This window comes from Burkholderia sp. IO2 (assembly GCF_029522185.1).
Taxonomy (GTDB): Bacteria; Pseudomonadota; Gammaproteobacteria; order Burkholderiales; family Burkholderiaceae; genus Burkholderia; species Burkholderia cenocepacia.
The window spans coordinates 1-230,686 of the sequence record NZ_JAKWFH010000001.1; the positions used below are offsets into that span (position 1 = coordinate 1).

General features: G+C 67.3%; 185 protein-coding genes and 4 pseudogenes (1 of these 189 cut by a window edge). 105 read left to right on the forward strand and 84 right to left on the reverse strand.

Features of this window, described 5'->3' with window-relative positions:
- A partial coding sequence (locus MMB92_RS00005) for an aldehyde dehydrogenase family protein (RefSeq protein ID WP_277562438.1) occupies positions 1-773 on the forward strand: 773 nt, incomplete at its 5' end.
- A gap of 45 nt (positions 774-818) precedes the next feature.
- Here MMB92_RS00005 and MMB92_RS00010 read toward each other — a convergent pair.
- Positions 819-3,038, reverse strand: a complete 2,220-nt coding sequence (locus MMB92_RS00010) for a TonB-dependent siderophore receptor (RefSeq protein WP_277562439.1) — start codon at positions 3,036-3,038, stop codon at positions 819-821.
- Positions 3,039-3,363: 325 nt separating this feature from the next.
- Here MMB92_RS00010 and MMB92_RS00015 point away from each other — a divergent pair, with 325 nt between their 5' ends.
- Positions 3,364-4,425 (forward strand): asparaginase, encoded by a 1,062-nt coding sequence (locus MMB92_RS00015; RefSeq protein WP_006495109.1) that lies wholly within the window; start codon positions 3,364-3,366, stop codon positions 4,423-4,425.
- A gap of 57 nt (positions 4,426-4,482) precedes the next feature.
- Here the strand turns inward: MMB92_RS00015 and MMB92_RS00020 are convergent, their stop codons facing one another.
- Positions 4,483-5,457, reverse strand: coding sequence for a LysR family transcriptional regulator (locus tag MMB92_RS00020; RefSeq protein ID WP_034202506.1), 975 nt, complete (start codon positions 5,455-5,457; stop codon positions 4,483-4,485).
- Between the two features lie 141 nt (positions 5,458-5,598).
- Here MMB92_RS00020 and aspA point away from each other — a divergent pair, with 141 nt between their 5' ends.
- Positions 5,599-7,005 (forward strand): aspartate ammonia-lyase, encoded by a 1,407-nt coding sequence (gene aspA / locus MMB92_RS00025; protein ID WP_277562440.1) that lies wholly within the window; start codon positions 5,599-5,601, stop codon positions 7,003-7,005.
- Positions 7,006-7,082: 77 nt separating this feature from the next.
- Positions 7,083-8,588: an amino acid permease gene (locus tag MMB92_RS00030; RefSeq protein WP_006491141.1), complete on the forward strand. Its 1,506-nt coding sequence runs from the start codon at positions 7,083-7,085 to the stop codon at positions 8,586-8,588.
- Positions 8,589-8,661: 73 nt separating this feature from the next.
- Here MMB92_RS00030 and MMB92_RS00035 read toward each other — a convergent pair whose 3' ends face one another.
- Positions 8,662-9,345 (reverse strand): phospholipase, encoded by a 684-nt coding sequence (locus tag MMB92_RS00035; RefSeq protein ID WP_080331177.1) that lies wholly within the window; start codon positions 9,343-9,345, stop codon positions 8,662-8,664.
- 258 nt (positions 9,346-9,603) lie between these two features.
- Between MMB92_RS00035 and vapB the strand changes: the two genes are divergently transcribed.
- The 8 genes from vapB to MMB92_RS00075 all read left to right on the forward strand — a co-directional run bounded on the left by vapB (position 9,604) and on the right by MMB92_RS00075 (position 16,336).
- Positions 9,604-9,846, forward strand: coding sequence for a type II toxin-antitoxin system VapB family antitoxin (vapB, locus tag MMB92_RS00040; RefSeq protein ID WP_006491146.1), 243 nt, complete (start codon positions 9,604-9,606; stop codon positions 9,844-9,846).
- Positions 9,843-10,250, forward strand: a complete 408-nt coding sequence (locus MMB92_RS00045; RefSeq protein ID WP_062885461.1) for a type II toxin-antitoxin system VapC family toxin — start codon at positions 9,843-9,845, stop codon at positions 10,248-10,250. The genes vapB and MMB92_RS00045 overlap by 4 nt, the downstream gene beginning before the upstream one ends.
- A gap of 400 nt (positions 10,251-10,650) precedes the next feature.
- A complete protein-coding gene (locus tag MMB92_RS00050; protein ID WP_277562441.1) occupies positions 10,651-13,026 on the forward strand; it encodes an MCP four helix bundle domain-containing protein in 2,376 nt (791 codons plus the stop codon).
- A 22-nt stretch (positions 13,027-13,048) separates the two neighbouring features.
- On the forward strand, positions 13,049-13,777 hold the full coding sequence (locus MMB92_RS00055) for a methyl-accepting chemotaxis protein (protein WP_058903588.1): 729 nt from the start codon (positions 13,049-13,051) through the stop codon (positions 13,775-13,777).
- Positions 13,774-14,355: a hypothetical protein gene (locus MMB92_RS00060; protein ID WP_006486232.1), complete on the forward strand. Its 582-nt coding sequence runs from the start codon at positions 13,774-13,776 to the stop codon at positions 14,353-14,355. The genes MMB92_RS00055 and MMB92_RS00060 overlap by 4 nt, the downstream gene beginning before the upstream one ends.
- A gap of 22 nt (positions 14,356-14,377) precedes the next feature.
- A complete protein-coding gene (locus tag MMB92_RS00065; RefSeq protein ID WP_006486236.1) occupies positions 14,378-15,337 on the forward strand; it encodes a chemotaxis protein CheX in 960 nt (319 codons plus the stop codon).
- A gap of 29 nt (positions 15,338-15,366) precedes the next feature.
- Complete coding sequence (locus MMB92_RS00070) at positions 15,367-15,732, forward strand: response regulator (RefSeq protein ID WP_006486240.1); 366 nt, start codon at positions 15,367-15,369, stop codon at positions 15,730-15,732.
- Positions 15,733-15,877: 145 nt separating this feature from the next.
- Positions 15,878-16,336: a DUF3592 domain-containing protein gene (locus tag MMB92_RS00075; protein WP_034202500.1), complete on the forward strand. Its 459-nt coding sequence runs from the start codon at positions 15,878-15,880 to the stop codon at positions 16,334-16,336.
- Between the two features lie 30 nt (positions 16,337-16,366).
- Here MMB92_RS00075 and MMB92_RS00080 read toward each other — a convergent pair whose 3' ends face one another.
- Positions 16,367-17,257, reverse strand: a complete 891-nt coding sequence (locus MMB92_RS00080; protein WP_006491368.1) for a LysR family transcriptional regulator — start codon at positions 17,255-17,257, stop codon at positions 16,367-16,369.
- Positions 17,258-17,394: 137 nt separating this feature from the next.
- On the opposite strand from MMB92_RS00080, the gene MMB92_RS00085 reads away from it, so the two are divergent.
- On the forward strand, positions 17,395-18,828 hold the full coding sequence (locus MMB92_RS00085; RefSeq protein WP_277562442.1) for an MFS transporter: 1,434 nt from the start codon (positions 17,395-17,397) through the stop codon (positions 18,826-18,828).
- A gap of 184 nt (positions 18,829-19,012) precedes the next feature.
- A complete protein-coding gene (locus MMB92_RS00090) occupies positions 19,013-19,807 on the forward strand; it encodes an enoyl-CoA hydratase (RefSeq protein WP_059723151.1) in 795 nt (264 codons plus the stop codon).
- 204 nt (positions 19,808-20,011) lie between these two features.
- On the opposite strand, the gene alr is transcribed toward MMB92_RS00090, so the two are convergent.
- On the reverse strand, positions 20,012-21,133 hold the full coding sequence (gene alr / locus MMB92_RS00095; protein WP_111441412.1) for an alanine racemase: 1,122 nt from the start codon (positions 21,131-21,133) through the stop codon (positions 20,012-20,014).
- A gap of 301 nt (positions 21,134-21,434) precedes the next feature.
- Here alr and MMB92_RS00100 point away from each other — a divergent pair, with 301 nt between their 5' ends.
- A complete protein-coding gene (locus tag MMB92_RS00100; RefSeq protein WP_006495095.1) occupies positions 21,435-21,806 on the forward strand; it encodes an MAPEG family protein in 372 nt (123 codons plus the stop codon).
- 42 nt (positions 21,807-21,848) lie between these two features.
- On the opposite strand, the gene MMB92_RS00105 is transcribed toward MMB92_RS00100, so the two are convergent.
- The gene (locus MMB92_RS00105; RefSeq protein WP_006486231.1) at positions 21,849-22,796 is read right to left on the reverse strand and encodes a LysR family transcriptional regulator; all 948 of its coding nucleotides are present in this window, start codon (positions 22,794-22,796) and stop codon (positions 21,849-21,851) included.
- Positions 22,797-22,915: 119 nt separating this feature from the next.
- On the opposite strand from MMB92_RS00105, the gene MMB92_RS00110 reads away from it, so the two are divergent.
- The 9 genes and pseudogenes from MMB92_RS00110 (at position 22,916) to MMB92_RS00150 (ending at position 33,945) form a co-directional block, all read left to right on the forward strand.
- Complete coding sequence (locus MMB92_RS00110) at positions 22,916-26,455, forward strand: ABC transporter ATP-binding protein (protein WP_277562443.1); 3,540 nt, start codon at positions 22,916-22,918, stop codon at positions 26,453-26,455.
- A 397-nt stretch (positions 26,456-26,852) separates the two neighbouring features.
- A complete protein-coding gene (gene glnH, locus MMB92_RS00115) occupies positions 26,853-27,605 on the forward strand; it encodes a glutamine ABC transporter substrate-binding protein GlnH (protein WP_006486224.1) in 753 nt (250 codons plus the stop codon).
- A gap of 15 nt (positions 27,606-27,620) precedes the next feature.
- Positions 27,621-28,328 carry a glutamine ABC transporter permease GlnP gene (gene glnP, locus MMB92_RS00120; protein WP_020979474.1) on the forward strand — a complete coding sequence of 236 codons (708 nt, stop codon included), beginning with the start codon at positions 27,621-27,623 and terminating at the stop codon, positions 28,326-28,328.
- Positions 28,325-29,020: pseudogene (gene glnQ / locus MMB92_RS00125) on the forward strand (glutamine ABC transporter ATP-binding protein GlnQ); the annotation flags it as partial. The gene glnP and the pseudogene glnQ, both read left to right, overlap by 4 nt.
- Positions 29,016-29,942: pseudogene (locus tag MMB92_RS00130) on the forward strand (C45 family peptidase); the annotation flags it as partial. The pseudogenes glnQ and MMB92_RS00130, both read left to right, overlap by 5 nt.
- 15 nt (positions 29,943-29,957) lie before the next feature.
- On the forward strand, positions 29,958-31,292 hold the full coding sequence (locus MMB92_RS00135; RefSeq protein WP_277562444.1) for an aspartate aminotransferase family protein: 1,335 nt from the start codon (positions 29,958-29,960) through the stop codon (positions 31,290-31,292).
- Between the two features lie 25 nt (positions 31,293-31,317).
- On the forward strand, positions 31,318-31,872 hold the full coding sequence (locus MMB92_RS00140) for a carboxymuconolactone decarboxylase family protein (protein ID WP_006486233.1): 555 nt from the start codon (positions 31,318-31,320) through the stop codon (positions 31,870-31,872).
- A 207-nt stretch (positions 31,873-32,079) separates the two neighbouring features.
- Positions 32,080-32,979, forward strand: coding sequence for a lipid A hydroxylase LpxO (lpxO, locus tag MMB92_RS00145; RefSeq protein ID WP_006486222.1), 900 nt, complete (start codon positions 32,080-32,082; stop codon positions 32,977-32,979).
- A 168-nt stretch (positions 32,980-33,147) separates the two neighbouring features.
- The gene (locus MMB92_RS00150; protein ID WP_270956799.1) at positions 33,148-33,945 is read left to right on the forward strand and encodes an extensin; all 798 of its coding nucleotides are present in this window, start codon (positions 33,148-33,150) and stop codon (positions 33,943-33,945) included.
- Between the two features lie 94 nt (positions 33,946-34,039).
- Here MMB92_RS00150 and ahpF read toward each other — a convergent pair whose 3' ends face one another.
- From ahpF to MMB92_RS00170, 4 genes are all read right to left on the reverse strand, one after another.
- Positions 34,040-35,641 (reverse strand): alkyl hydroperoxide reductase subunit F, encoded by a 1,602-nt coding sequence (gene ahpF, locus MMB92_RS00155; RefSeq protein ID WP_265206389.1) that lies wholly within the window; start codon positions 35,639-35,641, stop codon positions 34,040-34,042.
- Positions 35,642-35,759: 118 nt separating this feature from the next.
- The gene (ahpC, locus tag MMB92_RS00160) at positions 35,760-36,323 is read right to left on the reverse strand and encodes an alkyl hydroperoxide reductase subunit C (protein ID WP_006488685.1); all 564 of its coding nucleotides are present in this window, start codon (positions 36,321-36,323) and stop codon (positions 35,760-35,762) included.
- 173 nt (positions 36,324-36,496) lie between these two features.
- On the reverse strand, positions 36,497-36,706 hold the full coding sequence (locus MMB92_RS00165; protein WP_112750656.1) for a CopG family transcriptional regulator: 210 nt from the start codon (positions 36,704-36,706) through the stop codon (positions 36,497-36,499).
- Between the two features lie 115 nt (positions 36,707-36,821).
- A complete protein-coding gene (locus MMB92_RS00170; RefSeq protein ID WP_006488686.1) occupies positions 36,822-37,718 on the reverse strand; it encodes a LysR substrate-binding domain-containing protein in 897 nt (298 codons plus the stop codon).
- Between the two features lie 178 nt (positions 37,719-37,896).
- Here MMB92_RS00170 and MMB92_RS00175 point away from each other — a divergent pair, with 178 nt between their 5' ends.
- The 3 genes from MMB92_RS00175 to MMB92_RS00185 are packed head-to-tail and all read left to right on the forward strand — an operon-like array spanning position 37,897 to position 40,856.
- Entirely contained in the window at positions 37,897-39,063 is a 1,167-nt protein-coding gene (locus tag MMB92_RS00175) for a branched-chain amino acid ABC transporter substrate-binding protein (RefSeq protein WP_012493263.1), read from the forward strand.
- A gap of 25 nt (positions 39,064-39,088) precedes the next feature.
- The gene (locus MMB92_RS00180; protein WP_006488690.1) at positions 39,089-39,613 is read left to right on the forward strand and encodes an L-2-amino-thiazoline-4-carboxylic acid hydrolase; all 525 of its coding nucleotides are present in this window, start codon (positions 39,089-39,091) and stop codon (positions 39,611-39,613) included.
- Positions 39,606-40,856, forward strand: a complete 1,251-nt coding sequence (locus tag MMB92_RS00185; RefSeq protein WP_034202490.1) for a Zn-dependent hydrolase — start codon at positions 39,606-39,608, stop codon at positions 40,854-40,856. The genes MMB92_RS00180 and MMB92_RS00185 overlap by 8 nt, the downstream gene beginning before the upstream one ends.
- Positions 40,857-40,886: 30 nt before the next feature.
- On the opposite strand, the gene MMB92_RS00190 is transcribed toward MMB92_RS00185, so the two are convergent.
- The 10 genes from MMB92_RS00190 to MMB92_RS00235 all read right to left on the reverse strand — a co-directional run bounded on the left by MMB92_RS00190 (position 40,887) and on the right by MMB92_RS00235 (position 54,668).
- Positions 40,887-41,723 (reverse strand): cytochrome c, encoded by an 837-nt coding sequence (locus tag MMB92_RS00190; RefSeq protein WP_006488689.1) that lies wholly within the window; start codon positions 41,721-41,723, stop codon positions 40,887-40,889.
- Between the two features lie 279 nt (positions 41,724-42,002).
- Positions 42,003-43,259, reverse strand: coding sequence for a hypothetical protein (locus tag MMB92_RS00195; RefSeq protein ID WP_277562468.1), 1,257 nt, complete (start codon positions 43,257-43,259; stop codon positions 42,003-42,005).
- 8 nt (positions 43,260-43,267) lie between these two features.
- A complete protein-coding gene (glmS, locus tag MMB92_RS00200) occupies positions 43,268-45,091 on the reverse strand; it encodes a glutamine--fructose-6-phosphate transaminase (isomerizing) (RefSeq protein ID WP_265225580.1) in 1,824 nt (607 codons plus the stop codon).
- Positions 45,092-45,209: 118 nt separating this feature from the next.
- Positions 45,210-45,698 carry a hypothetical protein gene (locus tag MMB92_RS00205; protein ID WP_006488692.1) on the reverse strand — a complete coding sequence of 163 codons (489 nt, stop codon included), beginning with the start codon at positions 45,696-45,698 and terminating at the stop codon, positions 45,210-45,212.
- Entirely contained in the window at positions 45,676-46,947 is a 1,272-nt protein-coding gene (pgaC, locus tag MMB92_RS00210; protein ID WP_006488682.1) for a poly-beta-1,6-N-acetyl-D-glucosamine synthase, read from the reverse strand. The genes MMB92_RS00205 and pgaC overlap by 23 nt, the downstream gene beginning before the upstream one ends.
- Entirely contained in the window at positions 46,944-49,037 is a 2,094-nt protein-coding gene (gene pgaB / locus MMB92_RS00215; RefSeq protein WP_034178464.1) for a poly-beta-1,6-N-acetyl-D-glucosamine N-deacetylase PgaB, read from the reverse strand. The genes pgaC and pgaB overlap by 4 nt, the downstream gene beginning before the upstream one ends.
- Positions 49,038-49,054: 17 nt before the next feature.
- Positions 49,055-51,688: a poly-beta-1,6 N-acetyl-D-glucosamine export porin PgaA gene (gene pgaA, locus MMB92_RS00220; protein WP_277562445.1), complete on the reverse strand. Its 2,634-nt coding sequence runs from the start codon at positions 51,686-51,688 to the stop codon at positions 49,055-49,057.
- Positions 51,689-51,792: 104 nt separating this feature from the next.
- A complete protein-coding gene (locus tag MMB92_RS00225) occupies positions 51,793-52,551 on the reverse strand; it encodes a hypothetical protein (protein ID WP_277562446.1) in 759 nt (252 codons plus the stop codon).
- 62 nt (positions 52,552-52,613) lie between these two features.
- The gene (locus MMB92_RS00230; protein WP_034178463.1) at positions 52,614-53,039 is read right to left on the reverse strand and encodes a hypothetical protein; all 426 of its coding nucleotides are present in this window, start codon (positions 53,037-53,039) and stop codon (positions 52,614-52,616) included.
- 633 nt (positions 53,040-53,672) lie between these two features.
- A complete protein-coding gene (locus MMB92_RS00235) occupies positions 53,673-54,668 on the reverse strand; it encodes a LysR substrate-binding domain-containing protein (RefSeq protein ID WP_277562447.1) in 996 nt (331 codons plus the stop codon).
- Between the two features lie 589 nt (positions 54,669-55,257).
- Between MMB92_RS00235 and MMB92_RS00240 the strand changes: the two genes are divergently transcribed.
- The 7 genes from MMB92_RS00240 (at position 55,258) to MMB92_RS00270 (ending at position 66,472) form a co-directional block, all read left to right on the forward strand.
- Entirely contained in the window at positions 55,258-56,673 is a 1,416-nt protein-coding gene (locus MMB92_RS00240; RefSeq protein ID WP_006481635.1) for a circularly permuted type 2 ATP-grasp protein, read from the forward strand.
- Positions 56,674-56,737: 64 nt separating this feature from the next.
- On the forward strand, positions 56,738-57,679 hold the full coding sequence (locus MMB92_RS00245; protein WP_006481638.1) for an alpha-E domain-containing protein: 942 nt from the start codon (positions 56,738-56,740) through the stop codon (positions 57,677-57,679).
- Positions 57,680-57,687: 8 nt separating this feature from the next.
- Complete coding sequence (locus MMB92_RS00250; RefSeq protein ID WP_006481639.1) at positions 57,688-58,671, forward strand: transglutaminase family protein; 984 nt, start codon at positions 57,688-57,690, stop codon at positions 58,669-58,671.
- A 93-nt stretch (positions 58,672-58,764) separates the two neighbouring features.
- Positions 58,765-62,178, forward strand: coding sequence for a transglutaminase family protein (locus MMB92_RS00255; RefSeq protein ID WP_124632793.1), 3,414 nt, complete (start codon positions 58,765-58,767; stop codon positions 62,176-62,178).
- A 190-nt stretch (positions 62,179-62,368) separates the two neighbouring features.
- Positions 62,369-64,975 carry a circularly permuted type 2 ATP-grasp protein gene (locus MMB92_RS00260; RefSeq protein WP_277562469.1) on the forward strand — a complete coding sequence of 869 codons (2,607 nt, stop codon included), beginning with the start codon at positions 62,369-62,371 and terminating at the stop codon, positions 64,973-64,975.
- Positions 64,969-66,024 carry a transglutaminase family protein gene (locus MMB92_RS00265; RefSeq protein ID WP_226245392.1) on the forward strand — a complete coding sequence of 352 codons (1,056 nt, stop codon included), beginning with the start codon at positions 64,969-64,971 and terminating at the stop codon, positions 66,022-66,024. Before MMB92_RS00260 ends, MMB92_RS00265 begins: the two co-directional genes overlap by 7 nt.
- Before the next feature lie 175 nt (positions 66,025-66,199).
- Complete coding sequence (locus MMB92_RS00270; protein WP_058903590.1) at positions 66,200-66,472, forward strand: hypothetical protein; 273 nt, start codon at positions 66,200-66,202, stop codon at positions 66,470-66,472.
- Between the two features lie 68 nt (positions 66,473-66,540).
- Here the strand turns inward: MMB92_RS00270 and pip are convergent, their stop codons facing one another.
- The gene (gene pip, locus MMB92_RS00275) at positions 66,541-67,473 is read right to left on the reverse strand and encodes a prolyl aminopeptidase (RefSeq protein WP_006484702.1); all 933 of its coding nucleotides are present in this window, start codon (positions 67,471-67,473) and stop codon (positions 66,541-66,543) included.
- A 324-nt stretch (positions 67,474-67,797) separates the two neighbouring features.
- On the opposite strand from pip, the gene MMB92_RS00280 reads away from it, so the two are divergent.
- Positions 67,798-68,949, forward strand: a complete 1,152-nt coding sequence (locus MMB92_RS00280) for an acyltransferase (protein WP_058902988.1) — start codon at positions 67,798-67,800, stop codon at positions 68,947-68,949.
- 27 nt (positions 68,950-68,976) lie between these two features.
- On the opposite strand, the gene MMB92_RS00285 is transcribed toward MMB92_RS00280, so the two are convergent.
- The 10 genes and pseudogenes from MMB92_RS00285 to MMB92_RS00330 all read right to left on the reverse strand — a co-directional run bounded on the left by MMB92_RS00285 (position 68,977) and on the right by MMB92_RS00330 (position 79,581).
- A complete protein-coding gene (locus tag MMB92_RS00285) occupies positions 68,977-69,798 on the reverse strand; it encodes a multidrug ABC transporter ATPase (RefSeq protein ID WP_277562470.1) in 822 nt (273 codons plus the stop codon).
- Between the two features lie 272 nt (positions 69,799-70,070).
- Positions 70,071-70,290 (reverse strand): annotated as a pseudogene (locus tag MMB92_RS00290) (IS3 family transposase); the annotation flags it as partial.
- 108 nt (positions 70,291-70,398) lie between these two features.
- Positions 70,399-71,997, reverse strand: a complete 1,599-nt coding sequence (locus MMB92_RS00295; protein ID WP_277562448.1) for a hypothetical protein — start codon at positions 71,995-71,997, stop codon at positions 70,399-70,401.
- 366 nt (positions 71,998-72,363) lie between these two features.
- Positions 72,364-73,428, reverse strand: coding sequence for a 2-aminoethylphosphonate aminotransferase (locus MMB92_RS00300; protein ID WP_058902990.1), 1,065 nt, complete (start codon positions 73,426-73,428; stop codon positions 72,364-72,366).
- Entirely contained in the window at positions 73,428-74,609 is a 1,182-nt protein-coding gene (gene aepY, locus MMB92_RS00305) for a phosphonopyruvate decarboxylase (RefSeq protein ID WP_006484696.1), read from the reverse strand. The genes MMB92_RS00300 and aepY overlap by 1 nt, the downstream gene beginning before the upstream one ends.
- Entirely contained in the window at positions 74,606-76,294 is a 1,689-nt protein-coding gene (gene aepX, locus MMB92_RS00310) for a phosphoenolpyruvate mutase (protein ID WP_006484687.1), read from the reverse strand. Before aepX ends, aepY begins: the two co-directional genes overlap by 4 nt.
- Positions 76,291-77,058 (reverse strand): phosphocholine cytidylyltransferase family protein, encoded by a 768-nt coding sequence (locus tag MMB92_RS00315; protein WP_006492690.1) that lies wholly within the window; start codon positions 77,056-77,058, stop codon positions 76,291-76,293. The genes aepX and MMB92_RS00315 overlap by 4 nt, the downstream gene beginning before the upstream one ends.
- Before the next feature lie 35 nt (positions 77,059-77,093).
- Positions 77,094-78,095: an HpnL family protein gene (locus MMB92_RS00320; RefSeq protein WP_006484682.1), complete on the reverse strand. Its 1,002-nt coding sequence runs from the start codon at positions 78,093-78,095 to the stop codon at positions 77,094-77,096.
- The gene (locus tag MMB92_RS00325; RefSeq protein ID WP_034202480.1) at positions 78,092-78,901 is read right to left on the reverse strand and encodes a 2OG-Fe(II) oxygenase; all 810 of its coding nucleotides are present in this window, start codon (positions 78,899-78,901) and stop codon (positions 78,092-78,094) included. Before MMB92_RS00325 ends, MMB92_RS00320 begins: the two co-directional genes overlap by 4 nt.
- Entirely contained in the window at positions 78,898-79,581 is a 684-nt protein-coding gene (locus MMB92_RS00330) for a CDP-alcohol phosphatidyltransferase family protein (protein WP_277562449.1), read from the reverse strand. Before MMB92_RS00330 ends, MMB92_RS00325 begins: the two co-directional genes overlap by 4 nt.
- Positions 79,582-80,231: 650 nt before the next feature.
- On the opposite strand from MMB92_RS00330, the gene MMB92_RS00335 reads away from it, so the two are divergent.
- Entirely contained in the window at positions 80,232-81,746 is a 1,515-nt protein-coding gene (locus MMB92_RS00335) for an acetyl-CoA hydrolase/transferase family protein (RefSeq protein WP_006495070.1), read from the forward strand.
- 30 nt (positions 81,747-81,776) lie between these two features.
- Here MMB92_RS00335 and MMB92_RS00340 read toward each other — a convergent pair whose 3' ends face one another.
- Positions 81,777-83,306 carry a DHA2 family efflux MFS transporter permease subunit gene (locus tag MMB92_RS00340; protein ID WP_058902994.1) on the reverse strand — a complete coding sequence of 510 codons (1,530 nt, stop codon included), beginning with the start codon at positions 83,304-83,306 and terminating at the stop codon, positions 81,777-81,779.
- 135 nt (positions 83,307-83,441) lie between these two features.
- Between MMB92_RS00340 and MMB92_RS00345 the strand changes: the two genes are divergently transcribed.
- Both MMB92_RS00345 and MMB92_RS00350 read left to right on the forward strand, forming a co-directional pair.
- Positions 83,442-83,882, forward strand: a complete 441-nt coding sequence (locus MMB92_RS00345; protein WP_006484698.1) for a MarR family transcriptional regulator — start codon at positions 83,442-83,444, stop codon at positions 83,880-83,882.
- A 188-nt stretch (positions 83,883-84,070) separates the two neighbouring features.
- Positions 84,071-85,009 (forward strand): annotated as a pseudogene (locus tag MMB92_RS00350) (tetratricopeptide repeat protein).
- Positions 85,010-85,065: 56 nt separating this feature from the next.
- On the opposite strand, the gene MMB92_RS00355 reads toward MMB92_RS00350, so the two are convergent.
- On the reverse strand, positions 85,066-85,563 hold the full coding sequence (locus MMB92_RS00355; protein ID WP_112750651.1) for a DUF2938 domain-containing protein: 498 nt from the start codon (positions 85,561-85,563) through the stop codon (positions 85,066-85,068).
- Positions 85,564-85,702: 139 nt separating this feature from the next.
- On the opposite strand from MMB92_RS00355, the gene MMB92_RS00360 reads away from it, so the two are divergent.
- Positions 85,703-86,131 (forward strand): helix-turn-helix domain-containing protein, encoded by a 429-nt coding sequence (locus tag MMB92_RS00360; RefSeq protein WP_264834979.1) that lies wholly within the window; start codon positions 85,703-85,705, stop codon positions 86,129-86,131.
- A gap of 154 nt (positions 86,132-86,285) precedes the next feature.
- On the opposite strand, the gene MMB92_RS00365 is transcribed toward MMB92_RS00360, so the two are convergent.
- Together MMB92_RS00365 and MMB92_RS00370 are read right to left on the reverse strand one after the other, a co-directional pair.
- Positions 86,286-87,167: a helix-hairpin-helix domain-containing protein gene (locus MMB92_RS00365; RefSeq protein WP_048985789.1), complete on the reverse strand. Its 882-nt coding sequence runs from the start codon at positions 87,165-87,167 to the stop codon at positions 86,286-86,288.
- Between the two features lie 182 nt (positions 87,168-87,349).
- Complete coding sequence (locus MMB92_RS00370) at positions 87,350-88,876, reverse strand: sigma-70 family RNA polymerase sigma factor (RefSeq protein ID WP_109342402.1); 1,527 nt, start codon at positions 88,874-88,876, stop codon at positions 87,350-87,352.
- Positions 88,877-89,173: 297 nt separating this feature from the next.
- Between MMB92_RS00370 and MMB92_RS00375 the strand changes: the two genes are divergently transcribed.
- Both MMB92_RS00375 and MMB92_RS00380 read left to right on the forward strand, forming a co-directional pair.
- Positions 89,174-89,596 carry a hypothetical protein gene (locus tag MMB92_RS00375; RefSeq protein ID WP_058902999.1) on the forward strand — a complete coding sequence of 141 codons (423 nt, stop codon included), beginning with the start codon at positions 89,174-89,176 and terminating at the stop codon, positions 89,594-89,596.
- A 33-nt stretch (positions 89,597-89,629) separates the two neighbouring features.
- Positions 89,630-90,493 (forward strand): SH3 domain-containing protein, encoded by an 864-nt coding sequence (locus MMB92_RS00380; RefSeq protein WP_277562450.1) that lies wholly within the window; start codon positions 89,630-89,632, stop codon positions 90,491-90,493.
- 120 nt (positions 90,494-90,613) lie between these two features.
- Here MMB92_RS00380 and ilvD read toward each other — a convergent pair whose 3' ends face one another.
- The 5 genes from ilvD to MMB92_RS00405 form a co-directional block, all read right to left on the reverse strand.
- On the reverse strand, positions 90,614-92,473 hold the full coding sequence (gene ilvD / locus MMB92_RS00385) for a dihydroxy-acid dehydratase (RefSeq protein WP_277562451.1): 1,860 nt from the start codon (positions 92,471-92,473) through the stop codon (positions 90,614-90,616).
- A 303-nt stretch (positions 92,474-92,776) separates the two neighbouring features.
- The gene (locus MMB92_RS00390) at positions 92,777-93,799 is read right to left on the reverse strand and encodes an Ldh family oxidoreductase (RefSeq protein WP_006495060.1); all 1,023 of its coding nucleotides are present in this window, start codon (positions 93,797-93,799) and stop codon (positions 92,777-92,779) included.
- Positions 93,792-95,384 (reverse strand): aldehyde dehydrogenase (NADP(+)), encoded by a 1,593-nt coding sequence (locus MMB92_RS00395; protein ID WP_077021012.1) that lies wholly within the window; start codon positions 95,382-95,384, stop codon positions 93,792-93,794. The genes MMB92_RS00390 and MMB92_RS00395 overlap by 8 nt, the downstream gene beginning before the upstream one ends.
- Before the next feature lie 70 nt (positions 95,385-95,454).
- On the reverse strand, positions 95,455-97,080 hold the full coding sequence (locus tag MMB92_RS00400) for an APC family permease (protein ID WP_006491049.1): 1,626 nt from the start codon (positions 97,078-97,080) through the stop codon (positions 95,455-95,457).
- Between the two features lie 224 nt (positions 97,081-97,304).
- A complete protein-coding gene (locus tag MMB92_RS00405) occupies positions 97,305-98,225 on the reverse strand; it encodes a dihydrodipicolinate synthase family protein (RefSeq protein ID WP_062885481.1) in 921 nt (306 codons plus the stop codon).
- Positions 98,226-98,476: 251 nt separating this feature from the next.
- Here MMB92_RS00405 and MMB92_RS00410 point away from each other — a divergent pair, with 251 nt between their 5' ends.
- From MMB92_RS00410 to MMB92_RS00425, 4 genes are all read left to right on the forward strand, one after another.
- Positions 98,477-99,409 carry a 4-hydroxyproline epimerase gene (locus MMB92_RS00410; protein ID WP_006484864.1) on the forward strand — a complete coding sequence of 311 codons (933 nt, stop codon included), beginning with the start codon at positions 98,477-98,479 and terminating at the stop codon, positions 99,407-99,409.
- Positions 99,406-100,533: an FAD-dependent oxidoreductase gene (locus MMB92_RS00415; RefSeq protein WP_058903005.1), complete on the forward strand. Its 1,128-nt coding sequence runs from the start codon at positions 99,406-99,408 to the stop codon at positions 100,531-100,533. The genes MMB92_RS00410 and MMB92_RS00415 overlap by 4 nt, the downstream gene beginning before the upstream one ends.
- Before the next feature lie 282 nt (positions 100,534-100,815).
- Entirely contained in the window at positions 100,816-101,049 is a 234-nt protein-coding gene (locus MMB92_RS00420) for a 2Fe-2S iron-sulfur cluster-binding protein (protein WP_277562452.1), read from the forward strand.
- Positions 101,046-102,314 (forward strand): FAD/NAD(P)-binding oxidoreductase, encoded by a 1,269-nt coding sequence (locus tag MMB92_RS00425; RefSeq protein WP_062885482.1) that lies wholly within the window; start codon positions 101,046-101,048, stop codon positions 102,312-102,314. The genes MMB92_RS00420 and MMB92_RS00425 overlap by 4 nt, the downstream gene beginning before the upstream one ends.
- A gap of 46 nt (positions 102,315-102,360) precedes the next feature.
- Here MMB92_RS00425 and MMB92_RS00430 read toward each other — a convergent pair whose 3' ends face one another.
- On the reverse strand, positions 102,361-103,305 hold the full coding sequence (locus MMB92_RS00430; RefSeq protein ID WP_034202471.1) for a LysR substrate-binding domain-containing protein: 945 nt from the start codon (positions 103,303-103,305) through the stop codon (positions 102,361-102,363).
- A 163-nt stretch (positions 103,306-103,468) separates the two neighbouring features.
- On the opposite strand from MMB92_RS00430, the gene gtdA reads away from it, so the two are divergent.
- The 8 genes from gtdA to MMB92_RS00470 all read left to right on the forward strand — a co-directional run bounded on the left by gtdA (position 103,469) and on the right by MMB92_RS00470 (position 109,955).
- Complete coding sequence (gene gtdA, locus MMB92_RS00435; RefSeq protein WP_277562453.1) at positions 103,469-104,512, forward strand: gentisate 1,2-dioxygenase; 1,044 nt, start codon at positions 103,469-103,471, stop codon at positions 104,510-104,512.
- A gap of 87 nt (positions 104,513-104,599) precedes the next feature.
- A complete protein-coding gene (locus MMB92_RS00440) occupies positions 104,600-105,298 on the forward strand; it encodes a fumarylacetoacetate hydrolase family protein (RefSeq protein ID WP_006488722.1) in 699 nt (232 codons plus the stop codon).
- Positions 105,299-105,332: 34 nt separating this feature from the next.
- Complete coding sequence (maiA, locus tag MMB92_RS00445; protein WP_006495051.1) at positions 105,333-105,974, forward strand: maleylacetoacetate isomerase; 642 nt, start codon at positions 105,333-105,335, stop codon at positions 105,972-105,974.
- A 32-nt stretch (positions 105,975-106,006) separates the two neighbouring features.
- On the forward strand, positions 106,007-107,215 hold the full coding sequence (locus tag MMB92_RS00450; RefSeq protein WP_277562454.1) for a 3-hydroxybenzoate 6-monooxygenase: 1,209 nt from the start codon (positions 106,007-106,009) through the stop codon (positions 107,213-107,215).
- An 80-nt stretch (positions 107,216-107,295) separates the two neighbouring features.
- Complete coding sequence (locus tag MMB92_RS00455) at positions 107,296-108,657, forward strand: aromatic acid/H+ symport family MFS transporter (protein WP_062885484.1); 1,362 nt, start codon at positions 107,296-107,298, stop codon at positions 108,655-108,657.
- A 99-nt stretch (positions 108,658-108,756) separates the two neighbouring features.
- Positions 108,757-109,107, forward strand: coding sequence for a metalloregulator ArsR/SmtB family transcription factor (locus MMB92_RS00460; protein ID WP_062885485.1), 351 nt, complete (start codon positions 108,757-108,759; stop codon positions 109,105-109,107).
- Positions 109,097-109,531: a YeeE/YedE family protein gene (locus tag MMB92_RS00465; RefSeq protein WP_062885486.1), complete on the forward strand. Its 435-nt coding sequence runs from the start codon at positions 109,097-109,099 to the stop codon at positions 109,529-109,531. Before MMB92_RS00460 ends, MMB92_RS00465 begins: the two co-directional genes overlap by 11 nt.
- 1 nt (position 109,532) lies before the next feature.
- A complete protein-coding gene (locus MMB92_RS00470; RefSeq protein ID WP_062885487.1) occupies positions 109,533-109,955 on the forward strand; it encodes a DUF6691 family protein in 423 nt (140 codons plus the stop codon).
- Between the two features lie 108 nt (positions 109,956-110,063).
- Here MMB92_RS00470 and MMB92_RS00475 read toward each other — a convergent pair whose 3' ends face one another.
- Complete coding sequence (locus MMB92_RS00475) at positions 110,064-110,414, reverse strand: hypothetical protein (protein WP_006488712.1); 351 nt, start codon at positions 110,412-110,414, stop codon at positions 110,064-110,066.
- 203 nt (positions 110,415-110,617) lie between these two features.
- Between MMB92_RS00475 and MMB92_RS00480 the strand changes: the two genes are divergently transcribed.
- Complete coding sequence (locus MMB92_RS00480) at positions 110,618-112,111, forward strand: PLP-dependent aminotransferase family protein (protein ID WP_058903013.1); 1,494 nt, start codon at positions 110,618-110,620, stop codon at positions 112,109-112,111.
- 84 nt (positions 112,112-112,195) lie between these two features.
- Here the strand turns inward: MMB92_RS00480 and MMB92_RS00485 are convergent, their stop codons facing one another.
- From MMB92_RS00485 to MMB92_RS00495, 3 genes are all read right to left on the reverse strand, one after another.
- Complete coding sequence (locus MMB92_RS00485) at positions 112,196-112,474, reverse strand: hypothetical protein (protein WP_006488718.1); 279 nt, start codon at positions 112,472-112,474, stop codon at positions 112,196-112,198.
- A 96-nt stretch (positions 112,475-112,570) separates the two neighbouring features.
- On the reverse strand, positions 112,571-113,905 hold the full coding sequence (locus MMB92_RS00490; RefSeq protein ID WP_230391299.1) for a cytochrome c peroxidase: 1,335 nt from the start codon (positions 113,903-113,905) through the stop codon (positions 112,571-112,573).
- Between the two features lie 47 nt (positions 113,906-113,952).
- Complete coding sequence (locus MMB92_RS00495) at positions 113,953-115,416, reverse strand: metallophosphoesterase (protein ID WP_059723247.1); 1,464 nt, start codon at positions 115,414-115,416, stop codon at positions 113,953-113,955.
- A gap of 166 nt (positions 115,417-115,582) precedes the next feature.
- Between MMB92_RS00495 and MMB92_RS00500 the strand changes: the two genes are divergently transcribed.
- The gene (locus MMB92_RS00500) at positions 115,583-116,431 is read left to right on the forward strand and encodes a class I SAM-dependent methyltransferase (RefSeq protein ID WP_277562455.1); all 849 of its coding nucleotides are present in this window, start codon (positions 115,583-115,585) and stop codon (positions 116,429-116,431) included.
- A 94-nt stretch (positions 116,432-116,525) separates the two neighbouring features.
- Here MMB92_RS00500 and MMB92_RS00505 read toward each other — a convergent pair whose 3' ends face one another.
- The 5 genes from MMB92_RS00505 to MMB92_RS00525 form a co-directional block, all read right to left on the reverse strand.
- On the reverse strand, positions 116,526-116,837 hold the full coding sequence (locus MMB92_RS00505; protein WP_006482630.1) for a hypothetical protein: 312 nt from the start codon (positions 116,835-116,837) through the stop codon (positions 116,526-116,528).
- Positions 116,834-118,855, reverse strand: coding sequence for a BCCT family transporter (locus MMB92_RS00510; protein WP_277562456.1), 2,022 nt, complete (start codon positions 118,853-118,855; stop codon positions 116,834-116,836). Before MMB92_RS00510 ends, MMB92_RS00505 begins: the two co-directional genes overlap by 4 nt.
- 322 nt (positions 118,856-119,177) lie before the next feature.
- On the reverse strand, positions 119,178-120,365 hold the full coding sequence (locus MMB92_RS00515) for a porin (RefSeq protein ID WP_060265792.1): 1,188 nt from the start codon (positions 120,363-120,365) through the stop codon (positions 119,178-119,180).
- 114 nt (positions 120,366-120,479) lie between these two features.
- Positions 120,480-122,900 (reverse strand): glycoside hydrolase family 31 protein, encoded by a 2,421-nt coding sequence (locus tag MMB92_RS00520; protein WP_277562457.1) that lies wholly within the window; start codon positions 122,898-122,900, stop codon positions 120,480-120,482.
- 27 nt (positions 122,901-122,927) lie between these two features.
- Positions 122,928-124,199, reverse strand: coding sequence for an MFS transporter (locus tag MMB92_RS00525; protein ID WP_006482633.1), 1,272 nt, complete (start codon positions 124,197-124,199; stop codon positions 122,928-122,930).
- Positions 124,200-124,670: 471 nt separating this feature from the next.
- Here MMB92_RS00525 and MMB92_RS00530 point away from each other — a divergent pair, with 471 nt between their 5' ends.
- The 9 genes from MMB92_RS00530 to MMB92_RS00570 all read left to right on the forward strand — a co-directional run bounded on the left by MMB92_RS00530 (position 124,671) and on the right by MMB92_RS00570 (position 134,974).
- On the forward strand, positions 124,671-125,615 hold the full coding sequence (locus MMB92_RS00530; RefSeq protein WP_006482638.1) for a MurR/RpiR family transcriptional regulator: 945 nt from the start codon (positions 124,671-124,673) through the stop codon (positions 125,613-125,615).
- Positions 125,612-126,610: an isoaspartyl peptidase/L-asparaginase gene (locus MMB92_RS00535; RefSeq protein ID WP_006482631.1), complete on the forward strand. Its 999-nt coding sequence runs from the start codon at positions 125,612-125,614 to the stop codon at positions 126,608-126,610. Before MMB92_RS00530 ends, MMB92_RS00535 begins: the two co-directional genes overlap by 4 nt.
- A gap of 25 nt (positions 126,611-126,635) precedes the next feature.
- On the forward strand, positions 126,636-128,540 hold the full coding sequence (locus MMB92_RS00540; protein ID WP_058903022.1) for a dipeptide ABC transporter ATP-binding protein: 1,905 nt from the start codon (positions 126,636-126,638) through the stop codon (positions 128,538-128,540).
- Between the two features lie 102 nt (positions 128,541-128,642).
- A complete protein-coding gene (gene gsiB, locus MMB92_RS00545) occupies positions 128,643-130,205 on the forward strand; it encodes a glutathione ABC transporter substrate-binding protein GsiB (RefSeq protein ID WP_080330930.1) in 1,563 nt (520 codons plus the stop codon).
- A 67-nt stretch (positions 130,206-130,272) separates the two neighbouring features.
- Positions 130,273-131,193 carry a glutathione ABC transporter permease GsiC gene (gene gsiC / locus MMB92_RS00550; protein ID WP_006482634.1) on the forward strand — a complete coding sequence of 307 codons (921 nt, stop codon included), beginning with the start codon at positions 130,273-130,275 and terminating at the stop codon, positions 131,191-131,193.
- A 7-nt stretch (positions 131,194-131,200) separates the two neighbouring features.
- Positions 131,201-132,094, forward strand: a complete 894-nt coding sequence (gene gsiD / locus MMB92_RS00555) for a glutathione ABC transporter permease GsiD (protein WP_006482629.1) — start codon at positions 131,201-131,203, stop codon at positions 132,092-132,094.
- A complete protein-coding gene (locus MMB92_RS00560) occupies positions 132,094-133,176 on the forward strand; it encodes a P1 family peptidase (protein WP_058903023.1) in 1,083 nt (360 codons plus the stop codon). The genes gsiD and MMB92_RS00560 overlap by 1 nt, the downstream gene beginning before the upstream one ends.
- Positions 133,173-134,000: a M55 family metallopeptidase gene (locus MMB92_RS00565; protein WP_058903024.1), complete on the forward strand. Its 828-nt coding sequence runs from the start codon at positions 133,173-133,175 to the stop codon at positions 133,998-134,000. The genes MMB92_RS00560 and MMB92_RS00565 overlap by 4 nt, the downstream gene beginning before the upstream one ends.
- Before the next feature lie 194 nt (positions 134,001-134,194).
- On the forward strand, positions 134,195-134,974 hold the full coding sequence (locus tag MMB92_RS00570) for a helix-turn-helix transcriptional regulator (protein ID WP_006489688.1): 780 nt from the start codon (positions 134,195-134,197) through the stop codon (positions 134,972-134,974).
- Positions 134,975-135,441: 467 nt separating this feature from the next.
- Here MMB92_RS00570 and pcaG read toward each other — a convergent pair whose 3' ends face one another.
- The 3 genes from pcaG to MMB92_RS00585 form a co-directional block, all read right to left on the reverse strand.
- A complete protein-coding gene (gene pcaG, locus MMB92_RS00575) occupies positions 135,442-136,035 on the reverse strand; it encodes a protocatechuate 3,4-dioxygenase subunit alpha (protein ID WP_059723260.1) in 594 nt (197 codons plus the stop codon).
- Between the two features lie 3 nt (positions 136,036-136,038).
- Positions 136,039-136,746: a protocatechuate 3,4-dioxygenase subunit beta gene (gene pcaH / locus MMB92_RS00580; RefSeq protein WP_006489685.1), complete on the reverse strand. Its 708-nt coding sequence runs from the start codon at positions 136,744-136,746 to the stop codon at positions 136,039-136,041.
- A 275-nt stretch (positions 136,747-137,021) separates the two neighbouring features.
- Positions 137,022-137,588 (reverse strand): YiiX/YebB-like N1pC/P60 family cysteine hydrolase, encoded by a 567-nt coding sequence (locus tag MMB92_RS00585; RefSeq protein ID WP_062885493.1) that lies wholly within the window; start codon positions 137,586-137,588, stop codon positions 137,022-137,024.
- Positions 137,589-137,708: 120 nt separating this feature from the next.
- Between MMB92_RS00585 and MMB92_RS00590 the strand changes: the two genes are divergently transcribed.
- From MMB92_RS00590 to MMB92_RS00605, 4 genes are all read left to right on the forward strand, one after another.
- Positions 137,709-138,446 (forward strand): helix-turn-helix transcriptional regulator, encoded by a 738-nt coding sequence (locus MMB92_RS00590; RefSeq protein WP_006481688.1) that lies wholly within the window; start codon positions 137,709-137,711, stop codon positions 138,444-138,446.
- A gap of 77 nt (positions 138,447-138,523) precedes the next feature.
- The gene (gene pcaQ, locus MMB92_RS00595; protein WP_006495024.1) at positions 138,524-139,510 is read left to right on the forward strand and encodes a pca operon transcription factor PcaQ; all 987 of its coding nucleotides are present in this window, start codon (positions 138,524-138,526) and stop codon (positions 139,508-139,510) included.
- Between the two features lie 132 nt (positions 139,511-139,642).
- Positions 139,643-140,002 (forward strand): type II toxin-antitoxin system RelE/ParE family toxin, encoded by a 360-nt coding sequence (locus MMB92_RS00600; protein ID WP_012493279.1) that lies wholly within the window; start codon positions 139,643-139,645, stop codon positions 140,000-140,002.
- 74 nt (positions 140,003-140,076) lie between these two features.
- Positions 140,077-140,373, forward strand: coding sequence for an XRE family transcriptional regulator (locus MMB92_RS00605; protein ID WP_012493280.1), 297 nt, complete (start codon positions 140,077-140,079; stop codon positions 140,371-140,373).
- Between the two features lie 95 nt (positions 140,374-140,468).
- Here MMB92_RS00605 and MMB92_RS00610 read toward each other — a convergent pair whose 3' ends face one another.
- From MMB92_RS00610 to MMB92_RS00620, 3 genes are all read right to left on the reverse strand, one after another.
- Complete coding sequence (locus MMB92_RS00610; protein ID WP_212111040.1) at positions 140,469-141,743, reverse strand: amino acid permease; 1,275 nt, start codon at positions 141,741-141,743, stop codon at positions 140,469-140,471.
- Positions 141,744-141,883: 140 nt separating this feature from the next.
- Positions 141,884-146,347 carry a DEAD/DEAH box helicase gene (locus MMB92_RS00615; RefSeq protein ID WP_212111041.1) on the reverse strand — a complete coding sequence of 1,488 codons (4,464 nt, stop codon included), beginning with the start codon at positions 146,345-146,347 and terminating at the stop codon, positions 141,884-141,886.
- 212 nt (positions 146,348-146,559) lie between these two features.
- Positions 146,560-147,084 carry a metal-dependent hydrolase gene (locus MMB92_RS00620; RefSeq protein WP_034202445.1) on the reverse strand — a complete coding sequence of 175 codons (525 nt, stop codon included), beginning with the start codon at positions 147,082-147,084 and terminating at the stop codon, positions 146,560-146,562.
- Between the two features lie 399 nt (positions 147,085-147,483).
- Between MMB92_RS00620 and ggt the strand changes: the two genes are divergently transcribed.
- Complete coding sequence (gene ggt / locus MMB92_RS00625) at positions 147,484-149,205, forward strand: gamma-glutamyltransferase (protein ID WP_011547886.1); 1,722 nt, start codon at positions 147,484-147,486, stop codon at positions 149,203-149,205.
- Positions 149,206-149,344: 139 nt separating this feature from the next.
- Here the strand turns inward: ggt and MMB92_RS00630 are convergent, their stop codons facing one another.
- From MMB92_RS00630 to MMB92_RS00660, 7 genes are all read right to left on the reverse strand, one after another.
- On the reverse strand, positions 149,345-149,956 hold the full coding sequence (locus MMB92_RS00630) for an ANTAR domain-containing protein (RefSeq protein WP_080330936.1): 612 nt from the start codon (positions 149,954-149,956) through the stop codon (positions 149,345-149,347).
- A gap of 6 nt (positions 149,957-149,962) precedes the next feature.
- On the reverse strand, positions 149,963-151,105 hold the full coding sequence (locus MMB92_RS00635; protein WP_006495016.1) for a transporter substrate-binding domain-containing protein: 1,143 nt from the start codon (positions 151,103-151,105) through the stop codon (positions 149,963-149,965).
- Between the two features lie 32 nt (positions 151,106-151,137).
- Complete coding sequence (locus MMB92_RS00640; RefSeq protein WP_212111042.1) at positions 151,138-152,694, reverse strand: nitric oxide reductase activation protein; 1,557 nt, start codon at positions 152,692-152,694, stop codon at positions 151,138-151,140.
- Positions 152,691-153,524, reverse strand: coding sequence for a CbbQ/NirQ/NorQ/GpvN family protein (locus MMB92_RS00645; RefSeq protein WP_080330977.1), 834 nt, complete (start codon positions 153,522-153,524; stop codon positions 152,691-152,693). The genes MMB92_RS00640 and MMB92_RS00645 overlap by 4 nt, the downstream gene beginning before the upstream one ends.
- Positions 153,524-154,006, reverse strand: coding sequence for an AmiS/UreI family transporter (locus MMB92_RS00650; protein WP_112750634.1), 483 nt, complete (start codon positions 154,004-154,006; stop codon positions 153,524-153,526). Before MMB92_RS00650 ends, MMB92_RS00645 begins: the two co-directional genes overlap by 1 nt.
- Before the next feature lie 68 nt (positions 154,007-154,074).
- The gene (locus tag MMB92_RS00655) at positions 154,075-155,112 is read right to left on the reverse strand and encodes an aliphatic amidase (protein WP_006481691.1); all 1,038 of its coding nucleotides are present in this window, start codon (positions 155,110-155,112) and stop codon (positions 154,075-154,077) included.
- Between the two features lie 487 nt (positions 155,113-155,599).
- On the reverse strand, positions 155,600-157,015 hold the full coding sequence (locus MMB92_RS00660) for a TolC family protein (RefSeq protein ID WP_205670785.1): 1,416 nt from the start codon (positions 157,013-157,015) through the stop codon (positions 155,600-155,602).
- A 281-nt stretch (positions 157,016-157,296) separates the two neighbouring features.
- On the opposite strand from MMB92_RS00660, the gene MMB92_RS00665 reads away from it, so the two are divergent.
- From MMB92_RS00665 to ppk2, 7 genes are all read left to right on the forward strand, one after another.
- The gene (locus tag MMB92_RS00665; protein ID WP_006495012.1) at positions 157,297-157,470 is read left to right on the forward strand and encodes a hypothetical protein; all 174 of its coding nucleotides are present in this window, start codon (positions 157,297-157,299) and stop codon (positions 157,468-157,470) included.
- A gap of 225 nt (positions 157,471-157,695) precedes the next feature.
- Entirely contained in the window at positions 157,696-157,881 is a 186-nt protein-coding gene (locus MMB92_RS00670) for a hypothetical protein (RefSeq protein WP_006479215.1), read from the forward strand.
- Between the two features lie 143 nt (positions 157,882-158,024).
- Complete coding sequence (locus tag MMB92_RS00675) at positions 158,025-160,145, forward strand: peptidase domain-containing ABC transporter (RefSeq protein ID WP_212111044.1); 2,121 nt, start codon at positions 158,025-158,027, stop codon at positions 160,143-160,145.
- On the forward strand, positions 160,142-161,146 hold the full coding sequence (locus tag MMB92_RS00680) for a hypothetical protein (RefSeq protein WP_181365754.1): 1,005 nt from the start codon (positions 160,142-160,144) through the stop codon (positions 161,144-161,146). The genes MMB92_RS00675 and MMB92_RS00680 overlap by 4 nt, the downstream gene beginning before the upstream one ends.
- Before the next feature lie 12 nt (positions 161,147-161,158).
- Positions 161,159-162,454 (forward strand): HlyD family efflux transporter periplasmic adaptor subunit, encoded by a 1,296-nt coding sequence (locus tag MMB92_RS00685; protein WP_006481690.1) that lies wholly within the window; start codon positions 161,159-161,161, stop codon positions 162,452-162,454.
- A gap of 4 nt (positions 162,455-162,458) precedes the next feature.
- Positions 162,459-163,853, forward strand: a complete 1,395-nt coding sequence (locus MMB92_RS00690; RefSeq protein ID WP_058903037.1) for an OmpW family outer membrane protein — start codon at positions 162,459-162,461, stop codon at positions 163,851-163,853.
- A gap of 88 nt (positions 163,854-163,941) precedes the next feature.
- The gene (ppk2, locus tag MMB92_RS00695; protein ID WP_006490762.1) at positions 163,942-164,892 is read left to right on the forward strand and encodes a polyphosphate kinase 2; all 951 of its coding nucleotides are present in this window, start codon (positions 163,942-163,944) and stop codon (positions 164,890-164,892) included.
- Positions 164,893-165,202: 310 nt separating this feature from the next.
- Here the strand turns inward: ppk2 and MMB92_RS00700 are convergent, their stop codons facing one another.
- Positions 165,203-165,790 (reverse strand): YigZ family protein, encoded by a 588-nt coding sequence (locus MMB92_RS00700; protein ID WP_205672092.1) that lies wholly within the window; start codon positions 165,788-165,790, stop codon positions 165,203-165,205.
- 203 nt (positions 165,791-165,993) lie between these two features.
- On the reverse strand, positions 165,994-166,851 hold the full coding sequence (locus tag MMB92_RS00705; protein ID WP_012493284.1) for a LysR family transcriptional regulator: 858 nt from the start codon (positions 166,849-166,851) through the stop codon (positions 165,994-165,996).
- A 130-nt stretch (positions 166,852-166,981) separates the two neighbouring features.
- Here MMB92_RS00705 and MMB92_RS00710 point away from each other — a divergent pair, with 130 nt between their 5' ends.
- Positions 166,982-167,560, forward strand: a complete 579-nt coding sequence (locus MMB92_RS00710) for a DUF4865 family protein (protein WP_179148711.1) — start codon at positions 166,982-166,984, stop codon at positions 167,558-167,560.
- Positions 167,560-167,682 (forward strand): hypothetical protein, encoded by a 123-nt coding sequence (locus MMB92_RS00715; protein ID WP_012493285.1) that lies wholly within the window; start codon positions 167,560-167,562, stop codon positions 167,680-167,682. Before MMB92_RS00710 ends, MMB92_RS00715 begins: the two co-directional genes overlap by 1 nt.
- 82 nt (positions 167,683-167,764) lie before the next feature.
- On the opposite strand, the gene MMB92_RS00720 is transcribed toward MMB92_RS00715, so the two are convergent.
- On the reverse strand, positions 167,765-169,966 hold the full coding sequence (locus tag MMB92_RS00720; RefSeq protein ID WP_205672090.1) for a glycoside hydrolase family 3 C-terminal domain-containing protein: 2,202 nt from the start codon (positions 169,964-169,966) through the stop codon (positions 167,765-167,767).
- Positions 169,967-170,547: 581 nt separating this feature from the next.
- On the opposite strand from MMB92_RS00720, the gene MMB92_RS00725 reads away from it, so the two are divergent.
- Entirely contained in the window at positions 170,548-172,977 is a 2,430-nt protein-coding gene (locus tag MMB92_RS00725) for a right-handed parallel beta-helix repeat-containing protein (protein ID WP_212111050.1), read from the forward strand.
- Positions 172,978-173,052: 75 nt separating this feature from the next.
- On the forward strand, positions 173,053-175,443 hold the full coding sequence (locus tag MMB92_RS00730; RefSeq protein ID WP_212111051.1) for a hypothetical protein: 2,391 nt from the start codon (positions 173,053-173,055) through the stop codon (positions 175,441-175,443).
- A 240-nt stretch (positions 175,444-175,683) separates the two neighbouring features.
- On the opposite strand, the gene MMB92_RS00735 is transcribed toward MMB92_RS00730, so the two are convergent.
- On the reverse strand, positions 175,684-176,865 hold the full coding sequence (locus tag MMB92_RS00735) for a polysaccharide biosynthesis/export family protein (RefSeq protein WP_012493286.1): 1,182 nt from the start codon (positions 176,863-176,865) through the stop codon (positions 175,684-175,686).
- Positions 176,866-177,538: 673 nt separating this feature from the next.
- Between MMB92_RS00735 and MMB92_RS00740 the strand changes: the two genes are divergently transcribed.
- The 6 genes from MMB92_RS00740 (at position 177,539) to MMB92_RS00765 (ending at position 187,605) form a co-directional block, all read left to right on the forward strand.
- A complete protein-coding gene (locus MMB92_RS00740) occupies positions 177,539-179,854 on the forward strand; it encodes a GNVR domain-containing protein (protein WP_109342423.1) in 2,316 nt (771 codons plus the stop codon).
- 196 nt (positions 179,855-180,050) lie between these two features.
- Positions 180,051-181,475 carry a DUF6418 domain-containing protein gene (locus MMB92_RS00745; protein ID WP_012493288.1) on the forward strand — a complete coding sequence of 475 codons (1,425 nt, stop codon included), beginning with the start codon at positions 180,051-180,053 and terminating at the stop codon, positions 181,473-181,475.
- Between the two features lie 174 nt (positions 181,476-181,649).
- Entirely contained in the window at positions 181,650-182,795 is a 1,146-nt protein-coding gene (locus MMB92_RS00750; protein ID WP_109342424.1) for an acyltransferase, read from the forward strand.
- Between the two features lie 209 nt (positions 182,796-183,004).
- The gene (locus MMB92_RS00755) at positions 183,005-184,816 is read left to right on the forward strand and encodes an alpha/beta hydrolase (RefSeq protein WP_212111053.1); all 1,812 of its coding nucleotides are present in this window, start codon (positions 183,005-183,007) and stop codon (positions 184,814-184,816) included.
- Positions 184,817-185,122: 306 nt separating this feature from the next.
- Positions 185,123-186,313 carry a glycosyltransferase family 4 protein gene (locus tag MMB92_RS00760; protein WP_034202429.1) on the forward strand — a complete coding sequence of 397 codons (1,191 nt, stop codon included), beginning with the start codon at positions 185,123-185,125 and terminating at the stop codon, positions 186,311-186,313.
- 38 nt (positions 186,314-186,351) lie between these two features.
- Positions 186,352-187,605: an oligosaccharide flippase family protein gene (locus tag MMB92_RS00765; RefSeq protein ID WP_212111055.1), complete on the forward strand. Its 1,254-nt coding sequence runs from the start codon at positions 186,352-186,354 to the stop codon at positions 187,603-187,605.
- A gap of 154 nt (positions 187,606-187,759) precedes the next feature.
- On the opposite strand, the gene MMB92_RS00770 is transcribed toward MMB92_RS00765, so the two are convergent.
- Positions 187,760-188,839 (reverse strand): glycosyltransferase family 1 protein, encoded by a 1,080-nt coding sequence (locus MMB92_RS00770; RefSeq protein WP_006490756.1) that lies wholly within the window; start codon positions 188,837-188,839, stop codon positions 187,760-187,762.
- 21 nt (positions 188,840-188,860) lie between these two features.
- Positions 188,861-190,015 (reverse strand): glycosyltransferase, encoded by a 1,155-nt coding sequence (locus MMB92_RS00775; RefSeq protein WP_034202427.1) that lies wholly within the window; start codon positions 190,013-190,015, stop codon positions 188,861-188,863.
- A gap of 716 nt (positions 190,016-190,731) precedes the next feature.
- Here MMB92_RS00775 and MMB92_RS00780 point away from each other — a divergent pair.
- On the forward strand, positions 190,732-191,976 hold the full coding sequence (locus MMB92_RS00780) for a right-handed parallel beta-helix repeat-containing protein (protein ID WP_058903592.1): 1,245 nt from the start codon (positions 190,732-190,734) through the stop codon (positions 191,974-191,976).
- Positions 191,977-192,070: 94 nt separating this feature from the next.
- On the opposite strand, the gene MMB92_RS00785 is transcribed toward MMB92_RS00780, so the two are convergent.
- The gene (locus MMB92_RS00785) at positions 192,071-193,591 is read right to left on the reverse strand and encodes a mannose-1-phosphate guanylyltransferase/mannose-6-phosphate isomerase (RefSeq protein WP_212111057.1); all 1,521 of its coding nucleotides are present in this window, start codon (positions 193,589-193,591) and stop codon (positions 192,071-192,073) included.
- Positions 193,588-194,166 carry a drug:proton antiporter gene (locus MMB92_RS00790; protein WP_043204796.1) on the reverse strand — a complete coding sequence of 193 codons (579 nt, stop codon included), beginning with the start codon at positions 194,164-194,166 and terminating at the stop codon, positions 193,588-193,590. The genes MMB92_RS00785 and MMB92_RS00790 overlap by 4 nt, the downstream gene beginning before the upstream one ends.
- A 1,320-nt stretch (positions 194,167-195,486) precedes the next feature.
- Between MMB92_RS00790 and MMB92_RS00795 the strand changes: the two genes are divergently transcribed.
- On the forward strand, positions 195,487-196,878 hold the full coding sequence (locus MMB92_RS00795) for a sigma-54 dependent transcriptional regulator (protein ID WP_012493293.1): 1,392 nt from the start codon (positions 195,487-195,489) through the stop codon (positions 196,876-196,878).
- Positions 196,879-196,932: 54 nt separating this feature from the next.
- On the opposite strand, the gene MMB92_RS00800 is transcribed toward MMB92_RS00795, so the two are convergent.
- From MMB92_RS00800 to MMB92_RS00825, 6 genes are all read right to left on the reverse strand, one after another.
- Positions 196,933-199,419 carry a glycoside hydrolase family 2 protein gene (locus tag MMB92_RS00800; RefSeq protein ID WP_212111060.1) on the reverse strand — a complete coding sequence of 829 codons (2,487 nt, stop codon included), beginning with the start codon at positions 199,417-199,419 and terminating at the stop codon, positions 196,933-196,935.
- Complete coding sequence (locus tag MMB92_RS00805) at positions 199,416-200,471, reverse strand: DUF1839 family protein (RefSeq protein ID WP_034203354.1); 1,056 nt, start codon at positions 200,469-200,471, stop codon at positions 199,416-199,418. The genes MMB92_RS00800 and MMB92_RS00805 overlap by 4 nt, the downstream gene beginning before the upstream one ends.
- The gene (locus tag MMB92_RS00810) at positions 200,468-201,442 is read right to left on the reverse strand and encodes an amino acid--[acyl-carrier-protein] ligase (RefSeq protein WP_006490442.1); all 975 of its coding nucleotides are present in this window, start codon (positions 201,440-201,442) and stop codon (positions 200,468-200,470) included. The genes MMB92_RS00805 and MMB92_RS00810 overlap by 4 nt, the downstream gene beginning before the upstream one ends.
- Positions 201,439-202,635 (reverse strand): acyl-CoA dehydrogenase family protein, encoded by a 1,197-nt coding sequence (locus tag MMB92_RS00815; RefSeq protein WP_006494988.1) that lies wholly within the window; start codon positions 202,633-202,635, stop codon positions 201,439-201,441. The genes MMB92_RS00810 and MMB92_RS00815 overlap by 4 nt, the downstream gene beginning before the upstream one ends.
- Positions 202,632-202,883 carry an acyl carrier protein gene (locus MMB92_RS00820; protein ID WP_006490451.1) on the reverse strand — a complete coding sequence of 84 codons (252 nt, stop codon included), beginning with the start codon at positions 202,881-202,883 and terminating at the stop codon, positions 202,632-202,634. The genes MMB92_RS00815 and MMB92_RS00820 overlap by 4 nt, the downstream gene beginning before the upstream one ends.
- A gap of 180 nt (positions 202,884-203,063) precedes the next feature.
- Positions 203,064-203,846: a Crp/Fnr family transcriptional regulator gene (locus MMB92_RS00825; protein WP_006494986.1), complete on the reverse strand. Its 783-nt coding sequence runs from the start codon at positions 203,844-203,846 to the stop codon at positions 203,064-203,066.
- Positions 203,847-204,766: 920 nt separating this feature from the next.
- Between MMB92_RS00825 and MMB92_RS00830 the strand changes: the two genes are divergently transcribed.
- The 4 genes from MMB92_RS00830 to polX all read left to right on the forward strand — a co-directional run bounded on the left by MMB92_RS00830 (position 204,767) and on the right by polX (position 209,672).
- Positions 204,767-205,549 (forward strand): Crp/Fnr family transcriptional regulator, encoded by a 783-nt coding sequence (locus tag MMB92_RS00830; RefSeq protein ID WP_006494985.1) that lies wholly within the window; start codon positions 204,767-204,769, stop codon positions 205,547-205,549.
- Positions 205,550-205,560: 11 nt separating this feature from the next.
- Positions 205,561-206,967 (forward strand): undecaprenyl-phosphate glucose phosphotransferase, encoded by a 1,407-nt coding sequence (locus MMB92_RS00835; protein ID WP_212111062.1) that lies wholly within the window; start codon positions 205,561-205,563, stop codon positions 206,965-206,967.
- Positions 206,968-207,351: 384 nt separating this feature from the next.
- Positions 207,352-207,744 carry a TraR/DksA family transcriptional regulator gene (locus MMB92_RS35230; protein ID WP_012493297.1) on the forward strand — a complete coding sequence of 131 codons (393 nt, stop codon included), beginning with the start codon at positions 207,352-207,354 and terminating at the stop codon, positions 207,742-207,744.
- Between the two features lie 149 nt (positions 207,745-207,893).
- Positions 207,894-209,672, forward strand: a complete 1,779-nt coding sequence (polX, locus tag MMB92_RS00845; RefSeq protein WP_212111064.1) for a DNA polymerase/3'-5' exonuclease PolX — start codon at positions 207,894-207,896, stop codon at positions 209,670-209,672.
- 40 nt (positions 209,673-209,712) lie between these two features.
- On the opposite strand, the gene ald is transcribed toward polX, so the two are convergent.
- A complete protein-coding gene (gene ald / locus MMB92_RS00850) occupies positions 209,713-210,828 on the reverse strand; it encodes an alanine dehydrogenase (RefSeq protein WP_006494982.1) in 1,116 nt (371 codons plus the stop codon).
- Between the two features lie 296 nt (positions 210,829-211,124).
- Here ald and MMB92_RS00855 point away from each other — a divergent pair, with 296 nt between their 5' ends.
- Entirely contained in the window at positions 211,125-211,541 is a 417-nt protein-coding gene (locus tag MMB92_RS00855; RefSeq protein ID WP_043204794.1) for a DUF3995 domain-containing protein, read from the forward strand.
- Between the two features lie 19 nt (positions 211,542-211,560).
- Here the strand turns inward: MMB92_RS00855 and MMB92_RS00860 are convergent, their stop codons facing one another.
- Positions 211,561-211,872, reverse strand: a complete 312-nt coding sequence (locus MMB92_RS00860; RefSeq protein ID WP_012493299.1) for a 2'-phosphotransferase — start codon at positions 211,870-211,872, stop codon at positions 211,561-211,563.
- Between the two features lie 400 nt (positions 211,873-212,272).
- On the opposite strand from MMB92_RS00860, the gene MMB92_RS00865 reads away from it, so the two are divergent.
- The 4 genes from MMB92_RS00865 (at position 212,273) to MMB92_RS00880 (ending at position 218,140) form a co-directional block, all read left to right on the forward strand.
- A complete protein-coding gene (locus tag MMB92_RS00865) occupies positions 212,273-213,013 on the forward strand; it encodes a gluconate 2-dehydrogenase subunit 3 family protein (RefSeq protein ID WP_080330954.1) in 741 nt (246 codons plus the stop codon).
- Positions 213,013-214,791 (forward strand): GMC family oxidoreductase, encoded by a 1,779-nt coding sequence (locus tag MMB92_RS00870; RefSeq protein WP_011547848.1) that lies wholly within the window; start codon positions 213,013-213,015, stop codon positions 214,789-214,791. Before MMB92_RS00865 ends, MMB92_RS00870 begins: the two co-directional genes overlap by 1 nt.
- Entirely contained in the window at positions 214,788-216,215 is a 1,428-nt protein-coding gene (locus MMB92_RS00875) for a cytochrome c (RefSeq protein ID WP_060265898.1), read from the forward strand. Before MMB92_RS00870 ends, MMB92_RS00875 begins: the two co-directional genes overlap by 4 nt.
- A 209-nt stretch (positions 216,216-216,424) precedes the next feature.
- Positions 216,425-218,140, forward strand: coding sequence for a cation:proton antiporter (locus MMB92_RS00880; protein ID WP_006493088.1), 1,716 nt, complete (start codon positions 216,425-216,427; stop codon positions 218,138-218,140).
- A 70-nt stretch (positions 218,141-218,210) separates the two neighbouring features.
- Here MMB92_RS00880 and MMB92_RS00885 read toward each other — a convergent pair whose 3' ends face one another.
- The 4 genes from MMB92_RS00885 to MMB92_RS00900 form a co-directional block, all read right to left on the reverse strand.
- Entirely contained in the window at positions 218,211-218,975 is a 765-nt protein-coding gene (locus tag MMB92_RS00885; RefSeq protein WP_006483553.1) for an SDR family oxidoreductase, read from the reverse strand.
- A gap of 19 nt (positions 218,976-218,994) precedes the next feature.
- Entirely contained in the window at positions 218,995-219,990 is a 996-nt protein-coding gene (locus MMB92_RS00890) for an arabinose ABC transporter substrate-binding protein (protein ID WP_006483551.1), read from the reverse strand.
- Positions 219,991-220,149: 159 nt separating this feature from the next.
- Complete coding sequence (locus tag MMB92_RS00895) at positions 220,150-222,045, reverse strand: penicillin-binding protein 2 (RefSeq protein ID WP_048985571.1); 1,896 nt, start codon at positions 222,043-222,045, stop codon at positions 220,150-220,152.
- A 414-nt stretch (positions 222,046-222,459) separates the two neighbouring features.
- Complete coding sequence (locus MMB92_RS00900; protein WP_109342429.1) at positions 222,460-222,807, reverse strand: DUF3564 family protein; 348 nt, start codon at positions 222,805-222,807, stop codon at positions 222,460-222,462.
- A gap of 649 nt (positions 222,808-223,456) precedes the next feature.
- On the opposite strand from MMB92_RS00900, the gene MMB92_RS00905 reads away from it, so the two are divergent.
- The gene (locus tag MMB92_RS00905) at positions 223,457-224,668 is read left to right on the forward strand and encodes an SDR family oxidoreductase (RefSeq protein WP_212167860.1); all 1,212 of its coding nucleotides are present in this window, start codon (positions 223,457-223,459) and stop codon (positions 224,666-224,668) included.
- Positions 224,669-224,740: 72 nt separating this feature from the next.
- Here the strand turns inward: MMB92_RS00905 and hpaR are convergent, their stop codons facing one another.
- Positions 224,741-225,181, reverse strand: a complete 441-nt coding sequence (gene hpaR / locus MMB92_RS00910) for a homoprotocatechuate degradation operon regulator HpaR (RefSeq protein WP_006490704.1) — start codon at positions 225,179-225,181, stop codon at positions 224,741-224,743.
- 153 nt (positions 225,182-225,334) lie between these two features.
- Between hpaR and MMB92_RS00915 the strand changes: the two genes are divergently transcribed.
- The 7 genes in view from MMB92_RS00915 to hpaI are tightly spaced (at most 46 nt apart) and all read left to right on the forward strand, a layout consistent with a single transcriptional unit that may run on beyond the window.
- Positions 225,335-226,024, forward strand: a complete 690-nt coding sequence (locus tag MMB92_RS00915; protein ID WP_006490705.1) for a fumarylacetoacetate hydrolase family protein — start codon at positions 225,335-225,337, stop codon at positions 226,022-226,024.
- A complete protein-coding gene (locus MMB92_RS00920; protein WP_034202418.1) occupies positions 226,021-226,785 on the forward strand; it encodes a fumarylacetoacetate hydrolase family protein in 765 nt (254 codons plus the stop codon). Before MMB92_RS00915 ends, MMB92_RS00920 begins: the two co-directional genes overlap by 4 nt.
- A 26-nt stretch (positions 226,786-226,811) precedes the next feature.
- Positions 226,812-228,275: a 5-carboxymethyl-2-hydroxymuconate semialdehyde dehydrogenase gene (hpaE, locus tag MMB92_RS00925; RefSeq protein ID WP_277562458.1), complete on the forward strand. Its 1,464-nt coding sequence runs from the start codon at positions 226,812-226,814 to the stop codon at positions 228,273-228,275.
- A 46-nt stretch (positions 228,276-228,321) separates the two neighbouring features.
- A complete protein-coding gene (gene hpaD, locus MMB92_RS00930) occupies positions 228,322-229,170 on the forward strand; it encodes a 3,4-dihydroxyphenylacetate 2,3-dioxygenase (protein WP_006494970.1) in 849 nt (282 codons plus the stop codon).
- 44 nt (positions 229,171-229,214) lie between these two features.
- Entirely contained in the window at positions 229,215-229,607 is a 393-nt protein-coding gene (locus MMB92_RS00935) for a 5-carboxymethyl-2-hydroxymuconate Delta-isomerase (protein ID WP_006494969.1), read from the forward strand.
- 20 nt (positions 229,608-229,627) lie between these two features.
- On the forward strand, positions 229,628-230,431 hold the full coding sequence (gene hpaH / locus MMB92_RS00940; protein WP_006490710.1) for a 2-oxo-hept-4-ene-1,7-dioate hydratase: 804 nt from the start codon (positions 229,628-229,630) through the stop codon (positions 230,429-230,431).
- Positions 230,432-230,443: 12 nt separating this feature from the next.
- Positions 230,444-230,686, forward strand: partial view of a 4-hydroxy-2-oxoheptanedioate aldolase gene (gene hpaI / locus MMB92_RS00945; RefSeq protein WP_034202416.1) — the 5' end (the start) only. It continues 564 nt past the right edge of the window; only the first 243 of its 807 coding nucleotides appear in the window; it begins with the start codon at positions 230,444-230,446; the stop codon falls past the right edge of the window.

The window sequence follows — 230,686 nt, forward strand, 5'->3', positions numbered from 1 at the left end:
ACCCGGCGATCGACCTGATCACGTTCACCGGCGGCGTGTCGATCGGCAAGTCGATCGCCGCGCGGATGGGCTACCGGCGCGCGGTGCTCGAACTCGGCGGCAACGATCCGATCATCGTGATGGAAGACGCCGATCTCGACGAAGCGAGCACGCTCGCGGTGTCGGGCTCGTACAAGAATTCGGGGCAGCGCTGCACGGCGATCAAGCGGATGCTCGTGCACGAGGCGGTGGCCGATCGCTTCACGGCGCTCGTCGTCGAGAAGACGCGCGCCTGGTCGTACGGCAACCCGTCCGATCCGTCGGTCGACATGGGCACGGTGATCGACGAAGCGGCGGCGAAGTTCTGCGAGCAGCAAGTCAACGACGCGATCGCGCGCGGCGCGCGGCTGCTGGTCGGCAACGTGCGCGACGGCGCGCTGTATTCGCCGACCGTCGTCGATCGCGTGACGCCCGACATGCCGCTGGTCAAGCATGAAACCTTCGGGCCGGTGTCGCCGATCATGCGCTTTCGCGATATCGACGAGGCGATCCGGATGTCGAACAGCACCGACTACGCGCTGTCGTCGTCGGTGTGCACGAACCGCTTCGACCACATCACGCGCTTCATCACCGAGCTGGAAGTCGGCAGCGTGAACGTGCGCGAAGTGCCCGGCTATCGGCTCGAACTGACGCCGTTCGGCGGCGTGAAGGATTCGGGGCTCGGCTACAAGGAGGGCGTGCAGGAGGCGATGAAGAGCTTCACGAACGTGAAGACGTATTCGCTGCCGTGGTGAACGCGGCGGGGAAGGGCGCGGCGCGCCCTCCCGTCGCCGGCGGCGTTACTGATAGAAGTTGAGCGTGACCATCGCCGAACGGCCCGGCGCCCACGTCGCGTAGATCGGATACGCGCTCGCGTAATACTGCTTGTCGAACAGGTTCTGCACGTTCAGTTGAACGTCCATCGTCTTGTTCACGCGCCACGTCGCGGCCGCGTCGAAGCGTGCATAGCCGGGCGTCCACTTCTTCACGGTCGGCGATACCGATGCATAGGTCTTGCTCATCACCGTCGCACCCGCGCCGAGCGTGAGCTTCGGCATCACGTCGTAGCTGGTCCACAGCGTGAAGTTGTGCTTCGGCACCATCACCATCGGCAGGCCCGATGCGCCCGGGCTGCCGGGGCCCGCGTCGGTCGTGATCGCGTTCAGGTACGAATAGCCGCCGAACACGTGCCACTTCTGCGTCAGGTTGCCCGCGAAGCCGAATTCGAAACCGCGCACGCGCTGCTTGCCCGCGTTGACCGTGTGACCGAGGCCGTCGCTGACGCGCGCGTTGGTCTTTTCGGTCTGGAACAGCGCGGACGTCAGCGACAGCTGATCCTGCAGCACGTCCCACTTCGCACCGATCTCGATGTTGCGCGCGCGTTCGGGCGCGAGATCCTGGTTGGTCGCGGTGATCTGGTCGGTGCCGCCGCCGAGGCCGCCGTTCGAGCCCGGCGGGTTCGACGACGTGCCGTACGACGCGTACAGGCTCACGTTGGTCACCGGCTTGAACACGAGGCCGAACTGGTAGCTGAACAGGTTCGACGTGTTCGACAGGTCGGCGACGCCGGCCTGCTTGCCGGTCGTGTCGTAGCGGTCGAAGCGCAGCCCCGTGTTGAACTGCCAGCGCTCGGACAGCTTCACCGTGTCGAAGATGTACGCGGAGACCGTATCGGTGCGCGTGTTCGTCGTCGCGCCGGGGAAGCCCTTGTCGCCGTTCAGTACGATGCTGCCGGTCCACGGCATGTTCGGGTTCCAGCCGCCGGCGAGCGGCGTGCAGTTGCCGACCATCGCGCACGGGCTGTTCGAGCGGATGTTGTTGCCGGCCGAATCCGACACGAGATAGCCCTCGTAACGTGCCTGCTCGTGGCTGAACTCGACGCCGGCCGTCATCGTGTGCTTCATCCCGAACAGGCTCGCGCTGCCCGTCACTTCGGTCTGGTTCGAGAAACCGTTCAGCGCGTACTTGCCGCTCTTCGCCTGCAGCCCGAGCATGTTCGGGTTCGACGCGAGGATCTGCGGATTCGTCGCCACGTAATCGAGCGTCGAGCGGCCGAACATCGTCGTGTTCTTCAGCTTCCACGTGTCATTGAGCTTGTGCTCGACGCGAATTTCGCCGGTATCGGTCTGCCCGTAACGGTAGTCGCGCGTGTTGAGCCCGAAGAACTGCCCGCGATCGGTCGGCACCGGCGTGCCGCCCGATGCGCGGAACGGCACGCTGAAGTCCGGCATGTCGTAGGAGTTCATGTGGTAGTAGCTGACCGTGACCGTGGTCGGCGTGTTCAGCCCGAACACGATCGACGGCGCGACGCCCCAGCGCTTGTTGTACACGTCGTTGCGGCCGGCCTGGTTCGCGTCGTGGCCCATCACGTTCAGGCGCACGGCCGTCGTGTCGTTGATCTTGCGGTTCGCGTCGACCGTCGCGCGCTTGTAGCCGTCGGTGCCGAAGCCGATGCTGCTGTTGATGAAGTTGTCGTTCTGCGGCGTCTTCGTGACGATGTCGATGCTGCCGCCCACCGAGCCGCGGCCCGCGTAGACCGAATCGGGGCCCTTGATCACGCTGATCTGCTCGACCGCGAACGTCTCGCGATTCTGCAGGCCGGAGTCGCGCATGCCGTCGACGAAGATCGAGTTGCGCGATTCGAAGCCGCGGATCACCGGACGGTCGGCCGACGGGTTCGCCGCCGCATCGCCGCCGAGGAACGTGATGCCCGGCACCGAGCGCAGCGCGTCCGCGAAGGACGTGACGTTCTTCTCCTTGATCAACTGCTCGGGGATCACCGTGACCGAGCGCGGCGTATCGAGCAGCGGCGCGGTGAACTTGTACGACGGCGAGCGTTTCACCTGCATGTCCGACAGCGCGGACGACTGCACGGCAATCGTCGGCAGCGTCGCCGGGACGTCGGCGGCAGGAGCGGAAGCGGGAGCGGTTTCGGCGGAGGCGAGCAGCGGCGTCAGGAACACGGAGCAGGTCAGTGCCGATACGAGGGTGCGAGGCCTCGTCTTGAACTGGGCGGGCATATCGGGAAGCAGCGGAAGGTTCGGTGATCGGACGCGTTTTTCTCGATGCCAGCGGGGCGTGCCCGAAACATCGGAAAACGTCAATGTAAATGCGTATGATTCGCGTTTTCGGTCGCAATTCTACGGATTAGTGTCAAATCTGTAAACGATTGAATGGTTTTTGTACTCATTCAGTCGGGCGTTCGTGGGGGCGCGATCGCCTTTGCGTCGCGTGCAACACCGCTTTCCATGACAGGGCCGCCGCGCGGCGGCGGCGACTCGCTACACTGCCGTACCGGTTGAGGGGCCCCGGCAGTCAGGCCCCCAGGCAAGGAGACAGGACACGATGGACACCCCACGCGCAGCAGTCGTCACATACCGCGGCAATGCGATCGAGAACACGTACGTCGCCCATGTGGCGGTCGTCGATGCACGCGGCAGGCTGCTGTCCCGGTTCGGCGATCCGTTCCGGATCACGCTCGCGCGGTCGGCGGCCAAGCCGGCCCAGGCGCTGTCGGTGATCGAGACGGGCGCGCCGGAACGCTTCGGCTTCGACGACGCGGACATCGCGCTGATGTGTGCGTCGCACAGCAGCGAGGACCGTCACATCGCGCGCACGCGCGCGATGCTCGAGAAGGTCGCCGCGCACGAAGCGGATTTGCGCTGCGGCGGCCATCCGCCGCTGTCCGACGCGGTGTACCGGTCGTGGATCAAGCGCGACTACACGCCGACCGGCGTGTGCAGCAACTGTTCCGGCAAGCATGTCGGGATGCTGGCCGGCGCGCAGGCGATCGGCGCGGCGATCGCCGATTACCATCTGCCCGACCATCCGATGCAGGTGCGCGTGAAGCACGTGGTGGCCGATGCGTGCGGCTTGCGCGACGACGAGGTCGACTGGGCGATCGATGGCTGCAACCTGCCGACGCCGGCGTTCTCGCTGGATCGCCTCGCGCGCCTTTATGCGTCGCTGGCCGACGGTGCGGACGCGGTGGAAGCCGGCGGCGCGGTTACCGATCGCGTTCGCGCGCTGGCGCGCATTCATCGTTCGATGACCGCGTATCCGGAACTGGTGGCGGGCGAAGGGCGCTATTGCACGGTGCTGATGAACGCGTTCGGCGGGCAGGTGGTCGGCAAGCTCGGCGCGGATGCATGCTACGGGATCGGCGTGCGTGCGTCGGAACGCACGCGGGAACTCGGTGCGGACGGCGCGCTCGGCATTTCGGTGAAGATCGAGGACGGCAATCTCGACGTGCTGTATATGGTCGTCAGCGAAATCCTCGAGCGGCTGCGGATCGGCACCGCCGAGCAGCGCGCGCAACTGGCCGGCTTCCACCGGCCGCGGATGCTCAACACGCAGGGCGTCGAGTTCGGGCACGCGACGTTCCCGTTCGAATTGCAGGCGGCCTGAACGCCGTTACCGAGCCGATGCCGCCGGCCTGTGATCCGGGCCGCGCGTCGGCGCGCACTATGCGCGTAGGTCGCGAATCTTCGCCAGTTCCCGCTCCGACAGCTCGCCGATCTGCGCGAGATGTTCCGCGAGAAAATCCTTCAGCACGCGCAGCTTCGCCGAGCTGCGCCGGTTCGCCAGATACGCGATGTAGATGAATTCGCCGGTCAGCCGGTTCTGCAGCCGGTAGCGCGGCAGCACGGCTTCGAGCTGGCCGCTCGCGAGCAGGTCGCGCACCAGCCAGATCTCGAATTCCGCGATGCCGAGCCCCGCGCAGGTCGCATCCAGCAGCAATTCCGAATGGTCGGTGACGAGATTGCCGGCCGGCAGCACGCTGTGGTGCGCGTCGCCGCTCACGAGATCCCAGCGCGGATCGCCTTCCGGGTGCACGTAGCGCAGGCAGTTGTGATGCTTGAGGTCGTCCGGCGTCGCCGGCCGCCCGCAGCGGTCGAGGTAGCCGGGCGTCGCGCACAGGATGCTGTCGTTGCGCGACAACCGGTGGACGACGAGGTTATCCAGGTAGTTCTCGCCTTCGTGGATGTCGAGGTCGAAGCCGCCGGCCACGAGGTCGTTGTGGTTGTCGGTGAGCCGCACGTCGAGCTGGATGGTCGGATAGCGCGCCAGGAACGGCGCGATCAGCGGCGCCAGATGACGCCGCCCGAACGCGACCGGCGCGGTGAGCTTCAGCGGGCCGCTCGGCCGCGCATTCAGCTCGGCGACGACGCGCAGCGTGTCGTCGAGATCGGCGATCAGCGTGACCGCGCGCTCCAGGTAGATGTGGCCGGCCTCGGTGAGCGTCACGCTGTGCGTCGAGCGGTGCAGCAGCGCGACGCCGAGCGCTTCCTCGATCGCCGTCACCTTGCGCGCGACGGTCGACGTCGACACGTGCATCTCCTTCGCGACCGCCGAAAAACTCCCCGTTTCGACCACGCGCACGAACGCGCGCATCGCGCCCAGGTGATCGATGCCGGTTTCCCTCGCGCCTGTTTTCATTCGATTCTCGCTGTTGCGTCCCACGCAAAACCGCTTTCGATAATACAGAAGCGAGGTTGTTTTTGCAAAGGCATAGAATGCGAACCCGTCGCGTCGGGAAGCGGCGCACGACGAGCGGCACGAGACATTCAGGAGGGCACGATGGCAGAAAACGGCTTCCGCGTCGAAGCGGATCTTTTAGGGAAACGAAGTATTCCGGATGCCGCCTACTACGGCGTCCACACGCTGCGCGCGAAAGAGAATTTCGACATTTCGGGCCGCACCATTGCGTCGCTGCCGTACCTCGTGATGGCGCTCGCGGCCGTGAAGGAAGCGGCGGCCGACGCCAACTGCGAACTCGGGCTGCTGCCGCGGCCGTACCGCGATGCGATCGCCGCCGCGTGCGTCGAGATCCGCGAAGGGCGGCTGCACGACCAGTTCGTCGTCGACGTGATCCAGGGCGGCGCCGGCACGTCGACCAACATGAACGCGAACGAGGTGATCTGCAACCGCGCGCTCGAAATCATGGGGCACGCGCGCGGGCAGTACGAATACCTGCATCCGAACGAACACGTCAATCTCGCGCAGAGCACCAACGACGTCTATCCGACCGCGATCCGGATCGCGACGTGCTTCGCGGTCGAGCATCTGCTCGAAGCGATGGCGCGGCTGCGCGATGCGTTCGCGGAGCGCGCCGACGCGTTCGCCGGCTTGCTGAAGCTCGGCCGCACGCAGTTGCAGGACGCGGTGCCGATGACGCTCGGCCAGGAGTTCTCGACCTACGCGGTGATGCTGACGGAGGACATCGCGCGGCTGCAGGAGGCCGGCTGGCTGATTCGCGAGATCAACCTCGGCGCGACCGCGATCGGCACGGGCATCACCGCGCATCCGGAGTACGCGGAGAAGGCGCTGGCCGCGCTGCGGCGCATCACCGGGCTCGACCTGAGCACCGCGCCGAACCTGATCGAGGCGACGCAGGATTGCGGCGCGTTCGTCCAGGTGTCGGGCGTGCTCAAGCGGATCGCCGTCAAGCTGTCGAAGATCTGCAACGACCTGCGGCTGCTGTCGAGCGGCCCGCGCGCGGGCTTCGGCGAGATCAACCTGCCGCCGGTGCAGGCCGGTTCGTCGATCATGCCCGGCAAGGTGAATCCGGTGATCCCGGAAGTCGTCAACCAGGTCGCGTTCGAGGTGTTCGGCAACGACCTGACCATCACCTTCGCGGCCGAGGCCGGCCAGCTTCAGCTCAACGCGTTCGAACCGGTGATCGCGAGCGCGCTGTTCCGCAGCTTCAGCCACCTGACGGCCGCCTGCACGACGCTCGCGCAGCGATGCGTGAGCGGCATCACCGCGAACCCCGAGCGGCTGCGCGAAACGATGGAGCGCTCGGTCGCGCTCGCGACCGCGCTGAATCCGTACATCGGCTACAAGCGCGCGACCACCGTGGCCGCCGAAGCGCATGCGACCGGCAAATCGATCCGCGAGGTCGTGCTAGCCCGCGAGCTGATGACCGCTGCGCAACTCGACGAAGCGCTGCAACCGGAAGCGCTGATCCGGCCGCGGGCGTGCTAACGCCGGCCGGTTCGCGACCGTACCGAAAGCGCCCCTGAAGCGGGGCGCGACACATCAACAAACGACGGAGACTCACGATGAAACACACCAGCGAACGCCCGGCCGGCCCGGCCGGCGGCGCGGATGCCGCTCATGCCGATCCCGATGCGATGTTCGCGTCGCACGAAGCCGGCTATGCGAAGCAGTTGAAGCCGCGGCACGTGCAGATGATCGCGATGGGCGGTGCGATCGGCACCGGCCTCTTTCTCGGCGCGGGCGGGCGCCTGCAAAGCGCGGGGCCCGCGCTCGCGCTCGTCTATCTCGTGTGCGGCGTGTTCGCGTTCCTGATCATGCGTGCGCTCGGCGAGCTGGTGATGCACCGGCCGACCAGCGGCAGCTTCGTGTCGTACGCACGGGAGTTCATGGGCGAGCGGGCGTCGTTCGTCGCGGGCTGGATGTACTACCTGAACTGGGCGACGACCGGCATCGTCGACATCACCGCGGTCGCGATCTACATGAAGTACTGGGCCGTCTTCACCGACGTGCCGCAATGGGTGTTCGCGCTCGGCGCGCTCGGGATCGTGTCGGTGATGAACATGATCGGCGTGAAGGTGTTCGGCGAGATGGAGTTCTGGTTCTCGCTCGTCAAGGTCGGCACGCTCGCGGTGTTTCTCGCGGTCGGCGCGGTGTTTCTCGCGAGCGGCCATCCGGTGGCGGGGCAGATGCCGGGGCTGCATGTCATCGCGGATCACGGCGGGATCTTCCCGCACGGGATCCTGCCGGCCGTGCTGATCGTGCAGGGTGTCGTGTTCGCATACGCGAGCATCGAGCTCGTCGGCGTCGCCGCGGGCGAGACGGCCGATGCGCGCAAGGTGCTGCCGAAGGCGATCAACAGCGTGATGTGGCGCATCGCGCTGTTCTATGTCGGCTCGGTCGTGCTGCTGACGATGCTGCTGCCGTGGACCGCGTACAGCGCGCACGAAAGCCCGTTCGTCACGTTCTTCAGCAAGCTCGGCGTGCCGTACGTCGGCACGGTGATGAACGTCGTGGTGCTGACGGCCGCGCTGTCGAGCCTGAATTCCGGCCTCTATTCGACGGGCCGCGTGCTGCGCTCGCTCGCGATGGGCGGCTCGGCGCCGCGTTTCGTGTCGCGGATGAACGCGCGCGGCGTGCCGTACGGCGGGATCCTGATCACGGTGGCGATCAACGCGATCGGCGTGCCGCTGAACTACATCGTGCCGGCCCAGGCGTTCGAGATCGTGCTGAACATGGCGTCGCTCGGGATCATCACGACGTGGGGCTTCATCGTGATGTGCCAGATCCTGTTCCGCCGCGCGGTCGATCGCGGCGAGATGAAAGCCGTGTCGTTCCGGATGCCGGGTGCGCCGTTCACGTCGTGGCTCACGCTCGCTTTCCTCGTCGGCGTGCTGGTGCTGATGGCGTTCGACTATCCGGGCGGCACGTGGACCATCGCGACGATTCCCGTCGTCGTGCTCGCGCTGGTGATCGGCTGGAAGCTGGCGAAACGTGGCGCCGAGCGCGAGCGGGCGGCGGCGATGCCGGCATCCGTGCGTGCCGTTGCGGATCCTGCGCGGAACGCGTGACGCGCGCGTGATGTCATGCACCGGGGGCGCCGGTCCGTTCGCGGGCGGGCGCCCCCGGTGCGTCGGGTTCGAGTCAGTTCAACCCGGTGCGCTCGCCGACCCATCGGCCGAAATCGCCGGCCATCTCCGCGGTCAGCTCGTGCCCGGCCGCATACAGCCGCGTGTCGTGCGCGACGCCGAGCGCCGCGAGTTTCGCGTCGGCCTTGTCTGCCCACGAGACGGGCAGCTTGTCGTCGAAGCGGCCATGCACGATCAGCGCGTGAAGCGGGCGCAGCGCGTCGCGCGGCGCGATCAGCGGATCGATTTCCGGCAGGATGCGCCCGCACAGCACGGCGAACGCGCTCACGTCGCCTGGCGACGTGAGGCCGACGCTCGCGCTCATGATGCCGCCCTGGCTGAAGCCGGCGATCACGGTCGGCAACGCGGGCGCCGCGCCATCCTGTGCGCGGAAGGCGTGCAGCAGCGTGACCAGTTGCACGCGGCTCTCGTCCGCGCGCGCGGCATCGATTTCAGGGCCGTTCGGGCCGAAACGCACCGGAAACCACGCATGCTGACTGGGCCCGAACGTGAGCGGGCCGCGCAGGAACGCGATTTCGATGCGCGGATCGATCACGTCGGCCACGTTCAGCAGGTTGGTTTCGTTGCCGCCGACGCCGTGCAGCAGCAACAGGCGCGCGGCGGGGCGGCCAGCGGCCGGGCGCAAACGGTACTGCAGGCCGGATTCGGGATCGGTGGTCAGCGGCAGGGCGTCGGTCATCGCGTGGGTCCGGAAAGGGATCGATGCGACAGTCTAGAGCGGGCGGATCGGGAGGGGAATCGCCGGGGCGGGATTGATTGTTTCCTCGCCGGAATGAATCGGGGCGCCGTTCGTTGCGGGAACGGATCGCGATATCACGCGGCCAGGCATGGCCGGACGGCCTGGATATGCGCCGACGACAGTCCGATTGGAGGACTCGTCATTCTCACGTACAGTTGATAAAATAGATACATTCCGTAGATACGTGAGGATGGAGCGATGGATACTGCAAAGCTCTTCAAGCATGGTGGCTCGCAGGCTGTCCGGCTGCCGAAGGATTTCCGCTTCGATACGGCCGAGGTTCGCATCCGCCGCCACGGGGCGGCCGTCATTCTCGAGCCGATGCCGCAAGACTGGGCTTGGCTGGCACCGCTGATCGGTCCAGTGGACGCCGATTTCGAGGCTGCCGCGACCACACAGCCGTCCGCTCAGGAGCGCTCGGGCCTGGACGTGTTCGAATGAAGTTCCTCCTGGATACCAACGCGGTGATCGCCATTCTCAAAGGCGAGCCGGCGATACTGGCCCGTTTGCATGCCTGGCACCCGGCCGATTTCGGGATCCCCGCGATCGTCGCGCACGAGCTTTACTACGGCGCGTACAAGAGCCAGCGAGCGGCTGCGAACGTCGCGCGTGTCGACGCGCTGCAGTTCGAGGTCGTATCGTTCGACACCGAGGATGCACAGCATGCGGGTGAAATTCGTGCGCACCTGATCGCGGCCGGCACGCCGATCGGTCCATACGATGCATTGATCGCAGGGCAGGCGCGCGCGCGGCAACTGGTGCTGGTCACGCACAACGTTCGCGAATTCGAGCGCGTTCCGCGGCTGCAATTCGAAGACTGGCTAGCCGAACCGAGGGCAGACTGAACGGTAGGTCATGCAAGATCGACATTAACGAACCTGCCCGACAAACCCCGCGTCGAGCATAAAAAGATGCCAGGAAAAACGACTCGCCGATAATACGCAAACGTTTTGCCGGCATTCAATAGAACGGATTTTGCGGAGCATGAATAAAACAATGAATATCCGCTATTCGTGTGATTCGTCGAACACCGCATCCATACGGGGTATGGCGTCGGAAAGTTAACGGCAAGCCGACCAAAAACTTTAGGCTTTTCCCCGCGCAATTATTCATTTCATTTTTCTCAATGACCGATTGATTTTCGGTCATCGGACAGTCATACACCATCCCCGATAATTCGGCGCTCACATTCTTTCAATAGACCAGAGGGCGATCGAACCCGGATCGCTGCGGGGAGCTGTACTCATGACCATCCGTCATCGCATTACGCTGCTAGTCGTCCTGACGTTCTTCGCGCTGTCCGCGATCGGCGCTTATGCCGTGTACCAGACGCGCAAGAGCGCATCCGAGGTGCGTCAGGTCACCCAGGGAATCGTGCCGAGCGCGCTCGCGTCGGCGGATCTCGTCGCCGATGTGAAGAACATCCAGATCGCGACGATGACGCTCGTCTACGCGCCCGACGCGAACACCGCCGCCCAGGCGCGCGACGAGCTGAAGGCGAAGCAGGCCGCGCTGCGCGCCGCACTCGACGCGCAGGCGAAATCGGCGGTCGGCCGCGCGCAGGAAGGGCTCGTCGCGCAGGCGAAGGACAGCGCCACGAACTATTTCGCGGCGATCGACGACACCGTGAAGATGAAGACGGACGGCAAGGCCGAGATGGCGCAGGCCTACCTGTTCGCGAACGTCGCGCAGTATCGCGATGAGCTCGAAAGCATCGTCGACACGCTGCGCGTCGAGAAGAACCGCCAGAAGGACGACGCGATCGGCGCGCTGAACGGGATGCTCGCGACCACGGCGACCGCGATCGCGGGCGTCGCCGGCACGGTGATCGTGCTGCTGACCGCGCTCGGCTTCGTGCTGTATCGCCAGATCACGCGCCCGTTGATCGGGATGCAGACGGCGATGAGCGAGATCGCGACGAGCCAGGATTTCACGCGCCGCGTGCCGGTGGGCCGGATGGACGAAATCGGCCACTCGATCGTCGCGTTCAACGGGATGATCGAGAAGATCCAGGAGAACGCCGCGCAACTGAAGCAGAAGACGGCCGACATCCAGGCGATGCTGCAGAACATGCAGCAGGGCATCCTGACCGTCGTCGAAGGCGGCGTCGTGCATGCGGAGTATTCGGCGTACCTCGAAACCATCTTCGAGACGAACGACATCGCCGGCCGCGACCTGATGGCGCTCGTGTTCGACGATTCGGCGATCGGCGCCGACGCGCGCTCGCAGGTCGACGCGGCCGTGCACGCATGCCTTGGCGAAGACAGCATGAACTTCGCGTTCAACGAGCACCTGCTCGTCAACGAGGTCGCGAAGCGGATGCCGGACAGCCGCGAGAAGTGGCTCGACCTGAGCTGGTCGGCGATCACCGACGAGACCGACACAGTCGTGCGCCTGATGCTGTGCGTGCGCGACGTGACCGAGATCCGCGAGCTGACCGCGCAGGCCGGCGAGCAGCAGCGCCGCCTGGAGATGATCGGCGAGATCCTGTCGATCAGCCAGGACAAGTTCCACGACTTCGTGCACAGCGCGAAGGGCTTCCTCAGCGAGAACGAGCGGATGATCCGCCAGCACGAGCGCGCCGATCACTCGATCGTCGCCGCGCTGTTCCGCAACATGCACACGATCAAGGGCAATGCGCGCACGTACAGCCTGCAGCATCTGACGAACATCGTCCACGAAGCGGAGCAGGCGTACGAATCGCTGCGCCGCGCGGACAGCGGCCCCGAGTGGAACCGCGACGCGCTGATGGAGGATCTGGCGCGCGTACGTGAAGCCGTCGACCACTACGCGACGATCAACGCGGTCACGCTCGGCCGCAGCGGCGAGCCGGCGCAGCATGGCGCGGACTACCTGATGGTCGAGCGCGCGCACATCAGCGAGAGCCTGCGCGTGCTCGACGGCGCCGATCCGGCGAACGCGTCCGACTGGCACGCGGCGCGCGATGCGGTGCGGCGCATGCTGAGCCAGCTCGGCACGCAAGGGATCGGCGACGCGCTCGGCGGCGTGATCGAGTCGCTGCCGTCGCTTGCGGCCGAGCTCGGCAAGCCGGCGCCCGTCGTGCATATCGACAGTCACGGCCAGCGCGTGCGCAGCGAGATCGTCGCGACGCTGAAGAACGTGTTCATGCACCTGCTGCGCAATGCGATCGACCACGGGATCGAATCGTCCGACGAGCGGCGCGCGGCCGGCAAGGCGGCGTCCGGCACGATCGACATCGCGGTCGGCGTGGGCGGCGGCGAGCTGTGGTTCGTGCTCGGCGACGACGGCCGCGGCCTCGCGCTCGACCGGATTCGCGGCATCGCGCGCGAGCGCGGCTGGATCGATGCCGACAGCGAAGCGGCGCTGTCCGACGAGGAGGTCGCCGAGCTGATCTTCCGGCCGGGCTTCTCGACCGCGCAGACGGTGACCGAAGTATCGGGGCGCGGCGTCGGCATGGACGCGGTGCGCAATTTCCTGAAGCGCGACGGCGGCGATATCGCGCTGCGCTTCACCGACGATCGCGTCGGCGCGCCGTATCGCGCGTTCGAGACGATCGTGTCGCTGCCGGCGCGCTTCGCGGCGGACGGTGCCGCGCACGCGCAGCGGGCGCGCATCGCGGATATCGGCGCAGCGGAGTGACGGCGTGATCGAGCAGGCGTGGATGATTCAGGTGGCCGCCGCGCTGGCGGGCGGCGTGGTCGTCGCGGTGGCGGCGGCGGTCGTGTTGCGCGTGACGCGCAGGCGGCTCGTCGCGGCGCTCACGCGCGAGGCCGATGCGTTGCGCGACGCGCTCGATGCAGCCGGCGCACGCGCCGATGAAGCGGCGTCGGCGCATGCGGACGCCGCCGACGCATGGGCGCAACGCGAGGCGCAACTGGCGGAGGCGCTGATGCGCGAGACCGCCGCGAACGGCGCGCAGCGCGACGCGTTGCAGGCGCTGTCGGCCGACCGCGCGGCGCTCGCGCAGCACGCGCTGAAGATCGCCGACGAAGCCGCGCGCCTGCGCGGGCTCGCCGGCACGTTCGAGCGCTGGCACGAGCAGATGATCTCGCTGACCACGCAGAACCAGGACATGCGCACGAAGAACCAGGAACTGTCCGCGATCGTCGCGCACGTATCGATCGTGTCGCTGAACGCGTCGATCGAGGCCGCGCGCGCGGGCACGGCCGGGCGCGGCTTCTCGATCGTCGCGAGCGAGGTGCGCGGGCTGGCCGCGCGCTCGCAGCAACTGTCGAACAGCTATCGCGACAGCCTGAACCGCAACGATCTCGTGACGGCCGCGACGTTCCAGGACATCCAGGCCGGCGGCAAGATGATCACGGCCGCGCTCGCGACCGTCGAGACGCTGGCCGGGCAACTGCACGCGCGAATCGAAGGGGAAGCCGCGTGATCAGTGCGCAGGCGAGGGCCGGTTTCGAACGGATCTTTTTCGATGCCGCGCGCACGCGGCTCGCGGCCGGCGGCGCGTGCGAGATCCGGCCGGCCGCCGGTCACGACCCCGACGCGCCCGATCGCGTGCTCGCGAAATCGCGATCGAAGCCGAAGGTGCCCGAACACGTGGCCGTGCTGACGATCTCGGCGCTGCATTTCCGCCTGCTGCTCGCGCTGCGCTTCAGCGACGACGACGCGACGCGCCGCCATTTCGCCGGCACGACGGCGGGCACGAGCAGCCAGCGGCCGTTGACCGAAGCGTTCATGGAGGTCGCGAACCTGTGTTGCGGCGCGATCAACCAGGCGCTGACCGCGCCGTTTCCCGATCTCGGGATGTCGACGCCTTACCTGCTGAGCGGCGCGAGCATCGACTACATGCGTGCGCTCGCGCCCGATTACGTGGCTGCGTACGACCTGACGCTCGACGGCGACGTGCGGGTCGGCGCGACGCTGTGCGTGTGCGCGAACGCGCCGGTCGATTTCCATGTGCCGGAAACGGCCACGGTGGAAACCGGCGGCGAGCTCGAACTGTTCTGACCGACCATCAGGAACCCGTGAGATGACCGAAGACCAACCCGTCAGCAAGGTGCTCGTGCTCGACGACAGCCGCGTGCACGCCGACGCGATCAAGCGTTTCTGCGACGAGCACAACCTGGTCGGCCTGACCGTGCGGCGCAGCCGGCTGCTGAAGGTGCTGCGCTCGAACATCGATCTCGGCGCGATCCTGCTGGCCGAGGATTACGGCGGCTCGCCGGTCGAGAGCGCGATCATCGCGACGCAGATCGACGCGCTGCGGCCCGAGCTGCCGATCATCCTGCGCCGCGAATCGCTCGCGTCGCGCGACGGGCTGCCCGATGCGCTGGCGCGCGTCGCATGCGCGGCCTACGTCGCCGACGACATGACGCCGCTCGAGCGCGCGATCGACGAATACCTGTTCGGCCGCGACTACCCGAACGCGCTGGTGCGCGGCATCTCGGAGATCACCGAGGCGCGCCTCGACAGCCTGTTCCCGGGCATGACGATCGAGCACGACACGCCGTGCATCGTGCGCGACCAGATCATCTTCGGCGAGGTGTTCAGCCTGATCGCGCTCGAAAGCGCGTGGTGCCGCGGCTACATGCTGCTGCAGACGAGCGAGCAGCCGCTGCTCGACATGCTCGGCGGCACGCGCGACGGCGGCCGCGCGCCGGATTTCCGCGACGTGAACAGCGTGCTCGGCGAACTGACCAACCTCGTGTGGGGCGCGTTCAAGAACCGCTATCTCGGCGACGCCGAGGCGCTGGCGCGCCATCCGGTGCAGGTGCCGCTCGTCGTCAATCACAAGCAGAAGTTCATCTCGTTCGGCGGCGACTGCCCGCAGCTCTGTTTCAAGTACCGGATGACCGATCCGGCATCGGGGCGTTCGGTCCGTCTCGACCAGCGTTTCGTGTTCAGCCTCAGCTGGTCGCCGGAAGATTTCCGCGAATCGGTGCAGGACGTCGGGCCGATGGTCGAATCGGGCGAACTCGAACTGTTTTGAAGTCAGCAACAACGAAAGGGGAATACGACATGGCAAAGATTCTGGTGGTCGACGATTCGGGCACGGTGCGCGACGAAGTGGCCGGCTTCCTGCGCAATCACGGGCTCGACGTCGCGACGGCCGTCGACGGCAAGGACGGGCTCGCGAAGCTCAAGGCGACGCCCGGCGTGCGCCTCGTGATCAGCGACGTGAACATGCCGAACATGGACGGCCTGACGATGGTCGAGAAGATTCGCGGCGAACTGGCGAACACGGCGGTCAACGTCGTGATGCTGACGACCGAAAGCAGCCCGGCGATGAAGGAGCGCGGCAAGGCCGCCGGCGTGAAGGGCTGGATCGTGAAGCCGTTCAAGGGCGATGCGGTGCTCGACGCGCTGAAGAAGCTCGCGGGCTGACGCGCGAGCGGCCCGGCGCGGGCTTGCGTACGCAATTTACAGCGTGCCGGGATGTCCGTATCCTGCCGGATGCCGAGGGCGGCGTGGCGGCGCATCATGCGCCGCATGCCCGGCATTGACGAACATCAGGAGCGGAACGAAGCAGATGGCAACTGAAATCGGGCGACCCGCTGCGCAGCACATCGAGTGGCGGATCGCGAAGGGCATCGTTTTTACCATCGTGGGCACGTGCATGCTGATCGGCACTGCGTTGTACGCGCAGTCGACACGCGAATTCCTGCGAACGTCGGTCGTCGTGCCAGGGCGCGTGGTCAAGCTGAACGCAGGTCCGCATCATCCGGAGATCACGTTCACGACGCTCGCGGGTGAGCAGGTCGACTATGCGCAAGGCGGCGAAGTCAGCGTCGAGGACGGCGCGACGGTCGAAGTGCGCTATGCGCCGGACGCGCCGAGGACGACCGCGCGGATGAACACGTTCGGCGCGATCTGGGGCACCGTGCTGACCATCGGCGCGATGGGTATGGTTTTTTTCGCCGTCGGCGTCGGTCAGGTGTGGTCGGGCGTGCGTGCCTCGCGTAGCCGGAGACACCCCCCGGTGCGCTGACGCGAAAGCCTGAAAAGCCTGAAACCCGCGTTATCGGGCAGCGGTCGTCGCGCTCGCCGCCGTCGCGAATTCGTCGACGACCGCTTCGATCACCGCCTGCACGCGCGCGGTCTTGTAGAGATCGGTGTGGGCGACGAGCCACACGTCGAAATGATTGCATCGCTGCGGCATGAGGCGCACCAGTTCCGGCTCGGTGTCGGCGCGGAAGCACGGCAGCTCCGCGATGCCGAGCCCCGCGAGCGTGGCCTCCACCAGCATCATCGTCGACGACGTCTGGAACATCACGCGGCCGCGCGAAGTCGGTTCGCCGCACAGCGCGTCCCACATCGTCGGCACCACCGGTTGCTGGTACATCACCAGATCATGCCCGTCGAACGCGCTGCCGGCGACCGGCTCGCCGCGTTCGGCCAGGTAGCGGCGCGATGCGTAGATGCCCGTTTCGAGATGACCGAGCCGCCTGACGATCAGGTCCGGCGATTCCGGCCGCAACGTGCGAATCGCGAGATCCGCCTCGCGGCGCGTGAGGTTGGTGATTTGCGCCGACGTCACGCATACCACGTCGATGCCGGCATGCTTGCGCCGCACGCGGGCGATCGCCGGAACGACGAAGCGCTTGCCGAGCGTGTCGGTCGTGGCGATGCGCACCGACCCGGCCAGTTGCTCGTCGAGCCCCATTACCCGGCGCTCGATCGTCAGCGATGCGCGTTCCATCGTTTCGGCCGGTTCGAGCAGCGCTTCGCCCGCGGTCGTCAGCACATAGAGGGTCGGTGTGCGGAGAAACAGCCGGGCCGACAGTTCGTCCTCGAGCGCGGCGATCCGGCGCCCGACCGTCGCCTGGTCGACGTTCAGCTGTGCCGCGGCGCCGCGCAGCGTGCCGGTGCGCGCCAGCGCGAGGAAGAAGCGGGCGTTGTCCCAGTTCATGCGGATCGATTGTGTCATCGGGCTGGTGGCGACGGGCGGGAATCGGTGATGCAGATCTGCATCAGGTAAATGCGAAATTATCACTTTTCCGCATCGCGCGGCCGGTCCTAGACTCCCGGCATCTGCCTGGAGGTGTCATGTCCGACTGCCATTCCGTTTCCGTCCCCGCACCCGTCTCGGTGGCGACACCGAACCACCCGACGGCGCGCGAGCAGCGCCTGACGCTGGCGCTCGTCGCGGTCGGCATGTTCATGGCGGTGCTCGATTCGACGATCGTCAACGTGGCGCTGCCGGCGATGCGCACGAGCCTCGGCGCGACGGTCGCGGAACTCGCGTGGATCGTCGACGCGTACACGCTCAGCTTCGCCGCGCTGATCCTCGCGGGCGGCGCGCTGTCCGACCGGTTCGGCGCGAAGCACGTGTATCTGGCCGGGCTGGCGCTGTTCGTCGCCGCGTCGGCGGCGTGCGGGGGCGCGTCGTCGGTGACGATCCTCGTGGTCGCCCGTTTCGGGCAGGGCATGGGCGCCGCGCTCTTCCTGCCCGCGTCGCTCGCGATCGTGCGCAGCACCTTCGACGTGCCGGCCGAGCGCGCGCGGGCGATCGCGGTGTGGGCCGGCATCGCGTCGGTCGCGGTCGCCGTGGGGCCGGTACTCGGCGGAATCCTGGTCGACGATTTCGGTTGGCGCAGCGCGTTCCTGATCAACGTGCCCACCGGCGCGGTCGCCTTTGCCGGCGCGGCGGCGCTCGTTCGGGCGTCGGCCGCGCGGGACGTGCGCCCGTTCGACTGGGCGGGCCAGTGCGTCGGCGCGACGGCGCTCGGTGCGCTGTGTTTCGCGGTGATCGAACTGCCGACGCGCGGCGTCGGCGCCACGGAGGTCCGGTGCGCGCTGCTGGTCGCCGCGCTCGCCGCCGCGGTGCTGGTCGTCATCGAGCGGCGTACCCGCCATCCGATGGTGCCGCTCGCGTGGTTTCGCAATCGCGTCTTCGTCGCGATGAACCTGATGGGCAGCCTCGTCTATGTCGGCTACTTCGGGCTGCTGTTCGTGCTGAGCCTGTACCTGCACGGGCGCTTCGGCATGAGTGCGCGGCAGACGGGGCTGACGCTGTTGCCGTTCGCGCTGAGCCTGTCGCTCGGCAATCTGCTGTCGGGAAAACTGCACGGCCGGGTGCGTCCGGTCAGGCTGATGGCAAACGGCCTCGCGATGGCGGCGCTGGCCGTCCCGGCGATCGCGCTTGCGCTCGCGCTGCGTGCGCCGTGGCCGGTGGTCTGGACGGCCATGGTCGCATTTGGCACCGGAACCGCGCTGTCGGTGGCGCCGATGATCGCGACGGTGCTCGAACAGGTGCCTGCCGACGCGGCGGGCGTGGCATCCGGGTTCCTCAACGCGGCGCGGCAGGCCGGCAGCCTGCTCGGCGTGGCCGTCGCAGGCGCCGCGACGATCCTGTTGCCGGATCCGACCGATGCGCTGTGGGCGGTCGCGGCGCTCGGATGCGTCGCCTATGCGATAGCCGCGCTGGCGGCGAGGACGGCAGGCCGCGTGGAAGCCGCGCAGCCGCAGCCGCGCCGTTGACGCACGAGCGGCAAGGGTGTGGCGTAGTGGCCGGCAGGCCGCCGCGCACGCGCATGCGGCGACGCGGCTGGACGCGGTGCGCAATGTGGAGGACCATTTCCGGGATATGCCGCGAGCGAGCGGGCGCGATGACCACTCGCCCGCCTCGCCGCGCAACCTGTCGACCCCCGTCCAGCGGAGCCCCATGGAACCCGATCAACAGACCGCCGAGCCGATCCTGCTGCGCGACGCGCACGACGGCGTCGTCACGCTGCGGCTGAATCGCCCGCAGCAGTTCAACGCGTTGTCCGAAGCGATGCTGTCGGCCCTGCACGATGCGTTCGATACGCTGGCGGCCGATCCGCACGTGCGCTGCGTCGTGCTGGCCGCCGAAGGCAAGGCGTTCTGCGCCGGCCACGACTTGCGGCAGATGCGCGGCAAGCCCGAACTCGACTACTACCGCACGCTGTTCGCGCAGTGCAGCCGCGTGATGCTCGCGATGCGCGCGTTGCCGGTGCCGGTGATCGCACGCGTGCACGGCATCGCGACGGCGGCCGGCTGCCAGCTCGTCGCCGCGTGCGACCTCGCGGTCGCGGCCGATACCGCGCGCTTCGCGGTGTCGGGCATCAACGTCGGGCTGTTCTGCTCGACGCCGGCCGTCGCGCTGAGCCGCAACGTCGCGGCCAAGCGCGCCTTCGACATGCTGATGACCGGGCGCTTCGTCGATGCGGCGACGGCCGCCGCGTGGGGGCTCGTCAACGAAGCCGTGCCCGAGGATGCACTCGATGCAGCCGTCGCGCGCAAGGTCGCGGAGATCGTCGCGAAGAGCCCGGCCGCGGTGCGTTATGGCAAGCAGATGTTCTATCGTCAGCGCGAGTTGCCGCTCGACGAAGCGTATGCGTATGCGGGCGACGTGATGGCGCGCAACATGATGGAAGAGGATGCGGGCGAGGGGATCGACGCGTTCCTCGAGAAGCGGAAGCCGACGTGGCGTTCGTGATGCGTTGACGGAGGCGAATAAGAGAACGCGTCGGCGTCCGTCGTTGTGCAACGCGCAACGGCGGACCGTGTCGTCGTCGGTCTGCGTAAGCGGTTCGCCGCAGAGCTGACGGCCTGCCCGAGGCGGCCCGCCAGCAAGAAGCACGGCATGCGCGGCGACGTGGTCACGTACCGCAGCACCGCAGCACTGTAGTACCGGCGCCGGTCAGCGTCCGTAACTCCCCGTCCGCAGCGGCGCTTGCACGGTCGATGCGCCGGGCGGCACGATCACGACCGGCACGCGGCGCGCGAGCGCGCACATCAGCTCGTAGCCGATCGTGCCGCTGGCTTCCGCGACGTCGTCCACCTTCACCTGGTCGCCCCACAGCTCGACGCTCGAGCCGATGCCCGCGTTCGGGCAAGGCGTCAGGTCGACGGTCAGCATGTCCATCGACACGCGGCCGACGACGCGCGTCATCACGCCGTCCACCGCGATCGGCGTGCCGGTCGGCGCGTGGCGCGGATAGCCGTCCGCGTAGCCGCACGCGACGACGCCGATCCGCATCGGCCGGTCGGCCGTGAAGCGGCGGCCGTAGCCGACGGTCTCTTCCGGCGCGAGCGTCTGCACGCCGATGATCTTGCTGGTCAGCGTCATCGCGGCCACCAGCGGCGTGTCGGCGATATGCCGCGCAGCACCCGTCGGCGACGCGCCGTACAGGATCGTGCCGGGCCGCACCCAGTCGCGATGCGCGCGCGGATGCCACAGCACGGCCGCCGAATTCGACACCGAGCGCTCGCCCGGAATCCCGGCCGTGGTCGCGTCGAACTGCTCCAACTGCCAGTCGACTTCGCCTTCGTCGGCGTTCGCGAAATGCATCATCAACGTGATCTTGCCGATCGACGGCGCACTCGCCGCGCGTTCCCACGCGGCGCGGAACGCGGCCGGCCGATAGCCGAGCCGGTTCATGCCGGAATTCATCTTGAGCTGGATGTCGATCGGCTGCTTCGGCTTCGCGGCGATCAGCAGGTCGAGCTGCTCGTCGCAGTGCACGGCGACCGTCAGCCGGTAGCGATCGGCGAGTTCGACGTCGGCCGGTTCGAAGACGCCTTCGAGCAGCAGCACGGGCTTGTCCCAGCCGAGCTCGCGTACGCGCACGGCTTCGTCGAGATCGAGCAGCGCGATGCCGTCGGCGGCCGCGAGGCCCGGATAGATCCGTTCGATGCCGTGGCCGTACGCATTGGCCTTGATCACGGCCCACACGCGCGATGGCGCGACGGTGCGGCGGATGAAGTCGAGGTTGTGGCGGACGGCGCCGGGGCGGATATGGGCGACGATGGGACGGGGCATGGCAAGGGCTCGGGTCGGATGTCGTTCGGTGCGCGGTTGGCGCGGCGTGAAACGGTGGGCTGGCGCGATCGCGCCAAGCCAGTGTTGAACGCTATCTTATTGGTGTTCGACCAGTTTTAATTAACGTATTTGTCGACGATTTGGTGGAAATTTTGGCGCCGCAGCGGGCCGCACGCCGTCTCCCGCGGCTTGCCCGGCCGAGTCTCCCGTCTAGAAAACCGGTGCGCGAACGGCATGCCGCAATGCTAAGCTCTCGGCGATCTTGTCATTGATCAATGTAATCATAACGGAGGAGACTTTGATGACGACGTCCCAGCTGTGCCTGTTCATCGTGGCGCTGTTGCCGTTCCCGATGACGTTTCTCGCCAAGGCCCGCAAGGGTTACGACAACCGCGCGCCGCGCGAGTACCTGGCGAAGCTCGAAGGCTGGCGTGCCCGCGCCCAGGCCACGCATCAGAATTCGTGGGAAGCGCTCGCGCTGTTCACGGCCGCGCTGGTGGTGGCGTGGCACAACGGCGCGAACGTGCATCGCGTCGACCAGCTCGCGATGGCGTTCGTCGCGATCCGCGTCGTCTATGCGCTGATGTACCTGCTGAACTGGGCGTCGCTGCGCTCGCTCGTGTGGTTCGGCGGGATGGCGTGCGTCGTCGCGCTGTTCTTCGCGACGCCGTAAGCGGTTCGCCGGCAACGCGGGCCGGCTTCGCGAGCCGGCGCGTCAGGCGCCGCCCGCGCCCCGTGCGTGACTGTCGTTGGATGCGGGGGCAACCTTCTTCGAGACGAACGGCGGCGCGTCCGCTTCGTTGCGCAGGAACGCGATCAACGGATCGAGCAGCCGGTGTCGCGTCGACGGATGGCGGCGCAGCACGAAGCGCCACGACGCATCGCGCGAGAGGCCCGGCACCAGCGGCACCAGGCGCCCGCTGCGCAGTTCGGGCTCGATCAGCGGTACGCGCCCGAGCGCGATGCCCGCGCCGCCCACGGCCGCGCCGATCACCTGGCTGAAACTGCTGTAACGGACGATCTTCGTCTCGAAGTCGTCTGGCAAGCCGAAGTGCACCGCCCAGTTGCGCCAGTCGATTTCGGGGCTGTCCTCGTGCATTTCCTGCAGCAGCCGCGAGCGGCACACGTACCCCGAGGCGTACGGAAACAGTTCGGGACTGCAGACCGGAAACACGGTTTCCCGCATCAGCACGTCGTCGTCGGCCCGCAGCCGGTGCGCCGGTACGTGCACGATCGCCAGGTCGACGCCGCTGCGCGCGAAATCCGGCTCGTCGTCGAGCACGACCGCATGCAGCGGGGTGTCGGGATGAAGCGACGAGAATTCCGCGAGACGGCGCGCGAGCCACATCGACGAAAACGGCGCGTTGGCGGACACGGTGAGCCGTTGCGCGGTGCCGCGAATCTCGGCGCATGCGTCGGTCAGACGCGACAGCGCATCGCTGACGGCCGGCAGCAGGCGCGTGCCGGCCGGCGTGAGGCTGATGCCGCCGAGCCCCGTGCTGCGTTCGAGCAGCCTGGCGCCCAGCGATTCCTCGAGCGAACGGATCTGGTGGCTGACCGCGCTGGTCGACACGTTCAGCTCGGCCGCCGCGCGCGCGAACCCGCCGAGGCGGACGGCCGCCTCGAAAGCACGCAGTGCGCTGAGGGGAGGAAGGTGCGACATGCGGGGTATTGTAGTTGACTCAACACCCGTTGAAAAATCATCTTTTGCCGCGCGCGGGCCGTGCGGGTAGCCTCGATCCGGTCCAGAAAAACGCAACGAAACACCGACCGGAGGGCTGCATGTATTTCGACCGACGACTATGGGCAATGATGACGGGACTGCGCTGGCGGGTGGCGGCGGCCGTCGCGCTCGGGCTGCTCGCGATGGGTGTCGGCATCCTCCGCTTCGTGTTTCTCGGCCGCGTGCTGGCGCTGGTTTTCTCCGGCGCGCCGGCGCGCGGCATCGGCGAAGCCGTCGTGGCAACGGCGGCCTGCGTGCTGCTGCGTGCATGGCTCGATCATCGCCGCACGGTGCTTGCGCAGCACACGGCCGGCCGGGTGCAGGCCACGCTGCGCGCGCGGCTGTTCGACCGGATCGCCGCGCTCGGCCCCGCATGGTTCAGCGGCGAACGCACGGGCGGCGTGATGCTGGCCGTCGTCGACGGCGTCGAGCAGCTGCAGACCTTCTTCGGCGTCTACCTGCCGCAGCTCGTGATCGCCGCATGCGCGCCGATCATGATCTTCGCGATGCTCGCGTGGTGGGACGTGCCGACGGCCGCGATCCTGCTGGTCGCGGCGCTCGTCACGCTCGCGCTGCCGCAGCTCGTGCATCGCGCGGACCAGCGCGCGGCGCTCGCCCGTTCGGCCGCGTTCAAGGCGTTCGGCGAGGAGTTTCTCGACGCGGTGCAGGGCCTGCCGACGCTGAAGGCGTTCGGGCAGAGCAGCGCGTTCGGCGCGAAGCTGGCCGCGAAGGCGCGCGCGCTGTCGGACAGCACGTTCTGGGTGCTCGCGCTCGGCTTGCTGACGCGGTTCTTCACGGATCTCGGCACCGGCCTCGGCGCGGCCGCGGCGATCGCGGTGGGGGCGTGGCGCGTGCGGCACGGCGACATGAGCCTCGAGGCGCTGCTGATCGTGCTGATGGCCGGCAGCGAGATCTTCCGGCCGCTGCGCGACCTGCGCGCGGTGCTGCATCAGGGGATGATCGGCCAGTCGGCGGCGCATGCGATCCATGCGCTGCTCGACGCGGGCAGTCAGGCGCCGGCCGCCGACGCACCGCGCGTGGCGGGCCTGCGGCCGGAGATCGCGTTCGACGACGTGCGCTTCGCGTATCCGGGGCGCCGCGCGGATGCCCATGCGGCGCTGAGTTTCTCGGTACGCGAAGGCGAGACGGTCGCGATCGTCGGGCCGAGCGGGGCCGGCAAGTCGACCATCGTGCGCCTGCTGCTGCGCCAGCACGACGCGCAGGGCGGCGCGGTCCGGATCGGCGGCCACGACGTGCGGACCCTCGCTGCCGACCAGGTGCGCGACATGATCGCGGTCGTCGCGCAGGATGCGACGCTGTTCGACGGCAGCGTTGCCGACAACCTGCGGCTCGGCCGCCCGGATGCGAGCGATGCCGACATGATCGCGGCCGCGCGCGCCGCCAACGCGCACGATTTCATCTCGGCGCTGCCCGACGGCTACGCGACGCGCATCGGCGAACGCGGGCTCATGCTGTCGGGTGGCCAGCGCCAGCGCATCGCGATCGCCCGCGCGCTGCTGCGCGATGCGCCGATCCTGCTGCTCGACGAGGCGCTGTCGTCGGTCGATGCGGAAAACGAAGCGCTGATCCAGCAGGCGCTCGACCGGCTCACGCGCGGACGGACGACGCTCGTGCTCGCGCACCGGCTGTCCAGCGTGATCGGCGCCGATCGCATCCTGGTGCTCGACCAGGGGCAGGTCGTCGACGAAGGAACGCATGCGGCGCTGATCGCACGCGACGGCCCGTATCGCCGGCTGATGGGGCCGCAACTGGAAGCGGTCGCCGAATCCGTCGGCACGACGGCGGCGGCCGGCGCGACCGCGCGTGCGTCGTCGGGCCCGCAGGTGCGGCCGCTGAACGACGACGCGGCGACGATCGGCTGGCCGGAAACGGTGCGGACGCTGCTGCGCTTCGTGCGTCCATGGAAAGGCAAGGTGGTGCTGACCGTGCTGTTCGGGATCGGCCGCGTGCTCGCGTTCATCGGCGTCGGCGTGCTCGGCGCGCGGGTGGTCGGCGCGGTGCCGACCGGCCAGGTCGGCACGGGGCTGGTGGCCGCGCTGCTCGTGATCGCGCCGGTCGCGGCCGTGCTGCACTGGCTCGAATCGTGGCTCGCGCACGACATGGCGTACCGGCTGCTCGCGGAAATGCGCATCGCGCTGTTCGCGACGCTCGAACGGCTCGCGCCGGCCGGGCTGCTGCGCCGCCGTTCCGGCGATCTCGTGTCGCTCGCGACGCAGGACGTCGAGACCGTCGAATACTTTTACGCACACACGCTGGCGCCGGCATTCGTCGCGGTGCTCGTGCCGGCCGGCGTGCTGGTGTTGCTCGCGTCGGTCGCGTGGCCGCTCGCGCTCGTGCTGCTGCCGTTCCTGCAGTGGGCCGGGCTCGCGCCCGTGCTGGCCCGGCGCGACGTCGACCGGCTCGGCACCGGCGCGCGCGAAGCGCTCGGCCAGCTTGGCGCGCACCTGACCGAAACGATCCAGGGGCTCGCGGAACTGACCGCGTTCCAGGCGATCGGGCGCCGGCGCGCGGCGTTCGTGGCCGAGGTCGATGCGTACCGCCGGCAGCGCGCGAAGCTGCTCGACGATCTGTCGACGCAAAGCGCCGCGCTGGAAGTCGCGAGCGGGCTCGGCGGGCTGGCGGTCGCGGCGCTCGGCGCATGGTTGTGCGCCCGCGGCGGGTTCCCGCGCGAGTCGTTGCCGCTGCTGGTGCTGGTCGCGGTGGCCGCGTTCATGCCGGTCGCCGAAATCGGCCAGGTCGCGCGCCAGCTGGCCGACACGATCGCGTCGACGCGCCGCTTGCGCGCGCTGGAGAAGGAGCCCGTGACGGTGACCGACGGCGCGCACGCGATGCCCGGCGATCCGGCGGTGCGGTTCGAGGCCGTGTCGTTCACGTATCCGGGGCGCGGCGTGCCCGCGATCGACCGCGTGAGCTTCGAGGTGCCGCCCGGCAGCACGGTCGCGCTGGTCGGCGCGTCGGGCGCCGGCAAGTCGACGGTCGCGAGCCTGCTGCTGCGTTTCTGGGACCCGCAGCAGGGCCGCGTGACGCTCGGCGGCGTCGACCTGCGCGACCTGCGGCTCGACGACCTGCGGCAGCACATCGCGCTCGTCGCGCAGGATACCTACCTGTTCAACGACACGCTCGAAGCGAACATCCGGCTCGCCGCGAACGATGCGTCCGACGCGGACGTGCGGCGCGCGATCGACCACGCGGCGCTCGGCGACTTCGTCGCGCGGCTGCCGGACGGGCTCGCGACGCGCGTCGGCGAGCGCGGCGTGCAATTGTCGGGCGGCCAGCGCCAGCGTGTGGCGATCGCGCGCGCGTTCCTGAAGGATGCGCCGGTGCTGATCCTCGACGAGGCGACGTCGCACCTGGACACGATCAGCGAGCAGCAGATCCGCGCGGCGCTGGAGGACCTGATGACGCAGCGCACGTCGATCATCATCGCGCACCGCCTGTCGACCGTGCGCAATGCCGACCTGATCCTCGTGATGGAGCAGGGCGCCGTGATCGAGGCCGGGCGCCACGCGGAACTGATCGCGCGGCAGGGCGCGTATGCGCGGCTCGTATCGCATCAGGCGAGCGGGGTCGCGGCGTGAGCGGCGCGGCATCGGCGCGTTGCCCGTTGGCCATTGCCCGGGCGTTTCGCCACCCGCATTGAGCCGAGCCGGCGGTTGCCGGCTCGGCGCGCACGGCCAGCGCGGCACGGCGCACCCATCTTCTCTCCCCGTGCCGCCGCCCCTCGGCGCGGCGCGATCCGGCGGGGCGTTCTGCACCGCCGTCCTCCCGTTTTCCTCCGATCTATCCGCGCCGCGCGGCCCGGGTTTGTCTCGATGCATTTACCTGTTGCGGACTTTTTTGTTGTCGTAGTATCGCCATTGACAACATTTGTTGCACTAAGGTCTAATTCGACATCGCATGTTGCGGTGCGGCTTGATGTCGTCGTTCCGCCGGCCTGTTGGCCGGCTACATCGCTCAATCATGCGGAGAGAAACCATGAGTCGCCGTTCCTTCCTGAAAGCCGTCGCGGTCGTCGCCGCGCTCGGCGCCAGCCTCGCGCACGCGGATACCAAGACGCTCGTCGTCGGGACCGATACGTCGTTCATGCCGTTCGAGTTCAAGCAGGGCGACAAGTACGTCGGCTTCGATCTCGACCTGTGGGCGGAGATCGCGAAGGACCAGGGCTGGAAATACACGATCCAGCCGATGGATTTCGCGGGTCTGATTCCGGCGCTGCAGACGCAGAACATCGACGTCGCGCTGTCCGGGATGACCATCAAGGAAGAGCGCAAGAAGGCGATCGACTTTTCGGCGCCGTATTACGACAGCGGGCTCGCCGCGATGGTGCAAGCCGGCAATACGTCGATCAAGTCGATCGACGACCTGAACGGCAAGGTGATCGCCGCGAAGACGGGCACCGCGACGATCGACTGGATCAAGGCGCACCTGAAGCCGAAGGAGGTCCGCCAGTTCCCGAACATCGACCAGGCCTATCTCGCACTGGAAGCCGGCCGCGTCGACGCGGCGATGCACGATACGCCGAACGTGCTGTTCTTCGTGAACAACGAAGGCAAGGGCAAGGTGCAGGTCGCCGGCCAGCCGGTCAGCGGCGACAAGTACGGGATCGGTTTCCCGAAGGGCAGCCCGCTCGTGCCGAAGGTCAATGCGTCGCTCGTGAAGATCAAGGCCGACGGCCGCTACGCGCAGATCTACAAGAAGTGGTTCGGCGCCGAGCCGCCGAAGATGTGAGCGTGACCACGCAGCATGGCGCGGCCGAACGGCCGCGCCGGTCTTGAATCGAACGGGGAGCGACAAGTGAATTTCGATTGGTCGGCGATCTGGGCGGCGCTGCCGGACCTGATGGACGGGGTCCGGTTGACGGTGTTCATCGCATTTTTCGGGCTGGTGGGCGGCTTCGTCGTCGGAATGATCGCGGGGATGTTCCGCGCATACGGACCGAAGGCGATGAACGTGCTCGCACAGGTCTATATTGAATTGATCCGCGGCACGCCGATCGTCGTGCAGGTGATGTTCCTGTACTTCGCGTTGCCGTTGCTCGCGCATATCCGCATCGACGGCCTGACGGCCGCGATCATCGCGATCACGGTGAATTCCGGCGCGTATCTCGCGGAAGTGGTGCGCGGCGCGCTGCTGTCGATCCCGAAGGGGCTGACGGAAGCGGGGCTCGCGATGGGCCTGTCGATGCCGCGCGTGCTGCTCAAGGTGGTCGGGCCGCTCGCGTTCCGGCGGCTGATTCCGCCGCTCGGCAACCAGTGTATCGTGAGCCTGAAGGACACGTCGCTGTTCATCGTGATCGGCGTCGGCGAACTGACGCGCAAGGGGCAGGAAATCATCGCGGGCAATTTCCAGGCGGTCGAGATCTGGACGGCGGTGGCCGTCATCTATCTGCTGCTGACCGGCGCGATGACGCTGACGCTGCGGCTCGTCGAAAAGCGGATGAAAATCTTATGAGCATGATCGAATTCCAGAACGTGTCGAAGAGCTTCGGCCACGTGCCGGTGCTGAAGAACATCGACCTGAAGATCGACGCGGGCGAGGTGGTCGTCGTGGTCGGTCCGTCGGGCTCGGGCAAATCGACGATGTTGCGCTGTATCAACGCGCTGGAGAAAATCACCGGCGGCGAGCTGCTGGTCGACGGCCAGAGCGTGCGCGGCAACGCGACGACGATCCGCAACATCCGGCTCGAAGCGGGCATGGTGTTCCAGCAGTTCAACCTGTTCCCGCAAATGACCGCGCTCGAGAACGTGATGTTCGGGCCGATCCAGGTGCGCGGCGCGTCGCGCGCCGACGCGCGCGACCAGGCGATGGCGCTGCTCGACAAGGTCGGCCTCGAATCGCGCGCGAATCATTACCCGTCGGAGCTGTCGGGCGGCCAGCAGCAGCGAGTCGCGATCGCGCGGGCGCTCGCGATCCGGCCGCGGTTGATGCTGTTCGACGAGCCGACCTCGGCGCTCGATCCGGAGCTGCGCCACGAAGTGCTGAAAGTGATGCAGGATCTCGCGACCGAAGGGATGACGATGATCGTCGTCACGCACGAGATCGGCTTCGCGAAGCGGGTCGGCACGCGGCTGCTGTTCATGGATCAGGGCGGCATCGCCGAGGACGGCCATCCGGTCGACCTGATCGACCGGCCGCCGACGCCGCTGGCGCGGCCATCCGTTCGTCGACGCGTTGCGGCGGGCCGCGCTCGCCGCGTACCCCGACCTCGTCGCGGAGCTGGACGGGATCGCGGCAGGCATCGGCTGGCCGGCCGAGGACATCTTCCTGTGGAACTGCCGCGGCGAACTGATCCACAACGCGCCGGACGGCTGCACGACGCTTGCCGCGCGCGATGCGGACGGCACGCGCTGGATCGCGCACAACGAGGACGGCGATCCGTACCTGCGCGAACGGTGCCTGCTCGTCGACGTGCAGCCGGCCGGCAAGCCGGGCTTCGTCAGTTTCTACTACCCCGGCTCGCTGCCGGGCCATACGTTCGCCGCGAACCGCGCGGGCATCGCGCAGGCGATCAACAACCTGCGGATCCGCACGCCGGCGCCGGGCGTACCGCGCATGATCCTCGCGCGTGCGGTGCTCGACGCGACGTCGCTCGATGCGGCCGTCGACGTGCTGCGCCGGCACGCGCGCGCGAGCGGCTTTCATCACACGCTCGGGGCGACCGGCGATGCGCGATTGCTGAGCATCGAGGCGAGCGTCGCGCGCTGTTCGGTCATCGACGTCGCGCGGCTCGCCGGCCATGCGAACCATCTCGTGCATCCCGGCTGCGACGCGCAAGCGCAGATCGTCACGCAGTCGTCGGCGGACCGCCAGCGTCGCGTCGACGCGTTGACGCCCGGCATCGACACGATCGACGAAGCCGCGCTGCTGCGCGTGCTCGGCGATCGAGCGCCTGAAGGATTGCCGATCTACCGCGACGATCCGGCCGATCCGGACGACGAGAACACGCTGGCGACGGCCGTGTTCGCGATCGGCGCGGCATCGATCGATTTCACCGTTCACCAACACGGCACGCAGCGCTTCGCGACGCGCATCGTGCCGTCCGGACGCGCTCACCGCGCATCCTGATCCATGAGGCCACGCATGACGACCGTTTTCCATCGCGCCCCGCGCGCCACCTTGCCCGTTGCCGTCGCAGGCGACGGCATCGAGATCATCGATTCGACCGGCAAACGCTATATCGACGCGTGCGGCGGCGCGGCCGTATCGTGTCTCGGCCACAGCAACCAGCGCGTGATCGACGCGATCAAGCGGCAGGCGCAGCAATTGCCGTACGCGCACACGTCGTTCTTCACGACCGACGTGGCCGAGGAACTGGCCGACCGGCTCGTCGACGGCGCGCCGGCCGGGCTCGATCACGTGTATTTCGTGTCGGGCGGCTCCGAGGCGATCGAAGCCGCGCTGAAGCTCGCGCGCCAGTATTTCGTCGAGAAGGGCGAGCCGCAGCGCCGTCATTTCATCGCCCGGCGCCAGAGCTATCACGGCAACACGCTCGGCGCGCTCGCGATCGGCGGCAACGTATGGCGACGCGAGCCGTTCCTGCCGCTGCTGATCGAGGCGCACCACGTGAGCCCGTGCTATGCGTACCGCGACCAGCAGGCCGGTGAAACCGACGAAGCGTATGCGCAGCGCCTCGCGGACGAGCTCGAACGGAAGATCGTCGAACTCGGCGCGGAAAACGTCGCGGCGTTCGTCGCGGAAACGGTGGTGGGCGCGACGGCCGGCGCCGTGCCGCCGGTGCGCACGTACCTGCAGAAGATTCGCGCGGTGTGCGACAAGTACGGCGTGCTGCTGATCCTCGACGAGATCATGTCCGGGATGGGGCGCACGGGTTACCGGTATGCCTGCGACGAAGACGGCGTCGCGCCCGATCTGCTGACGATCGCGAAAGGGCTCGGTGCGGGCTACCAGCCGATCGGGGCGACGCTGGTGAGCGACCGGATCTATCGCACGATCGTCGACGGTTCGGGCTTCTTCCAGCATGGTCACACGTACCTCGGCCATGCGACCGCCTGCGCGGCCGCGCTCGAAGTGCAGCGCGTGATCGCCGAGGACAAGCTGCTCGACAACGTGAAGGCGCGCGGCGAGCAGTTGCGTGCGTCGTTGCGCGAGCATTACGGCGCGCATCCGCACGTCGGCGACGTGCGCGGCCGCGGGCTGTTCGTCGGCGTCGAGCTCGTGCGCGATCGCGACACCAAGGCGACGTTCGACCCCGCGCTGAAGCTGCACGCGGCGGTCAAGCGCGAGGCGATGCAGCGCGGGTTGATGGTGTATCCGATGGGTGGCACGATCGACGGCGTGCACGGCGATCACATCCTGATCGCGCCGCCGTTCGTGTGTACCGCGCAGCAGATCGATACGATCGTCGAGCGGCTGTCCGGTGCGATCGGCGCGGCGCTCGCGTCGGCCGGTGCATGAACCCCGATCTCATCGAATCCTCACCATGACAGACAGACTGCCCCCTTTCGACCCCGCGTCGGCCACCGACGAACAGAAAGCCGTGCTCGCAGACATTCTCAGCGGCCCGCGCGGCAACCTGAACGGGCCGTTTCTCGGCTGGATCGCGAGCCCCGAGCTGGCCCAGCACGCGCAGAAGCTCGGCGCGTTCTGCCGCTATCGCACCGGGCTGCCGCTGCGCCTGTCGGAGCTCGCGATTCTCGTGACGGCCGCGCGCTGGCGCTCGCAGGCGGAGTGGCACATCCATCATCCGATCGCGCTCGAGGCCGGCGTGCCGGCCGCGACGGCCGACGCGATCCGGCTCGGCGTCGCGCCCGCCTTCGAATCGGACGACGACGCGCTGATCCATGCGTTCGCCACCGAGCTGTACGACACGCGCCGCGTGAGCGACGCGACGTTCGCGCGTGCGCAGGCGCGTTTCGGCCACGAGACCGTGGTGAACCTCGTCGCGCTGCTCGGCTACTACGCGCTCGTCGCGATGACGCTGAACACGTTCGGTATGCGCGCAGACGGACAAACTGATTTGCCGTTTCCGGAATAATCGCCGCCGGCGCGTGTGTCGGCGGCATGCCGCGCACGCGCCGGATGGCCCGAAAAGCGCGTATACGCGGGCTTTTCGGCGTTTCGGCGCGGATCGTTCCGGCATCTCGCCGCATCGTGACGACGCCCGCCGCGCGGCCTGCGCGTCAGTGCAAGAAATTTTTCCCGTACCTAGAATTCTGGCAAACAGCTTACGGGGGAAATATCGATGCGCTGGGTCCTGCTGATCGTGTTCATTGCGTGTGTCGTGTACACGCATCGGCGCGGCAAGGTTCGGCACGGGTTGTTCCGGCAACTCTCCGACCACTCGACCTTTACCGCGCCGCTGAACTGCTTTTCATACGCGTTCTCGTCGGTGCCGACCACGCCGTTTCTCGACACGGATCACTTTCCGGAGCTCGCGGTGCTGCAGCGCGAATGGCGCACGTTCCGCAGCGAAGCGCTCGCGTTGCGCGACGCGAGCCGGATCAAGGCATCGGGCGAGTACAACGACATCGGTTTCAATTCGTTCTTTCGCAACGGCTGGAAGCGTTTCTACCTGAAGTGGTACGACGCGCCGCATCCGTCCGCGCAGGCATTGTGTCCGCGCTCGGTCGAGATCCTGTCGCGGATTCCGTCGATCAAGGCCGCGATGTTCGCGCAGTTGCCGCCGGGCGGCAAGCTCGGGCTGCATCGCGATCCGTATGCGGGCTCGCTGCGCTACCACCTCGGGCTCGACACGCCGAACGACGACGCGTGCCGGATCGTCGTCGACGGCGAATCGTATGCATGGCGTGACGGCGAGGCCGTGATGTTCGACGAGACGTACCTGCACTGGGCCGAAAACCGCACCGCGAACGATCGCGTGATCCTGTTCTGCGACATCGAGCGCCCGATGAAATATCGCTGGGCGCAGCGCATCAACGACGCGTTCGGGCAACTGCTGATGCGCGCAGCCGCATCGCCGAACGAAACGGGCGATCGCACGGGCGGGCTCAATCGCGCGTTCCGGTACCTGTATGCGATTCGCCGCGCCGGCAAGCGGTTGAAGGCGTGGAATCGCACCGTGTACTACATCGTCAAGTGGCTGCTGTTCGGCGGGATCGCGGTCGCGATCTTCTGTATCTGACGGGCGAGGGCGGGCAATTTTTTCCCGTCTGACGATAGTGCGGCGCGGCATCGGACGGCCCCCGCCGGCCTGCGCCGACATCAATGCAACCAAATGTATTCATGCGGGATCAACGGACGTTGGCCGCGTATCATGGCTTGTTCACGTCGATATGATCGGTGAGCAAGCATGACGAGTACCCGTAAAACCATGATGATCGCCGGCGGGCTCCTGGTCGCCGCAGCCGGCACCGCGTACGTGATGCTCCTGCGCGCGGACCACCGTGCGATCGAGGACGCCGGCATCGGCGATTCGGCCGCGCCTGTTGCCGCGGCGCCCGCGGGCAACGACCACGCGGTGCAGGGCGCGATCGCGCCGCCGGCACCGGCTGTCGCGACGGCGCCGAAGCAGGCGGCTGCCGCACCGCCTCCCACCGCATCCACGCCCGCGCCGGCCGCCACTGCCCGCGTCGTCGCCCCGCCTGCAGCGGTTGCCGCGGTTCCGGTGGTCAGCGACAAGCCGCAACCGGTGACGAAGCCGGCTGCCCCGCCGCCGAAAGTCAACGTCGTGACGGTCGACGCTCAGGATTCGACCCCAGCGACGCCGCCGCCCACGCCGGCCGCCAAGCCCGCTGGGTCGGCTCAGTCCGCCGCACCCGCACAGGTCACGCAACGTGCGCCGCGCAAGCGCGACGGCCTCGAACGCCACGCCGCCGCCGCGCCGCCGGCCGCGACGAAATCCGAAACGCCGGAGACGGCGGCGCTCGTCAGGGAATCGGCGAAGCTCGACCCGTCGTTGCCGCCGCCGCCGATGTCGTCGATGCAGTCGATGCCGTCGGCGAGCACCGGTTCGTATCGGCAGGGCGGTTCGTCGTCCGGCGCGAATCCGGTAGCCGCCGCGATGACCGAGCAGCTCGTCAGGGAGTCGAGCCATTTCAAGACCACGACGCCCGTGCCGGCGAACGGCGGCCCGACCGCGACCAAGTAGCCGCGGGCGTCCTCGGCATAAAAAGGGCCCCGCACGCTGACCAAAGCATGCGGGGCCAAGAGAGACAAACTGTTTGCCGTCGGGCTGACGTCCGTCAGGCGGCGACCGCTTCTTCGACTCGCGGCTGCGCGGTGGCGGCCGGCGCCGCCACGTCCTGCCGGATCAGGTGGTCGAACGCGCCGAGCGACGCCTTCGCCCCTTCGCCGACCGCGATCACGATCTGCTTGAACGGCACCGTCGTCACGTCACCGGCCGCGAACACGCCCGGCACCGACGTCGCGCCGCGCGCATCGACGACGATCTCGCCGTGCTTCGACAGTTCGACCGTGCCTTTCAGCCATTCGGTGTTCGGCACGAGGCCGATCTGCACGAACACGCCTTCGAGGTCGACGCGCTTCGTTTCACCGGAACGCAGATCCTTGTAGACGAGCCCGTTCAGCTTGCTGCCGTCGCCGGTCAGTTCGGTCGTCTGCGCTTGCGTGACGATCGTCACGTTCGGCAGGCTGCGCAGCTTGCGTTGCAGTACTTCGTCCGCGCGCAGTTGCGCGCCGTATTCGACCAGCGTGACTTCCTTCACGATGCCGGCGAGGTCGATCGCGGCCTCGACGCCCGAATTGCCGCCGCCGACCACCGCGACCCGCTTGCCCTTGAACAGCGGGCCGTCGCAGTGCGGGCAGTACGCGACGCCGCGGTTGCGGTATTCGCGCTCGCCCGGCACGTTGATTTCGCGCCAGCGTGCGCCGGTCGCGAGGACGATCGTCTTCGCTTTCAGCACCGCGCCGTTCGCGAGACGGATCTGGTGCACGTCGCCCGGGATCAGCGCGTCGGCGCGTTGCACGTCCATGATGTCGACGTCGTACTGCTTGACGTGCTGCTCGAGTGCGGCGGCAAACTTCGGCCCTTCGGTTTCCTGCACCGACACGAAATTCTCGATCGCCATCGTGTCCAGCACCTGGCCGCCGAAACGCTCGGCGACGACACCCGTCGCGATGCCCTTGCGTGCGGAGTAGATCGCAGCAGCCGCGCCCGCCGGGCCGCCGCCGACGATCAGCGTGTCGAACACCGGCTTGTTTTCGAGCGACTTCGCCGCGCGTTCTCCGGCGCCCGTATCGAGCTTCGCGAGGATTTCCTTCACGCTGCTGCGGCCCTGGCCGAACGACGCGCCGTTCAGGAACATCGTCGGCACCGCCATGATCTGGCGCGACTCGACTTCATCCTGGAACAGTGCGCCGTCGATCGCGACGTGGCGGATGCGCGGGTTGATCAGCGACATCACGTTCAGCGCCTGCACGACTTCCGGGCAGTTCTGGCACGACAGCGAGAAAAACGTTTCGAATGCGTAGTCGCCGTCGAGCGCGCGAATCTGTTCGATCACGTCGTCGTCGAGCTTGATCGGATGGCCGCCCGTCTGCAGCAGCGCGAGCACGAGCGACGTGAATTCATGGCCCATCGGGATGCCGGCGAAACGGATGCCGGCCGGCTTGCCGGGCTCGCCGATCGAGAACGACGGCTTGCGCTCGGCGTCGTCGCGGCGTTCGGTCACGGTCACGCGATCCGTCAGCGACGCAATCTCGTTCAGCAGCGCCAGCAGTTCCTGCGATTTCGCGCTGTCGTCGAGCGAGGCGACGAGTTCGATCGGGCGCGTGATTTTTTCGAGGTACGCTTTGAGTTGGTTCTTGAGATTGGCGTCGAGCATGGCGTTTCGGATTCCGTATTGATTATGCTGGTCGGGCACGTCGTGCCGGAGGAGGGGGCGGGGCGCGCAGTGCGTGGCCCGCCGTCGCGCGCCTCGTGCGAGGCGCGCGGAGCGATCGTCAGATCTTGCCGATCAGGTCGAGCGACGGGGTCAGCGTTTCCGCACCCGGCGTCCACTTGGCCGGGCACACTTCACCCGGGTGCGCCGCGATGTACTGCGCCGCCTGGACCTTGCGCAGCAGTTCGCCTGCGTCGCGGCCGATGCCGTTGTCGTGGATTTCGCACAGCTTGATCTCGCCTTCCGGGTTGATCACGAACGTGCCGCGCAGCGCCATCCCTTCTTCCTCGATCAGCACGTCGAAGTTGCGCGACAGCGTGAGCGTCGGGTCGCCGATCATCGGGTACTTGATCTTGCCGATCGTGTCCGACGTGTCGTGCCAGGCCTTGTGCGTGAAGTGCGTGTCGGTCGACACACCGTAGATTTCGACACCCAGCTTCTGGAATTCCGCGTAACGGTCGGCGAGGTCGCCGAGTTCGGTCGGGCACACGAACGTGAAGTCGGCCGGGTAGAACACGACGACGGACCACTTGCCCTTGAAGTTCTCTTCCGAGACGGGCACGAAATCGCCGTTGTGGTAAGCGGTTGCCTTGAACGGCTTGATTTGGGTGTTGATGATCGGCATCTGGACAATTCCTTTTCTTCAGTGGTGAGTGGAGTGTTGCCAGTATCCGGGTTCACCCTGAGCTTGTGAAATTGCTTGTTTCAATCCGCGGCATCGGGATTTTCTATCTGCTTCCGGCCCTTGATTGGCGGGGGGCGAAGGCAATTCGGGCGGGGCCGAGGTTGTACATGCCTTCACCATTCCGAACGCAGGTCCTCCTGGCTGGCAATCTCGTGCCCCTTCCATAGACCGAACACATTGTTGACAAGTGTGGGTCCGTGTCGCGCGATACAGGCATCGATTGCGTCGCCGATGATTTCGGCGCGGGGGCGGCCCCTGGCCCCTGCGATGATGCTCAACGCGGCATGCTGGTCATCCGACAGGTCGATCGGGATGGTGGGCATTGCAACCTCCCTGACTTGACGCAGCCATCATCGACATGCGGCCGCGTAAATGCAGGATCGCCGCCTGTCCGAAGCGAATGCCGATTCGCGGTTCGGTGGCGGGACGCGCCTCCGCTCAAATCCCCGCCATCTCCCGCAACCATGCCGCCAGCCGCCGCGCCCCGTCCGGCATGTCCGCGTCCTCGCGCGTGCACAGGTAGTAGTCGCGTCCGTCGTCGAGCGCGTGATCGAACAGTTGCACGAGCTCGCCGTTCGCCAGTTCGCGCTGGACCAGCGGCGCGCGCAGCAGCGCGGCGCCGAGATCCGCGCGGGCGGCGCTCAGCGTGAGCTGGCCATCCTCGAACATCGGCCCCACCGCGTGCGACACGTGCCGCACGCCGGCGCCCTGCAGCCAGTTGACCCACGTGCTGCGATCCTCGTCATGCACGAGCGGCGCGCGGGCGAGATCGGCCGGCGTGCGGAACGGCCCGTGACGCTTCAGGAACGACGGGCTGCACATCGGCACCATCGCGCCCGGCAGCAGCCGCTCGCAGCGATAGCCGGGCCAGTCGCCGGTGCCGAAGCGGATCGACAGATCCGACGCATCGCTTCGGTAGTTGCGGTGATGCGCGTACAGCACCGTGACGTCGACGTCGGTGTTGTCGGCCAGGAACGCATGCAGCCGGGGAATGAACCAGCCGATGCCGAGCAGCGGAATCAGGCTGACGGTGATCTGGCGCAGCGACGAACGGTCGCGCACGAAGCGCGTCGCGCTGCGCAGCACCGAGAATGCCGCGCTGATCGACCGGTAGTAGTCGCGCCCTTCGTCGGTGAGCGCAAGCAGCCGGCCTTCGCGTACCGTCAGCGGCGTCTGGATGAACGCTTCGAGCAGTTGCAGCTGATGGCTGACCGCCGACGGCGTGATGTCGAGTTCGCCGGCCGCCGCGGTGACCGAACCGAGACGCGCGAATGCTTCGAACGCACGCACCGCGCGCAGCGGTGGATCGTGCGGCAATTGTTCGATATTTTTCATGTATCGAATTTTATCGAAAAGTCAGGGTAAGCGACAACACAAAAATATCCCGTATTTACAAAGATATACGCTAATGTGTGGAGAACGGCATAAGCATCCAACAATTGGATATTTGGGGTTTGAATGTCGAATATTTAATATTTTTCATGTTTTTGATCCGATTGACCGGCCCCCGCACATGAAAATCGCTTTCCTCCCCGCCAGCCTCGCCTTCTCGGCGGCCGCCCTGGTCGCCTCCGTTCCCGCGTTGGCGCAGTCCGCTCCGCAGACGGTCCTGATCGGTCTCGCCGCGCCGCTCACCGGCCCGTCCGCGCGGATCGGCAAGGACTTGCAGAACGGCGCGCAACTCGCGATCGACGACGCGAACGCGAAGCATCCGACCATCGGCGGCAAGCCGGTCGTCTACAAGCTCGTCGCGGCCGACGACCAGTCCGACCCGCGCACGGCCGTCGCGGTCGCGCAGCAACTCGTCGACCAGCACGTGATCGGCGTCGTCGGTCACTGGAACACGGGCTGCAGCGTGCCGGCGTCGCGCGTGTACCGCGATGCGGGCATTCCGCAGATCGCGCCGGCGTCCACCGGCCATCAATACACGCAGCAGGGCTACGCGACGGCGTTCCGCATCATGGGTCACGACGATGCGGGCGGCCATTTCACCGGTGCGTACGCGGTGAAGACGCTGAAGGCGAAGCGCATCGCGGTGATCGACGATCGCACGTCGTTCGGCGCGGGGCTGGCTGAGCAGTTCATCAAGGGCGTGCAGGCGAACGGCGGGACCATCGTCGATCGTCAGTACGTGAACGACAAGACGACCGATTTCAGCGGCGTGCTGACCGCGATCAAGGGCAAGCGCGCGGATCTCGTGTTCTTCGGCGGCCTCGACGCGCAAGCCGCGCCGATCGCGCGCCGGATGCGCCAGCTCGGCGTGAACGCGCCGCTGCTCGGCGCGGGCGGCTTCGTGAGCCAGACCTTCCTGTCGCTCGCCGGCAAGGACGGCGACGGCGTGACGGCGCTCGAACCGGGCCTGTCGCTCGACCGGATGCCGGGCGGCAAGGCGTTCGACACGCAATACCAGGCCCGTTTTCATGCGCCGATCGAGCTGCATGCGCCGTTCGCGTACGACGCGGCCGCCACGCTGATCGCGGCCGCGCAGAAGGCCGGCACGACCCAGCCGGCGAAGCTGGTCGCGGCCGTTCGCGCGATCGACCGGCCCGGCGTGACGGGGCGCATCGCGTTCGACGCCGAAGGCAACCTGAAGGACCCGGCCTTCACGATCTACCAGGTGCGCGGCGGCAAGTGGGCCGTCGTCGACGTGCTCGGCGGCTCGCGCACCGCAGCCAAGTAACGACAAAACGACCAACACGATCCCCATGACCGAAGCGAACCAGACATCCGCCGCCGCCCCCGAGGACTCGCGCCTCGGGATCCTCGCGCGGCGCCGCATCGAAGCGGAAATCATCAAGCCGATCTACGAGATCATGAAGCGCGAGTTCGGCGCCGAGCGCGCGCAGGCCGTGATCGCGGAAGCCGTGCGCGGCGCGGCCGTCGACGCGGGCCGGACGTTCGCCGCGCAGGAGCCGGACGGCACGAGCGTGAAATCGTTCATCGCGCTGCAGGTGCTGTGGGAGAAGGACGATGCGCTCGACGTCGAGGTGCGGCGCGCGGACGACGCGCACTACGACTACGACGTGCATCGCTGCAGTTACGCGGAGATGTATCACGCGATGGGGCTCGGCGAGATCGGGCACCTGCTGAGCTGCGCGCGCGACAGCTATTTCATCCAGGGCTATGCACCGGACATCGCGCTCACGCGCACGAGCACGATCATGCAGGGCGGCAAGCGCTGCGATTTCCGCTATGCGCTGCAACCCGCGCCGGAGAACGGCGATGCGTGACGCTCCCGCAAGCATGCCGCGCGTCGACGGCGACCGCCTGTGGGCGTCGCTCGAACGGATGGCGCAGATCGGCGCGACGCCGAAGGGCGGCGTGTGCCGTCTCGCGCTGACCGACCTCGACCGCGAGTCGCGCGACCTGTTCGTGCAGTGGGCGCGTGAAGCCGGTTGCACGGTGCGCGTCGATCGGATGGGCAACGTGTTCGCGCGCCGCGCCGGTCGCCGTCCCGACGCCGCACCGGTGATGACGGGCTCGCATGCCGATTCCCAGCCGACCGGCGGGCGTTACGACGGCATCTACGGCGTGCTCGGCGGGCTCGAAGTGGTGCGCGCGCTGAACGACGCGGGCATCGAGACCGAGCGTCCGCTCGACGTCGTGATCTGGACCAACGAGGAAGGCTCGCGCTTCGCGCCGGCGATGGTGTCGGCCGGCGTGTTCTCGGGCGTCTATACGCTCGAATATGGGCTGTCGCGCACCGACGGCGCGGGCCGGACGATCGGCGAGGAGCTCGAACGGATCGGCTACGCGGGCGCGGAGCCGGTCGGCGGCTATCCGGTGCACGCGGCATATGAGCTGCACATCGAACAGGGCGCGATTCTCGAACGGGCCGGCAAGACGATCGGCGTCGTGACGGCCGGGCAGGGGCAGCGCTGGTACGAGGTGACGCTCACCGGTGTCGACGCGCACGCGGGCACGACGCCGATGGCGTTCCGCCGCGACGCGCTGGTCGGCGCGGCGCGGATGATCTCGTTCGTCGAAGTGCTCGGCCGCCGCTACGCACCGGATGCGCGCGCAACGGTCGGCATGATCGAGGCGCGGCCGAATTCGCGCAACACGGTGCCGGGCGGCTGCTTTTTCACGGTGGAATTCCGGCATCCCGACGATGCGGTGCTCGACGAACTGGACGCGGCGTTGCGCGCGGAGCTCGCGCGCGTGGCCGAAGAAACGGGCCTCGGCGCGCAGATCGAGCAGATCTTCACGTATGCGCCGGTGCCGTTCGCGCCACGCTGCATCGACACGGTGCGCGACGCGGCGCGCTCGCTCGGGCTGTCGCACATGGACATCGTGTCCGGCGCGGGCCACGACGCGTGCTATGTCGCGCGTGTCGCGCCGACCGGCATGATCTTCGTGCCGTGCGTCGACGGGCTGAGCCACAACGAGGCCGAAGCGATTACGCCCGAATGGGCGACGGCCGGCGCCGACGTGCTGTTGCGCGCGGTGCTGCAGAGCGCGCAGGAAGCGTAAGCGCGACGGGTGCGGCCGGGGTGGCCCGCGTTACTTCCCCGCGTTGCGCCGCGCCATGTACGCGAGATACGCGACGATCTGGTCGAGTTCGCGGTCGCTCAGCTGATCGGGCGGAAACGCCGGCATGCTGCGGCCCGGCCAGTCGCGCACCGACGCCGGGTTGCGGATGTAGCGACGCAGCGCGGCCGGCTGGAAGTAGTCGACCGGATTCATCGGCGTGTTCAGGTCGGGGCCGGCGTGGCTGCTGCCCGCGCCGTCGATGCGGTGGCACGCGAGACATTGCGTGACGAACAGGTGCTGGCCCGCGCGGGCCGGATCGTTCGCGGGCAACGCGGCGTCGACGGCGAGCGACGGCCAGCGCGCGAGCGGCGACGATTCGATCGTGATGCGCACGATCTGGTACGGCCACTGCTCGCCGCGCACCGACGACGCGTCCGGCCCGAGCCACACGAGATAGAACGGCCCCGCGCTGACCTGCTTGCCGGGCAGTTTCGGCCACGGATGGGCCGGATCCTCGATCGCGAGCCACGGGATCGCGCCGGCCGGCGCGCGGCGGCGCACGAGATCGAGCGGCAGTTGCGCGGCGAAACCGTCGGCCGCGCGCGTTTCGAGCACCCCGTCGGCCGGCAGCGGCGTGTCGCCGAGCAGCGCGGCGAACGGCACGGCGCGGAACGTCATCGGCCGGCCGTACGCGATGTCGCGCGGCACGTGGATGTCGGTCGCGTCCGTACGGGCGAGCAGCGTCTGGCGGGTGACGGCGCGGGCCGTGCCGTCGGTGTCGAGTTCGAGCGTGGACTGGGCCGACGCGCGTTGCCCGAGCAGGCAAACCGTCAGCAGCACAAGCGAAAACCACTGGCGCTTCAGCATTCGTTCTCCGGGAAAGGGCGTTCCGGCGGCGGCAGGAGGCGGGACGCCGCGGCCGATGGAAGGAATCGGGCGACAGTCTATCCGGTACGGGCGGCGCTGGCGAATTCGGCGCGGGAAACGCGCGGCGGCGATGATTGGACCAGCACGCGCCGGCGCCCGACTACCGGGCGCGTGACGGGGCGAGGGCGCGTCGTCGCGCGATCCGGACGGGGAAAACGACAGGCACGGTGGCGGCACGCGATCTGCCCGCGCCCGCGACATGGCGTGACGCGCCCGCCTTCAATGACTCGAACACGACACTTCGTTCTTCGGCATCGGCGTGTCGCGCGCCGGTTCGAAATCGGCTTCGCGCATCCCCGACGGCGTCAGTGACACGAAATGCATCGCCGTGCCGCGCGCCGGGAAACCGGCGACGCCGGTCGAGCCCCACGGAACGGGTGAGCGCTGCACGCCGCTCACCGCCATGTTCGCCGGCGCCAGCGCGAGCGTCAGCAGCCGCCCGTCGCGGGTCGGCACATACGCATGTGTGCCGGCGACGCCGATGCCCGATTCGCGCACCGACGCGGGCAGGCAATCGAGCGTCGCCGTGCGGCGGCCGTCCGGCGCGATCAGCATCGCGACGCCGCGATCGTCCGCGGTCGTCGTGACGACGATGAAACGGTCGATCTCCGGCACATAGGCGGCCGAATACACGTAATACTGGATCGCGTCGTTCAGCGAGCCGAGTTTTTCCAGCTTCGCGGTGACCGGATCGAACATCGCGTATTCGAGTGCCGCATCCGTGCTGCCGTCGATGAACTTCTGCCACACGAGCAGCGCGTTGCGCGGCGAGCCCGCGATCACGGGCCACCACTCGCGGCGATGCGGCGCGACCGCGACGTGGTTCAGCACGCGCCCGGCCGCGTCGTAGGTTTTCAGGTATACGCCGTTGCCGCTGCCGAGGTTGTCGACACCGCCGCCGTTGACCCAGTCGGTCGAATAGAACACGACGAAGCGGTCGGCGACCGTCGCGACGTGCCCCGAATGACCGCCCGATTCGACGTCGTTCGGGTAGGGCTTGACCGGCTTCAGGTCGCGGCGGTAGATGCCGTAGCGCTGGCTGACTTCCTGCGACGTGTTCCAGCCGTCCTCGAACGTGACGAAGATGTCGCCGTGTGCATTCTGCGCGATCGACACGGGTTCCTGCGCCTCCGGGCGGCTGATGAACGTACGGACGTGCAGCACGCGCGGCTTGTCCGGCTGCCATTCGCCGACGTACACGTCATGCGGCCAGCTGCCGCTGCGCAGCGCACCGCGCGGCATGATGCCCGAGCTGCTGAAGAACACCCAGCGTTTGCCGTCGCCGGCGTCGGCCACGCCGATCCCGTGCATGAAGCGCCGCGGGTCGCCGGTGTCCTGCGGCGACGGGGCGCTCGGCATGGTGACCGTATGCACGGCCGGCGCGCCGGCAAAGGCAAACGGTGACACCGCGCCGACGCCGCACGCGCCGCCGAGCACGACCGCGGCCAGCCGCATGACGGTCTGCGCCGGACGCATTCGCCGCTTCATTCGACGGTCACCGATTTCGCGAGGTTGCGCGGCTTGTCGACATCGGCGCCGCGCGTACAGCCGACGTGATAGGCGAGCAACTGCAGCGGGATCACGTTGACGATCGGCGACAGCAGGTCGCCCGATTCGCGTACGCGGATCAGGTGCGTGTCGCGGTCGGCGTCGATTTCGAGCTGATTGCCGGCCAGTACGTAGAGCCGCCCGCCGCGCGCGCGCACCTCGGCCATGTTGGATTTCAGCTTCTGGAACAGACGGTCGTCCGGCGCGATCGTGACGACCGGCATCGCGCTCGTGACGAGCGCGAGCGGCCCGTGCTTCAGTTCGCCGGCCGCATAGCCTTCCGCATGGATGTACGACACCTCCTTGAGCTTCAGCGCGCCTTCCATCGCGATCGGGAAATGGATGCCGCGGCCGAGGAACAGCGCGTTCTCGGTGCGGGCGAACTTCGCGGCCCAGCCCATGATCTGCGTTTCCAGCGCGAGCGCGTGGCCGATGCGGTCCGGCAGCGCGCGCAACTGCTTCAGGTGCGTCGCGACCTGCGCGGCATCGAGCCGGCCGCGCAGCTGCGCGAGCGTCAGCGTCAGCACGAACAGTGCGACGAGCTGCGTGGTGAACGCCTTGGTCGATGCGACGCCGAGCTCGATGCCGGCCCGCGTCAGGAACCGCAGCGGCGCATTGCGCGCGATCGTGCTGGTCGCGACGTTGCAGATCGCCATTGACAGTTCCTGGCCCATCGCGCGCGCCTGCTCGATCGCGCCGATGGTGTCGGCCGTTTCGCCCGACTGCGAGATGCCGACGACGAGCGTGCGCGGATCGGCCACCGTGTCGCGGTAGCGGAATTCGCTGGCGATCTCGACCTGCGCGGGCACGCCGGCGATGCTTTCGAGCCAGTATTTCGCGGTCAGGCCCGCGTAGTAGCTGGTGCCGCAGCCGAGCAACAGCACGCTTCTGACCCGCGACAGCAGCCCGCGCGTGGCTTCCGTCGCGTCGAACAGCGCCGGCGAGATCGTGTCGATGCCGTCGAGCGTGCTGTCGATCGCCTTCGGCTGCTCGAAGATCTCCTTCTGCATGAAGTGCTGATACGGCCCGAGCGCGGCGTCGTCCGCGCGCGCCTTCACTTCACACAACGGGCGCCGCGCTTCCTGTCTGCCCGCATCGACCACGGCGATGCGCTCCGGCGTGATCAGCGCGACGTCGCCGTCCTCCAGGTACACGAAGCGGTCGGTCAGGTCGCCGAGCGCCGCGCAGTCGGACGCGAGGTAGTTCTGCTCGGCGCCGATGCCGATCACGAGCGGCGAGCCGGCGCGCGCGGCGACGAGGCGCTGCGGCTCGCGCGCGCCGAGCACCGCGATCGCGTACGCACCGTGCAGCCGTTTGACGGCGCGCACGACCGCGTCGAACAGGTCGTCGCGATAGAGGCTGTGGATCAGGTGCGCGATGACTTCGGTGTCGGTCTGCCCGCGAAACGTGTAGCCGCGCTCACGCAGCTCGGCGCGCAGCGTGTCGTGGTTCTCGATGATCCCGTTGTGCACGACCGCGATCGTGTCGCCCGACATGATCGGGTGCGCGTTCATTTCCGACGGCGCGCCGTGCGTCGCCCAGCGCGTATGCGCGATGCAGGTCTGCGCTTCGAGACCGAGCGTCAGCACGCGATCCTGCAGGTCCGTCACGCGTCGCAGCGTGCGTTCGCTGCGCAGGCGCCCGTCACGCTGCACGGCGATGCCGCACGAATCGTAGCCGCGATATTCGAGCCGGCTCAGCGCATTGACCAGTTGCGGCACCTGATTGTTCAGGCCGCTTGCTCCGACGATTCCGCACATGATTCACCTCGTCTCCAGGAAGTTGCCGGCTGGCGCGCGACGCGCGGCAGCACGATGCCGGAAGCGGTGCCACGTCGCGCGGCAGGCGTCGCGCGCGGCGCGGCACGTCTCCGGCGATTTATTCGCGGGGCTGCGGGCCGGCATGCGCGACCCATTCGATGCCCGAAATCGACCCGTTCGCGTCGTGCGACGCGACCAGAATGCGCGTGGTGCGCCGCGTGCCGCGCCGGCGCTCGCTTGCCAACGCGGTCGGCGGCACCGAGCGCACCTTCACGCTGGCCGAGCGCCGCAGCATCTTCGACACGCGCAACCGGTAGGCGAACGGATGCACGACGCGCCCCGCGATCAGCCACATGACGATCGTGCCGGCGATCAGCGCGATGCTGGTCACGTAGAACACGATCTGCTCGATCGGCATCTCGGCCTCGTTGAACGGCAACAGGTAACGGTACGTATAGATGCAGATCGATGCCCAGACGCCCCCGACCAGCGCGGGCCGCACGAGGCGGAACCATGCGACGAGCACGGGCCCGACGATGTTGCCGCGTTCGGCGATCATGTCGCGCGGGGCGCGCAGGGAAAGGTCAATAATCGGCGCGTTCTTCATGTTGAATGCCTCGGTCGGGACTGACCCATACGGCGCGCTTGCCACGGCCCCGCAGCACGACGGCGGGCAGGGCGATGACGGTGGTGATCATGCTGATCAGCCAGAACGCGACGGGGTACCAGATGGTGTCAAGGAAGTACATCAGGAGTTTTTCGTCGTAACGACGATCGATCATGCTGCCGATGATCAGCTGCAGGATGCAGGTCGCGACCAGCAGCATCCCGTGCCAGTGCGGCACCACGGACACATGCCAGTTCGGCGGAAGCGGGTAGACGACGTCGATCAGCGCGAGCAGCAGGATGAACGACATCGAGTACGCCCACGCGATGCCGATCAGGTATTCGGCGAATAGCGGCCACATCATCATCTGGGTCGGCCGCATCAGCGTGCCCGCGTACTTGAGCAGCACCTGGATGCCGCCCTTGGACCAGCGCAGCCGCTGCCGGTAGAGCCCCTTGATCGTCTCCGGCATCAGGATCCAGCTAAGCGCGTGCGGCTCGTACACGACGCGCCAGTCGCGGCACTGCAGCTTCCAGCTGATGTCGATGTCCTCGGTGAGCATGTCCGAGCTCCAGTAGCCGACATCGGCGAGCGCGGTCTTGCGGAACATCGTGATCACGCCCGACACCGTGAAGATGCGGCCGTACACCTGCTGCGTGCGCTTGATCAGCCCGACGATCGACGAGAATTCACCGACCTGCATGCGGCCGAGCAGCGACGTGCGCGTGCGGATGCGCGGGTTGCCGGTCACCGCGCCCACGCCCGGATCGGTCAGGAAATGCTCGAGCATCCAGCCGATCGCATCGTGCGCGAGCAGCGCGTCGCCGTCGATGCACAGCAGGTATTCCGCGTTCGACACGGCCGCCGCGGTCGTGAGCCCGACCGCCTTGCCTTCGTTGCGCGCGTGATGGATCACGAGCAGCCGCGGAATCTCGACGGCCAGCTCGTTGAGGATCTCGCCGGTGCGGTCCTTGCTGCCGTCGTTGACCGCGATGATGTCGTAGTTCGGATACTGCATCCCGTTCAGGTGGCCGATCACGCTGCGCGCGTTCGCGGCTTCGTTGAAGCAGGGCACGACGATCGAGACTTTCGGGATGCCGCTCGACGCGATCGTGCGCGTCGACAGCTCGCGGCCTTCCTCGAGCAGGAAGTAGTGCACGACGCCGCCGATCATCCACAGATACGACATGAAGAACGGATAGTAGAAGACGAAATCCTGCAGGCGCTGGATCAGGCTGTGGGTGGTCATGGCGTCTTGGTTCCGTGCGACTGCTGCATCTGCATCAGCGCGTTGATCGAGGTGGGGTCGAGGCGCGACTTCAGCGACATCACGTCGCGCATCGCGTCGAGCTCAGGCTGGCCGTTCAGGAAGTTGTCGGGGTAGTAGCCGAAATTCACGGCGCCCTCGCTGCGCAGCCGCCGCATCTGCGCGAGCAGCGTGCCGGCCGGCACCGCCTTCTGCCCGTGCCAGTCGTACGCCTGCAGTTCGAACACGGTGCGCTGCAGCCCGCGCTGCTTCGTGCGTACCGCCTTCACGAGCTGGTCGAGCCAGCCGTCGGGGTCCTTCGCCTGTTCCATGTACGGCATCGCCATCAGCGCGACGTAGTCGTAGGCGGCGAGGAAATCGTCGTAGTTCTGCGCGAACCACGCTTCCGATTCGGGCTTGAGCACCGGCATCGCGAAGATGTTGCGCGCGGTCAGCACGTCGCCGACGTTCTGGTGGGCCAGCACGATCTGCTCGAGCTGCCGGGTCATGTCGATCAGGTAGCGCGTCTTCTGGTGCGTCCAGCGCTTCATCAGGTCGGGGTTCTCGCGGATCTTGCCGATGTCGGCCGGCAGCCCCCATTGCGAATAGGTGCGCAGCGCATGCCGGCCCCCATCCTCGTAGTCGTCGAGCACCGCGTCGTCGCTGAACAGGATGCCGCTGAACGACGCGTGCTTGCTGAGATCCTCGTAGATCTGCTGGATCATCAGGCGCGCATCGGGATCGAACGGGCTCAGCCGGAACACGCGCGTGCCGTTCTCGCGGGCCGGCGCGCCGCCGAATGCGCTGACGGCTTCGAGCGAGCGGAGCTTGTCGGCCGGCGGCCGGAACGCGAGCACCGGCATCCACGCGTACACCTGCACGTTGGCGCGCGTGTTGAGCTGCCACGCGGCACGCGAGAACAGGTCGGAACGCATCGGCAGGTGCCGGTTCGGGAAATACACCGCTTCGGCCACGCCCGTGCCCTTCGGGTCCGCATACGCCTGCAGGTACACCGATTTCGGCTGCATCCGGTAGATGCGCTCGATCAGCTTGCCGAGATTCGCTTCCTGTCGCGCGGGATCGGGGTCGTAGACCTGGTCGAGATCGACCTGCACGGTGCGCTCGGGCACGTCGACGTCGCCGCGGTTGGACGCCGGCTCGCGCATCGAGCGCTCGAACCCGCCGATATCGACGTCGTACATCATCAGGATCCGTCTCAGCCGGTCCAGCGGCACGTCCGGCGTATTCGGGCCGGCGTCGAGACTGAACTGGATGTCCATGCCGAGCGACGTCGAGATCTGGCGCACCGGCTGGTTTTCCGCGCCGTACGGCCACACCATCGAGCGCGCGACGAGGCCGGTGCGCTCGCGGATCTGCCGCACGCACGTCTGCAGGTCGTCGTGCACGCGGGCGTGGAATTCGGCGTCGGTTTCATAGCGTTTCTGGTCTTGCAGGTAGAGATGCGACGTGGTCGCCGGCAACTCGTTGCCTTGCGGATTCGCGATCGCACCGTGGTGGAGATTGTGGGTGTGGCAGCCGAGCTCGACGAATTCCGACTGCCCGAGCTTCTTCACCTCGTCCCACGACAGGAAGTAGTCGCGCGGTACCTGCACCTTGTCGCTGATGCGGATCGGCGTATCCGCCGGGGTATCGATCCACGCGGTGACGAGGCCCATCACGGCCGGATACTTGAAGCGCTCGAGCAGCGGCAGCACCTTCGTGTAGTGGCTGCGAAAGCCGTCGTCGAACGTGAGCAGCACCGAGCGCGGCGGCAGCGGCTTGCCGCCGTGCCGCGATTCCTCGATCTGCTTGACCGTGATGGTGTGGTAGTTGTTGGTCTGCAGCCACGAGAAGATCGCGGTGAGCGTGCCGGTATCGACCGCGAACGGATCGATGATCGCCGTCGGCGACGAAAACGACGCCATCAGGTTGTCGCGCACGTCGTGCATGCAGATCACGCGGAACGTCTTGCCGTCGGCCGGATCGGACGGCGGCAGCAGGTCGATCATCTTGGCGTTGGTCACGCCCGGGAACAGCGAACAGGCGGCAAACGTGCCGAGGCATCCGCACATGAAGGTCCGTCTGGATTGCAGCATTGCCGATCTCCTTGCTAAAACGGCAGGTTGAGCGACAGGAAGCCGGTTTCGGAGCGCTCGCGCTGGCCGTCGTATGCGTGGCTGCTGACCTCGACGCCGTAGCTCAGCGTGATGTCGTGCTTGAACGTCCACGCGTGCTCGAGACGCGCGCTCCACAGCGGGCTGGTGCCGAAGCCGCGCTCGTTGTACACGCCGCCCGACACCGACACGCGCTGCTGCAGCCCCGTGTCGCCTTTCTTCCACAGCGTCAGCTGATGCATGACGGTCGCCGCAGCCGCGTAGTCGCGACCGGGACTGAAGTAGGGCGCGTCATGGCGCGTGTTGCTGTCGGTGCCGAGATTCAGCGAGACGTTGACGAGCTGGTTCGCGGACGTGTACACGCGCTGCGTGGCGGTCGCCGCGATTTCCTGGTGCAGGTTCGAATCGCTGTAGCGGCTCACGCCGTAGCTCAGCTTGACTTCGCGCCGGTCGTTCTGGCGATACACGACCTCGACGTTCGCGGAGCGGCCCCAGATGTGCGCGGCATACGCTTTCCACGGCAGCGAGTTGTCGTTGGTGTCGAGCCCCGCGCTGACCGTCCAGTAGTCGTTCAGTGCGTACGCGATCGTGCCGCGGCCGCCGGTTCGGCCGTCTCCGCCGAGCGAGCGCGTGACCTCGCCCAGCACGGTGAGCGGCCCGTGCCGGTAGTCGCCGCCGATGCCCGTGCGTGTGCGGCTGACGCTGCCGCCGTCGGTTTGCGCATGGCCGTAGAACGTATGCGCGAAGACCCGCCAGTTGTCGCCGAACGGTTGCGAGTAGATGTAGCTGTCCGACGTGAAGCTGTTGTCGGCCAGCGCGCTGTTGCCGTGCTCGAAGCTCAGGTCGGTCGTGAACACGGGGCTGCGGTAGGCCTTGTAGTCGCGCTTGAAGCCGCGCACGGCGCCGCTGTCCGGGAACGTGTTGCCCAGCGTCTGGTCGACGGTCTTCGCGGTCGCGTAGTCGTCCGCCGTGAGCGATGCGCGGCCGAGGCCCGCGAGCATCTCGACGCTGTCCGGGTGATCGGTCAGCGACGCGCGATACATCGAGATCGCCTGGCGTGGATGCGATTGGCCCGACACCGCATCGGCGTGCGCGGCGCGGATCTCCGCGTTGAACGGCACCTCTTTCTCGAGCTGTTCGAGGGCGGCGATCCCCTGGTCGGCGTGACCCGTGAAGATCAGGTATTGCGCGCGCAACCGGTAGTAACGCAGATAGTCGCTTTCTCCGGGACCGACGTTGGTCACCTGCTTGGCGGGCGGCAGCGACTTCTCCATGTCGTCGAGCACCTGCTTCGCTTCCGGCGCGCGTGCCTGGTCGACGTACGACCAGAACAGCCCTTCGCGCAGCTCGATCGGCTGCGTGCGGGCGCCATACTGGAAGCCGCGCGTCGCGCGATCGGTCGGCGATGCGGTGGCCTGCTTCAGCGCACGCGCGTACACGGCGTTCGCCTTGGCCGGCTCGCCCAGGTACAGGTACGCGTCGCCGACGGCCGCCAGTGCGTCGATCGAGATTTCCGCGTTGGACGGAATCGTCTCGAACGTCGCGACGGCCGTCTTCATGTCGCCGCGTGCCGCAAGGGCGACGACCCGGTCGCCCGCGAGCGCGGTGCGGACCGGCGTGTACTCGGGCGTGGGCGGTATCCGCTTGTCGAGGTCGTCCGCCGCCCGCAGGGCGCTGTCGATTCCGTCGAAGCGGTCCGAACTCGTCATCGAGCGCGACTTGTCGCGTCCGCCGCGCACTTGCTGGCGAATCGACAGTTCTTCCAGTTGCGCGATATCGACGGCGGAGAACGCATCGGGCCGGGCCTTTGCTTCGTCGAGCGCCTTGACCGCGCCGCCGCTTGCCGCGAGGCCGAACACGTCGTTGCGCACCGTCGCGACGTCGGCGGTGCGGAGATTCGGCGCCTGCGCATTCGGCGCTTCGACGTCGGGGCCTTGCGACCGCTGGATCGGCTCGCCGGGGAGCTGCGCGCCGGGCGACTGCGAATTCGGTTGCCGGGACGACGGCGGTTCGGCGCCGGACGGCTGGGTCATGGGCGCGGGCGAATTCGGCATCGGCGTGCCGGATGCCTGCGCGGTGAGCGTCGGCGTAGCGGGTGTGGTCGGTGTAGCCGGCGGTGCGGTGGTCGTGGCCTGGGCGCGCTGCCGCGGTGCCTCGGACGTTTGCGTGCGTGGCCGCGGCGTATCCGGCGGCGTGTCGAATGCCTGCGCCAGCAGCATCGGCGCATTCGACGCTTGCGCGGCCGGCGTGGGTGCATTCGTCGATGGCGCGCCCGGCTGCGGCGCATCCGGGTCCACCACGACCGTGGTCGGCATCGCCGGGTTCGGCGCCTGCGCGATCTGCATCGATGCGTCCGACGCTTGCGCGATCGGCGTTGGCGCAAGCGGCCGCTGCGTGCCCGAACCCGGCGCGGCCTGCGTCGACGCGCCCGGGGGCTGCAGGTCGGGCGGCAACGCATCAGGCGCGCCGCGGGACCCGGCGATTTCGCTCGCGCTGCCCGGTTCCGCGTCTCCTTCGGCGGCAAGACACGGGCCGGACGCGACGAGCAGGCACAGCAACGGCGCATGCAGGAGGATCCGCCGGTTCGGCGGAGCGACGGTGGTGCATTGTTGTTGACGATTGTTGGCCACGGTGTGTCCTCACTTTGAAACGATCACATCGGTTGCACGCCCGACGGCGCTCGTCGCCGGCCGTCGCCCCGTCGGGCGGCGAGGCCCGGCGGGATCCGGCCAGGTCACAGGCGGTTGCGGATCGCTTGTCCAAGCAGCGCGCGCGATTCGCTGTTCTTCGGGTCGATGGCGAGTGCACGGCTCGCGTTTTGCTCCACACAGCTCCATTCGTCGATTTGTGCGCACCAGCGCGCCTTGGCCAGAGCGCGGGCGCCTTCCAGCTCATCGTGCGTGACGCTGGTGGCCTCCATGTGCGACGTGCCCGCGACATACGACTGCGGTTGCGGTTTCGGCACGGGGTCGGGGTGTTTTCTCGTGCGCGCCAGCGTCTGCGAACGTGACGTCCGGTGCGTGTCGCCCGGGCGCGTCGTGCGGCTGCCGGTCGACACGGCGTGCGGATTGGCCGCCAGCCTCGTCGGCGGCACGTGCGCGGGGCGCGTACGTGTCGTGTCGGAGCGGGCCGCCGTTTGCGGCGGCACGGCCGGTTCGGCCGTGGCCGACACGGCGGGGGGAGCGGAGGCGGACGGCGGAACCGGTCCGGCCTGCGCGAGCGTCGAGGTCGAGCCGGCTGGCGCGGCGGTGCCGGACACGCGGCCGGTTGCCGCCACGATGAGCTCGCGGGACTTGCCGACGGCGTTTCCGATCACGCGGGCGATATCGTGCGTCACGCTCGCATGGCCGACCCTCGTGTCCCGCTCGACGTACGCGAAGGCACAGAAGATCGCGGCAAATGCGGCGACGCTGAGCGCCGCGTTCTTTCCCGGACCCCACGAGGGTTTCGGCTGACGGGCGGGCGAGCCGTCCGGTCGTTCTGCACGAGGCATGCAAGACTCCTTGATTCGATGCGGTCCACGATTGGCGCGATCGGAGAGGGGCGGCGCGACGTTCACCAGCGCAACTGCGTCGTGAGCGTGCCCGTCTCGACGATCGCGAACTGGGTTGCTCCCTGATAGGTCCCTTCGACCCGGTAGCTCGCATCGGGCACGCTGAACAGGCAGCGCGATCCCGATGCGGCGAATTCGACCAGCACGCGCCCATGTCGGCGCAGGCGCACCTGCACGTTGGAGAGCGGCTGCCCGGTATGTTCCGAGACGAACGACACGCCCAGGTTGTACGGACGCCCGTCGGGGGGAAGCGGTGCGGTGCCGTCGATCCGCGCATCGCCGCAGATATACGAAATCACGTACCGGTTCGCCCCCGGCCCGGACGCCGGTGAGGAGGCCGCCGGTGTCTGGGCCATGGCGTTCATGCACAGCGTGGAGACGAAGACGCTCAGGAAAGCGCGAGCATGCTGTCGAAGCGAGGGTGACATTGCAATCTCCCGTCCGGAATCGATGACGTGCATCGACTCCGAGTCGAATTTGCCAACGTTCTTTTTGCGACACGCTATTGATACACGATGGTTTTTGAACCAACAACCGCGTGTGGTCGGAATGGGACGGGGGTGAAAGATCCTATTTAAATAGGATAAGGATGGATTGCTGAGGATCGCTTAATGCTGAATAAAGTCGATATTGCCGAACATGAAAATTGCTCTTCGGTAGCGATGATCGAGCACGCTTTGAATCACGTCGGAGGTATCGACGTTCGTGCCGAAAAATAACGACTGATAAAAGAAACTCTTGCTCCTGTATTCGAGGCGAATCGATGAAGGTCCGGATACAGGTCGCACATCGTGAAATGAGGGTGCGACGTTTTTGATGATTCCGACAGTTACAGGTAAATCGAAACTTGTGTAACAAGGTATTTCTGTCTGGAAAGGCGGGCCGATTATTCTTACTTAATACGGAAAACAGTAAAAAATACGACATGAATCGCAAACGTTTGCGTGTTCTGGAGATAGATTAAGAGCCGTCGAGGGATCTTACGGAGTCCGACGGGATTATCGATTGCTATCGGGAGAGCGCGTATTCGCGCCGCGGATATCCACGGCGCGAATATGCCATCAGCGGCTGCCGCCCGCGCTTCGCCGCGCGCTGCGCATCGCCGGGGCGGCCGCTTCTTCAGTGCCTGTCGCACCGTCGATCGCCGCGTGCGGCCGGTTCATGATGTAGGTCCACAGCTGCTCCGCCGCGAGCCCGCGTTTGCGCGCCGACCGATACAGGCGGATTTCGAGTTCGGTGATCCAGTCGCCGGCGCCCGCGCACACGAGCGTGCCGTCTGCGAGCTCCTTCGCGACGCAGCTTTCCGGCAGCCAGCCGATGCCGTGCCCGGCCACGACCATGCCTTTCAGCGCCTCGGACATGTGCGTTTCGAAACACCGGTGCAGCACGTACGGCTCGGTCGCATTCAGCAACAGCATCTCGACGATGTTGCCGAGAAAGGCGCCCGACGAATACGCGAGCAGCGGCAGCGGGGCATCGGGCGTGCCGGGCAGCTGGAACACCGGCTCGCCGCGTGCATCGGGTGTCGACACGGGCAGGATGCGTTCGACGCCGAGACTGACGAACGGGAAGTGATTCGGGTCGAGCACGATCGGCAACTGCGGATGGTGATAGCCGAGCAGCAAATCGCATTCGCCTTCGACCAGTTGCTGGACGCCTTCCGGCACGTTCACCGCATTGACGCGGGCAGTGACGTGGCCGACCTCGCCGTTGAGCTGCTTGAGCCATTCGGGAAACAGCGTGAACACGAGCGTATGCGCGACGGCGAAACGCACGACCTGGTCGCTCGCCGCGAACTGGTCGTAGCCGTTCACGAGGTTGCGCGCCGCATACATGCTGCGCAGGATGTCCGCGGCCAACCCGCGGAACATCTGGCCGGCGGGCGTCAGCGTGATCGGGTTGATGCTGCGGTCGACCAGCTTCGCGTCCATCCAGGTTTCGAGCGCGGCGATTCGTCTGCTGAATGCCGACTGCGTCAGGTGCCGGTGACGCGCGGCCCGGGAAAAGCTCTTGGTATCCGCAAGGCTCAGGAAATCTTCCAGCCACTTTGCTTCCATTTCGATCTTCGCTTTTTATAGTCGGGCGCCTGAAAGGCGGCGCCGTCTGCCGCACCAACGTTCTAGCGTACCGCGCCTCGCGCCGGTCGAGCCGATGTTTTTTTTCGATCGGTGTCAGTCGAAATATGCATGGGCGTTGTCGCCGGGATTACGGCTGCATAGCGTTGAGGTGCCGGACCCGGCTTAACCGGACAGTTCACCGCGTCGGACTGTCCGCGCCGCCGCGGACGGTACTTCCCCCCAGGGCCGGCTGCGCCGTGCGCGTGCCGGCCCGCCCGCGCGTGATCGTTCCGGGGCGCGGGCCCGCCACTTTTGGTGCAGTGCAGATTGCACATTCGTGACACGCGGGAGAACTATGTTCCTCGAACGCGGCGCAGCATCGACCGTGCGCGTTCACGGCGCACCGCAAGCGCCCGTCGCGTCGGGGGTTGCACCGTTGTGGTGCGCAATGCCGCACCGGCGTGCCTGGCGCGGCGCAAAAACAGGGGGATATCGACGTGGTCGAGCAAGGCACGTTCCTTGCAAAGCATTCAGTACGCCGGTCCGGCATGCGCAATGCCGGGGAAAACGATCGATGGAGAAAAGATCGATGAAGCCATTCGATGAAATGCTGCAATCCGGCGACATGGTAAGGGCGCCTTACGCGCGCCTGAAGCAATGGCTCGACACGCAGAATCCCGCGAGCCTCGCCCAGAAGGCCCACGACGCGGAAGGCGTGTTCCGCAAGACGGGCATCACGTTCGCCGTGTACGGCGACGCGGAGGCCGCCGAGCGGCTGATTCCGTTCGACATCGTCCCGCGCATCATCTCCGGGGCGGAATGGAGCCGGCTGTCGCTCGGCATCGAGCAGCGCGTGATGGCGCTGAACGCATTCCTCGACGACATCTATCACCGCCAGGAAATCGTGCGCGCGGGCATCGTGCCGAAGCACCTGATCGCGCACAACGAAGCGTTCATCCCGGAGATGATCGATTTCCGGCCGCCGGGAAACGTTTACACGCACATCATCGGCGTCGACATCGTGCGCACCGGCGAGAACGCGTTCTACGTGCTGGAGGACAACGCGCGCACGCCATCCGGCGTGTCCTACATGCTGGAAAACCGCGAAACGATGATGCAGCTCTTTCCCGAGCTGTTCCAGCAGGTGAAGGTGCGCCCGGTCGAAACCTACCCGCAGATGCTGCGCCAGTCGCTCGCGGCCGTATGCCCGCCGGGCGGCAACGCCGACAATCCGACCATCGCCGTGCTTACGCCCGGCATCCACAATTCCGCGTACTACGAACATTCGTTCCTCGCCGACCAGATGGGCGTGCACCTCGTCGAGGGCAGCGACCTGCAGGTGATCGACGGCCGCGTCGCGATGCGCACCACCGAAGGCTTCCAGCCGATCGACGTGCTGTACCGCCGCGTCGACGATGCGTTCCTCGATCCGCTCACGTTCCGCCCCGATTCGGTGCTCGGCGTGGCAGGCATCATGGACGTGTACCGCGCGGGCAACATCACGATCGCGAATGCGCCCGGCACCGGCATCGCCGACGACAAGGCGATCTACTCGTACATGCCGGAGATCGTCGAGTTCTACACGGGCCGCAAGGCGCTGCTGGAGAACGTGCCGACCTGGCGCTGCGGTGAGGCCGACAGCCTGAAGTACGTGCTCGAGCATCTCGACGAACTGGTCGTGAAGGAGGTGCACGGCTCGGGCGGCTACGGGATGCTGGTCGGGCCGTGCGCGTCGAAGGCCGAGCTCGAGGCGTTTTCCGCGAAGCTGCGCGCGCGCCCCGCGAACTACATCGCGCAACCGACGCTTGCGTTGTCCACGACGCCGATCCTGACCGACGCCGGCCTCGCGCCGCGCCACGTCGACCTGCGGCCGTTCGTGCTGGTGTCGGACCGGATCCGCATCACGCCGGGCGGGCTCACGCGCGTCGCGCTGAAGGAAGGATCGCTCGTCGTCAACTCGAGCCAGGGCGGCGGCACCAAGGACACCTGGGTGCTGGCCGACTGAGCCGGACGCGACCGCGCGCGCCGGAGCCGGCGCGCGAACCGAACGAAGACGGAGTGGACACGAGATGCTTCTGGGACGAACTGCGAGCGGGCTCTACTGGATGTACCGCTATATCGAGCGCGCGGAGAACATCGCGCGCATCGTCGATGCCGGGCTGCGGATGGCGCTCACGCGCACGTCCGACGCGCCGGCCGAATGGTCGTCGGTGCTGGTCAGCTCGGGCGCGGACGACGGCTACCGGCAGAAATACGACGCGTATGCGGCCGATACCGTGACCGACTACCTGCTGCGCGACCGCGACAACCCGTCGAGCGTGCTGTCGTGCATCGAGGCCGCGCGCTCGAATGCGCGGATGGTGCGCACGGCGCTGACGCGCGAGGCGTGGGAGAGCGTGAACGGCGCGTGGCTCGCGCTGCGCCGCGCGTTCGCGCAGCCGGTGCCGGAAAGCGAGCTGCCGGCCGTGCTCGACCAGGTGAAGCGCGAAACCGCGCTGATCCTCGGCAGCTTCTACAGCACGATGCTGCGCAACGAGATCTTCGATTTCGCGCAGATCGGCGCCTTCATCGAACGCGCGGACAACACCGCGCGGATCATCGACGTGAAGTACCACCTGCTGCTGCCGTCGGTGTCGCACGTCGGCACGATCCTCGACAACTACCAATGGGAGACGATCCTGCGCTGCGTGGCCGCGCATCGTTCGTACCGCTGGGTGTACGACGTGCAGTACAAGCCGCTGAACATCGCCGACTACCTGATCCTGAACGGCCGCATGCCGCGTTCGCTGCGCTATTGCTACGGGCGCGTCGTGTCGAGCCTGAACCTGCTCGCGAAGGATTACGGCGTGACACACCCGTGTCACGACACGGCCACGAAGATCCTGCAAATGCTGTCCGATACCTCGGTCGAGCGGATCTTCAAGAGCGGCCTGCACGAGTTCCTGACCGACTTCATCGGCCGCAACAACAGCCTCGGGCTCGAAGTCGCCCAGGCTTACAACTTCGACTGAGACTTGCCATGCGACTCGCCATCCGACACATTTCGCGTTATCAGTTCGACGATCAAGCTTCCCACGCACTGCAACGGTTGCGGCTGCGCCCGCAGTCGGGCCCCGGGCAGACGGTGCGCGCGTGGCAGGTCACGATCGACGGCGTCGAGCCGACGCTGTCGTACGCCGACGGGCTCGGCAACCGGATCGACCTCGTGCGCCACGATCGCGGCGCGAAAGACGAGATCGTCGTCGTCGCGGCCGGCGTCGTCGAGACGCAGGACCGCGCGGGCATTCTCGGGAATCCTGAGGGCTATGCGCCGCCGTGGATCTTCGAGCGCGAGACCGCGCTCACGAAAGCGGGCGACACCGTGCATGCGCTGACGCAGGCGCTGCCGATCGAGCCGCACGGCCTCGACGCATTGCACTGGCTGATGACGGAGGTGCACGGCCGCATCGCGTACGCGCCGAACCTGGCCGCCGATGCGCCCGTCGATGCGGAAACCGCGCTGCAAAGCGGCGAGGGCACGAGCCGCGACCATGCGCACGCGTTCATCGCGGCCGCCCGCGCGCTGAAGATCCCCGCGCGCTACATCTCGGGCTACGTGCTGGCCGACAGCGCGATGCAGCGCATCGCCGATGCGAAGCAGCAGGCGGGCGACGTCGAGGAAGAGGAAGCACTCGCGCTGCAGAGCGGCGACGGGATGCACCAGATGCTCGGCGCGTCGCATGCGGTGCAGTCGCAATCGCAGGGGCAGCCGCAACCGGCGCTCGGCGCGCAGCCGCAAGCCGCCGCGCTGATGCAGCAGCCGGCCGGCCATGCATGGGCCGAAGCCTATGTCGAAGGGCTCGGCTGGGTCGGCTTCGACCCGTTCATGAACCGTTGCCCGGACGAACGCTACGTGCGCATCGCGGTCGGCCTCGACCATCGCGACGCGCAGCCGGTGACGGGGCTCGGCGCGACGGCCGTCGGCGTCGAGATCAGCGTCGTGCAGACGCCGGAACTCGTCTGACCCGCCGCGCGCTTTCGCCGAATCCGCCATGCCGGGCCGCCGCGTCGACAGCGACGCGGCGCGCGCGGCCGGCCCAACCCGATCCGAGCTCCCATGTCCATCCACGTCGCGCTGCATCACACCACCCGCTATCGCTACGACCGGCTCGTCAACCTCGGCCCGCAGGTCGTGCGGCTACGGCCCGCGCCGCATTGCCGGACGCCGATCCTCGCGTATTCGATGACGGTCGAGCCTGCGCAGCACTTCATCAACTGGCAGCAGGACCCGTTCTCGAACTATCTCGCGCGGCTCGTGTTTCCGGAGCGAACCGAGCACTTCGAGATCACGATCGATCTCGTCGCCGAGATGTCGGTGTACAACCCGTTCGATTTCTTCCTCGAAGCGAGCGCGGAACAATACCCGTTCAGCTATGACGACGCGCTGAAGACCGAGCTCGCGCCGTATCTCGCGTGCGACCCGCAGACGAGCGCCGCGCCGCTGTTCCGTACGTATCTCGACGCCGTCGACCGCACGCCGGCCGGCACCGTGAACTTCCTCGTCGCGCTGAACCAGCAGCTTCAGCGCGACATCGGCTATCTCGTGCGGATGGAGCCGGGCGTGCAGACGCCCGCGCAAACGCTCGAACTCGCATCCGGCTCGTGCCGCGACAGCGCGTGGCTGCTCGTGCAGCTGTGTCGCCATCTGGGCATCGCCGCGCGCTTCGTGTCGGGCTACCTGATCCAGCTCACCCCCGACGTCAAATCGCTCGACGGCCCCAGCGGCACGTCGGTCGATTTCACCGACCTGCACGCATGGTGCGAGGTCTACCTGCCGGGCGCCGGCTGGATCGGCTTCGATCCGACGTCGGGCCTGCTCGCCGGGGAAGGGCATATTCCGCTCGCCTGCACGCCGCAGCCGACGAGTGCCGCGCCGGTCGAAGGGCTGATCGACGAGTGCGAGGTGTCGTTCGAGCACGAGATGAGTGTGACGCGCGTGTACGAATCGCCGCGCGTGACGAAACCGTATACGGAAGCGCAGTGGGACGCCGTGCTCGCGCTCGGCACGCAGGTCGACGGTGCGCTGGCGGCCGGCGACGTGCGGCTCACGCAGGGCGGCGAGCCGACCTTCGTGTCGATCGACGATCGCGACGGCGCCGAGTGGAACACCGATGCGCTCGGCCCGACCAAGCGCGGTTACGCGACCGAACTCGTGCAGCGGCTGCGCGCCGAATACGGCGACGGCGGCTTCCTGCATTTCGGGCAGGGCAAGTGGTACCCGGGCGAGCAATTGCCGCGCTGGGCGTTGTCGATCTTCTGGCGCGCGGACGGCCAGCCCGTGTGGCACGATCCGTCGCTGTTCGCCGACGAGCGCGAACCGTCCGCGTACACGACCGACGACGCGAAGCGTTTCATCGATGCGCTCGCCGCGCGGCTGAACCTGACCGGCGAATTCATCCGGCCCGGCTACGAGGACGTGTGGTACTACCTGTGGCGCGAGCGCCGGCTGCCCGTCAATGTCGATCCGTTCGACGCGCGCCTCGACGACGAGCTCGAACGCGCGCGGCTGCGCAAGGTGTTCGAGCAGCAGCTCGACAGCGTAGTCGGCTACGTGCTGCCGGTGAAGCGTGTGGACGACATGCCGGGCCTCGACGGGCCGCGCTGGCAGACGGGCCCGTGGTTCTTCCGCGACGAGCGGATGTACCTCGTGCCGGGCGATTCGCCGATGGGCTACCGGCTGCCGCTCGATTCGCTGCCGTGGACCGCCAGCGCCGATTATCCGTACCTGGTCGAGCGCGATCCGTTCGCGCCGCGCGACGCATTGCCGGATGCCGCTGCCACGCGCGCCCGCTACGCCGGCCCGGCCGACGCGCCGCGCTACCTGGCCGGCATGCATCGCGAAGCGTCCGCGCAGACCGTGATGCAGTGGCGCGACGACGGTGCGGCCGCGAGCGGCCGACCGGGCGCCGGGGATCCGCATCGCCGCCCCGAGCGCTTCGAATCGGCCGCGTGGATCACGCGCACCGCGCTGTGCGTCGAAGTGCGCAACGGCATCCTGTACCTGTTCATGCCGCCGCTCGCCGCGCTCGAGGATTATCTCGACCTGCTCGGCGCGATCGAGCTGACCGCGCACACGCTCGGCGTGAAGCTCGTGCTCGAAGGCTATCCGCCGCCGCGCGACGCACGGCTGAAACTGCTGCAGGTGACGCCCGATCCCGGCGTGATCGAGGTGAACATCCATCCGGCCGCGAGCTTCGACGAACTCGTCGACCACACCGAATTCCTGTACGACGCCGCGTGGCAATCGCGGCTGTGCAGCGAGAAGTTCATGGTCGACGGGCGGCACGTCGGCACGGGCGGCGGCAACCACTTCGTGCTCGGCGGCGCGACGCCGGCCGACAGCCCGTTCCTGCGCCGCCCCGATCTGCTCGCGAGCCTGATCGCCTACTGGCACAACCATCCGTCGCTGTCGTATTTGTTCTCGGGGCTGTTCATCGGGCCGACGAGCCAGGCGCCGCGGGTCGACGAGGCACGCAACGACCAGCTTTACGAGCTCGACATCGCATTCGCGGAGATCCAGCGCAACAAGCTGCTGTTCGGGCAGGACATGCCGCCGTGGCTCGTCGACCGCGTGCTGCGCAACCTGCTGATCGACGTGACGGGCAACACGCACCGCAGCGAGTTCTGCATCGACAAGCTGTATTCGCCCGACTCGTCCACCGGCCGGCTCGGCCTGCTCGAACTGCGTGCTTTCGAGATGCCGCCGCATGCGCGGATGAGCATCGTGCAGCAACTGCTGCTGCGTGCGCTGGTCGCGCGTTTCTGGGCCACGCCGTACACGACGCCGCTCACGCGCTGGGGCACCGCGCTGCACGACCGCTTCATGCTGCCGGAATTTCTCCAGATGGATTTCGACGACGTGCTGGCCGAGTTGCGCGACGCCGGTTTCGCGTTCGATCCGGCGTGGTTCGCGCCGCACTTCGAATTCCGTTTTCCGCTGTTCGGGCAGATCGCGGTGAACGGCATGCAACTGTCGCTGCGCGGCGCGCTGGAACCGTGGCACGTGATGGGCGAGGAGGGGGCGATCGGCGGCACGGTGCGCTACGTCGATTCGTCGGTCGAACGGCTCGAAGTGCGCGTGACGGGGCTCAACGACAACCGGCACGTCGTGACCGTCAACGGCCGCGCGCTGCCGCTGCAGCCGACCGGCACCGTCGGCGAGTACGTCGCGGGCGTGCGCTACAAGGCGTGGGCGCCGCCGTCGGCGCTGCATCCGACCATCGGCGTGCACGCGCCGCTCACGTTCGACATCGTCGATACGTGGTTGCAGCGCTCGCTCGGCGGCTGCCGGTATCACGTCGCGCATCCGGGCGGGCGCAATTACGCGACGTTCCCGGTCAACGCGTACGAAGCCGAGAGCCGCCGGCTCGCGCGCTTCGTCGAGATGGGGCACACGCCGGGCCGGATGGAGGTCGCGGCCGCCGCGCCGAGCCGCGAATTTCCGTTCACGCTGGACTTGCGGCGGCCTTGATCGATCGATGACGATGCGCGGCGCGCAACCTCCCGGCGGCCTCGCCGGAGTGCTAGGATGCGGGCAGACTGCGGCCGCGCGCCGCGGCAGCTTGCCGCCGGTGCGGCGGCGCGCGTGCGCGGCCGCATCCTGACGACGGAACGACATCGTGCCGCCCATTGACCTCGATCATCTCGCCGCCCTCGACGCGATGCCCACGCTTTTCGATACCGGCGCGCAGCCGGACGCCGCCGAACTGGCCGCCGCGCTCGCGGCGCCGGCCGCCGCCGGCCGCTACGACGAACTGCGCGGCAGCGCGGCCGGCCTGAACGCGCCCGCGCTGGCGCCCGCGTGGCGCAGCTTCTTCACGTCGATCGGCAGCGACGGCGTGGCCGACCTCGACCGCCGCGCCGACGCGCTGCACCGGCGCATGCGCGAGAACGGCCTGTTCTACCAGTTGCACGAGCAACGCGCCGGCGACGGCGCGGCCGGGCCGTGGTCGCTCGACCTGCTACCGCTGATCGTCACGCCCGAAGACTGGGTCGTGATCGAGCGCGGCGTGCTGCAGCGCGTGCGGCTGCTCAACGCGACGCTGGCCGATTTGTACGGGCCGCAGACGATCCTGCAGCGCGGGCTGCTGCCGCCCGCGCTCGTCACCGGTCATCCCGGCTACCTGCGCGCGATGCGCGGCGCACGCGTGCCGGGCGATACGTGGCTGCACGTCGTCGCGTTCGATCTCGCGCGCGGCCCGGACGGGCAGTGGCGGATCGTTGCGCAGCACACGCAGGGCGCGACCGGGCTCGGATACCTGCTCGAAAACCGGCTGATCGTGTCGCGGCTCTTTCCGCGCGGGTTTCGCGGGCTGCGCGTGCAGCGGCTGGCGTCCGCCTACCGTGCGCTGTTGCAGAGCATGCAGTCGCTCAGCCCCGCCGCGAAGAACTCGCGGATCGTGCTGCTGACCCCGGGACCGCACAGCGCGACCTATTTCGAGCATGCCTATCTCGCGCGCTATCTCGGCCTCACGCTCGTCGAAGGCGGCGACCTGACCGCGCGCGACAATCACGTCTTCCTGAAGACGCTGAGCGGGCTCGAACCGGTGCACGGCATCCTGCGGCGCGTCGACGACGCGTGGCTCGATCCGCTCGAACTGCGGCCCGATTCGATGCTCGGCGTGCCGGGGCTGCTGCAGGCCGTGCGCGCGGGCAACGTGCTGCTCGCGAACGCGCCGGGCTCGGGCTTCCTTGAATCGCCGGCGATGCTCGGTTTCATGCCGCGTCTCGCGGAAGGCCTGCTCGGCGAAACGCTGACGCTGCCAGCCGTGCATTCGTGGTGGTGCGGCGAGGCGGCCGCGTGCGACGACGCGCTGCCGCAACTCGCGCGTGGCATCGTCAAGGCATCCTATCCACCCGACGTGCAGGCAGGCGGTGCATTCGAGCCGGTGATCGGCGCGCGGCTCACGCCGGCGCAACTGGCGGAATGGCGCGCGCGGATTCTCGCGCGGCCCGAACACTACACGGTGCAGGCCGATCTGCCGCTGTCGCAGGCGCCGACCTGGCCGCGGCCCGACGCACCCGACGGCAACGGCAGCGCGCGGATCGTGCCGAAACCGCTCTTGCTGCGCGTGTTCGCGCTCGCCGACGGCGCGCAGCGCTGGCGGCTCCTGCCGGGCGGACTGTCACGGGTCGGCACGCGCGACACGCTGTTCAACGCGCCGATGCCGCGTGGCGGCAGCACCGTCGATACGTGGGTGATGACCGAGGGCATCGTCGATTCGACGACGCTGTTGCAGACGCACCTCGGCCCCGACGATCTCGTCGAGCGGCCGCGTGCGATCGCGAGTCGCGCGGCGGAAAACCTGTTCTGGCTCGGCCGTTATACCGAGCGCGCGACCAACCTGATGCGCCTCGCGCGTGCCGCGCTCGAACGGCTGCGCGGCGAAGACGACGTCGACAGCCCCGCGCATCTCGAACTGATCGACACGCTGTGCCGCGACACCGGGCTGATCGCGGCCGACGCGCCGCACGCCGTCGATGCGCCGCGCGCGTTCCAGCACGCGCTGGCGACATCGCTGACGCGCGGCGCCGATCGCACGTCGGGGATCGCGTCGTGCCTGTTCGGCATGCGCGGCGCGGCTGCCGCGATCCGCGAACGGCTGTCGAGCGATCAATGGCGGTTGATCGACGACGCGACGCAACTGTTCGCGGATAGCGCAGGACAACCGGAAGCGGAGGAGCAGATCGGCAACGACGCGCTGCAGCTGCTGGAACGCCTCGGCCTGCTGCTCGGCGCGATCACCGGTGCGCAGACCGACAACATGACGCGCGACGACGGCTGGCGCTTGCTGTCGATCGGCCGGCAGATCGACCGGCTCGATTTCCTGTGCAGCGTGCTGAAGTTCGCGTTCGACGAAGGGGCCGTGCACCGGCAGGACGGTTTCGAACTCGTGCTGGAACTGTTCGACAGCACGATCACGTTTCGTTCGCGGTTCCAGCGCGGCTTCGACGTCGCGCCGCTGTTGTCGCTCGTCGTGCTCGATACCGACAACCCGCGCTCGCTCGGCTGGGTCGTGCAGGCGCTGCGTGGCCGGCTGACGAAGGTCGAGCGCAGCGAAGGCTATGCGCTGTCGGAGCTGGCCGAGACGATTCCGGATGTGCCTGCATGGTCGCTGCACGAGCTGTGCGAGACCACCGAAGGCGGCCGGCACGACAAACTGCTCGCGGCGCTCGACACGACGGCGAAGGCGGTGTGGGAACTGTCGAACCGGATTGGCGAGCGCTATTTCAGCCACGTGCGCGAAGCGGGCAGGACGCTATGGTGACGACGAAAGGCGTGCCGAAAACGCCGTCCGGTTCCGGCTCCGGTAACGCACGGCAGGCAGCCGCACCGACGGCGGCCGCAAGCGACGCACGGGCCGCCGTCGCGCCGGGCCGGTTGCTGCGCGTCACGCACGACACCGAATACCGTTACGCGGCGCGCGTCGAATCCGCGCAGCACCAGGCACGCCTGCAACCGCTGGCGACGCCGCGCCAGCAGGTGCTGTCGTTCTCGCTCGACATCGAGCCCGCACCGGAATCGGTCGGCACCGAACTCGACGCGTTCGGCAATGCGCGCGCGTCGTTCGCGCTGAACCTGCCGCACGACACGCTGCTGGTGCGCAGCCGCAGTACCGTGCGCGTGACGCCGCCCGTGTGGTCGCTCGGCGCGCGCGGCGAGCCGCCGCCTGCGATCGCGAACCCGGACGCCGCGCATGCCACCGCATGGGAGGCCGTGCGCGAGCGCTTGCGGTTCCGCGCGGGGCAGCCTTACGACCCGGCGAGCGAGTTCGTGTTCGCGTCGCCGCACGTCGCGTGCGACGCCGAGCTTGCCGCGTACGCGGCCGCGAGCTTCACGCCGCAACGGCCGCTCGTGCAGGCGGCATGGGACCTGATGCGGCGCGTGCATGCCGATTTCGCGTACACGCCGAACAGCACCGACATCACGACGTCGGCGCTCGACGCGCTGCGGTTGCGCAAGGGCGTGTGCCAGGATTTCGCGCACGTGATGATCGGCGCGCTGCGTTCGCTCGGGCTGGCCGCGCGCTACGTCAGCGGCTACCTGCTCACGCAGCCGCCGCCGGGCCAGCCGCGGCTGATCGGTGCGGACGCGTCGCATGCGTGGGTCGAGGTGTACGACCCGGCGTGGCCCGAGGATGGCGGCTGGCTGCAACTCGATCCGACCAACGATCGTGCGCCGGGCGACGACTACGTGATGCTGTCGATCGGGCGTGACTACGCGGACGTGACGCCGCTGCGCGGCGTGATCCGCGGCGGCGGGGCGGATCAGGAACTGAAGGTCGGGGTGACGGTTGAGCCGCTCGATGCGGCTTGAGGCCGCCGCGCGGGGCGCTCGCGCTTTAAGTCTTCGTTAATACTGCACGCCTAGCATGGTGATGCCGGCGAACGGTTCGGATTCCGGTCCGGCGCGCCGGCGGCACGCGCGGGTGCGTCGACGTCACGGCGCCGCGCCGTCGCGCGTCGCCATTTCCACACAACGGCGGCAGACCATGATCAAGCACTTCGACTACACGCTCGGCAGCGAGACGATTTCGCTTTGCGCGAGCTTCGGCGCGGGCCCGGCGTTCCGTCGCGTGCTCGTGAGTCGCGCGGATTCGATGGAGACGCTGGTGGTGCTCGACGCACGCGGGCTGTCGGGCCTGCTGAAGGTGGCGACCGAGGAGCCGGAAGGGTTGCTCGACGATGCGATCCGCAAGGTCGGTGACGAACAGCTCGTCGAGCGGGCGATCAGCGGCCGGACGATCGTCGAAGCGGCGCTGTGATCGGCGGCGCGTGGGCATGCCGGTAGGCATGGCAGCACGCGCCGCGTCGTGTCGCGTTGTTATGATGCTCAGGCGGCGAACCGGTCCGTCGCCGCGACCAGCGCCTCCAGAATCCCCGGCTCGTTGTACGCATGCCCGGCGCCCGGCACGATCTCGAACGTCGCGTCCGGCCACGCTTTCGACAACTCCCACGCCGTGCGTGCGGGTGTCGCGATGTCGTAGCGGCCCTGCACGATCACGCCCGGAATGCCGGCGAGCCGATGCGCGTCGCGCAGCAACTGGCCTTCCTCGACGAAGCCCTTGTTCACGAAGTAGTGGTTTTCGATCCGCGCGAACGCGAGTGCGTAGTGGCCGTCCGCGAAGTGCGCGGCGAGCGCGGGATCGGGCAGCAGCGTGATCGTGCGGCCCTCCCAGATGCTCCACGCGCGCGCGGCTTCGAGCTTCGCGGCTTCGTCGTCGCCAGTCAGCCGGCGATGGTAGGCGGCCATCAGGTCGCCGCGCTCGGCTTCCGGAATCGGTGCGAGGAAGTCTTCCCAGTGATCGGGGAACAGCCACGACGCGCCTTCCTGGTAGTACCACAGCAGTTCCGCGCGACGCATCGTGAAGATGCCGCGCACGATCAGCGCGCTCACGCGTTCCGGGTGGGTTTCCGCGTACGCGATCGCCAGCGCGCTGCCCCACGAGCCACCGAACACCAGCCATTGCTCGGCGCCGACCATCTCGCGCAGGCGTTCGATATCGGCGACCAGGTCCCACGTCGTGTTGTTCTCGAGGCTCGCATGCGGCGTCGAGCGCCCGCAGCCGCGCTGGTCGAACAGCAGGATGTCGTAGCGCTCGGGATCGAACAGGCGGCGATGGTCGGGTCCGCAGCCGGCGCCGGGGCCGCCGTGCAGGAACACGGCGGGCTTGCCGGCCGGGTTGCCGCAGCGCTCCCAGTAGATGCGGTGGCCGTCGCCGGTGTCGAGGTGGCCGTGGGCGTAGGGTTCGATCGGTGGGTACACAGGCAGGCTCCGGGTGAGGGTGGACACGAGGCGGACGAGGCGCAGGCCCGCGTGCGGACGGTACGGTACGGCCTGAATTGCTGCGCCGCAAAATTCGTTGCGTGGGCATCGGACCGGCCGCCGCCGGCAAGGCTTGTCATTATGCCCATTCGCTGCGCCGGACGTTGGCCCGCTGTGGCGCGTGTCGCCGGCGATGTTTGCCGCGCGGATTTTTGAAGCAATTTCATTCCGATATTTTTCATACAAAATCCCGGCGGCAGGTCGGCGTGCCAAGCGGGCGCCGGCCCATTCCCGCTCTTCCACCGTGCCAACGGAAACCAGCCGATGAACCATCGCGTCACGCAGTTGACCGGGTTGCGCGCCGTCGCGGTCGCGATGGTCGTCGTCGGTCATGCCGAGCATGTGCTGCCCGGCGGCTATACGGGCTGGTATGCGCCGTTGAGGCTGATCGCCGATGGCCGGCTCGGTGTGCTGATCTTCTTCGTGCTGAGCGGCTTCCTGATCACCAACGTGCTGCGCGCCGAATTCGCGCGTACGGGTGGCATCGCACTGACGTCGTTCTACGTGCGCCGTGCGTTGCGCATCTGGCCGGCCTGCTACGTGTATCTCGCGGCCGTCGCGATCGTGGCGTTCGTCGGCGGGTTCGACGTCGATCGCCGGCAGTGGCTCTATGCGGCGCTGCACCTGTGGAATTACTCGGCGTGGTTCGGGCTGACCGGCGACAACGCGCTGCATCCGGACGGCGCGTGGTACCTCGGCCATTTCTGGTCGCTCGCGCTCGAGGAGCAGTTCTACTGGTTCTGGCCGCTGCTGTTCGCGTTCGGCATGCGCCGCACCGGCACGCGCTGGCTGGCCACGTTGATCCTCATCGTGCCGCTCGTGCGTGCCATTACGTATTTCGTCGCGCCCGCGCTGCGCGGGCAACTCGGGATGATGCTGCACACGGGTGTCGACCCGATCCTGATCGGCTGCTATGCGTCGCTCAACCGCGAACGGCTCGAAGCGTGGATCGGTTCGTGGCGCGGCGAGGCGCGCATCGTGACGGCGCTCGTGTTCGTCGTGCTGCTCGGCATGCCGCTCGCCGAACACCGGCTCGGCGGCTTCTGGAATGCGACGTACGGCGTGACGATCGAAGCCGCGCTGATCGCGATCGTGATCGTCGTGCTGAATTTCCGCAGCGGGTTCTGGTGCGCGCGCTGGCTGCGCGCCAGGCCGGTGGTGTTCGTCGGCACGATTTCGTTCAGTCTTTATCTGTGGCAGCAGCCTTTTGCGAATCCGCGCGTGCCTGTGCCGCACGCGTTTCCGCTCGGTATCGTATGGGCACTGATTGCCGCGACCGCCAGCTATTTCCTCGTCGAAAAACCGTTCCTGAGGCTGAAGGATCGCTATACGGCGCGCGAGGGGCGACGCGTGCGGGACGACGCGTTGCGGATGCCTACGCCGACCGACGCGATCGGGGCGAAGGCGGTGGAGTAGGCGGGCGGGGCGGCGATTTCCCCGGCCTTAATTGAAGCGCTTCATCGCGGCGGGTGAGTACCAGAAGTTACGGAACATATCGATGCCGTACGACTTGCCGTCGTAGTGGACGATCGTGCGTGCCGTGCGCTTGCCCGTATCCGAGTAATCGCCGTTCTTGCGCTGCGTCTTCGTGATGTGCGCCGTGATCGACAGGTCGGCGAAGCCGTGGCTCGACGTTTTCTCGACGGCGATCGTCATGCGGGCCGCTTCGCTGCGCGCATCGCCCGCACCCGGCCCGCAGGCGTCGCCTTCGACGCTGACCCAGCCGTACAGATTCGTGCCGAACACGGGGCGGATATGGCCGCCTTCACGCACCCACAGCGTCAACTCTTCACCGGTGTTCGCATCCGGGCAACTCGGCCCACGCGCGCTGCTGGTAAACACGACGCCGAACGCACGCACGTCGGGCGACAGCCGATAGGGCGCCGTATCGATGCGGTAGCTGTTCTCGTCGATCTCCGTCGCCGCATCCTCTTCGACCACCGATCGATCGGCCGCGACGACCTTGCCGCCTTCGACGAGCGCGACGACCTGCAGCTTTTTGCTTTCGTCCGGGTTCTTGCTCTTCGGCAGCGAATCGAACGCGACGGCCGCGATCGTCGTTTCCGGCGCGTTCGGCATGGCCTTGCACGACGACGCGACGACGAGCCGGTCCGCGTCGCGCGTGGCGATGCGGGCGCTCGCGATGCCGGCCCAGCGGGCGATGGCTGTGACGGCAGTGTCGTCGCAGGACTGGCTGTCAGCGGCCTGGGAGGTCGAAGTGGCTATGAACGCTAGCAGTGGCGCGAAGCGAAAAATTGTCGTGATCACAATAGAAAAGGTTTTTCAAAGATTTTAGTGGGTGTCAATTGCGATCTCCGCCGGTACTTCGTCTAGTCAAATCAAGTGACATCAAGCGACTGCTTTGCAGCGACCGCGACTACCAAGGTTTGCCGGCTGAGTGGCCGGAGTTGGTTTGGGAAGACCCTTAGAAACGAGCACCCAGCTGTCACCAACAAACAGTTCATCGCGTCTTTTGACTCCAGTTGGGAACCAAGTTGCGCTCGATTTTACCGATGCGCCTAGTGATGTTGGCCTCACTTCCAGTAAGATGTGCTTCGACGGGGGCAGGTCAGCTTGACCAACCGGCACGCCCGCTGCGTCGGAAGACCGTAGTGAGCCACGATGTAGCTCACTGCCTGTCTCTTCAGCGCGGGCGCGGCCACTTTTTGTGGCGATATCCTGCAGGATGGCCTTGTCCAGACTCAGTTCCGCAACTAGCTTCTTGAGCCGTTCGTTCTCATCCTGAAGTTGCTTCAGTTATTGCTTGCGCTTCATTGCCAACCTTCCGTTCCTATTGGGAAAATTGCCTCTGAAACACTAAAACTCATTTGTGTCCAGGATTTCTAGAGCAGATCAGTGCAATAATTAAAAATCGAGATGCTTCCCGCAATACCCGATGACAATTACATTGTCAGCCCCGACCCATTCGAAATGCACCCGAAGTGTTTCGGCAACACTGTCTTTTATCCCAATTTTTAGGTGTTTTTCCATCAAAATATCTTGCCCCTTATACTCAAAGGTACGTCGACGCTTACCGTCGTTGCTCAATGCGTTGGCTTCATTTTGGGCGTAAGCCTTCTGACCAAAGACCTTTCGTCCCTCTGCATCTCCTCCTCCACCTGAAACTGCGGGCCAGTAGTTGTTTGCAAGCTTCCAGAGAAGCTCGAAACCCTTCTTGGCATAGAGAAAAGACTCGGATTCCTTGGCCGATGAAACGGCCGAGTCTAAGACCACGACGCGATCTGGAAAGAGAGTGCGGATGATAGTCAAAGACTGCTCAAGGGTAGGGGCGCCAGTAACCACCATGCCAACGGCTTCGCGAAGTGGCTGAATTACCTCTAGACTTTCGTCGTCGGGTCCGGCGGCAGCTTGGCTAAGGCCTGCCAAGGAGTACTTCAAGCTTTGGACACTCGCATCCAATTCGTTGATGCGCTCGTTCTGTTCCTGCACTTGAGCTCGCAACTCGCTGATGGATAGGTCTTTGGCCGTCATTTGATCCATCGCATCTTCAAGCAGCTTGATGTACCCAGCGTCACCGTCAGTCTGTTTCGCACTTTCAACGGCGCTTGCTAGTTGATCGCGCAACACCGCTTGGTCGACAACGCTCAGCGAAATATGGCGCCATGAAGCGGGTACGTTAGTTTGATGTGTAACTGCTGAAAGGATCTCCGAATCAAGGTTGATCCCCGCCTCTGTCAAGTCAGTCAGTCGGTCCGGTCGATATAAAGAGCTGTCGCAGTAAACGCCGTTACGGCCAACCTTGGATCGTGAAAGCACGTTGATAGCGCCTCCCCAAGCTCCGTATTTCTTACCAAGCGTTTTTTCGATTTCAAAAGTATTGACAATCGGCGCAACTTGGACGACATCGGCAATGCCAACGAGCAACGAGCGAATTCGCTCCGGCTGAACCAGATAGTTTCCATCTCTCCGTGCACTGACGACGACGATTGGGTAACTCCGATCCTCGCGCTCTACCTCAGCCAAAAAGGCGCTAGCGCTGTCTTCGTCCAACTGTTTGATCTTGAGTCCAGGTGTTGTGCCCGCGGGTTGGCATTGAGTCACGACGTCAAGCACGATACGGGGGCGCGTGACTTGGATGGGGGAAGACACCCTAGCGCTTGCCTCGTCCGTCTTGAGCAGGAACGTACATTCCACAGGACTATCCTGAGTTGCCTGACGCAACCCAATTCCGGTGGTCCATAGCCGGCCAGGCACCTGATCGTCGCGATGCGACAACTCGGTGCTGAAGATAAATGGGACGAGGGGTGTTGCAGGGTCGAACTTAGACGCACGAGATGTAACGGTACTACCGTCTTTTAAGCGTTTTCGCGTGGTCCCCAATATAAGATCATTAGCCGTAATGAAGCTTCCGGAGCGTTTGCCCATCCAGCGTGCGATAAGGTCGATGATTTGATGCGGCCCCTTCTTGGGGGCCAATATGAAGCTACTACTGTAAACAAGCACTCCGGGCTCCTCAATCAGTTGTTTTTTGTTTAAATCTGTCCAGCCTTAGGGCGTTCGCACCCAAACATGAAGCGCTTCATAACCTCATTCCACGTGGTAGCTCGAACGAGGCGGCTAGTTCCTGATACGAGCCTGGATATTCTCAGGAGCTAGATTGCGGGTTGCACGGAGGCGAACGGCTACCTTGGTTTATCGGCATAGCCGAACATTTCTTTAACTCACGGTTGATATGTAGTTGAAATGTTACCAATTGCGGGGGTAGCCCTAAAGTTTGCTACTGGCCGAACACCAGCAAAGCGCCCCGAGTTTGCAAAGAATAAAAAAGGCCCTTGCGGGCCTTTTCGTAGACGAAGGTGCGGACAACGCTCACCGCGTCAGCGCCGTAAACCCTTCCAGCAACCGCTCGACATCGGCCGCCTGAATCGCGCCCATCGTCGAGATCCGGAACAGTTCCTTCGACAGCCCGCCTTGCCCGGCATAAATCACGAAGCCGCGCGCCTTCAACCCGTCGTGCAGCGTCTCGTACGTGACACCCTGCGGCAACCGATACGCACGCAGCACGACCGACGACGCACCTTCCGGCAGCACCAGCGGCATCCCGCGCGCAGCAAGCCCTGCCTGCGCCTGATCGGCAAGCGCCTTGTAATGCGCATGCCGGGCACGCCAGCCGCCAGCCTCGTCAAACTCGCGCAACGCCTCGACGAGCGCGTAATACGCATGCACGGAAGGCGTAAACGGCGTATTGCGCTGATCCTGCAGCTTCGCGAGCCGACCGAGATCGAGGTAGTAAGTCCGGCTTGCGGCCTTCGCGAGCGCACTACGGCGCACGATCACGAACGCCGCGCCCGGCACGCCGTGCAGGCATTTGTTCGCGGTCGCGGCAACCGCATCGATGACGCCGCCGGCGAAGTCGATCGCTTCCGCGCCGAAGCTGCTGACGCCGTCCACGAGCATCTTCACGCCGCGCGCACGGCACACTTCTGCAATCGCGCCGAGATCGTTCAGCCGGCCCGTCGTCGTTTCATGATGGATCACCGCGACGTGCGAATACCCGCCCGCATCGAGCTTCGCCCCGATCTGGGCGAGATCGGGCGCCTGCATCCATTCATGCTTCAACACGTCATGCGCGATGCCGTACTGCGTCGCGATCTGCGTGATCCGCTCGCCGTACACGCCGTTCTCGATCACGAGCAGCTTGCCGTCCTGCGGCACGAGCGCCGCGATCATGCTCTCGACGGCGGCCGTGCCCGAGCCCGTCATCAGTACGGCCGCCCATTCGGCCGGATCGAGTTCGTACGCGGCGACGAGGCGCGTGCGCGCTTCATCCTGCAGGTCGAAGAATTCGCTTTCGCGGTGGCACAGATCGGGTTGCAGCAGGCTGCGGCGCACGCGTTCGGTGAGCGTGACCGGGCCGGGGTTCAGCAGCAGCATCAATGGGCTCCTTCAACGTGGGCTTCGGTCTGCGCGGCGCCGATGTGCCGCATCAGACGGGTCTTGACCTCGACCGGCGTGACGGTCGGGCGGGGCAGGCCGTCGGGCACGCCAGTGCGGATCGCCACGCGGACGAATTGCGCACCGTCACTCGTTGCGGCGAGCGTCGCATCGAGCACGTCGAGCGTATCGCCTTCGACCGCCGACGCGTAGCCGCAGGCGGCCGCGACGCCGGCGAACGACACATGTTGCGACACCGTCGCCTGGCCGCCCGTCGATTCGTGCGCGCCGTTGTCGAGCAGCACGTGCGTGAGGTTGGCCGGGCCGTAGGTGCCGAGCGTCGCGAACACGCCCATCCGCATCAGCGCGGCGCCGTCGCCGTCGACGGCCACCACGCGCAGGTCGGGGCGCGCGAGCGCGAGGCCGAGCGCGAGCGGCGTCACGCAGCCCATCGAGCCGACCATGTACAGCTGGTTCGGGCGATCGTCGAGCGCATAGAGCTCGCGACCGCAGAAACCGGTCGACGCGAGCACGACGGTCGAATCGACCGGCGTATGCGCGATCACGCGCTGCAGCGCGTCGTGACGGGTCGGCCATGCGTCGGTCGATGCGGCGCGCGACGCCGATTGCGCGGCGACGTGCGCACGCGGCTTCGCGGCCGGGTTCGCCTTCAGTTCATACGGCGCGACGCTGCCTTTCTGCATCACGAGCGCGTACGGGCGGCCCGTCGCATCCATGTGCGCGATCGCGCGGTCGAGTGCCGGGCCGACCTGTTCGGGGTCGGTCGGGAACGTCTCCCACGGGATCTCCATCGTGTCGAGCATCGCGGGCGTGATCGGGCCCATCAGTGCGTGCTGCGGCTCGTCGGCCACGCCCGGCTGGCCGCGCCACGTGACGATCAGCAGTTGCGGCAGGCGGAACGTCCAGGTCAGCGACGTGAGCGGGCTCACCGCGTTGCCGAGCCCCGAGTTCTGCATCATCGCGATTCCGCGCTTGCCGCCGAGCGTTGCGCCCGCGATCAGCGCGACCGCGTCGCCTTCGTTCGCGGCCGATACGTAGTGCAGCGTCGGGTCCTGCAACACGTAATTGATGAACGGCGTCAGGTACGAGCAGGGTACGCCCGCGTACCAGTCGAAGCCGCGTTCGCGCGCGGCCTCGACGAACTGGGCCGCTTCGATCATTGCGCGCCCCCGTTGCCGGCGCCCGGCTCGGACAGCGGCGTCTGGCCGTGCGCGAAGTCGCCCGCGCGGCGGAAGTCTTCCAGATCGTTGACGCCGCGCCAGTGGCCATGCACGTACTGCACCTCGATCTTCTCGCCCGCGGCGACCAGCTCGTTGAGCAGCGACGGGATGTCGAGCGTGTCGAAATCAGGGCGCGCCTGCAGCGTCGCGAGCATCGCCTTCAGCCGGTCGACGCCGGCGCCGCGCACGTTCAGCAGGCCGATCCAGCGGCCGTGCGGGGTGCCCGCGGCGACGTCGCTCGATACGCGTTGCAGGTAGGTCTTCTGGCCGAACAGGCCGCGATCGTCGGCCGCCGAGCAGAGGGCGAAGTCGCGCACGCTCTGGTTCGTCGACTCCGTGAGCGACGAATCGACCACGACGCTGAATTCGGCTTCGCTTTCCGCGAGGTCGCGCACGATGTAGCTGCGGAACAGCAGGTCGCCGTACGAGATCACGGTGTCGCCGGTCAGGCGTTCGGCCGCGCACGCGAGCGACGCGAGCTCGCCCGTCTGCGCATGGCGCTCGTTGACGACGAGCTTGATGCCCGACGTGTCGATCGCGTCGGCGCGATAGCCGCCGACCACGGTGATGTCGTTCACGCCATGCGTCTTGAAGCCGTCGACGAGCCAGCGCAAGAGCGGCTTGCCGGCGACCGGCAGCATGACCTTCGGCTTGTCTTCGGTCACGGCTTCCAGGCCCTTGCCGCGGCTCGCGGCGAGCACGATCGCCGCGTTCGACGCGCGCGAGGACGACGACAGGTAGATGCGCTCGGCCGCCGAGTATTCGTCGGCGTCCTGCAGGCGGAAGATCTCGTTGACCGATGCGACGCGGTCTTCGACGTTGATCAGCGTTTCGCTTTCGTGGATCTCGCGCGCGGTCGCCTGCATTGCGGAGGCCGACGCGCGGATCAGGTGGTTCGCCCAGATCACGGTGCTGATGCCGGCCTGGCGGAACACGTCGGTCGGCGTGCTGTAGTACTTGGTCGGCACGATCACGAGCGGCGCCTTGCCGCTCCATTCGCGCGCGAACTGCAGGATCTCGTCGGGGCGCGACAGCTTGCTGTGGATCAGGATCGCATCGGCGCCGGCTTCCGCGTACGCGTTCGCGCGGCGCAGCGCCTCGTCCATCCCCCAGCCGGCGATCAGCGCTTCGACACGCGCGACGATCGAGAAGTCGGGATCGGTCTGCGAATCCTTGCCGGCCTTGATCTTGCCGCAGAATTCGTCGATTTCCGCAAGCGGCTGGCGCTCGCCGCCGATGAAGCTGTTCGTCTTCGGGAACTGCTTGTCCTCGATGCAGACGCCGGCGATGCCGCGCTGTTCGAGCTTCTTCACGAGGCGGCGCACGTTGTTGAAGTTGCCGTAGCCGGTGTCGCCGTCGAGCAGGATCGGCAGGTCGCTCGCGTCGGCCATGAACTCGAGCACGTCGACGACCTGGGTCCAGCTCGCTTCGTTGTTGTCGCGCACGCCGAATTGCGCGGAGATCGCGAGGCCCGACGCCCAGATCCCCTTGAAGCCGGCCTCGCGGACGATCCGCGCGGACAGGCCATTGTGCGCTTCCATCAGGAATTCGAGGTCGCTGCTGACGAGCATGCGGCGCAGGCGCGCGCTGCGCGATTCGGTGAAGTTGGGTTCGCGTGCGTTCATCGTGCGGCTCCTGCGGTGGTGCGTTGAATCAGGGGAAGGATGTCTTGCGTCGCGCGGGCGACGTCGTTCGGGAAGTCGATCTCGATCCACGGCGAACCGGTGACGTCGGCGACGTCGAACGAATGGCCGCCTTCGAGCAGCAGGTCGCGTACGGCTTCCTCGTGCGGCATGTTCGCGCGGCCGCTGTCGACGTAGCCCGCGACGATCGTCGCGAGGCGGCGCGCGGTGCCTTCGGTGAAGCGGAAGAAGCCGACCGATTCGCCGATCGTGTCGTAGTCGAGATCGACCGCGAGCTGCTTGCGCAGCTCGACCGGCACGCCGTTCTTCAGGCACAGCTTGACGGGCTCGTCGCCGGCCTCGAAGTCGCGGTCGATCAGCAGGCGGTCGACCGCCTGGTCGGCATCGGCCACCAGCGCGTGCAGGATGTTCTCGTCGTACAGCACGTCCGCGTCCATCAGCAGCACGTCGCCGCCGCGCGTCATCGCATCGGCGACGGTATGCACGGTCAGCACGCTGCCGAGGTCGTAGCGCTCGTTGATCACGATTTCGGCCTGGCGGCCGAGACGCTTCAGTTCCTGCTCGACCTTCTCGTGCTGAAAGCCGAGCCCGAGCACGATCTCGTCGACGCCCGCGGCGTCGAGCACGCGCAGATGGCGCTCGAGCAGCGACACGTCGTCGAAGCGCAGCAGGCACTTCGGGAACTGCGCTTCGGGCGGTTGTTGCAGGCGCAAGCCGAGGCCTGCCGCAAGAATGATGGCTCGCATGGGTTCTCCAACCAAAAAGCCGGCGATCTGAACGATCAGTCGGCGAGCGGCTGCGGCGCACGGCGCCGCTGCCAGTTTCTTTCACTGAAATGCAGATAGAGCAGGCCGGGCAGGCCGAGCGCGAGTTCGCGCGCGCGCTTCGCGAGCGACAGCGCAAGCGCCGCGTCGGGCGGCAAGCCGACCAGCGGCGCGAGCAGCAGGTAGCCGCCTTCCTGCGCACCGAGCGAGCCCGGGATCGCGAAGGCCGCGCCGCGGATCGCCTGGCCGACGCTTTCCAGCAGCAGCGCGTCGAGCCAGCTCACCGGATGCCCGAGGAAGTGCAGCGCGAGCCACACTTCCGCGGTGCCGACGATCCAGCCGACGAGACTCAATGCGAAGGTCTTCGCGACTTTCGCGCGATCGCGGTACAGCGCACCGACCGCGTCGTCGATCGCGTCGGCCCGCGTGGCGAGCGACGACCAGTCGCGCGGGCCGAGCAGTTTCGACGCGAGGCGCAGGCCGCGGCCGAACAGCCCGCGCCGCTGCGCCAGATAGAACATCACCGCGAGCGCGCCGAGCACGCCGGTGGCGATCAGCGCGGGCGTACGCAGGTGCGCGACCGATTCGTGCGTTGCATACAGGCTGAACGCGGCGATCCCGATCAGCGCGAACGCCATCTGCGCGAGCGCCTGCATCGTCGTGCCGACGGTCACGGCGGCGGCCGCGTCGGCCATCCGCGTGCCGCGCTGCGCGAGGTGGCGCACCATCAGCACGGGGCCGCCGATCTGCCCGGCAGGCAGCAGGCTGTTCACCGATTCGCCGACCCAGCGCGCGCGCAGCGCGTTGCCGAGTTCGGCGCCCGGCTGCCCGCGGCGGAACATCACGGAGATCGCGAACGCATCGATCACGAGCGGTACGACGTGGAACGCCGCGACGAGCGCGAGGCCCCAGCCGGCCGCGAGGAACGTGGACGCGACCGCGCCGACGCCCTGCCAGGCCAGGAGTGCGATGAAGAGTGCGGTCCCGAGGGACAGCAGGATGAGGCCGGCGCGTGTCATGACCCGGTCGTGCGTCGCGTCGCCAGTTGCTTGAACACCTGGCGGAAACCGAAATACGCGATCGCATCCTTCATGTTCGAGATGAAGCGCTTCCACGGCCGCATGCCCGGGTTCGTCACGTATTCGAACGTGAGCGACACGCGCATTTCGTTCTGGCCGAGCGGCGTGATGCGGTGGCGCAGCTTGTCGCCGTCGAACAGCACGATGCCGCCGTCGGCGATCTGCACGGAGCCCGGTTCGTCGGCGACGTCCGGGTTGCGTGTATGCAGCTCGTAGTCGAGCCGGCACGACGATTCGTCGATCACGCCGATCAGCAGCGTGTAGCGCCGGCCGTCGTAGTACGACGTGTCGTAGTGCCAGCCGATGTGGTCGCCGGGCTTCGTGTAGTAATACAGCGCGTACGCGTGCGGATCGTCGTCCGGCGACAGCATCAGCTTGTCGCCCGTGATTTTCTCGAGGAAGCCGATCAGCGCCTTCGAGCGATACAGCTCCGCGATGTACGGCGCCTGCTCGTCGATCGTATGGCGGCTCACGCTGCCGCCCTGCTTGTGGCCGGGCAGGTAATTGCGGTTCAGGCCGGCCTGCATCGCGCGGGCGGCGTCCGCCAGCTTCGCGTGCGCGTCGGGCGGCAGGAAGGCGTCGAGGTAGAGGAACGAGCCCTGGCGCGTGTAGTCGCCGCGCAGGCGGTCGAGGTCGAGCTGGCCGACGCAGTCGGCCACGGTGCGATCGGGATCGGCCGCGGCCGCGCGCACGGGCGCGGGGCGTGCCGGGCTCAGCACGGTATCGTCGCGCGTGCTAGAAGTCATTTGGAAGCCTGGATTTCAGAGGGGTTCTGCGGAACAGTGCTGCCGCGGCGCACGATGCGCCACCAGTCGATCACGATCCATGCGGCGAACAGCGGGGCGCCGATCGATGCCGCGAGCAGGAACGGCTCGACGCCGTCGACGAGCGTCACGATCGGCAGCAGGTACAGCACGTCTTCGGTCTCGAAGCCGCCGGCGAACGCCTGCTTGGTACCGGCCTTGCCGGCGATCGATTCGATCCGCATGCGCAGGAAGAAAATCAGCGCGACGGCCGCGCCGGCCACCGCGCCGAGCAGCACCGGCGACGCGGCCATCTGGCCGCCCTGGGCGACGATGCCGACCCCCATGCTGACGAACAGCGCGACCGTGACGAGCGCATCGGCCGCCAGGTCGTAAAAATGACCGATCTTGCTGGATTTGCCGCTGATGCGCGCGAGCTCGCCATCGGTGTGGTCGACGAAGTTCGACAACACGATCAGGAACGCGCCTGCATTGCTCCAGCCGAAGCCGCCTTGCGCGAGGCACCAGGCGCCGGCGAGGCCGATCAGCAGACGAAGGGTGGTGAGGTGATTCGGGGTGACCGGCGTATCGACGAGCGGTCGGACGAGCGAGCGCGCGAGCCGCGCATCCCAGGTGCGTGGCAGCGGTGGCTCGGGGCGTGTGGCGGTTTTTCTTTGGTCCATCGGCGAAATATATACGGAATTGTAATTTGTTGCTTTTTATTCGATCAATGTCCTGACATGCGGGAGTGTTACGGCGTCTTGCGCGCATCGGCCGGTTCAAAAACGCACGTGCGAACGGGGCGGCCGACGGGGTGGCCGGACTCGTCTTCCAGTGTGGTCCGCATCGCGCGACTGTCAAGGCCGGACGGGCCTCGCAGGGCGGCGAGGCGGTGTTTTTCGCGTCGGTCGGCGGGCGGCGCGCAACGCATGCGACCTTGATCTCGGTCAGGCCCGGAAAAGCCGCATCGGGCGACAATCGGCCGCGCCGGGCAGGTATCGGCCATTACCGAGCCACAGGTCGTCAATGTCGACGGAAATCCGTCGATTGAAGCGCGCGGCGCGATGATCGGGAGCCCGCGATTCGCGTCGATGCTTTCGCGCACCTTTCGCGTGCATGCGGCGCGGGCGAATCGCCTGTCACAGAACGGTCGTTCGATACCCGGCAAATCCGGCAAGGATCTTTTGCATCCAGCGGACATTTCGCGGCGATGGCCTCTGCGATACTCCGACCGTGCCTGTGGTGCCGGCCGCCCCTGGCGGCCCCAAGGGCTTCATGTCGCTCAGGAGACACCCCCCGCGACGTCAACAGATCAAAGCGTCAGAAACCAGCCATGTCTTCATCACGCATCCTCGCTCCCGCCCTGCGTTCGCTCGTCCGCACCGCCGACGAAGCCGCCGCGCTGATCCGTCCCGGCATGACCGTCGCCATGAGCGGCTTCACCGGGTCGGGCTATCCGAAGGCCGTGCCGGCCGCGCTCGCCGCCCACATCGATGCGGCGCACGCGCGCGGCGAGGACTTCCGGATCAACGTGCTGACGGGCGCGTCGACCGCCCCGGAACTCGACGGCGCGCTCGCCCGCACCGACGGCATCTCGATGCGGCTGCCATACCAGTCCGACCCGACGTTGCGCGACAAGATCAACGGCGGCGAAGTCGATTACCAGGACGTCCACCTGAGCCACGTCGCGCAATATGCATGGTTCGGGCTGTACGGCGATCTCGACGTCGCGATCGTCGAAGTCGCGGGCATCCGCGAGGACGGCCTGCTGATCCCGTCCGCGTCGATCGGCAACAACAAGACCTGGCTCGAGCGCGCGAAGCACGTGATCCTCGAAGTGAACGCGCGCCAGCCGCTCGGCCTCGACGGGATGCACGACATTTATTACGGCACCGCGCTGCCGCCGCATCGCAAGCCGATTCCGCTGACGAAGAGCGACGACCGGATCGGCGAGCCGTACCTGCGCTGCCCGGCCGACAAGATCGTCGCGATCGTCGAGACCGACGCGCCCGATCGCAGCAATGCATTCACCGCGCCGGATGCGACGTCCAAGCAGATCGCGCTGCAACTGATCGACTTCCTGCGTCACGAAGTGAAGCGCGGCCGCCTGCCGGAAAACCTGCTGCCGCTGCAGTCGGGCGTCGGCAACATCACGAACGCGGTGCTCGCGGAACTCAGCTCGGCCGGTTTCTCGAACCTGACGGCCTACACCGAGGTGATCCAGGACGGCATGCTCGACCTGCTCGACGACGGCACGCTGAGCTTCGCGTCGGCCACCGCGCTGTCGCTGAGCCCGGCCGCCGTGCAGCGTTTCGCCGACGAGATCGCGACGTTCCGCGAGAAGATCGTGCTGCGTCCGCAGGAGATCAGCAACCATCCGGAGCTCGTGCGCCGCCTCGGCTGCATCGCGATGAACGGGATGATCGAAGCCGACATCTACGGCAACGTGAACTCGACGCACGTGATGGGCACGAAGATCCAGAACGGCATCGGCGGCTCGGGCGACTTCGCGCGCAACGGCTACCTGTCGTGCTTCATGTCGGCGAGTACAGCGAAGGGCGGGGCGATCTCGCGGATCGTGCCGATGGCGAGCCACGTCGACCATACCGAGCACGACGTCGCGGTCGTCGTCACCGAGCAGGGGCTGGCCGACCTGCGCGGCCTGTCGCCGAAGCAGCGCGCGCGCAAGATCATCGCGACCTGCGCGCACCCCGACTACCGTCCGATGCTCGAGGACTACTTCGAGCGCGCGTCGCGCGACAGCTTCGGCAAGCACACGCCGCATCTGCTCGCCGAGGCGCTGTCGTGGCACGAGCGCTACGTGCGCACCGGGACGATGAAGGCCTGACGCGGCTGCGGACGGGCGCATGCGCGCCCGTCAGTCCATCGCCGCGTGCGCGACGTCGACGCTCGCCGTTTTCTGCGGCGGGCGGATCAGCAGCAACAGCGGAATCATCAGCAGCGTCGCGACGAACATCAGCTTGAAGTCGTTCAGGTACGCGATCATCGTCGCCTGCTGGTTGATCGTGCGGTCGAGCAGCGCGAGATCGACGCGGCTGCCGGCGATCGCCTGCACGGCCGGGTTGAACGGCGTGACGTGGGTCGCGAGGTCGGCATGCGCGACCTGCGTGTTGCGCGTCATCAGCGTCTGCACGATCGAGATGCCGATACTGCTGCCGATGTTGCGCATCAGGCTGTAGGTGGCTGTGCCGTCCGCGCGCAGCTCGGGCGGCAGCGTCGAGAACGACAGCGCGCTCAGCGGCACGAACACGAGCCCCAGGCCGAAGCCCTGGATCACGCCGGGCCACACGATGTCCGCTTCGGACAGCACGACCGTGTACTGCATCATCTGCCACAGCGCGAGCGCGGAAATCGACAGCCCCGCGAGCAGCAGCATCCGCGCATCCACGTATTTCAGCAGCCTGCCGACGAACAGCATCGCGATCATCGTGCCGGCGCCGCTCGGCGCGGTGACGAGGCCCGTCGTCGCGACCGGGTAGCCCATCAGGTTCTGCAGCATCGGCGGCAGCAGCGCGCGCGTCGCGTACAGCACCGCGCCGACCACGAAGATGAACAGCGTGCCCGTCGCGAAATTCGGGTCGCGCAGCAGTTCCGACTTGAAGAACGACGCCTTGCCGACGGTCGCCGTATGCGCGAGGAAGAACGCGAAGCCGAGCGCCGCGACGAGCGCCTCGATGCGGATCTCGTACGAACCGAACCAGTCGAGCTGTTCGCCGCGGTCGAGCATCGCCTGGAACGCACCGATTGCGAGCGCGAGCGTCGCGAAGCCGAATGCGTCGAATTTCACGTGCGGACGCGGCGCGCGCGCCGGCAGGAAGGTCATCACGCCGGCGAGCGCGAACGCGCCGACCGGCACGTTGATGAAGAACACCCAGCGCCAGTTGTAGCTGTCGGTGAGCCAGCCGCCGAGCGTCGGGCCGAGGATCGGGCCGACCATCACGCCCATTCCCCAGATCGCCATCGCCTGGCCCTGTTTCTCGCGCGGGTTGATGTCGAGCAGGATCGATTGCGACAGCGGCACCAGCGCCGCGCCGAACACGCCCTGCAGCAGCCGCGCGCCGACGATCTGCACGAGCGTCTCCGACAGCCCGCACAGCGCCGACGCCACCGTGAAGCCCGCGATCGACACGATCAGCAGCCGCTTCACGCTCAGCCGGTCGGACAGCCAGCCGGTGAGCGGCGTCGCGATCGCCGCGGCGACGATGTAGGAGGTCAGCACCCACGTGATTTCGTCCTGCGACGCGGACAGCGTGCCCTGCATGTGCGGCAGCGCAACGTTCGCGATCGTGCTGTCGAGGGTCTGGATCAGCGTGGCGAGCATGATCGACAGGGTCAGCATCGGCCGGTTCAGGGCGGGCGAGGCGGGGGCGTCGGCGGCGGGGTTCAAGCGGGTGTCTCCGTGGGGCGGTCGCCGTGGGCGGCGATCCGGTATGGCGCAAATTATAAGCACGCTTATTATATAGCCGCTTATCGCCGGGTCGCGAGCCGCGGGCCGGTTCCGGCTTGACCCTATAATCGCCGCATGGACAAGACCTATGAGAACCGGATCGGTTACCTGATCGCCGACGTGGCCCGCCTGAACGGGCGCCTGTTCGACCGGCGCGCGAAGCGCATCGGGCTGACGCGGGCGCAAAGCCGCGTGCTCGCGTACCTGACGTGGAAGGGCGAGATGAACCAGGCGCGGCTCGCCGAATGGCTCGAGATCACGCCGATCTCGCTCACGCGGCTGCTCGACCGGATGGAAAGCTATGGCTGGATCGAACGCATGGCGAACGACGACGACCGCCGTGCGTTCGTGATCCGGTTGACCGACAAGTCGCGCGAGATCTTTCCGCAGATGCTGGAAGTGGGCGATACCGTCGCCGACGACGGCCTGCGCGGCTTCACGCCCGACGAGCGCGAGACGCTGGTGCGGCTGCTCGGGCGCGTGCGGCGCAACCTGATCGACTGCGGCGGCGAATGACGCGGGCGCCCGGTCGGGCGCACCGCTTGCAACCACAAAAAAGAGAACACCGAGAGATGATCCAGGCCCGACGAATCGGCCGGAAGGCCGGTATTGCGATCCTGATCGCGCTCGCAGTCGCACTGATCCTCGGGATCGGCATCGTCTGGCTCGGGCACGACGATGCGCCCGCGGCCTTTGACGCGGCGATGGAGAAGGCGAAGCGCGGCGACCTGGACGGCGAATTCGACGTCGCGCTGATGTACGAGCACGGCGACGGCGTCGAGCAGAATCCCGCCGAAGCCGCGAAATGGTATCGGCGGGCCGCCGACCAGGGCGATGCGGCCTCGCAGAACAACCTCGGTACGCTGTACGAAACCGGCGTCGGCGTCGAGCAAAGCCGGGCGGAGGCCGTGAACTGGTATCGGCGTGCGGCCGCACAGGGCCACGGCAATGCGTTGTGCAATCTCGGTCGCGCATACGAGCACGGCGAAGGCGCGCCGCAGGATAGTGCGGAAGCAGTGCGGCTTTACCGGCGTGCGGCCGAACAGGGCCTGCCCAGGGGGCAACTGTATCTGGGGTTGATGTAGGACGCCGGGACCGGCGTGCCGCAGGATGCCGCGGAAGCCGCCAAATGGTATCGACGCGCGGCGGATCAGGGCGATCCGCAGGCGCAGAACGCCCTCGGCTACCTGTACGACAGCGGGCGCGGTGTGAAGCAGAGCGACACCGACGCATTCAACTGGTATCGACTCGCCGCGGAGCAGGGCTACGCGAACGCGCAGAACAATCTCGGGCTGATGTACGAGAACGGGCAGGGCGTGCGCCAGGACGACGTCGAAGCGGTGAAATGGTATCGGCTGGCCGCGGCCCAGGGTGTCGCGACCTCGCTGTTCCGGCTGGGCGTGCAGTACTACGCGGGTGGCGGTGCCGGGCACGATCCGATCGCCGCGAACGCGCTGCTGGGCCTGGCTGCCGCCGCCGGCGAGACGCGCGCTCAGGCGTACCTCGATCAGGGCGCGAAGCTCACCGCGCCGGCCGATATCGAGAAGGCCGCCCGGCTAAGGGCCGAGATGAGCCGGCCGGGCAACCTGCTCGACGCGCTCGATCGCTACGAGGACACGGCGCAGCGCGGCGACGGCGGCTGATCTCGTCGGTTTGCTGGAGACGGACAGGCGCGGCTGGGGATACGCCGGCGCGCAGCTCAACGGGTCAGCGCCGCGAGCAGGTACGCCGCGAGATACAGCCCCACCCCGTACGACAGATGCGTGACGAGGCTGCTCCGGCGCGCGACGCCCGGTTGCGGCGTGCGTGACGCCGCGATGCCGAAGCCGAACGCCGGCTGCATCACGAAGAACGGGGCGACCACGCTCGCGAGCCCGGCGACGAGTGCGGGAAGCGGCGTCGGCGCATCGATCCACGTCGGGCCGGCGATCAGCACGGGCAGTGCCGTGAACGCGATGCCGATCGCGTAATGCGCGATCCAGCCGAGCGCGCGTTCGCCGGGCACGGGGGCAGCGGCGCTGATCGACGCATGGCGGAACCGGCCGTGCGTCATGTGGCCGAGCCAGCGGCCGACCAGCGCGTAGTCGAGCGACGGAATGCCGAACGCACGCCGTCGGAACAGCGTCCACAGGTCCATCAGGAGCGTGGCGCCCGCGCCGATCAACAGCAGCTTGAGCAGGACGTCGGACGGGCTCATCGCGCACCTCCGCAGCGAGCGATGACGGCGATGCGGCACGGCGGAATGCGACGCGGGTTCAACGGTTTCATGGCGGTCCGGCTTGTCTTTATGGAGTCGAGCGACTATCTTGCAACTTCAAGTGAACTTGAGGTCAAGCATGAGCCGACTGGACATTGCGGACGTCGCGCGGCGCACGGGATTGCCCGCATCGACGCTGCGCTACTACGAGGAAAAAGGGCTGATCGTTCCGATCGGCCGGCACGGGCTGCGGCGGCAATACGACGAATCGGTGCTGGAGCGCCTGGCGCTGATCGCGCTCGGTCGGGGGGCCGGTTTTTCCCTCGACGACATCCTCGCGATGGTCGGCGCGCAGGGGCGGCCCGCGATCGACCGCGCGAAGCTCGACGGCAAGGCCGACGAGCTTGACCGCACGATCCGCCGTCTCGGTGCGGTGCGCGATGCGCTGCGGCATGCGGCCGTGTGCCCGGCGGCGAACCATCTCGAATGCCCGTCGTTCCAGAAGCTGTTGCGCATTGCCGCGCATCGTCATCCGGCGCGCCGTGCGAAGGCGGAAGGTGTCGCGTAGCGGCGAGCCTGCGCGAGGCGGGCGGTTCGGTAGCCATGCGACGGAAGGGCGGTGACGTGGTGACGTGACGGGTTCGACGTACGTGCCGAATCGCGAGACGGCGCTGCCGGTCCGTGCCGCCTTCGACGTCAGCGAAGCGCCGCCGACGCCCGACTCATCCCGCGTAATACACGCGGCATTCCATCTCGCGCCCGCGCACGATCCGCTTGCCGACGAGCGCGCCGTACGTTTCGGTGAACACGGTGCGCTGGTGCTCGCATTGCACCGCGTCGTAGAAATAGAGCGAGACCCAGTCGGTCGGGCGGCCGGCTTCCGGCGTACGCATTGCGGCATGCTGGCTCAGCACCGTGAAATGCCAGCCGCCTTTCGTCATGTGCATCACCGGCGGCGGCACGTAACCGTCCGCGTTCAGGCGCCGGTGCGCGAGCGTCGGCAGTACGCCGGCGGCCGCCTTGTTGCGGTACTGGCGATCGATGTAAAGCAGCAGTTCGACGGGCGGTTCCGTGCCGGGGCCGGCGCTTTGCATGTGGCCTTGCCAGCGGCGGCGCCGGCTCAGCACGTCGTCGAGCGCGGCGCGGATGCCGACCGCGCGCCGCGGGCCGACGCCCGCGATCGTTTCGAGCTGGCCGTTGCGGGCCGCGCGTTCGAGCTCCTCCAGCGTGTCGATGTGCAGCGCGTCATGAATGCGCAGCGCGAGCGCGTGGCCGATGCCCGGCACCGCTTCGAATGCGGACACGCGTTCGGCGTCGCCGCGCAAGCGGTCGAGCTGGCGCCAGCGTCCCGTGACCAGCAGCTCGGCGATCGCCTGCGCGACGCCCGTGCCGATGTCGGGCAGCGCGCCGAGCGCCTCGACGCCGCCGGCGTCGAATACGCTGCGGATGTCGCGGTCGAGCGCGTCGACCGTATCGGCCGCGGCGCGGTAAGCGGCGACCCGGTACGGGTTCGCGCCCTGGTCGACGAGCCATTGCGCGGCCTCGCGCAGGCAGGCCGCGACAGGCCGGTTTTCCTCGTACGTCTGGCTGACGGTCGACTGCATGGCAAGGGACCCGGAAAGCACAAACGGAATGGACGCGGCGAGCGATGCGCCGGTCGGCTGTCAATCATTGTCGCGACGCGCGCTGAAGAAAACTTGATGCGCGTCAATGGCAAACGTAACACAGGCACGCAGCGCACGGTCGTGCCGGAACGCGGCATGACCGTGCACCGCGCGCGATGCGGTTACGCGTCGAGAAACGACTGCGCGTTCTCGGCCTCGGCGGCCGTGCGCAGCGCGGCGAGCGCCCGTTTCTCGATCTGTCGCACGCGCTCGCGCGACATCCCCGCATCCTGCGCGATCGCGTCGTAGGTGTCGGGCTCGGCGCCGCCGAGGCCGAACCGCCGGCGCAGCACGTCGGCCTCGGTCGGCGTGACCGACCGCAGCAGCGACCGCACGCAGTCGCGCATGCGCGTGTCGGCCAGTTGCTCGAACGGGCTGGCCGATGCCTGATCCTCGATCAGTTCCACGAGGCCGGTGTCCGCGTCCGGCAGCGGTGTGTCGAGCGAGACCGGCTCGGCGGGCAGCGCGAGCACCGCGCGCAGCTTGTCTTCGGCGAGGCCGGTTTCGGCCGCGAGCTCGGCCGGCGTGGCGCGGCGGCCCGTGCGCTGGCGAAAGCGCAGCGCATGCCGCTGCACGCGCTGGTACTGGTCGCCGACGTGCACCGGCACGCGGATCGTACGCGAGCGATCCGCGACCGCGCGCGCGATCGCCTGGCGAATCCACCAGGTCGCATAGGTCGAGAACTTGAACCCGCGCCGGTATTCGAATTTCTCGATCGCGCGCATCAGGCCGAGGCAGCCGTCCTGCACGAGGTCGGACAGGTCGACGCCGCGGTTCAGGTACTTGCGCGCGATCGACAGCACGAGCCGCAGGTTCGCCTCGAGCATCGCCCGCGTCGCGTCGCGCACCTTCTGCTGGCCGTCGCTCAGCGCGGCAGCAAGCGCGCGCCGTGCAACCGCGTCGAAGCATGCCGCGTCGCCTGCCGACGGATCATGCGGGGCGGCCGCGAGCGCGCGCACGACACGGCTCGCGTCGTCGACGGCCGGCGCGACCCACGCGAGCGAACCGAGCAGCGCGGCCACGTGGTTGCGTGCGTCGCGGTATTCGGCCGAACGGCTGCCATGCGCATGCACTGCCTCGCGCAGCGCCGACACCGCTGCCTGCAGCGTGTCGTAGCGGGCGGGCACGGGCGCGTCGGCGTCGTCATCATCGGGCGAGCCGGTCGTGCCCGTCGCGCGATGACGCTCGAGCAGCGCGTCGACCGCGGGCGGATAGCCGGCGATCGCGTGCAGCACCTGATGGCGGCCCGTCTCGATCTCGCGGGCGAGCACGATTTCGCCTTCGCGCGTGAGCAGCGGCACCGCGTGCATGCGCCGCATGTAGAGCGCGAGCGGATCGGTCGACGCGCTCGTGCCGCGCGCGAGGTCGCCGAGCATGGCCCGGCCTTCGTCGAGCGCGTCGCGGTCGACCTCGACCGGCGCCGCGCCGGCGAACGGCGCGGGCACGGCCGGCTCGTCGAGTACCGCGATGCCGATGTCGGCCAGCGCGGCGCGCACGACATCGAGCGCGTCGGGGCTGTCGCTTTCGGGCGGCAGCGCGTCGACGAGGTCGGCGTGCGTCAGATAACCCTGCTCGCCGGCGAGCGCCAGCAGCTGGATGATCGGATCGAGCGGTGTGTCCGCCCGGGGAGTGGGGCGTGGCGTAGTCATGTCGATGGCGGCGCGAGCCGCGTTCCTGTCTGGGGCGGGCCGAAGCTCGCCGGTTTGCGGTTGCCGGTGGGTCGCGGACGCCCGTCCGCGCCGGTCAGCCGACATCGTTCAAGTTGAGGGCATTTGCGCCAACTTCAACGCCGGCGCCGCGGACGGGCCAGCACGCGGCGTGCCCGCCCTGCCGTCCAGGGCAGGAAACAAAAAGTAACGGATCATACGCGCGGAAATCTGCAGGGGACGTAAGCTAGAGTCAGGCGCGCGCCCGGCGGCGACGCGCGGATTCTGCCGGAGTACGAGATGAACCCGATTTCCGCCGCGAGGCCCGCCGTCGTCGCGCTGGCCGCCCTGGCGCTTGGCGGCTGCTACTACACGAGCCCGTACGGTTATGCACCTTATTACGCGCCGGTGCCCGCCACGGTGACGCAGCGCGAGATTCCGGCCGCACCGACCGCGCCCGGCCCGGCCGCGTCGACCGTGCCCCAGGCAGAAGTCGACGCCGGCCCGGCAGTGCCCGTGTATGTCGCGCCGGCCTACGTGCCGCCGCCGTATCCGTACGCTTACCCGGCGTACTACTCCGGCTGGTACGGGCCGCCCGTGACGATCGGTTTCTGGGGCCGCTGGGGCGGCGGCTACTGGGGCGGCCGCGGCGGGTACTGGCATCGGCCGTGGGGCGGTGGACATTGGGGTGGCGGCCACTGGGGCGGCGGCCATCGGCACTGACCGGCGCGCGGCGACGTTGCGCGGGAGAGCATCATGAGGAACACGATTGTCCGAAGTCTGTGCGTTGTCCTGGCCGGCCTCGCGGCCGCCCCGGGCGTCGCCGATGCGCAGAGCAGCGCTTACACGAATTCGCCGGCCGAGCTGTTTGCCGGGCCGGCGCCCGATTATCCGGTGGTCGCGCAGATTCCGCCCGGCACCGCGCTCGACGTCTTCGGTTGCCTGAGCGACTACACGTGGTGCGACGTCGCCCTGCCGGGCGTGCGCGGCTGGATCGATGCGCAGTTGCTCGACTATCCGTACCAGGGCAGCTACGTGCCGCTGCTCGAATACGGCGCGATCATCGGCGTGCCGGTGACCGGGTTCGCGATCGGCGCGTACTGGGATCGCTATTACCGGCATCGCCCGTGGTATCCCGACCGCGATCGTTGGGCGCATCGTGCGGAGCCGAGGCTCGGCCCCGGCGGCATGCCGCCGGCGCAAGGGCGTCCGCAACCGGGCGCGCCGCTGCAGGTCGCGCCGGGCGGCTCGCCGCCCGTGCATGACACGCGGCCGTCGGCCACGCGTGGCGGCTGGAATGGCGCGAACCGCGTGCCGCCGCCGGCTGCGCCGACGCCGGCGCCCACGCCGTTGCCGGGCGGGATGGGTAATGCGCGCCCGGCCAGCCCGGCGGCGCCGACGCCGATGCCGGGCGGAGCGGGCAATGCGCGTCCGGCCAATCCGCCGCCGGCCGTGCTGCACCCGTCGCCCGCACCGGGCGGCGAGGGCCGCACGATGCCTCAGCCCGCGCGCCAGGGCGGCTGGGGTGGCGGCGGTTATGCGCGGCCGCAAGGCGGCGGAAACGGCGGGGGCAACCACGGCGGCGGCGGAGGTGGCGGTCCCGACGAACTCCGTCACTGATGGCGTCGGTGCCGCGGATTTTCCCGGCGCCAGACGAAAAAAAGCCGCTCCGGAGAGCGGCTTTTTGACTGGGCAAGCGCGGCGGGGCAAGACGCTACCGGTCGCCCGTCGCATGCGTCGTCAGTCGTCGAGCAGCGACAGATCGCGCACGGCGCCCTTGTCGGCCGACATGACCAGCTTCGCGTATGCCTTCAGCGCGGCGGACACCTTGCGCGGACGCGGCTGCGCCGGCTTCCAGCCCTTCGCGTTCTGCTCTTCGCGGCGGCGCGCCAGTTCCTCGTCCGACACCAGCACGTCGATCGTGCGGTTCGGAATGTCGATGCGGATCCGGTCGCCGTCGCGCACGAGGCCGATCGCGCCGCCCGCTGCCGCTTCCGGCGAGCAGTGGCCGATCGACAGGCCCGACGTACCGCCCGAGAACCGGCCGTCCGTCAGCAGCGCGCACGCCTTGCCGAGCCCCTTCGACTTGATGTAGCTGGTCGGGTAGAGCATTTCCTGCATGCCCGGGCCGCCCTTCGGGCCTTCGTAGCGCACGATCACCACGTCGCCGGCCTTGACCTTGTCGTTCAGGATGTTCTCGACCGCTTCGTCCTGCGATTCGGTCACATGAGCGGAGCCTTCGAACACGAGGATGCTCTCGTCGACGCCGGCCGTCTTCACGACACAGCCGTCGAGCGCGATGTTGCCCGTCAGCACCGCGAGGCCGCCTTCCTTCGAGAACGCATGCTCGTACGAGCGGATGCAGCCTTCGGCGCGGTCGAGATCGAGGCTCGGCCAGCGCGTGTTCTGGCTGAACGCGACCTGCGTCGGGATGCCGGCCGGGCCGGCCAGGTAGAACGTGCGGACCGCGTCGTCCTGCGTAAGGACGATGTCCCATTGGTCGAGCGCGTCCTTCAGCGTCGGCGCGTGGACGGTCGGCACGTCGGTGTGCAGCTTGCCGGCGCGCTCGAGCTCGCCGAGGATCGCCATGATGCCGCCTGCGCGGTGGACGTCCTCGATGTGGTACTTGTTCGTGTTCGGCGCGACCTTGCACAGCTGCGGCACGTTGCGCGACAGGCGGTCGATGTCCTTCATCGTGAAGTCGATGCCGGCTTCCTGCGCGATCGCGAGCAGGTGCAGGATCGTGTTGGTCGAGCCGCCCATCGCGATGTCGAGCGTCATCGCGTTCTCGAACGCCTTGAAGCCGACCGAGCGCGGCAGCACGCGTTCGTCGTCCTGCTCGTAGTGCTGGCGCGTCAGTTCGACGATGCGGCGGCCGGCGCGCTTGAACAACTGTTCGCGATCGGCGTGCGTGGCGACCACCGTGCCGTTGCCGGGCAGCGACAGGCCGAGCGCTTCGGTCAGGCAGTTCATCGAGTTCGCGGTGAACATGCCCGAGCACGAGCCGCAGGTCGGGCAGGCCGAGCGTTCGACTTCGGCGACGTCGGCGTCCGAATACGACTGGTCGGCCGCGATCACCATCGCGTCGACGAGGTCGAGCTTCTTCAGTTCGACGGTCTTGGTGACCGGGTTCGCGAGGCGCGTCTTGCCGGCTTCCATCGGGCCGCCCGACACGAAGATCACCGGAATGTTGAGGCGCATCGCGGCCATCAGCATCCCCGGCGTGATCTTGTCGCAGTTCGAGATGCACACCATCGCGTCCGCGCAGTGCGCGTTCACCATGTATTCGACCGAGTCGGCGATGATGTCGCGGCTCGGCAGCGAGTACAGCATGCCGTCGTGGCCCATCGCGATGCCGTCGTCGACCGCGATCGTGTTGAATTCCTTCGCGACGCCGCCGGCGGCCTCGATCTCGCGCGCGACGAGCTGGCCAAGATCCTTCAGGTGCACGTGCCCGGGCACGAACTGCGTGAACGAGTTGACGACCGCGATGATCGGCTTCGAGAAATCGTCGTCTTTCATGCCGGTGGCGCGCCACAGCGAGCGCGCACCTGCCATGTTGCGGCCGGCGGTAGAGGTTTTGGAGCGGTAAGTGGGCATGGTGATGGCTGAAGAAATATCGCGGGAAAAGGGTGGAGGCACGGGAATAAAGGCCTCTCTCGCGCCCGTGCGAACAACCTCTTGAGCTGCGCCCTGGGCAAACTCCGCGATTATCCCACAGCCGACGGGCCTGCGGCGCCGGCGGAAGCGGGCGGGCGGCGGGGGCGTGAGCCGGGCAGCGGCCGCGTGCGCCAAGCGCGCCGGGCCCGAAACGGGACGCAGGCCATCTTCAGCGCAGCCGGACGGCGGCTTCCTCGCCCGTCCTGCCGACGATGAAGCCGCGCCGTGCCGCTCGAGCGTGCGTCAGTCGAGCAGCGTCAGGATCTCGTCGTACAGCGGCTTCGGAATCCGCACGCCGTTCGCGATGCTGCGCGCGCGGGCGTCGAAGCGTCGTTGCGACGGCAGCCGCGCGCCCTGCGCGACGATCGATTCGAACATCCGCTCGCCGCGCGCGAGCCCCGTGTCGAGCTCGTCGCCGAGAAATACCTTCGGATCGAACGCGATCACGAGTTCGCCGTGGCACGGCGTCGCGCCGACGCCCTCGTCGAAGTCCATCGATTCCCGGCTCGTCATGTCGCCGATCAGCGCGCCGCCGAGCAGCTCGACCATCGCCGCGAGCGCCGAACCCTTGTGGCCGCCGAACGTGCGCATCGCGCCTTGCAGCGCGGCCTTCGGGTCGGTGGTCGGCTGACCGTCCGCGTCGATCGCCCAGTGCGACGGAATCGCCTTGCCTTGCTTCGCGTGCAGCTCGATGTCGCCGCGCGCGATCGCGCTCGTCGCGAAATCGAACACGAACGGCTCGCCGCCCGGGCGCGGCCACGCGAACGCGATCGGGTTGGTGCCGAACACCGGTTCGCGGCCGCCTTCCGGCGCGACCCAGCTGTGGCTCGGGTTCATCGCGATGCCGACCAGCCCTTCGGCCGCGATCGCCTCGACCTCGGGCCACAGCGCGGAGAAGTGATAGCAGTGGTTGATCGCCATCGCGGCGATGCCGTGCTGCTTCGCCATCTCGACCAGCACGGGCAGCCCGGTCTCGAAGCTCAGCAGCGAGAAGCCGCGATGCGCATCGACCGCGACGATCGACGACGACAGCCGGCGCAGCGTCGGCACGGCTTGCGGATCGACCTTGCCTTTCTTCAGCGACCGCACGCAGACGAGCAGCCGGTACACGCCGTGCGAATGGCATTCGTCGCGCTGGCCCTGCGTGATCACGTTCGCGATGGCGCGCGCATGCGCGTCGGACATCCCGTGGTGCGTCAGCACGCGCAACGCGAGCGCGTGGACTTCATCGAGCGACAGGACGACTTCGGTGGTGTGGTCAGCCATGGTTCACCTCGCGCGGGGCGGGCACGCCGTCGATGCGTTGCGGCACGTGCAGCGGATTGCTGCTGCGGATCGCGTCCGGCAGCAGCGCGTCCGGCACGTCCTGGTACGACACGGGCCGCAGGAAGCGCTCGATCGCGCGCGCGCCGACGGACGTCGTGCGCGTGTCGGACGTCGCCGGGAACGGACCGCCGTGCACCATCGCATGGCCGACCTCGACGCCCGTGCCGAAGCCGTTGACCAGAATGCGGCCGGCCTTGCGTTCGAGCGTCGGACGCAGCGCGGCGAACAGCGCCGCGTCGCCGTCGGCGATGTGTGCGGCGATCGTCAACTGGCCTTCGAGCGATTTCAGCACACGATGCAGCGTGTCGGTGTCCGGGCAGCGCACGATCAGCGACGCGGGACCGAACACTTCGTCGCGCAATTCGGGGTGGGCGATGAATGCGTCCGCAGAGGTTGCGAGCAGCGCCGCGCGCGCCTGATGGCGGCCGCCTTCGACGCCTTCGGCCAGCAGCGCGACGGCCGAGTGATCGCGCAGCGCCGCGACGCCTTGCGCGTAGCTCGCATGGATGGGCGGTGTCAGCATCGTCTGGGCGGCGACGGCGCGTACGGCGTCGGCCGCTGCGGATTCGAACGCGCGCAGCGCGGGGCCGTCGACCGCCAGCACGAGGCCCGGGTTCGTGCAGAACTGGCCGGCGCCGAGCGTGAGCGACGCGACGAACTGCGGCGCGATCGCATCGTGACGTGCGTCGAGCGCGGCGGGACACAGCAGCACCGGGTTGATCGAGCTCATTTCCGCATAGACGGGGATCGGCTCGGGGCGCGCAGCCGCGATATGCATCAGCGCGACGCCGCCGCGACGCGACCCGGTGAAGCCGACCGCCTTGATGCGCGGATCGGCGACGAGCGCCTGGCCGATCTCGCGCGACGCGTCGAACAGCAGCGAGAACACACCGGCCGGCATCCCGCATTCGCGCGCGGCCTGCTGGATCGCGCGACCGACGAGTTCCGACGTGCCCGGATGCGCGGAATGCGCCTTGACGATCACCGGGCAGCCGGCCGCGAGCGCCGACGCCGTGTCGCCGCCGGCCACCGAGAACGCGAGCGGGAAGTTCGACGCGCCGAACACGGCCACCGGCCCGACCGCGACGTTGCGCAGGCGCAGGTCGACGCGCGGCAGCGGCTTGCGTTCGGGGCGCGCCGGGTCGATGCGGGCGTCGAGAAAACCGCCGTCCCGCACGAGCGACGCGAACAGCGCGAGCTGGCCGACCGTGCGGCCGCGTTCGCCTTCGATGCGCGCGCGCGGCAGCCCCGTTTCGACGACGCAGCGCTCGATCAGGTCGTCGCCGAGCGCCATGATGTGGCGGCCGATCGCGTCGAGGAACGCGGCGCGTGCGTCGAGCGACGTTTCGCGATAGGTGTCGAACGCGTCGTCGGCGAGTGCGCACGCCGTTTCCAGATCGTGCAGGCTCGCGCCGCCGAACGCCGGTTCGAGCGGTGCGCCGGTGGCGGCGGCGATCGCATGGAGAGTGCCGTTCTGTCCGGCGACGGCCGACTGGCCGATCAGGAGCTGACCTGTGAGTTGCATGGTTTTCCTCGGAAAAAAGCCGGGCCGGGCGTGCTGCGCCCGGCCGTTGGAAGGGAGAAGGGCGCGCGCGTCAATCCTCGTCGTCGTCGAGTTGCAGCTTGTCGGTGCGCACGCCGGTGTTTGCGCCCCAGTAGTAGATGACGAGCGCGACGGCCGCGACGACGACCGTGTCGTACGGATGCGCGAGCCGGCCCGTGCCGCCGAAGCCGCCGAGATACGACAGCACGATCATCGCCGCATAGAACGCGATCAGCCACGCGGACGAACGCACCTGCTCGGCGAGGCTCAGGTGCGCGGTCGGCACCCAGCGGCGGCACGCGAGATAGATCGCGAACATCACGATCTGCAGGCCGAGCAGCCAGGACACCGTGCTCCAGCCCGACCAGTAGACGATCAACGCGGCGATCACGAACGACGCGGGGCCGGTGAGGCCGAACGCGCTGGCGCGGAACGGCCGCGGCAGGTCGGGCGCGGTGCGGCGCAGCGCGGCGACCGACACCGGGGCGACCGCATAGCTGAGCACCAGCGCGGCCGACACGATGTTGATCAGCGCTTCCCACGACGGGAACGGCAGCGTCCAGAAGATCGCGAGGCCGAACGTGAGCCACAGGCCCGCGCGCGGGATGCCCGACGCTTCGTCGACGCGCGTGAACACCTTGAAGAAGGTGCCCGTCTTCGCCCAGCCGTAGACCACGCGCGGCGTCGCGTTCATGTAGATGTTGCCGCAGCCGCTCGGCGAGATCATCGCGTCGGCGACGACCATCACCGCGAGCCAGCCGACGCCGAGCGCGAGGGCGATGTCGCGGTACGGCAGCGAGAACGCCTTGCTCACGTCGTGCCAGCCGGCGGCGAGCATGGCCGTCGGGATGCTGCCGATGAACGCGAGTTGCAGCAGCACGTAGATCAGCGTCGACAGCAGGATCGACAGGATCAGCGCGATCGGGATCGTGCGCTGCGGATTGCGCACCTCGCTCGCGACCGACACGATCGGCGTGAGCCCGAGATACGCGAAGATGATGCCGCCGGCGGACACGGCCATCTCGATGCCCGGCATGCCGAACGGCGCGAAGCCGTGCACGGTCAGGTTCGCGGGCTTGAAGAACGTGAACAGCACCGCGATCACCGACAGCGGCACGATGAACTTGAAGATGCTGATGATGTTGTTCGCCTTCGCGAACGTCTTCACGCTCGAATAGTTCAGGTAAAAGAAGAAGCAGAGCAGCGCGGCCTGCACGAGCCAGCCGAGCGTGGTGGGGTCGCTCGATCCTTCGACCGTCAGCCCCGGAAACCATGCGGCCGCGTACTGGCGCGCGGCGACGACTTCGATCGCGATCAGGCTCGAGAACGCGATCAGCGTGATGAAGCCCATCAGGTAGCCGAGCAGCGGGCCGTGCGAGAACACCGGGTAGCGCACCACGCCGCCCGCGCGCGGCAGCGCGGCGCCGAGTTCGCAGTAGACGATGCCGAGCAGCAGCACCGCGAAGCCGCCGAGCAGCCACGAGAAGATGCCGGCCGGGCCCGCGATCGTCGACACGTGACTCGCGGCGAACAGCCACCCTGAACCGAAAATGGCGCCGAGACCGATGAACGTGAGATCGGTCAGCGACAGCTGTTTCTTGAACTTGCCGTGACCCGCGCCGGGGTGCGCGGAACGGGAAAGCGGGACAGACGGGTGTGCGTTGCCTTGGCCTGGCATGGGCTTGTCTCCTGGGGAATGTCGGTGCAGGCGCGCGTGGCGCGCTCCGACGGAGCAGCGCGCACGCCTGCCGGCCGGCGTCGCCCGGTTCGAACGACCGGGGCGGGCCGCGACCCGTTCACCGGCGGCGCGGGCTGGCGCCGGGCAAGCGGGCCCGCAGGCCATGCCGGACCGCGGACGGCGACGAACAGGGGCAAGCCCGCGCGCCGCCGCAGGGGCGTCGATCAGAAACCGACGTCGGGCAGCGCCGGGCGCGTTTCGAGCGCCTTCGCGACGATGGCCTTCACTTCCGCGAGCGTGTCGCCTTGCAGCGCGAGGCGCGGCGGGCGCGTGATCGCGCTGCCGCGGCCGACCAGCTCTTCGCACAGCTTGATGCACTGCACGAGGTCGGGGCGTGCGTCGAGGTGCAGCAGCGGCATGAACCAGCGATACAGCGCGAGCGCTTCGTCGAAGCGCTTCTGCTTCGCGAGGCGGAACAGCGTCTCGCCTTCCTTCGGGAACGCGTTCGACATGCCCGACACCCAGCCTTCCGCGCCGACCGCGATGCTCTCGACCACGACGTCGTCGAGGCCCGCGAACAGCACGAAGCGATCGCCGACCGCATTGCGCAGGTCGATGAAGCGGCGCGTATCGCCCGACGAATCCTTGAAGCAGACGATGTTCTCGCAATCCTGCAACGCGATCAGCACGTCGGGCGTCACGTCGTTCTTGTAGATCGGCGGGTTGTTGTAGACCATCACCGGCAGGTCGGTGCTCGTCGCGACCGCGCGGAAGTGCGCGGCGGTTTCGTGCGGCTTCGCCGAGTAGACGAGCGCGGGCATCACCATCACGCCGTCGACGCCGACGCGCTGCGCTTCGCGCACCGTGTTGCGCGCGAATTCGGTCGTGAATTCGGCGATGCCGGCGATCACCGGAATCTTGCCGCCGGCCGCGTCGCGTGCGGCCTCGATGACCTGCAGCTTCTCGCTCGTCGACAGCGACGTGTTTTCGCCGACCGTGCCGCAGACCACGAGGCCCGACACGCCGTCGTTCACCAGGTTCTTGACCACGCGGTGCGTGGCGTCGATGTCGAGGGAAAAGTCCGGCTTGAACTGGGTGCTGACGGCCGGGAAAACCCCGGTCCACTGAATGGCGTTTCGGCTCACTGAAATCTCCTACGTTCGTATCGGTCGGCCGACGGGTGTGTCGGTGTGGCAACCAGTATCGCCGCGCAAACGCCCATCACGCTTGAGTCGTATCGCGGAGCAAAATGACGAAATCGGCACAGCGGCCGGCAGGGGCGGGAGGGGCGCATCGCACTATGCCGATTTCGTCGTCGTCCTCATCGAAAAGCCACAAGCGGACGGACGCGCGACGGAGGAAGCTATGCTCCTTTCCCCACTTCGGACGGCTCATGATGAAGCGCATCCAGATCATCGATTCGCACACGGGCGGCGAACCCACTCGGCTCGTCGTGTCCGGCTTTCCGTCGCTCGGCGACGGCACGATGGCCGAGCGGCGCGACGTGCTCGCGCGCGAGCACGATCGTTACCGCACCGCGTGCATCCTCGAGCCGCGCGGCAGCGACGTGCTGGTCGGCGCGCTGCTGTGCGACCCGGTAGCGCCCGACGCGGCGGCCGGCGTGATCTTCTTCAACAATAGCGGCTATCTCGGGATGTGCGGGCACGGCACGATCGGCGTCGTGCGCACGCTGCATCACATGGGACGCATCGCGCCGGGCGTGCACAGGATCGAGACGCCGGTCGGCACCGTCGAGGCGACGCTGCACGACGACCTGTCGGTCAGCGTGCGCAACGTGCCCGCGTATCGCCACGCGCAGGGCGTCGCGCTCGACGTGCCGGGATACGGCCCCGTGAAGGGCGACATCGCGTGGGGCGGCAACTGGTTCTTCCTGATCAGCGACCACGGGCAGCGCGTCGCCGGCGACAACGTCGCGGCGCTCACCGCGTATGCGTCGGCCGTGCGCGAAGGGCTCGAACGCGCGGGCATCACCGGCGCGAACGGCGGCGAGATCGACCACATCGAGCTGTTCGCCGACGATCCCGAGCACGACAGCCGCAGCTTCGTGCTGTGCCCGGGCCTCGCGTACGACCGTTCGCCGTGCGGCACCGGCACGAGCGCGAAGCTCGCGTGCCTCGCGGCCGACGGCAAGCTCGCGCCGGGCGCCGTGTGGCGGCAGGCGAGCGTGATCGGCAGCGTGTTTCACGCGAGCTACGAGCGGGCCGACGGCGGCATCGTGCCGACGATTCGCGGCAGCGCGCACCTGAGCGCGGAAGCGACGCTGCTGATCGAGGAAGACGATCCGTTCGGCTGGGGCATCGGGTCGTGAGCGAAACGAAGACCGACGTCGTCGTGATCGGCGCCGGCATCGTCGGCGCGGCGTGCGCGCACGAACTCGCGCAGCGCGGGCTGCGCGTGCTCGTCGTCGACGACGCGAGCGGCGGCGCGACCGGCGCGGGCATGGGGCACCTCGTCGCGATGGACGACAACGCGGCGGAGCTCGCGCTGAGCCATTACTCGATCGAATTGTGGCGCGCGTTGAGCGGCGAGATGCCCGACGGCTGCGCCTACCGCAACTGCGGCACGCTGTGGCTCGCGGCCGATGCGCACGAGATGGATCTGGCGCGCGCGAAGCAGGCGACGCTCGCCGCGCACGGCGTGGCCGGCGAGCTGATCGACGCGGCGGCGCTCGCGCAACTGGAGCCGATGCTGCGCGCGGGCCTCGGCGGCGCGCTGAAGATTCCGGGCGACGCGATTCTCTACGCACCCGTCACCGCGAACTGGCTGCTGCAGCGCACGCCGCGCGTCACGGTGCGCCGCGAGCGGGCCGTCGCGGTCGATGGCCCGAGCGTGACGCTCGCAAGCGGCGACGTGCTGCGCGCGGAGCGCGTGGTGGTCGCGAACGGCGTCGCGGCGCGTACGCTGCTGCCCGAATTGCCGCTGCGCCCGAAAAAGGGGCATCTGCTGATTACCGACCGCTATCCGGGCCACGTGTCGCACCAGCTCGTCGAGCTGGGCTATGCGGCGAGCGCGCACGCGAGCGACGGCACGTCGGTCGCGTTCAACGTGCAGCCGCGGCCGACCGGTCAGTTGCTGATCGGCTCGTCGCGCCAGTTCGACACCGAGGACGCGCAGGTCGAGCCGCCCGTGCTCGCGCGCATGCTGCGCCGCGCGGTCGGCTATCTGCCGGCGCTGGCCGACCTGAACGGCATCCGCGCCTGGACCGGCTTTCGCTCCGCGAGTCCCGACGGCCTGCCGCTGCTCGGCGAGCATCCGGCGCGGCCGGGCGTATGGCTCGCGGTCGGGCACGAAGGGCTCGGCGTGACGACCGCGCCGGGCAGCGCGCGGCTCGTCGCCGCGCTGATGGCCGGCGAGCGGCCGCCCATCGAGATCGAACCGTATTTGCCGGGACGCTTCCTGACCGCGTCCCCCGTAGCTGGAGCGCTGACATGAAACCATCCCCACGCTTACTTCGTTCGCCGTCGGCCGGCGTTGGCGCTTCAGCGCTTACGCCGGTCCCATGCAAGGTGCCTCCGGCGGGGGCCGTCAGCCGCCCACGGCCGGCTTTGCAAAGCCGGCCGGCTACGCAGGCGCAGAGCGATGCGCTGCGAATTCCCTGCTACGCCCTTGCGGCGGCCCGGCGGAGGCTGAGATGAAACGACCCCCACGCTCACTTTGTTCGCTGCCCCCCGCGGGGGCGGTCAGCCTCCTTGGGGCGGCCCGGCGGAGGCTGACATGATCATTCATCTGGACGGCCGCGCGCTGACGGTGGCCGACGGCGCGACCGTCGCGGCCGCCGTCGCGGCGAGCGGCGACGACATGACGCGCGTGTCGTGCACGGGGGCGGTGCGGGCGCCGTTTTGCGGAATGGGCATCTGCCAGGAATGCCGGATGACGATCGACGGCCGGCGCCGGCTGGCGTGCCAGACGCTGTGCCGCGACGGCATGCAGGTGGAGCGCACGCGATGAATCAGGAACGATTGAGCGTCGACGTCGCGATCGTCGGCGCGGGCCCGGCCGGGCTGTCGGCCGCACGAGCCGCCGCGCGCAGCGGCGCGACGGTTGCGATCGTCGACGACAACCCGCGCGCGGGCGGGCAGATCTGGCGGCAGCCGGCAGCGTCCGCACCGACGCCGGCCGCCGCCGAACGCCTGGCCGTGCTGCGGCAGCCGAACGTCACGCATCTCGCGGCGACGCGCATCGTCGCCGAAACGCAGCCGGGCACGCTGCTGCTCGAAGACGACGAACGCGGGCTGCTGCTCGATTTCCGGACGCTGATTCTCTGCTGCGGCGCGCGCGAGCTGCTGCTGCCGTTTCCGGGCTGGACGCTGCCGGGCGTGACCGGCGCCGGCGGCTTGCAGGCGCTGATCAAGTACGGGCTCGACGTGCGCGGGCAGCGCACGGTGATCGCGGGCAGCGGGCCGCTGCTGCTGGCGAGCGCGGCGACGGCCCGGCAGGCCGGCGCACGCGTGTCGCACGTGCTCGAACAGGCCGCATGGGGCGACGTCGCTGGCTTCGGCGCGGGGCTGTGGCGCTGGCCGTCGAAGCTCGCGCAGGCCGCGAAGCTCGTCACGGCTGCTTATCGGCCGGCTGCGTACGTCGTCGAGGCATTCGGCGACCAGCGGCTCGAACGCGTGCGGATTCGCCAGGGCGATCGCGAATTCGACGTCGACTGCGACCGGCTCGCGTGCGGCTTCGGCCTCGTGCCGAATACCGTGCTGCCGCGCCATCTCGGCTGCCGGATCGAGCACGGCGCGGTGGCGGTCGACGCACACCAGCGCACGAGCCGCGACGGGTATTTCGCGGCCGGGGAGTGCACGGGCGTCGGCGGCAGCGAGTTGGCGATGGTCGAAGGCGAAATCGCCGGGTACGCAGCGACCGGGCAGACTGCACGACTGGCCGCGCGGGTCGCGCGGCGCGCGCACTGGCAGGCTTTCGCGGAGGCCGTACGCGAGCGCTTCGCGATCCGGGAGCCGATCCGACGGCTCGCGCGAGCCGACACGCTGCTGTGTCGTTGCGAAGACGTGCGGTTCGATGCGGTCGCGCGGGAACCGGGCTGGACGGCCGCCAAACTGCAGTCGCGTTGCGGGATGGGCGCATGCCAGGGCCGCGTGTGCGGCGCGGCCGCGCAGGCGCTGTTCGGCTGGACGCCGCCGGCGCCGCGCACGCCGCTGGTGCCCGCGCGGGTCGGCACGCTGATGCTTGACGGTACGGAATCCTGCGACGGCGCGTGACGTATGCAGCGGCCCGGTTCGCGCTGGGCCGCGCCTGTTACGCCGTTCACTCCACTTTCACTTTCTCCCATCCGCCAACCTGCGGCGTCGCACAGGCGCGCAGGCACTCGATCGTCGCGGCCACGGCCGCGCGGTTCGCGCTGTCGGGGTGCCAGTACATCGATACCGCGCCCTGGCCCTCGAGTTCCATCGGCAGGATGCGGATCGCGTTCAGTTGCGCGAAGCGCCGCGCGGCGCGGTGCGACGCGACGCCGAGCAGGTCGGTGTTGTTCAGCAGCGTGAGGTTGAGAATCGACGAATTCGATTCGACGCAGTGCGGCGGCTGCACGCGGCCGGCGGCGTGCAGCGCGGCTTCCAGCGCATTGTGGACGGGCGTACCCGCCGGCCACACGATCCACGGATAGGCGAGCACGTCGTCCCAGCCGAGCGACGTCGCGCCGGCGAGTGCGTGGTCGGGCCGCGCGACGAACACGACCGGATCGACGTACAACGCTTCGGCATGCAGCAGCGGATCGACGGACGTCGAACCCGAACGGCCGACGACGATATCGAGTTCGCTGCGCGCGAGCTGCGGCATCAACTGGTTCATCGTGCTTTCGGTGAGCCGCACCTGCGCGCGCGGCATGCGTTTCAGCAACTGCGACACCGCGAACGGCACCGTGTCGGCCGCCGCGACGCCCGACGTACCGATCGTCACGAGGCCGCTGCCGCCTTCGCGCAACGCGGCCATGTCGTCGCGCGCGATGTCGAGCTGCGCTTCGACGCGGCGCGCGTGCTCGATCAGCGCTTCGCCGTAAGGCGTCGGCCGCAGCCCGCGCGCATGCCGCTCGAACAGCGGCAGCCCGACATCCTCTTCCAGCTCCTTCAGCCATTTCGACAGCGCCGGCTGCGTGGTCGCGAGCGCGACCGCCGACTGGCTCAGATTGCCGGTGCCGGCCAGGCTCAACAGTACCTGCAGATGCCGCAGACGCAGCCGGTGGGTCCAGTCCATTGCATGCCTCGTCGCGAGAAGGTATATCCAGAAATATATGAATCAGATGATTTGACCATTTTACCGGGTATGTCTGCGTCGAATATAAATCTGCTGACGGACTGCAGTACGGTCCCCGCCCCGACATAGCGCCGACCCGATCGGCCGACCCGCAGGAGACATCATGACGACCCATCCGGACGCGACACGCGCCGCTTACTACGCACGAATCGCCGAGCAGCGCCTGGCGCCGCTGTGGGAATCGCTGCACAACCTCGTGCCGACCTCGCCGCAGCCGGCCGCGCAGGCCGCGATCTGGAAGTACGCACAGGTGCGCGACCTCGTGATGCAGGCCGGCAGCGTGATCAGCGCCGAAGAAGCGGTGCGTCGCGTGCTGGTGCTGGAGAACCCGGGGCTGCCGGGCAAGTCGAGCATGACGCCGAGCCTGTACGCGGGGCTGCAGCTGATCCTGCCGGGCGAGATCGCGCCGAGCCACCGTCATACGCAGTCGGCGCTGCGTTTCATCGTCGAAGGGCGCGGCGCGTGGACGGCCGTGAACGGCGAGCGCACGACGATGCATCCCGGCGACTTCATCATCACGCCGTCGTGGGCGTGGCACGACCACGGCAATCCGTCGGTGGAAGACGGCGGCGAGCCGGTCGTGTGGCTCGACGGGCTCGACATCCCGCTGCTCGCGCACCTCGACGCCGGTTTCGCAGAGAACTTCCCGGAAGCCGTGCAGCCGGTGAATCGTCCGGAAGGCGACAGCTTCGCGCGCTTCGGTCACAACATGGTGCCGGTGCGGCATCGCGTGAGCGATCCGACGTCGCCGGTGTTCAGCTATCCGTATGCGCGCAGCCGCGAGGCGCTCGACGCGCTGTACCGGAACGGCGAACTCGATGCGTGGGACGGCGTGAAGCTGCGCTACGTGAACCCCGCGACGGGCGGCTGGCCGATGCCGACCATCGCCACCTTCATGCAGTTCCTGCCCGCGGGCTTCGACGGCCGCACGTATCGCAGCACCGACGCGACGATCTATTGCGTCGTCGAAGGCAGCGGCGCCGCGCTGATCGGCGACCAGACGTTCGCGTTCGCGCCGCACGACATCTTCGTCGCGCCGTCGTGGGCGCCGGTGCGGTTGTCGGCGTCGTGCGACAGCGTGCTGTTCAGCTATTCCGACCGGCCCGTGCTGTCCGCGCTGAACCTACTGCGCGAAGCGCGCGACTGACGCCGGCGGCCGTCCACGATCCGTTTTCCGCGCGCCGCCGAAGTCGCGGCGCGCGCCCCTTCATTCACGTCTACGCTGGAGCCGTTCATGACTTTCGTATTCCCGCCCGAAGCGCCGGTAGCGCTGCCCGTTGCCGGCAGCGATGCCCGATTTGCGGTCCGCCGCGTCTATTGCGTCGGCCGCAACTACGCGGCCCATGCGCGCGAGATGGGCTTCGATCCCGATCGCGAGCCGCCGTTCTTCTTCTGCAAGCCCGCCGATTCGATCGTGCCGGTGGCGTACGGCGAGACGCTCGATCTCGCGTATCCGTCGCAGACGCAGAACTATCACTACGAAGCCGAACTCGTCGCGGTGATCGGCAAGGGCGGTTCGGACATTCCGCTCGAACGCGCGCTCGACCACGTGTGGGGCTATGCGGTCGGCCTCGACATGACGCGCCGCGACCTGCAGATGAAGATGCGCGAGATGGGGCGGCCGTGGGAAATCGGCAAGGCGTTCGACCGTTCGGCGCCGCTCGGGCCCGTGCATCGGGCGAGCGACGTCGGACACGTCGAGCAGGGCGGCCTGTGGCTGACCGTCAACGGCGCGACCAGGCAGAAGAGCGACGTGTCGCACCTGATCTGGTCGGTCGCGGAAACGGTGGCCGACCTGTCGAAGTTCTTCCGCCTCGAACCGGGCGACGTGATCTTTACCGGCACGCCCGAAGGGGTCGGGCCGGTGGTCGCGGGCGACGTGATGAAGGTCGGCGTCGAGCGTCTCGGCGAGCTGACCGTGCGTGTGGTCTGACGCCCGTTCGTCGATTTCCTCGAAAGGTCACATCGTGCAACTGCATAGTTTCTTCAACAGTTCGACTTCCTACCGGGTGCGCATCGCGCTCGCGCTGAAAGGGCTGCCGTACGACACGCTGCCGGTGAACATCCGCACCGGCGAGCATCGCGACGCCGATTACATCGCGCAGGTGAACCCGTCGGCCGCGGTGCCGGCGCTGACCGACGGCGATTTCCGTCTCGGCCAGTCGCTCGCGATCCTCGATTACCTCGACCAGATCCAGCCGACGCCTCGGCTGATTCCGCTCGAACCGCGGCGCCGGGCGCGCGTGCTGGAACTCGCCGCGCTGATCGCCTGCGACATCCATCCGGTCAACAACCTGCGCGTGCTGCGCTATCTCGACAGCGAGCTGAAGGTCACGCCGCAACAGAAGAGTGCGTGGTACCGGCACTGGGTCGCGGAAGGGATGGCCGGCGTCGAGCGGCTGCTGGCCCGCGCGAACGCGGGCCCGTGGTGTTTCGGCGATGCGCCGACGCTGGCCGACGTGTGCCTGGTGCCGCAGGTCGCGAACGCGTTGCGGATGGATTGCGACCTGAGCGCGTATCCGCGCTGCCTCGCGGTGGTCGAGCACGCGCGGCACGAACCGGCGTTCGAGGCCGCGCAACCGCAGCGGCAACCGGACTACGTCGCGTAACACGAATCGCGTCATAGACGCAGGAGACGAACATGGGCGAGACAATCAACAACGGCCGGCGCGTACTCGTGATCGGCGGCGGTATCGGCGGGCTCGCGACGGCGCTGGCGCTCGCGCGTCAGGGCATTCGCGTGAAGCTGCTCGAACAGGCCGAACGGATCGGCGAGATCGGTGCGGGCATCCAGCTCGCCGCGAACGCGTTCAACGCGCTCGATGCGCTGGGTGTCGGCGAGGCGGCGCGCGATCGCGCGGTGTTGACCGACTGGCTGCAACTGATGGATGCGATCGATGCACGCGAGGTCGCGCGCATCGATACGGGCGCCGCGTATCGCGACCGTTTCGGCAATCCGTATGCGGTGATTCATCGCGCGGACATTCACCTGTCGATCTACGAGGCGGTCAAGGATCACCCGCTGATCGAATTCCGGACGAGCACGCAGGTGTGCGGGTTCGAGCAGGACGGCAACGGCGTGACCGTGATCGACCAGCACGGCGAACGCTATCGTGCCGACGCGGTGATCGGCTGCGACGGCGTGAAATCCGCGATCCGTCAGGCGCTGATCGGCGATGCGCATCGCGTGACGGGCCATGTCGTGTATCGCGCGGTGGTCGAGGTCGACAACATGCCGAAGGATTTGCAGATCAATGCGCCGGTCGTATGGGCCGGCCCGCATTGCCATCTGGTTCACTATCCGCTGCGCGGCGGGCGCCAGTACAACCTGGTCGTCACGTTCCACAGCCGCGAGCAGGAGACCTGGGGCGTGCGCGACGGCAGCAAGGAAGAAGTGCTGTCGTACTTCGACGGCATCCATCCGCTGCCGAAACAGATGCTCGACCGGCCGACGTCATGGAAGCGCTGGGCGACCGCCGACCGCGATCCGGTCGAGCGCTGGAGCGCGGGCCGTGCGACGGTGCTCGGCGACGCCGCGCATCCGATGACGCAATACATCGCGCAGGGCGCGTGCCAGGCGCTCGAGGACGCGGTGACGCTCGGCGCGGCCGTTGCGCAGACCAACGGCGATTTCGAGGCCGCGTTCGCGCTGTACGAACGCGTGCGGATTCCACGCACCGCACGCGTGCTGTATTCGGCGCGCGAGATGGGGCGGATCTACCACGCGAAGGGCGTCGAGCGGCAGGTGCGCAACGGGCTGTGGGTCGGGCGCACCGACGCGCAGTTCTACGACGCGCTCGACTGGCTGCACGGCTGGCGTGCGGAGGATTGCCTGAAGACGGCCGCATAGCGCACCCGTTCAGCCCGATTCCGGCGGCGCGCATTTCAACGACAGACGACGCGCGCCGCCTTCCTGGAGGAGACACCATCATGGCCGATACGCTGTCCATCGACGTCAGCGAATGGGTCGACCGGCATCGCATTGCGCCGTTTCAGGCCGCGATCGTCGTCCTGTGCTTTCTGATCGTCGCGATCGACGGATTCGATACCGCGTCGATCGGGTTCATCGCGCCGGTCATCCGCGCGGAATGGGGCTTGTCGCCCGCGCGGCTCGCGCCGGTATTCGGCGCGGGGTTGGCCGGGCTGATGGCCGGCGCGCTCGTGTTCGGGCCGTTCGGCGACCGGTTCGGCCGCAAGCGCCTGCTGCTCGCATGCGTCGCGTGCTTCGGCATCGCGAGTGCCGCGTCGGCGAGCGCGGGTAGCCTGACCGAGCTGATCGTGTGGCGCTTCGTGACCGGGCTCGGGCTCGGCGGCGCGATGCCGAATGCGATCACGCTGACGTCCGAATACTGCCCGGCGCGCCGTCGCTCGCTGCTCGTGACGACGATGTTCTGCGGCTTCACGATCGGTTCCGCGCTCGGCGGGCTCGCGGCCGCGTCGCTGATCGAGCACCACGGCTGGCGCGCGGTGCTGGTCGTCGGCGGCGCGGCGCCGCTGCTGCTCCTGCCGCTGCTCGCGTGGCGACTGCCGGAGTCGGTGCGCTATCTCGTCAACCAGGGCGCGCCGTCTGCGCGGATCGCGACGATGCTCGGCCGTATCGCACCGGATCCGCATCTCGCGCATGCGTCGTTCATCGCGCCCGCCGGAAAGCCGGCCGGGTCGCCGCTCGGCCGGCTGTTCGCCGCCGACCTGCTGCGCGGCACGCTGCTGCTGTGGCTCACGTTCTTCATGAGCTTGCTGGTCATTTACCTGCTGTCGAGCTGGCTGCCGACGCTGCTGCGCACGACTGGCGCGACGCTGCAGACGGCCGCGCGCGTGACCGCGATGTTCCAGGTCGGCGGCACGCTCGGCGCGATCATTCTCGGCTGGCTGATGGACCGCTTCGATCCGCATCGCGTGCTGGCCTGCAGCTATGCGGCGGCCGGTGCGTGCGTCGCGGCGATCGGCGTGTTCGCCGCGTCGCCGTGGGGTGCCGCGCTCGCGGTGTTCGCCGCCGGCTTCTGCGTATCCGGCTCGCAGGTGGGGGCGAACGCGCTATCGGCCGCGTTCTATCCGACCGAGTGCCGGACGACCGGCGTGAGCTGGGCGAACGGGATCGGTCGCGGCGGCTCGGTGGTCGGCTCGATGGCGGGCGGCGCGATGCTGGCGATGGGCGTGCCGCTGTCGACCGCGTTCGCCGTCGTTGCCGCGCCATGCGTGATCGCGGCGGTCGCGGTACTGGCGCTCGGCGTGGTGCGCGCGGGCGTGGTACGCGCGGCGGCCGCCGACGGGATGGCGGGCAGGCAGGCCTGATCGAAGGAGGGGCGGCCGGATTGCCGGTCCGGCAAGCAGCGGGATACAACATTATATAAATGAATATAATGTTCATTCTTTAATCGTATTCCCGCTCCGATGAACGACGATCTCCCCGCCGGGCTGCCCGCGCCCGATCAGATGCGCGCCGCCGCCGAATCAGCCTGTGCGCTCCTCAAGGTCATGTCGAATCCCGACCGGCTGCTGCTGCTGTGCGAACTGTCGCAGGGCGAGTGCTGCGTGAGCGATCTCGAGGCGCGACTGGACATCCATCAACCGACGCTGTCGCAGCAGCTCGGCGTGTTGCGCGACAACGCGCTGGTTCGTACCCGCCGGGAAGGCAAGACCATCCGCTATTCGCTCGACAGTCCGGCCGTGGTCGCGGTGATGGGCGTGCTGTACGGGCAGTTCTGCGGGGCGACCGCGAAGGAGGCGCGCGATGCAGATTGATGCGCTTCATTTCACGCCGTGGCTGTCGCTGGCCGGTGGCGTGCTGATCGGGCTCGCGGCCGCGTGGCTCGTCGCGTTCAACGGCCGGATCGCCGGCATCAGCGGGATCGTCGGCGGCTTGCTCGCCGCGGGCGGCGCGGAGCGCGGCTGGCGCGTCGCGTTCATCGCCGGGATGATCGTCGCGCCCGTTGCGATGCACGTCGCCGGGAGCAGCCTGACGCCCCGGATCGACGCCGGTTGGCCTGAACTGCTCGCGGCCGGGCTGCTGGTCGGGATCGGCACGCGGTACGCGGGCGGCTGCACGAGCGGTCACGGCGTATGCGGGATGTCGCGCGGGGCGCTGCGTTCGGTGGTCGCGACGGCAACCTTCATGGTCGCGGGCTTCGCGACCGTCTTCGTGCGGCTGCACGTGGCGGGAGGCTGACATGCAGACAGGATTCGCATTTCTGGCGGGGTTGCTGTTCGGCGTCGGCCTGATCGTGTCGGGCATGGCCGATCCGCAGAAGGTGCTCGGTTTTCTCGACCTGGCGGGCCGCTGGGATCCGTCGCTCGCGTTCGTGATGGCGGGCGCGACCGGTGTTGCGGTGTTCGCGTTCGCGTGGGCGAAGCGCCGGACCCGCTCTTGGCTCGGCCTGCCGATGCAACTGCCGGCGGTGCGGACGATTACCGTGCGCCTGGTCACGGGAAGTGCGGCGTTCGGCATCGGCTGGGGAATTGCCGGGTTCTGCCCGGGGCCCGCGATCGTGTCGATCGGCTTCGGATCGGCCAAGGGGATCGGGTTCGTCGTCGCGATGCTGGCCGGGATGGCGTTGTTCGAGTGGATCGAGCGCTGGCGGAACGGGCGGTGACGCGCGGGACGTTCGCTTGGCACGATTGCTCGGAACATCACGGGTTCATCGGTCACCGCGATGATGCGGTGACTTTCCGGCGTGGCTCACGGCGGGCAAGCCGCGATGTCAGACATGCTCGTTCACGTGACGGCCGCCGTGCAGTCGCCCGGCCAGTCGGCGCAGGATGTCGCGCCACACCGCGAGCATGCTGCTTCGGCCCGAGGGGGCCACGATCGCCGTGCTGACCACGCCGCGGCCGCCAGCCGACAGCGCGACGTGACCGGCGGTTTCGAGCGTCAGGCATTCGCCCTCGTCGAGTTCGCGGCGAATGTATTGCGGGGCATCGGGCAGCCAGTCGAGCCCGCCGTGGCGCAGCGTGACCGCCAGCGCGCCATCCAGCACGATCAGCTGACTACCCTTGTCGAACCACGCAAAGTGGCTTTGCCCGGCGTCGAGCCGGAGGTGTTGCGTCCGCATGGCGATTCCTTTTCCCGGTTGCTCGGGTTGCGCGGCCTCGCGACGACGAGGCGAAAGCGTGCAATCAGGTTAGGGAAACGGACGCGCGCACGACAGATTCAGGGGACGGGAATCTGTTGCGGTGCAGGCGGCGGTTTCGCGCTGCTGTATCGGTGGGTTTCCCCCGAATCTGTATCTGGCGTGCGCGATGGGGCACGGGCACGATGGCCCGCATGACGCCTTTCGCCGACGCTTCCCGTACGCCTTTGCCGATGGACGGCGAGCCGCTTTACGAACGGCTCGCCGAACATTACCGCCGCATCATCGCGGCCGGCACGCTGTCGCCCGGCGACCGGATGCCGTCGGTCCGTGCGTGCATGGCGCAGCACGGCGTGAGCCTGTCGACCGCGATCCAGGCGTTCCGGCGGCTCGAGGATACGGGCTGGTGCGATGCGAAACCGCGTTCGGGTTACTTCGTGCGCCGCCGCGCGGCAGCCATGCTCGACACGCTGCCGGAAAGCGACGGGCCGCCGCTGAGTGTCGAGCCGCCGTTCGCGGGGCTGCACGAACGCGTCTCGCGCGTGATCGACCGTGCGAACGCGGCGACCGATGCGCTGAATCTCGGCGGCGCCTCCGCGCATGCCGCGCTGTATCCGACCGAGCGCCTGCAGGCGCTGGCGATCCGGCTGCTGCGGCGCAAACCCACGTTGCTGACCGATGCGGGGCCCGTCGGCGGTTCGCCCGAATTCCGGCAGACGATGGCCAAACGCGCGTTGTCCTACGGTGTGACGCTGACGCCGGACGACGTGATGTCGACGAGCGGCGGCGTCGACGCGGTGAATCTCGCGCTGCGTGCGATCGCGCGGCCCGGCGACACAATTGCGATCGAATCGCCGGCCTTTTTCGGGCTGATCCAGCTGCTCGAAAGCCTTGGCCTGCGGGCACTCGAAATCCCGGCAAGCCCGACGACGGGCCTGTCGATCGAGGCGCTAGACGTGGCGCTGGCAGCCTATCCGGACATCCGGGCCGTGGTCGTCGTGCCGAACCTGCAAAACCCGCTCGGCTGCGTGATGCCCGACGAGCGCAAGGCCGCGCTCGTCGCGCTGTGCTCGCGCCACGGTGTGGCCGTGATCGAGGACGAGCCTTATCGCGAGCTCGTCGAGGCGCCGCACGCGGTCAGGCCGGTCAAGGCATGGGATTGCGACGGCACGGTGATCTACTGCCCGTCGTTCAACAAGGTGCTGGCGCCCGGGATGCGGCTCGGCTGGATGAGTGCGGGCCGCTGGCATGCGCGTGTGAGGATGCTGAAATTCGCGCACAGCCGGCACAACGCCGCGCTGCTGCAGGCCGTGGCGGCCGAATTCGTGGGCTCGGGCGCGTTCGATCGGCACCTGCACCGGTTCCGCGAACAGCTGCGCGTGCAGCGCGACGTGACGATCGACGCGATTGCGCGGCATTTCCCGGCCGGCACGCGGATGAACCAGCCGCCGGGCGGGATGCTGCTGTGGATCGCGCTGCCGGAAGGCGTGCGCTCCGATGCGCTGTTCGACGCCGCGCTGGCACATGGCGTCAAGATCGCGCCCGGTTCGATCTTCTCGAATTCGGACCGTTTCGACGGCTATATCCGGCTCGCCTGCACGCGCGTATTCGATGCGGTGCACGAGGCAGCGTTCGACACGCTCGGCCGCCTCGTACGGGAAGCCATGGCGGCCGCGTAAGCGCGACGGCGGCGGCCGGCCGGACTTGCGAATACGCGAGTGCGCCGGCCGGACGCGGGACCGAAGCGGCGAGCCGCCGCCATTTCATCGGCCGACCGTGTGCGTGGCGAGGTGCTGGCGAATCAGCGACAGGTAGCGATCGCCCACCGAGAAATCGCGTGCCGCGCGCGGCCGGGCGGCGGCAGGCCGCAGCGTGGCTGGCGCACTCATGCCCAGATATCGGCACACGGCCGACGGAAAGGGCTTGCGCGTATGCCCGAGCTGACGTGCCGCGCGCTCGACGCGGGCATCGCCGACCTGCGCACGCAGCCACGCCAGCACTTGGCGATCGGTGTCGTTGACGATACGGACCAGATGTTCCATCGCGCACCTCACTGTTCATAAATACAGTACTGTAAATATAACCAGTGTTTGCGGTAACCGCAAGCGGGCGCACGTCGGCTGGCCGTTCGGCCAGGGTCAGCGCACCGGCGCGGCGGTGCGCGTGATCCGGGCGGCAGGGGCGGTCGGGGCGGCGCGGCCCGTATAGCGCGCGTCGGTCAGCGTGCCGAGGAACGCGACGATGTCGTCGATTTCCGCGTCGGTCAGCGCGGGTGGCGTGCCGGGCCGGCGGTTCATCGGCGTCGAGTTGACGTTGATGTTGCCGCGATAGGCGGCCGGCACGTCGTCGAACGTCTTGGCGCCGTGATACCAGAAGCCGGGATCGGTCGAGCGCGTGTTGTAGAACGCGACCGCGTCGCGCAGCGTCGTGAACACGCCGTTGTGCATGAACGTCTGCTTGACCGCGACGTTGCGCAGCCCGGGCGTGCGCAGGTAGCCGCACCATTGCGTCGGTTCGGGCCAGCGCAGCCGCCGCGCGGTGTCGCATAGCCCGTTGTCGAAATGGCGCGGGTCGCGGTTCGCCGGCAGCGCGCGGTTGCGCGGCACCGCGATCGCGTCGTAGCCGAAATCGGTGAACAGCGAGCGTTCCGGGCGGCTCGACGTGTCCAACAGCGTGTGGCAGGTCATGCAATTGCCCTTGTCCGGATTCCTGAACAGCGCGAGGCCACGCATCTCGGCCGGCGCGAGCGGCTTGCGCGTGCGCAGGAACGCATCGAAGCGCGACGTGAACGGCGCCATCTCGTCGCTCTGCAGGTAGGCTTCGACGGCCGAGCCCAGCGCACGCACCAATTGTTCGGGATCGCGCCGCACCGGCGCGCCGAAGCGTGCGGCGAGATCGGGCGCGAGCTCGGTCGCGTTGACCTTGCGCAGCAGCGCGGCCGGCGACCGGTTGTTCATCTCGTTCGGATCGAACAGCGGCCCGCGGATCTGCTCGGCGAGCGTATCCGCGCGACCGTCGCTGAACAGGCCGCCGAACGGCGACGGCGCGGGCGCATCGTCGTCCTGGTAGAAGTGGCGGCGCGGCACGTAGCGCACATACAGCAGCGACGGCGCATTGCGCTGGCTGAAGCGCCCGGGCCGGCTGCCTTCCGGCACGCCAGGCCCCGCGAGCGCCGCGGCCGACAGCGTCGGCGCGAACGCGCGGCCCGGGTCGTGGCAGCCCGCGCAGGACATACCGCGCGGCTCGGACAGCCGCGGGTCGAAGAAGATCCGGCGGCCGAGCGCGACGAGCATCGGGTCCGGCGCGAAGCGCGCGGTGGCCGCGTCGATCTTGCCGGTCACCTGCGGCGTGCCGTTGCCGATCGTGTCGACGACGCGCGACGGCGGTGCGCCCGGAAGCAGGACCGTTTCCGCAGGCGCGGCGTGGGCCGTGAGCGTCAGGCCGGCGAACAGGGTGGCGGCAAGCGCGTGCAGCGTCCGCCGGCCACGTACGCCGTGGCCTTCACATCGAACTGCTTTACTCACGGCGCGATGAATCCCGTCTTGTCGCAGGCGAGCGTCGTGCCCGACTGGTTGCACGACGCGAGTAGCTTGCCGGCCGCCGAATACGCATGGAACACCCAGCCCGTCGCCGGTGCCGCGTTGCGCTCCATGATCAGGAAACCGAAGCTGTTGTTGTGCGACAGCCGCTCGATCACGGTGCCCGGCGCGGGCGTCAGGCCGGCCGGGAACGGGTCGGGCAGCGCGACGTCGAGGTTGTCGCCGCCGTTGCCGGACACGATCGTCGCCGGGTGCCCGGACGAGAAGTTGATCGCCTGGAAATCATGCACGTGGCCATGCAGCGCGACGTGCACGCCCGGCGGGTAGTACGCCTGCGCGTTGAGGCTCGACATCACCGATTGCAGCGCGAGGTTGCCCGGCGCGGGCGTGCTGCCGGCGATCGGCGCGAACGCGAGGATCGGATGATGGTTCGTGAAGATCGTCGTCGTCATGCCGGCCTTCGACGCGAGCGATGCGACCGTCTGGAATTGTTTCTGGTAGATGCCGAACTGCGCGTCGGTCGTCTTGAGCGGCGTGCGGCCGACCTTCGCGGTGTCGAACACGATCACCTGCGAGCCGCCGCCGAGCGACACCGCATAGGGTTCCGAATAGTTCGCGTTGTTGTCGTTGGCCGGATCGTCGCACGAGCGTGCGGCCGAATACGGGCGCGGGTCGAGGAAGCGGAACCAGCCCTGGCCGGCCCGCGCGCATTCCTCGTGATTGCCGCGCACGACGACCCACGGCGCCTTCGCGAGCAACGGCGCGGCCGGGCGGAACAGGTCGGCCTGCCACGTATCCCAGCCGTAGCCCCACGGGCTGTCCTTGCAGCCGGCGATGTCCGGCGGGCATGCGTTTTCGCGATAGTGGTAGTCGCCGACGTGCAGCACGAGATCCGGCGACAGCTTCGCGACGCTGGCCGCGATGGTGTCGAGCGGCCAGACCGCGGCATCGTTGCACGCCTGCCAGGCGTTGTCGGCCTTCTTCATCCGGCAACCCGTGTCGGCGATGATCGCGATGCGCTGCGGCTGCGCTTTCGGCAGCGGCAGCGTGCGGCCCGCGACGCTCGCCGCCTGCGCGCCGGCCGGCAGCGTCGCCTCGCAGACGGACACCGGGAAGCTCGATGGTTTCGAATCGGCCGGGTCGCTGGCGGTCGGCCGCTGGGCGACGGTCGCGGCGGCTGCGCGCAGCGTCATGCGCGACAGCTTGCCGTCGACGGTCAACTGCGGGCACAGCGGATCGCTGGCCGACGCGGGCGTGTAGTTCGTGATGACGCGCGCGATCGCCTGGTTCGCATCGCCGATCTCGACCCATGCGGCCTGGACGTTGGCCGACGCGCTGGCCGGATCGTCCGGCGTATCGATGTGATTCGAGCACGCGGAGAGCGTGGCGAGGGCAACCAGAGGGGCGCAACGTACGAGCAGCGCGCGCGTGAGGAATCGTCGCATGGGAGGGGAGGCACCGTAGGAAAGTCGTCAACGATACGCAGCGCGAATGTAAGAAATGTGAAAAAAACGGGGCGCGACGCAGGCGCGCACGGGCCGGCCTTGACTTCAAGCCGGCTTGAAGCAGCACAGTCCGGTTCGTCATCAATGAATCGGAAGGGGATCGACGATGGAAACCAACCGGCCCAACGAAGCGCAAGCCGCGCTATGGAACGGTCCGTCGGGGCGCGCGTGGGTCGATGCGCAGGCGCTGCTGGACCGGATGTTCGAGCCGTTCGAAACGCTGCTGGCGGCGGCCGCGGCCACGTCGTCAGCCACGCGCGTGCTCGATGTCGGCTGCGGCACCGGCGCCGTTACGCTCGCGATCGCGAGGCGGCTCGGCGCGAGCGCGCAGTGCACGGGCATCGACATTTCGGCGCGGATGATCGACGCCGCGCGGGCGCGTGCCGAACGCAGCGGCCTGCCTGCCCGGTTCGTGTGCGCGGACGTGCAGACGCATGCATTCGAGCCGGCGAGCGTCGACCTGATCGTGTCGCGTCTCGGCGTGATGTTCTTCGACGATCCGGTGCGGGCGTTCGCGAACCTGCGGCAGGCGGCGCGGCCCGCCGCGCAGATGCGGTTCGTCGCGTGGCGCGGCGCGGCCGACAACCCGTTCATGACGACGGCCGAGCGGGCGGTCGCGCCGCTGCTGCCGAACCTGCCCGCGCGGCAGCCCGGCGCGCCGGGGCAGTTCGCGTTCGGCGACCGCCAGCGGATCGCGTCGGTGCTGGCGTACAGCGGCTGGGCCGATGTTGCGATCGAGCCGGTCGAGCGGTCATGTGTGCTGCCGGAATCCGCGCTGGACGACTACGTTGCGCGGCTGGGCCCGGTCGGCCTGGCGTTGCTGGAGACGGACGAAGCGACGCGGCGGCGCGTGATCGATACGATGCGCGCGGCGTTCGAGCCGTACGTGCACGGCGCGGAGGTGCGCTTCGATGCGGCGTGTTGGCTCGTGACGGCGCGTGCGCCGTCCGCATGACGCGTCGCGTGAAAGCAGCGGATCAGGGAAGGGGCGACGGCCCGTTCGCCCCACATGCTGCGGTGTGCGCGTGACGAAGCGGGGCCTGCGGGTATCAGCGTTTGCGCGCGCGCAGCATCAGCCACGCGCAACCACCGGCCACCAGCGCGAGGCCGAGCAGCACGGCCTCGGCGCCGAGCGCGAAACCGGGCGGCATCTCGCCGCTGTTCGGCACCGGCGACAGGTTGCCGCCCATCGCGACGGCGCCGCCGGCGAGCAGCGCCGCGCAGACGCTCCAGTAGACCTTGCCGAGCGGCGCCGCGGCGCGGATCCGCCACAGCGCGAGGCCCGCGCCGCCGAGGTACAGCACGGCGAGGGTGCCGAGCGCGATGACGTCGGCCGCGCGGCTGTGCAGCAGCCCGCTCATTCGGCCTCCGTCGCGTGTCCCGGAGCCCGGCTCAGCAGGTGCGTGCGCTTGTCCGCGGCCAGCGACACGTAGCGTTCATATTGGCGCAGCACGTCGGCGATCACTTCGTCGCCGCGCAGGTATTCGACGTCGTAGCCGAGCCGGCCGTCCTCGAAGAACGTGACGATGCCATACACGTGCGCACGCGCTTCGTCTGGTTCGGCCGCCTCGCGCACCAGGAACGCGGCCGCGGATTTCGCGGTGACGCGCACGCCGTACACGAAATCGCGGTGTTCGGCGGTCGGCACGGTGAGCCGCACCGCATCGTCGCCGTCGCGCTGCACGTGCGCATCGACGCCGCTCGCGCGCAACTCGTCGGCGACCTTGCGCAGCGCGGGTTCGACCGTTTCCGCGACGAACTGGCGCGCCTCGGCCTCGGTCGTCTGCCGCAGGATGTGCGTCAGGCGATGGCGCCAGTGCTGGCCGGCCCAGAAGCTCGTTGCAGGCGCGACGTCCTGCGAATAGTGCGCGCGATCGGCCGCGAGCCCGCGCCACAGCCCGTAGCAGAGCGCGAGCATGATGATGGCCACCGGCAGCGCGGCGATCAGCGTCATCGCCTGCAGCGCGCCGAGCCCGCCCGCGACGAGCAGGACCGCGGCCGTCACGCCGAGCAGCGCGGCCCAGAACAGCCGCTGCCAGACCGGCGACTGCGCGCTGCCGCGCGTCGCGATCTGGTCGATCACGAACGCGCCCGAATCGGCGGACGTGACGAAGAACACCGCGATCAGCACGATCGCGACGATCGACAGCAGTTGCGGCAACGGCAGGAAATCGAAGAAGCGGAACAGCAGCGCATCGACGTTGGTCGCCGTCTGCGCGAGCGCGCCGGCCGCGCCGTGCGTATCGAGCCAGATCGCGCTGTTGCCGAACACGGTCATCCACACGAGGTTGAACGCGGTCGGCACCAGCAGCACGCCGATCACGAACTGGCGGATCGTGCGGCCGCGCGAGATGCGCGCGATGAACATGCCGACGAACGGCGACCACGACACCCACCATGCCCAGTAGAGGATCGTCCAGCCGCCGAACCAGCCTTCCTCGCGCGGCGGCGCATACGCATAGGTGCGGAACGACAGGTCGACGAGGCTCGACAGGTACTGGCCGATGTTGTCGCCGAGCGCGCGCAGCAGGAAGGCCGTCGGGCCCGCGATGACCACGAAGGCGAGCAGCAGGAACGCGAGCAGCAGGTTCAGCTCGGACAGCCGGCGCACGCCCTTGTCGAGGCCGGTCGCGGCCGACACGCCCGCGAGGATCACGACCACCGCGACGAGCCCGATGCGGAACAGGTTGCTGCCCGTGTCCCACCCGGCGACCGTATGCAGGCCCGCGCTCAGCTGCATCACGCCGTAGCCGAGCGTCGTCGCGATCCCGGCGACCGTGCCGACCAGCGCGAACGCATCGACGGTATGGCCGATCCAGCCGTTGATGCGCTCGCGCAGCACCGGATACAGCCCCGAGCGCAGCGTCAGCGGCAGGTTGTAGCGGAAGCCGAAGTACGCGAGCACGAGCCCCATCAGCCCGTAGATCGCCCACGCATGGAAGCCCCAGTGGAAGAAGGTCATCAGCATCGCCTCGCGCGCGGCGGCAGGCGTGCCGGGGTCGACGGTCGGCGGCTTCAGGAAGTGCTGCATCGGCTCGCCGACGCCGAAGTACATCAGGCCGATGCCCATGCCGGCCGCGAACAGCATGGCCGTCCACGACACGAAGCTGAATTCGGGTTCGGCATCGTCGGGGCCGAGCCGGATATTGCCGAAGTCGCTGGCGGCGATCAGCACGAGAAACACGAGGAAGCCGGTGACGGCGAGCACGTAGAACCAGTCGAAACGTGCGATGACCCATTGCTGGCCGGCGGAGAACAGCGCACCGGCTTCGCTCGGGTGCAGTGCGCATACGACGAGTAGTGCGCCGATGACGGCGAGCGCCGGCAGGACGACCTGCGGCTTGAATGTCGTGCGGGGCATGGGACGGGAATCCGGCATGGCGGGCATCCAGTTGTGGGCGCAACGAGGCGCGACGCCGCCCGGCGCGCCTGTGGCGCGTCGGACCCTGATACGGCGTGCGTCGAGTGTACCGCGGTGTCAGGACTGCAAGAAGGGGGCATGCAGAAGGGGTAAACCTGACGAATTGTAAGGTATCGCGGCGATCGAGAAAACCCGCGCGGTGTGCGTGGCGGGCCGGCGGGGCGGGGAAAACGGCGGCGCGAAGGCAGCGGCGAACGCGGATCGGGCGCCCGGACGGGCACGCACGGCATGCGTATCGTCCGGGCACAGGCGGCGCGCCGAAGGCGCCGCCGGGCGGGTTTCAGAACGTGACGGCGATCCCGGCCATGCCGACGAACTGGCCGTGCGTGGTCGACGGCGTGAGCTGCTGCGAATCGCCGACGATCGGCGCCGCGTCGACGATGTGGCCGGCGCCTTGCGCGCCGAGCGTCTGCCCGCTCGAATGCGTGTACGCCTGCAGCGCGTAGAGCGTCGTGCGTTTCGACAGGCTGTACGACTCCTTCAGCGAATATTGTTGATAACGGGCCGCGCTCGCGACACCGTTTGCCTTCGATGCGAGCGTGTACGCGAAGGCGCCGGCCACCGAGAACGTCGGCGTGAAGCGGTATGCGGCAAGCGCGCCGTAGGTGTTGAACACTGCCGTGTCGGTGAACGCCGAGCCGTTGCCGGGCAAGTACTTCACGTTCGAATAGTTGAGCCCCAGCGTCAGGTCGCCGAGCGTGTAGTTGCCGGCCGCCGCCACCTGTTCGACCGCTTTCGCGCTCAGGTAGCCCTGGTTCAGCACGGACACCGCGAAGCTGCCCGACGACGCGGTGGCCGGATTCAGGAAGCCGGCGGACGAGCCCGAGCTGTTGATCCGCAGGTAGCCGGCCGCGATGCCGACCGGCCCGTTCGCGTAGCGCAGCGCGGCGCTGAACGTGTTGCCCTTGCCGGTCGCGCCGGCAATGCCGCCGAACGCGTACATTGCGCTCGCGGTCAGCCCGGCGAAGGTCGGGGACGTATAGGTAACCGAATTGTTGACGCGGATCGTCGTGTCGAGGCCGTCGATGTCGCCCGGATGGGCCCCGGTGGCGCCGGTCAGCCAGCTGCTCGACGCGTACGGGCCGACCAACAGGAAGTAGGGGGTGTACTGGCGGCCGGCCGTGACCGTGCCGTAGCTGGCGTTGCGCAGGCCGACGAAGGCCTGGCGATTGAAGATCGTGCCGGCGGCGGCCTGCGCGCCCGTATTCAGGTTGAACCCGGCCTGGAGGTCGAAGATCGCGTGCGTGCCGCCGCCGAGATCCTCGTCGCCGCGCAGCCCGAACTTCGACGCGTACAGGTTGCCGTCGCGCATGTAGACGTTCGAATGTCCCTGCTGGTTGTTCACGTACGCGAGCGAATCGTCGACGACGCCGTACAGCGTCACGCTGCTCTGCGCATGAGCGGCGGTCGTACCGAGCGACGCGGTCGATAAAATGAGGATTGCATAACGGTTGACGGGTGCTTTCATTGTCGATCTCCGGGGTGCTTCATCTTTTCAAGGGGAGGTTGAATGCCTCCTCTGTGGCAGGCGGCGGACCGCGCGAACGGCCCGCCTGATCGGGGCTGCTTGCGATTCAGTGGTTCAGCGGTCGAACGCGACGACGAGGCGGCGCCATGCGCCGTCCCGCGCATCCTGCTCGACACGTGCGCCGCGCACGGTCACCGGGCCTTGCAGCGACGCGGGCAGCAGGATCTCGACGCGCTCGGCCGGGCGCGCCGGGCGGCCGTCCCAGCGGACCGACACGCCGAGCACGCCGGACGCCTCGCGGCCGGTCTCGATGCGCCACAGTCCGTATTCGCCGTCGCGCCATGCTTCCGTCTCGCCGTCGTCCTCGACGCATTCGCCATACGCGACGCCATCCTCGATCCGTGGTGCGACGAGGAAGCCGCGCGTGTCGGCGCGCGCCCCGAAATGCTGTTCCGCGACGTTCAGCGGCAGCACGCGGCCTTCGCGCAGCAGCATCACCGGCGTGTCGAGCGGTGCGGGCAGCGTCACGCTCGCGCCGCCGTCGAACGACTGCGCACTCGCGCAGCAGGTCCAGCGTGCGCCCGACGGCAGATACACCGTGCGCTCGGTCTGGCCGGGATCGACGACCGGCGCGACCAGCAGCGCGTCGCCGAGCATCATGTCGTCGCACGCGTCGTAGCAGCGCGCATCGCCGGGGAAATCGGCGAGCGTCGGCCGCAGCACGGGCTCGTAGCGCGTCGTCGACAGCCACAGCAGGTGATAGAGGTAGGGCAGCAGCCGGTAGCGCTGCTTGATCAGCGACGCGATCTGCGCGGTGATCTCCGGGTACATCCACGGTTCGTTGACGGTGCCGTCGTCGTTCCACGAATGGATGCTGAAACGCGGCATGAAGATGCCGAACTGCACCCAGCGCAGCAGCAGTTCCGGCGACGGCGCGGGGCCGGAGAAGCCGCCGATGTCGTGGCCGATGTTCGACACGCCCGACAGCGCGAGCCCGAGGCCCATCTTCAGGTTGTAGCGCAGCGTTTCCCACGACGTGTAGTTGTCGCCGGACCACGTCTGCACGTAGCGCTGCATGCCCGCGCCGCCGGAGCGCGACACGAGGAACGGCCGCCGCGCCGGCGCATGCGCGCGCTGCGCGTCGCGCGACGCACGCATCATCAGCATCGTCTGCAGCACCTTCGCTTCGCGCGCCGGGAACGGCTGGCCGAAGCCGTGCGCGATCGCGTCGGGCGACCAGATCTCGTATTCGTTGTTGTCGTTCCAGGTCGATTCGATCCCGTATTCCAGCAGCGCCGACGTGACCTGCTCGCGCCACCAGCGGTATGCGTCCGGCTGCGTGAAGTCGAGGTACGCGCCGACTTCGTCCCAGAACTGCACCCACGCGGGCTCGCCGGACGCCGAGCGGATCAGCAGCCCGCGCTGCGCGGCGTCGTCGAAGGCCGGATGGTCGCGCAGCAGGCACGGCTTGATGTTCGCGCACAGGCGGATGCCATGGTCGCGATAGTGCTGCACGAAACCTTTCGCATCGGGAAACTTGTCGCGGTTCCAGTTGAACACGTAGCGCTTCGCGCCGATCGACGTATAGCCCGACGACAAGTGGAACGAATCGCACAGGATGTCGTGCGCGTCGCACTGCTCGACGAACTGGTTCATCTGCCGCTGCGCGTCCGGCGCATCGGTGTAGCTCATCGTCGAGCCCGAATAGCCGAGCCCCCATTTCGGCGTGCGCGCGGGGCGCCCGGTCAGCCACGTGAAGCGCCGCGCGGCCGCGAGCGGCGTATCGGGCGACGCGATGAAGTAGTAGTCGAGATCGCCGTGCTCGGCGACGAAATAGCGGTACGGGCCGTGATAGTTGTCGAGCTCGCGGCCCATGTCGAACGAGCAGTCCGACAGCGTGTCGTAGAACAGCCCGAAGCCCTGGCATGCATCGGGCGACCACGTGATGTAGAACGGGATGTGCTTGTACAGCGGGTCCGTGTGTTTCGCGCTGTAGCCCATCGCGTCGATGTTGCGCATCTCGAAGCGTGTGCCCGTGCGGTCGAGTTCGCCCGCGCGTTCGCCGAGGCCGAAGACCTGGTCGCCGCGCTCGCGGGCGACGTAGTGATACACGCGGTCGTCCCACCAGCCGAAGTTGTACGCCTGCGTCGCGCGGTCGGCGAGTGCGACGCGCCATGCGCCATCCGCGCCGCGCATCGACCACGTGCAATGGCCGCCTTGCCGGCGCACCGCGAGCCGGATCCGCGCGGTTTCGATGCGCACGCCGTCGTCGTCCTCGGTCAGTTCGTACCCGGGCAGCGTGAAGTCGCTCAGGTCGAGGCGGTCGCGGCCGTCGAGCGGCACGTCGTCGAGACCGGGCGCGATGGTCCACGTGCGCGGGTTGCGCGCGGTCGCGTCGGGCAGCACGCGCACCCGCACGATGTCGTCCTCGAGCACGAAGATTTCGACGGTGGCGCCCGTATCGGACGCGAGCAGCACACGGTTCGCGTGGTGGCTGTCGACGCGGAACACGGGCGGATGAAGAAGCGAAGTCATGAATGCGATTCCTGGTAAAGGCGGAGATCAGGCGTGCTGCGCGAGCAGGCGTTCCTGCTTCGACTGGCCGCGGATCAGCACCGCGAGCAGCGTGACGCCGATGATGTCGAACAGGCCGAGGCACGCGAACAGCGGCGCATAGCCGATCTTGTCGGCGAGCGCGCCGACCAGCAGCGAGAAGCCGAGGCCGCCGATCCACGCGGCCATCCCGGCGAAGCCGCTCGCGGTGCCGACTTCCTCGGGGTCGAACACGTCGGCCGACAGCGTGTTGACGAGCGCGGAGATCATCTGGTGCGCGAAGCCGCCGACGCAGAAGAGTGCGATCGCGGTGTACGGCGACGACGCGAGCCCGATCATCGCCGGCCCGAGCATCAGCAGCGCGCCGAGCGCGACGCCCGCGACGCGCGACCACACGAGCGGCAGCTTGAAGCGATTCGCGAGGTAGGGCGACAGGTAGCCGCCCGCGATGCCGCCCAGGTCGGCCGCGAGAAACGGCATCCACGCGAACACCGCGATCTGCGTGAGCGGCATGTGGCGCTCGGTCGCGAGGTACAGCGGAATCCAGAAGCTGAAAGTTTGCCACGCGGGTTCCGCGAAGAAGCGCGGCAGCGCGATGGCCCAGAAGCGCCGGGCGGTGACGACGTCGCGGATGCGGCGCGTCGACACGGGCGGCATCGTGGCCTGGCCGTCGCGGATCAGCGTGCGCTCCTGCGGCGTGATGCGCGGATGAGCGGCCGGCGAACGGTACTGCGTGTACCACAGCGCGGCCCACACGAACCCGAGCGCGCCGGTGGCCATGAACGCGGCCTGCCAGCCGAACCGCATCGACAGGAACACGACGAGCGGCGGCGCGATCGCGGCGCCGAGCGACGTGCCCGCGTTGAAGTAGCCGACCGCGACGGATTTCTCGCGATCGGGAAACCACTCGGCGACGGCCTTCATCCCCGATGGAATCGCGGCGGCCTCGAACAGGCCCAGCAAGCCGCGCAGGATGCCGAGCGACAGCCAGCCCGACGCGAAGCCGTGCGCGACGCCGACCACCGACCACAGCATCGCGAACAGCGCGAACCCGAGCCGCAGCCCGATCAGATCGACGATGAACCCGCATACCGGCTGCATGATCGTGTAGCCGATCTGGAACGCGCCGACGATGTACGAGTACTGCTGCGTCGAGATCGCGAACACCTGCTTGAGTTCGGGCGCGAGCACCGCGAGGGAATTCCGTGCGAGGTAGTTGAGGATCGTGCCGAGACACACGAGCACGATGATCCACCAGCGCAACGCCTTGACTGTCTTCACTGCTGTCTCCTGTCAGGCAGGGCGGGCGCGCGGCGCCTGCCCGGTCCGTGAGGGCCATCCATTCGAGATGGCTCGTTTCGTTTATTCGTACGATGTCCGATCTTGATGCGCGCCGGTTTTACCCGGTTTATATCGAAATCACGGTGTTCGAGCGAACATTCCGCCGTCATCAAACTGCAATGTTATCTGACGACTGATCATTTTCGAACATCCTATGTTCGAATGCGAATCCGGTCAACGTGAATCTGCATTCGAACGAACCTGCTCGGGGTTTTCCCGATGGCGGACGGCAAGCCGATGAGCGGCGACACCCGGCGCTCGGCCGCCAGAGGCCCGTGCGGCGGGGCCGGGCGATCTTCCGGACGGTCGATGGACACCCGGCGGGGCGTGACAACCCTGATGAAAATTTATTTCTTTTTTCGAGATAGATTGTGTAAATTGATTTTCATCCACCTTGCAACGACCCTTCGCATGACGCCTCTCGTTCCGCACGATGTCAGTCACGACGAACCCGCGATCGCCGAGCGGATCGCGTCGGCGATGCCGTTGATGACGCCGATTCACCGGCGCATGGGCGAGTTCGTGCTCGCGAACCCGTTTCGCGCGGCGACGATGCGGATCGACGAGCTCGCGCAGGCCGTGAATGCATCGATCGCGACCGCGAACCGCTTCGCGAAGGCGCTCGGTTTCGACGGCTATCCGGCGATGCGCGCCGCGCTCGTGCGCGGCTTCGAGGCCACGCTCGGACCGGTCGAACGGCTGCGTTCCGCGCAGGAGCAGGAGTCCGGCGTGCGCGGCGCCGCGTGGATCGACGCGGTATTCGACCAGGCTGCCGCCAACATCGAGAACACGCGTGCGCAACTGGACGCGGCCGATGTCGAGGCGGCGGTCGAGGCGATCGTCGGCGCGCGGCGCGTGCTGATTCTCGGCGCCGGGTCGAGCGCGTTTCTCACCGGCCTGATGGAGCACGGACTGTCCGTCTGCCATGACAGCGTGCAGTCGCTCGCGCTGCTCGGCGGCCCGTCGCACGCGGCGCGGCGCCTGTACACGGCCGATTCGCGCGATCTCGTGATCGCGCTCGCGTTTCCGCGCTACGTGAAGGACACGATCGAGCTGGCCCGTCGCGCGGCGGCGCGCGGGGCGCGCGTGCTCGGCATCTCCGACGGCCCGCAATCGCCGCTCGCGCCGATCGCGTCGCTGAACCTGTACGTCAAGGCCGAACGGCGTTTCGCGGCCACGTCGGAAGCCGCCGTGCTGACGATGATCGAGGCGCTGATCGATGCGGTCGCGCTGCGCACGCACCGGTCCGCGAAATCCGCCGCCGAGATGACCGAATTCCTGCTGCCGTGGCTCGTGCAGCCGCAAGCGGCGCTGCCGGCCACCAACCCTTCTTCCCCACGTCCGAAAAAATCATGACTTCACCCGCGATCGTCGCGATTCACGGCGGCGCAGGCACGATCCTGCGCGAAGCGATGGATACCGACACCGAACGTCGGTACCGCGCCGAACTCACCGCGATCCTGCAGGCCGCGCAGCGCGTGCTGGCCGATGGCGGCAGCGCGCTCGACGCCGTCACCGTCGCGGTGCGGATGCTCGAGGACTGCCCGCTGTTCAACGCCGGGCGCGGCGCCGTGTATACGGCCGAAGGCAAGCACGAACTCGACGCGGCGGTCATGGACGGCGCGACGCTCGGCGCCGGTGCGATCTGCTGCGCGACCCGCGTGCGCAACCCGGTGCTCGCCGCGCGGCGCGTGATGGAGGCGAGCGAGCACGTGCTGTTCGCCGGCGCGGGCGCCGATGCGTTCGCCGCCGCGCAGGGGCTCGAACTCGCGGAACCCGGCTACTTCGACACCGAATCGCGGCATGCGCAGTGGGTGAAGGCGCGCGCGGCGGCCGGCGCGATGCTCGATCACGATGCGGCGACGTTCGTGTTCGGCCAGTCGCAGCAACAGCCGCAGCCGGCCGAGCCGCTCGATCCGGACCGCAAGCACGGCACGGTCGGCGCGGTCGCGTGCGACCTGAACGGCCACATCGCGGCGGCGACGTCGACGGGCGGCATCACGAACAAGCAGCCGGGGCGCGTCGGCGATTCGCCGATCATCGGCGCCGGCTGCTACGCGGACGACGCGACCTGCGCGGTCTCGTCGACGGGCACCGGCGAGATGTTCATGCGGCTCGCGACGGCCTACGACGTCGCCGCGCAGATCGCGTATCGCGGCGCGTCGCTCGCCGACGCCGCGCACGACGTCGTGATGAACAAGCTGCCGCGTCTCGCGGGCCGCGGCGGGATCATCGCGGTCGACGCACAGGGCAACGTCGCGATGCCGTTCAACACCGAAGGGATGTACCGCGGCTACGCGCGCGTCGGTGAAGCGCCGGTCGTCGGCATCTACCGCGACGACGCGGCCTGATTCCGGATCGCACGAGGAGACACGCATGACTTCGAGCCGTAACCCGTCGCCGCTGGCGCTGCCCGAGCAGCGCGTGGTGGCCGTCGACGACCTGTCGGTCACGTTCCGCCGCGAAGGCGCGACGTTCGACGCGGTGCGCAACGTGTCGTTTCACGTCGATCGCGGCGAGACGCTCGCGATCGTCGGCGAATCGGGCTCGGGCAAGTCGGTCACGTCGCTCGCGCTGATGCGCCTCGTCGAGCACGGCGGCGGCGAGATCACGAGCGGACGGATCGCGTTCCGGCGCCGTGGCGGCGCGCTGGTCGATCTCGCGCAGGCGAGTGCCGCGACGATGCGCGGCATCCGCGGCGCGGACATCGCGATGATCTTTCAGGAGCCGATGACGTCGCTGAACCCGGTGTTCACCGTCGGCGACCAGATCAGTGAGGCGATCGCGCTGCACCAGTCGAAGGGCACGGCCGAAGCGCGCGCGGAGGCGCTGCGGCTGCTCGATCTGGTGCGCATCCCGGAAGCGCGCCGCGTGTTCGCGCGCTATCCGCACCAGTTGTCGGGCGGGATGCGGCAGCGTGTGATGATCGCGATGGCGCTGTCGTGCCGGCCCGCGCTGCTGATCGCCGACGAGCCGACGACCGCGCTCGACGTGACGATCCAGGCGCAGATCCTGCAACTGGTGCGCGGGCTGCAGGACGAAATGAACATGGGCGTGATCTTCATCACGCACGACATGGGCGTGGTGGCCGAAGTCGCCGACCGCGTGCTCGTGATGTACCGCGGCGAGAAGGTCGAGGAGGGCGAGTCGGACCGCATCTTCGCGACGCCCGCGCATCGCTACACGCGCGCGCTGCTCGCGGCCGTGCCGCGGCTCGGCTCGATGCAGGGCACCGACGCCCCCGAGAAATTCCCGCTGCTGAAGGTGGACGGCACCAGCGCGACGGCGCCGGCCCCGACCACGGCGCCCGCCGCGAACGACGCGCAGCCGCCCGTCGATCACGCCGCGCCGCCGATCCTGCGCGTGCGCGATCTCGTCACGCGCTTTCCGGTGAAGAGCGGCGTGTTCGGCCGTGTGTCGCAATACGTGCATGCGGTCGAGCGCGTGAGCTTCGAGCTGCGCGCGGGCGAGACGCTCGCGCTCGTCGGCGAATCGGGCTGCGGCAAGTCGACCACCGGTCGTTCGCTGTTGCGCCTCGTCGAATCGCAAAGCGGCTCGATCGAATTCGACGGCCGCGACATCAGCGCGCTGAAGGGCCCGGACCTGCAGGCGCTGCGCCGCAACATCCAGTTCATCTTCCAGGACCCGTTCGCCTCGCTGAACCCGCGCCTGACCGTCGGCTTCTCGATCATGGAGCCGCTGCTCGTGCACGGCGTCGCGAGCGGCGCCGAGGCGCAGGCGCGCGTCGACTGGCTGCTCGACAAGGTCGGCCTGCCGCCGGAAGCCGCGCGCCGCTATCCGCACGAATTCTCGGGCGGGCAGCGCCAGCGGATCGCGATCGCGCGTGCGCTCGCGCTGAACCCGAAGGTCGTGATCGCCGACGAGTCGGTGTCGGCGCTCGACGTGTCGGTGCAGGCGCAGATCGTCAACCTGATGCTCGACCTGCAGCGCGAGCTCGGCGTCGCGTACCTGTTCATCTCGCACGACATGGCGGTGGTCGAGCGCGTCAGCCATCGCGTCGCGGTGATGTATCTGGGCCAGATCGTCGAGCTCGGCCCGCGCCGCGCGGTGTTCGAGGCGCCGCAGCATCCGTACACGAAGAAGCTGATGAGCGCGGTGCCGGTCGCCGATCCCGCGCGCCGGCATGCGCCGCGCCAGCTCGCGGCGGACGAGATTCCGAGCCCGATCCGCGCGGTCGGCGACGAGCCGGTCGTCGCGCCGCTCGTCGCGGTCGGTCCCGATCATTACGTCGCGACGCATCGCGTCGGCGGCGCGTATTGAGTGGTGGAGTCGTGCGCCGCGATGACGGCGCGCGAATCAGCAGGCAGTCGAAACCGAAACGCCCGTGAGGCGTCACCGATTCACCGATAGGAGCCCAGCAAAATGACCCAGCAGCATCCGTTTCCGATGTTTCGTCCGCGCGCCTGCTTCGTCGCGCTCGCCGGCGCGTTCGCGCTGTCGGCCGCGCTGCCCGCGTTCGCGCAGCAGACCGCGGTGATGGCGGTGGATTCGACCTTCACGACGATGGACCCGTACGACGCGAACGACACCGTGTCGCAGGCCGTCGTCAAGTCGTTCTACCAGGGGCTGTTCGGCTTCGACAAGGACATGAAGCTCGTCAACGTGCTCGCGACCGGCTACGAGGCCAGCCCCGACGCGAAGACGTACACGATCAAGCTGCGCCCGGGCGTGAAGTTCCACGACGGCACCGATTTCAACGCGGCGGCCGTGAAGGCCAACTTCGACCGCGTGACCGATCCCGCGAACCACCTGAAGCGCTACAACATGTTCCGCGTGATCGAGAAGACCGAGGTCGTCGATCCGACCACGGTGAAGGTCACGTTGCGCGAGCCGTTCTCGGCGTTCATCAACACGCTCGCGCACCCGTCGGCCGTGATGATCTCGCCGGCCGCGCTGAAGAAGTGGGGCCGCGACATCGCGCTGCATCCGGTCGGCACCGGGCCGTTCGAGTTCGTCGAATGGAAGCAGACCGACGACCTGAAGGTGAAGAAGTTCGCCGGCTACTGGAAGAAGGGCTATCCGAAGATCGACGCGATCGACTGGAAGCCGGTGGTCGACAACAACACGCGCGCGGCGCTGATGAAGACGGGCGAAGCCGATTTCGCGTTCCGCATTCCGTTCGAGCAGGCGGCCGACCTGAAGGGCAACGCAAAGGTCGACGTCGTCGAGCGGCCGTCGATCGTGCAGCGCTACGTCTCGCTGAACATGCTGCAGAAGCCGTTCGACAACCCGAAGGTGCGCCAGGCGCTGAACTACGCGGTGAACAAGGAAGCGCTCGCGAAGGTCGCGTTCTCCGGCTTCGCGACGCCATCGACCGGCGTGGTGCCGCAGGGCGTCGATTACGCGACGAAGCTCGGCCCCTGGCCGTACGATCCGGCGAAGGCGCGTGCGCTGCTGAAGGAAGCCGGCTATCCGAACGGTTTCGAGACGACGCTGTGGTCCGCCTATAACAACTCGACGTCGCAGAAGGCGATCCAGTTCGTGCAGCAGCAGCTCGCGCAGGTCGGCGTGAAGGTGCAGGTGCAGGCGCTGGAAGCCGGCGAGCGCGTCGCGAAGGTCGAGAGCGCGCCGGATCCGGCGAAGGCGCCGGTGCGGATGTACTACATCGGCTGGTCGTCGTCGACGGGCGAGGCGAACTGGGCGATCACGCCGCTGCTGGCCGGCGCGTCGGCGCCGCCGAAGCTCGTCAACACCGCGTACTACAAGAGCGACACGGTCGACGGCGACCTGACGAAGGCGCTCGAGACGGTCGACCGCACGAAGAAGGCCGAGCTCTACGCCGACGCGCAGAAGCAGATCTGGGCCGATGCGCCGTGGATCTTCCTCGTGCAGGAGAAGATCGTGTATGCGCGCAGCAAGCGGTTGCAGGGCGCGTACGTGATGCCGGACGGCTCGTTCAACTTCGACGAGATCTCGCTGAAATGACGGCGGTTTGCCCGCCACGCAGTGCCGGCGGCGCGAGCCGCCGGTGCGCTGATTCGATCGGTGTCCCATGCTGAATTTCCTCGTCAAACGCCTGTTCGGCCTGCTGCCCACGCTCGCGATCGTCGCGGTGCTGGTGTTCCTGTTCGTGCACCTGCTGCCGGGCGACCCGGCGCGGCTCGCGGCCGGCCCCGAAGCCGACGACGCGACGGTCGCGCTGGTGCGCGCCGATCTCGGGCTCGACCGGCCGCTGCCCGCGCAGTTCGCGAATTTCTTCACGAAGATCGCGCACGGCGATTTCGGCATGTCGACGCGCAGCAAGCGGCCGGTCTCGACCGAGATCGGCGAACGCTTCATGCCGACGCTGATGCTGACGCTCGTCAGCATGGTGTGGTCGACGCTGCTCGGCATGGCGATCGGGATCGCGTCGGCGGTCTGGCGCAATCGCTGGCCCGATCGCCTCGGGATGACGATCGCGGTGTCGGGCATCTCGTTTCCCGCGTTCGCGCTCGGCATGCTGCTGATGGAAGTGTTCTCGGTGAAGCTCGGCTGGCTGCCGGTCGTGCCGGACGGCTCGTGGAAGAGCTACGTGCTGCCGTCGCTGACGCTCGGCGCGGCGGTCGCGGCCGTGATGGCGCGTTTCACGCGCGCATCGTTCGTCGAGGTGCTGAACGAGGACTTCGTGCGCACCGCACGCGCGAAGGGCGTGCACGAGCCGATGGTCGTGCTCAAGCACTGCCTGCGCAACGCGATGATCCCGGTCGTCACGATGATGGGGCTGCAGTTCGGCTTCCTGCTCGGCGGCTCGATCGTCGTCGAGGTCGTGTTCAACTGGCCGGGGCTCGGCCGCCTGCTCGTCGACGCGGTGACGATGCGCGACTACCCGGTGATCCAGGCGATCGTGCTGCTGTTCTCGCTGGAATTCATCCTGATCAACCTGACCGTCGACGTGCTGTACGCGGTCATCAACCCGACCATCCGGTTCAAGTGAGGCGCGCATGAACGCGACTGTCCAGACCGCGGCGCCGGCCGCACCGACCGCGATCCGCACGCCGTGGCGCGAATTCTGGCGCAAATTCCGCAAGCAGACCGTCGCGCTCGTCGCGGGCGGCTTCGTGCTGGCGCTCGTCGTGCTGGCGTTCGTCGGCCCGCACATCGTGCCGTTCGATCCGGAGAACTATTTCGACTACGACGCGCTGAACGCGGGGCCGTCGGCCGTGCACTGGTTCGGCGTCGATTCGCTCGGCCGCGACATCTTCAGCCGGATCGTCGCGGGCACGCGCATCTCGCTCGCGGCCGGCTTCTTCTCGGTGGCGCTCGGCGCGGTGATCGGCACGTTCTTCGGGCTGCTCGCCGGCTACTACGAAGGCTGGTGGGACCGCATCACGATGCGCATCGCCGACGTGCTGTTCGCGTTCCCGGGCATCCTGCTCGCGATCGGCGTGGTCGCGATCCTCGGCAACGGGATGGTCAACGTGATCTGCGCGGTCGCGATCTTCAGCATCCCGGCGTTCGCGCGGCTCGTGCGCGGCAACACGCTGATGCTCAAGCACATGACCTACGTCGAGGCCGCGCGCAGCATCGGCGCGTCCGACTGGACGATCATCATGCGGCACATCCTGCCGGGCACCGTGTCGTCGGTCGTCGTCTACTTCACGATGCGGATCGGCACGTCGATCATCACCGCCGCGAGCCTGTCGTTCCTCGGGCTCGGCGCGCAGCCGCCGACGCCGGAGTGGGGCGCGATGCTCAACGAGGCGCGCGCGGACATGGTGACGGCGCCGCACATCGCGGTGTTCCCGAGTCTCGCGATCTTCCTGACCGTGCTCGCGTTCAACCTGCTCGGCGACGGGCTGCGCGACGCGCTCGACCCGAAGCTGGAGCGCCGTTGATGCGGGCTGCACCGATGTGGACGGCGACGCTGCCGGCCGGGCCGCGCGGCACGATCGCCGACGTGCCGGGGGTGACGGTCGGCCATTGCACGCTGGATGCCGGCAACGTGCAGACGGGCGTGACCGTCGTGAAGCCGCATCCGGGCGACGTGTACCGCAGCAAGGTGCCGGCGGGGGCCGCCGTGATCAACGGTTTCGGCAAGAGCGTCGGGCTCGTGCAGGTCGACGAACTCGGCACGCTCGACACGCCGATCGCGCTGACCAACACGTTCGGCGTCGGCGCGGTCGCCCAGGCGCAGATCCGCGCGGCGATCGCGGCGAATCCGCGGATCGGCCGAGACTGGTCGACCGTCAATCCGCTCGTGTTCGAGTGCAACGACGGTTACCTGAACGACATCCAGGTGTTCGCGGTCACCGCCGCGCATTACGACGACGCGTGCCGCGCGGCGTCGCGCGACGTCGTCCGCGGCGCGGTCGGCGCCGGACGCGGGATGTCGTGCTTCGACCTGAAAGGCGGGATCGGTTCGGCGTCGCGCGTGGCCGTCGCGGCCGGCCGCCCCTATACGGTCGGCGCGCTCGTGCTCGCGAATTTCGGCCGGCTGCCGATGCTGACGCTCGGCGGCGTGCCGCTCGGGCGCATCGTCGCGCAACGGCGCGCGGCCGAAGCGGCGCACGCTGCGCCGCCCGAGCAGGGCTCGATCATCCTGCTGCTGGCCACCGATGCGCCGCTCGACGCGCGGCAGCTGTCGCGGCTCGCGCGTCGCGCGGGGGCGGGGCTGGCCCGTACGGGCTCCGTCTACGGGCATGGCAGCGGCGACATCGCGCTCGCGTTCTCGACCGCCTACACGATCGCGCACGACGCGTCGACGATCGCGCTGCCGGCCCTCGTCGCGGATGCGGCGCTCGATCCGCTGTTCATGGCCGCGGCCGAAAGCGTCGAACACGCGATCGCCGACGCCTTGCTGCAGGCGGTGACGGTCGCGGGGCGCGACGGCCACGTGCGGCAAGCGCTGCGCGACGCGGTGCCCGATCTCGCCCGGCTGTTCAACGAAGACAACGAAGGACGTTTGACCCAGTCATGAAGATCCTGATCTCGACCGACATCGAGGGTGTCGCCGGCGTATTCGCCGTCGAGCAGACGCGCGCCGGCAATCCGGAATACGAACGCGCGCGCCGCTGGATGACCGCCGAGGCGAACGCGGCGATCGAAGGCGCGTTCGCGGGCGGTGCGCAGGCCGTCTGGGTCAACGATTCGCATGGCGGCTTTCGCAACCTGCTGCCCGACGGACTCGATGCGCGCGCACGCGTCGTGCTCGGCAAGCCGCGCCCGCTCGGGATGATGGCGGGCCTCGAACAGCAGCCCGATCTCGTGTTCATGATCGGCTATCACGCGAAATCGCAGACGCGTGGCGTGCTCGCGCACACGATCAACAGCTTTGCGTTCACACAGGTGTGGCTGAATGGCGTCGAGCTCGGCGAGGCCGGCCTGTACGGCGCGCTGGCGCGCGAATACGGCGCGCATGTCGCGCTCGCGACCGGCGACGACGTATTCGCCGACGAAACGCAGCCGCTGTTTCCGGACGCGCGTGTCGAGACGGTCAAGACGGCCGGCGGCGCGTCGAGCGGCGAGACGCTGACGCCCGCCGCCTCGTGTGCGCGGATCGCGACCGCCGCGCGCGAAACGGTCGCGCGGGCGCTGTCGGCCGGCGTGCGCGCCGGCGCGCATCGACCGGCGCCGGCGGCGTGCACGCTGCGCGTGCAGACGGCCGCGCTCGCCGACCTGTTCTGCGTGCTGCCGTCGCTCGAGCGCGTCGATGCGGTGACGCTGCGTTTCGATGGGCCGTCGGTCGAGCATGTGGTGCGCACGCTGAACAGCCTGTCGGCGATGTCGTTCATGCTGCGTTGACGCGTGCCGTGACGATGTGCGCCGGCGCGCGGCCGAGCGCGACGCGGTCGGGCGGGCCGTCGCGGCGAGCGGGAATGCTTCCATCGTCGCGGCCAGCGCGAGCGGGGTTGCGTTGACCGGACGTGGAGCGGATCGTGGATCATTCGAAGGTAACCGGCCTTTGATATCGGATCATTGATGATGGAATTCGAGCCGTGAGAAATACGCTGCTAGATCCCTACGAACACATTCCCCGGAGCGTGGTCGTGCTCGCCAACGACTTCGCGGCGGGCACGACGTTTCCGGATCACGCGCACGTGCGCGGGCAATTCGCGTTCGCGTCGCGCGGCACGATCAGCGTGTCGACGCCGCACGGGCGCTGGCTGGTGCCGCCGCAGCGCGCGTGCTGGGTGCCGGCCGGCGTGCGGCACGAAATGACGATGGCCGGGCCGGTCACGATGCTCAACGCGTTCGTATCCATCGATGCCGCGCAGGCGGCCGGCCTGCCGGCCCAGTGCGGCGTATATGGCGTGTCGCCGCTGCTGCGGCAACTGCTCGACGATGCGGTCGACCTGCCGGCGATGTACGACGTCGACGGCCGCGCGGGCAAGCTGATGGATCTGCTGGTCGCGGAAATCGCGACGATGCCGCGCCTTTCGCTGCATGCGCCGCTGCCGGCCGACGCACGGCTGGCGAAGGTGTGCCGCCACCTGTTCGCGGCGCCGTCGATCGACGCCGATCTCGACCGGGTCGCGGCCGACGCGGGCGTGAGCCGCCGCACGTTCACGCGGCAGTTCCGCGCGCAGACGGGCGTGAGTTTCGCCGCATGGCGCCAGCAGGTGTGCATGCTCGCGGCGATTGCCCGCCTGACCGACGGGCAGCCGGTGACGCGCGTCGCGCTCGATCTCGGCTACGCGAGCGCGAGTGCGTTCACGTCGGCGTTTCGCCGCATCCTGGGCGATACGCCGAGCCGCTATCTGGAGATGCGTCGCTAGGCGCCGCGACCCGCCGCAAGCTCTGCTGGTACGCGGGCCGCCGCGCCAAAAAAATACGCGTCCGCCACCTTCGGCCAGACGCGTTTAAAGGCACTCTGTCTGAAAAAATGCGCGGGCCGCCGGCTGGGCAGCGTCGCGCATGACGCATGCAATTGTTTCTTATTACGATTTAATCATGCCGGTGTGTTGCGGATAACGAAGCATACGCCGTATAACGCGCAAACGATATCGTGTCGGCCCCATGATTGATGTGCTGTTGCAGCACGCGTTTCAATCGCGCGTTCGATATCGGGGCGGAAAGCCGATGGGGCAATCATCCGCAGCCGCGTCGGTCACGATGCGGCGCACCATCGAATGATCGCGACGGCGCATCAAAAACGCCGTGTGGCGCGATGCCTGTCGGGATCGCGCCACACGGCGATGCGGTTGTACCCGGTGCACGGAGCCGGCAAGCGCCGGCGCGTGCGTCAAACGTCGAAGAACACGGTTTCTTCCGGCCCCTGCATGCGGATGTCGAAGCGGTAGACGACCGGGCGGCCCGGCTGCGCATCGCGTTTCGCGACGAGCGTCGCGCGGCGCTCGGCCGGCACCGCGTTGAGCACGGGGTCGACCGCGTTCGCGGCGGCTTCGTCGTCGAAGTACACGCGGGTGAACGCATGGGTGAGGATGCCGCGCATCATCACGGTCACGTTGATGTGCGGCGCCTCGTCGGCGGCGACGCGGCCCGGCTTCACCGTCTCGACGACGAAGCGCTGCTGCGGGTCGGTGCCCGTGCCGACCCGCGCGAAGCCCGTGAAGCCGGATGTCGCGATGTCGTCGCGCGACGCGGGGTAGCGGCCCGCGCCGTCCACCTGCGTGAATTCGAGCACCGCGTCACCGACCACGTTGTTGTCGCCGTCGAACACCTGCCCGACCAGCAGCACATGCTCGCCTTCGGCGTGCGCCGCGGCGATCGTCGGCGTGAACAGGCTTTTCAGGTCGTAGTCGTATTGCTGCGGGCACAGGCCGTACGCGAAGTACGGGCCGACCGTCTGCGAAGGGGTTTGCTTCAGCGTCGTCATGGTTCAGCGCTCCATCGGGGTGGCGTCGCGGCCGCGCAGCACGATGTCGAATTCGTAGCCGAGCGCATAGCCTTCTTCGGTGATGTCCATCGAGAAGCGCGAGATCAGCCGATCGCGCGCGGCTTCCGGCGTGCCCTGGAAGATCGGGTCGTACGCGAGCAGCGGATCGCCGGGGAAATACATCTGCGTGACGAGACGCGAGCCGAAGTAATCGCCGAACAGCGAGAAATGGATGTGATTCGGGCGCCACGCGTTCGGATGGTTGCCCCACGGATACGCGCCGGGCTTGATCGTCAGGAAGCGGTAGCGGCCTTCGTCGTCGGTCAGGCAACGGCCGGCGCCGAGGAAATTCGGGTCGAGCGGCGCGTCGTGCTGGTCGACCTTGTGCACGTAGCGGCCGGCCGCATTGGCCTGCCACACCTCGACGAGCGTGTTGCGCACGGGCTTGCCGCCTTCGTCGAGCACGCGGCCGGTGACGACCATCCGCTCGCCGAGCGGCTCGCCGTTCTTCACGGCGTTCTTCGTCAGATCGTGGTCGAGCGCGCCGAGATCTTCCGCGCCGTAGACGGGCGCGTACTGGTCGCGCAACTTCTCCTTCAGCGGGATCAGCGGGCGGGTCGGGCCGCGTTTCACGGACGAACGGTACTCGGGGTGGACATAGGCCGGATGCGACGGCCAGTCGCGCGGCGTGAGGATCGTGGGGGAATCCATCGGGCGTCTCCTGATAGGTATTTCGCGAAGTGGATGGCCACGACTTTAGCCAATCCGGAAAGTTATGCAAAATGACCTTTTTTCGCGAATCGCATAACCGCTCGTTATGTTCGTCCAGGCAATGAAAATTCCGCCGGACAGGAAGCCTGTCCAGCGGAAAAAACGATCGGGCTTCGCGTCGTCGGTGACGACCCCGTGCACGGCCCTCCAGCCAGCCCGTCGCTGTTTTTTCTTTTGTTCTCGTTGTTATCCGGTCTCCCCGAGCGTGCCCGTCGTCATGGCTGACGGGCGTCGAACACGATCCCGTCGAATTCGAGCGCCAGCGTGCCGCTGCGCAGCAGGGCCGACGGTGTCGCCGCGTGGCCGGCGCCGAGCACCTCGGCCACGTACTGCGCGCAGAAACCGCGCCGCGCGCGCAGGTTGAAGCGACTGCCGAGCAGCGCATCGATTCGCCGTTCGGCCAGCGCGTGGACGTGGCGTTGCGCGTCGGCCGATGCCGCCGCGACGCGGCGCGCCAGGGCGATGCGTCCGCCGTCGGTCCGGGCGACGAAACGCGACAGCGGCGTGAGCGTCGTCCATCCGAATGCCGTCGACTCCGCGATCGCCGGTTCGTCGCCCGACGTATCGACGACGATGCCGAAGCGGTTGGCCCACGCGCCGGCCGCGCCCGTCGCGGCATCCGGTGCACCGGCTCGCTCGCGGATGAACACGAGATCGCCGACGTGGGCGCCGGCGGCCAGCGTGCGTACGGTGGCGAGCGGCATCGTGCGATCGGTGGCGCGTGCATCGCGCGGGGCGGCGTGGTGCGGTTCGCAGGCGGCTGTGTCGATTCGGGCGGTCATTTCGGCTCCGTCGTTGCATGACAGGACGGAGCGGATTATGCAGACAAGTATCCAAAAGTGCTGATGCGGATACGCGAGTAGCCTAATATCCGACCACGAGCATCATTTTTCGATACCAACATGACCGAGACTGCCCAACTCATCGAAACGCTGAAGCGCCAGCTGAAGGCGCAGGGAATGACTTACCGGGACGTCGCGCGTGCGCTCGACGTCTCCGAGACGAGCGTGAAGCGGCTGTTCGCGAGCGGCCGCTTCACGCTGGAGCGCGTCGCGGAGATCGCGCAACTGCTCGGCTATACGCTCGCCGAGCTCGTGCAGGAAGCGTCGGCGTCCGCGCCGCGCCTGCGCGTGCTGACCGAGGCGCAGGAGGCGTTGCTCGTGTCGGACGAGAAACTGCTGCTCGTCGCCGTCTGCGCGATCAACTACTGGACCGTGCAGGACATCGTGTCGGCCTATCGGCTTACGCAGGCCGAGTGCGTGAAATATCTGCTGATGCTCGACCGGATGAACGTGATCGCGCTGTTGCCCGGCGACCGGATTCGCGTGCGCGTCGCGCGCGATTTCGACTGGCTGCCGGGTGGCCCGATTCGCCGCTACTTCCATGCGCACGTGCTCGACGACTTTCTCGGCAGCCGCTTCGACGGCCCGGGCGAGACGATGACGTTCCTGCAGGGGATGCTGACCGACGCGGCCGCCGCTGAGCTCGAACAGGAACTGCGGCGGCTCGCCAGCAAGGCCGCGGCGCTGCATGCCGAGTCGTCGTCCGCGCCGCTCGGGCAGAAGCACGGCACGGCCCTGCTGATCGCGAAACGGATCTGGGAGCCGACCGGATTCCACGCGCTGCGGCGCCACGGGTGACGTCGTCCCGAACGCTTGGGCCTTTCCGGAAAGTTATGCAAAATGGCGATTCATCGTCATTCGCATAACCACCCGTTATGAATAACCGTATCGCCGACGGCCGTGTCAAATTCCGGCACCTGCAGTGTTTTCTCGCGGTCGCGCAGCTGGGCGGCGTGCAGAAGGCGGCCGAAAGCCTGTCGATCACGCAACCGGCCGTGTCGAAGACGATCGCCGAGCTGGAGGCGATCCTCGGCGTGAAGCTGTTCGAGCGCGGCCGGCACGGCGCGCAGCCGACCCGCGAAGCGCAACTGTTCATGCCGCACGCGAATGCGTGCGTGCTGGCGCTGCGTCAGGGCGTCGGGCTGCTGGCGCGCGAGGGCGGGGCCGCCGCCGCGACGCTGGAAATCGGCATGCTGCCGACCGTCGCGGCCTCGCTTGCGCCGGCCTTGATGAAGGCGTTGACCGCGCGCTGGCCGCGTATCGTCGTGCGGATCGCGACGGCCGCGAACGCCGAGTTGCTCGAGCGTCTGAAATCCGGCGCGATCGAATGCGCGATCGGCCGGCTGTCGGAGCCGGAGCGAATGATCGGGCTCGCGTTCGAGCAGTTGTACAACGAGCCGCTCGTCGCGGTCGTGCGCGCCGGGCATCCGCTGCTCGCGAGCGTGGCGCCGGCCGCCGAGCTGGCGCGCTATCCGGTCGTGCTGCCGCCGTTCGGCACGTTGATCCGCCAGTCGGCCGAGCAACTGCTCGGCGCATGCGGCGCGCCGCCGCTGGATTCGTTCATCGAGGTGCTGTCGGTATCGGTTGCGCGCGCGCTGGCGCTCGAGAACGATGCGGTCTGGTTCGTGCCGCTCTATGCCGCCGAATACGATCTGTCGGCCGGTGCGCTGGCGCGCCTGCCGCTGCCGTCGGCGGGCACCGACGAGCCGGTCGGGCTCGTGCTGCGTACCGATGCGCAGCCGTCGCCGGTCGCGCGGACGCTGATCGACGCGGTGCGCGACATCGCTCGGTCGCGGTTCGGCGATGCGCGACCGCATCGGGCACCACGCACGGCGCGCAAGCCTGCTCGCGGCAAGCGTTGATCCATCGGGCCTGGCGATGCGCCGGACCCGATCTCCTTTCTCTTTCTTGCTGCGGGACTGGCCATCCGGTCAGTAGCCGTCATCGGGTGCTTGGCATATCGTACCGTTTTTGATACGATTGGCAACAAGACGATGGCGAGACAGCAGATTCAGGTCACGCTCGGCGTGCGGTTCTTCCGGACGGCCCGCGGCCACGAGCCGGTGCGCGAATGGCTCAACGCGCTCGGGCGAGTGGAGCGAAGGGCGATCGGCGAAGAGATCAAGACCGTTCAACTCGGCTGGCCGCTCGGCATGCCGCTGGTCCGGAAGATGGCGAAGGATCTGTGGGAGATCCGCGTGACGGTGCCGGGGCGAAGCGCACGCGTGCTGTTCACGGTCGTCGGCGACACGATGGTGCTGCTGCACGGCTTCTTCAAGCAGTCGCGGGCCACGCCGTCGGACGATCTCGACGTCACCGTCGCGCGCCTGAAAACGCTGACGCGCGCCATCTGAATTCCCCGGTTACGCTGGAGCACACCGTCTTCGACGGTCGGGCAGCCGGCAACGCCATGCACCTGGAGTACGACATGACGACCACGAACAATCCGTATATCGGCAGCGATTTCGACGCTTTCCTCGAAGCGGACGGCAATCTCGAAGCAGCCACCGCCACCGCGATCAAGCGCGTGATCGCGTGGCAGATCGGGCAGGAAATGAAGGCGCAGCAGATCACGAAAACGGCGATGGCCGCGCGGATGAAAACCAGCCGCGCCGCGCTCAACCGTCTGCTCGACGAAACCGACACGAGCCTCACGCTGGCGACGCTCGCGAGCGCGGCCGCCGCGCTCGGCAAGCGGCTCAGTTTCGAGCTGGTGCCGGCCTGACCGGCGCGAACGAATGACGCGCGGACGGAGCGACGTGATTGTTCACGTGGCGGGGCGGCGAGCGGGCCGGTGCCGGCCCGCGTGCGCATGCTGGGTCATCGACGCGCGCTGGTGACCTGCAGGTAAAGCAACGCGCCGCCCGCGAGCAGCAGCGGGCACAGGAAATACCAGCCGGTCGTCACGAACAGCCCGGCCACCGCAATGAGCGAAATCCATGCGCAGCGGTACGCGATGCCGCCGCGCGGCAGCAGCTTCAGCGCGGCCGCCGCGCCGAGCCCGTACACCATCACGAAACAGCCGGACGTGACGAGCACGAGCGGCTTCGGCCCGACGTCCGACAGCGCCGTGGCGGCCAGCGCGACGGCCGCGAGCGCCGCGATCACGCCGAGGCTGCGGCGCGGCACGCCGCCCACCTGGCTGCCTTGCGCGAGCCACGCAGGCAACGCGCCATCGCGGCCAAGCGCCGCGCCGAGTTTGGCCGCGCCCGCGAAATACGCGTTCATCGTGCCGAGCGTGAGCAGCAGCGCGGCAGCCGCCGCCAACACCTGCGCATGGCCGCCGATGCCGCCCGCGATCAGTTCGGCGAGCGGCGCGCCCGATGCGCCCGCGGAAGGCCCGAGCACCGTCACGCTCGCGGCGGCAACCGACAGATACAGGAACCCGACGACCACGACCGCGATGCCAGCCGAACGCGGCATGTCGTGTGCGGGCCGGCGGAATTCGGCGGCGAGATGCGTGATCGCTTCCCAGCCGGCGAAGCTCCACACGAGCAGCGCGGCGGCCTGGCCGACCGCGAGCCAGCCGTGCGGGGCGAACGGACGCAGGTTCGCGGTGCGCGCATGCGGGGCCGACGCAAGCACCGCGGCGAGCAGCAGCGCGACGAGCAGCACCGACAACACGAGCTGCATGCGGCCCGACACGGTGACGCCGAATGCATTCGCGGCCGACACGGTCGCGATCAGCGCGGCGGCCGTGACAATGATCGTCGTGTGTCCGCCGCCCGTGACGGCTGCGACGTATGCGCCGCCGAACATCGCGGCAGCCGGCGCGCCGGCCGGCACCGCGAAGTAGAAGCACCAGCCGACGATGGCCGCAGCCTTCGGGCCGAATGCGCGCCGCGCGTAGGTGGACACACCGCCCGCATCGGGATAGCGGGCGCCGAGTGCGGCGAAGGTGGCCGCGAGCGGCCCGGACAGCACGACGAGCGCCGCCCACGCGAGCAGCGACGCCGGCCCCGCGACTTCGGCGGCGAGCGCGGGCAACGCGATCACGCCGGTGCCGAGCACCGCGCCGATATAAAGCGCGGCGCCCTGGAAAATGGTCAGCGAACCCGCGTGGTGAGCAGCGGGCGAATCGGCATGCGAAGGCATGAGCGGCAGTCTCCGGAAAACTTGTTCTGTATGGACGACGCGCGCAAGCCTGCGCGGTCGATCGTTCGATGCTACCCGAACGATGACGACCGCGCGGCCCCGCGTTCAGTAGTCTGGTGCCGCGTGGCTGTCAGCCGATGTCAGCAGGAACGCGCGAGCCGCAGCCGTGCGTCCTCGCGCGCGGCGGGCGACAGGTCGGCTGCGTAGTGGAACGTACTCGATACCAGCGACGCGACGGGCACGCCGTCGCGAAACAGCACGCGATTGCCGGCCAGCGCCGGCACCTTGTCGCCGGGCAGCAGCGTGCCGGCGAGATTCAGCGGGTCGGCGCCCGTCACGCACACGTATTGTCCATCGCCCGGTTGCCGTCGCAGTTCACGCAGGATCGGAATGGCCTCGGGCAGCGCGAACTGCTCGCCCGCGAGCCCGGCGACGAAGCGGCCGCCGCGAATCTCGCCGCGTGCTTCGAGGCGCTGCAGCACGCGCACGAGTTCGCGCCAGCTCGGCAGCCAGTCGGCTTCGCGTTCGAGCAACCGCCAGAACACGACGCCGTAGCGGCGCAGCAGCGTCCACACGATATGTTCGAGCGCGTCGGAATCGGTCGTGGCGAGGCCGCGTTTCGGCGCGGGCGCGTCGTCGTCCGACGGTGCCTGACGCTGCACGAGCGCCCAGCGGCCGGCATCGTCCATCCCGCCGATCAGCGCGCCGCCGCGTCGCGTGCGGGGCGCATAGGTCGCGCTGCGCTTGACGGCCGGCTTCAGCAGCGCGCGCAGGCCCGCGTAGCTGTCCGCATTCACGAGGCCGGCCGACACGAGTTCGCCGAGCGCCTGTTCGAGCTCGACGGGCAGCATGTGTAGCTCGTCGAGCAGGGCATCGAAGAACATCGCGCCGTGCGCGGCGAGCGCGTCGCGCACTTGCGTGGCGCGTGCGGACAGCGCCGGTTGCGCATCGGGGTCGCGCAGCGCGTGCCACGCGGAAAGATGGCGGCGCGGCAGCAGCACGATCGGCGTCGTCTTCACGGGTGTGCCGGCCGCGCGGGCCGGTGCGCCGATGCGGGTCCACACCAGCTTGCCCGAGCGGCACAGCTCGTCGAGGCCACCCGCCGTGTAGTCGGTGAGCCGCGCGGGCAGCAGCGCGTCTTCCCATGCGCTTGCCGCCGCCTCGTAGCCTTCGAGCTGTTCGACCACGGCGGCCAGCGCGTCGCGGCCGGTGCCGCGCGTGTCGGGTGTCAGGTGCTGCCAGTGGAACAGGAAGCGCATGAAATCGGCGCGTTCGACCGGCTCGATCTCGCGGCGCAGCCGCTTCACCGTATAGCGATGAATGCGTGCGAGCAGGTGGCGTTCGCACCATTCGTCCGTGGCCGCGCCGGGCGTGAAGCGACCGCGCATCACGTAGCCTTCGCGCTCCAGCGCCGCGAGCGCCGTCGCGATCGACGCGGGCGGCAGGCCGAGCGGCGCGGCGACCGCATCGAGCGTGAGCGGCCCGAAGCCGGTGAGCCGCGCGCGGATCACGTCGACGAGTGCGGCATCGGCTTCCCACGGCTGCGCGCATGCCGCCGGCACCTTGAGCGCGGGTGTCATGCGGGCGTCGGGATGCAGCGCGCGCAGGCAGACGAGCCGCTCGACCGGCACCCACAGCGCGGCGCCGGCCGACGTCGCGAGTTTCGTCGCGCGACGGCGTTCCGCGAGTTCCGCGAGTCGCTCGGGCCAGCCTGCGTGCGCATGCGTCTCGCTGTCGGCGACGCAGGCGAGGGTGAGCAGCGCATCGTGCATTTCGTCGGCGTCGCGCACGAGCGGCCACGCTTCGTCGCGCACCGCGTCGATCGCGTCGACGTCGAGCGCGCCGAGATCGTCGGCCGATTCGGGATCGCTCCAGCGGCGCGACTGCACGGCCTGCGTGCGGCGCTCCTCGAGCGGCGCGTCGTCGAGGAACGCGTAGGGTTTCGCGTTGAGGATCTCGGCCGCGAGCGGCGACGGCGCGGGCAAGTCGCGCGCGATGAGCTCGATCGCGCCGCTTTCGATCCGGCGCAGCAGCGCGAGCCAGCCGTCGGTGTCCATCGCGTCGTGCAGGCAATCGTCGAGCGTCTGGTCGACGAGCGGATGATGCGGAATCTCGCGTTCGCCGACGATGTTCTCGAGGCACGCGACCTGATCGGGGAACACCGTCGCGAGCAGATCGTCGCTTTTCATCCGCTGAAGTTGCGGCGCGGTGCGCCGGCCGCCGGTGAAACGAGGCAGCGCGAGCGCGGTGGTCGCGTTCCAGCGCCAGCGCACGCCGAACATCGGCGCGTCGAGCAGCGCCTGGATCAGCACGTGCTCGGCGCTGGCCGAACGCAGGTAGCGCCACACTTCGTCGAGCGCGAAGCTGTGCGCGAGCGACAGCGACAGGATGATCGCGTCGTCGGTCGCGGCGGCCTGCAGTTCGAAGTTGAAGTTGCGACAGAAGCGCTTGCGCAGCGCGAGCCCCCATGCGCGGTTGATCCGGCTGCCGAACGGCGAATGGATCACGAGCTGCGTGCCGCCCGATTCGTCGAAGAAACGCTCCATCACGAGCGTGTCCTGCGTCGGCAACGCGCCGAGCGCGGCGCGGGTGCGAGCGAGGTAGTCGGCGATCTGGCGCGCGGCGTCGGGCGACAGGTGGAGATCGTCGACGAGCCAGCGCAACGCGGGCGCGAGGCGGCTGTCGGCGGGGGCGAGCGCGGTGCCCGTTGCGGCTGGCGCGTCGGCTTCCGTTGCCGCATTGCTCACCGCGTTGCCGCCGGCACGCTTGCGCCCGCCGCTGTCGACCTGCCGGTCGCCTTCCGCGAACAGCGCGTCGAGCCGCGCGCGCAGCCGGCCGACCGCCGCCGACAGCTCGTCGCTGCGCCCGAGCCCCTCGCCGAGCCAGAACGGAATGCTCGGCGATTGCCCCTGCGCATCCTCGACCCGCACGCGGCCCGTTTCGACACGAATGATCCGGTACGACTGGTTGCCGAGCTGGAACACGTCGCCGGCTAGACTCTCGATCGCGAAATCCTCGTTGACGGTGCCGACCTGGATACCCTGCGGTTCGAGCAGCACCGCGTAGTCGGCCATGTCGGGGATCGTGCCGCCGGACGTGGTGGCGGTCATCATCGCGTTGCGGCGGCCGCGCACCGTGCCGCCGACCACGTCGCGGTGCAGGTACGCGCCGCGCACGCCGCGACGGCTCGTGAATCCCTCGGCGAGCATCTTCATCACTTCGTCGAAGCGCTCGCGCGTCAGCCGGGCGTACGGCGCGGCGCGCGTGAAGCTTGCATACAGCGCGTCTTCCTGCCATTCCGTGCACGCGACTTCGGCGACGATCTGCTGCGCGAGCACGTCGAGCGGCGCTTCGGGAATCCGCAGCGCATCGAGTTCGCCGCGCTGCACGCAATCGAGCAGCGCCGCGCATTCGACCAGCTCGTCGCGCGACAGCGGAAACAGTCGCCCCTTCGGCACGCCGCCGACGTGGTGCCCCGAGCGGCCGACGCGCTGCAGGAACGGCGCGATGCCGCGCGGCGAGCCGACCTGGCAGACGAGATCGACGTCGCCGATGTCGATGCCGAGTTCGAGCGACGCGGTCGCGACGAGCAGCTTCAGTTCGCCGCGCTTCAGGCGCTGCTCGGCGTCGAAGCGGTGCTCCTTCGCCAGGCTGCCGTGATGCGCGGCGATCGCGTCCTTGCCGAGCCGGTCGGCGAGATGGCGCGCCATGCGCTCGGCGGTGCGGCGCGTGTTGACGAACACCAGCGTCGTGCGATGCGCGGCCGCGAGCCCGGCGATGCGGTCGTACACCTGTTCCCACACATCGGTCGCCATCACCGGTTCGAGCGGCACGTTCGGCAGCTCCAGCGCGAGGTCGCGCTCGCGCGTGTGGCCGGTGTCGACGATCGCGCAGTCGCGCGGCGCGTCGGCCGGCCCGCCGACCAGGAAGCGCGCGACCGCGTCGATCGGCTTTTGCGTGGCGGACAGCCCGATGCGCGGCAGCGCGCGCCCGGTCAATGCGTCGAGGCGTTCGAGCGACAGCGCGAGATGGCTGCCGCGCTTGGACGACGCCAGCGCATGGATTTCGTCGACGATGACCGAGCGCACGTTCGACAGCATCTGGCGACCCGACGTGGACGACAGCAGCACGTACAGCGATTCGGGAGTCGTGACGAGGATGTGCGGCGCGCGCTTGCGCAGCGCGGCGCGTTCGGCCTGCGTCGTGTCGCCGGTGCGCACCGCGGTGCGGATCGCCGGCACCGGCAGGCCGAGTTGCGCGAGCGATTCGGCGATGCCGGCGAGCGGCGCGTCGAGGTTCACGTGGATGTCGTTCGACAGCGCCTTCAGCGGCGACACGTAGACGACCAGCGTCGCGTCGGGCAGCGTGCCGTCGTGCGCGAGCGCATCGCGCACCAGATCGTCGAGCGCGCACAGGAACGCGGTGAGCGTCTTGCCGGAGCCGGTCGGCGCGGCGACGAGCGTGGAGCGGCCGGCCTTGATGTGCGGCCACGCGAGCGCCTGCGCGCCGGTCGGCGCGGCAAACGTGCGCGTGAACCACGCGGCGACGGCCGGGTGGAACACGTCGAGCGCACGGGCGGCAGGGCGGGTAGCTGTGACGTCCATCGGAGCGTTGAAATAGGGTGCGAGCGGGATGCGAGCGCGCGGACGCATCGCACGCGAATCGAATCGTCAGTGTGCCAGACGTCGCGGGTGCGTGCCGGGCATGCGTGCCGACGATTCACGCTCAGGTGGGGGCTCGCTGCGCGCTTTCAATGGACCGAAAGTTGCGTGCGCGTCGGCACGCCGATCGCGCACGGAATTGCGTCGAATTGCAACTAGACGCGATGCAGCCAGCCGAGCCACTGTTCGATCAGCGGCGCGCGCGACCACAGCGATTGCGCGAGCCACAGCGTGCCGCCCCAGGCGGCGGCCACGACGATCAGGTCGCAATGCCCGCTGTTCCACAGGTTCAGCGAGTGGCGCCGCCAGATCCACGGTACGCCGAGCGGATTCGGCCAGTCGGCGAGCAGGTGCATCACGCCGCCGCAGGCGAAGCCGAACAGCGGCGCGGCCCACAGCGGATGCGGATGATGAGTGAGCCCGTGCCACCCGAGCGCGAGCAGCGCGACCCAGCCGACGCCCCAGTGCGTGATGGTGCGATGCGTGATCCACAGGCGGCGCTTGCGGCTCCACCATGCGACTTCGAGCCAGTCGGGCGCGGTGCCGCCCGCGACGCCCGCCGCGAACGCGGCGAGCATGCCCGAGTGCCACGGGCCGGTGGCGCCGGTTTGCGCGACGAGGACGGCGGCGGCGACGCCGGCGGCGAAGCCGGATGCGTGATGCGCGTTGTGTGATGCCATACGGAGCGAGACGAAGAAACGTGAAGCGGCGCGTGCACGAAACGATGATGCGGCGCGCTAGCGGGGCGCTATCTTCGCAGATCGGGCCATGCCGCGGGCGAGACGTTCGCAGATTTTTTTGCACGGGCGGCGAGGCGCGTCGCGCGGTTCGCAACTTTCGGTTTTTGTGCGGTGCGCGAAGGCGCGCGCCGCGGGCGATGCCGAGCGAGCCGCGTGCGTGTCGCGGTGCCGCAACGTGACCGGGCGCACACAATCGCCACGCTTTCGTCGCCCGTCGCGTGTTCGACCCTTTTTGTCCCCCTATACTACGAAGCCGGCAGATGGTCGTCGGCGCGCCAGCGGCCATCCACGGATCAGGTGCTCGTCGTGCCTGAAGGAGATCCACATGGGGGACATGCAATGACTACGCTGAATCGCTTCAAATCATCCGCTGCCGTGCTGGCGACGGTGGCCGGCATCGGCTTCCTGCCGAACGCGCCCGCTTACGCGAAGGGGCCGCAGCCCGCGGTCCTGACGAGTTCCGCGGTGGCGGTGGCCGACAAGTACAGCGCGGATGCCGCGGAGCGGATCTTCAAGGAGGGCGGCAATGCGATCGACGCGGCCGTCGCGATCGCGTTCACGCTCGCCGTCACGTACCCGGAAGCCGGCAACATCGGCGGCGGCGGCTTCATGACGATCTACAAGGACGGCAAGCCGTACTTCATCGATTACCGCGAGCGCGCGCCGCTCGCCGCGACGAAGGACATGTACCTCGACAAGGACGGCAACGTCGTCAAGGGCATGAGCCTGTACGGCCCGCGCGCGGTTGGCGTGCCGGGCACGGTGGCGGGCATGTGGGAAGCGCAGAAGCGCTTCGGCAAGCTGAAGTGGAAGCAGGTGCTCGCGCCGGCGATCCACTATGCGCGCGACGGCTTCGTCGTCGACGAGCAACTGGCGCAGCGCGGCGTCGACGCATCGAAGGAGTTCGGCGGCAAGACCAACTTCGACAAGTACTTTTCCGGGCTGAAGGCCGGCGCGAACTTCAAGCAGCCCGATCTCGCCGACGTGCTGACGCGCATCGCGGACGGCGGCGCCGAAGGTTTCTACAAGGGCAAGACGGCCGAACTGATCGCCGCATCGATGAAGACGGGCGACGGCAACGGGCTGATCACGACCGAGGATCTCGCGCAGTACCGCGCGGTGTGGCGCCAGCCGGTGCAGGCGAAGTGGAACGGCTATGACGTGATCACCGCGCCGCCGCCGAGCTCGGGCGGCATCGGTCTCGTGCAGTTGCTGAAGATGAAGGCCGACCTGAAGCAGGACTTCGAGGGCGTGAAGCTCAACTCGCCGCAGTACATCCACCTCGTCGCGGAAATCGAGAAGCGCGTGTTCGCCGATCGCGCGCAGTATCTCGGCGACCCCGACTTCTACAAGGTGCCGATCGCGCAGCTGACCGACGACGCGTACATCGCGAAGCGCGCGGCCGAGGTCAACCCGAAGGAGCCGTCGGACACGAAGAGCGTGCAGCCGGGCCTCGGCACGACGATGCCGGAGAAGGCCGAAACGACGCACTTCTCGGTGGTCGACAAGTGGGGCAACGCGGTGTCGAACACGTACACGATCAACGGCTATTTCGGCTCGGGCGTGATCGCCGACGGCACGGGCATCGTGCTGAACGACGAGATGGACGACTTCTCCGCGAAGCCGGGCGTCGCGAACATGTTCGGCGTGGTCGGCAGCGACGCGAACGCGATCGAACCGAAGAAGCGCCCGCTGTCGTCGATGTCGCCGACGATCATGACGAAGGACGGCAAGGTGTCGCTGGTGATCGGCACGCCGGGCGGCTCGCGCATCTTCACGTCGATCTTCCAGGTGATCAACAACATCTACGACTTCAAGATGCCGTTGAAGGAAGCGGTCGGCGCGATGCGGTTCCATCACCAGCTGCTGCCGCCGAACACGATCTTCTGGGAGCCGTACCATCCGATCGAAGGCGAACTCGCGAAGCAGATCGAGGCACGCGGCTATACGCTGAAGGGGCAGGATTTCAGCGGCGACATCCAGGTCATCAAGATCGACGGCAAGACGCCGGAGGCGATGGCCGATCCGCGCGGACGGGGCGTGACGCGGATCATTCGTTGACTCGTGTACGATCCGTTGCAGTGATCGTGCCGACTGGAGCAGAAGCCGCCGGAATATCAGGCGGCTTTTTTATTGCCTGAATTATTGGCAGGGTGTGTATGTTTGAAATTCAATCGTGTAGGAGCATTTGCCGAATGCATCACCGCTTCAGCAACGCATGCGCCTGCACGATCTGCTCGGCGAGCTGATTGATCGAGATGCGCCGCTCCATCGCCTGCGTGCGGATCTGTTGATACGCCTCTTCCTCGCTGATCGCGTTGTGCTGCATCAGCAGCGCCTTCGCTTCCTGCAGCGTGCGCACGGACATCGCGCGCTGTTCGAGTTGCGCGATACGGCGCCGGTATTCGTCGCGCCGGCGGCTTTGATGACACGCGAGCGCCATCGCGCTCAACAGGCCGAACGAGCGCACCGGCGTCGTGACCGCGCTCTGCGCATCGATGCGCAGCATCAGTTCGAGGATGGTCGGGCTCTCGTAGGTCGTGACGGCGATGAGCGGCGGCCGCGCGTCGTCCTCGAGCCACGGGATCGACAGGTGCAGCAGGTCGGGCCGTACCGCGAGAATCACGAGATCGACGCTTTCCGGCAGCGTCGCGGGCGGCGGCCAGCGCTGCTCGCTCGGGCAGCCGATGCGCGACAGTTGCTCGACGAGCAGCAGGCCGTTGTCGTCGTCCGGGTAGTACACCATCACGCGCAGCGAACGCAGTTCGGCGAGCAGGCGGGGCGTCGAGCGGATCGGGGTGCGGGCGCGCATCGTCGGTTACGCCTTCAGTTCGTCGGGCGCGTGCACGCGATCGCCGAGCGAGTGCGTGACGAGGTACGGGTCGGGATGCACGCGGCGCGTCGCTTCGCGCACGATCGTGAAATTGCCGTCGGCCGTCGCGCAGCCGATGCGCGGGTACAGGCACGTGTGCTGCGTGAGCCGGTCGATCTTCACGCGGCCCTGCGGCGCATCGAATTCCGCATCCGCGAGATGCTCGACGAGCCGGTCGCGCTGGTCGGTGCCGGCGCGTGCGAGCGCATTGGCGAACAGATGGACCTGAAAATACGCGGCTTCCCACGGCGCGGACGCGCTCGCGTCGTCGCCGAAGCGCGCCTTGAGTTGCGCGATGCAGCGCCGGTTCACGTCGGAATCGATGGTCTGGAAATAGGGTGACGACGTGTAGTGGCCGGCCGCGGCCGCGCCCATCTGGCCGAGCTCGATTTCGGACGTCGTCAGGCTCGCGATCGGCATCTTGCGTGCGTCGAGGCCGGCTTGCGCATACGCGCGGTAGAACGCGGCCGTGCTGTCGCCGACCAGCGTGCTGAACACGAAGTCGGGCGCCTTCGCGCGAATGTCCTCGACCACCGCCGCGAAATCCTGCTCGGACGCGACGAGCGGCATGTACACCTCGCCGAGGATCTGACCTTCCGGATGCTGCGTGACGAGGTCGATCATGATGCGGTTCGACTCGTACGGATAGATGTAGTCGGAGCCGACCAGGTACACGCGCGCGCCGAACTGCGCGGTCATGAACGCGGCGAGCTGCACGCTGTTCTGGTTCGGCGCGGCGCCGGTGTAGATCACGTTCGGCGAGAACTCGAAGCCTTCGTAGAGCGTCGGGTAGAACAGCAGCTTGTCCCACTTCTCGACGATCGGAATCAGCGCCTTGCGGCTGCTCGACATGTAGCCGCCGAACAGCACGTTCACGCGTTCGGTGGCGATCAGCTCGTCGGCGAGCCGTGCGTAGACGGCCGGGTCCGAGCACGCATCGCGCACGACGGGCACGATCTCGCAGCCGTTCGCGCCGCCCGCTTCGTTGATCTCGGCGATCGCCTGCAGCGTGCCGCGCAACTGGCTCTGGCCGAGGTGCGACGTGCATCCGCTCTGCGAGAACAATACGCCAACCTTCACACTGTTCATTCGGTCTGTCCTGTCTGTTCCGGGGAGGGCCGTCATGCGCTCAACCGCCCGGCCGCGTGCGCGACGACGGCGGGCAGGGCGTCGCCGGTCGCCGCATGCACGCAGCCGGGGCCGACGCCGAGTATTGTAGACAACCCCGGCGGCGCGCCGAACGACAAACCCGCGATCGCGACGCCGCGCTGCCGGGCCTGGCGCACCGCGTGGCGCGCATCCTCGACGAGATAGCGCGGGTCGAACACGTCGATGTCGGCGGCTTCGCCGTCGCCGATCATCAGCACGGCGGCGCGCGCGCTTGCCGCTTCGCGACGCAGCAGCGCAAGCGCATGACGCAGTGCCGCGCCGGTGCGCGTGCTCATCCCGGCGTCGGCCGCGAGCAGCGCCGCGCGACGGCCGGTGTCGAACGCGTCGCCGAAATCCTTGAAGCGCGCGTAGTACACGCGATGCCGGCCGTCGGACGTGTAGCCGTGCACGGCCCAGCGCCGTCGCTGCCGGTCGAACAGGTCGCCGAGCACGAACGCGGCGCGTTTTTCGAGCGCGGCGACCTGTGCGGCCGTCGATGCGGACAGGTCGAGCAGGATCAGCACGGGCCCGCGCGCGTCGTGGGGCACGCGGCGACGGAACACGCGCGGATCGGGCGCTTGCCTGGCGCGGCGCGCGATGCGGGCGGCAATCGCCGCGTCGACGTCGAGCGCGTCGCCATCGAGCTGGCGGCCGACGCGCCGCATCGGTTCCGACGCACGCGGCGACGGTAGCCGCTTCGCCGTGCGCCGGTCGGCCTCGATCAGCGCGGCCAGCGAGCGCGGCGGAGCCGACGTGACGGGCGCGCGCTCGACGATGGTCGTCCAGTCGCGGCGCTCGCGTCGCGTATGGCAATTCCATTCGGGATAGCGCGGCGCATCGGGTGCCGATCGAGGCTCGTCGTCGGGTTCGTCGCTTTGGCCGCCGGTCGCCGCCGACATCTCGATGCCTGCGTGGCCCGCCTGTTCGGCCGCGGTGGCGGGTTGCGCCCAGAGCCACGCGTTGTCGTCGCGATACGGCAGCCACGCGCCGTCGTCGGGCTCGAAGCGCACGCGCATCTGGCCGAGATCGTTCGCGAGCCGCGACGCGATCGTGCGGAATGCGCGGTAGTCGTCGAGCCGGTCGCGCCGTTCCGCGAACCACTGCGCGCCCTTGTCGACCCACGGGTTGCCGTCGCGATACGACGGATCGAACAGCGCCTTCGCGAGCCGGGCGCACAGGCGGCCGAACGTGAGCCCTTCGCGGTCGATCGGTGCGAAAGCCGGCGCCCAGAACGTCGCCAGCCCCGGCCACGTGCGGACGAGCAGCGCCTCCACACGCGCATCCTCGATCAACCCGGTGACCGCGATGCCGATCGGCGTCAGTGTGTCGGCCGGTTCGCCCGACGGCGAATGCAGCCAGTGCGCGAGCGCGTGCGCGGCCGCCGCGATGCGCGCGGCGGGCGGCAGCGTACCCGGCACGCGCAGCGCCGCATGGCCGAGCGTCGCACGCAGCGCCGCAGCGTCGAGCCGCACGTCGGTCTCGTGCGCGGTCATCCCGTGCAGGAAGCGGGCGAGGTGCAGCGCGCTCATGTCGCGAAGTGCGCGGCGGCCATCGTCTGCAGCGCGGCCCGCGTGTCGGCGTCGTCGGTCGCCGCGTCGCTGATCGCGATCCGGCACGCGTCGAGCGGCACGAGCCCCGCGACGATCAGCCGGGCCGCGTGCACGAGCAGGCGTGTCGAGGCGCCTTCGTCGAGCCCGTCGCCGGCCAGCGCACGCGTGCGCTGCGCGAGATCGACGAGCCGGCGCGCGGTGTCGCGATCGACGCCGCTTTCGCGCACGACGACCTCGGCCTCGTGCGCGGCGTCCGGATAGCCGAAGTCGATCGCGACGAAGCGTTGCCGCGTCGACGGCTTCAGCCGCCGGTGCTCGCCGTGATAGCCGGGGTTGTACGAGATCACCAGATGGAAATCCGGATGCGCATGCACGACTTCGCCGAGCCGGTCGAGCGGCAGCACGCGCCGCGAGTCGGTCAGCGGGTGGATCACGACCGTCGCGTCGGGGCGCGCCTCGACGATCTCGTCGAGATAGCAGATCGCGCCATGCCGCGCGGCGAGCGTGAGCGGCCCGTCGGCCCAGTAGGTGCCGTCGGCGTCGAGCAGGTGCCGGCCCGTCAGGTCGGCCGCGGACGTATCGTCGTTGCACGCGACCTGGATCAGCGGCAGGCCCATGCGCCACGCCATGTACTCGACGAAACGCGTCTTGCCGCAACCGGTCGGCCCTTTCAGCAGGACCGGCAGGCGCTGGCGGCAGGCCGTCTCGAACCAGTCGGCTTCGGCGCCGGCCGGCTGGTAGAACGGCGCGTCGACGATGCGGTGTCCGGCGAGCGGATCGGCGGCCAGCGGCGTATCGCGTGCGCTCATCACCACCTCCCCGTCATCATCAGCATGCCGGGCAACCAGCAGGTGCCGACACCGATCGCGATCGTGTAGCCGGGCAGGAAGCGTACGCGCCGCTTCAGCCCGAGCGCGACGAAGAACAGGAACCACAGGCTCGACCACAGCAGCCACATCGCACCGAAGCGCACGTCGTGCGACGTGCCCGCATAGACGAGCGCGCTGATCGCGACGAACAGGCAGTACCAGCCGAGCCCCGCGCCTTGCAGCCCGCGCCACTGGACGGCCGCCAGATACAGGTACGTGAACGCGAACAGCAGGCCGCCCGCGCTCGAGAAATACTGCGGGGGCGCCGATGCCTGCACGAGGCCGGCGAGGTTGATCAGCAGCGCGAGCAAGCCGACGAGCAGGTTCAGGCCGGCCGCGTCGCGCGGTTCGATGCGGCCGGTCAGCGCGACGCCGTTGACGACCAGCACCGCGCCGATGAAGAAGAGAGCGACACCGAGCATGATGAAGGCTCCAGAGTGGGGCGGAGCCGTTCGCGCAGGCGACGCGAACGGCCGGGCAATGCGCGGGCTCAGCGGTGCGCGGGCGCTTCGGACGGAATGCCTTCGATCGGGCATTCGGGCGTGCCGGGTGTCGCGCGCGTCAGGCGCTCGACGGCCTGGCGCGTGCCGTCCGGATCGTTCACCCAGTTCGCGTAGAACTCGAACGGGCATTGCGCGACGCCGTTCGGCGATTCGCCGGAGCCGATCTTGCCGGTGTAGCCGCGGTGCAGCAGCTTGTACAGGTGGTTCTGCGACTGCATGTTGCGGCGCGCGTCGCGGATCAGGCTCACCGACAGTTCCGCATACTGCACGCCGTTTTCTTCCTCGCCGCATTCGCCGAGCGTGCGGCCGTCGAAGCCGACGATCGCCGAGTGCCCGAAATACGAATACACGCCGTCGAACCCGGATGCGTTCGCGACCGCGACATAGCAGTTGTTCATGAACGCCATCGCCTTCGACACGAGCACCTGCTGATCCTTTGCCGGGTACATGTAACCCTGGCAGCGCACGACCAGCTCGGCGCCGCGCATCGCGCAATCGCGCCAGATCTCCGGATAGTTGCCGTCGTCGCAGATGATCAGGCTGATCTTGAGCCCCTTCGGCCCGTCGGCGACGTACGTGCAGTTGCCCGGATACCAGCCTTCGACGGGCACCCACGGCATGATCTTGCGGTACTTCTGCACGATCTCGCCCCGGTTGTCGATCAGCACGAGCGTGTTGTACGGCGCCTTGTTCGGGTGCTCCTCGTGGCGTTCGCCGGTCAGCGAGAACACGCCCCACACGTTGGCCTTGCGGCACGCGGCCGCGAAGATGTCGGTTTCCTCGCCGGGGATCGTCGATGCCGTGTCGTACATCTCCTTCGCGTCGTACATGATCCCGTGGGTCGAATACTCGGGAAACACGATGAGATCCATGCCGGGCAGGCCGCGCTTGATGCCGACCACGCGCTCCGCGATTTCGCGGGCGTTCGCGATCACCTCGGCGCGGGTGTGCAGGCGCGGCATCTTGTACTGGACGACGGCGACGCCGACGGCGTCGTTGCTGCTGGAAATATCGCCATGACGCATGGTGTGCTCCTGGTTCGGGTGAAGACGTGCGTTTTCGAAAGGCAAAAAAAAGCCCTTGCCTCGACGAGCGAGGCAAGGGCTTCTTTGCCGGTCCGTTCATCCGACAACGCTGTCGGATAACGGGAATGCGGATGAGTGGCCGGATGCGCGGCCGGCGAAGCGCGGGCTATCGGGCTCGCGCTGCGCACGATCGTGGGACGTCTTTGTCCGCCGGATCGATGGGATGCACTCTATGCAAAGTTTTTTTCGGACGCAACATCGCGTATACCCCTGCACGTCGTGAAGGCGGGGCGAGCGGCTCGACGTGCGGCCGGGACCGCGCATTGCGTGGCGCGCTCGTGCGGGGTCGGACGCAAGTTTGCCGGGAGCGGCGCACGACAATCGCGATGCAACGGTGTCGCCGAAGCAATCGGCCGGTGCATCGGCGCACCGCTATAAAGTTGTGTACGCAACGTTATGAGATCCCGCGATATACGCCGAGACGCGTTCAGCTCCGATCGTTCGCCGCGTTGCTTTCGAGGAAAGTGTCCACCGCGATCAGCGATTGTTCGTCGAGCGTGCCGAGCACGCTTTTCAGCTTCAACTGCAACTTCAGCGCATCGAGATAGCTGTCGAACAGCTTCTGCCGGATGCCCGAGATGTCGCGCCGCAAGTTCAGCGTTTCGTACGTCGTGCTGTAGCCGACCTGGTGCGCCTTCATCGACGAATCGTACGCGAGCCGCGCGGCCTGCAGCGACTGCTGCAGCGCGCGAATGCGCTTGCCGACCGATTCGAGCGCGGACAACGCCTCGCGATGATCGGTGCCCAGTTGCTCCTCGACCTCGCGCAGCCGGTTGCGGTACTGCTCGGTCACGTGCTCGGCCTCGACCTGCCGGTAGTACACGCTGCCGCCGGAGAAGATCGGGATCGTCACCTGCACGCCGACCGCGCTTTGGTGGAAGTCCGAGCGATCGGTGAGCCCGCGCAGGTTCGGGTTGAGTCCGCGCGAATACGACGCGAACAGGTCGACGGTCGGCAAGTGTTCGGCGCTGACGCGCTTCGCGGCAAGGCGCGCGACCTGAACGTCGCGATAGGCCTGCCGGTACGCGGGGTTGTCCTGCGGCGCGTAGTCGCCGGACGGAATGCGCGGCGACGACCCGCGCATCGCGAGTCGCGGCCAGCGCGCGAAATCGATCGTCGAGCCGAGCAAGGTCTCGTAACGCGCGCGTCGCGCGTCGACATCGGTCTGCGCGAGCGCCTCGTCGGATTGCGCGAGGCTGCGGCGCGCCTCGATCTCGGCGGTGTCGCCGATCGTCTTCATCCCGAGCTGCGCCATGCGCCGCGTGTCGCTTTCGAGCCGCGTGAGCGCGCTGACTTCGTCGTCGGCCGATTGCAGTTTCTCGCGCGCGCTCAGCAGATCGAAGCACGCATTCGCGACCCGCAGGATCAGGTCCTGCTTCGCGACTTCCAGTTTCTGCTTCGCCGCTTCCTCGTACTCGGTGGCGCGCCGCATGTCGTACAGGTAGGGCACGTTGAACAGCGCTTGCGTCACCTGCGCGGAACCGTATGCCGCGTTGCTCGATCCGCTGACGTCGATGCCGAACAGGTTCGCGTGCGTGCCGTAGCGCCCCCATTCGAGCTGCGCGGCAGCCTGCGGCAGCATCTGCGCGCGCGCCTCGGGGAACTTCTGGCGGGCCGCGTCGTATTCGCTGCGGGCCTGCAGGTAGCGCGGATCGTGCACGGACGCGTACTGATAGGCGGTATCGAGGCAGAACGCACGAGCGTGTGCCGGCACGCCGACTATCGTTACAGCGAACAATGTCATGGTTGCAAGTCGGGGATTCCACCTAGTCGAAAATCTTGATAGGGAAATACCCGCATCCGGTGTCGCCGACCCGCGATTCGTGCGCCTCGTTTCAAACATGGCCGTCTCCGTCTCCTGTCCGTGCCGCAATGCATTGCGGCGGGATTTAAACGTTTTGAAATTGAAATTCAAACAGCGTGAATGCCTGCTACTCGCCGCGCATCGGAAAATACGGCTGTAAGAGTGTGTCCTCCATTGAATTCCGACGCGCCCGCATGATAGCCTGATTTCGGCTGGTAATCGCAGTGATTATTAGATTAACAAGTCGCTCGGGATTAAAAGCCGTTGGTCTTTCAATGAAGGTTCTTTGCATCATCTTTATTTTTTACGAGGAGAGAATGATGAAGGTCATGACGACGGAACAGGTCAGGAATGTGCATGGCGGCGGTGCGATCAGCTCGCTGGGTAGCCTCGCCGTTGACGCCGCGCCGGTGGTGACCGCGCTCGGCCAATTCCTGCCGAGCCTCGGCAATTACCTGCAGAACCCGAAGACGTTCAATAACACCGGCAAGTAACCGCCGTGCGCGGGGAGGCGCCCCCCGCGTCAGATGCTGCGAAACAGAAGGAAAAGAATCGATCGCCGCAGTGGATATAAAGTGACTTCGAAATGCATTATTTCGAAATCGGGCGATTGTCAGGAGGCGGGAGTGCCGGATTATCGCCGTAATAAAGTGAACGGCCATTGAGCTTGCAATTGGCCGACGGCTGTTGGCATTCCGACAATATAAAGGCCACAACAAATGCGAGACATCACGGAAGAACAGGCCCGCCAGATTCGGGGCGGCGCGTCGCTTTACTCCAACTCGGCCGCCTATACGGTCGATCTCGTCAATCAGTCGATCGGGACCACGCTGCAAGGCCTGATGACCCAGTACCAGGCCCACGCCGTCGAACAGTTCCGGATGTCGCTCGGCTCGTCGCGCTGAGCGGCCCGCCGAGCGGCCGGTAACGCCGATCTTCCGTCGCGGCCGGTAGCGCCGGCTGCGCCTCATGCGTATCGCGCACGACCCGCCACGGGCCCGCACCGGCTGGCCCGGGCGGCGCGTCGTCGCGCCCCGGGTGCCCGACCATGCTCTTCAATACGCGTAAAGTCCGTCCGGTCCTGCAGGACGAAGTGACGGAGTGCGGCCTGGCCTGCCTCGCGATGATCGCGTCGTGGCACGGGCGCGAAACGACGTTGCGCACGCTGCGCAACCGCTATCCGGTGCGGATCGACTCCGGCCTGTCGTTCTTCGACCTGATGGAGATCGCCAACGATCTCGGCCTGCGCGCCCGCGGGCTGCAGTTCGACGCGGGCGAGCTCGACGCGCTGAAGACGCCGTGCATCCTGCACTGGGGGATGAACCACTATGTCGTGCTGACGAAGGTCGGCTACGGCAGCGTGCATATCGTCGACCCCGCGCTCGGCGAGACGAAGCTGCCGCTCGCGCAGGCGCTCACGCACATCACCGGCTATGCGCTCGAACTGAATCCGGACATCGGGTTCACGCGGGCCGGGCAGGCCGACCGGATCCGGCTGCGCGACTACCTCGAAGGGCTGACCGGCATCCGCAAGAGCCTCGCGATCGGCATCGCGGGCGGCGTCGCCGCGCAGCTCCTGCTGCTGCTCGGCCCGTCCTACGTGCAACTGACGATCGACGAGGCGCTGAAGAAGACCGACGTCGACATCCTGTACCTGCTGACGATCCTGTTCGCGATCGTGTTCCTGTTCGACACGCTCTACGCGAACCTGGTCGGCAACATCAAGAGCTATCTGCGCAACATCGTGTCGCAGCAATTGTCGGCGAACCTGGTCGGCCATCTCGCGCGGCTGCCGATCGGCTATTTCCTGTTTCACAACACCGGCGATTCGATCTCGCGCGTGTCGTCGGTGTCGGAGGTCGGGCGGTTTCTCGTCGACGGGCTGGTCGGCGGGCTGCTGAACATCGTCACCTGCACGCTGACGCTCGTGCTGATGCTGTACTACAGCCCCGTGCTGGCCGGCATCAGCCTCGCCGGGATGGTGCTGTTCGCATTGAGCCGGCTCGCGATCCAGCCGCAGCTGCAGGACGCGATGTCGCAGATCCTCACCCGCGGCGCCGAGGCCGACGCGCTGCTGATCGAGAACATCCGGTCCGCGCATTCGATCAAGCTGCTGTCGGCCGAAACCGCGCGCAGCAGCCTGTGGGTCAATGCGTTCACGCAGAAGCTGCAGGCGATGCGCCAGCAGGAGCGGTTGCAATTGCTGTTCGATGCGATCTCGAAGGGGATCGTGCACGTCGAGCAACTGGTGATCGTCACGTACGGCGCGTGGCTCGTGATGCACGGCCAGAGCACGATCGGCGTGATCTACGCGTTCATCCAGTACAAGAACCTGTTCGCGGACAAGTTCATCGATTCGATCCAGCTCTACGTGCGGCGCAAGGTGCTGCAGGTGCACATGGATCGCGTCGCGGACGTGCTGCAGACCGAGACCGAGGAGCCGGCGCCGGACGCGGTCGTGCGGCCGGTCGACGGGTTCGACGGCGCGCTGTCGATCCGCGCGCTGTCGTACACGCCGAAGGGCGGCCAGCGCCCGATCCTGAGCGATGTGACGCTCGACGTGCCGGCCGGCAGCAAGATCGCGATCGTCGGGCGCACCGGCAGTGGCAAGACGACGCTGCTGAACCTGATCTGCGGGCTCGTGCGACCCGAGCCCGGCACGCTGTTCGTCGGCGGCGTCGATCTCGCGGAAGTGAACCTGCGGCAATACCGCAAGCATCTCGCGGCCGTCACGCAGTCCGACCAGCTGTTTCGCGGGACGATCCGCGACAACATCACGAATTTCGCGCCCGCGCCGCGGATCGGCGCGATGTTCGACGCGGCGAAGCTCGCATGCATCCACGACGAGATCGAGCGGCTCGACCATCGCTACGACACGCCGCTCGGCGATACGCAGAAATTCCTGTCGGCCGGCCAGATGCAGCGGCTGCTGATCGCGCGGGCGCTGTATTGCGAGCCGCGCCTGCTGATCCTCGACGAGTTTTCGTCGAATCTCGACCAGACGACCACGCACGAAATCTGCCGCAACGTGCTGACGCTGCCGTGCACGATCGTGCTCGTCACGCACGATGCGTCGATCCTGTCGATGGTCGACCGGATCTACCGGATGCACGACGGCGTGCTGACCGACGCGACCGACGCGTGGCGTGCGAACGAGGAGGCGCGGTGATGCTCGGGAGACTGTTCCTGCTCAATCCGTTCTCTTATGCGTTCCTGGTGCGCCGCGCGGTGCGCGCGGTCGCGCTGCGCACGTCGCCCGCGCGCGGGCTGCGGCTGATGCGCTGGTGCTCGGGCGCGTGCCTGCGCTGCTTTCCGTGCATTCGCGAGTCGATCGAGCTCGCGGTCGCTTACATGCTGGGCGCGCACCTGAACGACGATCCGCGGCGCGTGCGGGAAGTGTCGGCCGCGATCGTGCGCGAGCTGTTCGAGGCCGAGTTCGCGGGGCTCAAGCTGCGCACGCACAGCCTCGCATCGATGAAGACGATGATCGACGGCATGGCGTGCGAGGGCGACGACCAGTTGCGCGCCGCACTCGCACGCGGCGGCCCGCTGATGCTCGCGGGGCTGCACTTCGGCAACCTGATGCTGTTCGTCACGAAGCTGCGCTTCATGATTCCCGACGATCGCAAGCTGATGGTGATCCTGCACCGCGATGCGCCGGGCGCGTTCTTCGACGATGCGCTGCGGCTCGTCGCCGAGTACGGCGCCGGCGAAGTCGAATTCATCGACATCGAGGAGCGTGTACACCTGCGGCGGCTGATCACGAGCCTGCGACGCGAGGCGCCGGTGTTCCTGCTGTTCTCCGACCTGCACGGCAAATTCGGCAAGACCAATCGCTGCCGGCTCGGCGGGCGTTGGGTGCGGATGGCCGGCGGCGGCGTGAAGCTCGCGGTCGAGCAGGGCATTCCGCTGCTGGTCGCGTATGCGACCGGCGTGCCGTTCCGCGATCGCTGCGCGGTGCATTTCACCGCGCTCGCGGCCAGCCCGCTCGCGCCGATGCTCGGCACCGACGACGACGCGTCACCGGTGCGCGCGACGCACCAGCGCATCGTCGACCGTCTCGAGCAGGCGCTCGTGCGCCAGCCCGAGCAGTGGCATTTCTGGGAACACTTCACGCCTTACCTGATGCCGGCGCCGCTGCTCGATGCGGCCGCGCGGCGTCGCTCCTGACGAGCCCGCCCCATGCCGACCTGGAATTCCGCCCTCCGAGAACAGAAGCCGTCGCGCAAGCTCGCGCGCGGCACGACCTTCGGCACCGTGATTCACGGCGTCGTCGACGTGCCGGTGTCGATGCGGTTCTTCTGCTACCTGTCGCTGGCGATGTTCGCGATGTTCGTGACCGCGCTCGTCGAGCTGAGCTACGCGAACACCGAGAGCGTGTCGGGGATGCTGACGCCGCGCTCCGGGCTGATCGGCGTCGGTGCGCCGCCGGGCTGGGCGGTACGCGAAGTCTACGTCGGCAAGGATCAGCACGTGAAGGCCGGCCAGCGGCTGCTCGCGGTGACGCGCGACACGAGCTTCGTCAGCCAGGCGAACAACGTGCAGGGGATGCGCGCGGCGCTCGACCGGCAACGCATCGAGGTGACGCAGCAGATCGACGCGGCGCGGCTCGAATACCGGTCGTCGGTGCAGCAGATCAACCAGCAGATCGCCGCGCAGGGCGAGAGCCGCGGGCTGGTCGACCGGCAGATCCAGGACCAGAAGCGCATCGTCGACGAATACGGCGAACGGCGCGCACGCGTGAAGCAGCTGCTCGACGAACAGGTGGTGACGCTCGAACAGTACAACCAGGTCAACACGCAATACCTGCAGGCCGGGCAGGCGTACCAGGACCTGCTGCTGCGCCGCGCCGAACTCGCGAAGAACGCGATGAAGCTGCGCGGCGACCTCGACACGATGCAGAGCAAGTACGACGGCGCGAATGCGGAGCTGAAGATCAAGCAGGAGGAGCTGAACGCGAAGGAATACAACATCGACGAGAACGTGAACCAGGTGCTGTACGCGCCGGCCGACGGGCAGATCGTGCGGCTCGACGTCGTGCAGGGCGGCGTGATCGACCCGCCCGGCACGCGCGTCGTCGAGATCCTGCCGGCAAAGGCCGACGGGCTGATCGCCGAGGTCTACATTCCGTCGTCGAAGGCCGGCTTCGTGAAGAAGGGGCAGGCGGTGAAGGTTGCGTACGCAAGCTATCCGGTCGAGAAGTTCGGTACGTATCGCGGCAAGGTGCTGTCGATCTCGCCCGTTGCGTTCTCGGCGAAGGAGCTGAACCTGCCGGGCGATGCGGCCGCGCCGCAGACCTACTTCAAGACCTGGGTCGAACTCGCCGAGCGCACGCCGTCGTTCGACGGGCGGCCGCTGTCGTTGCGGGCCGGGATGATGCTGAAGGCGGACATCGTGCTGGAGCGGCGCAGCCTGCTCGAATGGCTGTTCGAGCCGCTGTACCGGATTCGCCAGCGCCTGTTCGGCGTGCCGGCCTGAGCCGATGGGGAATCGCGACACACGCCGCCGCCGCGCGCGGCCGGGCACCGTGCGTCCGCTGTCGCGCTGGCTCGGTGCGACGCTGGTCGCGTGCGCGACCGCCGCGCACGCCGCACCGCAGCCCGACGGCGACGCTGCATCGCGCTGGCAGGCCGGCGCCGACGGGATCGGCTTCTGGCCGGGCGGCGATGCGGACGGCTTCGATGCGCGCGCATGGACGACCGATGCGGAGGCGGCGCGCGGCGCACGCAACCCATCGTCGAGCGACGGACGGCAACCCGATACCGTCCCGCTGACCGCCCGCAAGATCACGCTCGGGCAGCGAACCGGCGCAGCCGCGCGCGCCTGCGCGGCCGCGGGCGACGACGGCGCGGACGGCATCGGTTTCGACGACACCGGTGCCGGCGGCGGCTGCGATCCGGCCGCCACGCAAGATGCGCCGGCCGACGACGCAACGGCGCGCGGCGTGGTCCATGCCGACCGGATGCCGTACGAACTGCATCCGATCGATCCATCGCGGCTGCCCGATCTGCCGGCCGCGCAGGCGCCGCCCTTGCTCGAGCAACTGATGGGCGACGACCGCAACATGGTCGGTCTCGGCTGGCACTTCGTCGGGACGACCGGCCGCTCGACGCCCGTGACGACGCACACCGACGCGCTCGGGCTGAACAGTTTCCAGAACGCGGGTTCGAGCCTGTCGCTCAGCAATACGAACACGCTGGCGTTCACGTTCACGCATTTCGTCTCCGAGCACTGGGCGGCCGAACTCGGCGCCGGCATTCCGCCGGTGCTGACGCTGCGCGGGCACGGCAGCATCGCGCTGCCGCTCGACCGCATCTTTGCCGGCGTGCACGGCCGCTTTCCGCTGATCGATCTCGCGAACACGCAAAGCAACCCGCTCGCGACCACGCGGGCCTGGCTCGGCTCGGTCGTGTTCAAGTACTACCTCGGCGAGCGCGACGATCGGTTCCGCCCGTTCGCGGGCCTCGGCATCAGCTACACGCGCTTCACGAACACGAACCTGAACCCGGTGTTCCAGCGCAAACTGGCGTCGCTCGGCGGCCTGCTCGCGGCGGGCGCGGACATCGGCAGCCTGCAGTCGCTGCTGCTCGATCCGGCGTTGTTCCAGCGGATCTGGGATGCCGGCGGCGACCTGCTGCTGTCGGGGCGGACCAACGTATCGGCGAAGGTGAAGAGCGTGTGGGAGCCGGTGTTCACCGTCGGCGCCAGCTACCAGATCACGCGCCGGTTCTGGATCACCGGGATGGTGACCTACATCCCGCTGCGCACCAGGATCACGCTCGACATCAGCCAGCCGAATCGCACGCTTGCGTCGAATACGTTCGATATTTCGGCGAATCCGGTGCTGGCCACCGTGCTGCTGAACTTCCGCTTCTGACGGGCATGGCCGCCCATTTTCATGAATTTGACGCGCGACGCTGGGATAATGGTGGGGTTTGGCTGCGTCAATGATGGAAGGAGGCCCCATGGGCGACAACGATACCCGCACCGAGACCGACAACCGCACCGATACGAGCTCGATGGAAGCGCGCCAGCGCCGTTTCGAGGAGGATCTCGTCGACGCCTACGATGAAGAGCTCGAGATGGAGCTCGACGACCGCCGCTTCGACGACGGTGAGGATCTGCTGTTCTCGCCCGAGCGCCGCGAAGCGCGCAAGGAATATTTCCGCGAGCTGTTCCGCTTGCAGGGCGAGCTCGTGAAGCTGCAGGACTGGGTCGTGCACACCGGGCATCGGCTCGTCGTCATTTTCGAAGGGCGCGACGCGGCCGGCAAGGGCGGTGCGATCAAACGCATCACGCAGCGCCTGAACCCGCGCGTGTGCCGGGTCGCCGCGCTGCCCGCGCCGAACAACCGCGAGCGTACGCAGTGGTACTTCCAGCGCTATGTCGCGCATCTGCCGGCCGGCGGCGAGATCGTGCTGTTCGACCGCAGCTGGTACAACCGCGCGGGCGTCGAGCGCGTGATGAATTTCTGCACCGACGACGAGTACGAGGAATTTTTCCGGTCGGTGCCCGAGTTCGAGAAGATGCTGGTGCGCAGCGGGATCCAGATCGTCAAGTACTGGTTCTCGATCACCGATCACGAGCAGGAGCTGCGCTTCCAGAGCCGCATCGAGGATCCGCTGAAGCAGTGGAAGCTGAGCCCGATGGATCTCGAAAGCCGCCGCCGCTGGGAGGCTTATACGGCCGCGAAGGAAGAGATGCTGCAGCGCACGCATATTCCCGAGGCGCCGTGGTGGGTCGTGCAGGCGGTCGACAAGAAGCGCGCGCGGCTGAACTGCATTCACCATCTGCTCGGCCAGGTGCCGTATCACGAGGTGCCGCGTCCGACGATCGATCTGCCGCAGCGCGAACATCACGAGGATTACATTCGCCGGCCGGTGCCGGACAACATGATCGTGCCGGACGTCTATTGACCGGTTCGCGCCGGTCGACACGCGATGTGACGAAGCGCGCCGCATGATGCGGCGCGTTTTTTTTGAGGCGTTCCGGTCGATGGCGGGCGATGCGGTGCGACAGGTTTGACAGTCTTTCAAGATGTCGGATTGACGGTCGCGAAAGCGTACCGTCATGTTCGCGTCGATATGCGTCGACACCGTTGAAACGGTGCGATTCCGGCGCACTGAGGAAAAACCAGTCGCGCCGAGGGTCCCAAGCGGTAGCCGGAACCTGAGAGACCTTGTAAAAAGTGGAGCGTGCGCCGCGCGGGCTTGTCGCCGCAGCGGCTCACATCTCCGGAAAGCCCGAGCGCCCCTGCGTCAGGTCGAACAGTTCGACTCTTGCCGCGGCTTCGGCGGTTTCGGGCAGCTTGATCACGAGCTTCACCGTCATTCCGTACGCGCTGTCCACCAGCACGTAGCCCGCCTGTTCGATCCAGCGGCGCACGCGCGCCTCTTCCGGGTAGCCGATCTCGATCGCGAGCCGCGTGTACCGAATGCGCTCGACGCGCTCGGCATCGAGCAGCGCCGACGCGATCGCATCCGTGTACGCACGCACCAGCCCGCCCGCGCCGAGTTTCACGCCGCCGTAGTAACGCACGACCGCGCCGAGCACGCCGTCGAGGTCGTGATGGCGCAGCACTTCGAGGATCGGCCGGCCCGCCGTGCCCGACGGCTCGCCGTCGTCCGACATACCCGACTGGCCGCCCGCCAGCAGCGCCCAGCACACGTGGGTGGCCGCCGGATGTTCGTCGCGCAGGCGTTGCAGTACCTGCATCGCGGCATCGCGATCCTCGACGGGAACCGCGTACGCGATGAAACGGCTCTTGCGGATTTCGAGTTCGCGGATGTAGGTGGTGGCGAGCGAGTAACTCATGCGTCGCGACGCGGAAAATGGTGGGAAATCAAGGCGATGATGATGTGTCGATGCTTTTGGCGTTGGCCCGCGGACGGATGGATATCGTCTGCATGAACGGAGGGCGAAGGCACGATTTTACCGTGCCAGGCATACGCGGCGTCGATGGACGCGTTGGCCGGTACGGGATTCGTCACCGAAGACCATGCAGGGCAGGCATCGCATCAGCGCACGCCGACCGACGACCGGAGCGCCGCGCCCAGCGTGCGTAGCGCCTGCCGGGCGCGCGCATCGGTCAGGCTCGAGTAGAGCACCACGTCGCGCGTCGGCAACGGCGGCAGCCCGTAACGCATCCCCACGTCCACGGTGCCGGCGGGCGCCACGCGATGCCCGAGCGCCGCGACGGCCAGCCCCGCGGACACCGCCGCGCCGATCGTCGCCACGCCGCCGCCGACAAAGACCTCCGTCCACGCGACCCCGGCCTGATCCAGCGCGTCGACCGCCATGCGGCGCACGCTGCACGGTTCGGCCTGCGTCGCGAGCCGCAGCGGTTGCGGCGGACGGTACTCGAAATCGGCCGCCGCCATCCAGCCGAACGACTCCGACAGGATGGTTTCGCCGTCGAGCCGCCGGCTGTCGTGTTGCAGCGCGACGGCCGCGTCGAGCTGGCCGCGGTCGAACGCGTCGAGCACGTCGCGCGACGCGGCGACGCGAATCTCCAGCACGAGCGCCGGCTCCGCTTCGCTCATCCGCCGCAGCAGCATCGGCAGGTCGGCGCCGACGACATGGTGGCTGACGCCGATTACCAGCCGCCGCTGGCTCGTGCCGAACGCGCTGATCGCGCCGTGGTGAGCGGCCACCAGTTCGCGCGCCGGCTCCAGGAACGCGGTGCCGTCGGCCGACAGGCGAACCTGCCGCGGCGTGCGTTCCAGCAGGCGGCGGCCGAGCCCGTCTTCCAGCCGCTTGATCTTCAGGCTCACCGCGGACTGCGTCGTGTCCAGCACTTCCGCGGCCCGCGTGAAGCTCTTGAGGTCCGCGGTCAGCACGAATGCCTGCACGGCTTCGATGTCGAGCGTTTTCATCACACCCTCGTTCATTTCAGAATCGAATCATTGAAATATTCTGCCATCTCCTTTTCAAATGATTCAAGGTCTTCTACGCTGCGTTCATGCCGTCCGGAATACCGTCCGTTTCTTTCGCCAGGAGTCGATCATGTTGACCGCGTACTACGTGCACCGCCTGCCGGCGGACTACGATCTCGACATCATCCGCGATCGCGTGCGCGAGCGCGGCCGGCTGTGGGACGACACGCCCGACCTGCTGTTCAAGGGCTTCCTGCTGCGTGAGGCCGGCCGCCATGGCGCGACGGAAAACGGCTACGCGTCGTTTTACCTGTGGCGCAACGAGCAGGCGTTCGCGCGGTTCGTGACGGACGGCCGCTATCGGGTCGTCACGGACAGCTTCGGCCGCGCGCCGATCGACACGCAGATTGCGCTCGACGCGCGCAAGGGCAGTGCGTCGACGGGACGTTTCGCGCGTCTGGAGACGATCGAGATTCCGGCGGACGCCGATCTCGATGCGGTCCTGGCGCGAGAGATCGCACGCAATCGCGAAGCGGCGGCGCGGCAGGGCGTGGTCGCGGCGGCCGTCAGTCTCGATCCGCTGCGCTGGCGGCTGACGCGTGCGCTCGTGACCGAACATGAACCGGACGACGGCGGCGCGGGCACGATGTACCAGGTCCTGCATCTGGCGAGACCGTTGCTCGACACGCTGGAAGCGGGCGGCGCGTGATGGCCGGCATCGCGTCGCGACTGCCGGCAGGGGTGGTGATTGCCGCGCATCTGGCGGGCGTGGTGGCGGGCATCGTCGCGATCGCGGCGCTCGCGACGGTGCTGGCGCTGCTGTTCAGGTAACGCGTTGCAGTGCAGAGACGGTTGATGCGGGGGCGCCGCGCATGCGATGCACGGCGCCCCCGGCCGCTTCTTCGTCGCTCGCTCAGTGGCTTTGCAAGCGGATATCGCGCGACGACGCGCCGACATACACGGTTCCGCCCGACACGACCCGCCAGCCGTTGCGCGACGTATCCCAGACGCTTTGCATCCGCGGCGACACGGTTATGTGCACACGCCGTGCCTCGCCCGGATTCAGCCGGATCTTCTCCCAGCCGACCAGCCGCTTGGGCGGCTCGTCCTTGTACGGCACGCCGAGATAGACCTGCGGTATTTCCGCGCCGGCCACGCGTCCGTCGTTGCGCACGGTAAACGCGACGCTCAGCGAGCCATCCCATTGCTTCGACACCGACAGTCCCGAATACGCGAAGTGCGTATACGACAGGCCGTAGCCGAACTCGAACATCGGCTTGATGTTGCGCGCGTCATACCAGCGGTAGCCCATGTTCAGCTTTTCCGCGTATACCGGGTCGGTCTCGAACGCGCCGTTTTGCCCCCACGTCGGCGAATCCTGATCGCGCGCCGGGAAGGTCACGGGCAGCTTGCCGGACGGGTTGACCGCGCCGAACAGCACGTTCGCGATCGCCTTGCCGCCGGCTTCGCCCGGATACCATGCCTCGACGATGGCCGACACGTTGTCCTTCCACGGCATCAGCACCGGATTGCCGCTCTGGACGACGACGATCGTATGCGGATTCGCACGCGCGACGGCTTCGACGAGCGCATCCTGGTTCGACGGGTTCGCGAGGCTCAGGCTTTGCAGGTCGCCGAAATCCTCGCCAGCCGGCTGCGCGACCACGACGATCGCGACGTCCGAGCGGCCGGCGAGCGCCGCGGCCTGGTCGATCTCCTGCTGCGTGTACGCGCGGAACGGCGACTGCTGGTCGCTGTTGCCCGCATACGTGACCTGCGCGGCCGGCGCCAGCGCGCGGATCGCCGCGACGATCGGCACGTCGACCTTGAGCCACGGATTGCGCCACCAGCTGCACCCGGTCGACGACCCGAACGTCAGGCCGCCGCAGCCTGCGAACGAACCCGTTACGGGATCGCGCGTGTTGCCCGAGCCGCCGCCGGACAGCACGGCCGCATCCGCATGGCCGCCGATCACGGCGATACGCGACAGCGCCGACGCGACGAGCGGCAACTGGTTGCCGTCGTTCTTCAGCAGCACGATCGACTGCTCGGAAGCCGCCTGCGCGAACCGGTTGCCGGCCGCGAAATCGATCGTGCCGCCGCCTTTGGCCGGATCGTCCATCACGCCGACGCGGATCATCACCGCGAGCTTGCGGCGCACCATGTCGTCGAGGCGCGCGGTCGACACCGAGCCGTTCGCGATCGCCTGCTTGACGGCTGCCGGCGTCAGGTACACGCTCGGCCCGACGTCTTCTTCCTCGTCGAGCCCGGCGTTGATCGCGGCGGCGGTACTGTGCGTGGCGCCCCAGTCGGACTGCACCTGGCCCTGGAAGCCCCATTCGTTCTTCAGCACGTCGTTCAGCAGGTGAGGGTTCTCGCACGCATAGGCGCCGTTCAGGCGGTTGTAGCTGCACATCACGCTGCCGGGTCGGCCGCGCTTCGCGGCGATCTCGAACGGCAGCAGGTACAGCTCGCGCAGCGTGCGTTCGTCGATCTGCGTATTGCCGCCCATCCGGCCGTGCTCCTGCTCGTTGCCCGCGTAGTGCTTGATCGTCGCGATGACTTTCTGCCGCTGCGTGGCGAGCGTGCGTTCGGCGAGCAGATCGCCGGCGAGCAACGGATCCTCGCCGAGATACTCGAACAGGCGGCCGCCGCGCGGCTCGCGCGCGAGATTGGTGCCGCCGCCGAGCCCCATGCCGAATCCTTGCGCGCGCAACTGGATCGCGACCTGCTTGCCGAAGTCGTACGACAGCCGGCGATCCCAGCTGGCGGCAACCGCGATCGTGGCGGGGAACGTCGTGCTGGCCTGCGACGTGCTGCCGGAGCCGGTGGCCGAATCGACCATGTTCAGATCGGGAATGCCGAGGCGCGGCACGCCCTGGATGTACCCGGCGCCGCCGCCCGGCACCTTCGACATTTCGTATTGCGAATGAATGAACTGGAGTTTCTCGTCGAGCGTCATCTTGCGCACGAGCAGATCGGCGCGCCGTTGCGCGGCCACCGATGCGAACGCGTCGGTGGCGTCGCCCTGCGCATTGAAATCGGCGTCGCTGGCGTAGGCGGTGGTGCAGAGGGTCGCTGCCAGCACGACGGCCGGCCAGAGGGTGTCCCGCATGTTGCTCTCCATGATCGTATTGCCGGTTGTTCGGATGATGTCTGGAGCTGCGCACGTCCGGTGGATTCGCACCGGACGCATTCGGCTGGCGATGCAGGGTGGTTGCGCGTCGGCATGCCAGGCCAGGCGGGGAATCGTTACGGCCGGTTGGGCTCGACCGGTCAATGCGGGCGGCGACGCGCAGGCCGCCCGGCATTGTCGAATCGGATGTAGCGATTCTCTGCTGCGACTAATGGTATGAATGTAGTTTGACTACAGCATCGGTGTTTCTACCGATACGTGCGATCTTTATTTCGTAGTCACGCGAGGTGGCGTGGGGAGGCGGTCATCGTTCCCGATCGAGGCTGTGTGATCGGGTAAGAAGTACTGGGCGGAAAGCGGTTTTGCGGGTAAGTCGGCGGGGCGCAGATCGATTCGTTGCATGCGCATCGAACGGAGACTTGGGTTATTTCACGCACTGTGCGTCGAATTCGCCGCTTTTATTCTGGCGCGGGCGTGTATGAACGACCGTGCGCGCTCATTCCCGTTGATTGCCGACTTGTTTGGATCGCGATTGAATTGCGACGATATGGAGCGTTTGAATGACAGCAGAATTTCCGGCTACATACGTTGTGGGTACCTCGGCCGGCCTCACGGCCCGCCCGCTTCTGCAGGAACTGGTCGATCTTCCGATGAGCGTGAGGCGGTTCGGCGTCAAGGGTGACGGCGTGACCGACGACACGGCGGCGCTTCAGGTGGCGCTCAACGCGGGGATTCCGCTGTATTTCCCGACGGGGACTTACCTGTACAGCAATACGCTGAAGGCAACGGCGTCGATCGTCGGCGCAGGGTGGGACTCGATCCTGCAATGCACGACATCGCAAGGCCAGAATTCGGCGATTTACTGGAGCGGCGCCAGTCATTTCAACATCCGCAATCTGCAATTCTTTTCAGCGAATGCGACCGCGTATTACCCGGACGAGAACGCCGGCTCGATCAACTTGCGGGACTGCAGTCAGTTCGAAATCTCGGGGTGCAAGTTCAACAATGCGGCCGGTGGCGGCGCACTGATGCGCAGTTGCGTCAACGGCAAGGTGTTCGGCAATAGGCTGCTCGACATCTGGCATGACGGCATTCATGTAACCAAGGCCAGCGCGGATATCACGATTACGAACAATGAAGTGATCAACGGCGGCGACGACGCATTCGCGGTGGTCGGTTACTTCAATGAGGGCGTCCGGCCTCGCCGGATCACGATCGCCAATAACCGGGTGGTAGGCACCAAATACGCACGCGGCATCGCGATCGTCGGGGCTCAGGACATCACCGTGGCCGACAACCAGATCTACAACCCGATGGCGGCCGGTATTTATGTCGCGTCGGAACTGACGAGCGTGTATCAGTCGTACGGCAACGACAATGTGACGGTCGCGAACAACCTCCTGGATACGTGTGGCGTTCAATCCAACATCGGCGCGATAGTCAATGCGCCCAATGGACCGCTCGGCTATGGCGCATTGGTCGTGACCGCGACGGCAGGCTTCAACAATTCGAACATCACGATCGTCAACAACACGATCAAGAATGCCGCGGGGGCGCCGATCGGGCTGTGGCAGCCGAGCGGAAACAACATCCACGTCAACATCTCGCAGAACACGATCACCAATGCATGGGATCCGAACAACAAGAACGGATTCCCGTTGACGACGATCGCCGCGACGTCGGGCGCCGCGACGCTGAACTTTGCCAATACCCCGGGTGTCGCGGTCGGCATGGCGGCCTGGTATTTCAACGGGTCGACCAGCGTGCCGATCGGTACGGTCATGGCGGCGGGCGCGTCGACGGTCACGCTCGAGCAGAATGCGACAGTGCCGAGCGGCGGAACCGTGATCTTCGCCGGGGTCGGGTTGTTCGGCGCGACGATCAAGACTACCGCGTCGGCCGCGAGCGGCGCGACATCGTTGACGTTCGCCACGACGACGGGGGTGCCCTACAACGACAACTACGGTTTCGGCGCGCCCGGAGACGAAACGACAGGCGTGTCGATCGGACAGGGCGTCAGCGGGACCAACATCGCGGCCGGCACCTTCGTGACCGGCGTGACGGGGAGTGTGGTCACGCTGAGCAAGGCGACGACCGGCACCGTGGCGAGCGGTGCTTCGATCGTCTTTACCCCGATGGTTTGCATGACGTCCCAAACGATCACGACATCGGCTGCTGCCGCGGCGGGAACCAACACGCTGACGTTCACGCCGTATCCGTCGGCACGCGGCTGCGCGGTGGGACAAGGTGTCACCGGAACAAATATCCCGGTCGGCACGTACGTGACGTCGGTTTCCGGTAACGGAAATGGTCCGACCGTGACGCTGTCGAACAATGTCACGGGCAGCGGAATCGCCAGCGGCACATCGATCACGTTCACCGGCACTGGCGGACTGAGCGCCGTTTCCGGCATCGCGCTGTACAACACGCGAGGGTGCATCGTCTCGAAGAATCAATTCTCCGGCATCGCAAAGGATGCAATCTACGTGGACGGATCCTGTACGTCGTTCACTGAAGTCAGCGGCAATACCGGTGAAAACATCGGCTGCTGCAACGGCTTCGCCCGCCTCGTCACGGTCGGCGCGCTCGCGGCCGGCGCATCGCTCAAGTTGCGCGGAAACTACATGGCCCAGCCGGTCAACTATCCACGCGCGATCGATGCGCTGATCTCGTCGAGCTCATGGGCCTACACGTCGTGGAGCGAAGACAACATCGCGCAAAACGGTTTCGTCGGCTTCGGTGTGCAACTGACGCCGGTTGTGCAGGCGGTGGGGGCTTCGCCATGGACGTTCGCGAACACCTACCCGAGCGCGGTCAGCCTGTCGGTTGCCGGAGGCACCGTGTCGTCGATCGGCGTGTCCCGAAACGGGCAGGCTGCCTATGCGTGCGGACTGACGAACGGGATGATCGATCTCAAGCCCGGCGACGCGATGACGGTCACCTATAGCGTTGCGCCCGCTATCACGATGATTCCGCGGCTGGGGCAGTAACGCACGGCGCCGTTCCGGCATTCAGGCGACCAGCAGGTATCAAACGAGTCTGTCAACCATACTCTCAGGATCGATATGGCATTCCAGCTCAAGGATCGCGTTCAGGAAACGACCACGTCCACCGGCACGGGGGCGTTGTCCCTTGCCGGTGCAATGACGGGATTCCGCACATTTTCGTCCGTGTGCGCCAACGCCGATACGTTCTATTACGGGCTGCAAGCCGTAACGGGTACCGGTGTCCCGAGCGGAAACTGGGAGATCGGCATCGGCACATACAACGCCAGCGCGAACACGCTGTCGCGCACCACCGTGCTGGCGTCGAGCAATGGCGGTGCGGTCGTCAATCTTGCCGCAGGTACCACCCAGGTATGGATGGATTTACCGGCAGCGCTTCCGGCCAATCTGCCGGTCAGCGCCAAATATTTTGGTGCGAAGGGGAACACCAGGATCGTCAACGATGGCGTCACGACATCGGGGTCCACCGCGTTTTCGTCGGCCTCGGCGGCGTTCACCGCGGCGGACGTCGGCAAGCGTATCGACATTGCGACGACGAACGCCAGCGGCGTTGCAACGCTGGTCGTTTCCACCACGATCGCGGCGTTCGTCAGCGCAACGCAGGTCACGCTCGCGAAAGCGGCCAATGCGTCGTCGACAGGGGCGAATGTGGTCTATGGCAGTGACGACGGCCCGGCCCTGACGGCCTGGTTGAACTACCTGATGACCATCTGGCCGGTCAAAGGCGACCTGCCTGCCGGGGTCTACTATTCCAGCCTCGCGCTTCCCCCGATCACGAAGCCGATCGCCGTGTTCGGGCATTCGGCGCGCACCTCGATCATCCAGTTCGGCGCGGGGGTTGGCGGCCAATGCCTGACGGTATTGAACGCGGGTTTCAACAATGAAGCGACGGATTTACCGCAAACCGGCAACGTGTCATGGACGTCCAACATGGCCGTCCTCGCCGGGTGCGTCCTGCGCGACTTTACCCTTCAGGGCAATCGCGCATGCGCATCGCTGCAACATGGGCTGGTGTTGCAGGGCAACGTGGACTGGCTCGACGTCGCTCACGTGAACTGTCTGTATTTTCGCGGCGGCGGCGTGCTGTGGATGGACACCGGCAGCGGATCGACGCAAGCACGCGCCACCGTGCGCGAAGTCAATCTGAACACGATGAAGATCAGACACTGCGGCGACCTGTCGACGAATACGCCCAGTTTCGGCATCTACCTCGATGACAGCCCGGCTGCCCCTACGTCCGATTCATCGAACCTGTTCAACCTGAACAATATCGACATCATCTTCAGTTACGGTACCGCACTGGCCGTGCAGGACCGGCGCACGTCGAATACCGGTGTTTCGCTGTACGGAATCCAAGCGAGAAACATCGTGCTGCACGACCGGATGACCACGATGGGGCTGAGCGGCGGGCGGATGTTCAGCGTCATCGGGCAAGTCACCAACTGCCTGTTCGACATCAACTTCCCGTTGAGCGCACGTAACGACTACGCGGCGGAGATTCTGCCGAACCCGAATTTCAATGTTTATCCCACGGACAATGAATTTACCTTCGCATTTCCGAAGACGGTGAAGGGGGTGACGATCGGGAACATCGGCTACAACACGATCAGGTTCAGGAATTATTTCGGATGCGCCGAGGCGGTATTCATTTCCACCGAGAGTCCGTACAACCTGAGAATCGATTGCGAGACCGACAGCGTGTTTCAGCAGGTCACCTCGGCGCTGGTGTTGACGGGGACGGGCGCCGTCGCGATTCCGGGCTGGTCGTTCGGTACGACGCCGAACCTGTCGATCTTCATGCCGGTCAACGCAGTCAACGGGACCGGCGACACGACGCTGGCGACCATTTTCGGCATTACCGGCACGATCGCGCGTTCCGGAAGCGTCACGGCCGGAACCGACACCTATACGTTTACGCCGTCTTCATCCAGTACCGCGTACATTCCCGCCGGCGAATACTTTTCGAAGATATGTGTCGATGCGTCGCAAGGCAACGGGGTTTCCGGGCGCTACAAATATATTCCCGAGGACCGCTACGGACGCGCGGTCAACAGCGCGTGGGCCAGCGGGCGCCTGCTGCAGATGTGGCCGTGGCAATTCCACGTCGAAAATGCGACGGGGCTGGTCCGTTACAGCTACGGGGTGCCGACGGCCGACAGCGCGGGCAATGCGCTGGCGGTTTGGTCCAACGGCTTCGTCGGCACCAGTTCGACGCCCGGCGTGACCGGCATCAGCAAACTGACGGCGAACTATGCGTCGCCGACGATGCTGACCAACCTGGTCGGCGGGATCGACGGCCAGTCGGTCAGGATCATCGCGACCAACGGCAACTGCACGATCGCGAACAACGCGAACATCCAGACGACGACCGGGGGAAACGTCGTCATGGCGAGCGGGCAGGTCCTGACCTTTACGTTCGACGCGACGCTGAACAAGTGGTGTGGTGGTTAGCAATCCGAGGGCGTGATGGCCTATTGAGAACGTAGCGGCCACCCGCGTACGTCACGCCGTTCGGGCGCTGAAAGTCCGGGCGGGGAGTCGTCTCGTTGATCGTGCATCGTATGGCGACACGCATCGTGTCGCTCACGCGAGGTCGCGGCGTATTCCCGCCCGGATGAATGAAGCGGCGTGCATCACCGGGTGGTGTAGGTCCGGCTCGCACGCCGGCTTGCCCGAGGCCGACACGCGGACTCACTTGGTGATCAGTGCGCCCGTCAAACCCGCGCTGATCGCCGGCAGCAGCAGATTCAACACGCGGCTGGCCCGGACGAGCCCGGTATTGTCGACATAGACGATGTCCTTCGACGCGAGCGGGAACTGGTTCGCGAGCAGCATCGAAACCGGCGACTTCATGTCGAGTCGATAGACCACGGGATCGCTGTCGTCTGCCTTGCGCAGTACGAAGACCTGTTTGGCATTCGACGTCTGCTGGTTCAGTTGGCCTGCCTGTGCGAGTGCTTCGTTCAGCGTGAGCGAACCGTCACGTTGCGGCGGCACGGCCAGCGGTTTGTTCACCTCACCCATCACGTAGACGGGGTTGTCTTCGCGTGCACTCACGTGGAGCAGGTCGCCTGGCTGCAGCATGATGGCGGCGGGGTTTTTGCCCGTTTGCATCATCCGCGCGACATTCACCGGATACGTCGTTCCATTGCGCGTAATCGTTACACGACTTTGATCCGCGGTCGGTGCAAAGCCGCCGGCACGATTGACCGCTTCGACGAGGGTCATCGGAATGTCGTTGATCGCCTGCGAACCGGGTGCGCGCACTTCACCATCCACATACACCTGCTCCGCGCGGAACGACGCCACGCGAACGGTCACCTGTGGCTTCACGAATACCTTCCTGAGCTCGGCACTGACTTCCCGCTGAACCTGCGCCGCAGTTTTTCCTGCCACGTGGATCGGTCGCGTCATGTATGGAAACTGCACGTTACCGTCGCCATCGATCACGAAACCAGGCGCGGCGTCGGAGGACTTGGTGTTCGGCGTCGGCTGGCCGGCGGCGGTAGCGAATTCGGGGTGATCCCACACGGTGATCTGCAATACGTCGCCAGGACCGAGCTTGTAGCTGCTCGGCTTGCCGAGCAGATTGTCCGGAACGGGCAACGCGGAGTGGCTCTTCTGCTGCGCACGAATCAGCCCGATCAGCGTCAGGTCGATCTGCTTGACCGGAACCTTCATGTCGCTGGTCACGTCACCGTTCTCGTCAGTCGTGACCGGCAATGCAGGCGAGGATGCCATGTGCTGGCCCGGCGCAAAGGCACAGGCGGAAAGCAGGGCGGAAATCGCCAGGTAAAGGGCAGCGCGCATTCGGCGTCCTGTCGGGTTGTTCTGGTCCGGCACTGACGTGTCGAATCGTTGGTGGTTGCTCATGTCGTCATTCAGCATGGTTAAACGAGAAACATTGATGCGACGCACATGCGTGGATACTCGCCGTTTTCCGGGCCGCCGGCGACAGACATGGCGGGCGTTCATCCCCCTGCCCATATGCTGGCCGTCCCGATCAACCGACTGTCGGACGCCTCGACGTCATCGCATGCTGTCGGGTGAGCCGGCCGACCCGAGATTGATTCCCGCATGGATCATGTTGGATGAACCACGGAAAAAAGGATGTGCGTTAGTTCACCAAGCCGCGGATGGCAGGACATATTGGCCGCTCGAGATGCGTGGCTGACGTGGGCCAAAAACAGGGCCAAACCTTGTCGAGCGAATGAGTTCAGGGAGGCCGGGCACGTTGTGTCGAACCGCTCCTCGACGTCGTACGAGACGGGGTGGCAACCCGGAGGTTCGCTTACTCGGAGCTTCTTAATGTAAGGAATCGCACTCAGAAAACCACGCATTTATCGCATAGTGACCTGAACAGGAAAGGGCATTTGTTTCTGTTCGGGACTCGGCGGTGCGGTCGTGCATGCAGGCGGCCGGACGCAGACAAGTGCCTCGCATGATGTACCGAGAGAATGACCCGGATCGACTGGCGCGACATGCGTGATCAATAGCACGCACGGTGACAGGATGCCCGTCAGAATGGCAATTTGGGAGCGTATGCATGACATTGGATAGGCCTTCATCGAAGCAATCCCGAGACCGGCCGGGAAGTGTTTCTCGCAACGGGGTTGACTTCACGCTGGTCCAGTTGCTGGAAAACGTGTTCGATCACGGGCGTGTTTTCCTGGCCGTTTTCCTGGGATGTTTGCTGCTGGCGCTCGTGTATGCCATTGCGGCAACACCGGTGTACTCCGTGGATACGTTGATCCAGGTCCAGGAAAACAAGCACAGTGCGCTCGGTTCGCTATCCGAAATTTCGAACGCGCTGGATATCGAGAACTCGGCCGTAGTCGGCGAGATCGATATCGCGCGCTCGCGCGCGGTCGTCACCCAGGCCATTGACGCTACCGTCGCGCAGGTGGATGTGTCGGTCCGGAATACGATTCCGCTCGTTGGCGGTTTACTCGGTTCGATATTGCCGAAGGATCGCAATGGCCTCGTCGAGCCGTGGTTCAATACGCCGTTCTGGGCGTGGGGCGGCGAGAGGATCGAGTTCACCAAATTCGACGTTCCGGATGCGCAGCTCGGCAAGAAACTGGAGCTCGACTATCTCGACGGCAATCGCTTCCTGTTGAAGGACAGCAATGATCAAGAGGTGTTGACCGGGAAAGTCGGCCAACCGAGCGAAGCCAACGGATATCGGGTAGAGATATCGCGCATCGTGGCACGTGTCGGTACGGAATTCCGCGTGCGCCGTGTCGCCACGCCGGTGCGACTCGAGGCGGTCCTGAAAAAACTGAACGGCGCGGAAACGAAACGCCAGTCGGGCATCATGCAACTGAGTTTCGAGGACCCCGACCCGGTGTTTGCCGCGCGGCTGCTCAACGCCATTGCCGCCGCCTATCTGGATGCCAAGGCGAAGCGACGCTCGGAGGACGCCGAACACAGTCTGACGTTTCTCGACACGCAATTGCCGCTGGTGAAGAAGCGACTGGAGCAGGCTGAACATGCGTTGAACGAGTTTCGCAATGCGCAGGGGTCGATCGATGCGCAAGGTGATGTGCAACTGCTTATCGACCAGTTGGCCTTGGTCGAAAAGTCACGGCTCGAAGCCAAGCTCGAGTATCAGGATCTGGCGTCGAAGTATGTCGCCGGACAGCCTCAGCTCACCGCGGTAGCCAGCAAGCTGAAGACGCTCGATCAACAGTCGGCGGAATTGAAAAGCAGGGTTGCGCGCTTGCCGTCGCAGCAGCAGACCTATTTGCGTCTGTCACGCGACGTCGATGTCAATAATCAGCTCTATATCGGCTTGATGAACAACGCGCAGCAGCTGCAAATTGCCAAGGCGGGCACGGTCGGCAATGCGTCCGTCATCGACAAGGCCGATGTCAGCGACAAACCGGTTCAGCCGAAGCGCCTGCTCGTCATCGTGCTGGGTGCGGCAATCGGATTGATATTGGGCGTTGCTGCGGCACAAGGCTGCGCGCTGTTTTTCCAGCGCGTCCGGAATCCGGAGCAATTGGAGCAAGTGGCCGGCGTCCCGGTGCTGGGCATTCTCCCGGTCTCGCCCCATCAGGTCGAGGCCGACCTGAACGACCGGGCAGCGTTCATTGCTGCCAGGGAGTATCCGGATACGCCGCTGACCGAAGCGCTGGACAATCTGGCTCTGTTGCTGCGTTACGGGCCGAGTGCTGAGCAGGGGAAATCAAGGGTCGTTCTGATCACGTCGCCGGAGCCGGCGCAGGGCAGGTCGCTGATCTCCGCCAATCTCGCCTACCTCTTATCGGAAAGCGGTCTCAAAACCTTGCTTGTGCGCACCGATGCGGACGAATCGGGCGGAGATCGACACGTGGCGGTGAAGTACCAGAAAGGATTGTCGGATGTCGTGACCGGTTCGCTGGAACTCGGGAAGGCGATCGTCCACATCCGTGAAAATTTCGATGTGCTGCCTGCCGGAAAACGTGCCGAGCCGTGGCGACACCTGTTCGAAACGAAACGGCTCGAGCCGTTGATCACCGCATGGCGAAGCGAATACGACGTGGTCGTCGTGGATGCGCCGTCGGCGCGCCCGGCGGCGAACGTCGCGATGTTGTCGAGGCTCATGGACGTCACGTTGATGGTGGCGCGACAAGGTTCGGTCAGCTACGCCGGCGTGGTGGATGCGATCCGGAATTTGAATCGGGTCGGCGTGAAGGTAGACGGGCTGGTATTCAACGGCTTTCAGCCTTCACCGTTGCGGTGGAGCCATTACGCGAACGTCCGTCGACATACGAAAGCAGTCAAGTCGCGGATAGAGCCGGGCGACGTCGTACCCAATGCATTTCTGTTCAGGGCATGGGAGCGGGTAAGAAAGGGACTGCTGAGAAATGTTGCCTGATGTCGCTTGCACGAGTCGATTCACTGGTTCATGACGGAAACAAGCGATATGGCGGGATGTTTCAGCGCGCCCGTCACAAGCGCGATGCACGTTGGGGCACCGGCGCAGGTTCGCGCAAGGGCGCAATCATGCGGCGGCCGGCGCGTGCGCAGGCTCGACCGGGGTGCCACCGGTGGAACGAATTTCGGGTTGCAGCATGATAGATAAGACTACGCGAGCGATACCGGACACCGGCCCCATATCCGCAACCGGGGTGACGATATCGACGCTACTCGCGCTTGCATTTGTGATCAACGCGATGATGCCGGCGCTCGGAATGAAAGCGGAGAGCGCCACATGCACGTTGTTGTTGGCAACATCGGGGCTCGTCGTCCTGGTCAAGTATCGCCCGGTGTTTGCCGTGACGGTGCTCTATGTGCTCGCGATCGGGCTGACCGCATTTCTTGCCGGCGTGGGACTGGAGGACGGTGGATACCTGCGGGAAACCGATATCTCGGGTGAGGCGACCGGCGCTTTCAGCCGACTCCTTTCGTTCTATCTGATTTTTGTCGTCTGTGCGCTCGTTGCATTCGACCGGTTCCTGGATGAGCGCCCGTCGCACAAGTCGATCAGGGCACGGATTGCATTGCAACCTGTCAGTGTGGCGATGGGATTCGCACTTGCGGCCGCGATCATCGTGACCGGTGTGCTGGCGGGGTTGACGTCGGGATTCTCGCTGTTTACCGGCATCAACCGGTATGCGTTGCGCAACGACGCGTCGAACGGCGCGATGTTCAATCTGTTCCTGAACAATCAGACCTTCATGGGTTTTTTGCTGGGCACCATCGCCACCAGTTCCAATAAACGCATCCGGTGGTTGGCGATCGTCACGATGGCGGTCGATCTCGGGCTCAACGTGCTGCATGGGGAGCAGTTCATGGCGGTGCTGCATATCGGCCTGTGCTCGCTGGCGCCGTTCATCGCGATTCATGCGATGAACGGCAAACCGGTCGTGCGTTATCTGGGTATCGGTGCGGGACTGGCGTTGTTGCTCGGCACCGTTTCCATCATTTACGCCTACCGGGGGCAGGGGCTGGAAGTGGCCGATGTGATCTCGTCGCGCTTTCTGCTGCAGGGGCAGCCGTGGTACGTGGTGGACGGTGATGCGCGCATGTTCGCGGCGCCGGCGCTGGGTGGCGCGGCTGCTTTTTGGCGTTTCGTGAACTCTCTCGCTTCCTGGACGATGCCGACCTTTTTCGACGATTCCCAACCGAGTGGTTTGCGTGACTTGATGGTTTCGTATATGGAGCCTCAGCTCCTCAAGGCCTACATCTTCGACGACGTCACGTTCACGATGGGAAACATGGCGGTGCCGGTGTATTGGTTTGGTTATGCCGGGGGGGCGGCCTTCGTCGCGATGACCGGCGTCGTGTACGGCGCGCTGGCCGCGTTGCAGATCCTGGTCACGATGCGTGGCGGGGTTGTGATGTTGTGGCTGATGGCGAAGGTCTTTTCGTATGCGACCTTTGCCGTTCAGCAAGGCGATTACTGGATGATGTTCGGTTCGCGCACGGCTTTCTATGCGTTGGCCGCGCTGGCCTGGTGGTACGTGATCGACCGGAAGCATTCCGGCGCGAGCTGAGGCGGCATGCGCCTGGGTCGTCGCGCGAAACGAGGGCGATGTCGACGACCGGAACCGTTTCGGTCGATGCGTCGAGCGTGGATGTCGCGTCGCGAACGTAGGGGCGATGGATTCGACTTCGATCGCAGCGCCGGAAAGTCGTGACGAGACACCCCGGTTTTTACTATTTCAGCCATGTCCCACTCGAACGATTCGAAGCGATTTCATCATGTCGATGCCATGCGCGCGGTTGCGGTGATACTCGTCATATGGACGCACTATGCCGAGCGATTCGCTCCGCTGGCGGGCTCGCAATACATGCTCGATACGCTGCAGCGCTCCATGAACTTCGGGCGTGTTGGCGTGGTGGTGTTTTTCGCGATCAGCGGCATGCTGATTCCAAGCAGCCTGCACGGGGAGGTTGGTGCGGGAACGAAGCGGTTTCTCGTTCGAAGATTCTTCCGGCTATACCCGGCTTACTGGTTGGCGCTGCCTTTGGGATATTTTGTCCATTGGTATCTGTTCGATAAAAAGATGGATGTCGATGGAATCGTCGCGAACGTGACCATGATGCCCGCCGCATTCGGAGAGAGCCTGATATTGCCGCATGGTTGGACGCTGGAGACAGAACTGGTTTTTTACGGGCTGTGTCTGGTCCTGTTCTGGAGCGGCGTACTTCACCGGATGTTCTGTCTGTGCGTTGTCAGTATCGGATTGACAGGGCTGTTCGTGATGATCGTCGGATTGAAACTCGCTCCGGCCGGTATGCCCAGCGAATACAAGACCATGCCATATCATCTCGGCATCATGTTTTGGGGCGCGTGCTTTCGCCGGGCATACGACACGCCTCTCAAATTGCTGCGCGCGGGATGGCCGTGGCGTGGTGCTCCGGGCCGAATCGCGATCACTTACCGATCGGCGGCAGCCGGCCTGACGGCGGTGATGGCAAGTGTCGCGCTGATGGGGGCGCTCAGCGATTGGCGACATCACAACATGGAGCACTTTCCGACTTCGCTCGCTTACTTCATCGGCATCGTGATGTTCACCGCATTGGCGACGATTCTGAAGCTCCGCATTCGCCTGCTTTCATGGCTCGGCGAGATCAGTTACTCGATCTACTTGCTGCATAGCCTTCCGCTGTTTGCAATGTTCTGGTTGTGCCAGCGTTTCCACATTACTGGTTGGCCGCTCGGTCTCTACATGATCGTACCGATCCTGCCTTTGATACCGTTGTCTTGGGCCGGCTATCGGTTGTGCGAAGCACCGTTTGTGCAGTTTGCGCGTACGCTCACCGCGCGCCGGAGAAGCAATCTGTTTGCCTCCGGCGAGGCTGATGGCTGACGCTTGATTGGCGCAGATCGGCCCGCGGCAACAGGGCCGGTTGGAAAAGATCAAACGCGGATGGTTCGCGGGAGCGGGAAACGGCGCCCGATATCTTCCGGGGGATGCCGGAGTCGGCATGAAACGGATATCGGTTGGTCCCGGGCGATTGACGGGGAACACGCCCTGTAACGGATTTCACTAGCGTTTATTAAAACAAGGATAAGACCATGACACCTGTCCAGTTTGATGGATGCGTCGGCTGGCTTCACGAGGGCACCCGAACACACGGCATCGTCATTTGCGAGCCGCTCGGTCACGAAGCACTCTGGCTTCACAAACTCGTGCGTTCACTCGCCGAGCACCTTTCGGAGCGCGGCTTTCCGGTGCTGCGCTTTCATTACCCGGCAAGTGGCGATTCGCTCGGCGACGAAAGCGATCCCGGTCGCTTCGGCCAGATGCTCGGTAGCGTTCGATCCGCCGTACACGCGTTGCGAGAGCGCGTCGCGCTGGACCGTCTGACGCTCATCGGGGTGCGTGCCGGCGCGGCCGTGGCGCTTCTCGCCGCGGACGGCATCCCCGGGCTCACGCGTTTCGTCGCGCTTGCGCCCGTCGTGCGCGGTCGCGGCTACCTCCGCGAGCTCTCCGTCGTCGCGCAACATTGGCTCGACAATGCCCCGCCGACCGTGCGAGGCGCGGTTCGCGACGAGAAACCCCTGAACATACTCGGACACACGTACCCCGACGATCTGGTCGACGCGCTCCGGCGTATCGATCTGTTGCAGGCTGCCCGTCAATCGGGCACGTTACCGGCGCGCGCATTGCTTGTCGATGCACCGTACGGCGACAGTGCGATGCTATCGGACGCGTTGCAGGCACGTGGTGTCGCGGTCAGCGTTCATGCATGCGCGGACTGGGCGGCCGCAATGCGAGAGCCGCACTGGTCGCGGTGGCCGGCGGCATTGCTCGACACGATTGCGGGCTGGTTCGACGACGATCCCGAGCCGGCCGTCGACGCGCCCGCGCGATGCCTCGACCCCGGCGTGGTACTCACGGGAAAAGGGAGCGTCGAACGAATCGTTCGCGTGGGACCCCAGCAACTGGTCGGGGTGCTGTGCGAGCCGACCGACGACATCATGCGGGCCGCCGCGCCAACGCTCCTGATCACGAATACGGCGGCCAATTCGCGCGTCGCGGACGGACGTTTCGCCGTCCGGCTGGCCCGGTCGCTCGCCGCGCAGGGCATCTGCAGCCTGCGGATCGATGCGAGCGGAATCGGCGACAGCGGCACGCATGCGCGTGACGATCAATCGGACATCCCGTATTCGGATCAGGTGATCACCGACATGGTTTCGGCGGCAGAGTGGCTGAAAGAGGCCGGGCATCACAAGGTTGTCACATTCGGGATTTGCTCCGGCGCGTACACGTCGCTTCATGCCGCGTCGAGCGGGCAGCTTGCCGGTGCGATCGCGATCAATCTCCCGGTTTTCGTGTGGCCTCGCGGAGAGACGCTCGCGAACGTGATCAAGAATCAGACGAATTCGATGCGAGGCTATCTGGCATCGTTGCGCAGTATTGGAAAGTGGCGTCGCCTGCTGCGCAGTGGTCGTGATCTGCGTCCGGTTCTGCGCGGATTAACGCGCTTCGTCGCAGATTTCATGTGGGTGCCGGTCATGCGTGCCGCGGAACGGGTCGGGTGGTGCCCGGGCAAGGATACGCCGCGAGGATTGCTGCGCGACATGTCGGCGCGCGGCATTCGCACCCATCTGATTTACGGCACGTTCGATCCCGGTGTCGATACGCTGGTACGGCATTTTGGTCCCGCTTCGCGTGCGTTTGCCCGTTTGCCGAACATGTCGGTCGATCTGCGGGATGCCGTCGATCATTCATTGTACGGCACTGCCGCCGCGCAATATGTCATCGACCGGTGTACTGGGCTGCTTGCCGGTTGGCGGGCACCGGCGGAGCTGGCGGCAACGGAGAAGACGAAACGTGTGATGGCGTCGCATTCACGCAAGCGGCGCACCGAATCGACACTCTAGGTCGCAGCGGTACCGTTGCCGCCGGGCAGGTAGGGTGAACCGGTTCTGAGTGACCATGCGAACAGATTCGTCGTTTCCGGTACGTTATCGTAGCGACGTAGTGTTTCACAGGGCCACTCGCCAGACGCACGTAGCGCCGTGGCTCCGCTCAGGAATGCCGATGAAACGAACTTGCCACGACTGCCGGAAATTGCGTAAATTTTACTGTTTGCAAGCGGTCTGTGATATTGCGCAGATCGCGTCTCGACGCGAAGACGATGACGGGGCGTTGAACTTCGAGCCTGATGCACGTCGAGGCCCGGCGTGATGCGCGTGTTGGTCATCAACGACTTCGTTCGAAAGGGAGGCGCGGAGGAGGTATACCGAATGTCCGTCGACGTGCTGCGCGCACGCAATGACGTGTCGGTCGAAACCTTCGACGAGCATGCGCTGCCCGGGGACGAAAATATTCGGCGCGCCCGTGTGTGGTCGCGTGCGACTGCGCATGCGCTCGGCGCGCTGCTCGACCGGTTTCGGCCACAACGCATTCTCGTACACAATTATCACAATCGCCTGTCGAGCGCGATCCTGCCCGTGCTTGCCCGCTACAAGCGGCGCTCCGGGTGTAGCCTGTACATGACGGCGCACGACTACCATCTCGTGTTCTACAATCCGAGCCTGCAGATCTATTCCGGCGGGCAGACGAAGCCGTTGTCGCTCGACCAGCTGCACGGCGTCCGGCGCTTCGTCTCTGTCGCCAGTCCGCACGGCATTCTCCACGACGTCGTGAAGAAGTTGCATTGGCACACGGTCAATGCGCTTTTCGACCCGCTCGGCCTGTTCGACGAAATCCTGTGTCCAAGCCCGTTCATGCGCGACCTGATCGCGCGATTCGGGCGCACCCGCGCCACGCTGCTATCGAATCCGATCGACGCGGCATTGGTTCCCCGCGCACCGAAACCGGCGCAGCGCGCGCGTCTGGATCTGGCGTTCGTCGGTCGTATCGAAGAGGACAAGGGCCTGGCGCCGTTTCTCGCGCTGATGGCCGATTCCGCCGGTGAAGCGATTGCATCGCTTACCGTTTATGGCGAAGGATCGGAGCGCGCTCGTCTCGAGGAATGCCACGCCGGCCTCGTCAAGGACGGAAGGCTGCGCTTTGCCGGCCGTCTCGACCATGCCGCGCTGTTCGCCGAGCTGCCGACGCACGACGCGCTTGTGCTTCCGTCGATCTGGGTGGAAAACGCCCCCCTCGTGATAGTCGAGGCCGCGGTCCTGGGCCTGCCGGTACTGGTGAACGACATCGGAAGTTTGTCGACGTTTGGCGACGAGATCGGCAACAAGATCCTCTATCGCAACACCCCCGAAGCGTTCTCGCGGGCAATCGACGCGCTACGCGCCCACCTCGACGACGGCACACGTCGCTACGACTGGTCGCGTTACTCGGTCGATTGCTACGCGTCGTCTCTGTATGCTGCACTCGGCATCGACCAGCATGCACCGCGCGTGCATGCCTGTTGACAGGCGATGCACTGTCCATTTTCAGTCAAGAAAGCACGATGACCGCCGTTCGAAAAAACTTCGCCATGTTGTTTGCGTTGCAGATCTCGACGTACGTCGTGCCGCTCGTCACGCTGCCGCTCTTGACCCATGTGCTCGGCCCTCAACAGTACGGTCGGCTGTCGTTCGTGCTCGCGGTGACCACGTATTTCATCAATCTGGTGAATTACAGCTTCGACCTGACGGCAACGCCGCGTGTCGCGCTTGCGCGCGACAAGGTCGAGCGATCGAGCATTTTCTGGACGACCATCAGCGCGCAGTGGCTGATAACCGTCGCGGGCTTCGCAGTACTCGTTGCGATGACGTCATTGATTCCGTACTTCGAGGCCGAGCGCACGGCGCTGCTGCTCGAATTCGGGATGGCAATCGGCGCCGCGCTTACGCCAGGGTGGTACTTTCAGGGCATTCAGAAACTGAGCGTGTTCAGCATGACGGTGGTCGGATATCGCGCACTCAGCGTCGCCGCCTTCTTCCTCTGGGTTCGCACTCCGGACGATATCCTGTACGCGGTCGCCATCAACGCGGCCGTGCCATTGCTCTGCGGAGCTACCTTGCTTGCTTACCTGTTTTTTTGCCGTGAGATCGCGCGTGTCCGCGTGCGGTTCGCCGATATTACCGAAGCGTTGAAAGGCGGCACGCAGGTGTTCCTCGCGTCGACGTCGATCTCGTTCTACGCATCGACCAACACCGTCCTGCTGAGTATCGTTTCCGGTCATGTCGCCGCAGGCTATTTTGCCGCCGGCGACAAGCTGATCCGTGCCGCTGTCGGCATGCTGCAGCCGCTGAGGGCAACGACATACCCGCATATCACTTACCTGATGCATAACGCACGTGACGAAGCATTTGCGTTCCTGCGCAAGCTGATTGTCGTGCAGGGCGCGCTCGTGCTCGCAATGTCGGCAACGATCTACGAGTTCGCGCCGCTCGCCGTCCGGATCCTGTACGGAACCACGTTCGAGCCGACCGTCGCCGTACTGCGTTGTCTCGCCCTGGTACCGTTCATGGCATGCATGACCGATCTCTTTGGCGTTCAAACGATGCTGCCGCTGGGCATGAAGCGTGTCTTCAGCACCATTCTGATCTCGTCCGGCTTGCTGAACGTCACGATACTGCCGCCGCTTGCGTCGCTGTTTGCGGAGCGTGGGGCCGCCATTGCCGTCTTGATGGTCGAAACGACGGTGGCCGTCGTACTCATGTACGTGCTTTTCCGCGAACGGGTTGGCCTGATCAACATGCCGGCGAGATCGAGGTAACGCGGTTCGCGAGGCGACAGGTTGCGCTGCCGTCACGACGATTGCGAGGCAGGGCGACGGTGCGTGTCTTGATTGCGACGACCGCAGGCGCGAGCGCGGCGGGGTATGACGCGGCTCGCGGCCTCGGTCATGGCGACGGGCTTGTGTCGATCGCCTACAGCCTTTCGAATATTTCCGTCATCATTTTTGCGCTTTTGCTCCAGCAATATTTTTCCGCGTGATGGATTCCCTTCCGCTTGAGCTCGGCTCTGAGATCGTCGGAATCCAGCAGGCGCCGCAATTTTTCCGCAATGTCGTCCTGCGAATATGGATCGCAGTACAGCGTCGCATCGGAGCAGACCTCCGGTAGCGCCGCGGCTTTTCCGACGATCGTCGGACAGCCGTATCGCATCGCTTCAAGGGGCGGAATACCGAAACCTTCGTAAATTGACGGATACAGGAAGCAAACCGCATTTTGATACAGCGCCTTCAGTTGCTCGTCGCTGATGTAGCCGACGTACTTGATGTTCGGTTCTGCCGCCGCTACATGATCCTGGTTGCCGAACACGGTCGTGTTTCTCATCCCGACGATGACGAGATCGACCGACGGATCGTCGAGTTGCCGAAATGCCGCGATGAGCCGGCCGAAGTTCTTGGTGGGATTCATGCTGCTGACCGCGAGCACGAACCGGTTCGGCGTCAGCGAATGTGCGTCGAGCACGCTCGCGTCGGGCTCCAGCGAGTCGAGGTGATCCGCCCCGAGCGGAACGACGCTGATTTTCTCGGTGGAGATACCGCAGTGGTACGCGAGGCGATCCCGTGAAAAACGGGAATTGGTCAGCACGCAAGCGGAGGTTCTCGCCAGGATCCAGAACATGATCCGGTACCACATCCGAAACGACCGCGAAAAATGTGCAGGCGTGTCGAATACCGCCGCATCATGCATGTAGATGATCTGGTTGCGGATGAAAATGGACGCCGAATTGCCGAGATTGACGAGGCGCCCGGAGCGGGCGAAAAACGGCAGGACCAGTTGCTCCCAGACGACGCCTTTGTGAATGCCGACCTTGACGGTCCGCGCTCCATTCACCTCGACGCCAGGCTGGGGAGGCATAAGGAGGGTCACCGGGTCTTGCGGCTGAAACTTGATGAGCGCGGCGATCAGCTCGCGCGCCACTCGTTGCACTCCGGTCGTCTTCTGTGTCGTAAATCGACCGTTGTAAAGGAGCTGTTTCGGTTTTTTGAAAGCGGTCATGTCCATCATTGCATATCGAATTCAGAATCGGGCCTTGATGTGATCCAGGGCAACCGGTTCGAAACCGCGAGTACCGGCGTGAGACTCGACGGTATCCAGACCGTACAAGGCGTGCCACTGCCGGAAGACCGTGTTCATCGAAAACCTTTGAACCGCCCGCGTTCGGGCCGCGGCACCCATTTTTTCGCGAAGTTGCCGGTCGTCGCGCAGCTTGGTCAGATACGCGGCCATCTCGTCGACGCTTGACGCGACATATCCGGTCACGCCGTGAACCACCACATCGCGATTGCCGACGACGTCCGTCACCACGGCCGGGATGCCCGCAACCTGGGCCTCGATCAATGCGACCGGCATGCCTTCCCAGCGAGAGGTCTGGACATAGATGTCCAGTCCCGACGTGAGTGCCAGCGCGTGCGCGCGAGTCACCCAGCCGCTGCAGATGACGGCCTTGCCCTGGCGCGGATCCGGAATCTCGTTGGCGTCGCCGCCGATCCAGAGGAAGTCGACGTCGGCGCGCCGCAGTTTGGCGGCGAGTTCGACGAATGCATGATGGTTCTTCTGAAACGATGCCCGACCGCTCATTCCGATCACGGTTTTGCCATCGTCTCGTGTTCGGCGGGGCAGGATCTCGGCAACATCGACACCGTTTTCCACGAGGACGGCCGATTTGGCGCGGACCTTTTCCTTGATCTCGCCGAGTTCGCTGCCCGAGCAAGCGACAATGGTGCCGCCGATATGCGCGGCGATGCGTTCGAAGTTCAGATAGGCGCTTTGCCGCATGCGCGAAATGTCGAAGCGCAGGAACGAAAGCCCGTGAGGCGAATAGAGGACCCTGGCATCGGGGGCGGCAATCCTCGAAGCGAGACGCCCCAGCACACCGGCCTTCGACGAATGCAGATGAATCGCGGCCGGTCTGCAGTCGCGAAGAATCCTGACCAGCGCGCGTACGCTCAGCAGATCCTGCCGGATGCTGACCTCGCGAGTCATGTCGACGTGGATCAGCTTCACGTCAGGCCGAAACAGCGTCGAGAAATCGGCCGGTGTTTCCGGTCGAATCGAGTGCAGTACCGTTACGTCGATGCCGGCCGCCGCGGCATGGTTGGCAAGCTGGGTCAACATCGACAGCACGCCGCCACCGAACGCCTCGGCGATATGAACGATCTTTTTGGTGGTCATCTTTCGGCCTGTCGGTTCGATCGCGTTTTTCATCGCTCGCCGTGAAAGTGGTTGGACGGCGGATTGTCAAATTGCCGGACGGTTGCGCAGATGCAATGCCATGCCGATGAGATATGGATTCCTAATTTGTGAATCCATGAAGATCGAGAACATTGAATCCGTCGCGCCGGGGGCCAAAGGTGCGTGATCCACTGGCGCCGCAGGTGGCGTCGACGCAGGTTGAGATCGGGCCACAGCCACGCGAGATCACGCGACCGAAAGTACCTGCCGTGGCGTACATCCGGTGCTTGAGTCATTGTGCAGCGCATGCGCGACGCGCTGGGTGCGATGGCTTACCGACGGAGGGATTAGTCGATCGCGGCTGCTGTCTGACGACATTCGTCGAGCGATTTGTCGTGCGGGTATTCGCGCGATGTACGCGTAACGCTTCGTGGAATGGCGCCGCACCACGTCGAGCTGGTGCCGGATATCTTGGTGTGCTGACGCACCGAGGGCCGCCCGGATCGAATGGTCCAATGGAAGGCGCCGTTCCGTTCGTTTCAACGGAGTCGCCGGTCTGCGCGGCGCTCGACGGTTGGCCGGAATACAGCCGGTTGCCATCGCCGGGAGCGATCGATGTCCAGGCAGCCGGCATGAATCATGTCTACCGCGAAAGCGGTTGTTCGAGCGCGCGTGCCAGCGCCGTGCGCCAGATTGTTCGAGGGAACGGATTCACTATGCGTGCTTCACGATGCCTGTCTCGCGTATGCGCCGTGATCGCCGGCATGTTCATGGCTGGTGGGTTGTGGTGGCCTGGGTGCGCCGTGGCGGCGCCCGGCGTGTCCACAGCAGGTACACGGCATGAGGAGGTGCCGGATGCGTACGTTTATCCCGCTTCCGGCTCGGCCGATCAGGCGGATGAGTTGCAACGCGTGCTGGATGGCTTGCGTCCCGGGCAGCGACTGGTGTTCGCGCCTGGGCGGTATGTGGTCGGCCGTTCGTTGATCGTGCGGCGGCCGCATGTCGTGTTGTCGGGGTACGGCGCGACGCTGACGGCGACCAGGCCGGGTGACCAGACGATCGAGATGCGGGGCGACGGTACGACGCTGGTGGGATTCCGGCTCAAGGGCACCGGCACGACGCGTCTCGCGTCGCGGGAGTCGACCAAGGTCGAGGTCACGGGGCACGACGTGCAGGTGCTCGACAACGTCGTCGAAGGCGGTGCCAGCGCCGGCATTTTCGTGTTTGGCGGCACGGGCGTCGCGATCGTCGGAAACGAGGTACTGTCGACGCTTGCCGACGGCATTCACATGACGCATGGTGCGCGCGACGTGCTGGTTCAAGGCAATGTCGTGCGTGACACCGGTGACGACATGATTGCCGTGGTGAGCTACCGCGGCGACGGGGTGCTGAGCCGCAACGTGCTGATCACGCGTAACTCGCTCGAAGGCAACACGTGGGGGCGCGGAATTACGGTGGTCGGTGGCGCGGACGTGACGATCTCGAACAACATCGTACGCAACGTACAGGTGAGCGCGGGGATTCTCGTCGCACAGGAGGACAGCTTCCAAACCTACGGCGCGTCCGGTGTCCGGATTGAGAATAATGTGATTGCGAACATCCAGACGGCGACCGGCCGGACCGATCCCCGCCCGCTCACGCAGCAGGGCGCGATAGAGGTCAGCACGTGGTCCGGCGCGGTGACGCAAGTGGCCGTGGTCGGCAATCGCGTATCGCAAGCACGCTTCGACGGCATTCGCCTGTGGGGGAACGTGTCCGGGGTCCGGCTCGCAGACAATCAACTGTCGGGGATCGGCGGCATGCCGGTACGGGTTGGCCCGAAGCACGATTGCGTGGTCGACTCCCCGACATCCGGGCCGTGTGCGATGACGCTTCAATCCCGCTCGGTCGCGCCTGACGTAGTCGGTGCGGATACGTCGTTGCTCCCGCGCGTACGCGAACTCGTCGGGCAGCCTCGTTGATTCCCGGCGCCGCCGGTCGACGGCGGAACGCGCGTCGCGAACGACGTCGACCGCTATCGGGTTCGCATGCGACGCGGGCGGCGCGTCGTGTCCGCTATGTCTGTTGGGCCGGCAGTGCCTCGACCGTCCGCCCATACTGATCCTCGAAGCGAACGATATCGTCCTCGCCGAGATAGTTGCCCGACTGCACCTCGATGATTTCGAGCGGAATCCGGCCGGGATTCTCGAGTCGATGCACTTCGCCGACGGCGATGTACGTCGATTCGTTCTCGCCGAGCAGGAATGTTTCAGTGCCGCGCGTCACCTTCGCGGTGCCGCGCACGACGATCCAGTGCTCGGCGCGGTGATAGTGCATCTGCAACGACAGCCGCTTGCCGGGTTCGACCACGATCCGCTTCACCTGGAAGCGCTCGCCGAAATCGATCGAATCGTAGTGGCCCCACGGCCGCTGCACCTTGCGATGCTCGCTCGCCTGTGGTCGCTGGTCGGTCTTCAGGCGCGCGACGATGTTCTTCACACGCTGCACGTCGTGCTTGTTCGCGACCAGCACCGCGTCGGCCGTCTCGATCACGACGACGTCCTTCATCCCGACGCACGCGATGAGGCGGCCTTCCGAGCGCACGAGGCTGTCCTGCGTATCCTCGAACACGATCGGGCCGCGCGCGACGTTGCCGTCGTCGTCCTTCGGCATGATTTCCCAGATCGCGTCCCACGTGCCGACGTCCGACCAGCCGGCCGCGAGCGGCACCACGATGCCTTCGATGCCGAGTTCGCCATGCTCAGCGAGGCGCTCCATCACCGCATAGTCGATCGAATCCGATGGGCACGCGTCGAAGGCCGCCGCATCGATCCGGAAGAACGGATCGTCGGCGACACCCGCGCGCCACGCGGTCTCGCAGGCCGCGTGGATGTCCGGCGCGAGCGCGCCGATCGCCTTCAGCCAGATCGATGCGCGCGTGACGAAGATCCCGCTGTTCCACCAGTAGTCGCCCGATTGCAGGTAACGCTCGGCGAGCGTCGCGTCGGGTTTTTCGACGAAACGCCCGATCGCGTAGCCGCCCTGGCTGCCGTGGCGGCCGGAGCGCGGCTCGCCGACCTGGATGTAGCCGTAGCCCGTTTCCGCGCGACGCGGCAGCACGCCGAGCGTGACGATCGCGCCTTCCTGCGCGTAGCGCGCCGCGCGCGCGACCGCATCCTGGAACGCGCCGTCATCGACGATCACGTGGTCGGCCGGCATCACGGCGAGCACGGGATCGTCCGCGAGCGCGCTCGCGTCGAACGCGGCCAGCGTCAGCGCGGGCGCGGTGTTGCGCGCGGCAGGCTCCAGCAGAATGCGGGCGGGCGCCGAGCGACCGTGCACCTGCTCGGCGCTCATGAAGCGATGCTGTTCGCCGCATACCAGCAGCAGCGTATCGCCGAGCGACGCGTTCGCGATGCCGTTCAGGCGGCGCGCGGTTGCCGACAGCGGCGATTCGTTCGAGACCAGCTCGATCAGCTGCTTCGGATACTGTTCGCGCGACAGCGGCCACAGCCGCGTGCCGGAGCCGCCGGCGAGAATCACCGGCAGGATGCTCGGCAGATCGGGCTCGGGAACCGGATGAAGGGTGCGGGTCATCGGTTCGCTCCGGTATCGGCGGGTAGCCGGGTGTGAGCGCGGCCGTCGGCGCGCGAGTCGTCGCTGCGCGAGACCGAAACGGCCCGCGACAGCAGGTGACGCAGCGCGCCGGCGGCGCGGTCGGCCGACCGGACCAGGCCGACGAACGGCGCACCCTGTTCGAGATACGGGCCGTAAGCCTTGCGGAATCCGAACCGTTTGTAGAACGCCTGACGCGGCGCAGGGACGTGCGTGCGCACCGCGGTGTCCGGCCATGCGGCCTGCGCGGCGGTGAGCGCGCGCCCGATCAGCCGCTCGAGCGTGTCGTCGTCGCGGCAGCTTTCGCTCGTCAGCACCTTGTCGATCACGACGTCAGGATCGATGTCGTCGCCTGGCAGGATGCGCGCGTACGCGGCGACTTCCGTCGTGTCGCCGTCGTGCACGCTCGCGAAGACGTGCAGCGCGCCCGCGTCCTTGCCGTCGATGTCGAGATGCGTGTGGGCATCCTCGACCACCAGCACGGCGTTGCGCGCGCGCAGGATTGCATAGAGATCGACGGCGCTCAGATGTTCGAATTCACAACAATGCCATTCCATGATGCTGTCCTCGCGTGATGCCTTCGGCACGTCGCGCCGCACGGACGCGATCGTTCCGTGCGGCGCGGCGATCTTCATCATCCGGAAGCACGGTCCGGCGGTCTGTTCGAAAGCCTACTCACGCTCCGGATTCGCACGCCGGGCGCGGGATGCGAGGCGATGTTCGCGACGCGCGAGCGTCGCAATGTGCGGTAGCACACACCGTCGGGGCCGGTGCCTTTTCATAATTGATTCATCGTGGCGGCGTGCAGCGAAGCGCGGCCGGAGGACATCGCGCACAAACCGGGCGCGGGGCGCGGGACCGAGGATTGCGAGTTCACGATGGGCCGCTCGCGCATGACGGCGACGGGCACCGGCTCGTCGTCGATTGCTTCGCGCAGGCCGGTTCATGAGGCCTCGCGGCATTTCATTGGAATCGTGCGCACCTGCGCGGTGCACACGTCCGGCCGGCGGTATGCTGCCGCTTGCGCGCATGTATGGCTGTCGCGATCTGCGGTGCGTCTGCTTCCGTTCGAACCGCGCGGGTCATCCGGTCCGGCGAGAAAGGATGGCCATCATGCTGCACCGCACGACGCGCGTGCCGGCGCGCGGCATTCACGCCGGCCGGCGGGAATTCGCCGAAAAGCGCCGGCGCGGGGTGACGCCGCTGATTACGACGTGTAACGGCCGGACGGTCCGTACGCGGCCGCAAGGCGGGATGGCTACCCGGCGGTGCGCGCGATTATGCGATCCGGGAAGCACGGTACCGCGGTTTTGGGGAGATTTCGATGGAAATCGCGCGCAATCGACGGAATCAATCTTGCAGAAAAGTAGTATTTGCCACTGATTGACGGGAATGGTCAGAGATAATCAAATCTCAGTGGTCAAACGCGCGGAGCGCGCGGCCACGGGCAGCGTAACCGACTGATTCAGGTTTATCTTTTGGTAACAAGGTCATCTCGAAACGGGGTGTAAATTCAGGTGCGGATGAAATGGGGCGGTCAATCCGGCGCGGTTTTGGCGGCCCTCCGGTTCAGCATCGGGCGCGACTGTCGTGTACGACGCGACGCACATGCGGACGGAATTTCCGTTTGCCGACGTGCCCCGCCTGACGGCGGGTCGCTTCAAAGCCGGAATGTTGTGGCTCCCGCAGCCGCGCATTCCGTTCGAGTTCGATGACAACGAGGCCGGATGACATCCGGCTCGACCTCCGGGGGTTCTCGCCGTGTGCAGTTTCGATCTTCGCCAAAGCTGCGGAAACGCAGCGCGGAAAGGCGGCCATGCGCCGCCGGCCGCAGCGCACGCGAACGGTTCGCGGAGTGCAGAAAGTGATGGTTCGTTATGAATATGCCAATAACGCGCGATAAGAGCGCCGGCGCGGGGAGCGGTAACGGGCAGCGTCCGCTGATTTACTGGACGCAATCGCCGTCCGTGATGCTGCGAAAGGAATTGTCGCGCCGCGACTGGAAAGTGTCGGTCGTCGCCCATGCGAGCGAGCTGCGCGACACGTCCGGCGAAATTACGTGCGGCATTCTCGATCTGAGCGGCGGCCACGCCGATGCGATCGGCAGCATCGCGTCGACCTGCGCGTCGATGCGCGACGTCGTCTGGGTGGCGCTCGTGGATGTCGGCCAGACCGCGTCGCCGAACGTGCGGGCGCTGTTGCGCGACTACTGTTTCGATTACGTGACATTGCCGGCGTCGCATCAGCGGATCGCCGATACGGTCGGCCATGCCTACGGCATGGAATGCCTGTTCGCGCGCGATCGCGAACAGCTCGAATCGGAGGAAAAGGGCATCGTGGGCACCTGCAGCGCGATGCTGCGGCTGTTCGATACGGTGCGGCGTTTCGCGCGCACCGACGCACCGGTGTTCGTGTTCGGCGAAACGGGAACCGGCAAGGAACTCACGGCGCTGGCGATTCACCGCCATTCGGAGCGACGCAACGGCCCGTTCGTCGCGGTCAACTGCGGTGCGATTCCGCCGCACCTGCTGCAATCGGAACTGTTCGGCTACGAGCGTGGCGCGTTTACCGGCGCGAACGCGCGCAAGATCGGCTACGTCGAAGCCGCGAACGGCGGCACGCTGCTGCTCGACGAGATCGGCGACCTGCCGCACGAAAGCCAGGCGAGCCTGCTGCGGTTTCTGCAGGAGCGTTCGATTCACCGTCTTGGCGGCAGCGACCCGGTGCCGGTCGACGTCCGGATCGTGTCGGCGACGCACGTCGACCTGCGCGATGCGATGGAGGAAGGGCGTTTTCGCGCCGACCTGTTCCACCGTCTGTGCGTGATGCGCATCGACCAGCCGCCGCTGCGGGCACGCGGCAAGGATATCGAACTGCTCGCGCACCACATGCTCGAACGCTTTCGCGGCGATGCGCGCCATCGCGTGCGCGGGTTTTCGACGGATGCGATCACGGCGCTCTACAAGCACGACTGGCCGGGCAATGTCCGCGAGCTGATCAACCGCGTGCGCCGGGCGGTCGTGATGACGGAAGGGCGCCTGATCACCGCGCAGGATCTCGAGCTCGAATACTGTCTCGACGCGGCGTCGCCGTCGGTGGCCGACATCCGCAAGTCGATCGAGCGCGAGGCGATCGAAACCGCGTTGCTGCGCACGCGTGGGCGCGTCGCCGCTTCGGCGCGCGAACTCGGCGTGTCGCGCGCGACGCTGTATCGCTGGATGGAGGCGTACGGTATCGAGCGACCGCGCGGCACCGGCTCGTCCGACTGAGGCGCGGCACTGACACGGAGCGGCACGACGCTCGCGGCGGCCGCGAGCGTCGCGTCACCCGGCCTGCGTAGCCCGCACCGCGCGCGCGGCGTTCACCGCGCGGATGTCTACCGTCGGTGGCGCGCTGTCGCCAGCCGTCGCGGGCTTCCCGTCGGTTTGCAACGGAACGAGCGCGATGCGCGCCGGCGTGCCCGGCGCGAGATGGAACCAGTCGTCGCTCGGCATGAAACCCGGCGCGTCGATCTGCACATGGCGTGCGACGTGCCGCGTATCGATGTCGACGTGCCAGGTCTCGCCGGTGCGGGACACGCATGCCTCGATCCCGGGCTCGCGGCGCGCCAGCACGGCCGGATGCGTGCGGGACGGAAAATGGAACGCCTGCGACAGCAGCGTGCCGTCGTCGGCGCGCAGCGTTGCAACGACCGTATCGTGTTCGCATGGGCCGAAGCGGTACGCGTAGGTCCAGTCGAAGAAGCGGCCGAGCAGCTCGGCCGAGCCGAGCCGCACGGTGTCGTGCGCGGCGATCCGCACCGGGCCGCCGGCCCGTGCGACCGGCGTGCGGCCGTCGCGCAGCGCGACCAGTTCGACCGCCGCCGACAGCGGCGCCGGGCGTTCGTTGACGACATGCACGTCGAGCCCGTTCAGGCCTTCGTCGACCAGCAGCACCTGGATCGGCTGCAGCACCTGGCGCAGCGCATACCAGGCCGATTTCGGCCGGTGCGCGGCGTCGATCACGCCCCATCCGGCGCCCGGCATCACGTCCTGGAACTGCCACACGAGCGCGCCGGCGCAACGCGAGCCGCTGCGTCGCCATTCGGAAAAGGTCTCGCGCATCACGTCCGCGATCACCGCACGCGACAGCTCGAAATAGCGTGCCGGGTCCTCGCGCCGCAGCTGGTCCGGCGCGACGTCGTACAGCGTCTGCAGATAGTGGTCGCGGATATCTTCGAAATCCCACGACGTGCCGGGGTCGCGCGGCACGGCCGCCTTCCAGCGCGGCTCGTGCACGCCCGGCCAGCCGAGTTCGGCGAGCGTCGCATCGCACGGCACGTTCGCGAACGCGAGGCATTCGCTCGCAAAGCGCACGTCCGCGCGGCGCGCATCGTCGAGCGGACGCAGGTACGCGCCGACGCCGTAGTAGTGCGACACGCGTTCGCGCGGCGTGAACGGCAGCACGCCGCCGTCGGGCGAATCGGGCACGTACGGAACATCGGGGCGGTGCGCGGCCGCGTGGCCGGCCAGCCGGTCGGCCGTCAGCTCGAGGAAGCGCTGCTTCGGCCCGAGCCCGGACATCGCGGCCTGTTGCGCGATCTCGCTGCCGCCGCACAGCACGGCCAGCGACGGCGACGCGCCGTGACGCAACAGCAACTGGCTCGCTTCGCGATCGACGTTGGCCGCGAACGCGGGATCGTCGAGCGCGTAATCGAAGTTCGCGAAGCCGAATTCCTGCCAGACCAGCAGTCCGAGCCGGTCGCAGCAGGCGTGGAACGCGTCGGCCTCGTAGGTCATCGTGCCGCCGACGCGGATCATGTTGAAACCGGCGTCGCGCGCGAGCCCGAGCAGGCGGCCGTAGGTCGCGTCGTCCGCGTGCAGCGCGAGCGGCGCGGCGCTGCTCCAGCATGCGCCGCGCGCGAATACGGGCACGCCGTTGATGCGCAGCCCGAACCCCTTGCCGTCTGCGCCGGAATCGATCTCGATCGTGCGGAACCCCGTCGAGCCGAGCGGCAGGCGCGCGTCGCCGATATGCAGCGTGATCTCGTAGAGCGCCGGTTCGCCGTGCGTATGCGGCCACCAGCGACGCACGTTCGGTATCGCGACGCTCGCGCGCAACTGGCCGGCGCCGGCGCGTTCGAGCGTCGCGTGATGGTCGCCGCACGACAGCCGCGCGACGAGCGGTTCGGGTAGCGGTGCGGCGAACGTCAGTTCCGCGTCGAGCCAGCCTGTGTCGCCGTCGACGCGTGCATGCAGTTTGCAATCGCTCGGAACGGGCCCGTCGGCCGGATCGAGCACGTCGACGGGCCGCCACGGGCCGGTCGGGACATACGGCGGAAACCAGCCCGGCATGTGCCCGAACAGCGACGTGCGGATCGTGCGCAGCGCGGCCGGTTCGGCGAGCCGCGTGCGCCAGCGCGCACGGCGCGGCGCGCGCGCGTCGCGCAGGTGCGGCGCGAGCGCACGGAAACACACGGTCAGCCGGTGCGTGCCGTCGAGCGACACCGGTACGTCGTGCGCGACGAACATGCTGTCCGAGTGGTGGATCGGCGTGTCGTCGAGCCAGGCCTGCGCGAGCGTTGCGAGGCCGTGAAAGCGCAGGATGCGCGGCCCGCGCCCGCGCAGCTCGAGCCGGTACCAGTGGTCGCGCTCGTCGAGCGACGCGGCTTCGTCGAGCCGGCCAGCCAACGCGAGCGCCTGCGCGACCGTGCCGGGCACCGGCGCGGCGATCCAGCCGCCGTGGTCGTCCGGGAGGTCGCGCGGGTCGCGCACGGCGCCCGCGGCCGTCGCCAGCAGCGACCACGCGGGCAGGGCGCGCGCGCGCGTCACCGCATGACCGACACGGGTGCCGTGTCGTAGCGCACGGGTGTCACGTGCCGCAGCGGCGCACCAATCTGCCGCGCGCACGCGACGAGGTCGGTGTACGCGGCCTCGATCGCCTCGAGCGTCGAATCGCCGCGCTCTTCCTTGCCGCGCGCGCACGCGCGTGCGAGCCGGAATTCGAGCACCATCGCTTCCGACGCGATGCGATCGCACGCGGCGCGGATCTCGGCGAACGGCCCGGTGCAGCCGCTTGCCTGCAGCCAGCGGGCATAGTGGCCGAACAGTTCGAAATTCGCGCCGAGCTGCCGCACCGAATTGAACGAGTACGCGTGGAAATGCTCGAGCGGCGCTTCCGCGAGGATGGGCGCGTCGGCCTGCAACTGCCGGCGGAATGCCGCGATCGGATCGACGACCGGCAGGCGCCGCAGGTGACGCTGCAACGCGGCCAGCGACGCTTCGCAGAGCGCGCGTTCGTCGAGCGGCGCAAAGCGTCGCTTCGCGCATTCGACGTACGGCGGCAGCGTCATCGGCGAACTGCCGCCGACGAGCCCGTTGTAATCGAAATCCTCGGCGACGTAATAGCCGCTGTTGTGGAAGTAGCCGATCTGCTGCTTCTCGCGGTCGATCGCGTCGATGCCGATCGTCGTCTTCGTGTGCTGCGTGCGGTAGCTGCTGCCGCGCGTATCGGGCAGGAACCACGCATCGACCTCGACGATCATCAGATGGCCGCGCGCGACCTGCGTCTCGATGTGCTGGTCGAGCGGCTCGTAGATCGAATGTTCCTGCACGACGATCCCGTAGAGCCGCTCCAGTTCGTCGTGCGGAAACTTGAAGAACGTGAACTGATCGCCCTCGAAGTCGAGCGCGATCGTGAACGGCAGCGCCGCGTACGGATTGAGGCCCCACCACCGGAGCACCTCGAGCCACATGTCGACATAGCAGTTGGTCTGCTTCCAGACCATCTCCTGACTGTGCAGCGGGTGCGGCCGGTAGTGGCGCGCGCGGTGGCGCACGTCCTCGAACGATGCGTCTTCGCCGTCGCGGGAAACGAACCTCATCGCGTACCCCACAGCACGTCGCGAACCTCGCGCGGCCATGCGTCGATGTCGAAGCCATGGTGGCGGAACAGCGCGAGCGTGAGCCGCTCGAGGCCGAAGCCGACGCAGCCCGTGTGCGCGACGTCGCCCGTCGCGGTGCGGATGTCCCACAGCAGCCCGAAGTGGTCCATGTGGTAGTTGAAGCTCAGGCACGCGGTCTGGCGGTCGTCGTGCTCGATCGGGATCAGCAGCTCGAATTTCAGGTTCTGCTCGCGCTGGCTGTTCGCGACGATCTTGCCGCCGCGCCCGAAGAACGGGTCGTTCGCGAGATCGATCGCATTCGGCAGGCGCAGCGCTTCGATCATCCGCGTGCCGCGCTCGATCCACGTCTCGCGGAACGAGACGATCTGCTCGGGCGTGCCGATCCGCACGTATTCGCGCATCCGGAACAACTGCATGCGGGTCGGGTCGAGCGACGGTTCGTGACGGAAGCAGTACGAGAACACGTCGACGATCCGGCCGTCGGCGGGCAGCGCGCCCGCGCGGGCGACGACGGGATACACGGGGTAGCACGCGGCCGGCGTCATCACGACGTAGGTCGGCTTCTGGCTTTCGGTCCAGTCGTCGCCGCGATCGAGGCATTGCAGCACGCGCTGATGCTGGCGCTCGTCGCCGCAAAACGCATGCACGCTGCCCGCCAGTTGCGGGAAGCTCTTCATGTATTCGCTGCGCTCGAACTCGGTGCGGCTCATCGCCGGCGGGAAGCGCAGCACTTCGGCCTGCTGGTCGGCGCCGACGCGCGTGACGAACGCGTCGAGCGCCTCGACCACGCGCTCGAATCGTTCGCTGCGACCGAACAGGCCCTGGATGCCGGTCGAGACCAGCAGGCCCGCGTCGATCAGCGCGTCGCGCAGCGGATTGACGCCCGCGCGGTCGAGCGGTGCGTCGGCGGGAGCGGAGGCGGCGGAGGGCACGGCGAGGCGATCGTTCACGTATGTTTCTCCAGCGTCGCAGGACGCAGCGCGAGCAACAGGCTCGCAGTGTTGGCGGCAATGCGGTCGTTGCTGATCATCAGCGGCGCCGCGTGCAGGTCGCGAATGTGGCGGCCGATGCTGAACGGCGTGCCTTGCTTGTAGCCGGCCATCCCGCAGATCATCATCGCCTGGTGCGCGACTTCGAGCGCGGTTGCCGACACGTAGGTCTTCAGCGTATTGATCTCGGCGGCCCAGGCCATGCCGGCCGACCACGAGCGGGCCGACGCGTTCGCGTGGAGGCGCAGCACGTTGTCGACGCGGGCCTGCATCGCCTGCATCAGCGCGAGCGATTCGGCGATGCGCCGCGCGGCGGGCGACGGTGCGCCGTCGGTCTGGCGCGCCTGCGCGCGGAAGAACTGGTGCGCGCGATGGAACGCGTCGCCGGCGACGCCGATCCACACCGCGGCCCACAGGATGTGCGAGACCGGCACCATCGTTTCCTCGGCGATCTTCGCGAACGGCACCGGCAGGCATTGCACGGCGGCGCCTTGCGCGTCGAGCACGAAGCCGTTGCTGCAGGTGCCGCGCATGCCGAGCGTGTCCCATTCGCCGCGGCGCGTGAGCGTATAGCCGTCGCGCAGCAGCGTGACGAGCACCTGCTCGGAAGCCGGCGCGTCCGCATCGCGTCGCGCGGTCGCGAGAATGCCGTCGGCATAGTCGCCGTACGAGATCGTCGGCGCGGATTTGTGCAGCCGGAACCCGCCGCCGTCGGTTTCGAGGGCGCACTGGCTCGCGCGCAGGTTGCCGCCGACGCCGTCTTCCGACGTGGCCGAGGCGAGCAGCCACTGGTGACGCACGAGCTGTTGCAGGAACAGCTTGTGCCAGCCCTGGTCGGCGGCGTGATTGACGATGCAGGCGACCTGGATCTGGTGCATCGCGAACACCATCGCCGACGATGCACAGGCCTGGCCGAGGATCGAGCAGGCCGACGCGATGTCTTCCAGCGACGCGCCAGCGCCGCCGAGATGGGTCGGCACCATCGCGCCGAGCAGGCGGCGCGCGCGCATCGCCTCGATCGCCTCGACCGGGCAGCGCGCGTCGCGATCGACCGCATCGGCATGCTGGGCGGCGATCTGCGCGACCGCATGCGCGGCCTCGTCGAGCCGATGCGAATCGCTGTCGGGCGCGAGTTCGGGTAGCAGCGCGCTCATGCGGAATGCTCGGTGCGTTGCAGCGTGGCGATCGTGTCCGCGAGTGCGTCGATGCTGCGGAACAGGTTGCGGTTCAGCATCTCGTCGGGAATCTCGATGTTGAACTGCTTTTCGATCGCGAGCATCAGCTGGATCGTATCGAGCGAGGAGAGGCCCGCTTCGTAGAGGTCGTCCCCGTCACCGATCGAATCGATCGCGGCTTCGAGATGGGCGACGTGCTTCAGGATGGTTCTGATTTCGTTTTTCACGTGCTGCTCCGGCGTGCGTGGTGTCGTCCGCTCGGGCAGACGCGCGACAAGCGCTGACATCCCCCCGGCAGTCCGGCATCAGTAGACCATTGGCAGACACGGCGTTCTGTTCGCCACCCTACAAACAGCTGACCCTGCATGCGGGCGGCGCCGTCGCGCCGTCCCGGTCCGGCACGTTGATCACGTGCGCGACGCGGCCGGCACGCCCGAGTCGGCCGACAGGATGCGCTTCATCTCGTCGCGCACGATCGCGCGGCAGCCGCACGACATTTTTTCGAGGCCGTCGAGGTCCGCGAGCTCGATCGAGCTACGGTATTGCCGGATCAGGCCGAGTTTCTGGATTTCGCCGGCGGCGTCCGTGACCGTCTCCCGCCGCACGCCGAGCATTTGCGCGAGCATGCTGTGCGTCACCTGGATCTCGATGCTGCGCGTGCGATCGAACGCGAGCAGGAACCATCTGCATAACTGATGTTTGAGCACGTGGTGACGGCTGCAGAACGTGATCTGCGACACCTGCGCCATCAGCAGCCGCACGCAGACGAACACGAGATGGCGAATCACCGGCGACGCGTCGAACGCGGCGGCGAAGACGCGCCGGTCGAGCCGGTAGACGAAGCCGTCGCGGCACGCGAGCGCACGACACGGCATCCGGCCGCTGCCGCCGATCACGTCGTCGCAGACCACGCTTTCGCTGCCGATCTCCGCGACTTCCAGCGTCATGCCGCCGGACGACACGTACTGCAGCGAAATCGCGGTCGTGACCGGCAGGTAGACGGCCGTGAGCATTTCGCCGGGTTCGCACAGCACTTGCCCGGATTTCAGGTGAACGAGTTGAAGGTGGGGCGTCAGCGTGGCGAGTTCATCGCGGTCGATGGCCGCGAGAAACCGGTTGGCGTCGAAGCTGTGGGAAAGCTCGATCATGCCGTTCGCATACGCGACGGCGTCGGGGGCCTGGTGAGTCACGGCGCATCCTCGCAGGGTGGCGGTCGCGCGTCGTCGCGGCGAATCCCGCAACGGGGATTTCGCACGATCGTGCGGACTTGTGTTGATCGAAAGCGGAATGACGATACTGGCGAAAAAGGCTAGCACGCAATCGAATTCGGGCAATTTCGCATTACGTCATTTCACAAAGTTTGACGATTGCGGTTCAGTGCAAACGTTATGCCGATTTAATGATTCATTTTCAAGGGATTAATTGTCCGGAAATGGATTGGTGCGCTTTCCTGTCATTCGATGTCGAACCGGAATCAATCGAACGACGTGGCGCATCGTACAACGAAAGGCTCCCGCGCCATTGAACATTATTTGACAAATAAACGGGGAGCGCCTGATTTTTCATTGGGATCAATGGCTTGAGCATGATGTGTGCGGTAGCGGACAGAGCCTCGAATTAGTGTCCCGATTCAAATTTGAGACAGTTTGAAACAAGCGTGTGAGGTGTGGCGGCGTCGGCAAATGCTGCGCTGCACATCACGGAAACAATTGAAAATCGGCTGTAAGTATTTGAACGGTAAGCGTCGCGACCGTCACCCGATCGCCCGCGGCCGATGCACGGGAATTGATCAGTCGAATGCGCGCTGTGTCCGTTGCGTGGAGGAGTGTCCGGAAATGAGACGTTTTTTCGATTTTGGGGACGGTTATTCGGGCGCGCTAAATCGGACGTGATTCATATATTAAGGATGGACGGCTATTGGCACGTAAATCGCTTATTCGGGCTGGCGTGTCGAAACGGGACAGTCGACTCAATCCGGCGATGACAAGCCGATGGTCAGTCGGATTCAGGGTTGTGGGCCGCAACCGCTGTCAATGTCCGGGCGCGCATCGCGATAACGAGTTCCGTGCACGCGGCTGCAGGCGGCGCGGACAATAAAAGGGATACAGACATGCTTCATCTTCACTCGAGCTACTCGGCGAATGCCATCCTTGCTGCCCTCCCGGAGGACAGCATCCGCACCATCGCACCGCATCTCGAACTGGTCAGGATCAAGGCCGGGATGCTCGACCGGGTCGGCGAGCCGATGCGTCATCTGCACTTTCCGACGACGGCGATGATGTCGGTCCAGCACCTGATGGAAGACGGCGCGATGGTCGAGGTGGCGGTGGTCGGCCGCGAGGGCGTGGTCGGGTTGGGCACGCTGGTCGGCGGCGTCGCCGCGTCGAGCCGGGTCGAGGTGCGGATCGGCGGGATGGCGTATCGCGTGCCGAGTTGCGTGATGCGCGCCGAGTTCGAGCGGTCGCCGCAGACCTATCGGCTGCTGCTCAACACCTGCCAGGCGACGATGGCGCAGATCTCGCGCAGCGCACTGTGCAATCGGCACCATTCGGTCAGCGAGCAACTCAGCCGCTGGCTGCTGCTCGCACACGACCGGATCGACGGCGACGAGCTGACCGTCACCCAGCAGACGATCGCGAACATGCTCGGCGTGCGGCGCGAAGGCGTGACGGAAGCGGCCGGGAACCTGCAGGAAGCCGGCCTGATCCGGCAGCGCCGCGGCCGCATCACGGTGCTCGACCGCGATGGCCTCGAACATCACGCGTGCGAATGCTACGACCTGATTCGCGCGGACTACCGTCGGCTGCTCGGCACGCGCGGGAATACGAGGCCGGCGACGGTTCGCCCGCGCATGCCGGAAGGGCGTTGCGGTTTCCCGGCGCACGGTGCGTGACGATGCAGTCGATGTCCGGTGGAACGAATGCGATGCGGCGCGCCGCGATCGCGGCGGCCGACGTCGTGCTCGTGCTGGCCGGCGCGCTCGTCGCGCAGGCTGCGTCGGGTCTCGGCTGGCATGCGCTGTCCGACGCGCAGCGCGGCGCGATCGCGCTGCTGTGCGTGCTGATGGTGGCGCTGCTGCCGCGCTACCTGCGCACCGTGCGTGGCGGCGTCGCGGTGCAGGGCGGCGCGCACGCGCTGACGCACACGCTGGTGGCGGTGGTGTGCGCGAGCGTGCTGACGGTGGCCGGCACGATGTGGATCATGAATCGCGGCGGCACCGTCACGACCAGCTGGATCGTGCGCACGGTGCTCGCCGGCGACGCGGCGCTGCTGCTCGGCCGCGCGGCGTTGCTGGCGTTCGCGCTGACGCGCGGTGATCCGCGGGGGCGGCAACGTCGCGTCGCCGTCGTCGGCGCAACCGGCTACGGGCGGGTGGCGATCGAGCGGATGCAGCGCGCGCCGAATGGCCCGTTCGTGGCCGCGTGCGTATTCGACGACGATGCGCAGACCGCCGCGGGCGGCATCGGCGGCGTGCCGGTGATCGACGACTGGCCCACGTTGCGCGACCTGATTCGGGGCGGCGACATCGACGAGGTCTGGCTCACGCTGCCGATGTCGCACGAGTGGCGGATCCAGCGCATCGTGCGCGAATTGCGCGACGAGTTCGTCGAGTTGCGGCTGTTGCCCGACGTGCGGCAGATGGCGGTCGTCGATCGCTCCGCGACCGACCTGCTCGGCATGCCGGCGATCAATCTCGCGACCACGCCGCGCGCCGCGCCGGAGCTATGGGCCAAGTTCGCGTTCGACCGGCTGTTCGCGTTCGGCGTGCTGATTCCGTTGCTGCCGCTGCTGACGATGGTGGCGATCGCGGTCAAGCTGTCGTCGCCGGGGCCGGTGCTGTTCAAGCAGCGCCGCAAGGGCGTCGACGGCCGCGAGTTCCATATCCTGAAGTTCCGGACGATGCGCGTGCACCGCGTGCAGCCGGGCGTCGTGCGGCAGGCGTCGCGCAACGATTCGCGCATCACGCGTGTCGGCGCATTCCTGCGGCGCACGTCGCTCGACGAGCTGCCGCAGTTCTTCAACGTGCTGTTCGGGCAGATGTCGGTAGTCGGCCCGCGTCCGCACGCGATCGAACACGACGACCTCTATCGGCAACTGATCGATTGCTACATGTACCGCTACCGCGTGCGGCCCGGCATCACCGGATGGGCGCAGGTGAACGGCTATCGCGGCGAAACGCGCAAGGTCGAGGCGATGGAGGCGCGCGTGAAGTTCGATTTGTTCTACATGCAGAACTGGAGCTTCTGGTTCGACATCAAGATCATCCTGATGACGGTGGTGCGCGGCTTCATCGGGCGCAATGCATTCTAAGGAAGACGAATCATCGAAGCGGCGCCGCGTGAGCGACCGTATCGACTGAATGAGGCCGGCTCGTGCGCACGGAACGAAGCGATGTGGCCGCATGGGAAATTGCTGCGCTGCGTTTGCGCCGACGGGGCTTCGCCACGCGCCCCTTCGGTCGCGATTCCGCGTCCGTCCCCAGTTTCGTCCCTCCGCCGTCGCATGACCGGCACGCTGATTCCGGTCAACACACGCGTGTTCAATGGGTTTATCCTGCGTCGAATGCGTCCGGCGTTTTGCGCGTCCGGTCGCATCATCCGGATGCGGCGGCGCAGGTCATGCCTGCGCGTCGCGCACCGGCGCGATACCGCGCGCCGCCTTTCTTCGCGCGGAACCGGAACAGGAGAGACGGCCATGTCGCTCGACCAACAACAACGGCAGACGCTGAAACAGCGGCTGAACGAGAGCGAGCAGGCGCTGCGTGCGGAGATCCGCACGAGCGAAGACCAACGCGCGTCGGAATCCTATGCGGATCTGGCCGGCGCGGCGCCGGACGAGGGCGACGAGGCGAATGCCGACCTGTTCGTCGACGTCGACCATGCGTTGATCGGGATGAAGCTGACCGAACTGCGCGCGATCGGGCGCGCTCAGCAGCGGATGCGTGACGGCAGTTACGGCGAATGCATCGACTGCGACGGCGCGGTCGGCTACGAGCGGCTGCTGGCGCGGCCGACCGCCGAACGTTGCACGCATTGCCAATCGATCTACGAACGACGCTACGCGACGACACCGCGCGCGTCGCTCTGACGCCGCGGCTCCAGCCGCGCGGTACGCGCCGCGCGGCCGGCGCAGGATGACCAACGGGCGCCCGGCGGCGTCGACATGCGGCGCCGGGCGGGCAGACGCCGTCGCGCAGGGGCGCGGCGCCATCCACGTGGAAGGGAGCCACGCCGATCATGCCGATCCACAATGCCGAGTGCGCGGCCGTGTTCGCCGAGATCGCCGACATGCTCGAGATCCAGGGCGCCAACCCGTTTCGCGTGCGTGCGTACCGCAACGCCGCGCGTACGATCGCCGACTACGGCCGGGATATTCCGACGATGATCGCGAAAGGCGACGATCTCGGGAAGATTCCGTCGATCGGGGCCGATCTTGCGGCGAAGCTGCGCGAGATCGCCGCGACCGGCACCTGCGAACTGCAGCAAACCTTGCGTCATGCGCTGCCGGGCGCGATCGTCGAGCTGCTCGACGTGCCCGGGCTCGGCGCGAAACGCGTGAAGGCGCTGCATGACGCGCTGAACGTCGATTCGCTCGAACAGTTGCGCGCCGAAGCGAAGAGCGGGCATGTGCGCGAGCTGCCGGGCTTCGGCGCGAAAACCGAAGCGCATCTGCTCGAAGCGATCGACGATCGCCTGCAGCGCGAGCCGCAACGCTTCCTGCTGCCCGACGCCGCACATGCGCTGATGCCGTTGCTCGAACGCCTGCGGGCGGTGACCGGTGTCGGCCAGGCCGTGCCGGCCGGCAGCTTCCGCCGCCGCCGCGAGACGGTCGGCGATCTCGACATCCTCGTCACCGCGCGCGACGCGGGCGCGGTCACCGCAGCGTTCGTCGGCTACGACGACGTGGCGCGCGTGCTCGCGCACGGCAAGACGCGCTCGAGCGTGATGCTCGTCAACGGATTGCAGGTCGACCTGCGGGTCGTCGATGCCGATGCGTTCGGCGCGGCGCTCGTCTACTTCACCGGATCGAAGGCGCACAACATCGCGCTGCGCAGGCTCGCGCAGGCCGGCGGCCTGAAAATCAACGAATACGGCGTGTTTCGTGGCGACGAACGGATTGCCGGGGCGACGGAGGCATCGGTCTACGCGGCCATCGGGTTGCACGAGGTGCCGCCCGAGTTGCGCGAGGATCGCGGCGAGATCGATGCGTCGCGTGCCGGCACGCTGCCGGCGCTGGTCGAGCGCAAGCATCTCCATGGCGACCTGCACGCGCACACCGATGCGTCGGCCGGCCGCGACGGCCTGCGCGCGATGGCCGCCGCCGCGCGTGCACGCGGGCTCGCCTATCTGGCCGTCACCGACCGCGCCCCACCCGACGGCGGCGCTCGCAACGGTTTCGACTGGCTCGCGCGGCAACTCGACGACATCGATCGCCTCAACGCGACGTTCGACGATTTCGTGTTGCTCAAGGGCGTGGAGGCCGGCATTCGCGAGGATGGCAGCCTGGACGTGCCCGACGCGCTGCTCAGCCGGCTCGATCTCGTGGTCGGTGCGGTACGCGACGGCTTCGACCTGCCGCGCGGCGCGCAGACCGATCGCATGCTGCGCGCGATGGATCATCCGCATTTCTCGATTCTCGCGCACCCGACCGGCCGCCTGCTCGGCGAGCGCGACGCCTGCGAACTCGATGTGCCGCGCGTGCTCGCGCAGGCTGCCGCGCGCGGCTGTTTCGTCGAACTCGATGCACAGCCGCGGCGCTTCGACCTGCCGGACGTGTGGTGCCGCGAGGCCGCGAAGGCCGGCGTGCCGGTCGCGATCGGTTCGGATGCATGCAGCGCGGACGAGCTCGACAACCTCGCGTTCGGCGTCGATCAGGCGCGGCGCGGCTGGCTGACGCGGCAGGACGTGCTGAACACGCGCACGCTCGCGCAACTGCGGCCGCTGCTGGCGCGCACGATGGGCGGTGCGGGCAGCGCGGGCGGCGGTGCGAAGCGGAGTCGGTCGAAGGGCGCGTGAGCGTGGCCGGTCGCGATGCGTTCAGCTCATGCCGGCAGGGTCATCCGAGCACGCCGGTCGCGGGGACGTAAGGTAGGCCGAGCGCCAGCGCGACCGCTTCGTACGTGATGTGACCGTCGCACACGTTCAGGCCCGCGCGCAGATGCGGATCGTCGAGCATCGCCTGCTTCCAGCCCTTGTCGGCGAGCGCGAGCGCATGGCCGAGCGTTGCATTGTTCAGCGCGAAGGTGGACGTGCGCGCGACCGCGCCGGGCATGTTCGCGACGCAGTAGTGGACGACCCCGTCGACGACGAAGGTCGGCGCCGCATGCGTGGTCGCATGCGAGGTCTCGAAGCATCCGCCCTGGTCGATCGCGACGTCGACGACGACCGCGCCCTTGCGCATCGTCGCGATCATGTCGCGCGTGACGAGCCGCGGCGCCGACGCGCCCGGCACGAGCACGGCGCCGATCACGACGTCGGCATCGCGCACGGCTTCGTCGACCGTCTGCGCATTCGAACAGACGGTCGCGATCCGGTTGGCGAACACGAGATCGAGCTGGCGCAGCCGGTTCACGTTGTTGTCGAGCACGGTGACGCGCGCGCCGAGGCCTACCGCCATCTGCAGCGCGCCGGTGCCCACCACGCCGGCGCCGAGCACGACGACGTGCGCGGCCGGCACGCCCGGCACGCCGGCCATCAGCAGGCCGCGGCCGCCGCGCGGGCTTTCGAGGTGGGTCGCCGCGACCTGGATCGACATGCGGCCCGCGACTTCGCTCATCGGCGCGAGCAACGGCAGGCCGCCGCCGGGGCCCGTCACGGTTTCGTACGCGATGCAGACCGCGCCGGATTTCACGAGCGCGGCGGCCTGATCGGGATCGGGCGCGAGATGCAGGTATGTGTAGAGGATCTGGCCGCGCCGCAGCATCGCGCATTCGGCCGGCTGCGGTTCCTTGACCTTGATGATCATGTCGGCGCGCGCGAAGATGTCCTCGGCACCGTCGCTGAGCGACGCGCCCGCGGCCGTGTAGTCGTCGTCGAGCAGGCCGATCGCCGTACCCGCGCCGCGCTGCACCAGCACGCGATGGCCGTGCCGCGTGAGTTCGCGCGCGCCGGCCGGCGTGAGGCCGACGCGGTATTCGTGGTTCTTGATCTCTTTCGGCACACCGATCAGCATGAGTCGCCTCCATGGCCTTCGTTATCGTCGTCGTGCGAGCAGCCGGTCGCGCAGCGGCAGGCCGACCGCAGTACTGGAATAACAGGGTAGTAGTGCGCGGAGGGAAGTCAAGCGACCGGGCTGTGCGACGACGCATGCGCACTGCAACGCAGCATGCATCGCCGTCGGTTGCGACCGGACGTCGCAATGTGCGCGTGACCGGGTTTCGGTATCGTCATGCGTGGCGCGGGCCGGGGCCGCGAGCCGAACACCTTTCGGCAAAACGACGAGACAACGAGACGAGGACCTTGATCGACATGACCGCTGCGTATTTCAGCGTACCGACGCTTTGCGCCATCGCGCTCGTGCACGTGTACTGGGCGTTCGGCGGGCGATTGGGCAAGCGCGCGGCCATTCCGGAGCAGGATGGCGTACCGCTGTTGCGGCCGACTGCGGTCGGCACGCTTGCCGTCGCGCTCGCGCTGCTGGGCGGTGCAGGCGCGGTCGCCGCGCGTGCCGGCTGGCTGGGGCGCAACGCGTATCCCTGCACGATCGCGTTCGCGATCGTTGCGCTCGCATTGATCTTCGCGGTGCGGGCCGTCGGCGATTTCCGCTACGTCGGCTTCTTCAAACGCATTCGCGGGTCGCGTTTCGCGCGGATGGATACGCTGTATTACTCGCCGCTGTGCGCGGCGCTGGCGCTGTCGATCGCGTCGATGTTCTGGCCGTGGTGAGAGAGGAACGGTGCGTGATTCAATCCGCGCGCGTATCGATTAGCTCGAGATATTCGGCCGGCACGGCATCGATCAGCCACACATCGTTTTCGGCGGCGAAGAACGTGTGGCCCTGCCGGTGCATCAGCTGCGCCGCCACTTCGAGGATTGCGGGCACGCCGTAACGCGCGCCGACGGCCAGCGCCGTCCGGATGTCCGCCGGCAGATACACGTGATGAGGGGCGCCGGGTTCCGTCGCCGCCTGATCGTCGCTGTCCGCCATTTCCTCATCCTTGCACATTCCGGCATCCGGTTTTTCCATTGTTGCTGATTTCGATGCACTGAATTGCATTGAACCCTCTAGCAATGGAACCGGTTCCATATATAATTCGCGGCACTCGTCGCCAAGCCCGGAAAGAGGGTCGTGCACGTTGCGCTTGCCGTCGGCAGGCGCGACGTCTAAGTTGAATAAGGGTCATGGGCGATGACGGAAAGATGCCGGCCGATGCCGGTATTTGTCCGACGATAGGGCCCGCAAAGAGGTCGATCCGCGCAACGCCGCCGGCCCCGGGGCGAGTGCGGCTGCAATGACGGCGCCACCGCGAATCGCGGCCGGGCGCCAGCGTCGAGGTTGTGCGCAACACACGAAAGAACAGGGCGACCGGCCGCTTGCGGCACGGCTGCCGTGCCGGGCACGCGGCATGCGGAATGCGCGCGTCCGAACCCCGATCCCCAACGATCAACATCCGACCATGTCCACGCCACCTGACAAACCCAATTCGCGTCGCCGTTTCCTGCGCAAGTCGGTCGCGCTCGTGCCGATCGCGTCGGTCGCCGGCTGCGACCTGCATTCGTCGTCGCCGTCCGCGACGACCGCCGGCAACGCGTCCACTGCGTCGGCCAGCGCCGAACGCGCGCCGTACAAGCCGACCTTTTTCGATGCGAAGGAATGGGCGTTCGTCCAGGCTGCCGTCGACCGGCTGATTCCGGCCGACGCCGAAGGCCCCGGCGCGCTCGAAGCGGGCGTGCCGGAATTCATCGATCGCCAGATGGAGACGCCGTATGCGCACGGCGCGACGTGGTACATGCAGGGGCCGTTCCAGCAGGGCGTGCCCGAGCTCGGCTACCAGTTGAAGCTGGTGCCGCGCGACATCTACCGGCTCGGCATCGCGGCCGTCAACCGCTATTGCGAAAAGGCGCACGGCAAGGCGTTCGCGGATCTCGACGCGCCGACGCGCGACACGGTGCTCGGCGCGCTGGAGAAGGGCGGCGCGCAGATCGACGACGTCCCGCCCGGCGTGTTCCTCGGCCAGTTGCTCCAGAACACGCGCGAAGGCTACTTCTGCGATCCGGTGCATGGCGGCAATCGCGACATGGCCGCGTGGAAGATGATCGGTTTCCCGGGCGCACGCGCGGACTTCATGGATTTCGTCAACCAGAGCGGCAAGCCTTATCCGTACGGCCCCGTCTCGATCAACGGGGAGCGCAGCTGATGGCCGCAGACAAGAAGCCGCACGTCGATGCGGTGATCGTCGGCTTCGGCTGGACCGGCGCGATTCTCGCGAAGGAACTGACCGAAGCGGGCTTGAACGTCGTCGCGCTGGAGCGCGGCGAATATCGCGACACCTATCCGGACGGCGCGTACCCGAACACGATCGACGAGCTGACCTACAACATCCGCAAGAAGCTGTTCCTCGACCTGTCGAAGACGACCGTGTCGATCCGCCACGGCCTGCAGGACACCGCGCTGCCGTACCGGCAGCTCGCCGCGTTCCTGCCGGGCGAAGGCGTCGGCGGCGCGGGGCTGCACTGGTCGGGCGTGCACTTCCGGATCACGCCGGAAGAGCTGCGCCTGCGCAGCCACTATGAAGAGCGCTACGGCAAGAAGTTCATCCCCGAAGGGATGACGATCCAGGATACGGGCGTCACGTACGACGAGCTCGAGCCGCATTTCGATTTCGCCGAGAAGGTGTTCGGCACGTCGGGGCAGGCGTACAAGGTCGGCGGCAAGGTGGTCGGCGACGGCAACGTGTTCGAGGCGAACCGCAGCGACAACTTCCCGCTGCCCGCGCAGCTCAACACCTATTCGGCGCAGCGCTTCTTCGATGCGGCGCATTCGCTCGGCCTGCATCCGTACCGGCTGCCGTCGGCGAACACGTCGGGCCCGTACACGAACCCGTACGGCGTGCAGATGGGCCCGTGCAACTTCTGCGGCTACTGCAGCGGCTACGCGTGCTACATGTATTCGAAGGCGTCGCCGAACCTGAACATCCTGCCCGCGCTGAAGCAGGCGCCGAACTTCGAGCTGCGCTCGAAGTGCCACGTGCTGCGCGTCGACCTCGACGACACGAAGAAGCGCGCGACGGGCGTCACCTACGTCGATCCGGCCGGGCGTGAAGTGCACCAGCCGGCCGATCTCGTGATCGTGGCCGCGTTCCAGTATCACAACGTGCACCTGCTGCTGCTGTCGGGCATCGGCAAGCCGTACGATCCGATCTCGGGCGAAGGCGTGGTCGGCCGCAATTTCGCGTACCAGAACCTGTCGACGATCAAGGCGTTCTTCGACAAGGACACCTACACGAACCCGTTCATCGGGGCGGGCGGCAACGGCGTCGCGGTGGACGACTTCAACGCGGACAACTTCGACCACGGCCCGCTCGGCTTCGTCGGCGGCTCGCCGCTGTGGGTGAACCAGGCCGGCGTGAAGCCGATCAGCGGCATCGCCACGCCGCCCGGCACGCCGCAGTGGGGCTCGGCGTGGAAGAAGGCCGTCAAGGACAACTACGCGCACACGATCTCGATGGACGCGCACGGCACCAACATGTCGTACCGCGACGTGTATCTCGATCTCGACCCGACCTATCGCGATTCGTACGGCCAGCCGCTGTTGCGGATGACGTTCGACTGGAAGGACAACGACATCAAGATGGCGCAGTACGTGACCGGGCAGATGAAGAAGATCGCGGAAGCGATGGGGCCGAAGGCGATCGGCGTGTCGACCCGCGAGTTCGGCAAGCACTTCGACTCGCGCCAGTACCAGACGACCCACCTCGTCGGCGGCGCGATCATGGGCACCGACCCGAAGACGAGCGTGCTGAACCGCTACCTGCAGTGCTGGGACGTGCACAACGTGTTCGTGATGGGCGCGTCCGCGCTGCCGCAGGGCATCGGCTACAACCCGACCGGGATCATCGCGGCGCTGGCCTACTGGTCGGCACGTGCGATCCGCGAGCAATACCTGAAAAATCCCGCCCCGCTGGTGACCGTATGAAGAGGACGATGAACCACCACAACGCCGCGCGCCCGGTGTCCCCGCTGCGGCGCGCGCTGGCGATCGGCACGGCCTGGGCGGCATTCGGTCTGGCGGGCGGCGCCGCGTTCGCGCAGCCGGCGTCTACGCCGGCCGCGGCTTCGGGCGCGGCGGCTGCGCCTGTCGCGCAGTCCGCCGACGCGGCGCTCGTGAAGCGCGGCGAATACCTCGCCCGCGCGGGCGACTGCATCGCCTGCCACACCGCGAACGGCGGCAAGCCGTTCGCCGGCGGCCTGAAGTTCGACACGCCGATCGGCGGCATCTACTCGACGAACATCACGCCGGACCCGAAGACGGGCCTCGGCGGCTGGACCTATGAGGACTTCACCCGCGCGGTGCGCGAAGGCGTGCGCAAGAACGGCGACACGATGTATCCGGCGATGCCGTTCCCGTCGTATTCGCGCCTGACCGACGACGACATGAAGGCGCTGTACGCGTACTTCATGCACGGCGTCGCGCCGGTCGAGCACGAGAACCGCAAGGTGGACATCGTGTGGCCGCTGTCGATGCGCTGGCCGCTCGGCATCTGGCGCAAGCTGTTCGCGCCGGCGCCGAAGCCGTTCGACGCGGCGCCGTACACCGACCCGGTGGTCGCCCGCGGCGCGTATCTGGTGCAGGGGCTCGGCCATTGCGGCGCATGCCACACGCCGCGCGCGCCGACGATGCAGGAGCGCGGGCTGACCGACGCGGACGGCCTCGACTTCCTGGCCGGCGGCGCGGCGATCGACGGCTGGGTGCCGACCAGCCTGCGCGGCGAGCCGCGCACGGGCCTCGGCACGTGGAACGAAACCGAGATCGTGCAGTTCCTGAAGACCGGCCGTACGCTGCGCACGGCCGCGTTCGGCGGGATGACGGACGTGGTCGGCCACAGCATGCAGCACATGACCGACGACGACCTGAACGCGATCGCACGCTACCTGAAGACGTTGCCGCCGCGCGTGCAGGGCGAGCAGCCGCACGTGTACGACGCGGCCGCCGCGAAGGCGCTGCAGACCGGCGACGCGAGCAAGCCGGGCGCGGCCGTCTATCGCGACAACTGCATGGCCTGCCACCGCAGCGACGGCCACGGCTACACGCGCGTGTTCCCGGCGCTCGCCGGCAACCCGGTCGTGCAGGGCGACGATCCGACCTCGCTGATCCACGTCGTGCTGGAAGGCAGCGCGCTGCAGGGCACGCGCACCGCGCCGTCGACCTTCACGATGCCGCCGTTCGGCTGGCGCCTGTCGGACCAGGAAGTCGCGGACGTGTCGAACTTCGTGCGCACGAGCTGGGGCAACACGGGCGCGCCGGTGACGGCCGCGCAGGTCGCGAAGGTGCGCAAGAGCGTGCCGTCGACGCGGCCCGAGCCGCCGCCGGGCGCGCGGTTCCCGCAAGCGTCGCGCTGACGGGAGCGGCGGGGCGCTCGCCCCGCCTGTCGCGCGGTCCACGTCGACGTGCGACCGGGCCCGCCATGCCTTTCACTTCGTCGGGGTCGCGCCCCGCCAACCGGCGCCGCCGCGTGAAATTTTCGCGGCTGCGCGCCATTCTTCCGCCTCATCCCTTATCCTTTCACTCTTGAACCTTACTAAATAGTTACAAGAGCTTGGGAGGGGGGATGCCTCATGACGTCAGCCTGATTGCGTTGCTCGCGGCCGGTTTCGGTCTCGCGATGATCTTCGGTTACCTCGCGTCGCTGCTGAAAATGCCGCCGCTCGTCGGCTATCTGCTTGCCGGGATCGTGATCGGCCCCGGCACGCCCGGTTTCGTCGGCGATCTGTCGCTCGCGCAGCAGCTCGCGGAAGTCGGCGTGATGCTGCTGATGTTCGGCGTCGGCCTGCATTTTTCGCTCGGCGATCTCCTCGCGGTGCGCAAGATCGCGCTGCCGGGCGCCATCGTGCAGATCACCGTCGCGACGCTGCTCGGCGGCGGGCTCGCGCTCACCTGGGGCTGGAGCCTCGGTGCGGCGCTGGTGTTCGGGCTGGCGCTGTCGGTCGCGAGCACCGTCGTGCTGCTGCGCGCGCTCGAGGGACGCGGGCTCGTCGAAACGGTCAACGGGCGTATCGCGGTGGGCTGGCTGGTCGTCGAGGATCTCGTGATGGTGCTCGTGCTGGTGCTGCTGCCGCCGGTGGCGGGACTGCTCGGCGGCACGCCGCCCGGTGACGCGCACGCGGCCGGCGGCAGCGTGTGGAGCACGCTCGGCGTCACGATGCTGAAGGTCGCCGCGTTCATCGCGCTGATGCTGGTGGTCGGCAAGCGCGTGTTCCCGCGCATTCTGTGGCTCGTCGCGCGCACGGGCTCGCGCGAGCTGTTCACGCTTTGCATGATTGCGGCGGCGGTCGGCATCGCGTTCGGCGCGGCGAAGCTGTTCGACGTGTCGTTCGCGCTCGGCGCGTTCTTCGCCGGGATGATGATGCGCGAGTCGGAATTCAGCCGGCGCGCGGCCGACGAGACGCTGCCGCTGCGCGACGCGTTCTCGGTGCTGTTCTTCATCTCGGTCGGCATGCTGTTCGACCCGAAAGTATTGCTCGACGAGCCGCTGCACGTGATCGAGGTCGCGGCGATCGTGCTGATCGGCAAGACGGTCGCGGCCGTCGCGCTCGTGATCGCATTCCGCTATCCGCTGAACACCGCGCTGACCGTCGGCGCGGGCCTCGCGCAGATCGGCGAATTCTCGTTCATCCTCGCGGGGCTCGGCCGTGCGCTCGGGCTGCTGTCGGCCGAAGGGCAGAGCCTGATTCTCGCGGTCGCGCTGATCTCGATCGCGATGAACACGCTGCTGTTCGCGATGATCGATCCGGCGCTCGCGTGGATTCGCAAGCATTCGGCGTTCGCGCGCAAGCTCGAGGCGCGCGACGATCCGCTCGCCGCGCTGCCGATGTCGACGCCGCAGACGCACCTGACCGGGCAGGTCGTGATCGTCGGCTACGGCAAGGTCGGCACGCGGATCGCGCATGCGCTGGACGAGCGGGGGATCGCGTATGTCGTCGTCGAGCAGAATCGCGAGCTCGTCGAGAAGCTGCGCGCGGACGGCATCGCGGCCGTGTCGGGCGACGCGATCGAGCCGATCGTGCTGGTGCAGGCGCATATCGCCCGCGCCGGGATGCTGGTCGTCACGCTGCCCGACGTGTTCGACGTGCGGCAGATCGTCGAGATTTCGCGCACGCTCAACCCGACGCTCGAAGTCGTGCTGTGCACGAACAGTAGCGACGAGGCCGCGCTGCTGTCGAACGAGGGGATCGGCACCGTGTTCATGGGCGAGACCGAACTCGCGCGCGGGATGACCGAGCACGTGCTCGGCCGGATGGCGAAGCCGGTCGCGGCCGCGCATTGACGGCGCGCGGCATCGCGCACCGGGCAGCGCACGGCGGCGCGGGCGGCCGCCGGCGCTGCCGGCTTCAGTCTCAGTAGAACGTCTCGAGTGTCAGTTCCTGCGCCATCACGCGATTGCCGGCCAGCAGGCCGCCGTCGACCGGCAGCGCGACACCAGTGATGATCCGCGCGGCCGGCGAGCACAGGAACAGCGCCGCCTGCGCGACGTCGTCGGGCGTCGCGAAATCGTCGAGCGGATACCATTTCCTCAATTGCTCGAATACCTGCGGGTTGCGCTGCACGCGCGCTTCCCACGCGGGTGTCTTGACCGTGCCGGGCAACACGATGTTCGCGCGCACGCCGTCGCGGCCGTATTCGATCGCGAGCGACTTCGTGTAGCTGATCAGCCCGGCCTTCGCCGCGCTGTAGGCCGGATGCCCGAGCGCATGCACGCCGTTGACCGAACCGATGATCGCGATCGCGCCGCGCCCGCGGGCGCGCATGCCGGGCAGCACGGCTTCCACGCTCACGTAGGTGGCGGTCAGGTTCGCATCGAGATCGGTGCGCCAGCTTGCGGGCGTCGTGTCGCGCAGCGTGGTCGAGGCGGCCGTGCCCGCGTTCGCGACCAGCACGTCGACTTCCGGATGCGATTCGAGCATCGAGCACAGGCGCTCGGCGTCGGTGAGATCGTCGACGACCGGCGTCGCGCGCCCATCGGCGAGCGTCCCGATGAAGCGGTCGAGCGCCGCGCGGTCGCGATCGAGCGCGAGCACGCGGTCGCCGGCTGCGAGGAAGGTGCGGCACAGCGCCTGGCCGATGCCGCCGGCGGCGCCCGTCACGAGGGTGGTGCGTGTCATGTCGGCTCCTGGTGCGGGTTCACAGGCCGAGCGCGGCGCGCGCCTGCTTCTCGTTGTCGCGCGTGATCAGCGTGCCGGACGTCAGCACGAGCGGCGGCGGCGCCTGGTTCTTCGTGATCCAGTCGTACATGTTGATGCTCGTCTGGTAGCCGTGCTGGCGCGGATTCAGCAGGATCGAACCGTAGAAGCCCGTCGGCTTCGGCTTCGCGAACTCGTTGAGCGCGATCTGGCTGCCGTTGATGCCGACCGCGACCATCGCATCCGCGCCGATGCCGCGCCCCTCGGCGGCGCGCACCGCGCCGACTGTCGTGTCGTCGTTCGAGCCGAATGCGACCCAGCGCTTGAAGTTCGCATGCTTGGTGAGCGCGATGTTCGCCGCGTTGAATGCGCCTTCGGTGTCGGCCGTCATCTCGGGCGCGTCGATCACGTTCGCGGCCGGAAAGCCGGCGGCCTTCAGCGCGTCGACCGCGCCGGTCGTGCGCTCGCGCGCGGTCGGCAACTGGTCGTACGCGAGCCGGATGATGCCGACTTCGGCCGGATTCCAGCCGCGCCGCTTCGTCTCGTCCGCGATCGCCTGGCCGACCTGCTGGCCGATCTTGTAAGCGGAGATGCCCATGTGCGGCACGCCCGGGAGCGGTGCGCCGTGGCCGTCGACGAGCTGGTCGTCGACCGACATCAGCTTGATCCCCGCGCGCCTGGCTTTCGCCGCGATGCCGGGGCCGAGCTTCACGTCGGGCGCGCAGATGATCACGCCTTGCGCCTTTTGCGCGGCGAGGCTGTCGAGCGCAGTCGACACCTTCTCGCCGCTCGGCGCCGCGATCCTGATCAACGTGAAGTGCTGTTCCTTCGCGGCCTGTTCGGCGAAGCGCCATTCGTCCTGGAACCACGGATCGTCCGGCTGTTTGACGAGGAAGCCGATCTTCACGTCGGCGGCATCGGCCGCCCGGGCCGGGGCGCCGCCCAGCAGCGTGACGCTCGCGGTGGCCAGCACGAGCGTTTTCCAGTGGAATCGCATGCGTCTCTCTCCGTTGTTGTAGTCGGGCGCGCAGGCAAGGCCGCCTGCGGCGCGCAAAAATTGTAGGAGGACGCGGCGGGAACGCTCAAATGATGCGGTGCGTTCCTAGAGAGTGGGATGGGGCGGGGCGATGCGGACCCGGCACCGCCCGTGGCTTCGTCAGCCGGCGGCGGCCGGCTTCGCGGGTGCGGGGGGGCCGGCTTGCGCGGTGGTCCTGGGCGACGCCGACGGTTTCTGCGTGACGGCCGTCGTCGCTGCCGCCGCTTTCGGCGCGGAGACCGTCTTCTGCGGCGCGGCGGCCTTCACCGGCGCGTTCTTCTCCGCTTCGACCGGCGCGTCGGGCGGCACGCCGAGCAGCTGCAACGAGCCGCTCGTGACCGACGCGAACACCGGGCCGGCCACCGTGCCGCCGTAGTAACCCTTGCCGCGCGGCTCGTCGATCATCACCGCGACGATCAGGCGCGGGTTGCTCATCGGCGCCATCCCCGCGAACAGCGCGCGGTACTTGCCCTTCGCGTAGCTCGCGCCGACCTGCTTGCGCGCGGTCCCGGTCTTGCCGCCGATCCGGTAGCCGTCGACGCGCGCGCGGCGCCCCGTGCCGCCTTCGCCGACCGCCATCTCGAGCATCGAGCGGATCGCGGCGGCGGTTTGCGGCGACGTCACGCGGTGGCCGCGGTGCGCGTCGATCGTCTGCTGATCGGTGCCGTTCTTCAGCAGCGACACCGGGTGCAGCGTGCCGTCGCCCGCATAGGCGGTGTAGGTCTGCGCGATCTGCAGCAGCGACATCGACAGCCCGTAGCCGTACGCCATCGTCGCCTGCTCGATCGGCCGCCAGCGCTTGTAGCCGCGCAGCCGGCCCGACGCGACGCCCGGGAACGTCAGCTCCGGCGCGCGGCCGATCCCGTACTCCTGGTATTTGTTCCAGATCGTTTCGGCGGGCAGGTTCAGCGCCAGTTTCGCGAGCGCGACGTTGCTCGACTTCTGCAGCGCCTGCGATACCGTCAGCGACCCGTGGTTCGACGTGTCGTGGATCACCGCCGGGCCGATCTTGTAGGTGCCCGGCGACGTGTTGATGATCGTGTTCGGCGTGACCTTGCGCTCGTCGATCGACAGCGCGACGACGAGCGGCTTGATCGTCGAGCCCGGTTCGAACGTGTCGATCACCGCGCGGTTGCGCAGTTGCTGGCCGGTGAGGCGGGCGCGGTCGTTCGGATCGAAGGTCGGGTAGTTCGCGAGCGCGAGGATCTCGCCGTTCTGCGCGTCGAGCACGACGACGCTGCCGGCTACCGCGTTGTTCTCGATCACGGCCGCCTTGAGCTGGCTGAAGGCGAGCTGCTGGATGCGGCGGTCGATCGTCAGCTCGATCGTCGCGCCGTGCTGCGCGGGGACGAGCGGGCGCGTGTCCGACACGATGCGGCCGAGCCGGTCGCGGATCACCTCGCGCTGGCCGGACGTGCCTTGCAGGCGCGCGTTGGCCGCGAGCTCGACGCCTTCCTGGCCCTTGTCCTCGACGTTCGTGAAGCCGACCACGTGCGCGGCCGATTCGCCTTCCGGGTAGAAGCGCTTCGAATCGGCGATCTGCGTGATGCCGTCGATCGCGAGCTTGTCGAGCCGGCTCGCGGTATCCGCGTCGACCTGCCGCTTGAGCAGCACGAACGTCTTGTCGTTGCCGAGACGCCGCTTCACCTCGACGAGCGGCATGTCGAGCAGCTTCGCGATCTGCGGGTAATCGGTGTCGGCGACCTGTTTCGGGTTCGCCCAGATTTCATAGGTCGACAGGCTGACCGCGAGCATCGCGCCGTTGCGGTCGACGATGCGCCCGCGCATCGCGTCGAGCTCGATCGTGCGCTGATAACGCTTCTGGCCCTGGCCGACGTAGAAATCCTGGTTCGCGACCTGCACCCAGAAAGCGCGCGCGATCAGCGCGGCGAACGCGAGGAACACGACGACCACGATCAGCCGCGAGCGCCACATCGGCAGGCGCGACGCGAGCATCGGATTCTTGGTCGCCGCTGCGTACGGATCGGCAGGGTGGGTCTTCTTTTTTACGCTCATGCAATGGCCGGGTCGGGCCGCCGGGCGGCGGCGGGTCAGTCTGAATAATGCGATTGTAATAAATGAGTAAACACCGTGTGGGGAAAGTATGTTCCGGCCCCGCAAAAAGGCGAATGGCAGGCGATCGGGAACACGGCGGAAAAGGGAGGAAGGCGGGGCCGGGCAGGCATTCGCGGCGGCTGCACAGGACGAAACACGCACGAGCGTCGCATGCCGATCCGAGCGTGCGGTCTTCGCCGCCGCGCGATCGCGAGCGTCCCGGCGCGCGATCAATTGCCCGCACCCCGGTTATTTCTTTAATCCAGAAAATGAAAAGCGCCTCGAACCGAGGCGCCATTCATGCTGAATATCGAAATGAATATCACCGATACCGGAATAAACCCGAAAACCGCAGACGATTCATGTCAATAATACCTATCGGGCAACGGAAATAAATTCCCGATATTCCGGCTGGGTGGTGCAGGTATCGACCGCCTGCAGCCGCCACGCGCCGTCGGGATGTTCGCCGGCGAGCACCGCGGGGCCTTGTTCACGCCGCGTCGCATCGAACGACAACCCCTTCAACTGACAGACGGCATTGCCGCTGTCGGCCGCGCAGAGCGCCATCGCGCCCTCGACGTCGCGGATCTTGCCCCAGGTCGGAAGGTCGATGCCCTGATGTGCCTCGCGCGACCACAGCCCCTCGTCGGTATCGACCCACAGTACCGCGAAGGAATGCCGGGTTGCCGATTCGCTGCCATTAATCCGAATGGTGAGGCGCATTGCGTCGTCTCCTGAAAAAAATGACACATTCGACCGTTTGGACTTGAACAGTCTAGATAGACTGGTGTGAAACGCAAGTGATAATCCGCAATAAATCCGTATTGGGTCTATTTCGGTTTCAGATGAAACGACGTCTGACGATTCATGGTCATTCCCGAGGCGTCAGCACACGCGGGGGACACCGGCGATCGCGGTGTCCATGCGAAGACGCGCGGCGGTCCAGACATGGGATGACAGTGCCGCCGGCCGCGTCGATCGGTCGCGCGCCGGCCGCCGCCGAAACCGCCGCGGGAGTGCGATCCGGCACCGCCCGGACGCGGCCCGAGCGAACGTTTCAGCGTGTTGACGCGGCGGCCGGCACGACACACTCCGACAATCGCGTACAAATCGGCACACTTTCGCGAAACTTTCGGGACAGACTTGCATGCGTTCGGGCCCCACACTGGGACCTTCCCGATCCTGTGCCGCGGACGCCCGTCCGCGCCGGCTGCCGCCACCTCGTGCCAGAGCGCGATCGACGCGATCGCAGGCCGCACGCCCGATCGGGAGCCGCCGGGGCGCGCGTCAGCCCCGGCCCGGCCGGTGAGCCGTGCGCCGCCCGCAACCGCAGGCACCGCGCCGCCCGGCCGACTCTTCGAAGGAGACTATCGTGCTGATCTGGAAAACCGCGTTGTCGCTCAACTGGCGGACGAGCCTTGTGTCGCCGGCCAGCGCACCGGTCGCGGCGGCGAACGTCGGACGGCTGGTGCTGACCGGCGCCACCGGCTTCATCGGCAGTACCGTGCTGACGGCGCTCGTCAATGCAGGGCTGCTCGAACGCATCGTCTGCGTCGTGCGTGCGCAGGACCGCGGCCATGCGGTCGCGCGGCTGCGTGAAGCGGCGTTGCGCGCGGGGCTTGCGCCGTACTGGGCGTCGCGCCTGACCGATGCGAACGTGATCGTCGGCGCGCTCGGCGACGTGTGGCACGGCGCCGATGCACCGCGTCTGGCCGGCGCGACGCACGTGATTCACTGCGCGGGCCACGCGTCGCCGGCCGACGGCGCGCATCTGCGGGCCGACATCGCCGATGCGGTGCACTTCGCCGAACGCTTTGCGCGCGCGCCGCGCCTGCAGCGCTTCGTGTACGTCGGCACGGCCTACGCGCATGCGGGCCGCGGCGGAATGGTGCAGGAGGAGGCGGAGCGCGACGCGGGGAACGACGCCGCGCCGGGCGACGACGGGCTGCCGGGCGCGGTGCTCGCGGCCGACTACCTGCACGCGAAGGCGGAAACGGAGCAGCGCCTGCGCGCGCTCGGACTGCCGCTCGTCGTCGTGCGGCCGTCGCATGTGGTCGGCCACACGGTGCTCGGGACGCGGCCCGCGCCGAATTCGTTCTGGATGTTCCGGCTCGCGCACGCGGCGCGCCGCTTCACCGCGCGGCCGATGACGCGCATCGACATCGTGTCGGTGGACGACGTGGCGCGCGCGACGATGCTGCTGGCCGTCAAGCCGACGCTCGCGCACGACGTCTATCACGTGTCGGCCGGCGACGAGGCGCCGCAGGTCGCGCAGATCGTGCGCGCGATGGACGAGGCGGCGGGGATGACCGGGGCGCCGCGCTACGCGGCGTGCGCGCCGGCCGAGCTGCCGCTCGTGGTGCGCGACGTGCTCGGGCGCCCCGATCCGGCGCTCGAGCGCGTGATCGGCCGGGCGCTGCAGCGCTGCGGGGAATTCGCGACGGTCGATCGCGTGTTCGACAATCGCCGCGTGCGCGACGAAATCGATTTCGAGCCGCTGCCGTTCATCGATTACGTCGAGGAGTGCATGCGCACGTCGCGCGGCGTGGCCGTGACCGAGCTGATGCGCGGCGCGATCCATTAGGGCCCGTTCACGCGAACGACCGCCCGCGCCACACCGGCGCCCGTTCCTGCCGATCGCGGGCGGGCGCCGTTTTTACGCGTGGCTGCCGAGCTCGATGAGCCGGTCGAGCGCGCGGTAGATGTCTTCGAGGCCGTCCTGGCCGAACCGCGACTCGAGCTGACGATATTGCTCGTCGATGCGCGGACCGATTTCCGTCACCAGTTTCCTGCTTTGCGGCGTCAGGCTGACCAGCAGCCGGCGCTGATCCTCCTGCGCACGCGTGCGCGTGATCAGGCCGTCGCGCTCCATCCGTTCCAGCACGCCGGTCAAACTCGGGCTCAGGATGCAGCAGCGTTTCGCGATCTGACCGGCTTCGAGCGCCTGCGCCGGTTCGCCGTCGAGCACGCGGATGATCCGCCATTGCTGTTCGGTCAGCGAGAATTCCTTGAGAATGGGGCGAAACAAACCCATCAGCGTTTCGCGAGCCTCGAGCAGCAGCATGGCCAGGTTGCGATGGTCGAGCGTACGGTTCATCGGGGGAGAGCAGAGGACGGGGACGCATCAATCTTAACAGCCGAAGCTGATGAATTTCGCCTATCAGGGTAATCGAGGTTGCCAGCGCACGATTGTTTACTTAAGATATTAACTATTGACGATGCGCCGCGACGCGCGGCAGGGGAATGACGCATGGAGCTGTCTTGCACGACCGCCGCGGCGCCGCCGTTGCCGGTCGCCATCGGTACCGTCTACGGGGCGCTGCTCAACGAGCGCGCGGCGCTCGACGCGCTCGGCGACGCCGTGAATGCGCCGCCTTACGGCCGCCCGCCGCAGGCGCCGATCCTGTACATCAAATCCGCCAACACGCATGCGGCCGACGGCGCCGCCGTCGTCGTGCCGGCCGGCGTCGATGCGCTGGAGATCGGCGCGTCGGTGGCCGTCGTGTTCGCCCGGCGCGCGACGCGCGTGGCGGCCGCGCAGGCGCTCGACTACGTGCACGGCTTCACGCTCGCGAGCGACGTGTCGGTGCCGCATCCCGACTACTACCGGCCGGCCGTGCGCTTCAAGTGCCGTGACGGTTTCTGCCCGCTCGGCCCGGCGATCGTGCCGGCCGCCGCGCTCGCCGACGTCGACGCGATCGGCCTGACGGTGCGGATCGACGGCGAGGTGGCCGCGTCCGCGTCGACCGCGACGCTGATTCGCCCGGTGCGCGCGCTGATCGCCGACGTGACGGCGTTCATGTCGTTCGACGCGGGCGACGTGCTGTTGCTCGGCGTCGCGGGCGGCGCACCGCATGCCCGCGCGGGCAGCACGATCGAGATCGCCGCGGCCGGCATCGGCACGTTGCGGCATACGCTGATGGCGGAGGGAGCACGATGAAGACGGCGCGCGTGATCTACAACGGCGCACTGCATGCGGCCGAACCGGCAGGCGACGGCGCGATCCGCCTGGATACGGGGCGGGTGGTGGCCGAGGACGCGGTGGCGTGGTTGCCGCCCGTCGCGCCGCGCACGACCTTCGCGCTCGGCCTGAACTACGCCGACCACGCGAAGGAACTCGCGTTCAACGCACCGACCGAGCCGCTGATTTTCCTGAAGGGGCCGAACACGTTCGTCGGCCACCGGTCGCTCACCGTGCGCCCGGCGGACGCCACGCACATGCATTACGAGTGCGAGCTGGCCGTCGTGATCGGCCGCCCGGCGCGCCGCGTGAGCCGCGCGCAGGCGATCGACTACGTGGCCGGCTATACGGTCGCGAACGACTACGCGATCCGCGACTATCTCGAAAACTACTACCGCCCGAACCTGCGCGTGAAGAACCGCGACACCTGCACGCCGCTCGGGCCGTGGTTCGTCAGCCGCGACGAGATCGGCGACGCGGGCGACCTGATGCTGCGCACGACGGTGAACGGCCGGGAGACGCAGCGCGGCAGCACGCGCGACATGGTGTTCGACGTGCCGGCGCTGATCGAGCACATCAGCAGCTTCATGACGCTTTCGCCGGGCGACCTGATCCTGACCGGCACGCCCGAGGGGCTGGCGGACACGCAGCCGGGCGACGAAGTCGTGACCGAAATCGAAGGGATCGGCCGGCTCGTGAACACGATCGTCGGCGAAGCGGACTACTATCGCGCCGGCTGAGGCCGTCGCCCAAGGAAGGAGAGCACATGACCATCAAGCACTGGATCGGCGGCCGCGAAGTGGAGAGCCGCGAAACCTTCACGACGCTGAACCCGGCGACGGGTGAAGTCATCACCGACGTCGCGTCGGGCGGCGAGACCGAGGTCGACGCGGCCGTGCGCGCCGCGAAGGAAGCGTTCCCGAAATGGGCGAACACGCCGGCCAAGGAGCGCGCAAAGCTGATGCGCAAGCTCGGCGAGCTGATCGAGAAGAACGTGCCGATGCTCGCCGCGCTGGAGACGCAGGACACCGGCCTGCCGATCGCGCAGACGAGCAAGCAGCTGATTCCGCGCGCGTCCGAGAACTTCAACTTCTTCGCGGAAGTGTGCGTGCAGATGAACGGGCGCACCTATCCGGTCGACGACCAGATGCTCAACTACACGCTGTACCAGCCGGTCGGCGTATGTGCGCTGGTGTCGCCGTGGAACGTGCCGTTCATGACGGCCACGTGGAAGACGGCGCCGTGCCTCGCGCTCGGCAACACGGCCGTGCTGAAGATGTCGGAGCTGTCACCGCTGACGGCCGACCAGCTCGGCCGGCTCGCGCTCGAAGCCGGCATCCCGCCCGGCGTGCTGAACGTCGTGCAGGGTTACGGCGCGACGGCCGGCGATGCGCTCGTGCGGCATCCGGACGTGCGCGCGGTGTCGTTTACCGGCGGCACGGTCACCGGCAAGCGGATCATGGAACGCGCGGGCCTCAAGAAGTATTCGATGGAGCTCGGCGGCAAGTCGCCGGTGCTCATTTTCGACGACGCCGATTTCGATCGCGCGCTCGACGCGTCGCTGTTCACGATCTTCTCGATCAACGGCGAACGCTGCACCGCCGGCTCGCGGATCTTCGTGCAACGCACGATCTACGACCGCTTCGTGCAGGAATTCGCGCGCCGCGCGAACAACCTGGTGGTCGGCGATCCGGCCGATCCGGGCACGAATCTCGGCGCGATGATCACGCGCCAGCACTGGGAAAAGGTGACGGGCTACATCCGCATCGGCGAGCAGGAAGGCGCGCGCGTGGTCGCCGGCGGCGCGGACAAGCCGGCCGGGCTGCCCGACCATCTGCGCAACGGCAACTTCGTGCGGCCGACCGTGTTCGCCGACGTCGACAACCGGATGCGCATCGCGCAGGAGGAGATCTTCGGGCCGGTCGCGTCCATCATCCCGTTCGACGACGAAGACGACGGGCTGCGGCTTGCGAACGACACGGCGTACGGCCTCGCGTCGTACATCTGGACGCAGGACGTCGGCAAGGTGCATCGCCTCGCGCGCGGCATCGAGGCCGGGATGGTGTTCGTCAACAGCCAGAACGTGCGCGACCTGCGCCAGCCGTTCGGCGGCGTGAAGGAATCGGGTACCGGGCGCGAGGGCGGCGAGTACAGTTTCGAGGTGTTCGCGGAGATCAAGAACGTGTGCATTTCGATGGGTTCGCATCACGTCCCGCGCTGGGGCGTGTGACGGGCGCAGGCCGTGTTGTCGCAAGAACGATAGGGAGACTTGAACGATGGGCAAACTGTCCCTCGCCGCGAAAATCACGCACGTGCCGTCGATGTACCTGTCGGAATTGCCCGGCAAGCATCACGGCTGCCGTGAAGCGGCGATCCGCGGCCACCAGTTGATCGGCGAGCGTTGCCGCGCGCTCGGCGTCGACACGATCGTCGTGTCGGACGTGCACTGGCTCGTCAACGCGGGCTATCACGTGAACTGCAATGCGCGGTTCGCGGGCACCTATACGAGCAACGAGCTGCCGCATTTCATCCGCGACATGCAGTACGCGTATCCGGGCAACCCGGCGCTCGGCCGGCTGATCGCCGAAACGGCCACCGAGCGCGGCGTCGCGACGCGCGCACACGAGATCGACAGCCTCGAACTCGAATACGGCACGCTCGTGCCGATGCGCTACATGAACGGCGACCAGCATTTCAAGGTCGTGTCGATCGCCGGCTGGTGCATGTGGCACACGCTCGACGAAAGCCGGCGCTTCGGCGAGGCGCTGCTCGAAGCGATCGAGAAGAGCGATTCGAACGTCGCGTTCCTCGCGAGCGGCTCGCTGTCGCACCGCTTCAACGACAACGGCAGCCCCGAGGAATCGATCCATCAGATCAGTCGCGAATTCTTCCGGCAGGTCGACCTGCGCGTGGTCGAGCTGTGGAAGCAGGGCGATTTCAAGACCTTCTGCGCGATGCTGCCCGAGTACAACACGCATTGCCACGGCGAAGGCGGCATGCACGACACCGCGATGCTGCTCGGGCTGCTCGGCTGGGATCGTTACGACCGGCCCGTCGAGATCGTCACCGACTATTTCGCGAGCTCGGGCACCGGGCAGATCAACGCGATCTTCCCGCTGCCCTGAGCGTTGCCGCCCGCCACGCCCTCGAATCCGACCGGAGAGTTGCCATGCCACACATCGTCGTCGAATACACCGCGAACATCCGCGACGACGCTCGCATTCCCGCGCTGCTGCGCACGATCAACGCGACGCTGATCGCGCAGGGCGGCGTGTTCCCGACCGGCGGCATCCGGTCGCGCGCGATCGAGCTGCACGACTACTGCGTCGCCGACGGCACGGAGGACGACGCGTTCGTCCACGTGACGCTGAAGATCGGCTCGGGCCGCACCGATGCGCAGAAAAAAGCCGCGTGCGACGCGCTGTTCGACGCGATCAAGGCCCATTTCGCCGAGCTGTACGCGAAACGCTATCTCGCGCTGTCGATGGAACTGACCGAGTTCAGCGAAAGCGGCTCGTACAAGCACAACAACATTCACGCCCGCTACAAGCGGGCCGGCTGAACCCCATTCCCGATCCGACCATGCTCGAACCCGCCCTCATCGACCAGCTCGCGCACCGTCTGCACGACGCCGAGCGCGCACGCACGCAGATCCGCCAGATCTCGCTCGACCATCCCGACATCACGATCGACGACGCCTATGCGATCCAGCGCGCGTGGGTAACCCTCAAGCTCGCGGAAGGCCGCACGCTGAAGGGACACAAGATCGGCCTCACGTCGAAGGCGATGCAGAGTTCGTCGCAGATCGACGAGCCCGACTACGGCGCGCTGCTCGACGACATGTTCTTCGCGGACGGCGGCACGATCCCGACCGGCCGCTTCATCGTGCCGCGCGTCGAGGTCGAGCTCGCGTTCGTGCTCGGCAAGCGGCTCACCGGCCCGAACTGCACGATCTTCGACGTGTACGACGCGGTCGACTACGTGGTGCCCGCGCTCGAGATCATCGACGCGCGCAGCCAGTCGATCGACCCCGACACCCAGCGGCCGCGCAAGGTGTTCGACACGATCGCCGACAACGCGGCGAACGCGGGCGTCGTGATCGGCGGCCGGCCGGTGCGCCCGCAGGACGTCGATTTGCGCTGGGTCGCGGCGATCATGTCGCGCAACGGCGTGGTCGAGGAAACCGGCGTGGCAGCCGGCGTGCTGAACCATCCGGCGAACGGCGTCGCGTGGCTCGCGAACCGGCTGTCGCGCTTCGACGTCGCGCTGGAGCCGGGGCAGATCGTGCTCGGCGGGTCGTTTACGCGGCCGTGCGCGGCGCGCTCGGGCGATACGTTCAGCGTCGACTACGGCCCGCTCGGGACGATCCAGTGCTATTTCGAGTGAGGTGAGCGAACGATGCAGATTCCGTCGAATGTCTTCAAGGCCGCGCTCGCGCGCGGCGACGCGCAGATCGGTTTGTGGCTCGGTCTCGCGAATCCGTACAGCGCCGAAGTGGTCGCGGGCGCCGGTTTCGACTGGCTGCTGATCGACGGCGAACATGCGCCGAACACGGTGCCGACGATCCTCGCGCAACTGCAGGCGATCGCGCCGTATCCGTCGCATCCGGTCGTGCGCGTGCCGTGGAACGATCCGGTGATC

Bases quoted from the DNA above. Each gene is read 5' to 3' on its own strand.
- MMB92_RS00010 (WP_277562439.1), bottom strand. From the start codon at position 3,038: ATGCCCGCCCAGTTCAAGACGAGGCCTCGCACCCTCGTATCGGCACTG.
- MMB92_RS00015 (WP_006495109.1), top strand. From the start codon at position 3,364: ATGGACACCCCACGCGCAGCAGTCGTCACATACCGCGGCAATGCGATC.
- MMB92_RS00020 (WP_034202506.1), bottom strand. From the start codon at position 5,457: ATGAAAACAGGCGCGAGGGAAACCGGCATCGATCACCTGGGCGCGATG.
- aspA (WP_277562440.1), top strand. From the start codon at position 5,599: ATGGCAGAAAACGGCTTCCGCGTCGAAGCGGATCTTTTAGGGAAACGA.
- MMB92_RS00030 (WP_006491141.1), top strand. From the start codon at position 7,083: ATGAAACACACCAGCGAACGCCCGGCCGGCCCGGCCGGCGGCGCGGAT.
- MMB92_RS00035 (WP_080331177.1), bottom strand. From the start codon at position 9,345: ATGACCGACGCCCTGCCGCTGACCACCGATCCCGAATCCGGCCTGCAG.
- vapB (WP_006491146.1), top strand. From the start codon at position 9,604: ATGGATACTGCAAAGCTCTTCAAGCATGGTGGCTCGCAGGCTGTCCGG.
- MMB92_RS00045 (WP_062885461.1), top strand. From the start codon at position 9,843: ATGAAGTTCCTCCTGGATACCAACGCGGTGATCGCCATTCTCAAAGGC.
- MMB92_RS00050 (WP_277562441.1), top strand. From the start codon at position 10,651: ATGACCATCCGTCATCGCATTACGCTGCTAGTCGTCCTGACGTTCTTC.
- MMB92_RS00055 (WP_058903588.1), top strand. From the start codon at position 13,049: ATGATTCAGGTGGCCGCCGCGCTGGCGGGCGGCGTGGTCGTCGCGGTG.
- MMB92_RS00065 (WP_006486236.1), top strand. From the start codon at position 14,378: ATGACCGAAGACCAACCCGTCAGCAAGGTGCTCGTGCTCGACGACAGC.
- MMB92_RS00070 (WP_006486240.1), top strand. From the start codon at position 15,367: ATGGCAAAGATTCTGGTGGTCGACGATTCGGGCACGGTGCGCGACGAA.
- MMB92_RS00075 (WP_034202500.1), top strand. From the start codon at position 15,878: ATGGCAACTGAAATCGGGCGACCCGCTGCGCAGCACATCGAGTGGCGG.
- MMB92_RS00080 (WP_006491368.1), bottom strand. From the start codon at position 17,257: ATGAACTGGGACAACGCCCGCTTCTTCCTCGCGCTGGCGCGCACCGGC.
- MMB92_RS00085 (WP_277562442.1), top strand. From the start codon at position 17,395: ATGTCCGACTGCCATTCCGTTTCCGTCCCCGCACCCGTCTCGGTGGCG.
- MMB92_RS00090 (WP_059723151.1), top strand. From the start codon at position 19,013: ATGGAACCCGATCAACAGACCGCCGAGCCGATCCTGCTGCGCGACGCG.
- alr (WP_111441412.1), bottom strand. From the start codon at position 21,133: ATGCCCCGTCCCATCGTCGCCCATATCCGCCCCGGCGCCGTCCGCCAC.
- MMB92_RS00100 (WP_006495095.1), top strand. From the start codon at position 21,435: ATGACGACGTCCCAGCTGTGCCTGTTCATCGTGGCGCTGTTGCCGTTC.
- MMB92_RS00105 (WP_006486231.1), bottom strand. From the start codon at position 22,796: ATGTCGCACCTTCCTCCCCTCAGCGCACTGCGTGCTTTCGAGGCGGCC.
- MMB92_RS00110 (WP_277562443.1), top strand. From the start codon at position 22,916: ATGTATTTCGACCGACGACTATGGGCAATGATGACGGGACTGCGCTGG.
- glnH (WP_006486224.1), top strand. From the start codon at position 26,853: ATGAGTCGCCGTTCCTTCCTGAAAGCCGTCGCGGTCGTCGCCGCGCTC.
- glnP (WP_020979474.1), top strand. From the start codon at position 27,621: ATGGCGCGGCCGAACGGCCGCGCCGGTCTTGAATCGAACGGGGAGCGA.
- MMB92_RS00135 (WP_277562444.1), top strand. From the start codon at position 29,958: ATGACGACCGTTTTCCATCGCGCCCCGCGCGCCACCTTGCCCGTTGCC.
- MMB92_RS00140 (WP_006486233.1), top strand. From the start codon at position 31,318: ATGACAGACAGACTGCCCCCTTTCGACCCCGCGTCGGCCACCGACGAA.
- lpxO (WP_006486222.1), top strand. From the start codon at position 32,080: ATGCGCTGGGTCCTGCTGATCGTGTTCATTGCGTGTGTCGTGTACACG.
- MMB92_RS00150 (WP_270956799.1), top strand. From the start codon at position 33,148: ATGACGAGTACCCGTAAAACCATGATGATCGCCGGCGGGCTCCTGGTC.
- ahpF (WP_265206389.1), bottom strand. From the start codon at position 35,641: ATGCTCGACGCCAATCTCAAGAACCAACTCAAAGCGTACCTCGAAAAA.
- ahpC (WP_006488685.1), bottom strand. From the start codon at position 36,323: ATGCCGATCATCAACACCCAAATCAAGCCGTTCAAGGCAACCGCTTAC.
- MMB92_RS00165 (WP_112750656.1), bottom strand. From the start codon at position 36,706: ATGCCCACCATCCCGATCGACCTGTCGGATGACCAGCATGCCGCGTTG.
- MMB92_RS00170 (WP_006488686.1), bottom strand. From the start codon at position 37,718: ATGAAAAATATCGAACAATTGCCGCACGATCCACCGCTGCGCGCGGTG.
- MMB92_RS00175 (WP_012493263.1), top strand. From the start codon at position 37,897: ATGAAAATCGCTTTCCTCCCCGCCAGCCTCGCCTTCTCGGCGGCCGCC.
- MMB92_RS00180 (WP_006488690.1), top strand. From the start codon at position 39,089: ATGACCGAAGCGAACCAGACATCCGCCGCCGCCCCCGAGGACTCGCGC.
- MMB92_RS00185 (WP_034202490.1), top strand. From the start codon at position 39,606: ATGCGTGACGCTCCCGCAAGCATGCCGCGCGTCGACGGCGACCGCCTG.
- MMB92_RS00190 (WP_006488689.1), bottom strand. From the start codon at position 41,723: ATGCTGAAGCGCCAGTGGTTTTCGCTTGTGCTGCTGACGGTTTGCCTG.
- MMB92_RS00195 (WP_277562468.1), bottom strand. From the start codon at position 43,259: ATGCGTCCGGCGCAGACCGTCATGCGGCTGGCCGCGGTCGTGCTCGGC.
- glmS (WP_265225580.1), bottom strand. From the start codon at position 45,091: ATGTGCGGAATCGTCGGAGCAAGCGGCCTGAACAATCAGGTGCCGCAA.
- MMB92_RS00205 (WP_006488692.1), bottom strand. From the start codon at position 45,698: ATGAAGAACGCGCCGATTATTGACCTTTCCCTGCGCGCCCCGCGCGAC.
- pgaC (WP_006488682.1), bottom strand. From the start codon at position 46,947: ATGACCACCCACAGCCTGATCCAGCGCCTGCAGGATTTCGTCTTCTAC.
- MMB92_RS00225 (WP_277562446.1), bottom strand. From the start codon at position 52,551: ATGCCTCGTGCAGAACGACCGGACGGCTCGCCCGCCCGTCAGCCGAAA.
- MMB92_RS00230 (WP_034178463.1), bottom strand. From the start codon at position 53,039: ATGTCACCCTCGCTTCGACAGCATGCTCGCGCTTTCCTGAGCGTCTTC.
- MMB92_RS00235 (WP_277562447.1), bottom strand. From the start codon at position 54,668: ATGGAAGCAAAGTGGCTGGAAGATTTCCTGAGCCTTGCGGATACCAAG.
- MMB92_RS00240 (WP_006481635.1), top strand. From the start codon at position 55,258: ATGAAGCCATTCGATGAAATGCTGCAATCCGGCGACATGGTAAGGGCG.
- MMB92_RS00245 (WP_006481638.1), top strand. From the start codon at position 56,738: ATGCTTCTGGGACGAACTGCGAGCGGGCTCTACTGGATGTACCGCTAT.
- MMB92_RS00250 (WP_006481639.1), top strand. From the start codon at position 57,688: ATGCGACTCGCCATCCGACACATTTCGCGTTATCAGTTCGACGATCAA.
- MMB92_RS00255 (WP_124632793.1), top strand. From the start codon at position 58,765: ATGTCCATCCACGTCGCGCTGCATCACACCACCCGCTATCGCTACGAC.
- MMB92_RS00260 (WP_277562469.1), top strand. From the start codon at position 62,369: ATGCCCACGCTTTTCGATACCGGCGCGCAGCCGGACGCCGCCGAACTG.
- MMB92_RS00265 (WP_226245392.1), top strand. From the start codon at position 64,969: ATGGTGACGACGAAAGGCGTGCCGAAAACGCCGTCCGGTTCCGGCTCC.
- MMB92_RS00270 (WP_058903590.1), top strand. From the start codon at position 66,200: ATGATCAAGCACTTCGACTACACGCTCGGCAGCGAGACGATTTCGCTT.
- MMB92_RS00280 (WP_058902988.1), top strand. From the start codon at position 67,798: ATGAACCATCGCGTCACGCAGTTGACCGGGTTGCGCGCCGTCGCGGTC.
- MMB92_RS00300 (WP_058902990.1), bottom strand. From the start codon at position 73,428: ATGCTGCTGCTGAACCCCGGCCCGGTCACGCTCACCGAACGCGTGCGC.
- aepY (WP_006484696.1), bottom strand. From the start codon at position 74,609: ATGATCGAAGCGGCCCAGTTCGTCGAGGCCGCGCGCGAACGCGGCTTC.
- aepX (WP_006484687.1), bottom strand. From the start codon at position 76,294: ATGAACGCACGCGAACCCAACTTCACCGAATCGCGCAGCGCGCGCCTG.
- MMB92_RS00315 (WP_006492690.1), bottom strand. From the start codon at position 77,058: ATGCGAGCCATCATTCTTGCGGCAGGCCTCGGCTTGCGCCTGCAACAA.
- MMB92_RS00320 (WP_006484682.1), bottom strand. From the start codon at position 78,095: ATGACACGCGCCGGCCTCATCCTGCTGTCCCTCGGGACCGCACTCTTC.
- MMB92_RS00325 (WP_034202480.1), bottom strand. From the start codon at position 78,901: ATGACTTCTAGCACGCGCGACGATACCGTGCTGAGCCCGGCACGCCCC.
- MMB92_RS00330 (WP_277562449.1), bottom strand. From the start codon at position 79,581: ATGGACCAAAGAAAAACCGCCACACGCCCCGAGCCACCGCTGCCACGC.
- MMB92_RS00335 (WP_006495070.1), top strand. From the start codon at position 80,232: ATGTCTTCATCACGCATCCTCGCTCCCGCCCTGCGTTCGCTCGTCCGC.
- MMB92_RS00345 (WP_006484698.1), top strand. From the start codon at position 83,442: ATGGACAAGACCTATGAGAACCGGATCGGTTACCTGATCGCCGACGTG.
- MMB92_RS00355 (WP_112750651.1), bottom strand. From the start codon at position 85,563: ATGAGCCCGTCCGACGTCCTGCTCAAGCTGCTGTTGATCGGCGCGGGC.
- MMB92_RS00360 (WP_264834979.1), top strand. From the start codon at position 85,703: ATGAGCCGACTGGACATTGCGGACGTCGCGCGGCGCACGGGATTGCCC.
- MMB92_RS00365 (WP_048985789.1), bottom strand. From the start codon at position 87,167: ATGCAGTCGACCGTCAGCCAGACGTACGAGGAAAACCGGCCTGTCGCG.
- MMB92_RS00370 (WP_109342402.1), bottom strand. From the start codon at position 88,876: ATGACTACGCCACGCCCCACTCCCCGGGCGGACACACCGCTCGATCCG.
- MMB92_RS00375 (WP_058902999.1), top strand. From the start codon at position 89,174: ATGAACCCGATTTCCGCCGCGAGGCCCGCCGTCGTCGCGCTGGCCGCC.
- MMB92_RS00380 (WP_277562450.1), top strand. From the start codon at position 89,630: ATGAGGAACACGATTGTCCGAAGTCTGTGCGTTGTCCTGGCCGGCCTC.
- ilvD (WP_277562451.1), bottom strand. From the start codon at position 92,473: ATGCCCACTTACCGCTCCAAAACCTCTACCGCCGGCCGCAACATGGCA.
- MMB92_RS00390 (WP_006495060.1), bottom strand. From the start codon at position 93,799: ATGGCTGACCACACCACCGAAGTCGTCCTGTCGCTCGATGAAGTCCAC.
- MMB92_RS00395 (WP_077021012.1), bottom strand. From the start codon at position 95,384: ATGCAACTCACAGGTCAGCTCCTGATCGGCCAGTCGGCCGTCGCCGGA.
- MMB92_RS00400 (WP_006491049.1), bottom strand. From the start codon at position 97,080: ATGCCAGGCCAAGGCAACGCACACCCGTCTGTCCCGCTTTCCCGTTCC.
- MMB92_RS00410 (WP_006484864.1), top strand. From the start codon at position 98,477: ATGAAGCGCATCCAGATCATCGATTCGCACACGGGCGGCGAACCCACT.
- MMB92_RS00420 (WP_277562452.1), top strand. From the start codon at position 100,816: ATGATCATTCATCTGGACGGCCGCGCGCTGACGGTGGCCGACGGCGCG.
- MMB92_RS00425 (WP_062885482.1), top strand. From the start codon at position 101,046: ATGAATCAGGAACGATTGAGCGTCGACGTCGCGATCGTCGGCGCGGGC.
- MMB92_RS00430 (WP_034202471.1), bottom strand. From the start codon at position 103,305: ATGGACTGGACCCACCGGCTGCGTCTGCGGCATCTGCAGGTACTGTTG.
- gtdA (WP_277562453.1), top strand. From the start codon at position 103,469: ATGACGACCCATCCGGACGCGACACGCGCCGCTTACTACGCACGAATC.
- MMB92_RS00440 (WP_006488722.1), top strand. From the start codon at position 104,600: ATGACTTTCGTATTCCCGCCCGAAGCGCCGGTAGCGCTGCCCGTTGCC.
- MMB92_RS00450 (WP_277562454.1), top strand. From the start codon at position 106,007: ATGGGCGAGACAATCAACAACGGCCGGCGCGTACTCGTGATCGGCGGC.
- MMB92_RS00455 (WP_062885484.1), top strand. From the start codon at position 107,296: ATGGCCGATACGCTGTCCATCGACGTCAGCGAATGGGTCGACCGGCAT.
- MMB92_RS00460 (WP_062885485.1), top strand. From the start codon at position 108,757: ATGAACGACGATCTCCCCGCCGGGCTGCCCGCGCCCGATCAGATGCGC.
- MMB92_RS00465 (WP_062885486.1), top strand. From the start codon at position 109,097: ATGCAGATTGATGCGCTTCATTTCACGCCGTGGCTGTCGCTGGCCGGT.
- MMB92_RS00470 (WP_062885487.1), top strand. From the start codon at position 109,533: ATGCAGACAGGATTCGCATTTCTGGCGGGGTTGCTGTTCGGCGTCGGC.
- MMB92_RS00475 (WP_006488712.1), bottom strand. From the start codon at position 110,414: ATGCGGACGCAACACCTCCGGCTCGACGCCGGGCAAAGCCACTTTGCG.
- MMB92_RS00480 (WP_058903013.1), top strand. From the start codon at position 110,618: ATGGCCCGCATGACGCCTTTCGCCGACGCTTCCCGTACGCCTTTGCCG.
- MMB92_RS00485 (WP_006488718.1), bottom strand. From the start codon at position 112,474: ATGGAACATCTGGTCCGTATCGTCAACGACACCGATCGCCAAGTGCTG.
- MMB92_RS00495 (WP_059723247.1), bottom strand. From the start codon at position 115,416: ATGCGACGATTCCTCACGCGCGCGCTGCTCGTACGTTGCGCCCCTCTG.
- MMB92_RS00500 (WP_277562455.1), top strand. From the start codon at position 115,583: ATGGAAACCAACCGGCCCAACGAAGCGCAAGCCGCGCTATGGAACGGT.
- MMB92_RS00505 (WP_006482630.1), bottom strand. From the start codon at position 116,837: ATGAGCGGGCTGCTGCACAGCCGCGCGGCCGACGTCATCGCGCTCGGC.
- MMB92_RS00510 (WP_277562456.1), bottom strand. From the start codon at position 118,855: ATGCCGGATTCCCGTCCCATGCCCCGCACGACATTCAAGCCGCAGGTC.
- MMB92_RS00515 (WP_060265792.1), bottom strand. From the start codon at position 120,365: ATGAAAGCACCCGTCAACCGTTATGCAATCCTCATTTTATCGACCGCG.
- MMB92_RS00520 (WP_277562457.1), bottom strand. From the start codon at position 122,900: ATGACTTCGCTTCTTCATCCGCCCGTGTTCCGCGTCGACAGCCACCAC.
- MMB92_RS00530 (WP_006482638.1), top strand. From the start codon at position 124,671: ATGACGCCTCTCGTTCCGCACGATGTCAGTCACGACGAACCCGCGATC.
- MMB92_RS00535 (WP_006482631.1), top strand. From the start codon at position 125,612: ATGACTTCACCCGCGATCGTCGCGATTCACGGCGGCGCAGGCACGATC.
- MMB92_RS00540 (WP_058903022.1), top strand. From the start codon at position 126,636: ATGACTTCGAGCCGTAACCCGTCGCCGCTGGCGCTGCCCGAGCAGCGC.
- gsiB (WP_080330930.1), top strand. From the start codon at position 128,643: ATGACCCAGCAGCATCCGTTTCCGATGTTTCGTCCGCGCGCCTGCTTC.
- gsiC (WP_006482634.1), top strand. From the start codon at position 130,273: ATGCTGAATTTCCTCGTCAAACGCCTGTTCGGCCTGCTGCCCACGCTC.
- gsiD (WP_006482629.1), top strand. From the start codon at position 131,201: ATGAACGCGACTGTCCAGACCGCGGCGCCGGCCGCACCGACCGCGATC.
- MMB92_RS00560 (WP_058903023.1), top strand. From the start codon at position 132,094: ATGCGGGCTGCACCGATGTGGACGGCGACGCTGCCGGCCGGGCCGCGC.
- MMB92_RS00565 (WP_058903024.1), top strand. From the start codon at position 133,173: ATGAAGATCCTGATCTCGACCGACATCGAGGGTGTCGCCGGCGTATTC.
- pcaG (WP_059723260.1), bottom strand. From the start codon at position 136,035: ATGACGACGCTGAAGCAAACCCCTTCGCAGACGGTCGGCCCGTACTTC.
- pcaH (WP_006489685.1), bottom strand. From the start codon at position 136,746: ATGGATTCCCCCACGATCCTCACGCCGCGCGACTGGCCGTCGCATCCG.
- MMB92_RS00585 (WP_062885493.1), bottom strand. From the start codon at position 137,588: ATGACCGCCCGAATCGACACAGCCGCCTGCGAACCGCACCACGCCGCC.
- MMB92_RS00590 (WP_006481688.1), top strand. From the start codon at position 137,709: ATGACCGAGACTGCCCAACTCATCGAAACGCTGAAGCGCCAGCTGAAG.
- pcaQ (WP_006495024.1), top strand. From the start codon at position 138,524: ATGAATAACCGTATCGCCGACGGCCGTGTCAAATTCCGGCACCTGCAG.
- MMB92_RS00600 (WP_012493279.1), top strand. From the start codon at position 139,643: ATGGCGAGACAGCAGATTCAGGTCACGCTCGGCGTGCGGTTCTTCCGG.
- MMB92_RS00605 (WP_012493280.1), top strand. From the start codon at position 140,077: ATGACGACCACGAACAATCCGTATATCGGCAGCGATTTCGACGCTTTC.
- MMB92_RS00610 (WP_212111040.1), bottom strand. From the start codon at position 141,743: ATGCCTTCGCATGCCGATTCGCCCGCTGCTCACCACGCGGGTTCGCTG.
- MMB92_RS00615 (WP_212111041.1), bottom strand. From the start codon at position 146,347: ATGGACGTCACAGCTACCCGCCCTGCCGCCCGTGCGCTCGACGTGTTC.
- MMB92_RS00620 (WP_034202445.1), bottom strand. From the start codon at position 147,084: ATGGCATCACACAACGCGCATCACGCATCCGGCTTCGCCGCCGGCGTC.
- ggt (WP_011547886.1), top strand. From the start codon at position 147,484: ATGACTACGCTGAATCGCTTCAAATCATCCGCTGCCGTGCTGGCGACG.
- MMB92_RS00630 (WP_080330936.1), bottom strand. From the start codon at position 149,956: ATGCGCGCCCGCACCCCGATCCGCTCGACGCCCCGCCTGCTCGCCGAA.
- MMB92_RS00635 (WP_006495016.1), bottom strand. From the start codon at position 151,105: ATGAACAGTGTGAAGGTTGGCGTATTGTTCTCGCAGAGCGGATGCACG.
- MMB92_RS00640 (WP_212111042.1), bottom strand. From the start codon at position 152,694: ATGAGCGCGCTGCACCTCGCCCGCTTCCTGCACGGGATGACCGCGCAC.
- MMB92_RS00645 (WP_080330977.1), bottom strand. From the start codon at position 153,524: ATGAGCGCACGCGATACGCCGCTGGCCGCCGATCCGCTCGCCGGACAC.
- MMB92_RS00650 (WP_112750634.1), bottom strand. From the start codon at position 154,006: ATGCTCGGTGTCGCTCTCTTCTTCATCGGCGCGGTGCTGGTCGTCAAC.
- MMB92_RS00655 (WP_006481691.1), bottom strand. From the start codon at position 155,112: ATGCGTCATGGCGATATTTCCAGCAGCAACGACGCCGTCGGCGTCGCC.
- MMB92_RS00660 (WP_205670785.1), bottom strand. From the start codon at position 157,015: ATGTTTGAAACGAGGCGCACGAATCGCGGGTCGGCGACACCGGATGCG.
- MMB92_RS00665 (WP_006495012.1), top strand. From the start codon at position 157,297: ATGAAGGTCATGACGACGGAACAGGTCAGGAATGTGCATGGCGGCGGT.
- MMB92_RS00670 (WP_006479215.1), top strand. From the start codon at position 157,696: ATGCGAGACATCACGGAAGAACAGGCCCGCCAGATTCGGGGCGGCGCG.
- MMB92_RS00675 (WP_212111044.1), top strand. From the start codon at position 158,025: ATGCTCTTCAATACGCGTAAAGTCCGTCCGGTCCTGCAGGACGAAGTG.
- MMB92_RS00685 (WP_006481690.1), top strand. From the start codon at position 161,159: ATGCCGACCTGGAATTCCGCCCTCCGAGAACAGAAGCCGTCGCGCAAG.
- MMB92_RS00690 (WP_058903037.1), top strand. From the start codon at position 162,459: ATGGGGAATCGCGACACACGCCGCCGCCGCGCGCGGCCGGGCACCGTG.
- ppk2 (WP_006490762.1), top strand. From the start codon at position 163,942: ATGGGCGACAACGATACCCGCACCGAGACCGACAACCGCACCGATACG.
- MMB92_RS00700 (WP_205672092.1), bottom strand. From the start codon at position 165,790: ATGAGTTACTCGCTCGCCACCACCTACATCCGCGAACTCGAAATCCGC.
- MMB92_RS00705 (WP_012493284.1), bottom strand. From the start codon at position 166,851: ATGAAAACGCTCGACATCGAAGCCGTGCAGGCATTCGTGCTGACCGCG.
- MMB92_RS00710 (WP_179148711.1), top strand. From the start codon at position 166,982: ATGTTGACCGCGTACTACGTGCACCGCCTGCCGGCGGACTACGATCTC.
- MMB92_RS00715 (WP_012493285.1), top strand. From the start codon at position 167,560: ATGGCCGGCATCGCGTCGCGACTGCCGGCAGGGGTGGTGATTGCCGCG.
- MMB92_RS00720 (WP_205672090.1), bottom strand. From the start codon at position 169,966: ATGCGGGACACCCTCTGGCCGGCCGTCGTGCTGGCAGCGACCCTCTGC.
- MMB92_RS00725 (WP_212111050.1), top strand. From the start codon at position 170,548: ATGACAGCAGAATTTCCGGCTACATACGTTGTGGGTACCTCGGCCGGC.
- MMB92_RS00730 (WP_212111051.1), top strand. From the start codon at position 173,053: ATGGCATTCCAGCTCAAGGATCGCGTTCAGGAAACGACCACGTCCACC.
- MMB92_RS00735 (WP_012493286.1), bottom strand. From the start codon at position 176,865: ATGAGCAACCACCAACGATTCGACACGTCAGTGCCGGACCAGAACAAC.
- MMB92_RS00740 (WP_109342423.1), top strand. From the start codon at position 177,539: ATGACATTGGATAGGCCTTCATCGAAGCAATCCCGAGACCGGCCGGGA.
- MMB92_RS00745 (WP_012493288.1), top strand. From the start codon at position 180,051: ATGATAGATAAGACTACGCGAGCGATACCGGACACCGGCCCCATATCC.
- MMB92_RS00750 (WP_109342424.1), top strand. From the start codon at position 181,650: ATGTCCCACTCGAACGATTCGAAGCGATTTCATCATGTCGATGCCATG.
- MMB92_RS00755 (WP_212111053.1), top strand. From the start codon at position 183,005: ATGACACCTGTCCAGTTTGATGGATGCGTCGGCTGGCTTCACGAGGGC.
- MMB92_RS00760 (WP_034202429.1), top strand. From the start codon at position 185,123: ATGCGCGTGTTGGTCATCAACGACTTCGTTCGAAAGGGAGGCGCGGAG.
- MMB92_RS00765 (WP_212111055.1), top strand. From the start codon at position 186,352: ATGACCGCCGTTCGAAAAAACTTCGCCATGTTGTTTGCGTTGCAGATC.
- MMB92_RS00770 (WP_006490756.1), bottom strand. From the start codon at position 188,839: ATGACCGCTTTCAAAAAACCGAAACAGCTCCTTTACAACGGTCGATTT.
- MMB92_RS00775 (WP_034202427.1), bottom strand. From the start codon at position 190,015: ATGACCACCAAAAAGATCGTTCATATCGCCGAGGCGTTCGGTGGCGGC.
- MMB92_RS00780 (WP_058903592.1), top strand. From the start codon at position 190,732: ATGCGTGCTTCACGATGCCTGTCTCGCGTATGCGCCGTGATCGCCGGC.
- MMB92_RS00785 (WP_212111057.1), bottom strand. From the start codon at position 193,591: ATGACCCGCACCCTTCATCCGGTTCCCGAGCCCGATCTGCCGAGCATC.
- MMB92_RS00790 (WP_043204796.1), bottom strand. From the start codon at position 194,166: ATGGAATGGCATTGTTGTGAATTCGAACATCTGAGCGCCGTCGATCTC.
- MMB92_RS00795 (WP_012493293.1), top strand. From the start codon at position 195,487: ATGAATATGCCAATAACGCGCGATAAGAGCGCCGGCGCGGGGAGCGGT.
- MMB92_RS00805 (WP_034203354.1), bottom strand. From the start codon at position 200,471: ATGAGGTTCGTTTCCCGCGACGGCGAAGACGCATCGTTCGAGGACGTG.
- MMB92_RS00815 (WP_006494988.1), bottom strand. From the start codon at position 202,635: ATGAGCGCGCTGCTACCCGAACTCGCGCCCGACAGCGATTCGCATCGG.
- MMB92_RS00830 (WP_006494985.1), top strand. From the start codon at position 204,767: ATGCTTCATCTTCACTCGAGCTACTCGGCGAATGCCATCCTTGCTGCC.
- MMB92_RS00835 (WP_212111062.1), top strand. From the start codon at position 205,561: ATGTCCGGTGGAACGAATGCGATGCGGCGCGCCGCGATCGCGGCGGCC.
- MMB92_RS35230 (WP_012493297.1), top strand. From the start codon at position 207,352: ATGTCGCTCGACCAACAACAACGGCAGACGCTGAAACAGCGGCTGAAC.
- polX (WP_212111064.1), top strand. From the start codon at position 207,894: ATGCCGATCCACAATGCCGAGTGCGCGGCCGTGTTCGCCGAGATCGCC.
- ald (WP_006494982.1), bottom strand. From the start codon at position 210,828: ATGCTGATCGGTGTGCCGAAAGAGATCAAGAACCACGAATACCGCGTC.
- MMB92_RS00855 (WP_043204794.1), top strand. From the start codon at position 211,125: ATGACCGCTGCGTATTTCAGCGTACCGACGCTTTGCGCCATCGCGCTC.
- MMB92_RS00860 (WP_012493299.1), bottom strand. From the start codon at position 211,872: ATGCAATTCAGTGCATCGAAATCAGCAACAATGGAAAAACCGGATGCC.
- MMB92_RS00865 (WP_080330954.1), top strand. From the start codon at position 212,273: ATGTCCACGCCACCTGACAAACCCAATTCGCGTCGCCGTTTCCTGCGC.
- MMB92_RS00870 (WP_011547848.1), top strand. From the start codon at position 213,013: ATGGCCGCAGACAAGAAGCCGCACGTCGATGCGGTGATCGTCGGCTTC.
- MMB92_RS00875 (WP_060265898.1), top strand. From the start codon at position 214,788: ATGAAGAGGACGATGAACCACCACAACGCCGCGCGCCCGGTGTCCCCG.
- MMB92_RS00880 (WP_006493088.1), top strand. From the start codon at position 216,425: ATGCCTCATGACGTCAGCCTGATTGCGTTGCTCGCGGCCGGTTTCGGT.
- MMB92_RS00885 (WP_006483553.1), bottom strand. From the start codon at position 218,975: ATGACACGCACCACCCTCGTGACGGGCGCCGCCGGCGGCATCGGCCAG.
- MMB92_RS00890 (WP_006483551.1), bottom strand. From the start codon at position 219,990: ATGCGATTCCACTGGAAAACGCTCGTGCTGGCCACCGCGAGCGTCACG.
- MMB92_RS00895 (WP_048985571.1), bottom strand. From the start codon at position 222,045: ATGAGCGTAAAAAAGAAGACCCACCCTGCCGATCCGTACGCAGCGGCG.
- MMB92_RS00900 (WP_109342429.1), bottom strand. From the start codon at position 222,807: ATGCGCCTCACCATTCGGATTAATGGCAGCGAATCGGCAACCCGGCAT.
- hpaR (WP_006490704.1), bottom strand. From the start codon at position 225,181: ATGAACCGTACGCTCGACCATCGCAACCTGGCCATGCTGCTGCTCGAG.
- MMB92_RS00915 (WP_006490705.1), top strand. From the start codon at position 225,335: ATGGAGCTGTCTTGCACGACCGCCGCGGCGCCGCCGTTGCCGGTCGCC.
- MMB92_RS00920 (WP_034202418.1), top strand. From the start codon at position 226,021: ATGAAGACGGCGCGCGTGATCTACAACGGCGCACTGCATGCGGCCGAA.
- hpaE (WP_277562458.1), top strand. From the start codon at position 226,812: ATGACCATCAAGCACTGGATCGGCGGCCGCGAAGTGGAGAGCCGCGAA.
- hpaD (WP_006494970.1), top strand. From the start codon at position 228,322: ATGGGCAAACTGTCCCTCGCCGCGAAAATCACGCACGTGCCGTCGATG.
- MMB92_RS00935 (WP_006494969.1), top strand. From the start codon at position 229,215: ATGCCACACATCGTCGTCGAATACACCGCGAACATCCGCGACGACGCT.
- hpaH (WP_006490710.1), top strand. From the start codon at position 229,628: ATGCTCGAACCCGCCCTCATCGACCAGCTCGCGCACCGTCTGCACGAC.